Below are 230,686 nucleotides of genomic sequence, written 5' to 3' on the forward strand. Positions count from 1 at the left end.
GCGCCACGGCACCTCGGCGGCCAGCTCCTCGAACAGGGCGTCCGCGCCGCCGAGCCACCCGGGAAGCACGTCGATCCAGGCGCCGAGCCCCAGTGCCGTACGGCGGATCCCGTCGAGGGGGCCGAGGCGGAGCTGGTCGGTCTGGTCGAAGAGCGAGGCCTGGAGGTGGTGCGCGGTCATGGGACCAGCGTACTCCTTATTCGAATATCTGTTCCAATATGAACCCGGCTCTTTTGATGCATCGATGTATCGGATACATTCGCGTATCGAACGGAGGTCCGGGCATGGTGACTGAGGTGACGCCCAAGCGTGTGACCAGGCGCCGTGTCCGTACGCGGGCCAACCTGCTGGCCGCCGCGTTCGCGGTGTTCGCCGCCAAGGGATACGGCCGGGTCTCCATCGAGGAGGTCTGCGAGGCCGCCGGGTACAGCAGGGGCGCCTTCTACTCGAACTTCGACAGCCTGGACGAGCTGTTCTTCGCCCTCTACCAGGAGCGGGCCGAGCTGATCGCGGACCAGGTGTCCGGTGCCTTCGCCCTCGACGGACCGGACCTCGACGTACCGGCCGCCGTGGACCGTGTCACCGACGTGCTCCTCCTGGACCTGGACTGGCTGCTGGTCAAGACGGACTTCCTGGTGCACGCGGCCAGGAACCCGGCCGTCGCGGAGAGCCTGCTCGACCACCGGGCGCGGCTGCGCGCGGCGATCGCCGATCGGCTCGCCCGCGCGGCCGGCCGGTTCGCACTGCCCGCCGTGCTCGACCACGTCGACAGCGCCGCCCACGCGGTGATCGCCGCGTACGACGGAGTCACCACCCAACTGCTGCTGGACAAGGACGTGGAGCACGCCCGTGTCTGGCTCAAGCAACTGCTCACCGCGCTGCTGACCGACGGCAGTCGCGCTCTCGATTGAGAAAGGCAACGGTCGCCATGGATGCGGACGTCATCGTCGTCGGAGCCGGTCTGGCCGGTCTGGTCGCGGCCCATGAACTGACCAGCCAGGGACGCCGGGTCGCGCTCGTCGACCAGGAGAACGCGGCCAACCTCGGCGGCCAGGCGTTCTGGTCCTTCGGCGGGCTGTTCCTCGTCGACTCCCCGGAGCAGCGCCGCCTCGGCATCAAGGACTCCTTCGACCTCGCCTGGAGTGACTGGCAGGGCAGCGCCGGCTTCGACCGCGTCGACGACGAGGACGCGTGGGCGGTGCGCTGGGCGCGCGCCTACGTCGAGTTCGCGGCCGGTCAGAAGCGGCCCTGGCTGGAGAGCCACGGCATCAAGCTGCTGCCCACCGTCGGCTGGGCGGAGCGCGGCGACCTGCGCGCCCACGGACACGGCAACTCCGTCCCGCGCTTCCATGTCACCTGGGGCACCGGCACCGGAGTCGTCGAACCCTTCGTGGACTACGCCAGGCAGGCCGCCCGCGACGGGCTCCTCACCTTCTACCACCGCCACCAGGTCGACGAGTTGGTCGTGGCGGAGGGCGAGGCACGCGGCGTACGCGGCACCGTCCTCGCCGAGGACGACTCGGCCCGGGGCGTCTCCTCCAGCCGCGAGGCGATCGGCGAGTTCGAACTCACCGCGCAGGCCGTCGTCGTCACCACCGGCGGCATCGGCGCCAACCACGACATCGTCCGCCAGTACTGGCCCGAGCGCCTCGGCACCCCGCCCGCCGAGATGATCACCGGTGTCCCCGCCTACGTCGACGGCCGGATGCTCGACATCAGCGCCGAGGCGGGCGTACGCCTGGTCAACCGCGACCGCATGTGGCACTACACCGAGGGCCTGCAGAACTGGAACCCGGTCTGGCCCGGCCACGGCATCCGCATCCTGCCCGGCCCGTCCTCCCTCTGGTTCGACGCCCTCGGCCGCCGCCTGCCCGACCCGTGCCTGCCGGGCTACGACACCCTCAACACCCTCAAGTACCTGCGGACGACAGCGGACTTGGCGGACCACGACCACTCCTGGTTCATCCTCACCCAGAAGATCATCGAGAAGGAGTTCGCGCTCTCGGGCTCCGAGCAGAACCCCGACATCACCGCCAAGGACAGGAAGGCGGTGCTGCGCGACCGGCTGCTCGGCAAGGGCGCCCCGGGCCCGGTGGACGCCTTCCTGCGCAAGGGCGCGGACTTCGTGACCGCCGGCAATCTTGAGCAACTGGTCGAGAAGATGAACCAGTTGACCGACAAGCCGCTCCTGGACGCGGCCGTGGTGCGGCGCCAGATCGAGGCCCGCGACCTCCAGATGGCCAACCCGTACAGCAAGGACTCCCAGATCCAGGGCATCCGCAACGCCCGCCGCTACATCGGCGACCGCCTCGGCCGCGTCGCGACCCCGCACCGCATCCTCGACCCGGCGGCCGGCCCCCTGATCGGCGTCAAGCTGCACATCCTGACCCGCAAGACCCTCGGCGGCATCCAGACCGACCTCGACTCCCGCGCGCTGGCCGCCGACGGAAAGCCGATCGGCGGGCTCTACGCGGCGGGCGAGGTCGCCGGCTTCGGCGGCGGCGGGGTGCACGGCTACAACGCCCTCGAAGGCACGTTCCTCGGCGGCTGCCTCTTCTCGGGCCGTGCGGCGGGACGCGCGGCGGCGAAACAGACAGCCTGACCGAGCCGTGCCAGGGCCCGTCTCCTCACCCCTCCAGGAGGCGGGCCAGCACCGAGGCGTGACTCTCCTGCGGCGACCTGACCGCCGTGACCAGGGTCACCGGCCCCATCCGGACCAAGTTCCGCAAGGTGTGCAGGAGTTGAGCCGCCTCGGGATCGGCGAGCTCCGCCTCGTAGCGGCTGCCGAACTCGTCGTAGGACCCCTCGCCCGCGTGGTACCAACGGCGCAGTTCGGTCGACGGGGTCAGGGCCTTGGGCCACTCGTCCACCCGGGCCGCCTCCTTGGACAGGCCGCGCGGCCACAGCCGGTCGACCAGGACGCGCACACCGTCCTCGGGCTCGGGCGGATCGTAGACACGGCGCACTCGGACGGTCACGGGCGGGGCTCCCTCGGGTGGCGGTGATGCGGTGAGCCTACGTCCGGACGGGGCGACGCGGCGCAACTCGACCTGCGGGGCGAGGCAGGACGCACCCCGCTTGCCGCCGACGCCCCGACCTGGATCTTTCGCCGGCCGCGCGCACCTGCGGGCGATCGCGCCGGCGCATGGGTAGTGTCCGCCCCGACGCACCGGGCCCGCACTACCGCGGTCCGCCAGAAGGAGGACGACCATGGCAGATCGTGGGCAGGCGGGAGCGCCGGACGAGGCGTCCGCGGCGGGGCCGCCGGAGACGCGACCGGCGAGCGCGCGGGACGCGGTGCGGCTCGCGGTGGTGATCGGTGCGCTCGGAGTGGTCTTCGGGGACATCGGGACCAGCCCGATCTACACCCTCCAGACCGTGTTCAGCCCGGGCGACCCGCACCCGGTCCCGGTCAGCACCCAGAACGTGTACGGGGTGGTGTCCCTGGTCTTCTGGTCGGTGATGGTCATCGTCACGGTCACCTATGTCCTGCTGGCGATGCGCGCCGACAACGAGGGTGAGGGCGGCATCATGGCGCTGATCACCATGGTGGGGCGCTGGAGTTCGCAACGGGGCCGGCGGGCCGCCGGAGCGCTGACCGCGCTGGGTATCTTCGGCGCGTCGCTGTTCTTCGGCGACAGCATGATCACGCCGGCGATCTCGGTACTGTCCGCGGTCGAGGGGCTCAAGGTCGTCGAGCCGTCGCTGGACGACGCGGTCGTGCCGATCACCGCGGTGATCATCGTCCTGCTGTTCCTGGTGCAGCGCCGGGGGACCGCGGCGGTGGGCCGGGTGTTCGGGCCCATCATGATCCTCTGGTTCCTCGCGATCGGCGCGTGCGGCGTCGTGGGCATCGCCGACCACCCGGCCATCCTCCGGGCGCTGTGGCCGAGTTACGCGCTCGGCTTCCTCTTCGGCCACTTCGGCACCGCCTTCTTCGCGCTCGCCGCGGTGGTGCTCGCGGTCACCGGCGCGGAGGCCCTCTACGCGGACATGGGGCACTTCGGCCGCCGGGCCATCACACGCGGCTGGCTGTTCCTCGTCTTCCCCGCCTGCGTCCTGAGCTACCTCGGCCAGGGCGCCCTGATCCTCGCCGACTCGTCCAACATCAGCAGCCCGTTCTTCCTCCTCGTGCCCCACTGGGGGCGGTGGCCGATGGTCCTGCTCGCCACCGCGGCCACCGTGATCGCCTCACAGGCGGTCATCACCGGCGCCTACTCGGTCGCCTCCCAGGCCGCCCGGCTCGGCTATCTCCCGAGGCTGCGGATCGCGCACACCTCCGAGTCCACCATCGGCCAGATCTACGTCCCCTGGATCAACTGGCTGCTCATGGTCTCCGTCCTCACCCTGGTCTTCGCGTTCCGCAGTTCCGCCGCTCTGGCCTTCGCGTTCGGCATGGCGGTCACCGGCACCATCACCATCACCACCCTGCTGTTCTTCTACGTCGCCCGCGCGAAATGGGGTACGCCCGTGTGGCTGATCGCCACCGGCGCGACCCTGCTGCTCTCCGTCGACCTGCTGTTCGTGGCGGCCAACCTGACCAAGCTCGTCCACGGCGCGTGGCTGCCGCTGCTGATCGGCATCACCGCGTTCACCGTCATGACCACCTGGCAGCGCGGCCGTGAGGTCGTCACCGCGGAACGGGCCGAGCACGAGGGTTCGTTGCGCGAGTTCGTCGACCAACTCCGCAGCGGGGAGCGGCCGGTGCTCCAGGTCCCCGGCACCGCCGTGTTCCTCAACCGGGGCAAGCAGACGGCGCCGCTTGCCATGCGGGCCAACGTGGAGCGCAACCACGTACGGCACGAGCAGGTCGTGATCCTCTCCATCGAGACCGAGACGGTGCCTCGCGTCCCGGCCGACCGGCGGGTCGTCGTCGACGGCCTCGGCTACGGCGACGACGGGATCGTCCACGTCACCGCCCGCTTCGGCTACATGGAGACACCGGACGTACCCGGCACCCTCGCGCTGCTCGACCCGGCCGACACGGAGGGGCCGTTGCTGCTCGACGACGCGTCCTACTTCCTGTCGACGATCGAACTCCGGCGCGGCCCGGCACCGACGATGGCGCCCTGGCGCAAACGCCTGTTCATCGCCACCTCCCACATCACGGCCGACGCCGCCGAACACTTCGGCCTGCCCCGCGACCGGACGATCATCATGGGCTGGCACATCGAGGTGTAGCCGCGCGGCCGGATGACCGGGCGGCGCCGGGTCGCCGGCCGAGGAGCCCGTGCGAGCGCAAGCCGCTGACCTGCGGCGATGGAAATCTTCGAGGTCCCCTGCAGGCCGGCGGCATAGGCTCGGAGGCATGACGACCTCACTTGCCGGCAGTGCGTTCGACTCGCTCCATCTCGATGCCGTACGTGACCAGGAGGCGCTGCGCCGGGTCTACGAACTCCCCCGTGACGCGGCCGTACGCAAGCAGATGACCGAACTCACCGAGCAGACGCGGCGGTTGATCGGCTGCTCCTCGCTGGTCCTGGTCGCCAGCGCTGACGCCGAGGGCAACTGCGACGTCTCCCCACGCGGCGGCCCCGCCGGATTCGTGGCCGTCCTGGACGCACGGACGGTGGCGATACCGGACGCGACCGGCAACAAGCGTCTGGACACCCTGCAGAACGTCGTGGCCACCGGACGGGCCGGGCTGCTGTTCGTCATCCCGGGGCGGACCACGACGCTCAGGGTGAACGGCCGGGCCGTGGTCTCCACCCGCCCGGACCTGCTGTCCCAGCTGACCGCCGTGGGCAAGCCACCGGCCAGCGCACTGGTCGTGGGGATCGAGGAGGTCTACCCGCACTGCCCCAAGTCGCTGCTGCGCAGCGGGGCCTGGAAGCCGGAGCAGTGGCTGCCTGCGGACGCCCAGCCGACCTCGGCCGAGGTGACACTGGCCCAACTGCGGATGCCGGAGCTGACGATCGCCGACATCGAGCAGTCGGAGGCGGACGCCCTCAAGTACCGGTACGAGTAGCCGGCCGGATCCCCTGGCCGACACGTCCCGGGATCACTCGCTTCGGTCCCGCCCTGCCGCGCGCGAGAGAACCGCGGCCGAGGCCGGGGACGCCGACCGTACGCCGGAGACGTGCCCGCGCACCCGCCCGGGCCGCCCGTGGTCGTGGCCCTACAGACGACGCACCGCCACTGACCCGGTCCCGCGTCACTCGGGCGCGTCCCGCAACGGCCGCGCCTCCGCCGACGTCACCACCGCCCCGGCCCGCACATCGTGCAGGACGTGCGCCAGCACCTCCGCTCCCCGCACCACGCGCGGCCCGGGGCGGTTGAAATACGCCGGCCCGTCCAGCACCCACACGCGATTCGCGCGTACGGCGGGCAGGTCGTCCCATCCCGGCAGCCGGGTCAGCAAGTCCCGTTCCCGCAGGGTCCGTTCGGGCGGGAAGCCGCACGGCAGCACGAGGACGACATCCGGTCGCGCCTCCTGCACGGCCTCCCACGTCATGGGCTTCGTGTGCTCGCCGGGGGCGGCGAGGAGCGGCTCGCCCCCGGCGTACGCGATCTGCTCCGGGACCCAGTGCCCGGCGGGCCACAACGGATCCAGCCACTCGATCGCCACCACCCGGGGACGGACGCGCCCGGCGACCGAGGCGCGGACGTGGTCCAGCCGCGCCCGCAGCTCGGCCCGCCGCCGCTCGGCACGCTCCCGCACCCCGAGCACCTCGCCGACCGTGACCAGACAGTCCAGCACGTCGTCCAGCGTGCGTGGCTCCAGACTCAGCACACGGGTGTCCGCGTCCAGCAGCCGCACCGTCCGGCTGACCCTCTCGTACGACACCGCGCAGACCTCGCACAGGTCCTGCGTGAGCACGACGTCGGGGCGCAGGGTCGCCAGCGCCTCGGTGTCCAGCGTGTAGAGCGAGGAGCCGGAATGCGCCGAGCCGCCCACCGCGTCGGAGATCTCCCGGCTGGTGAGCCGGTCCTGATCGAGGTCCGCACCGGTCACCACGGGGACGGCGGCCACCTCACGCGGCGGCCAGTCGCACTCGTGGGTGCGGCCGACCAGCCGCGCGGACAGCCCCAGTTCGGCGACGAGGTCGGTCGCGGCGGGCAGCAGGGAGACGATGCGCATGCCGCGACCCTACGACTCGGACGCCGGCGTCGGACGTCGGTGTCAGACGCCCCAGCGGACGGCGATCGTGTCGCCCACGTTGATCACCTGCTGTCGGCTCGCACCGGCGAAGGCGGCGCCGTCGACACTGAACTTCCAGGTCCCGGAACCGCTGTTGGCCTTGCCGTTGAGCGTGGTGATCGTGCCCGTGCCGGACGACGGGGTCACGCCGGTCACACAGCCCGAGGGGGTGGCGGCACTGGTCGCCGCGTCGAGGACGGCGCCCAGTGTCGTCGTGGTGCCGGTCGGGGTGAGCGCCACCGAGCACACCGTGAGGTTGCCCGCGCCGTCGTCCACGGTCAGCGCCAGCTTCGTCGCCGTACCCGAAGTGAAGGCCGACTGGCCGACCCACCGGGGCGCGCCGGACGTCACCGGCGTCGGCGGAACGGCGGTGAAGCCGCCCCCAACCACCGCGCGCAGCCCGTCGATCGACGCGTAGGCCGACGGACTTGTGTCGCTCGGCAGGTACTTGAAGCCGCCGCCCGGGTTGAACTGCTGGGCGATGAGGAAGTCGACCGGTGTCTTGCCCTGGGCAGTGAGGAAGTCCCCGGTCTGCGGGTTGATGCCGCAGGCGTTGAGACCGGAGACGGCCCAGCCGTTGGAGTCGGTGTTGACGCCGAACAGGGCGTTGAACGCGCCGCTGGCCGCGATCAGTTTGCTCTTGAGGAACGCCTTGGCCTGCACGACATCGGTGTCCGTGTTCGGCACTCCCGACACGCACAGGGCCGCCATCGCCGCCCCGGTCATGTCGATGTCGCTCGCCGCCGCGAGCTGGGTCGCGTCGCCCTCGGCCTTGCTGTAGTTCCAGCCGCCGTCGTTGTGCTGGTTGGCGCGGACCCGGGTGACGATCGCGTCGCGCAGCGCCTGCGGGACACGGATCTGACCCGCCGTCGTCCTCGCGCCGTTCAGGGCGAGCGCGGCGAAGACGGTGCCGTTGAAGTTGGCGGACGGCCCGAAGTAGCCGGTCTCCGCGGTCTGCCAGTAGCCGTAGATGTCGGCGACGAGGTTGCGGGAGGCGGACACCCGGGCGGGGTCGATCCCCGCCGCGTTCGCGTTGAGCGTGGCCCGTTCGTAGTCGGTGACCACCGGCGAGGCCGAGGGCCAGGCGCTCGCGGACAGCAGATCGCGGTAGACGGCTCTCGCGTTCTTGGTCGTGTCCCCGCCCGGGGTGACGTCCACGGCGGCGGTGCCGGCGGCGGCGAGCGCGCTGAACGCCCACTCGTTGGACAAGCCCGATCCGGCGTACGAACCGTCCGCCGCCTGAAGGGACTTGAGGTACGCGACGCCGTTCGTCTTCGAGGTGGCGAGCTGCGCCGGGGTGGCGGTCGCCGCCGCCGGCAAGGTGGTGAGCGCGAACGCGCCGAGTGCTGCTGTCGCGGTGAGGACGCCGCGACGGAGGGCAACGGTACGGGACATGGCCTGCTCCTGGGATGAGGGACGCCGACCGGGCCCGCGCCGGGGCCCTGACGGGCTGCGCGGCAGCGGGCGTGGCCGGTGTCCGAAACGCGTGGACCGGCTACCAAAAGTGCTTCGCCGCCTGGGCATTCGGGCTCGGGACGACCCCCTGCCGTCCCACACCGCTGCGCGTCAGCCCCGGAGTCTCACCAGGTTCCCCCACTCGGCAGTGCGGGACGGTACTCGACCGGCAACCCCGTCGCCACCGGCGCTTCGGACAACCCGCGAGGTGACCTGTGCCCCACCTTGACGCTCCCTGTGAATCATGTTCAAATCCGGCTGATACGCAACAAGTTCCAGGGGAAGCCGGTCGAAACCCGGCGCTGACCCGCAACCGTAGGCCCGGCACCGCCGGGCGAGCCGGAATGCCTGGAGCGTGTTCATCAGCAACAGACGCCGTCGCGGACTACGGCGTGGTGCGACCGCCTTCCAGGCGCGGGGAACTCCCCTCGCCACGGGGGCCCTCAGCCACGTTCCCGCCCGCGACGGGCAGGCGACGAGGGGGCCACCGTGGGGACCGAAGTGCGACAGGACAGCCGTACGGGCACAAGACCCGGACCCCTGGCGGCACTTGCGTCGGCACTCCTCGTCCTGCTCGCCGCCTGCGTGACGTTCCTCACGACAACTCCCGCAGCCGCAGACCCGATCGGCGACTGCACCGCCACCAAGGGCGCCGTCGTCGCCGTCGACCTCGGTCCCTTCGGCGGCACGGTCGAACGCGGCTGCGACACCACCCCGACCACCGGCTACGACCTCCTCCACGACGGCGGCTTCACGACCACCGGCACCCAGCACGACGGCCCCGGCTTCATCTGCCGTATCGGAAAGGGCACTTCGGGCACGCAGTACCCCACGCCGGACAAGGAGTCCTGCGTCCTGACCCCGCCGGCCACCGCCTACTGGTCCTACTGGACCGCCTCGCCCGGCCAGGACGACTGGAGTTACAGCCAGTACGGCGCGATGGACCGCAAACTCAAGGACGGTGACGTCGACGCCTGGGTCTACGGCGGTACCGACATCGGCGGCAGTACGGGCAGGCCCACCTTCAATCCGGACGACGTACGCGCGGGCGGCAGCAGCACCCCCGACCCGGGCAACTCGCCCACCGGCGCCCCCGGGAACGTGGACGTGACCGCCGCCGCGAAGTGGCTGTCGTCCCAACTCACCGACGGCGAACGGATCGTGGACGACGGCGCCGACGCGCCCAACTACCTCCTGACCACCGAGACCGCCTACGCACTGGCCGCCGCGGACGGCGGGAGCGCCACCCTCGACAAGATCAGCGCGCTCCTGGCCGCGCACACCGACGCCTACGCCTACCCGGCGGGCAAGGACCAGGCCCCCGACGCAACTGCCGCCGCCCGCCTGGCACTTCTCGCCGAGATCACCGGGAACGACCCGGCCCGCTTCGGCGGCCACGACCTGATCGGCGACCTGACGGGCAACGTCTGCGCGGCGGGCCCGGAGTCCGGTGAACCCACGCCCGGCTGCACCGCGAAGGGCGACTTCCGCGACGCGACCTACACGGACGGCCAGGCCCTGTCCGTACTCGCTCTGCTGCGAGCCGGAACCACGCCACCGGCGGCCACGCTCGCCCGCCTGACGCAGGTCCAGTGCGCGGACGGCGGCATCACCGGCATCCTCATCCGCCCCGGCGAGTTCTGCGACGGCGACCCGGCCACCACCGGCCTCGTGGCCCTCGTCCTGCGGAAGGCCGGCGGCCACGACGACGCGGTCACCAAGGCGCACACCTACCTCGGCAAGGCACAGCGCGCGGACGGCGCCTTCCCCGGCTACACCGGTTCGACGACCGGCAGCGTCGCGGCGACCGCGTATGCCGCCGAGGCCCTGCGCGCACTGGGCGACACCGACCGCGCCGACGCGGCCGTCGGCTGGCTGTCGAGGCAGCAACTCGACGGCGGGGGCTTCGGGTTCGAGGAGGGCGCCACCGACCCGGCGCTGTATCCGACACCGCCGGCCGTACTCGCCGGAGCGCTCACCGACCTGACCGTCCTGACGACGAAGCAGACCGAACCGCCGACCAGCGCACCGCCCATCAGCACACCACCCACGACAGACCCCGGCGCCGGCCCCGACCTCAAGAAGGGCGTCGCCTACCTCACCGACGCCGCCCACCTCAAGCAGGGCCAGTACTACACCGCCGGTCCCGGCACCTCCCGCGCCGACTTCGGCCTGAGCATCGACGGCGCCTACGCGCTCGCCGCGACCGGTCTGAACAACGCCAAGCTGCGCGGCATCGTGGACTTCCTCGACCACGGCGGCAAGGACGGCGAGGGCCGCACGGTCGACGACTGGACGGGCACCGGCACTGCGTACGCGGCGGGCGGCTCCATCGGCAAGACGGCCTTGCTCGCCGAGGTGGTGGGTCGCGATCCGCGTGACTTCGGCGGCGAGGATCTCATCGCCGCACTCGACAAAGCGATCTGCGCCAAGCCGAGTACCGCACCGGACCGTTCTTGCGCGGCCAAGGGCGCCTACTCCTACGCCCCTTCGGTGTTCGCCCAGTCCCTGGCCGTCATGGCGCAGTCGCGCGCCGGGGAAAAGACCGAGGAACCGCTCGCCTACCTGGAGAGCCTCCAGCACAGCAACGGCGCGTGGCCCAGCCTGATCCCGGCCACGGGAGACTCCGACGTCGACTCCACCGCGATGGCTGCCATGGCCCTGGACCTGGCAGGCGGCGACAAGGCGGAACAGGCTGCCGACAAGGCCCTCGCCTGGATCGCCTCCAAGCAACTGGCCGACGGCGGCTTCCCGGGAGCGGCGGGCGACTCCGTCAACTCGGCCGCCCTCGCCGTACAGGCGCTGTCCCTCGATACCGGGACATACGCCCAACAGGTCGCGCGGGCACGGACGTTCCTCGCCGGGCAGCAGAACTCCGACGGTGGCTTCAACGTGGCCAAGGAAGGCCAGCGGGGCTCCGATCTGCGGGCCTCCACCCAGGCCGTGGGCGGTACGACGGGCATCTCCTTCGGTGAGTTGACGCGTGACCTCAGCGGGACGTCGCCGCAGCCCACCCCGAGCGCGAGCGCGAGTGCGCCCGACATCGTGACCCCCGGGGACACCGGCGGCACGGGAACAACGGGAGGCACCGGTGGGGGAGGCCTCGCTGCCACCGGGGTGCGGGTGGGGGCTCTCGCCGGGATCGCCGCGCTGCTGGTGCTCGTCGGCTGGCGCACGGTCGTGGTCGCTCGCCGCCGGACCGCTGCCGGAGGCCCGCGGTGACATCAACACGCCTCAGGAGAAGGGCCGTTCATGGCATCGCCGCACTCGGTCTGACAGCCGCCGCCTTCGCCGCGACCACCGCTCCGGCCGCCGCCGACCCCCAGCCCATGGGCCGCTGCACCACCACATCCGGGGCGGTCCTCGCCGTCGACTTCAGCCACTGGGGCGGCCCGATCCTCCGCTCGTGCGGTACGACACCCACCACCGGGTACGAGCTGCTCAACCAGGGCGGTTGGAGCACGACCGGTACCGGCCACGACGGGCCCGCCTTCATCTGCCGTATCGGATACAGCGGTTACCAGAGCGGCAGGCAGCACCCGACGCCGAGCCAGGACGACTGCGTGCTCACGCCGCCCGCGTCCGCGTACTGGTCGTACTGGCACGCCGACCCGGGCGCGCGCACCTGGCAGTACAGCCAACTCGGCGCCATGCTCCACAGACCGAGGCCCGGCAGCGTCGACCTGTGGATCTTCGGCGGCACGAACGTCGAGGGCACCGAGGGCCGCCCCACGGTCACCCCCGACCGACTCCGCGCCCACAACACCCAGCCGCAGGGCGACGCGAGCAGACCCGCCTCCACCGCCAAGCCATCCACCCTCACTCCCGGCGTCAACACCGGCCCCGCGCCCGAGAGTTCGCAGAATCAGCCGGTGGAGTCCGCCTCGGCCAAGCCGAAAGCGAAGCCCGAGCCGACCGACAAGAGCCAATCTCCGACCCCTTCGGCGAGTCCCACCGACACATCGCAGGCAGCCTCCGTGCCGAGCCCCGGCGGCGACATCGTCGACGCGGTGCCCGCCGCCGACGCCCGGCACGACTCGGGCTCGCTCCTCCCCGTGACCGGCGGTCTCGGGCTCGTCGCGATCGTCGCCGGGGCGGCGGTGTTCGCCGCGCGCCGACGCCGTCGTACCGAATGATTCCCGTGGCCCGCACCGGAGTTGAGGCGGCCCCGCCCAGGTCCGGTCGCGCGCCGGACCCGGGCGGCCGGCGCCTGCCGCGCACCCTGCACCCCGTGGCCTGGTGGATCTGGGCGCTCGCCCTGGCCACCGCCGTCAGCCGCACCGCCAACCCGCTGCTGCTGCTCCTCGTCCTGGCCGTCCTCGGCTATGTCGTGACCGCCCGCCGTACCGAGGCGCCCTGGGCGCGAGGCTTCAAGTACTACCTCTACCTGGCCCTCACGGTCGTCGCCGTCCGGGTCGTCTTCCGGGCCGTGTTCGCCACCGGCATCACACCCCGCGACCACTTCCTCTTCTCCCTGCCGCACCTCCCCACCCCCGACTGGTACGCAGGCATCCGGATCGGCGGCCCGGTCTCGCTGGAGGCCCTGCTGTCCGCCGCCACCGACGGACTGCGGCTGGCCTGCATGCTGTGCTGCGTCGGCGCCGCGAACACCCTCGCCAACCCCAAACGCGCCCTGCGCGTCCTGCCCGGAGCCCTCCACGAACTCGGCGTCGCCGTCACCGTCGCCATCAGCGTGGCGCCCCAACTCGTGCAGAGCGTCCAACGCGTCGCCCGCGCCCGCCGGTTGAGAGCGGGACGCGCGAAGGGGCTGAAGGCGCTGCGCGGGATCGTGGTCCCCGTCCTGGAGGACGCGCTCGAACGCTCGCTGCGGCTGGCCGCCGCCATGGACTCCCGCGGCTACGGCCGGGCCGGCACCGCCACCGCCAACTCCCGCCGTCTCACCGGGGCGTTGATGCTGCTCGGCATGTGCGGACTCTGCGCCGGCGCCTACGGGCTGCTCGACGCGACCGCACCGCGTTTTCTGGGCCTGCCCGCCATGGCGTCGGGTGCCCTGCTGTGCGTGGCGGGACTACGGCTCGGCGGGCGCCGGGTCACGCGGACCACCTACCGGCCCGACCCGTGGCGACTGCCCGAGTGGGCCGTCGCCGGGAGCGGTGTGCTGTCCGCCGTCCTGCTGTTCGGCAACCTCGGCTACAACGCGGCGGAGCTCAACCCCTCCATCTATCCGCTGAGTTGGCCGACCCTGCCCCTGGTGCCGACCGCCGTGATCCTGCTCGCCGGAACGGCCGGATTCATCGCACCCCCGACCGGCCCCGAGCGGAGAGGCCACGCCTCGTGATCACCTTCGACCAGGTCACCGTCCAGTACGACGACACGGCCGAACCCGCCCTGCGTGACATCGACTTGACGATCGAGGAAGGCGAACTCTGCCTCGTCATCGGCCACACGGGCGTCGGCAAGTCCACGCTCCTCGGCGCCGTCAACGGACTCGTACCGCACTTCACCGGCGGCACCCTCTACGGCCGGGTCGTCGTCGACGGCCGCGACACCGCCCATCACCCGCCCCGTGAACTCGCCGACGTCGTGGGCGTGGTGGGCCAGGACCCCCTGGACGGCTTCGTCACCGACACCGTCGAGGAAGAACTCGCCTATGCCATGGAGCAGTTGGCGATCCCGCCCGCCACCATGCGCAAACGCGTCGAGGAGACGCTGGACCTGCTCGGCCTCGCCGACCTGCGCCACCGCGCCCTGCACGAACTCTCCGGCGGCCAGCAACAGCGCGTCGCCATCGGCTCCGTGCTCACCGCCCACCCCCGGGTCCTCGTCCTCGACGAACCCACCTCCGCCCTCGACCCCACGGCCGCCGAGGAGGTCCTCGCCGCCGTCACCCGCCTCGTCCACGACCTCGGCGTCACCGTCCTGATGGCCGAACACCGCCTGGAGCGGGTGGTGCAGTACGCCGACCGCGTCGTCCACCTCCCCGGTGACGGCCGCGCGCTGATCGGCACACCCGCCGACATCCTGGCCACGGCCACGATCGCGCCGCCGATCGTGGAACTCGGCCGGGCGGCCGGCTGGTTCCCGCTGCCCCTGTCCGTCCGTGACGCCCGCCGTGCCGCCGCCCCTCTCCGTACCCGCCTGGCCGGATGCGTTCCGGGCCCCGCGCGCCCCGCCCAACTCACGGACAGGTCGACGCTGTTGACGGCGCACGGGGTGACGGTGACCTACCACGGCGTCCCGGCCGTCCGTGAGGTCGACCTCGACCTGCACGCCGGTGAGGTCACCGCGCTGATGGGCCGCAACGGCTCCGGCAAGTCCTCCCTGCTGTGGGCCCTCCAGGGCTCCGGCCCCCGCCGCGCCGGAACGGTCAAGGTCGCCGACGCCCCGGGGGACCCGCACGAACTGCCCGCCGCCGAGGCCCGCCGTGCCGTAGGTCTGGTCCCGCAGACCCCCGCCGATCTGCTCTACCTCGAAAGCGTCGAACAGGAACTCGGCCAGGCCGACACCGAGTCCGTCACGTCGACTTCGGGGGAGTCGGCCCGGGCGATCCTCGACCGGCTCGCGCCCGGCATCCCCGACGACACCCACCCGCGCGACCTGTCCGAAGGCCAGAAGCTGGCACTGGTCCTGGCCATCCAACTCGCCGTCGCACCAAGGGTGTTGCTCCTCGACGAACCGACCCGCGGCCTCGACTACCGCGCCAAGACGGAACTCGTCCGGATCGTCGACGCGCTCGCCGCCGAGGGCCGGGCCGTCGTCATCGCCACCCACGACGTGGAGTTCGTCGCCCGCGCCGCCGACCGGGTCGTCGTCATGGCCGAGGGGGACGTCGTCGCCGACGGGCCCACCACCGAAGTCATCGTCGCCTCGCCGGTGTTCACCCCGCAGACGGCCAAGATCCTCGCTCCGCTGGGCTTCTTGACGGTCGATCAGGTCCGGCCGCTGCTGGACGAGGGGTCCCGCCCATGACCGCCCCGGCCATCCGGCTCACGCCACGCGTCGGCATGGTGATGGTGCTCGCCGCGTTCCTCGGACTGGTGGCGTTCTTCTGGCCGTTCGTCGTCGCACCGGGCACGTTCGGCTCCAACTACGCGCCCCCGCTCATCTTCGGCGTGCTCCTCGTGCTCGTCCTGTGCGTCGTCCTCTCCGAGATCGCCGAGGGCGGCATCGACTCCAAGGCCCTGGCGATGCTCGGCGTCCTGTCCGCCGTCAACGCGGCACTGCGTCCCCTGGGCGCCGGCACGGCCGGCATCGAGACCGTCTTCTTCGTCCTCGTCCTGGCCGGACGCGTCTACGGCCCCGGCTTCGGCTTCGTTCTGGGCTGCACCTCGCTGTTCGCCTCCGCGCTCATCACGGGCGGGGTCGGGCCCTGGATGCCGTACCAGATGTTCGGTTGTGCCTTCGTCGGCATGCTCGCCGGGTTCCTGCCCCGGGCGCGCGGCCGGGGCGAGGTGCTGCTGCTGGCCGGCTACGGATCGCTCTCCGGCTATCTGTTCGGCTTTCTGCTCAACCTCTCCTTCTGGCCGTTCTCCCTCGATCCGAACAGCTCCATCGCCTATCTGCCGGGTCTGCCGTTCACCGAGCAGTGGCACCGCTACCTCGCCTTCGACCTCGCGACGTCCCTGGGCTGGGACACCGGCCGCGCGGTCACCACCTTCGTGTGCGTCCTGCTGGCCGGCCCCGCGGTCCTGACCACCTTCCGCCGGGCTGCCCGCAAGGCACGCTTCCGCGCGCCCGTGCGCTTCGCCGGACCCGCTGAACGCACCGGCCCGACCGCCGGTCAACTTCCGGGCGACGCCTCGTGATTCGGGCCGCCGCAGCGTCGTGCCGTAGGCGCCGGTGTCACTCGGCGCCGCGTGACCAGGCCGCCCACAGCCGGGCGTAGACCCCACCCGCGGTGCGCAGTTCGTCGGGCCGGCCTCGCTCGACGACCAGACCGTCGCTCATCACCACCACCGTGTCGGCGGTGGCCGCCTGGGACAGACGGTGGGCGACCACGACCGCCGTCCGGCCCTCGGCCGCGGCGAGGGCCGCCCGGTCGAGAGCCTGAGCGGTGTCGCTGCCGCCCTCCGCCGTGGCCTCGTCCAAGACGACCACCCCGGGGTCGACCAACAGGACGCGGGCCAGGGCGAGTTGCTGAATCCGGCGCGGGGTGAGACCGACGCCTTCGGAATCGACCGGGGTGTCCACGCCGTCCGGGAGCGCGTCGATCCACCCCGAGGAGGCCCACCACCTGGTCGGCACCTCGGACTTCCTGCCGGGCTCCTGCTCCGACGCCGTCGGAGTGATCGATAGCCTGGACAAGGCCCTGCACACACAGACGGACTGAGCGGCGGGCCCGGTCCCCTCCCGATCCAAGGACGCGCCATGAAGCGCTTCATCCTCACCGGCACACCCGGCGCGGGGAAGACGTCGATCCTGCGGCACCTGGAAGAGCGCGGGTTCGACGTCGTCGACGAGGCGGCGACCGAGGTCATCACCCGTCGGCAGGCCGAAGGGGACACCGAGCCCTGGACCCGGGCGGACTTCCTCGACCAGGTCGTCGCCCTCCAGCACCGACGACAGACGCGGTCCACGACCAGAGACGTGTCCGTGCAGATCTACGACAGGTCGCCGATCTGCACGCACGCTCTCGGCAGCTATCTCGGACGCCCGCTCCCAGAGACCCTCTCCGCCGAGATCGACAGGATCACCCGCGAGGAGATCTACGAGCGGCAGGTCTTCTTCGTCCGCACCATCGGATTCTGCGAGCCCACCGCCGCACGCCGGATCAGTTTCGAGGACTCGTTGGAGTTCGAGCGCATCCACGAAGAGAGCTATCGCCTGTTCGGCTACGACCTGGTGGACGTGCCCGCCGGTGAGGTCGGCGACCGGGCGGCGCTGATCGCGGAGGCCATGACGCGGCTCTCGCGGTGAGCGATCCCCTCCGGGGCGCATTGACATTCGGATCGACGCCTCCGAGACTCGATCACATGACCGAGGTCCTGCTGCTCACCAGGGAGCGCTGCGTGGACCTCGCCCGTGTGTCCAGCGCACTGTGTTGATCCCCTGATCCACACCGCGTTCTCGCCCCCCTCCCACCGGTCTCGCTGCGATCGGAAGCACCATGAGCCTGGAATTCCTCTGGTATGTCCCCAACACCGTCGAGCCCGGTCACCGCGGTGACGACACGACGGACGGCTGGGGCTCCGTCGAGTACTCCACCGACCTCGCCCGCACGGCGGAGCGGCACGGCTGGGGCGGCGCGCTCCTGGGCACCGGGTGGGGACGGCCCGACACCTTCACCGTCGCCACCGCGCTGGCCGCCCGGACCACCACCTTCAAGCCCCTGATCGCCGTCCGTCCCGGCTACTGGCAGCCGGCCCACTTCGCCGCCGCGGCCGCGACCCTGGACCAGCTCAGCCGCGGCCGGGTCCTGGTCAACATCGTCAGCGGCCTCGACAACCTGGCCGCCTACGGCGACGCGCGCGCCGATCCCGCGCAACGGTACGCGCGCACCCAGGAGTTCATGCGTCTCGTACGACGGCTGTGGACCGAGGAGGACGTGACCTTCGACGGCGAGCACTTCCAGGTGAGCGGCTCAACCGTCGCACCCCGACCCTGGACGACGGCCGGCCGGGCGCATCCGACGCTCTACTTCGGCGGCGCGTCCGAGGCCGCCGAGCGGGTGTCGGCGGCGGAGGCGGACGTCCAGCTCTTCTGGGGCGAACCCCTCGCCGGACTCGCCGAACGCATCGACCGGCTCCGGGCGTTGAGCGCACAGGTCGGCCGCCGCCACAAGCCGCTCGAGTTCGGGCTGCGCATCACCACCCTGGTGCGGGACACCACGGAGGAGGCGTGGCGGGCGGCCGAGGAACGGGTCGCACGGATGGCGGCCGGCCCGGGGGACGAGCTGACCTGGACGGGGAACCGGAAGACCGCCGTCGGACAACAGCGGCTCTACGACCTCGCCGCCCGGGGCGAGGTGCTCGACACCTGCCTCTACACCACACCGGGCACCTTCGGCGGCGGGGGAGCGGCGACGACCTGGCTGGTCGGCTCCGCAGCCGACGTCGCCTCCGCACTGGACGACTACCGCAAGCTCGGCATCACGCACTTCGTCCTCTCCGACACCCCCTACAAACAGGAGATCATCCGCGTCGGGGAGCAGGTGCTGCCCCGGCTGCGCTGACCGCCGTACAGATGGCTCATGCCAATGTCCGTATGCCGGGCGGGCGTTGACGCGTGGAAAGACACGTTCGTAAACTCTTGAACGCAGCGATCGTCGGCCACCGTACGGTGACCGGCCGCGCTCCTCCGAGACGGCGGAGCGCCTCTTCGTAGGACTGGTCTGGGGATGGGGACGGTCATGCAGCGCGTGCACATCGGTGCCGCACAGCTCGGACTGGTTGCCAGGTTGGACATCGACCTGCGGCGCCGGGCGAGTTCTCTCTGTCGGTGACTCCCGGGATGTGACCGGACGGGACAAGCCCGCTCCGGCGCCCCAACGTCGCGTGCGCCGTGGTCCGTTCGGCGCCACGCGCTTCGTACCTCGTTCCAGGCCTCGCACGATGGGGAGCGCACCGGCGCGCCTCCCGTTCATGCGCCGGTGTCCCAGGAGAGCGCATGTTCATTTCCCCGGCGCAGCAGATGCGCACCGTCCCGTCCCTGTCCATACCGGGACGCCAGTTCGAGATCGGCCGGCTGCACTCGGCGTGGGAACTCTGCCAGGGCGGCCGAGGCGGTGTGGTCACCCTGCACGGCCCCGTAGGCGTCGGACGTACCGAACTCCTCGACGCCTTCAGCGAGTTCGCCGATGCCGACGGCGCTCAGGTACTGATGGCCGCGGGCTCACCGCTCGAACGCGACTTCCCGCTCGGCATCGTCCGCCAGCTCTTCCAGAGCCCCCACCTGGCACCCGAGATCGTCGACAAGGCGGCCCGGCTCATCGAGAACGGGGTGGCCGCCGGACCGACACCGCACTGGTCGTCACCCGAGGGCGGCGAAGGCGGCTCCCGGGTCCGGCCCACCCCCCAGGTCCTGCACGGCCTGAGCACGCTCCTGCTGGACTTCGCCCGGGAGACACCGCTGCTCCTGGCCGTCGACGACCGCCAGGACGCCGACATCCAGTCACTGGAGTTCCTGCTCTACCTGGCCCGCCGCATCCGCAACGCCCGCGTCCTGACGGTGCTCTGCTCACGCGAGAACATGACACCGCAGGAACCCTTCTTCGACGTCGACCTGGCCGGCCAGCCCCATCACGAGCGCATCCGGCTCAGCCTCTTCGGCCCCGAGGTGATCGCCGACCTGATGAGCGCCCGACTGGGGGAGGAGACCGCACGCCGGCACGCGGGCGCGGTGCACGAACTCACCGGCGGAAACCCCCTCCTCGTCAGGGCCGTCGTCGACGACCAGGAACCCGGTCCGGCCCGCACGGACCTGGTGGTGGGAGAGAACTACCGGCGCGGGGTCATGCACTGCCTGCACCGCATCGACGCCTTCGCGCTGCGCGTGGCCCGAGGCGTCGCCGCGCTCGGCCGCCCCGCCGATCCTGCGCTGCTCGCCGAACTCCTCCTGCTGACCAACGACTCGCCACCGCGCGCCCTGTACCTCCTGCACGCGGCGGGCCTGTTCCGCGACGGCTCCTTCCGCCACCCGAGCGGAGCCGGCGACCTCCTGGCGGCGATGCGGCCCGCCGAACTCGCCGCGCTCCACCGGCGCGCCGCCGACCTGTTGCGGACCGCGGGCGCGAGCGCGGAACTCATCGCCGAACAGGTGCGCGCGGCCGAGGGACAGGTCCGGGCACCCTGGGCGGCCGACGGGGCACCACCCTCCGCAGCAAACTCCGAAGTGCCCCAAGTCGCCGGTTCCGCCGGGGAGTTGCGGCCCCCGGACCCGGTGATCCAGTGCGTGCCCTGGCTTCCGGAGTCCGGACCCGATGCCACCGGTCCCTCCCCCCGCCGACAGCGCACGAGCCTGCGCCACCTGTTCTGGCACGGCCAGGTGGACGAGGGCTTCGTCGCCCTACAGCGCTACGAGGCCCAGTACCCGGGCGACTTGGCCGCCCGGTCGCGGCTGCGCGACTGGGTCCGCTACTGGTATCCGACGCTCCTCCCGCCGACCGGCCCCGGACCCGATCCCGAACTCGGCATCCCGGACGGCGAGTCTCCCTCCGGCGGCACCCGCGCCACCCCGCCCGACGGCATGCGGGTGCTCACGGCGCTCCTCGGCGGACTGCCCGCACGGGACGCCGTGACCCAGGCGGAACAGGTCCTGCGCGAGAGCCGTCTCGGCGAGACCCCGGTCCGTTCCCTGACCGCGGCACTGACCGCACTCCTCTACGCCGACCAGGCGGACCGCGCCGCCCGCTGGTGCGCGGCCGTCACCAACCGGCCCGGCCACGGACAGGACGCCACCCATGACGCCCTGCTGGCGGCGCTGACCGCCGAAGCCGCCCTGCGCCAGGGCGATGTGCGCACCGCCGAGGAGTACGCCCGCGCGGCCTTCCAGCAGATCGATCCCGACCGCTGGGGCGTCGGCGTGGGCTTCCCCCTGGCCACCATGATCGCCGCCCGCACCGCGCTGGACCGGCACGAGGACGCCGCCCGCTACCTGGCCATGCCCGTGCCGGGGGCGATGCTCCGCACTCCCGCCGGACTGCACTACCGGTACGCCCGGGCCGGCCACCACCTCGCGGTCGGCGACGCCGAGGCGGCCCTCGTCGACTACCAGGAATGCGGGGAGGCGATGGCCCGCTGGGGCCTGGACCACCTGCCCGGCCTCGTCCCCTGGCGCATCGGCGCCGCCCGCGCCCAGCTCGCCCTCGGACGCCCCGGCGCCGCCCGGGCCTTGACGGACCGTCAACTCAGGGATCTCGGCCCCGGCCGACCCCGCATCCTGGGAATGACACTGCGCACCCGCGCCGCCGCGGCCGAGTCGGCCGAACGGACCCCGCTGCTGGAACGCGCGGTGCAGGCCCTGGAGATCTCCGGCGACCAGTTCGAACTCTCCGCCGCACTCGGCGAGTTGAGCGCCGCGCACGGCGCGCTCGGAGACCCCGCCCAGGCACGGACCGCCGAGCGCCGGGCCCGTCATCTCTCCCGGGTGTCGGGCACCGCCCCGGAACGCCCCGGCGACGACGAACTCAGCGAAGCCGAAAGGCGGGTGGCCGAACTGGCGGCCTGCGGCCTCACCAACCGCGAGATCGGACAGAAGCTGTTCATCACGGTCAGCACGGTGGAACAGCATTTGACGAAGGTCTACCGGAAACTCGGGGTGCGCCGCAGAATGGAACTCTCCCATTTGCTGGAAATCCGCCGGGGGCTGGCCGGTTGAGCGCGCTCACCCGCCGGTAGGGGGTTCCCGCTAGGGGGTCGGCAGGGGGCCGCTAGGGGTCGTTCGCACCCCTGCGGACACCATGCTGATCAGCATGTCTGCACCGGAGAACGAAGCCGCGGCCACCCCCGGGATCGAAGCCACGGCCGTGGTCGGGATCGCCTGCCGGCTCCCCGGCGCCCCCGACCCGGACGCCTTCTGGCGACTTCTCGACGACGGCGTGAGCGCGGTCGGGAATCCGCCGGCGGGCCGCTTCCGCAATACCGCGGAGTCATCGGACTCGACGGAATCCGCGAATGTCCGGCCCGGTGCCTTCCTCGACCATGTCGACCTTTTCGACCCCGAATTCTTCGGGCTGTCACCGGCCGAGGCGGCCGCCGCCGACCCGCAGCAGCGCCTCGTCCTGGAACTCGCCTGGGAGGCCCTGGAGGACGCGGGAATCGTCCCCGCCGACCTGGCCGCGTCCCGCACCGGAGTGTTCGTCGGAGCGATCGCCGCCGACTACGCGGGACTGGTCCACCGGCACGGCCCCGACGCCGTCACCCGGCACACCCTGACCGGCCTGAACCGGGGCATCATCGCCAACCGGGTCTCCTACGCCCTCGACCTGCGCGGCCCGAGCCTCTCCGTGGACTCCGCCCAGTCCTCCTCCCTGGTCGCCGTCCACCTCGCCCTGGAGAGCCTGCGCACCGGCGAGTCGGAGCTGGCACTGGCCGCCGGGGTCCACCTGAACCTCGCCCCCGACAGCACCCTCGCCGTGGACCGCTTCGGTGCGCTCTCCCCCGACAACGCCTGCTTCACCTTCGACGCCCGCGCCAACGGCTTCGTGCGCGGCGAGGGCGCGGTGCTCCTCGTCCTCAAGCCGCTCGCCCGCGCCCTCGCCGACGGCGACCAGGTGCACGCCGTACTCCTCGGCAGCGCCGTCGGCAGCGACGGCGCCACACCGGGACTCACCGTGCCGGGCGCGGCCACCCAGGCGGAGGTGATCCGCGCCGCGCTGAACCGCTCCGGGGTCGACGGCGCCGATGTGCAGTACGTCGAACTGCACGGCACCGGAACCCGCGTCGGCGACCCGATCGAGGCCGCCGCCCTCGGCGAGGTCTTCGCCGCCGGCCGGCCCGCCGACGCCCCGCTGCTCGTCGGCTCGGCGAAGACCAACGTCGGACACCTCGAAGGGGCCGCAGGCATCGTCGGCCTGCTGAAGACCGTGCTCGGCGTCCGCCACGGCCGCCTCCCCGCCGCCCTCAACTTCGCCACCCCCAACCCCGACATCCCCTTCGACACCCTCCGGCTGCGGGTACCCACCGAGTCCGCTCCGTGGCCCCGCCCCGAACACCAACTCCTCGCCGGGGTCAGCTCGTTCGGGGTGGGCGGCACCAACGCCCATGTTGTGGTCGGCCAGGCCCCCGCACACCACGAGACCACCGACCACCGTGCGGGCCCGTGGCTGTGGCCTCTCTCCGCACACACCCCGCAGGCCCTGCGCGCCCAGGCCGCACGCCTTCGCGCCCATGTCGTACGACAGCCGGACCTGGCCCCGCACGACATCGGCCGGGCACTCGCCACCACCCGCACCGCCTTCGCCCACCGAGCCGTCGTGACGGGTGACGACCGCGACGAACTGCTCGCCGGACTTGCCGCGTTGGAGTCGGGCGAACAGTCGGCCAGCCTCGTCACCGGACGCGCGGGCGAGCCCGGCGGCACGGTGTTCGTCTTCCCCGGCCAGGGTTCCCAGTGGCCCGCCATGGCCCGCGAACTCCTCGACACGGAAACGGACTTCGCCGCCTCCATCGACGCGGTGGGCACGGCCCTCGCCCCGCACACCGACTGGTCCCTGCACGACCTGCTGCGCGGCACGCCGGAGGCCCCGTCCCTGGAACGCGCCGATGTCGTCCAGCCCGCTCTCTTCGCCGTGATGGTCTCCCTGGCCGCCCTCTGGCAGGCCCGAGGCGTCCACCCGGACGCGGTGATCGGACACTCCCAGGGCGAGATCGCCGCGGCCCACGTCGCCGGAGCACTGACCCTGGAGGACGCCGCCGCGCTGGTCGCCCTGCGCTCCCGCGCCATCACCGAACTCGCCGCGTCGGGGACCGGTGGCGGCATGGCCTCCGTACCGCTGCCGGAAGCAGACGTACGCGGCCGACTCGCGGGCTTCGCCGGGGAGTTGAGCGTGGCCGCCGTCAACGGCCCGGCCACCACCGTCGTTTCAGGCGACCGGACGGCCGTGGAAGCCCTCGTCGCCGCGTACACGGCGGACGGGGTCCGGGCCAAGGTCGTCCCGGTCGACTACGCCTCGCACTCGCCCCAAGTCGAGCCCCTGCGCGACACTTTGCCAGCCCTGCTCGCCGGGATCAGGCCCCGGCCGACGCGGATCGCCTTCTACTCGACCGTCACCGGCGGCCTCCTCGACGGCACCGCGCTCGACGCCGCCTACTGGTACCGCAACCTCCGCTCCACCGTTCGCTTCCGGCAGACCGTGGAGGCCGCGCACGCGGCGGGACACCGGGCCTTCGTCGAGGTCAGCCCGCACCCCGTGCTGACCGTCGGCCTCGCCGACCTGCCGGGCACCGCCGTCACCGGCACCCTGCGCCGCGACGACGGCGGACCGCGCCGCTTCCTCACCTCCCTCGCCGAACTGCATGTGCGGGGTGGCGAGTTGAACTGGCCCGAGGTGTACGGCACCGAGGCCCGCCGGATCCCGTTGCCCACGTACGCCTTCCAGCGCCGCCGGATCTGGCTCGACGGACTGCCGGGCCCCGAGGCCCCGACCTGGACGCACACCGGGACGACGACGCCCGCGCCCGCCCCGGTCGAACCGGCGAACCGGGAGCCGGTCGCCCCGATCGACACGGACCTCCTCCGGGTCGTCCGCTCCGGCGCGGCCCTCGTCCTCGGGCAGTCGTCCCCCGAGGCCGTCGACCCCGACCTCACCTTCCGGGAACTGGGCTTCGACTCCGTCTCCGCCGTCGAGTTCCGCGACCGGCTCGCCGCCGCCACGGGACTGGACCTGCCCTCCACCCTCACCTATGACCGCCCCACCGCCCGCGCGGTCGCCGACCACGTACGGAACCTGCTGGGCGGGCCGGGCGACGCTGCCGTGGTGGAGGCCGTACGAGAGACGGCTTCGGACGGTGGTGACGACGACCCGATCGCGATCGTCTCCCTCGCCGGCCGCTGGCCCGGTGGTGCGGACACGCCCGAGGAGTTGTGGGACCTGCTGCGGGACGGGCGGGACGCAGTAGGGGACTTCCCGGACAACCGGGGCTGGGACCTGGACGGCCTCTACGATCCGGAGGGGCTCCGGCACGGGACCTCGTACACCCGGCAGGGCGGGTTCCTGCACGACGCGGACCGGTTCGACGGGGCGTTCTTCGGGCTGGGCCCGCGTGAGTCCGCCGCCATGGACCCGCAGCAGCGGCTCCTCCTGGAGTCCTCCTGGGAACTGCTGGAGCGGGCCGGGATCGTCCCCGCCACCCTGCGCGGCACCCGCACCGGCGTGTTCGTCGGCGTCATGCCGCAGGACTACGGCCCCCGTCTGCACGAGACCCCTGAGGGATATCAGGGTCACGCCCTCACCGGAACCCTCACCAGCGTCGCCTCGGGCCGCCTCGCCTACACGCTGGGACTGGAGGGCCCCGCGATCACCGTGGACACCGCCTGCTCCTCGTCCCTGGTCGCCCTGCACCTGGCCGCGCAGTCACTGCGGTCCGGCGAGACGGACCTCGCGCTGGCCGGTGGCGCCACCGTCATGTCGGGGCCGGGCATGTTCACCGAGTTCAGCCGCCAGCGGGGACTCGCGCCCGACGGACGCTGCAAGCCGTTCGCGGCGGCGGCCGACGGCACCGCCTGGGCCGAGGGCGTCGGACTGGTCCTGCTGGAACGCCTCTCCGACGCCCGCCGCCACGGCCACCGCGTGCTCGCCCTGGTCCGCGCGTCCGCCGTCAACCAGGACGGCGCCTCCAACGGACTGACCGCGCCCAACGGACCCTCCCAGGAACGGGTGATCCGCCAGGCCCTCGCCTCAGCCGGACTACGGCCCGACGACGTGGACGCCGTCGAGGCGCACGGCACGGGCACGGCACTCGGCGACCCCATCGAGGCACAGGCCCTGATCGCCGTCTACGGAAAGGACCGGGACGCCGAACACCCCTTGCTGCTCGGCTCGTTGAAGTCCAACATCGGACACACCCAGGCCGCCGCCGGCGTCACCGGCGTCATCAAACTCGTACAGGCCCTGGAACAGGGCGAGTTGCCCGGCACCCTGCACCTGGACCGGCCCACCCCGCACGTCGACTGGTCGGCGGGCACGGTCTCCCTCCTGGCCTCCGCCACGCCGTGGCCGGCCACACCCGATGCCCGACCCCGGCGGGCCGGTGTCTCCTCGTTCGGGATCAGCGGCACCAACGCCCACCTCATCCTGGAGTCACCACCCGTGGAAGAGACCGGCGCTGTCGTGGCGTCGGCCGCCGTCCCCGGTCCCTGGATCCTGTCCGCCCGCGACAACGAGGCGCTTCGTGCCCAGGCGGACCGCCTTCTCACCCGTCTGGAATCCCTCGACGGCCGTGACGCAGACATCGGCTGGTCGCTGGCCGCCACCCGCTCGCTGCACGACCACCGCGCCGTGGTCCTCGGCGACACCCGTGCCGAACGGACCGCAGCGCTACGGGCGTTGGCCGAGGGGACGGAGACGCCCGGACTCGTGCACGGTCCGGCCGCCGGCCGCGAGGTCCGTACGGCGGTGCTGTTCCCCGGCCAGGGCAGCCAACGCCCGGGCGCGGGACGGGCGTTGTACGAGACCCACCCCGTGTTCACCGCGGCCCTCGACGAGACGGCCGCGCTCTTCGACGCGGAACTCGACACCCCGCTGCTCGACGTGCTGTTCGCCGAACCGGGCAGCGCGCAGGCCGAGTTGCTCGACACAACCGCCTACACCCAGCCCGCCCTGTTCGCCCTCGGTGTCGCCCTGTACCGGCTCACCGAGTCGTTCGGCGTCCGCGCCGACGCGTTCATCGGCCACTCGATCGGCGAACTGACCGCCGCACACCTCGCCGGGGCCCTGTCCCTCCCGGACGCGGTACGCCTGGTCGCCGCCCGGGGCCGCCTGATGCAGGCGCTCCCGGAGGGCGGTGCGATGGCCGCCCTCCAAGCGACGGAGGCCGAAGCCGCACTGCTGCTCGCGAGCGCCGAGGGACGGGTCGGTATCGCCGCGGTCAACGGCCCCACGTCCGTGGTGGTCTCCGGCGACGCGGACGACGTACGACGAATCGTCGCCCTGTGGCGAGAAAAGGGCCACAGGACAAAGCTGCTGACGGTCAGTCACGCCTTCCACTCGCCGCACATGGACGCGGCACTGGAGGACTTCCGGGCGATCGCCGCGAGCGTCGAACTCACCGAACCGGTCGTCCCCGTGATCTCCAACCTCACCGGACGGGCCGCGCAGGCAGGGGAGTTGACCGACCCCGACTACTGGGTGCGGCACATCCGCGAGGCCGTACGGTTCCACGACGGACTCGGCGCCCTGCGCGGCTTCGGGGTGACAGCCTTCCTCGAACTGGGCCCGGACGCCGTCCTCACCTCCCTTGTCGAAGCGGGCGCCGACGACCAACCGACCACCGCGGTGGCCGCGTTGCGGGGCGGCCGGGCGGAGACGCGGACCTTCACCGAGGCGCTGGCCCGGCTGCACGTCCACGGCACCGCCGTCGACTGGCGGACCGCGTTCGACCCGCGTGCCGTACGCGCCGTGGATCTGCCCACCTATCCCTTCCAACGCAGGCGGCACTGGCTGGACGTCCCCTCCGGCACCGCCACGACCGCGGCCGGTCTCGACCCCGCCGACCACCCTCTGCTCGGCGCGAGCGTCGAACTCCCCGACGACGCGGGCACGTTGTTCACCGGACGCGTCACGCTGCGCAGCCACCCCTGGCTCGCCGACCACACCATCGCCGGCCGGGTCATCCTGCCCGGCGCGGCCTTCGCGGACCTCGCCCTGCACGCCGGTGGCGGTCGGGTGGAGGAACTGACCCTGGAAGCCCCGCTCGAACTGCCCGCCGACGGCGCGGTCCGGCTCCAGCTCTCCGTGGGCGCGGCCGACGACACCGGCCGCCGCGCCCTGGCCCTGCACTCACGGACGGAGGGTGCGGGCGCTCCCTGGACGCGCCACGCCACCGGCTTCACGGCCGGGCCCCCGGACCCGGTCGGCCCGACGGAAGGCGTCTGGCCACCGGAGGGCGCCGAGCCGGTCGACCTCACGGACCTCTACGACCGAATCGCGGACGACGGGTACCACTACGGCCCGGCGTTCCGCCTCCTGACGGCGTCCTGGCGACTCGGCGACGACGTGTACGCCGAGGTCGGCCCCGCCCCCGAGACGTCCACCGGGCATGCCCTGCACCCCGCCCTGCTCGATGCCGCGTTGCACGCAGTCATCGCCCTGGTCCCCGGATCGGCGCGCCTACGGCTGCCGTTCGCCTGGGAGGGCGTCACCCTGCACCGCCAGGGAGCGACGTCTCTGCGCGTACGGATCCGGCCCACCGGCGTTGACACGGTTGCTCTGCAACTCACTGACACCTTCGGCGAGTTGGTGGCCGAGGTGGCCGCGCTGACCCTGCGGGCCGCGCCTGCGGCGGACACCGGCGCGGAACATCGGCTGGAGTGGCGCCCGGCGGAGGTGGGGGACGGGCGTGCGGCCGAGTCGGGGGACGAGCGGTCGGCGTCCACCGGAGGGACACACCCCGAAGCTTCGGACGGCTCCCCACGGACCGCCCCGGCCCACCTCTCCGATCCGCTGACCCCGGCTGGTCAGCCCAACCCCCTCGAACTGCCTGCCGATTGGGCCTTCCTCGGCGCCCATGAGAACCCCCTGCGGGCCGCCGTGTCCGAGGCCGTCGGCCGTCCTGTCGAGGCCTTCACCGACCCCGCCGCGCTGCCCCGACCCCTCGGCCCGCTGACCCTGGCCGCCGGTCCGGACGCGCCGACCGTGCTCGACGTACTCCAGCGCTGGCTCGCCTGCTCCGACACCGAGGACACCCCGCTCGTGGTGGTGACCCGGGACGCGGTCGCCACTCATCCCGGGGAGGACGTTCCAGACCCGGCCGCCGCAGCGGTGTGGGGACTGGTGCGCTCCGCACAGGCCGAACACCCCGGCCGGTTCGCCCTCGTCGACCTCGACAACGAGTCGGTCGGCCACCTTCCACTCGCCGAACTCGCCGCGCTGATCACCGCGGACGAGGCGCAGATCGCCGTACGCGGAACGGAGTTGCTGGTTCCCAGGCTGACCCGTGCCGCCGACCCGGACCTGCTCGACCCACCGTCGGACTCCGTCGGGGCGTGGCGGCTGGACGCCGAGCCCCGGGGCAGTCTCGACGGGCTCGCGCTGCTGCCCGCACCCGAGGCGGTGGCCCCGCTCGGACCCGGCCAGGTCAGGCTCGCGCTGCGCGCCACCGGCCTGAACTTCCGTGACGTGCTCATCGCGCTCGGTGTGTACCCCGGCGAGGCCCGCATCGGCGCCGAGGGCGCGGGCGTGGTCCTGGAGACCGGGCCCGGCGTCACCGGCCTCGTACCCGGCGACCGGGTGACCGGGCTGGTGCAGGGCACCCTGGGACCGGTCGCCGTCACCGATCACCGGCTCCTCGTACGCATCCCCGACGGGTGGGGCTTCGCCCGGGCGGCCGGTGTGCCCGTGGTGTTCCTCACCGCCTACTACGGCCTCTTCGACCTCGCCGAACTCCGGCCCGGTGAACGCGTGTTGATCCACTCCGCGGCCGGTGGCGTCGGCCAGGCGGCCGTCCAACTGGCCCGGCACCGGGGCGCCGAGGTGTACGCCACCGCGCACCCCGCCAAGTGGGACACCCTGCGCGGCCTCGGGCTGCGCGACGACCACCTCGCGTCGAGCCGCACGCTCGACTTCGAGGACACCTTCCGGCGCGGCACTCCGGACGGGCGGGGCGTGGACGTCGTACTGAACTCCCTGGCACGGGAGTTCACCGACGCCTCGCTACGACTGCTCGCCCCCGAGGGCCGGTTCGTGGAGATGGGCAAGACCGACTGGCGGGACGCCGCGGCCGTGGCCGCCGAGTACGACGGCGCGGCCTACCTCGACTTCGACCTCTTCGACGTGTCGCCCGACCGGATCGGGGAGATCCTCGCCGACCTGTTCCGGCTGTTCGCAGCAGGGGAGTTGGAGCCGCTGCCGTTCCGGGCCCAGGACGTCCGCAGCGCCCCACGCGCGCTACGGCGGCTCGGCCAGGCCCGGCACACCGGCAAACTCGTCCTCACCACGCCCCCGCCGCCCCTGGACCCGGCCGGGACCGTCCTCATCACCGGCGGCACCGGCACCCTCGGCTCACTCGTCGCCCGCCGACTGGTCACCCGACACGGCGTACGGCACCTGCTGCTGACCGGGAGGCAGGGGGCAGCGGCACCGGGAGCCCCTGAACTCCGGGCGGAACTGGCGGAGCTGGGCGCCGAGGTCACCATCCTCGCCTGCGACGTCGGTGACCCGGACGCGGTCGACGCGCTGGTCTCGGGGGTCCCAACCGCTCATCCACTGACCGCCGTCGTGCACACGGCGGGCGTCCTGGACGACACCGTCCTGACCTCGCTCACCCCGGAGCGGCTTGCGGCCGTGGCCCGCCCCAAGGCGGACGGCGCGTGGCATCTGCACCGCGCCACCGCCCACCTGGACCTGTCCGCGTTCGTGTTGTTCTCCTCGGCCGTCGGAGTGCTCGGCAACGCCGGACAGGGCAACTACGCGGCAGCCAACGCCCAGTTGGACGCCCTCGCGCAGTACCGCCGAGTGCGTGGACTGCCCGCCGTTTCGCTGGCGTGGGGCCACTGGGCCGAGGCGGGCGGTATGGCGGCCGGCCTCGGTTCCGCCGAGACGGACCGGCTGGCCCGCACCGGCCTGGCACCGATGACGAACGACACCGCCCTCGCCCTGTTCGACACGGCGCTCACCACGCCGTACGCGGTGCTGGTGGCCGCCGAGATCGACACCGGCCGGTCCGACGGCGGCCGACAGTCCGGCGTGCTGCGCGATCTCGCGACGAGGGCTCGGCCCGCCGTTCGATCGCGCGGCACGTCCGCCGGGCGAGCCGCCGACCCCTCGGGCGCGCTGCGGCGCGAACTGGAGAGCGCCTCCGAAGTCGACCGCAGGCGAAGGCTGTTGAGCCTGGTGCGCGGCACCGCCGCCGCCGTCCTGGGACACGCCGACGCCACCGCCGTACGCCCCGGGATCGGGTTCATGGAGAGCGGCTTCGACTCCCTCGGCGTCATCGAACTGCGCAACCGCCTCGGCACGGCCACCGGACTGCGCCTCCCGAGCACCGTCGTCCTCGACCACCCCACCCCGACCGCCCTCGCCGACCACCTCGACACGCTCGTCGCGCCCCCGGCACCACCCGCGCCGGAACCCGAACCCGAAGCACCCCCTGTCGACGTCGAGGCCCTGCTCGCAGCCGCCGACGACGACGAGATCTTCGACCTCATCGACAGCCAGCTCGGCATTTCGTAGGAGAGGCAACCACCACATGACCACGCATGAGGCGAAGCTCCGCGACTACCTCACCCGCGTCGCCACCGAGCTGCACCACACCCGCGAACGGCTCAAGGAGGCCGAGTCCAAGGCCACCGGACGCGACGACGAACCGATCGCCATCGTCGGCATGGCCTGCCGCTTCCCCGGCGGCGCCGACACCCCGGACGCCCTGTGGCGGCTGGTGACCGAGGAACGCGACGTAGTCGGCGCGTTCCCGGCCGACCGTGGCTGGGACCTCGACCACCTCTACGACCCGGACCCCGACGCGGCGGGCCGCAGCTACGCCCGCGAAGGCGGATTCCTTTACGACGCGGGGGAGTTCGACGCCTCGTTCTTCGGCGTCTCCCCGCGCGAGGCCCTCGCCGCCGACCCCCAGCAGCGGCTGCTCCTGGAGACCTCCTGGGAGGCACTGGAGCACGCGGCGCTCGACCCGACCAGTCTGCGCGGCACCCGCACGGGGGTGTTCGCCGGTGTCATCGCGCAGGAGTACGGGCCGAGCCTGCACCACCTGCCCGCCGAACAGACCGACGGCTACGTCCTGACCGGTTCCACCACCAGCGTCGCCTCCGGCCGCATCGCCTTCACCCTCGGCCTTGAGGGACCCGCCGTCACCGTCGACACGGCCTGCTCCTCCTCGCTCGTCGCCCTGCACCTCGCCGCCCAGTCGCTGCGGCGCGGCGAGTGCGACCTCGCCCTCGCGGGCGGCGCCACGGTGATGGCCGCGCCCGGCATGTTCATCGAGTTCAGCCGGCAGCGCGGGCTCGCGCCGGACGGCCGCTGCAAACCGTTCGCGGCGGCGGCCGACGGCACCGGCTGGGGCGAGGGCGCCGGCGTCGTCGTCCTGGCCCGGCTCTCCGAGGCCCAGCGCCTGGGCCGCCCGATCCTCGCCGTCCTCCGTGGCTCGGCCGTCAACCAGGACGGCCGCAGCAGCCAACTCACCGCCCCCAACGGGCCCTCGCAGCAGCGCGTCATCCGCGAGGCCCTCACCGCGGCCGGACTCGGCCCCGGCGACGTCGATGCCGTAGAGGCACACGGCACCGGCACCCGGCTCGGTGACCCCATCGAGGCGCAGGCCCTCATCGCCACCTACGGCAGCGCCCGCACCGCCGAACACCCGTTGCTGCTCGGCTCGTTGAAGTCCAACATCGGGCACACCCAGGCCGCGGCGGGCGTCGCGGGCGTCATCAAGATGGTGCAGGCAATCCGGCACGGCAGGCTCCCCAGGTCCCTGCACGTGGACGAACCGTCCCCGCACGTCGACTGGTCCGACGGCACCGTCCGCCTCCTCACCGCCGCCCAGCCCTGGCCCACCACGGAGAACGAACGGCCCCGCCGCGCCGCAGTCTCCGCCTTCGGCGTGAGCGGCACCAATGCCCACGTCATCCTCGAACAGGCCCCGGCCCAGGGCCCCGAGGAGTCCGACGCTCCCGCTCCGCCCGCCCTCCCGTGGGTCCTCTCCGGCCGCACTCCGGACGCCCTGCGCGCGCAGGCCGCCCGGCTCGCCGACCACCTCGACACCACCGCCGACGCGCCCGCCGACGTGGCGTACTCCCTGACCGCCACCCGCACCGACTTCGACGAACGCGCCGTGCTGGTCGGCGACGACCCGGTGCGGGCACTGCGCGCCCTCGCGCGCGGCGAGCAGCCCGCCAACGCCGTCCAGGGCACCGTCCGACCGGCCGGCACCGACGGCAAGGTCGTCCTCGTCTTCCCCGGCCAGGGTTCCCAGTGGCTCGGCATGGCCGTCGAACTCCTCGCCAGCGCACCGGTGTTCGCCGCGAAGATCGAGGAGTGCGCGGCGGCCCTCGCCCCCTACACCGACTGGTCCCTGCTCGACGTCCTGCGCGGCACCGGCAGCACCCCCGACCACGACCGCACGGACGTCGTCCAGTCCGCGCTCTGGGCGGTCATGGTCGCGCTCGCCGAACTGTGGAAGTCCTACGGCGTCACCCCCGACGCCGTGATCGGGCACAGCCAGGGCGAGGTGGCCGCCGCGTACGTCGCGGGCGGGCTGAGCCTGGAGGACGCGGCCCGGATCGTCGCCCTGCGCGCCCAGGCCCTGGAGTCCATCGCGGGCCGGGGCGGCATGGTCGCCGTGGCGCTGCCCGAGGCCGAGGTGGCCCGCCGCCTCGCCGAGCGCTGGCCGGGACGACTGTCCATCGGCGTCGTCAACAGCCCCTCCGCCGTGGCCGTTTCGGGTGATCTGGACGCCCTGGACGAACTCCGGGACGCGTACGCGGCGGAGGGCGTCCGGACCAGCGTCATCCCGATCGCCTACGCCTCGCACTCCCCACAGACCGACGCCCTGCGCGAACGACTGCTGGCCGCGCTCGCACCCATCACCCCGCGCACCGGAACCGTCCCGCTGCTCTCCACCGTCACCGCCGACTGGCAGGACACCGCCCAACTGGACGCCGCCTACTGGGTGTCGAACCTGCGGAGCACAGTCCGCTTCGAGGAAGCCGCCCGCCGGCTCGCCGAGACCGGGCACACGGTCTTCGTCGAGGCCAGCGCCCACCCCGTGCTGACCGGTGCCCTCCAGGAGACTCTGGCCGAGGCCGAACCGGTCGTCACCGGGTCCCTGCGGCGCGGGCAGGGCGGCCTCGACCGCTGGCTGCGCTCGGTCGCCGAACTCCACGTCCACGGCGTCCCCGTCGACTGGACGGCCGCCTCCGCCGCCGCGGCCCCGCGCCGGGTCGCCCTGCCGACCTACGCCTTCCAGCGGGACCGCTACTGGCTGGCCGCCACCCGCTCGCCCGAGAACGCCGTGGCGGCCACCGCCCAGGACGACACCTTCTGGAACCTGGTCGCCGAACCCGACCCGGACCGGCTGGCCACCGCCCTCGGTGTGACCACTCCCGAACTCGCCCCCGTACTGCCCGCGTTGGCTACCTGGCGGGAACGCCGGCTGGCCGCCGAGGCGTCCGACCGCTGGCTCCACCGCCTGCTGTGGCGCCCGGTACGCCCCGCCCGCCCGGGTCACCGACTCACGGGGGAGTGGCTGCTGGCCGTCCCCGACACACACACCGAGCACCCCGCCCCGCGTGCCCTGCGCGGCGCGCTGGAAGCGGCCGGTGCCCAGGTCGTCACCGTCGCCGTCCCGCCGGACGCCGACCGCGCCACGCTCGCCGGACTGCTGCCGCCCGACGCCTCCGGAGTGGTCTCGCTCCTCTCCCTCGCCGAGGGACGGCTCGACGACCGGGCCGCCGTCCCGCGCTCGTACGCCGCCCAAGTCGCCCTCACCCAGGCTCTGGACGACACGGGTGCATCGGCGCCGGTGTGGTTCCTCACCCGGGGCGCGGTCTCCACCGGCCCGGCCGACCGGGTCACCGATCCCGAACAGGCCCTGGTGTGGGGCTTCGGTGCCATCCTCGCCGTGGAGAACCCCGCACGGTCCGGCGGTCTGATCGACCTGCCCGCCGACCCCGACACCCATGCCTGGACCCAGGTCGTCACCCTGCTCGCCGACGCCCGCCCGGACCGGGAACGCGAACTCGCCGTACGCGCCGCGGGAGTTCACGCCCGACGACTTGTCCCCACCGGGCCACTGCCGCCCCTCGCCGGCGACACCGACGGCTGGCAGCCGACCGGCACGACCCTGATCACCGGAGGCAGCGGCGCCCTCGGCGGACACCTCGCCCGTTGGCTCGCCGCACGCGGCGCACAGCACCTGCTGCTGGTCAGCCGACGCGGACAGGACGCCCCCGGGGCGAGTGAACTCGCCGCCGAACTGGCCGACTTGGGTACCACCGTGACCTTCGCCGCCGCCGACGTCGCCGACCGCGACCAACTCGCCGCGGCCCTCGCCCTCGTCCCGCAGGACCGGCCACTGACCGCTGTCGTCCACACCGCCGCCGCCCTGCACGACGCGCTCATCGGCGAGTTGACCTCCGACCACCTCGACCGCGCCCTGCGCGCCAAGGTGGTCGGCGCCGGCAATCTGCACGAACTGACCGCCGGTTCCGACCTGTCGGCCTTCGTGCTCTTCTCCTCCGTCGCCGGCGTCTGCGGGATCCCCGGCCAGGCCAACTACGCGCCCGGCAACGCCTACTTGGACGCGCTGGCCGACCAGCGCCGGGCCGCCGGACTGCCCGCCACCTCCGTGGCCTGGGGCCACTGGGCGGGCGACGGCATCGCCGCCGACGGCGCCGAGCAGACGCTGCTACGGCACGGTCTCGTCTCCCTCCCGCCGAACGGCGCCCTCACCGTCCTCGGGCAGATCCTCGACCGGGGCGAGCAGCATCTCGTCGTCGCCGACGCCGACTGGGCCGCGTTCTTCCGGGGACGTCCGCACCCGATCGCCGCAGAACTCGCACACGCGCAGGGCCAGTTGTCAGAGGCTGTCGCGGAGACCGTCCGACCCGACCGGTGGTCCGGGCTCGCCCCGGCCGAACTGCGCCGCGAACTCCTCACCGTCGTACGGGCGCAGGCCGCCGCCGTCCAGGGCCACGGCCCCCCCGACGCGATCGACCCGGCCCGCGCCTTCCGCGCCCACGGCTTCGACTCCCTGATGTCCGTGGAACTCCGCAACCGGCTCACGGCCGCCACCGGCCACCCCCTGCCCACGACACTCGTCTACGACCACCCCACCCCGGCCGCCCTGGCCGACTGGCTCACCGCCGAACTCGGCGACGACACGGCCCAGATGACCGAGTCCGAGACATCCATGGCGGCCACCCCGGTGGACGACGACCCCGTGGTCATCGTCGGCATGGCCTGCCGCTTCCCCGGCGGGGTCACGTCACCGGACGACCTCTGGCGGCTGGTCCTCGACGGCACCGACGCCCTCACCGAGTTCCCCACCGACCGTGGCTGGGACCTCGACCGCCTCTACAGCGCGGACCCCGACCGCCCCGGCACCTCCTACTCCCGGCACGGCGGATTCCTGGACTCCGTCGCCGAGTTCGACCCGGAGTTCTTCGGGATCTCCCCGCGCGAGGCGCCCGCCGTCGACCCCCAGCAGCGGCTCCTGCTGGAAACCACCTGGGAGTTGTTCGAGCGGGCCGGCATCGACCCCACCGCACTGCGCGGCAGCCGTACCGGAGTCTTCGCGGGACTGTCCGGCCGTGACTACGCCGGTCGGGGTCAGCACGTCCCGGACGAGCTTGAGGCCTACCTCGGCATCGGCAACGCGGCCAGCGTGGCCTCCGGGCGCGTCTCCTACACCTTCGGCTTCGAGGGCCCGGCGGTCACCGTCGACACCGCGTGCTCCTCGTCGTTGGTCGCGCTGCACCTGGCCGCGCAGTCGCTGCGGGCGGGCGAGGCCGATCTCGCGGTCGCGGGCGGTGTGCTGGTGATGTCGACGCCGACCACCTTCATCGAGTTCAGCAGACAGCGCGCCATGTCGCCCGACGGACGCTGCAAGGCCTTCGCGGCCGGGGCGGACGGCACCGGCTGGGCGGAGGGTGTGGGGCTGCTGCTGGTGGAACGGCTCTCCGACGCACGGCGGTTGGGACACGAGGTCCTCGCCGTCGTCCGCGCCTCGGCCGTCAACCAGGACGGCGCCTCCAACGGCCTCACCGCGCCCAGCGGTCCCTCCCAACAGCGCGTGATCCGAAGGGCGTTGGCCGCGGGCGGACTCGCCCCCGCCGACGTCGACGCCGTGGAGGCGCACGGCACCGGCACCACCCTCGGGGACCCCATCGAGGCACACGCCCTCATCGAGACCTACGGCAAGGACCGCCCCGCCGAACGCCCGTTGCTCCTCGGCTCGGTGAAGTCCAACATCGGTCACACCCAGGCCGCCGCCGGAGTCGCCGGGGTGATCAAGATGATCCAGGCGATCCGGCACGGTGTCCTGCCCAAGACACTTCACGTGGACGCGCCGTCCCCGCACGTGGACTGGTCGGCGGGAACGGTGGAGCTGCTCACCGAGACCCGCCCGTGGCCGGTGACGGGCGACGACCGTCCGCGCCGCGCGGCAGTGTCGGCGTTCGGCGTGAGCGGCACGAACGCACACGTCATCATCGAACAGCCTCCGCTGGAGGAGGAGTTGGGCACGGAGACGACGCCCACTGACCGGGCCTCGGCGGTGAAGGACGCGCAGTCCGAATCCACGCCGCTCGAACAGCCCCTGGCGCAGCCGCAGTTCGACGCGGAGTCCGCGCCGCCCCTGGACCACCCCCTGCCTTGGCTGCTCTCCGCCCGCACCCCCGAGGCGCTGCGCGCCCAGGCGACCCGACTCGTCCGGCACCTGGACCTCACCCCCGACCGCCCGCTGGACCTCGCCTTCTCCCTGGCCACCACCCGCGCCACCCTGGAGGAACGGGCCGTCGTCATCGGCGATCTCGACGCGCTGCGCGCCCTGGCCGAGGGAGAACCCACCACGGCCGCCACGGTGACGGGCTCGGCCGCGCAACCAGGCGGCCTCGCCTTCCTCTTCACCGGGCAGGGCAGCCAACGTGCGGCCATGGGAAGGGAGTTGTACGCCACCCACCCCGCGTTCGCCGACGCCTTCGACGAGGTCGCAGCCGCCCTCGACCCACTCCTCGACCGTCCGCTCGCCGAGGTCATCAGCTCCGGGGACGGCCTGGACGACACCACGTTCACCCAACCGGCGCTCTTCGCCGTCGAGGTCGCCCTGTTCCGCCTCTACGCGTCCTGGGGTGTGCACCCCGACTTCGTGGCCGGACACTCCGTCGGTGAGATCACGGCCGCGCATGTGGCCGGCGTGCTCTCGCTCGCGGACGCCGCCGCTCTGGTCGCCGCCCGCGCCCGGCTGATCGGCGCGCTGCCGGCGGGCGGCGCGATGGCCGCCGTACAGGCCACCGAGGACGAGATCCGTGCCGAACTGCCCGACGCCGTGGACGTGGCCGCCGTGAACGGCCCCGAAGCCGTCGTCGTCTCCGGCGACACGGAAGCGGTGCAGGCACTCGCCGCGGCCTTCGCCGCCCGGGGCCGTCGCGTCCGGCACCTCACGGTCAGCCATGCCTTCCACTCCCCGCACATGGACGCGGTCCTCGACGAGTTCCGCACGGTCGTCGCCGGACTGACCTACGCCCGCCCGCAGATCCCCGTGGCCTCGGCGCTGACCGGACGGGTCGCCGAGGGGGCCGACCTGACCTCGGCCGAGTTCTGGGTACGGCATGTGCGCGACGCCGTCCGCTGGTCCGACGTGGTCCGCACACTCGACGCGTCCGGTGTCACGACCTACCTCGAACTCGGCCCCGACGGCACCCTGAGCGGACTCGTCCGGAGGATGATCGAGGACGAACAGGCCGTCGCCGTACCGGCGTTGCGCCGGGACCGGTCCGAGACCGGGACCGCGCTCACCGCCCTCGCCCACGTCCATGCGCGCGGCCACGCGGTGGACTGGACGGCGTACTTCGCCGGCAGCGGCGCCCGGCGCGCCGAACTGCCGACGTACGCCTTCCAGCGGCGCCGGTTCTGGCTGGAGCCCGGCACCGCGGGCGACGCCGAGGCGCTCGGCCTCGGCGCGGTCGACCACCCCCTGCTGGGTGCGGCCGTACCGCTTCCGGACAGCGACGGGCTGCTCCTGACCGGCAGCCTCTCCCTCCGCACCCATCCCTGGCTCGCCGATCACGTCGTGGTGGGCACTCCGGTGCTCCCCGGTGCCGCCCTCGTCGAACTGGCCACGTACGCCGCCGACTTGGTCGGGGCGGGCAGGGTCGTCGAACTCGCCGTGGAGACACCGTTCGTGCTGCCCGGACAGGGCGCCGCCCAGGTGCAGGTGGCCGTGGACGCGCCCGACGCGGCGGGCGACCGGGGCGTCACCATCCGGTCACTGATTTCCGGGGCCGACTGGGTACGCAACGCCACCGGCATCCTCGGCACCGCACCGGCACCGGCCGGGGAACGGTTCGACCAGTGGCCGCCCACCGACGCCCAGCCTGTCGCGGCCGACGAGGTGTACACGGCGCTGGCCGGGACGGGCCTGGAGTACGGCCCGGCGTTCCGCGGCATCCGCGCCGCCTGGCGGGACGGTGACACGTCGTACGCCGAAGTCGTTCTCCCGGAAGAGCGGCACAAGGAGGCGGCGACCGGCTTCGGCATCCACCCCGCCCTCCTCGACGCCGCCCTCCAACTCCCCCGACTCCACCAGGACTTGGACGGCCCCACCCGCCTGCCCTTCGCCTACCGAGAGGTGGCCCTGCACGCCACCGGCGCCACGGAACTACGCGTCCGGCTCACCGCCACCGGCCCGGACACCTTCTCCCTCCAGGCCGCCGACCCGACCGGAGCCCCCGTCGTGTCGGTGGACGCCCTCACCACCCGGCCCCTGAAGACCACCGCCCTCGCCACGACCGACGGCCTCTACGCCCTCACCTGGCCGCAGTCGCCGTCGGCCGGGAACGACGTGACGGTTCCCTTCGAGTGGACCCAAGTCGCCCTGGGCGCGGACCCGTTCGACACCACGGGCACTCCTGCCCGACTCCGGGCCGCCCTGGGCCATGCCCTTGCCACCGTCCAGGAGCACCTCGGCGAACCGGGCACGCGTCTGGTCGCCGTCACCCGCCAGGGCGTCTCCACCGGCCCGGACGACACCCCGGACCCGGTCGTCGCCGCCGTATGGGGACTGCTGCGCTCCGCGCAGACCGAGAACCCGGACCGGATCGTCCTCGCCGACACCGACGGCAGCCCCGAGTCCGCCGCAGCACTGGCAGGCGCTATCGCCACCGGTGAACCGCAGTTCGCGCTGCGCGCCGGGAGCGTCCACGTCCCGCGCCTCGCTCCCGCGCGGTCTGGTCGGACGCCGGTGGGGGAGTGGAACCCGGACGGTACGGTCCTGATCACCGGCGGCACCGGAACGCTCGGCGCCCTGCTCGCCCGGCACCTCGTCACCCGACGCGGCGTACGCCATCTCGTCCTCACCTCCCGCAGCGGCGCCACGGCACCGGGCGCGACCGAACTCCGTGCCGAACTGGCCGAGTCGGGCGCCGACGTCACCATCGCCGCCGCCGACACCGCCGACCGGGACGCACTCGCCGCCGTCCTCGACGCCATCCCCGGGGACCACCCGCTCACCGCCGTCGTGCACACCGCCGGAGTCGTCGACGACGGCGTCACCACGGCGCTCACCCCCGAACGCCTGGACACCGTGCTGCGCCCGAAGGCCGACGGCGCCTGGCATCTGCACGAGCTGACCGCGCACCTGCCACTGGACGCGTTCGTCCTGTACTCGTCGGTTGCCGGCGTGCTCGGCTCACCCGGACAGGGCTCGTACGCCGCCGCCAACACCTTCCTCGACGCGCTCGCCGCCCACCGCCACGCGCTCGGGCTGCCCGCCCAGTCGCTGGCGTGGGGCCAGTGGGCCGGGCCCAGCGGCATCACCGGACACCTCGGCGCGGCCGACCTCGCGCGGCTGGCGCGGCTGGGGGTGCGTGCCCTCGGTGACGCGGAGGGGCTGGCCCTGTTCGACGCGGCCGAGGCGGCCGGAGGGGCGCTGCTCGTGCCGTCGCCGTTCGACGCCGAAGCCGTGCGGGCATCCGGCGCATCGGTCTCCGCGCCGCTGCGCGGCCTGGTCCGGCAGACACGCGGCACGGTGCGCCGCAGCGCGGCCAGCGCCATCACTTCGAAGACAGGCCTCGCGGAGCGCCTCGCCGCGCTGCCTGACGCCGCCGCGCGGGACGCCGCCCTGCTGGACCTCGTACGAGGCGAGACCGCGACCGTACTCGCCACCGCACCCGCCGCGATCGGCGTCCGGAAGGCGTTCACCGGACTCGGCGTGGACTCGCTGACCGCCGTCGAACTCCGCAACCGCCTCGGCGCGGTCACCGGCCTCACCCTCTCCGCCGCCCTGGTCTTCGACCACCCCACCCCCGCCGAAGTCGCCGCCCATCTGCGCGAACGACTCCTCGGCGCCGTAGCCCCGAAGCCCGAACCGGCACCCGCGCGGGCAGCCGCCACGGAGGACGACCCGGTCGTCATCGTCGGCATGGCCTGCCGGCTGCCGGGCGGGGTCGCCTCCCCGGACGACCTGTGGGCGCTGGTGCGCGACGGCGTGGACGCCGTGAGCGAGTTCCCGGACGACCGGGGCTGGGACCTGGACGCCCTCTACTCCGAGGACGCCGGACGCCCCGGCACCTCCTACACCCGACATGGCGGATTCCTCGACCGGGCCGCCGACTTCGACGCCGCGTTCTTCGGCATCTCCCCGCGCGAGGCGCTCGCCACCGACCCGCAGCAGCGGCTGCTCCTGGAGACCGCGTGGGAGACGCTGGAGAACGCGGGCGTGGACCCCGAGACGTTGCGCGGCAGCCGTACCGGTGTCTTCGCCGGGGTCATGTACCACGACTACGCGCCCCGAGTCCGTGACGTGCCCGCCGAGTTGGAGGGCTGGCTGAGCAACGGCACGGCGGGCAGCGTCGCTTCGGGCCGGATCTCCTACACCTTCGGCTTCGAGGGCCCGGCGGTCACCGTCGACACCGCCTGCTCCTCGTCGCTGGTCGCCCTGCACCTCGCGGCCCAGTCGCTGCGCACGGGGGAGTGCGATCTGGCGCTGGCCGGAGGTGTCGCCGTGATGTCGACGCCGACGACCTTCGTGGAGTTCAGCAGGCAGCGGGCGCTGTCCGCCGACGGTCGCTGCAAGGCGTACGCGGCCGGTGCGGACGGTACCGGCTGGGCGGAGGGCGTCGGGCTGCTGCTCGTGGAGCGGCTGTCGGACGCTCGGCGGCTGGGGCATCAAGTCCTCGCCGTCGTACGGGGATCGGCCGTGAACCAGGACGGCGCCTCCAACGGTCTGACCGCGCCCAGCGGTCCGTCACAGCAGCGGGTGATCCGACAGGCCCTGGCCGCGAGCGGGCTCAGCCCCGCCGATGTCGACGTGGTCGAGGGGCACGGCACCGGCACCACCCTCGGCGATCCCATCGAGGCGGAGGCGCTCCTCGCCACCTACGGACAGCATCGCGACCCCGAACAGCCGCTGTGGCTCGGGTCGTTGAAGTCCAACATCGGGCACACCCAGGCCGCCGCGGGCGCGGCCGGTGTCATCAAGATGATCCAGGCGATCCGCCACGGAGTCCTGCCGCGGACACTCCACGTGGACAGCCCGTCCCCGCACGTCGACTGGTCCGCCGGAGCAGTCGAACTGCTCACCGAGGCCCGCCCCTGGCCCGAGGCGGACGGCAACCGACCGCGCCGGGCCGCCGTCTCCTCCTTCGGCGTGAGCGGCACCAACGCCCACGTCATCCTCGAACAGCCGCCGACCGAAGCCCCGTTGCCCACGTCGGACGCCGAACCCACCGAACTCCCCTGGGTGTTGTCCGCCCGCACTCCCGAGGCGCTGCGCGCCCAGGCCGGTCTGCTCGCCGCCCATCTCGACGGCACCGAGGACGAGTTGGTGGACATCGCGCACTCCCTCGCCGTCACCCGGGGCGCCCTGGAGGAGCGCGCCGTCCTCCTCGGCGATCCCGCACGTGCCCTCACCGCGCTGGCCGCCGGTGAACCCGCCCCCGGAGTGGTGCGCGGCCGGGCCGACATCGACGGCAGGACCGTCTTCGTCTTCCCGGGACAGGGCTCCCAGTGGGCCGCGATGGCCGTCGAACTCCTCGACAGCGCACCGGTGTTCGCCGCGAAGGTCGAGGAGTGCGCGGCGGCCCTCGCCCCCTACACCGACTGGTCCCTGCTCGACGTCCTGCGCGGCGCCGACGACGCCCCCGGCCTCGACCGGGTGGATGTGGTCCAGCCGGTGCTGTGGGCCGTGATGGTGTCCCTGGCCGAACTGTGGTCGTCGTACGGCATCCGCCCGGACGCCGTGGTCGGGCACAGCCAGGGTGAGATCGCGGCCGCCACCGTCGCCGGCGGGCTCAGCCTCGACGACGGCGCCCGGGTCGTGGCGCTGCGCAGCCGCGCCATCCTCGCCCTGTCCGGGCGCGGCGGTATGGCGTCCGTCGCCCTGCCCGCCGATGCCGTCGCCGAGCGCATCGCGCGGCAGTGGCCCGAGCGGTTGTCGGTCGCCGTGGTCAACGGGCCCACCTCGGCGGTCGTTTCGGGCGACGCGGACGCCCTCGCCGAACTCGTCGCCGCGTACGAGTCCGAGGATGTACGGGCGCGGCTGATCCGCGTCGACTACGCCTCGCACTCCGCCCACGTGGACGGCTTGCGCGAGGAACTCCTCGACGCGCTCGCCCCGGTCCGGCCGCGCACCGGCACCGTGCCGCTGCTGTCCACCGTGACCGGCGACTGGCAGGACACGGCAGGACTCGACGCCGCCTACTGGGTGGCCAACCTGCGCCAGACGGTCCGCTTCGAGGAGGCGACGCGCGCCCTCGCCGCCACCGGGCACACCACCTTCGTCGAGGTCAGTCCCCACCCGGTGCTGACCGTGCCGCTCCAGGAGACCCTGGAGGCGGCCGGCGCGGCCCGTGCCTCGGTGGTCACGGGCACCCTGCGCCGCGACGAGGGCGGCCTGCGCCGATTCCTCACCTCCGCCGCCGAGTTGTCCGTACGCGGGGTCCGCGTCGACTGGACGTCCGCGTTCGCGCCCGTCGTGCCGCGCCGGGTCGCACTCCCGACGTACGCCTTCCAGCGGCGGCGCTACTGGCTCGACGCCGAGGTCACCAACACCACCGTCATCAGTACGTCGGTCCCGCACGCGGAGTCCGACGCCCCGCAGGTGCCCGCGTGGACCCGACGGCTCGCCGGACTCGACGCGGCCGAACGTCTGGCGAAACTCACGGAGTTGATCCGCGCGGAGTCCGCCGTGGTGCTCGGCCACACCGACGGTGTGACCGGAGTCGACGCCGAACGGGCCTTCCAGGAACTCGGGTTCAGTTCGCTCACGGCGGTCGAACTGCGCAACCGGATCGGTGTCGCGGTCGGCCTGGACATCCCGGCCACGCTGGTCTTCGACCATCCCACTCCGGCTGCCGTCGCCGCCTACCTGGTCACTCAACTCCCGCTGGATCAGGGCGAGTCGCAGGGGCTCACGGTCGGAGAGTCGCTCGCTGCCCTGGAGGAGGCACTCGCCGCGCCGGAAGCGGTGGACGACGGGGTCCTGTCCCGGCTGCTCGCCCTGATCGACCTTGTCGACCGGCCGAGGTCCGACCTTGAACACGACCTCGATCTCGAACTCGACCTCGACGCGGCCACCGACGAGGAACTGTTCCAACTCGTCGAGCGCAACGCCGGTTCGCACTGAAGCGACCGCAACGCCGGGTCGCACTGAAACGAAGCCCCCATCCCTCCAGATCCCTGCAGATTCATCGAGATCCATCGAGATCCATCGAGTTCAACCCGACGGGAAGAGGTACGTACCCCGATGGCCACCGAGCAGCAGCTCCGCGACTATCTGAAGCGCGCGCTCAACGACGCCAGGCAGGCCAACAGGCGGCTGCAGGAGGTCGAGGAGAGCCGGCGCGAACCGATCGCCGTGATCGGCATGGCCTGCCGGCTGCCCGGCGGGGTCGCCTCACCGGACGACCTGTGGGCGCTGGTGCGCGACGGCGTGGACGCCATCACGGAGTTCCCCGACGACCGGGGCTGGGACCTGGACGCCGTCTACGACCCGGACCCGGAGCGCATCGGCACCTCCTACACCCGGCACGGCGGATTCCTCGACACCGTCGCCGACTTCGACGCCGAGTTCTTCGGCATCTCCCCGCGCGAAGCCCTCGCCACCGACCCCCAGCACCGGCTGCTGCTGGAGTCCGCATGGGAAGCCTTCGAGCGCGCGGGCATCGACCCGCGCTCCCTCAAGGGCAGCCGTACCGCCGTCTTCGCCGGTATCGCGGGCGGCGACTACACACCCCGACTCGGCGCCGCGCCGGGCGAGTTGGAGGGCTACCTGGGCATCGGCGGCCTGGACAGCGTCGCCTCCGGCAGGATCTCGTACACCTTCGGCTTCGAGGGCCCGGCGGTGACCGTGGACACGGCGTGCTCCTCGTCGCTGGTCGCCCTCCACCTGGCCGCGCAGTCCCTGCGCTCGGGGGAGTCCGACCTCGCGCTCGCGGGCGGGGTCAGCGTGATGTCCACGCCGCAGGCGTTCGTCGAGTTCGCCCGGCAGCGCGGGCTGTCCGCCGACGGCCGCTGCAAGGCGTTCGGCGCTGGTGCCGACGGCACCGGCTGGGCGGAGGGGGTCGGCCTGCTGCTCGTCGAGCGCCTCTCCGACGCCCGCCGCCTGGGCCACCCGGTGCTCGCCGTCCTGCGCGCCTCCGCCGTCAACCAGGACGGTGCCTCCAACGGCCTCACCGCACCCAACGGCCCCTCGCAACAGCGGGTCATCCGGCAGGCCCTGGACGCCGCCGGACTGAGTGCCGCCGACGTCGACGCCGTCGAGGCGCACGGCACCGGCACCTCCCTCGGCGATCCCATCGAGGCCCAGGCCATCCTGACCGCCTACGGACAGCGACGCGCGCCCGAACGGCCGCTGCTGCTCGGCTCGTTGAAGTCCAACATCGGGCACACCCAGGCCGCCGCAGGAGTCGCAGGCGTCATCAAGATGATCCAGGCGATCCGCCACGGAGTGCTCCCGCGCACCCTGCACGCCGACGAACCCACCCCGTACGTCGACTGGTCCGCCGGCGCGGTACGGCTGCTGACCGAGGAACAGCCCTGGCCGGCCACCCCGGAAGGCCGTCCCCGGCGGGCCGGGGTCTCCGCGTTCGGCGCGAGCGGCACCAACGCACACGTGATCATCGAAGAGGCCTCGTCGACGGACCCCGGCGACAGGTGGGAGACACCCGCAGGCAGCGACACGACGCCCCTCCCGTTCGTGCTCACCGCACAGACCCCGGACGCCCTGCGCGCCCAAGCGGCCCGTCTCGCCGCGCACTTGGAGCGCACCCGTCTGCGTCCCCTCGACCTCGCGTACTCGCTCGCCACCACCCGCGCTCCCCTCAAGGAGCGCACCACGCTCGTCGCCGACCACCACGACACCCTCCTCACGGCCCTCCGCGACCTCGCGCGGAACGACTCCCCGGACACCGTGACCTCCGACACCGGTTCCCTGGCCGTCCTCTTCACCGGTCAGGGCAGCCAACGGGTCGGCATGGGGCGGCAGTTGTACGACGCCCATCTCGCCTTCGCCGCCGCCTACGACGAGGTCGCGGCCCACCTCGACCCGCTGCTGGACCGCCCGATCGCCGAAGTGACCGCCTCCGGCGCGCGGTTGGACGACACGGAGTACACCCAGCCCGCCCTGTTCGCCCTGCAGGTCGCCCTGTTCCGCCTCTACGAGTCCTGGGGCGTGCGCCCGGACCATGTCGCCGGACACTCCATCGGTGAGCTGACCGCCGCCCATGTGGCCGGAGTGCTCGACCTCCCCGACGCCGCCGCCCTGGTCGCCGCCCGCGCCCGCCTGATGCAGCAACTGCCGCGTGGCGGAGCCATGTTGGCCATCCAGGCCACCGAGGAGGAAATCAGGGCCGAACTCGCCCCGCTGGACGGGACGGTGGACGTGGCAGCCGTCAACGGGCCGTCGTCCGTGGTGATCTCGGGCGACATCGAACCGGTGCTCGCCCTCGGCGCCCGCTTCGCCCAGCAGAACCGGCGCACCCGACGCCTCACCGTGAGCCACGCCTTCCATTCGTCCCACATGGACGGCATGCTCACCGAGTTCACCGCCGTCGCCAAGGGGCTCACCTACCGGCCGCCCCGGATTCCGGTCGTGTCCGACGTGACCGGCCGGATCGCGGCAGACGGCGAGATCACCACCGCCGACTACTGGGTACGGCACGTCAGGGAAGCGGTGCGGTTCGCGGACGTCGTCCGCACCCTGGACGAGGCCGGCACCGGCACCTACCTCGAACTCGGCCCGGACGGCACCCTCACCGCACTGGTCCGGGCCACCCTGGCCGACGCGTTCGCGCTGCCCGCGCTCCACCGCGACCGGCCGGAGGCGGAGACCGCGGTGGCCGCCCTCGGCGCGCTGCACGGCCGTGGCCGCCCCGTCGACTGGCCCGCCTTCTTCGCCGGAACCGGAGCCCGCCGCACCGACCTTCCGACGTACGCCTTCCAGCACCGCCGCTACTGGCTGGAGCCGGGCATCACAACTCGCCCCTCCGGCATCGGACTTGAGGACGCGGACCATCCACTGCTCGCGGCGGCCGTACCGCTGCCCGACACCGACGGCGTCCTGTTCACCGGCAGCCTCTCCCTGCGCACCCATCCGTGGCTGGCCGGCCATGCCGTGCAGGGCACGGTGATCGTCCCCGGCACCGCCCTCCTCGAACTCGCCCGGCGGGCCGGTGAGGAGCTCGGCGCCGACGTCATCGAGGAGTTGGTGGTCGAGGGCCCGCTGGTCCTGCCGTCGCGCGGTGCCGTGCAGATCCAGGTCGAGGTGGGCGCCCCCGACGCGAGGGGAGCGCGCGAAGCCGTCATCCGTTCGCGCGCCCCCGGCGGCGGCTGGTCCCGCAACGCCACCGGCACCCTGACCGCACCGCCCGCCGACGGCTCCGCCGGGTCGCCCGACCTCACTGCCCGCCCCCGGCCCGCCGAAGGGATCGCCCAGGCGGCCGACCTCACCGCCTGGCCTCCCCCCGGCGCCACGGCCGTACCCATCGACAACATCTACGCCCAACTCGCCGCCTCCGGACTGGAGTACGGCCCGGCGTTCCGCGGCCTGCGCGCCGCCTGGCGGGACGGCGACACCTTCTTCGCCGAGGTGGCCCTGCCCGAACCCCAGCACGCGGACGCCGCCCGCTTCGGCCTGCACCCCGCCCTGCTGGACGCCGCCGTCCACCTCACCGCACACGACGACCTGACCGGCACACCGGCAGGCTTCAGCCGACTCCCCTTCGCCTACACGGGAGTTCGCCTGCACGCGGACGGCGCCACCGCACTGCGCGTCCGCCTCACCCACACCGGCCCCGACACCCTCGCCGTCGACCTCGCGGACGGCTCGGGCGCACCCGTCGCGACGATCACCGCCCTCCACGCCCGTCTGGTGTCCGCCGCGCAACTCGCCACCGCCCGCAGCGCCGACCCGGACTCCCTCTTCCGCCTGGAATGGCGGGAGTTGCCCACCGAGGCGGGACCGGTTCCCGTCCCGGAGACCGTCCACCTCGGCGAGACGGACGGAGCGGGTGACACCCCGCAACGCATCCGAGCCGCCCTGGCAGAGGCCCTGGACGCACTCCGCGGCCCTGCGGAGACCTTGGTCGTCGTGGTCCGCCACGCCCTCGCCGTAACGGAGGGCGACCAACCGGACCTGGCCTCGGCGTCCGTATGGGGACTGCTGCGCTCCGCTCAGGCGGAACAACCCGACCGACTCCTCCTGGTCGACACCGACGGCACCCCGGAGAGCACGGCTCTGCTCCCCGCCGTCGTGGCCGCCGCCCGCACGGCCGAGGAACCCCAAGTCGCCCTACGCGCCGGCGTCGCCCGCGTCCCGCGTCTGGCGCGGATACCGGAGGCGCGCAACGACCAGGTGGAGGAGAGCCGTTGGAACCCCGACGGCACCGTCCTCATCACCGGCGGCACCGGCGCTCTCGGCTCCGCCCTGGCCCGGCACCTCGTCACCCAGCACGGCGTACGCCACCTCCTCCTGGTCTCCCGCAGCGGAGCCCAGGCGCCCGGTGCCGACGAACTGGCCGCCGACCTCATGGCCGTAGGCGCTCAAGTCACCACCGTGGCCGCCGACATCGCGGACCGTGACGCACTCGCCGCGCTCATCGCCTCGGTGCCGTCCGGGCACCCCCTGACGGCCGTCGTGCACACAGCGGGCACGGTCGACGACGGACTCGTCGACACACTGACCCCCGACCGACTCGACGCCGTGCTGCGTCCGAAGGCCGACGGCGCCTGGTATCTGCACGAACTGACCGCGCACCTGCCGCTGGACGCGTTCGTCCTCTACTCCTCCGTCGCGGCCGTGCTCGGCGGTCCCGGTCAGGGCTCCTACGCCGCCGCCAACACCTTCCTCGACGCGCTCGCCGCTCACCGGCACGCCCTCGCGCTGCCCGGTCAGTCCCTGGCCTGGGGGCAGTGGGAGCAGCCCAGCGGGATCACCGGTCACCTCACCGAAGCGGACCTCGGACGGGCCCGCAGGGCGGGGCTCCGTACCCTCCCCACCGACCGGGGCACCCAACTCTTCGACAGGGCGGGCGCGTTGGACCTGTCGTACCTCGTACCCGCGCCTCTGGACCTCGCAGCGCTGCGCGATCGGCAGCCCGTCCCTGCGCTCCTGCGTGGCCTGGTGCGACCGCCCCGGCGGACGGCCCGCGCCGGTACGGAAGGCCCCGCACTGTCCTCCCGGCTCGCCGGGCGCACGGCCGAGGAACGGCAGGAGATCCTGCTCACCCTCGTGCGAGGCGAGGCCGCCGCCGTGCTGGCCGCCCGCCCCGAAGCCGTAGCGGCGCACGCCCCCTTCAACGACCTCGGACTCGACTCGCTCGCCGCCGTCGAACTGCGCAACCGCCTCACCACCGCCACCGGCCTACGACTCGCCGCCACACTCACCTTCGACCACCCGACACCCGCCGAACTCGCCGCGCACATCGACGAGTTGTTCGGTGTCGTTCAGGAAGCCGGTCCCACCGCCGTACCCCGCACCACCACCCCCGACGACGAACCCCTCTCGACCCTCTACCGACGCCTCGCCGCAGAGGGAAAGTTCGCCGACGCCTCCGCACTCATCGGCGTCGCCTCCGCGCTGCGCGGACAGTTCACGAGCGAGGAACGCGCCGAGCAGGTGCAGCGGCCCCTGCACCTGGCACAGGGCGACCAGCCGACCGCGGTCGTGTGCTTCCCCGCGCTCAGCGCCATCTCGGGACCGCACGAGTACGCCCGCTTCGGCCACGGCTTCCAGGGCGAACGCGATCTGTTCGTCGTGCCCTCACCCGGCTGGCGGGCCGAGGACCCGCTGCCCGACAGCCTGGACACGTTCCTCACCCTGCACACCGAGGCCGTCCGTCAACTCGTCGGCGACGAGCGGCCGTTCGTGGTCGTCGGCCGTTCCATGGGCGGCTGCCTCGCCAACGCGGTGACCGCCCGCCTGGAGCAGGAGGGCCGCCCACCGGCCGGACTCCTCCTGATCGACGCCTACCCCGTCGACAGCGCCGTCCGCGAGGGCATGAGCGAGTGGTGGCTGACCGCCATGCTCACCGGAATGCTGGACCGCATCGAGGCCTACGACATGGTCTGGAGCGACGCCAGCCTGACCGCGATGGGCGGATACAACAACCTCTTCGCCCAGTGGCAGCCGGCCCCCGTCGCCGCGCCGACCCTCGCGCTGCGCGCCGACACCCCCTTGCGCCACACCGTCGTGGACCCCACGGGCCGTGCCGACTGGCGCGCCCACTGGCCCGTGCCGCACCGCACCGAGGACATCCCCGGCGACCACTTCACCGTCCTGGAGGAGCACACCCCGACCACGGTCGAGGCCGCCCGCCAATGGCTGCGCACGCTCGACAACCACGCCTGAGCGACCGCGCGGTCACCGCCAACCCTCCAGCACCACAAAGGAGTTGTCCATGACGTCACAAGCCGCACCCGCGGCGCCGGTCACACTGGTCACCGGAGCCGCGTCCGGAATCGGGGAGGCCACCGCGCGTCTCTTCGCGGAACGCGGTCACCGGGTGGTCGCCGTGGACGTACAGGAGGAGGGGCTGGCCAAACTCGGCACCCTCGACGGCGTGGCCACCCTCCTCGGCGACGTCTCCGAGGAGTCCACCAACACCGCTGCCGTGGAACTCGCGTTGGAGCGCTTCGGGCGCCTCGACGCGGCCGTGCTGAACGCGGGCATCGGCGGCGCCGGACCGCTGGAATCGCCCGGCGCGATCGAGCGGTTCGACCGTCTCTTCGCCGTCAACGTGCGCTCCGTCGCCCTCGGAATCCGCGCCGCCGCCCCCGCGCTGCGCGCCTCCGGCGGCGGCGCCATCGTCGCGACCTCGTCCGTCTCCGGGCTCCGAGGCGACCCCGGAACCTGGGGCTACAACGCCACCAAGGCCGCCGTCATCAACCTGGTGCGGGCCACCGCCATCGACTACGCGGCCCAGAACATCCGGGTCAACGCCATCGCCCCCGGCGGCACGGCCACCGCGCTGACCGCCGGCCAGATCGCCGACCCGGACTTCTCCGCGGCCATCACCGGCCGCATCCCGGCGCACCGCTGGTCCGACCCCCGCGAGCAGGCCGAGGTCATCTGGTTCCTGACCTCGCCGGCCGCCTCGTACGTCACCGGCGTGACCGTCCCGGTCGACGGCGGACTCAGCGCCAACGGGGGCATCCTGCCCCCGCCGCCCGGGCCCGCGGCCCACTGACCCATCGATCCACCGGTCCATCGACCCGCCGGACCACCTACCCGCCGGTCCATCCAGAGAGAGCAGGCACCACGTGAGCGGCACCCACAACAACCACGACTTCGAGAACGAGACCGAACGCAACAAGACCGTCGCCCGGCGCTACTTCGAGGAGTTCGTCGACGGTCGCAACCTGAACACCCTGGAGGAGATCGTCGCCGCGGACGCCGCCGACGAGACCCGGGTCGGCGTCGGTGGCACCGGCACCCGCGAGGACTTCCGCGAGCACGCCCGGTGGCTGTGGGAGAACGTCAAGGACGTCCATGTCTCCGTCTCCGACCTGCTCGCCGAGGGCGACCGGGTGATCGTGTTCTGGAAGATCGAGGGCGTGCACACCGGCAACATCTTCGGCGTACCCGCCACCGGCAAGCCCTTCACCGGGCACAGCATCAGCTGGCTGACCATCCGCGGGGGACAGGTCGTCCGCTACAACGTGCTGCCGGACCGCCTCGGCATCATCCAGCAGCTCGCCGACGTCCACCTGTGACGGTCCAGACCGCCCGCTGACCCCTTCACCATCCGTTGCCCGGCCGCCCGTTCACCGGCCGGCCGGGCAACGCCCGTTTCCGCAGGAGTACTTCATGTCCCTTCCCGCCGGGCTCAGCCCCGACGACCTCGCCGAACTCCGGCAACTGCTCGCCCTCTTCGCGCACGTCTTCGACAACGGCGACCTCGACGGGCTGGCGGAGGTGTTCACCGAGGACGGCGTCATCGTCCTGGCCGGACCCGGGCGCGAGTTCCAAGGCCTCGACGCCATCAGGGAGTTCAACCGGAGCCTGGGGGAGCGGTCCCCCGACCACCACACCCTGGACACCGTGTTCACCGTCGACCCCACGGACCCCTACGGCACCGTCCGCGCCCACAGCCGCTACCTCGCCCTGCTCCCCGACGGCAGCATCCACAACGGCGACTACCTCGACGTCCTCGTCCGTACCCCCAAGGGCTGGCGCATCGCGCACCGGCGCTCGGTACCCCGGTACCCGGTACGGGTCCAGTAGGGGTCCGCTAGGGGCGTGCGGCCCGGGCACGCCGGTTAATTTCGTGGCATTCCCCCACGTCATCAGCCGGTCGGCCGTGCGCCGCCCTCTCCACCCGCGACACACCGGAGTTCCCACATGCCCGTCAACCGCTCCAGAGCCCTTGTCCTGGCCGCCGTCGGCTCGCTGTTCCTCGCGGCCTGCAACGGAGCCGGCGACACCGACGGCGCGGCGGCCGGCGCCACCGGAAAGCCGGTCAGCGGCGGCTCGTTGACCTACGCCGTGGACACCGAGCCGGTGTCCTTCGACATCCACGCCAGCCCGCAGGACATCACCGGCGCCATCCAGCGCAACGTCTTCGACTCCCTCGTCTACCAGGACGCCAAGGGCGAGTTCCACCCCTGGCTCGCCACCAAGTGGTCGGCGTCCAAGGACCTGAAGACCTACACCTTCCATCTGCGCGACGACGTGAAGTTCACCGACGGCACGGCCTTCGACGCCGAGGCCGTCAAGGTCAACTTCGACCGGATCGTCGACAAGGCCACCAAGTCCCAGTACGCGTCGAGCCTGTTGGGCCCCTACACCGGCACGACCGTCGTCGACGCCCACACCGTCGAGGTCCACTTCTCGGCCCCCGTCGCCTCCTTCCTCCAGGCCGCCAGCACCCCCTACCTCGGCTTCTACTCCCCGGCCGCCATCAAGAAGTACGGCAGCAAGCTCAGCGCGGGCGGCGCGGCGGATGTGGGCACCGGCCCCTTCAAGTTCACCAGTTACACCAAGGGCCAGAGCGTCACCCTGACCCGCAACTCCGCCTACAACTGGGCCCCTTCGACCGCCTCCCACACCGGCGCCGCCTACCTGGACAAGCTGACGATCCGCTTCCTGTCCCAGGACGCCACCCGCGTCGGCGCCCTGACCAGCGGCCAGGTCCAGGTCGCCGACCCGATCCCGCCCGCCGACGTCAAGACGGTCAAGGCCAACTCGCAGTTGCAGGTCCTCACCACGGACGCCCCCGGCGCCAACTACGCGCTCGTCCTCAACACCACGCAGAAACCCCTCGACGACATCCGCGTCCGCAAGGCCATCCTGCGCGGCATCGACATCGACACCGCCGTCAAGAGCGTGTACTTCGGCGTCTACAAGCGCGCCTGGGGCCCCATCTCCCCGACCACCCCGTACTACGACAAGTCCCTTGAGAACACCTGGAGTTACGACCCCACTCTCGCGGCCAAGTCCCTGGACGAGGCCGGCTGGACCGGCCGTGACTCCGACGGCTACCGCACCAAGAACGGCAAGCGCCTCAGCATCGAATGGCCGCTCATGCCCCAGGAGTACATCCGCGAACAGCGCGACACCCTCGGCCAGGCCATCCAGGCCGACCTGAAGAAACTCGGCATCGAGATCAAGCGCCCCCGCCTCGACATCGGCACCTACATCGCCAAGGTCTACGGCGGCCAGGAGGGCATCGCCGACTACAGCTGGGCCCGCTTCGACCCCGACGTCCTGCGCCTGTACTTCAACAGCTCCAGCGACCCCCGCAAGGGCGGCCAGAACGCGACCTTCTACAAGGACGCCGACCTCGACAAGTGGACCGACGACGCGCAGAAGACCCTGGACAAGAACATCCGCCAGGACCTCTACGCCAAGACCCAACAGCGCGCCATCGACCTCGCGTTGGAGGTCCCGGTCTATGTCCGCACCGCCGTCGTCGGCGTCGCCTCCGACGTCCACGGCCTGAAGACCGACCCGAACACCTGGACGAACTTCTACGACACCTGGATCGGCAAGTGAGCCCGACCGCACTGCTCAGAGCGGTCGTCAAACGCCTGGTCGCCGCGCTGGCCGTGCTCTTCGGGGCGGCGACCCTGGCCTTCCTGACCCTCCAGCTGATCCCCGGCGACCCGGTCGCGGTGATGCTCGGACCGGGAAACGCCGCGAGCCCCGAGATCCGCGCCGAGATCACCCACGAGTACGGCCTCGACCGCTCGCCGGCCGAGCAGTACCTGCACTACCTCGGCAACCTGCTCAGCGGGAACCTCGGCGAGTCGTACCAACTCCAGCGCCCGGTGACCGACCTGATCGGCGACCAGCTCTGGCCCACCGTCCAACTGGCCTTGTTCGCCCTGCTGCTGGCGGTCACCGCGGCCGTCCTGCTGGCGGTGGCCACAGCCGGACGCCACCCGGTGCTGCGCGCCGCCGCCTCCCTCGCCGAACTCCTCGCGGCCTCAACTCCCGCCTACTGGACGGGAATTCTGCTACTCACCGCGTTCTCCTTCCAGTTGAGGATCTTCCCGGTCGCCGGAGCCCAGGACTTCGCCTCCCTCGTCCTGCCCGCCGTCACCCTCGCGCTGTCCCTGGCCGGAGTCCTGGCCCAGGTGCTGCGCGAGGGCCTGGAAGCCGCCCTCGCGCAGCCGTTCGTGGTGACCGCCCGCGCCCGCGGACTCAGCGACACGGCCGTACGGCTCCGGCACGCGCTGCGCCACGCGGCGATCCCGCTGGTCACCCTCACCGGCTGGCTCACCGGTTCTCTGCTCGGCGGCGCGGTCCTGGTCGAGACGGTCTTCGGCCGCCCCGGCATCGGCGCCCTCACCCTCCAGGCCGCCACCAACAAGGACATCCCGCTGGTCATCGGTCTGGTGCTGCTGTCCGCCCTCGTGTTCGTCGTCCTGTCCACCGTGATCGACCTGCTCTACCTCGTCATCGACCCCCGCCTCCGGACCCGTTGACATGACCCACCTGACCTCCCGGCGCCCCCGGGCGAGAAAGGCCGCCGCCCCATGACCACCGTCACTGTCGCCGTCCCGCCACGGCGGTGGCCCCGGCTCCTGACCGCCGTACGCCCGGCGCACGCGGCGACCGCGGCCGTCCTGGTCCTGATCGCGCTGGCGGCGCTGTTCCCCGGCCTGTTCACCTCCGCGTCGCCCATCGACACGGACCCGGCCCACGCGCTCACCGCACCGGGCGCCGCCCACTGGTTCGGCACCGACCAGCTCGGCCGCGACATCTTCGCCCGCGTCCTGTACGGCACCCGCACCTCGGTAAGGCTCGGCCTCGGCTCCACGGTGCTGGCCGTCCTCGGCGGTTCCCTCCTGGGCCTCGCCGCAGGCCTCGGCGGCCGGTGGACCGACCAGGCCCTGATGCGCCTGGTGGACGCCCTGCTCGCGCTGCCCCCGATCCTGCTCGGCCTGCTCGCCGTCACCATCCTCGGACCCGGCACCCTCAACGTCATGATCGCCATCGCGATCGCCTTCTCACCGGGATACGCCCGCCTCGTACGCGCCGAGACCCTGGTGGTGCGCACCTCGGGCTACGTCGAGTCGGCCACGGTGCTCGGGCTGCGCCGGCCCCTGCTTGTCCTGCGGCACATCGTGCCCAACGCGCTCGGCCCGCTGCTGGTCCTCGCCACCGTCGGCTTCGGCTCCTCCCTGATCGCCGCCTCCGGGCTCAGCTTCCTCGGGCTCGGCCCGCAACCGCCCTCGCCCGAATGGGGAACCATGCTCTCGGAAGGCCGCAACTTCCTTGCCACCGCCTGGTGGATCGGAGTCTTCCCCGGAGCGGCGATCACGTTCACCGCGCTCTCGGTGAACGTCGTGGGCCGCCGGGCCCAGGCCCGCTTCACACGGAGGACCGACGGATGAGCCTCCTCGACATCGACGGACTCGACGTCTCCTTCGGCAGCCTGCACGCCGTCCGCGACCTCTCCCTGCACCTCGACCGCGGTGAATGCCTCGCCCTGGTCGGCGAGTCCGGCTCCGGCAAGAGCGTCACCGCGCGGGCCCTGGCCGGACTGGCCGGGCGTGGTGCCTCGGTCACCGCCGGCCGTCTCGCCTTCGACGGAACAGACCTGCGCACCCTCAACGACCGTGCCTGGCGCGGCATTCGGGGCCGCCGTATCGGCCTCGTCCTCCAGGACGCCCTGGTCTCCCTGGACCCGCTGCGCCGCGTCGGCGCCGAGATAGCCGAGCCGCTGCGTACGCACCGGATCGTGTCCCGGGCCCAACTCGGTTCGCGTGTACTGGAGTTGCTGTCCGACGTGGGCGTACCGGAGCCCGCCCGCCGCGCCGACCAGTACCCGCACCAGCTCTCCGGCGGCCTGCGCCAACGCGCCCTGATCGCCTCGGCCGTAGCGGCCGCCCCCGATCTGCTGATCGCCGACGAACCGACCACCGCCCTCGATGTCACCGTGCAGGCCCAGGTGTTGACCCTGCTGGCCAAACTCCGCGGCGAGGGCACCGCTCTCCTCCTGATCAGCCACGACCTCTCGGTGGTGGCTGGCCTCGCCGACCGCGTCGCGGTCATGTACGGCGGCCGGATCGTCGAACACGGCGACACCGAGCGGGTGTTGAGGTCGCCGCGCCACCCCTACACCCGGACCCTGCTGGACGCCGTACCCGCCGCCCACGCCAAGGGCACCCGGTTGTCACCCTCGTCGTCACCGGGCCTGCCCGCGGCCCCGGACGGCTGCGGTTACGCGGCCCGTTGCCTCCTGGCCGACGACGGCTGCCGGACCACGCTGCCCGACCCGGACTACCACGGAACCCTGTGCCACCACCCGCTCTCCGCGACGACGGCGACGAGTGGGACGACCCTTCCCACGCCCACGGTGATCGAGAGCGCCTCGCCGGGATCGCCCCTGGTGGTGGCGGAGGGCCTCACGAAACGCTACCGAGCACCGGACGGCACACCGTACGACGCAGTCCGCGACGTGTCCCTGACGCTGCACCGGGGCGAGACCCTGGGCGTGGTCGGCGAGTCGGGCTCGGGCAAGACCACCGTGGCCCGCATCCTCCTCGGACTGACCGAACCGGACGCGGGAACGGTGCGGTTCGACGGCGTTCCCTGGACCGGGGTGCCCGAGCGCGCGCGGCGCCCGCTGCGGCAGCGCGTCCAGGCCGTGCAGCAGGATCCGCTCGGTTCCTTCGACCCCCGCTTCGACGTGGAGCGGGTGATCGGCGAGGCCGTCGCGCTCGTCGGACCCAAGCGCGGGCGGGCGCGCCGCGCCCGGGTGGCCGAACTGCTCGACCAGGTGGGGCTGTCGGCGTCGGTACTGGACCGCCGGCCGCGCGACCTCTCCGGCGGACAGCGCCAACGCGTCGCCATCGCCCGCGCGTTGGCGCCGGCCCCCGACCTCATCGTCTGCGACGAACCCGTCTCCGCCCTCGACGTCTCCGTCCAGGCCCAGATCCTCGACCTCCTCGCCGACCTGCGCCACGACACGGGCGTGACCCTCCTGTTCATCTCCCACGACCTCGGAGTCGTCCACCACGTCAGCGACCGGGTGCTGGTCATGCGGAACGGGCGGGTGATCGAGTCCGGCGACATCGGGGCGGTCTTCACCAGCCCGCAGGAGGACTACACGAGAGAACTGCTCGCCGCCGCGATCCCGGGCGGGGAGACTTGGACCGTGTCCTCCGCACCGGTGAACTCGTAGCGGTCGGCGGCGTCAAGGCCGCCTCCATATGGGCGAGTTCGACTGTGCAAACGGGCAAGATCTCCTTACGGTGGGACCGATCGCCCCACGGGGGCATTGGGCACGAAGGGGGTTCAGTGGACGCCGAGTTGACCGCGTTCGTGACGACGGCGGTGTCGGCCCTGACCGGGCTGATGGTGACGGAGTCGTGGGAGCAGGCCAAGGGGAGAATCGCCCGGTTGCTCCGGCGTCGCGGTACGGACGAGGACCCGCAGGGCGAACTCCAGTCCGCGAGCGACGAGTTGGCGCGGGCCCGCGCGGACGGGGACGAGCGGGCCGCCGAGCGGGTCGGGGAACGGCTGCGCGAGCGTCTGCTGCGCGATCTGCGGGACGACCCGGAGACCGCGCGGGAACTGGCCCGGCTGATCACCGAACTCTCCCCGGACACGGCGGTCACGTACGTCAGTTCGGTCAGCGGAGGTGTGTATCACGGCCCCGCGCTCCAGGGCGCGCACATCAACGGCAACATCACGTTCGAGGTGCCGGCGCCACCGTCGACCGGTGCGCGGGTCCGACCGGACCAAGTGCCCGCCCTGACCTACACGTTCATCAACAGAGACAGCGATCTCGCCCGGCTGCGCGCCGTGTTCACCGCCGGACGGACGGGCTCCAGGACCGTGAGTCTCGGGGTGGTCGCGGGAGTCTCCGGTGTCGGGAAGTCCGCGACGGCGCACCGGTTCGCGGACTTGGTCCGGGAGCTCTACCCGGACGGTCAGTTGTACGTGGACTTCGCCGCGCTGCGGGACGAGTCGGGGTCAGCGCCCGCTGCCGTCTCCGATGTCTCCGAGGCGCTGGCCACGTGTCTGATCGGGCTCGGCGTCGGCAAGGACGCCATGCCGCAGACGGTCGAGGCCCGCAGTAACCTCTTCCGCTCCCGCACCACCGACCTGCGGATCCTGCTCGTCCTCGACGACGTGACCGAGCCCGCCCATGTGCGCGCGCTCATCCCGAAGGGGCCCGGCAGCGGAGTGCTGGTCACCACCCACGCCAAACTGGGCGAACTGGCGGTCAGGGACGGCGCGCAGCTGATCGGCCTCAAACCCCTTGACGCGCAAGGAGGTTCGGCCCTCCTCGACGACCTGTGTCCGCCGGGCACCGTGGACGCCGATCGCGCGGGCGCCGAGCGTCTGGTGGAGTTGTCCGGCGGTCTGCCCGTCGCCCTGCGGATCGCGGCGGCCCGGCTCCTGACCGAGGACGGCCTGACCTTGGCCGAGTTGGTGGAGGAACTGTCCGACGAGACGGACCGGCTGGCCGGACTGTCCCTGCCCGCCGAGGAGCTCTCCGTGTCCGCCGCCCTGGGACCTTCCTACCGCCTGCTGCCACCCGACGCGGCCCGGCTCTACCGCCTTCTCGGCCGGCTGCCGACCGGACTGTTCGACGCAGGGGTGGCCGCGGCCGCCGCCGAAGTCGACGTCCGGGAGGCCCGGCGACTCCTCGGGGTACTCGCGGGTGCGAGCCTCGTCGAGCGCCAGGCGGACAAGCGCTACGCCATGCACGACCTGATCCGGCTGCACGCCCGCGAATGCGCGACGGCGGAGGGGCCCGCGACCGAGGAAGCGGCCCTCGTCGGCCGGGTGGCCGCGCACTACCTCGTCCTGGCCGCACTCGCCGACCGGGCGATCAAGAGGAACCGGCTGAGGATCGCCGACCTGAGCGCACTGCTCGCCGAGGTCACCGATCCCTTCGCCGCCGTCGGTGGACCGTCCCCGCTCGCCTGGCTGGACACCGAACGCGCCGCGATCCTGGGCATCCTGCGTGCCGCCTCCCGCCGCGAACTGCACACCGTGGTCTGGCAGTTGGCCGAGGCCTTCACCGCCCTGTTCCTCAACCACCGTTACCTAGACGCGTGGCGGGAGTCGCTGGAGCTGGGTGTGGCGGCGGCCGTAGCCGCGGCCCGTTCGGCCGGAACGGCGGGCGAGATCGCCGAAGCCACCGCCGCCGAGGCACGCCTGCGCAGCCTCCTCTCCCGCCCCCTGCTCGACCTGGGCCGGCGCGAGGAGGCACGCACGGCCCTGGAGTCGGCCGTCGTCGCGGCCGAGACCGCCGGCAACCTCCAACTCACGGCCTCCGTACTGGAGTTCCAGGGCCGCTATCTCGACCGCTACGACCCCGAGCGCGCGGTGGGTGTGTACGAGCGCTCGCTCGCCCTGAACGAGCAGGCCGGACAGACCCGCGGCGTTGCGATCGTCGCGTTCTTCCTGGGCTGCGCGCTGGACGCCCGCGGCGACCACATCGAGGCCCTGGCCGCTCTGCGCCGGGCCCATGACGCCCTGCTCGCCGACGCGGAACCTGACGTACGGATGGCGGCCCGAGCGCTGGCCGCCATCGGAGCCGTACACGACCGTCTCGGCGACACCACGGCCGCGGACCGTGAACTGCGGGAGGCGGTCGCGATCCTGCGGGAACGGGACGCCACGCACTACGCGGCCGAACCCCTGGTCCGGCGTGCCGACATCGCACAGCGGACCGGCGCCGGCGAGGACGTGGTGCGCGGTTTCCTCACCGAGGCGCTCGAGATCTACGACGGCGAGGGCAATCCGGCGGCGGAGGAACTGCGGCGGCGACTCGCGGAGTTGGACGGCGACGACTGAGCCGTACGGCGCTTCACCGGGCGTCCGGCCGGACCCGCAGGACAACATCCTCCGTCCGCCGGTCGCCCGCCCGTACCGTCACCGCGCAGTCGTCCAGCGGGAGTTCGGCACGGAAACAGGCGTAGACGACAGCGGCCAGGAGTTGCGGATCGCCGAGCGCCCCGGTGCCCGACGCCTCCACGACCGGCCCGTCCCGGAACCCCGCCAGACAGGTCCGCCCCCGTACGCCCGACACGGCCAGGAGACTGCCGGGCAGCCGGTCGAGCGTGTCCCGCACCCACCGCAGCGCACCCGGGGCCGTCGGTTCGGTCCGGCTCCGGACGATCACCGAGGCACTGGCCGACACCCTTCCGTCCCGTTCGCCGTCCGTGCACATGAGATGGGAGAAGGAGGTGGTGTCGTCGACGGTCGAACCACCGCTTCCGGCGACGGCCCCCGGGAAGCGCACCACGGTGACGGTCGGCTGTCCGTCCTCGTCGTCGACCTCGGTGATCACTCGCCATGCGGTGACGGGCGTGCCGGCCGGTTCGGGCAGCGGCACGGCGAGCGGATACGGCGGCTCGGCTGCGGGCTCCGTCAGTTCGAGCAGGCGGTACAGGGCGGTGCGCAACCGGGCCAGGGCGCGCCCCGGTTCGGCGAAGGCCCGGTCGGTGACGTCGGCGTAGCGCTCCGGTTTGTGCTCCCGTACGACGTCCTCGACCTGGGTACGCAGGTCGCCGCGCGGGTCGAGCCCGGGCGCCAGGTCCGCCATGGCGTGGGCGGCCGTACCGGGAACGGCGTCGGCACCGAACGCGGCGAGCAGCAACGGGGTCCCCAGGGCCGCGCCGTACAGGCTGACCGACCCGTGGTCGCCGATGAGGACGTCGGCCGCGACGAGGGCGGGCCGCCAGGCGTGCACCGCGGGCATCAGCAGCAACCCCGAGTCCAGGGCCGCCGCCTGAAGCGTGCGGAGCGTCCAGGAGCCGTGCGCGGCCCAGACATTGGGGTGAATGATCGCGCCAACTCGGTAGCCGTCGTAGGGGAGTTGGGCGAGGAGGCGGGCGGGCAGATCCGGCTGGGTGCCCAGCAGCGAGGTCGGGCCCCAGGTGGAGCTGACCATGACCAGTCGCTGGTGTTCCTCGATGCCCAGCGCCTCCCGGTAGGCCGATCTCAGCGGCGCGCTGTTCGTCAGTTCGTCGAGGCACGGATCGCCCACCAGGAGGGTGCGCCCGGCGATCTTCGGATGGGTGGCGAGGAGCTGTTCCTCCTGCGAGGGGTGCGAGATGGCCAGCCAGGCGCGGCCCGATGAGAGGAGCGCGTCCGGGACGACACCGGACAACCGGTCGCCCGTACCGCGCGAGTCGGGCACGCGCTTCTGGAAACCGACGCCGTGCGGCAGCACTAGGACCGGGCAGTCTCCGTCCGGCACATCGATGTTCTCGCTGGCGGAGAGGATGAGATCCGGGGCGACCTCGTCCACCTGCTCCCAGGGCAGCACCCGGCAGCCGGCGTCGTGCAGCAGGCTCAGGACACCGGAGTCGAAGGCCGAGGTCGGGTCGTGCGCGAAGACGACGGTGACGCGGTGGTCGCCGCGCAGCAGTGCCGGGAGCGCTTCGAGGACACGGACGGTCGAGGTGACCGTACGGGCGGCCACCACGAGGGTTCGTTCGCCGTGAAAGGTGTTCCACCGATGGGCGTCGCGCCCCACCGGCACACGCAGTGGTGCTCTACCGGTCATGGCATCGCCCCTCGGCCGGCTGCCCGACGCCGATCAGCCGGCTTGCGGCTTGCGGCTTGCGGCTTGCGGCTTGCGGGAACGCTCGTCTATCACACCTCAAGCCGCGTTTCCACCCTTCGTCTCGGGACGGGATCGTTGGTCGTGAACGCCTACAAGTTAACTACCGCGACGGTCCGGACCGAACAGGGGACCGAACGGGTGGCAGCCGCTCCGCCCGACAAGTTTGCTTTATCAAGAGGGATTCCGAGCGCCCGCGCGGCCTAGTCTCTGAGACGGATGATCACCCCCCTCACCCTGTAGGAGCGCATGTGACGCACCTCCGGCAGCAGTCCACAAGACGCAGCGCCGTCGTCGCCACCGTCCCCGTCGCCCTCGCGGCCCTGCTCGCGGCCGCCACACCCGCCGGCGCCGCGACGATCGGCTCGGCCGGCGCGGGCGACCCGTACTTTCCGCTCTCCGGGAACGGCGGCTACCACGTGGCCCACTACGACCTGACGCTCCGCTACGACCCGACGAGCCGCCACCTCGACGGCAAGGCGGTTCTCACCGCCCGGGCCACCGAGAAGCTCACCCGCTTCGACCTCGACTTCAAGGGCCTCAAGGTCACCGGTCTCACCGTCGACCGCGCCGAGGCGGACTTCCGCCGCGACGGACAGGAACTCGTCGTCACCCCGCGCCACGCCGTGCGCAAGGGCCAGCGGTTCCAGGTCACCGTCACCTACAACGGCGTCCCCAAGCAGGTCACCGACCCGGACGGCTCGGCGGACGGCTGGATCGCCACCGACGACGGCGCCTTCGTGGCCGGCGAGCCGCAGGGCGCGATGACCTGGTTCCCGGCGAACAGCCACCCCAAGGACAAGTCGTCGTACGACTTCACGATCACGGTCCCGCAGGGGCGCACCGCGGTCGCCAACGGCGTTCTCCTCGGGCAGAGGACGGTTCACGGGAAGACCACGTTCCGCTGGCACGCGCCGGAGCCGATGGCCGCCTACCTCGCCACCGCGACGGTCGGGAAGTTCAAGGTCGAGCAGTACACCACCAAGGACGGGGTCAAGGTGTACAACGCCGTCGACCCGCGTGAGGCCACCGCCGCCGCGCCCGTGCTGAAGAAGCTGCCCTCCGTCCTGGAGTGGGAGAGCAAGCTGTTCGGGCCGTACCCGTTCCGCTCGGCCGGGTCGATCGTCGACCACGCCCCGGACGTCGGCTACGCCCTGGAGACACAGGGGCGGCCGCTCTACGACTCGGCGCCGGACCTCAGCACCCTCGTGCACGAGAACGCCCACCAGTGGTTCGGGGACTCCGTGTCGCTGACCGCCTGGAAGGACATCTGGCTCAACGAGGGCTTCGCGACCTACACGGAGTGGCTCTACGCCGAGCAGCACGGCGGCAAGACCGCCCAGCAGACCTTCGACGCGCTGTACGCCCGCAAGGCGACCGACGACCTGTGGGCGTACCCGCCCGGCGACCCGGGCAGCGGCGCCAACATCTTCGGCACGCCGGTGTACGCCCGCGGGGCCATGACCCTGCACGAACTCCGCCTGGCCGTCGGCGACAAGACCTTCTTCGCGATCCTGCGCGCCTGGGCGGGCGGGCACCGCTACGGGCACGGGACGACCGCACAGTTCATCACCCTTGCGGAGCGGAAGTCGGGGAAGAAGCTGGACGTCCTGTTCCACACCTGGCTCTACACGAAAGGCAAGCCGGCCCAGCCGTAGGAGCTGACGAGTTCCTCACATGTGTCGGTCATCGTCGACTCATGATCACTCGTATGTCCCCGGTCGCACTGGTCGCCGCGTCCCTGTTTCTGACGGGATGCGGCGGCGGTGCGGTGGCGGCCACGGACCACACGTCCGACCCCGCTCCCGCTCCTGCCGTCTCGTCCTCGCCGTCGCCCTCGTCCGCGATATCCGCCGAGGCGGCTCCCCGCCAACTGCCGGGCGTGGGGCCCAAGATGCTGGCCCGAATACCGGCCGGCACCGAGCAGGTCGTCCTGGTGACCGGCCGGGCCGCGAACTCCCCCCTCGCCACCCTCGCCCTGTACGAGCGCACCGACGACGGCTGGCAGCAGACCGTGAGCTGGGCCGCGCACAACGCGCTCAGGGGCTGGTCGGACCACCACATGGCCGGTGACCTGCGCTCACCGATCGGTGTCTACTCGCTCACAGACGCGGGCGGGCTGCTCAAGGACCCCGGCACCAAGCTGTCGTACGACCAGGGATGGGGCTTCGTCTCGCCCGGCACCGGCTTCGAGGGCGAACCCCTCGCCGGGTCCTTCGACTACGTGATCGCCATCAACTACAACCGGCGGCCCGGCACTTCACCCCTCGACTGGACCCGCCCCCTCGGCTCCTCGCGCGGCGGCGGCATCTGGATCCACGTCGACCACGGCGGCCCCACCCACGGCTGCGTCAGCATCGCGGAGGACCACATGAAGGAACTCCTGCGCACCCTCGACCCCGCCCGGCACCCCGTCGTCGTCATGGGCGACGCCGCCGCCCTCGGTCACTGACGGCCTAGGATCCGCCAGGTGTGCGCACATGTGCTGGTCGCCGAGGACGACGAGATGCAGGCCGAGCTGATACGACGCTCCCTGCTGACGGAGGGCCACACCGCGACCGTGGTCCACGACGGGGCTGCCGCCATCGCTGCCGCCCGGAGCCTGAGACCCGACCTCGTGGTGCTCGACCTCATGCTCCCGGTGATCGACGGCTTCGGGGTGTGCCGGGCGCTGCGCGGCGAGGAGGACATCCCCGTCCTGATGCTCACCGCCCGCTCCACCGAGGACGACGTCCTGCTCGGCCTGGAACTCGGCGCCGACGACTACATGACCAAGCCCTACAGCCCGCGCGAGCTGATGGCCCGCATCCGCACGGTCCTGCGGCGCAGCGGCCGGAGCACCGAGGACCGGCAGGAGACCGCCGTCGTACGGGCGGCGGGACTGTCCGTCGACGCGGTACGGCACGAGGTGCGCTGCGACGGGGCGCCGGTGGACTGCACACCGGCCGAGTTCGAGATCCTGCTGGCGATGACCGCCGAGCCCGAACGGGTCTTCTCCCGGCGGCAGTTGCTCCAGTACACCCGGGGCCTGGACCGGGCGTCCACCGAACGGGCGGTCGATGTCCACATCATGAACCTGCGCCGGAAGATAGAGACCGACCCACGCAGACCGGTCCGGCTGCTGACCGTGTTCGGCGTCGGCTACAAACTGCGCGGTGATCGCGCGTGAGGCCCCGGATACCGCTGCGCAAGCGGTTGTTGGTCCGGCTGCTCGTCGCCACCGTGCTGATCGCGCTCTGCTCGGTCGGGGCGACGGCCTGGCTCGCGGTGGAGACCACCACCCGCGCCATCCGGGAGGAACAGGGACAGGATCTCGCCGACGACATGCGCATCCTCGCGCAGCTCAGCGGTTACGCCGCGACCCATCCCGAGTGGAAGGGCGTCGCCCCCACCGTCCGCGCCCTGTCGAAGAAGATGGGCCGCCGGATCGCCCTCACGACCTCCGACCGCACCCTCATCGCCGACTCCGCCGCGCACGGCACCTCACTGCCGCCCCGCGCCGCCGCCAACGTCGACCCGCTGCACACCGACACCTACACGGAACCGGGCGCACAGCTCAGTGGCCTCGATCCTCGGGTCGTCGGACCGTACCGGGTGACGGCGAAGGAGCGGGCCCGGCTGATGGGGCTGGCCGAGGAGCGGCGCGCGTGCTTCGCCCAGGCCGGTATCGACACGACCATCACGATGACGCCGAGCGGCCGTCCCGTCCTCACCGACGGGGACGGCAACGACGCCAACGGCTATGTGCCCGAGCAGTGCGCCGACGGGAAGCTCAACACCCCGACCGCCACCGAGAACAAGGCGCTGAAGAAGCTGATCGTGAGCGCCCAGCCCTGCATGCTGCAGGGCGGTGTGACCTTCAAGGTCCCCTACTTCGGCGTCGACGTCTTCGACAAGAGCCTCGGCTCCCGCTACGTCACGGGCGCGTACAACAAGCTGGGCGACGCGGCCGCCATACGCAAGGCGGAGGCCTGCACCGACAACGCCCGCCGCGCCCAACTCGACCCCTACGTAGCGCCGGTGGCCGAACTGTTCCTGGGCGGCGGGAACACGACCGCACCCCGCTTCGCCGTCTCCCCGGCGAACAAGGCGAAGGTCGTCGGCGCGGCGGCGGCCGTACTGGCGCTCACGGTCCTGGTGACAGCCGTCGTCGCCACGAGACTCGTACGCCCCCTGCGCGCGCTGACCGAAGCGGCCCAGCAGCCACCGGAGTTGCACGTCCGGGTGCCGGTGAAGACCAGGGACGAGACCGGCATCCTGGCCGAGGCGTTCAACGACCTGACCGAACGCCGGGAACGTATGGAGGCCCAGCGCAAGGCCATGGTCAGCGACATCGCCCATGAGCTGCGCAGCCCGCTCACCAACATCCGCGGCTGGCTGGAGGTCACCCGGGACGGCTTCGTCGAACCCGACCCGGCGCTGCTCGGCTCCCTGCACGAGGAGGCGATGGTCCTCCAGCGGGTCATCGACGACCTCCAGGACCTCGCCGCCGCCGACGCCGGCACCCTGCGGCTGCACCGCGAACCCGTGCGCGTGGAGGACCTCGTCGACCAGATCGTCGCCGCGTACCGCGTCTCCGCCGACACGGCCGGGGTCGCCCTGACCGGCAAGACGGACAACTCCCTCTGGCTGGAGGCGGATCCGGTACGCATGCGCCAGGTTCTCGGCAACCTCGTGTCCAACGCGCTGCGCCACACACCGGCCGACGGCACCGTCACCCTGACCGTGTGGCGCGACGGCGACGACATCGTCCTGACCGTCGCCGACACCGGCACCGGCATCGTGCCCGAGAGCCTCCCGCACGTCTTTGAACGCTTCTGGCGCGCCGACCAGTCCCGCAGCCGCCGCACCGGAGGCAGCGGCCTGGGCCTGTCCATCGTCCGCGACCTGGTCGCCGCGCACGACGGCACGGTGGAGGCGACGAGCGAACCCGGCGCCGGGTCCGTCTTCACGCTGCGGTTGCCCAACTCCGCGCCGCCGGAGGGGGATTGACGACCGTCCAACTCCGGTTCGCCGGAAGGGGATTGGCGGTCGTTCAACTCCTCTCCACCGGAAGATGATTGACGCCCCGTCAATCTCTCCCCGTTGTCCGGCGGTTGAGCGCGGTCACTGCTCCCGCAGTCCCCACGGCGACCCGTACGCCGTCAGCAGGTCCAGGAACGGGCCCGCCGGGAACGCCTCCGGGCCCAGCACGCCCGAGCCGGTCCACGCCCCCGTGGCCAGCAGCTCCAGGGCGATCACCGGGTTGATCGCGGTCTGCCAGACCACCGCCTGGGAGCCGTACTCCGCCATCGACCACTGGTTGTCGACCACGTGGTAGAGGTACACCTCGCGCGGCGCCCCGTCCTTCGTGCCCCGCACCCACGTGCCCGCGCAGGTCTTGCCGCGCATACGGTCGCCCAGCGTCGCGGGGTCGGGCAGACAGGCGGCGACAACATCCCGCGGCGATACGGCAATCGGCCCCGAGGCGCTCGGCACGGTGACCGGCTCGGTGCTGTCGAGGCCCAACAGGTGCAGGGTCTTCAGGGTCTCGATGAACTCGTTGCCCAGCCCGTACTTGAAGGTGACCCGCTTCGCGTCGACCCAGCGCGGGACGAGCAGCACCTCCTCGTGCTCCACGTTCACGCACTCGACCGGACCGATGCCCTCGGGGAAGTCGAACACCTCGGGCTCACTGAACGGTTCCGTGGTGAACCAGCCGCGGTCGGTCTCGTAGACCACCGGAGGGTTCAGACACTCCTCGATCGTGGTCCAGATGGAGAAGGAGGGCGCGAAGTCGTAGCCGTCGACGGTGAGGTTCGCCCCGTCGCGGATGCCGATCTCCTCGATCTCGTCGAAGAGTTCATCGGCGGCGTACCGCGCGAACACGTCCGAGAGCCCGGGCTCCACGCCCATCCCGACGAGCGCCAGCGCGCCCGCCTTCTCCCAGTCGGCCGCGTCCTCGAACTGCGCGTCGCCGAGCTTGACCCCGCATTCCTCGTACGGACGCTCCGGGTGCGGCCGGGACAGCGACATCGCCATGTCGAGATAGTTCGCCCCGGCGGCACGCGCCGCACGGAACAGGGGCAGGACGAAACGCGGGTCGGTCGCGTTCAGCAGCACATCGCACTCGTGCGCACGGAGTGCCGCCGCGACGGCCTCCTCGTCGTTCGCGTCCAGCCGCTCGGCGCGGAACCGGGCGCCGGCGTCCCCGAGCGCGGCGACCGCCGCCTCCGCCCTCGCCAGGTCGTAGTCGGCGACCACCATCGCGTCGAAGAACGGACGCCGGGCCGCGATCCGGGTGACCGCGGTCCCCACACCACCGGCTCCCACGAGCAGTACACGCATGACAAGAACTCCTTCACTGCCGAACTACGGACGTCAGCGGGCCCTGCCCGAGATACAACGCCGGTGCCACGGATAAGGTCAATGGCGTTGGCATAAGGGGCCCCGAGGACGAGGTGAGGAGACCGCGATGCCGAAAGCGGTGGTGTCCGAGGAGAAACGGCGCCGGCGTCGCCCCACCAAGAGCGGCACGGTCCTGTCCGAGCGGTTGATCGTCGACACGGCGCTGCGCATGCTGCGCGAACACGGCAGCGCGGGCCTGACCGCCCGCCGCCTGGGCCTCGCCCTGGACGCCGACCCCAGCACCCTCTACCGCTACTTCCGCGGCATGGACGAGCTGACCCTGGCGATCGGCGACGCCCTCGTCGGACAGGCGCTGCGGGGCTGGGAGCCGACGGGGGAGTGGCGGGCCGACCTGCGCGCGATCGGCCTGCGCATCCACGCGGCGTACGTCGCCCACCCGCAGGCCGCCCAGCTCACGGCGAGCCGGGTCACCGGCCGGGCCAACGAACTGGCCGCCGACGAGGCCGTACTGGACGTCCTGCGCACGGCCGGCTTCCCGCTCCCCGACACCGTGCGGATCTACCACGCGTTCATCGACCAGACGTTGGCCTTCGCCGCCCTCGACGCGGCGTCCCTGGCCCTGCCGAGCGCGTCCCTTCGGGCGGACGAGGAGATGTGGCTCTCGACCTACGCGAGCCTGCCCCGCACGACCCACCCCCGCATCGCGGAGGCGGCCCCACTCCTGGCGACGCGCATGGTCCAAAGTGCCTACCCGACGGCCCTGGAGATGCTGCTGGACAGCGTCGCCGCCCAATTGTCGCCGTTCGGGTAGCGCCCCAAAGGGGAGCGGGGCTGTGTCGATATGCGGCTCCGCCGCGTGGGCGCGACCAGCCACAGCGGACCCGCAGCCGACCGACGCTCAACGCTCCCCTCCTAACGCAACGCCTCCACAGCCGTAGCCGCGACCGCGTCAGCAACCGCGGCCAACGCCGGCGAATCCAGCTTCCACTGCTGCCAGTACAGCGGCACGTCGACCGACCGCTCCGGCGCGAAGTTCACCAGCCGCCCCGCGTCCAGCAGTTCGGCGGCCTGCATCTCGGGGACCATGCCCCACCCCAGGCCGGCGGCGACAGCGGCCACGAAGCCCTCCGAGGTCGGCACGAGATGGCGTACCGGACTCGCCCCGCCCTGCCCCCGCCGCAGCCGCCGTACGAAGGAGTCCTGGAAGTCGTCGAGACGGTCGAAGGTCACCACCGGTGCTTCCGGCAGCGCGTCCCGCAGGGGGCCCGCGAGGCAGGTCTCCCTGAACTCCGGGCTCGCCACGGGCAGATAGCGCATCCGCCCCAGTGCCCGCACCGAGCAGCCCGGCACCGCGTCCGGTGACGAGGTCACCGCCGCCATGACCAGGCCCTCGCGCAGCAGGGCCGCCGTGTGGTCCTCGTCCTCGCGGCGGAGTTCGAAGCAGACCCGGAGTTCGCGCGGGACGCGGGTGAGGGCGCCCAGGAACCAGGTGGCGAGCGAGTCCGCGTTCACCGCGACCGACACCCGGGTCGCCTCGCCCGCCTCGCTCATGCCCAACTCGGCGCGGGCGTCCCGTTCCAGCCGGGCCAGTTGGCGGGCGAACCGTACGACCACCTCGCCGGACTCGGTCGTCCGCACCGGCTTGGTGCGCAGCAGCAGGACCCGGCCCGTGCGCTGCTCCAGGGCCTTCACCCGCTGGCTGATCGCCGAGGGCGTCACATGCAGGGCGCTGGCCGCCGCGTCGAACGTGCCCTCGTCCACCACCGCGAGCAGCGTCCGCACCTGGTCGAGGGGCAGCTCCGTAACCATCACGAGTACTAATGTTACGTAAGAATCTTTAGCTGTACTCCTGATGCCGGTATCCGTAGCGTCGAGGCGTGACCAACGCCCTCTCCGCGGCGGCCGCCGGCTTCGGCACCGGCCTCTCGCTCATCGTCGCCATCGGCGCCCAGAACGCCTTCGTCCTGCGCCAGGGCATCCGCCGCGAGGCGGTCCTCGCCGTGGTCGGCATCTGCGCCCTGTCCGACGCGCTGCTCATCGCGCTGGGCGTCGGCGGGGTCGGCGCGATCGTCGTCGCGTGGCCGGGCGCGCTCAAGGCCGTCGGCCTGATCGGCGGGGCGTTCCTCCTCGTCTACGGCGTCCTCGCTGCCCGCCGGATCTTCCGGCCCGCCGCGCTGAGCACCGAGGGCGAGTCGACCGGCTCGCGCCGCCGGGCCGTCCTCACCTGTCTGGCGATGACCTGGCTCAACCCGCACGTCTACCTGGACACCGTGTTCCTGCTCGGCTCCATCGCCGCCGACCGGGGCCCACTGCGCTGGACCTTCGGACTCGGCGCCGTGTGTGCCAGCCTGTGCTGGTTCACCGCGCTCGGCTTCGGCGCCCGCCTGCTCAGCCGCTTCCTCGCCAGGCCCTCGGCCTGGCGGGTCCTGGACGGCCTGGTCGCCGCGACGATGATCGGCCTCGGCGCAACTCTCGTCGCCGGGGCGTGAGATACCGGATTCCGCTGCCACAGCCGGTGCTGCGATAGTGAACCCCGGTCGATTAGATGTAGCGAGCAGCCAGGAAGCCAGTGGACACCAGCGAGAGCACCGACAGCGGCACCGAACCCGAGACGGGGACGGAGACGAAGAAGGACGCAGTACCCGCGAGCGGGCCCCGGCGCGGCTGGCGCCGCTGGGCGATGGACACCCGCCCGCTGCGCATCCCCGCCTACCGCCGCCTGTGGTCCTCGACCATCGTCACGGCCGTCGGCAGCCAGCTCACCGCCGTCGCCGTACCCAAGCAGATCTACGACATCACCGGCTCCTCCGCCTGGGTCGGCGCCGCCAGCATGGCCGGACTGCTGCCGCTCATCGTGTTCGCGCTGTGGGGCGGCTCGCTCGCCGACAGCATGGATCGCCGCAAACTGCTCCTGATCACCAACAGCGGCATCGCCGTCACCTCGGTGCTGTTCTGGGTCCAAGCCGTCACCGGCCTCGAGTCCGTGGCCGCGCTGATGCTGCTGCTCGCGATGCAGCAGGCCTTCTGGGGCCTCAACGCGCCCGCCCGCAACGCCTCCATCGCCCGTCTGGTGTCCGTGGAGCAGCTGCCCGCCGCCAACGCCCTCGGCTCGACCGTGATGCAGACCGGCCAGGTCGTCGGACCGCTCCTCGCGGGCGCCCTCATCCCGGTCATCGGTCTGCCCGAGCTGTATCTCATCGACGCGCTGGCCCTGTGCGTCACGCTCTGGGCGGTCGTCCGGCTGCCCTCGCTGCCGCCCCTGGCGTCCGCCACACCGCGCCGCGCGGGCTGGCGCGAGGTCGCCGCCGGGTTCCGGTACATCTCGCTGCACAAGGTGCTGCTGCTGTCCTTCCTCGCCGACATCATCGCGATGGTCTTCGGCATGCCCCGCGCCCTGTTCCCGCAGCTCGCCGCCCAGACCTACGCGCCCTACGGCGAGGGCCTCGCCCTCGGCATGCTGTTCGCGGCGATCCCCATCGGGGCGGTGGTCGGCGGACTGTTCTCCGGCACGTTCTCGCGGGCGCGGCGGCACGGCTGGATGGTGATCGGCGCGGTCGTCGCCTGGGGCGCGGCCATCACCGGGTTCGGGCTGAGCAGCAACCTGTGGATCGGCGTGGTGTTCCTGGCCGCAGCCGGGGTAGCCGACATGGTCTCCATGGTGTTCCGCGGGGCGATCCTGCTGTCCGCAGCCACCGACGAGATGCGCGGCCGTATGCAGGGTGTCTTCACCGTCGTCGTCGCGGGCGGCCCCCGCCTCGCCGACGTCCTGCACGGCACGGCGGGCTCGGCCTTCGGCCCCCGTACGGCGGTCGCCGGCGGCGGCATCCTGGTCGTGGTCATCATGCTGACCCTCGCCTTCACCGTCCCGGCGCTCCGCCGCTACCGCATCTGAGCGGGCTCAGACGGGCCGATGGATGGCGTAGTGCTCCATCAGCTTGCTCCGGGTCAGCTCGAGCCGGTGCGCGAGGATCTCCGCGACGATCCGGACCAGCGAGAGCCCGAGCAGCGGATCCTCCACGCACAGCGCGAGCACGGCCGCCGCGTCGAACTCGTAGGCCCGCACGGCGCTGAACGCCTCCGCGCCGAAATCCCAGGTGTACGGCGGGAACAGCCACGACCAGCCGAGCAGGTCGCCCGCGCCGAGACTGGCCACGGTGACCCGCTGCTGCGGGGTGACCTGCTGGTCGAGCGAGACGGCGCCGGAGCGGACGACCCAGAAGCGGTCGGCCGTGCCGCCCGCGTCGAAGATCCTGGAGTCCTCGGCGAACGAGACCTCGTGCGCGAGTTCCATCAGCCGTTCGCGCTGGGTCTGGGGCAGGGCGGTCAGCAGTTTTATCGCTTGGGTCATGGCACAGGGCTCCTCGCCGGCAGCGGATCCGGAATTCTCCCTACGCCCATTTGAGCCTCTGCCGACGTCCCGGGCACCTCGGGGGACGGAATCAGGGCATGAAAAAGCCCTGGCTGGACGGGGGAGACCAGCCAGGGCCGTTGAGCGGTGGCGCGGAGGACGGTGGAGTCGACTCCGTGACCACGTATGAATGAACCGTAAACCATCCACAGGCATTTCGTACCCAGCTCAACCGGTCGCGTGACCGGTTTCACTTCGCGGCATGCCCGCCGGGGTCCACGATCTCGTCCAGCACCCGCAGAACGACCTCAAAGGCCACCTCCCGCACGGGGTCGCCCTGCTCCGACCACGTGTGTGCCTCCCGGGCGGCGAAGGCCCGGGCCCGCTGGATGCGCCGCAACAGTTCAACGGAGTCCACGACATCACTCATGCCCATCACCTACCCCGGCGCGCGGATTTCACTTCGCCGGGACCGCGACCGGCACGTCGAGCGGCCGGGCCAGGCCGACCACGGCCTCGTCCAGCCGCTGCAGATGCCGTAGCACGCGGTCGGTGACCCGTCCGTAGCGTGGGGTCCCCGGTGTCCCGGGACGCAGCAGGGACGCGATGCTCGGACCGGTCTCGATCCCGCCGGCACCGTCCTCGTCCCCGTCGGCGACGTGCGCGCCGATCACCCCGATGTTGTGCACGATCCGGCGACCCGCCTCGCGCAGCCGGGGATCGGCCGCTATCGACGGATGCGTCGGCAGCAGCTCGGCGGTCGCCGCCAGATACCGCGCGTGATAGGCGCAGGTCTCCAGGAGCGCGACCACGTACCGGGCGGTGTCCCTGCGCGCCCGCAACGGCGTGATCGGATGCGTCAACGGCTGCGTCGAGGCGCTGAGATCGGCCAGCGCCTGGTCCAAGTCCCTTGCCTTGTCGAGCAGTTCGGCCGCGGCCCCACCGCTGAGCTGATCGACGGCGGCCTCGGTGACGTCCGTGAGCCGGGCCAGCACCGTGCCGAGCAGTTCGTTCGTACGGCGGTCCGTGTGCACCGGCAGTACCAGCGCCGCCGCGACCACCCCGCAGGCCGCGCCCAGCGCCGTCTCCTCGACCCGCAGCACCAGCACCGACGCGCTGTAGGTGTGCAGCAGCGTGTAGAGCAGGCCCAGCATCGCGGTGACGAAGAAGGACATCAGGGTGTACGACAGCGGTGCCGTGTAGAACATCGCGAAGATGAACAGCAGCACCAGCGCGAACGCCGTCCACGTGTGATGCCCGACCAGGCCCGCGAGACCGATACCGGCGACCACACCCAGGACCGTGCCGAGCAGCCGCCGGTAGCCCTTGACGAGGATCTCGCCGGTGGACGAGGTGTTGAGGAACACGATCCAGCAGGTCAGCACCGCCCAGTACCAGCGCTGGCTGGACAGGAACTCGCCGCCGACGATGGCCAGCGACGACCCCACCGCCACCTGCACGGCCGCCCGTGTCGTCGGCCGCCGCAGCCCGGTGCGCTCCGCGTCCTCGGCCTCCTCGCTGCCCGCGATGGCGACGTCCTCCGCGTCCAGCTCCTCGCGCGAGCGGGTCGTCGCGGGCGTGTCCTCCGACTCGTCCTGCGGCCCGTCCACGGCGATCCGCAGCCCCAGCACCGCGCGCCCGGCCTCGCCGATGCCCCGGAAGACGTCCTGCACGGCGTCCGAGGCGGGCGGCAGGTTCTCCTCCTCGCGATAGCCCAGCAGCCGGTTGCGCACATGGGCCAGCGCGGTGCCCGCGTCGGACCCCGACGGCCGTAGGACGAGCAGCCGTAGTGCCTCCAGGTCGCGCCGCAGCGTGTCGGTGGTCTCGTCCCGCCCGGTCAGAAGGTCACCGGCGGGCACGGGCGCGCCCGGCAGATGCAGGGTCAGCGTGTGACCCCGCTCGGCGCTGCGCGCGGTCAGCAGGAGCAGCCCCAGCCGCTCGGCGGCGACCTCGGCGTCCGCGATACGCCGCTGCACGAGCCGCGCCACCGTCTCGTCGGAGGTCCCGTCCTCCAGCCGGCCCTGGATCAGCAGCGCCGTCTCGTGCAGCCGCGCGGTGCCCTCCCGTACGTCGGTGAGGGCCTTCTCCATGTCGTCGGGACCGGCGTCGAGCAACGCGAGCTGCGCGGTCACGAGCTGGGCGAACCGCGCCCGGAACGCCCGCCGCAGCCGGTCCAGCGTCCCCGTGGGCGTCTCCGGCACCAGCGCGAACCGCACCAGCGCGCTGCACACGAAGGCCACGCCGATCACGCCGTAGAGCCGGGGCAGCGCGGAGACGGTCGCGCCGATGAACAGGGACAGGAAGTAGATCTGGAAGCCGATCAGGCCGAGCGCCGTGCCGCGGTCGCCGAACCGGCGGCTGTAGACCGCGCCGAAGATCAGCAGGACGAAGAAGACGTCACCGGCGACCACCCGCGAGTTCAGCAGCGCGCTCAGCGACACCGAGGTCAGCGCCACCGGCAGACCCAGCGCGAGGGTCAACGCCTGCTGCGCGCGCTGCTTCTCGCGGATCGCGAACGTGGAGACCATCGCCGACATCGCCCCGGCCACCAGATGCGGCACCGAGGCGTCCAACAGGGAGAGCACGGCCAGCGTGAGCGCGATCGAGGCCACCGTCCGCAGCCCGGCCGTCAGCCGCAGCAGTCCGGGATCGGACGCCGCGACGCGATCCCACACCCGTGCCCACGCCGCCCGTCCCGCTGCCCTCACGCCGCCGTACTCTCCCAGGGTTCATCTCAAGATCCGTACCACCGATGCTACGGCTCCTGCGTGTCTGCCCCCTCGACGCGTTCTCGTACCTGCTCCGCGGAGAGGTACGAGTCGGTGTACTCGAAGTCCTTCAGCGTGGCCGGTTTGCGGGCCTGGAAGCCGGTGCGCACGAAGTCGTCACCGGCCAGCGCGTTCAGCGTCCAGTTCGTCGCGACCCGGACCTTGGCGACGTTGGTGCGCAGCGCCGACCAGTGGTAACCACGGGCCACGACCTGGGCGGGCAGACCGCGCAGTTCGATGCCGAGCGGCTTGGACACCGCGTCCTTGCCGCCGAGGTCCACGACGAGCCCGAGGTCCTTGTGGACGTACGGCTTCAGGGGCTGGTTGCGCAGGGTCGCGATCACGTTGTCGGCGACGACCTTGCCCTGCCGCATGGCGTGCTGCGCGGTCGGCGGGCAGATCGCGCCGTCCCCGCCCTTGGCCTCGTCCGGCACCGCGCCCGCGTCACCGAGCGCGAAGACCCCGTCGTGACCGGGCAGGTTCATGTCGGCACCGACCGCGAGCCGCCCCCGTACCGTCTCCGCACCCAGCGTGGCGATCAGCGGACTGGCGACCACACCGGCCGTCCAGATCAGCGTGCGGGTCGGCACCACCCGGCCGTCGGTGAAGGTGACCTCCTCCGGTCCCGCCTTGGCGATCGAGACACCCAGGGAGATGTCGATACCGCGCCGGGTCAGGATCTCCTGCGCGCTCTTGCCGAGCTTGTCGCCCAGCTCGGGCATCAGCTTCGGCGCGATGTCGATGAGGTGCCACTTGATCAGACCCGGGTCGATGCGCGGGTAGCGCTTGACCGCCGCGTGCGTCAGCTTCTGCAGACAGGCGGCCGTCTCGGTACCGGCGTACCCGCCACCCACCACCACGAACTGCAGCCGCGACGCCTTCTCCGCCGGGTCGTCGCTCGCGTCCGCGAGGTCGAGCTGGGTGATGACGTGGTCGCGGATGTAGGCGGCCTCGGCCAGGGTCTTCATGCCGAAGGCGTGATCGGTCAGCCCCGGGATGTCGAAGGTCCGGGTGATGCTGCCGGGGGAGAGCACGATGTAGTCGTAGGGCTCGTTGACGATCTCGTCGTTGATCGTGCGGATCACACAGACCTTGGCCTTGATGTCCACACCGATCGCGCCGCCCGGGATGATCCGCGTGCGGTACTTGCTGCTGCGGCGCAGCGAGACGGCGATCGACTGCGGGGTCAGGACGCCGGAGGCGACCTGGGGCAGCAGGGGCAGATAGAGCTGGTAGGAGAACGGCGTCACCAGCGTGACGTCGGCCTCCTCACGGGTCAGTTTCCTCTCCAGACGGCGAACGCACTCCACTCCTGCGAAGCCTGCGCCAACCACCAGGATCCTCGTTCGTGTCACGGTGTTCATCCCTTCTGCGGCTCCAGGCGGTCTGCCTCGACGCCGTACGCCTGCCCTGGATCGCTGCCTCGCACCACCATCGATCCCACCGTGCCGGAAGCCGTTCCGCCAGCCGAGCGCGGCAGGCAGACGCACACGCGGAGCACCAGCATGCCCCGCCGACACCCTCCGTACTCCGCGGACACATGAACAAATGGCGTACCTGAATGACCTTTGACCGATCCGTCGACGATCGATCCGGACCGTAGAGTGCACGCCATGTCGCACACTCAACCCGATCCGGGGTCGGGCTTCCGCACCCAGAACATCGACGCCGGCAACGTGACGCGCCTGGTGGCCGCGCTAGACATCCAGGAAGCCAATGCGGGCGTACGACGACTGCGCGCATGGGCGCACGAGGCACTCGCCCCGGGCAGCGGGGAGCGCGCCCTCGACATCGGGGCCGGGACCGGCTCCACGACCCGTGAACTGGCCGCCGCGGTCGGCGCGAACGGGTCGGCGCTCGGCGTCGAACCCAACCCCGGGCTGCGCGCGATCGCCGAGGAACGGGCCCTGGAGGCCGGCAGCCCGGCCCGCTTCACGGACGGCGACGCGCTGTCCCTGCCCGTGCCCGACGCCTCCGTGGACGTCGTCTGGTGCGAACGGGTGCTCCAGCACCTCGCGGAACCCGACAAGGCCGTCGCCGAGATCGCCCGCGTGCTGCGCCCCGGCGGACGCGTGGCCCTGCTCGACACCGACTGGGCGACCACGATCCTGCACCCGGGGGACCCCGAGGTCACGGCCGCTTTCACGTCCGGCGCCCTCACCGGGGCGGCCAACCCCTACTCGGGACGCCGGCTCGTCGGCCAGGTGAGCGCCGCCGGACTCGTCGTCGACGACCGCGGTTCGCAGGCGCTGCTCCAGGACCACCGCTCGGTGGCCTGGCCGCTGATCCGCATGCTCGGCGAGTCCGCGGTGCGCCGCGGCGCACTGACCGAGGCCCAGCGCGACCGCGCCTACGCCGACCTGACCGAGGCCGCCGAACGGGGCGCCCTGCACATGTCCGTGACGATGTTCGCGGTCGTCGCCCACCGCCCGGAGTGAACCGTGTGTTCCGGTGACCTCACCGGAACACGTTGTCCGCGTCGTCCCACCCGGAGAGCTGCTCCTCCGCCGACGGCTGCGGGGCACGCGCGCGTGCCTGGTACATCGCGTCGATCTCGAACGCGTAGTGCCGCACGATCGCGTCCCTGCGCAGCTTCATCGACGGCGTCAGCAGCCCGCCCGCGACGTCGAACGGCTGCGGGAGCACCCGGAACACCCGGATCGACTCGGCGCGCCCCACAGGGCTGTTGGCGGCCGCCACGGCCCGCGTGATCTCCTCCCGCAGCGCGTTCTCCTCCCGCGCCTCCCGGCCCCGCGCGTCGCTCTGCAACGCCAGCCCGGCCCGCCAGTGCGCCACGAACTCGGGGTCCAGCGTGAGCAGCGCCCCCACACAGGGACGGTCGTCGCCGACGACCACGGCCTGATGGATCAGCGGATGCATGCGCAGCCGGTTCTCCAGCGCGGCGGGCGCGACGCTCTTGCCGCTGCTGGTGATGATGATGTCCTTCTTGCGGCCGGTGATCGTCAAGTACCCCTCGGTGTCCAGCCGTCCGATGTCCCCGGTGGCCAGCCAGCCCGCGTTGAGCGCCGACCGGGTCGCCCGCTCGTCGTTGATGTAGCCCTGGAACACCGAAGGGCCGTGCACCAGGATCTCCCCGTCCTCGGCGACCCGGATCTCCGTGCCCGGCAGCGCCTGCCCGACCGTGCCGATCTTCTCCCGGCCGAGCGGCTGCATCGTGACCCCGCCGGCGGTCTCCGTGAGGCCGTAGCCGTCGTGCACGAGGATGCCGATACCCGAGTAGAACAAGGACAGTTCACGGTTCAGGGGCGAGCCGCCCGACGTGGCGCGGACCACCCGGCCGCCCAGCCCGGCGCGCAGTTTGCGGTAGACCGTCCGCTCGAACAGGGCGTGTTGGAGCCGCAGATCGAAACTGGGGCCCGAACCCCGGCCGAGTCTCTGGCGCTCCTCGGCCGTGGCGAACTCCCGCGCGGTCGAGGCGGCACGCTCGAACAGGGCGCCCCGGCCGAGCTGTTGGGCCGTACGGAGAAAGTTCTTGTAGATCTTCTCGAAGATCGACGGTACGGCGTACAGGTAGGTGGGCCGGAAGGTGCGCAGCGCCGACACCAGCGCCGCCTCCGTCATCTCCGGCTCGTGGGCCATCAGCCAGCCGCCGCGCATGCACAGCCCCTGGATCATCAGGCCGTACACGTGCGAGAAGGGCAGGAAGGCGAGGACGGCCGGCTGTTCGCCCGGCGGCGCCGCCGTGTGCGACCAGCCCGCGAGCAGGGTGTCGCAGGGGCTGGCGAGGCTGCGGTGGCTCAGTGCGCAGCCCATGGGGCGGCCCGAGGTGCCCGAGGTGTAGGCGACGACCGCCGTCGAGTCCGGCATCACGATCCGGCGCAGCGAGTCCACCGTGGTCTGGGGTATGTACGTGCCCCGCTCGACGATCTGGGCCAGGGCCCCGGAGTCCAACTGCCAGACGTGCCGCAGCAGCGGCAGCGCGGCACACACCGTGCCGACGGTCATGATGCCCTGCTCGTCCTCCACGACCACGGCCACACAGTTGGCGTCCCGCAGGATCCACTCGACCTGCTCCCGCGAGGACGTCGGATGCACCGGCACGACCTCGGCGCCGACCGCCCAAAGGGCGTGGCTGAGCACCGTCCACTCGTACCGGGTGCGGGCCATGATCGCGACCCGGCTGCCCGGTGAGATTCCGGAGGCGATCAACCCCTTTGCCAGATCGACGACTTCGTCCCGCACCTCTACGGCGGTCACCTCCTCCCACACCTCGGAGGACGGGTCGGACCGGCGGGCGATCAGCGGAAGGGTGGGATTGAGGACCGCGGTCTCGAAGATGCTGTCGGCGAGGCCGCCGTTCAGGGTGGAGGTGGGGGGTGGAGCGACGGCGAAGTCGCGCATGCGCTGCTCCTGGGTTGTACGGGGCGTGACTCTGCCGATCATTACTGTTATCGACGGTGCTCGAATGTAGCCCAGGTGTGAGCGTTTGGTGAGGGGAACCAGGAAGTGCCCATGCGGAGTTTGTGATTTCGGGTGTTTGGGCCCCGAAGGTGTCACCCAGGTGTCAACCACACCGTCGCGAGCGGCGGAAGTGTGAGCCTGATGTGGCCGTCCTCCGGCTTGACCGGATCGGGGTTGGTGATGTCGCCGCCGCCGTAGACGGCCCGGTCCGTGTTGAGGGTCTCCCGCCAGGCGGGGATGTCGTCCGGGATGCCGAGGCGGTAGTCGTGGCGGACGACGGGGGAGAAGTTGCTGACGGCGAGAAGAGGGGAGCCGTCGATGTCGTAGCGGAGGAAGGCGAAGACGTTGTCCTCGGCCGCGTCGCCCAACACCCAGCGGAACCCACCGGGATCGGTGTCGCGCTGCCACAGGGCGGGGGTGTGGCGATAGACGGTGTTCAGGTCGCGGACGAGGTGCTGGACGCCCCGGTGGTCGGGTGCGGCGTCGTAGGCCGGGTCGAGGAGCCACCAGTCGGGACCGTGGGACTCCGACCACTCCGCACCCTGGGCGAACTCCTGCCCCATGAAGAGGAGTTGCTTGCCGGGATGGGCCCACATGAAGGCGAGATACGCCCGGTGGTCGGCGCGTTGCTGCCACCAGTCGCCGGGCATCTTCGACACCAACGAGCGCTTCCCGTGGACGACTTCGTCGTGGGAGATGGGGAGGACGTAGTTCTCGCTGTACGTGTAGACCATGGAGAACGTCATCTCGTGGTGGTGGAACTTCCGGTGCACGGACTCGTGTGCTATGTAACCCAGCGAGTCGTGCATCCAGCCCATGTTCCACTTCAGCCCGAACCCCAGCCCGCCGGTGTCGGTCGGCCGCGTCACCCCGTCCCAGGCGGTGGACTCCTCGGCGATGGTCACGACACCGGGCACCCTGCGGTACACCGTCGCGTTCATCTCCTGGAGGAAGGCGACTGCGTCCAGGTCCTCGCGCCCGCCGTGGACGTTCGGGGTCCACTGGCCCGAGTCGCGTGAGTAGTCGAGGTAGAGCATCGAGGCGACCGCGTCCACGCGCAGGCCGTCGATGTGGAACTCCTGGCACCAGTAGACGGCGTTCGCCACAAGGAAGTTGCGTACTTCGGTCCGTCCCAGGTCGAACTCGTACGTCCCCCAGTCCGGGTGCTCGGCCCGCCGCGCGTCCCCGGGTTCGTACAACGGCTCCCCGTCGAACCGGGCCAGCGCCCAGTCGTCCTTGGGGAAATGCGCCGGAACCCAGTCCATGATCACGCCGATGCCGGCCCGGTGCAGGGCGTCGACGAGGAACTTGAAGTCGTCGGGGGTGCCGAGGCGGGAGGTCGGGGCGTAGAAGCCGGTGACCTGGTAGCCCCAGGAACCGCCGAAGGGGTGCTCGGTGACCGGCATGAACTCGACGTGGGTGAAGCCGAGTTCGTTGACGTAGGCGGGGAGTTCGACGGCGAGCTGACGGTACGTCAAGCCAGGTCGCCAGGAGGTGAGATGCACTTCGTACACGGAGAACGGCGCTTCGTGGACCGGGGTTTCGGTCCGCCGCGCAAGCCAGTCCTCGTCGCTCCACTCGTAGTGCGAGGCCGTCACGACGGACGCGGTGGCGGGCGGCACCTCCGTACGGCGAGCCATCGGGTCGGCCTTGAGGAAGCGCTCGCCGTTCCGGGAGGTGATCTCGAACTTGTACCGGGCGTCCTCGCCCACTCCCGGCAGGAACAGCTCCCAGACACCGGTGGAACCGAGCGACCGCATGGGGAAGGCGGTCCCGTCCCAGGAGCTGAAGTCCCCGGCGACACGCACCCCTTGGGCATTCGGCGCCCACACGCTGAAACGGGTCCCGGTCACCCCACCGTGCGTCATCGGCTCAGCGCCGAGCGCCTTCCACAACTCCTCGTGCCGCCCCTCCTTGATGAGGTGCAGGTCCAGTTCACCGAGGGCGGGCAGAAACCCGTACGGGTCGTGGACCTCGCGCTCGTCACCTTCCGCGTACGACACCAGCAGCGTGTACGCGGGCAACGCGTCGAGCGGCAGCACCCCGGAGAAGAGCCCGTCCCCGTCCGAGGCGAGCGGGTTGCGCGTCCCACCGATCACGACACTCACAGCACGGGCATACGGCCGCAACGCCCGGAAGACGATCCCGCCCGGCGCAGGATGAGCGCCGAGCAGGGCGTGGGGGTCGTGGTGGGCGCCGGTTAGCAGGCGGTGGCGGTCGGCCGGGTCCAGGGGGGCGGTGGTGCCGCCCAGGGGGACCGGAACGGTTGCGGGCGGGGAGGTGGTGGCGGTGAGGTCCTCGGGGCCTCGGGGGGTGGCGCTGGACGAACGGCTCGTCTTTGGTGCGCCGGTGATGGTCCGGTCGGCGGGTTCCGGTGCGGCAGGCAGGTTCGGGTGGCTGGTGTTCGGTGCGCGGGTCGCGGTGGGGCGGTGCGCGTCCGGTGTGCCGGGCGAGGTCGGGTCGCAGGCTTCGGGTGTGCCGGTCGCGATCGGGCCGCTGGTCTCCGATGTGGTGGGTTCGGTGGGTTCGCCTGTTTCCGGGCCGGCGGTCGTTGACGGGCCGCCCGTCTCCTGAGGTGAAGTGTCGCGCAGGGCCACGGAGTTCAGCCTCCTCGGACGGCGAGACGTTCGATCGCCGCCATGGGTACGGGAAGCCAGTCCGGACGGTGTCTGGCCTCGTACAGCACTTCATACACGGCGCGGTCCGTCTCGTACGCGCGCAGCAGGGCGTGCTCGGTGCGGGGGTCCCAGCCGGCCCGGGCCGCGTAGCCCGCGCAGTAGGCTTCCCGGCAGCGGCGCGCCCACTCCGGGCGCCAGGGGCGGCGCTGCCGGGCCGCGTAGTCGAAGGAGCGCAGCAAGCCGGCGATGTCCCGCACCGGGGACTGCGCGCTGCGCCGCTCGGCCAGCGGCCTGGACGGTTCGCCCTCGAAGTCGATGACGAACCAGTCGCGGTCGGCCCGCAGCACCTGACCGAGATGCAGATCGCCGTGGATGCGCTGGGCGGACGGCCCGGCATCCCGGCCGACGAGCGCGCCGAACGCGGTCCGCAGCCCCGGCACGAACGGCCGCAGCGCGGGCACGGAGTGCGCGGCCGCCTCCAGCCGCTCGCTCATCGCAGTGGCAGTGGCAGTTTCCGCCTCTGTCTCCGTACAGGCGTTCTCGGCGACTTGCCCGCCGCCCGACGGGAAAGCCGCCGCCAGCGCGAGATGGACCTCGGCGGTGGCCTGCCCCAACTCATAGGCCTCGGTGGTGAATTCGTCCCCCGCGGCGAGTGCGCGCAGCGCGAGCGCCCAGCCGTCGGAGGCGTCCGGCAGGAACGGCTGGAGCACACCGAGCGTCGCGGCCCGCGGCTCGGCCGTCCGGAACCACGCCACCGGCGCCGGGACCCGCGTACAGCCCTGCGCGGCCAGCGCCCCCGGCAGCTCCAGATCCGGATTGACGCCGGGCTGGATGCGCCGGAACACCTTCAGGATGAACCGATCGCCGTACACCAGCGAGGAGTTGGACTGCTCGGCGCCCAGCAGCCGAGGCGTGAGCCCCGCGGGCACGGACACGGACGGGTCCGCCTCGAAGTGCAGGGGACCCGTCGTACCGGGATGCCGCAGCCGCTCCAGCAACAACTCCGCCGACCGAGGATCCTGCAACGCGTCATACACCGCGAGCCCGGCCAACTGACCTTCCTGCACACGGCCGATATAGGCCCGGGCGAGGCGCGGCGACACGTGTTCCCGCACGCCGAGCAGGAGTTGGTAGCAGTCACCGGGCGGGGGAGTACCACCCGGCATCGGAACCCCGGTGTGGGAGGCATGGACCAGCACATGAAGACAGCCCGGGAAGAGCTCGGTGGTGGACAGCACATCGAGGTCGGCCACCGGCCGGTCCTTGCCGGCGAACCAGCGCTGCCCGGGCAGCCATTCGCGCAGCAGCCCGGCGAGCGTGGCCGGAGGCCGGTCGACGCCGGGGCTGCTCAGTCGGAGGGGTGCGGTCTTCGGCATGGTGACGCGTCCTTTCGCGGGCACATCCTCGAACGCGGGCACATCCTCAAAGTCGTCGGCCGACGCGGGGAGCGGCTCGCGAGAGCCGGAACCAGTAGAAGCCGTGCCCCGCCAGCGTCAGCAGATACGGCAGCTCACCGATGGCCGGGAAACGCACCCCGCCGATCAGCTCCACGGGATGCCGGCCGTCGAACTCCCGCAGATCGAGCATCGTGGGCTGCGCGAACCGCGAGAAGTTGTGCACACACAGGACGAGGTCGTCCTCGTACTCGCGCAGGAACGCGATCACCGCCGGGTTCGACGACTGAAGCTCCGTGTACGAGCCGAGGCCGAACGCCGGGTTCTGCTTACGGATCTCGATCATGCGGCGGGTCCAGTGGAGCAGTGAGGAGGGCGACGACATCGACGCCTCGACGTTGGTGACTTGATAGCCGTAGACGGGGTCCATGATGGTCGGCAGCGTCAGCCGGCCGGGGTCGCAGGAGGAGAAGCCCGCGTTCCTGTCGGGTGTCCACTGCATGGGGGTGCGGACGGCGTCGCGGTCGCCGAGCCAGATGTTGTCGCCCATGCCGATCTCGTCGCCGTAGTAGAGGATCGGCGAGCCGGGCAGCGACAGGAGCAGGGCCGTGAAGAGTTCGATCTGGTTGCGGTCGTTGTCCAGCAGCGGGGCCAGGCGCCGCCTGATGCCGATGTTGGCGCGCATGCGGGGGTCCTTGGCGTACTCGGCCCACATGTAGTCGCGTTCCTCGTCGGTGACCATCTCCAGGGTCAGCTCGTCGTGGTTGCGCAGGAAGATGCCCCACTGACAACTCGACGGAATGGCCGGGGTCTTGGCGAGGATTTCCGAGACGGGGTAGCGGGACTCCCGTCGTACGGCCATGAAGATGCGGGGCATGACGGGGAAGTGGAACGCCATGTGGCATTCGTCGCCGCCGCTCTGGAAGTCGCCGAAGTAGTCGACGACGTCCTCGGGCCACTGGTTCGCCTCCGCCAGCAGCACCGTGTCCGGATACATCGCGTCGATCTCCCGCCGGACGCGCTTCAGGAACTCGTGACTGGCGGGCAGGTTCTCGCAGTTGGTGCCCTCGGCCGCATAGAGATAGGGGACGGCGTCGAGACGGAAGCCGTCGATGCCGAGGTCGAGCCAGAAGCGGAGGGCGGCCAGGATCTCTTCCTGCACGGCCGGGTTCTCGTAGTTGAGGTCCGGCTGGTGGGAGAAGAAGCGGTGCCAGAAGTACTGCTGGCGGACCGGGTCGAAGGTCCAGTTGGAGGCTTCGGTGTCGACGAAGATGATGCGGGCGTCGGGGTACTGCTTGTCGTCGTCGGCCCACATGTAGTAGTCGCCGTAGGGGCCGTCGGGGTCTCTGCGGGACTCCTGGAACCACGGGTGCTGGTCGCTGGTGTGGTTCATGACGAAGTCGATGATGACCCGCATGCCTCGCTGGTGGGCCGAGTCCACGAACTCGACGAAGTCCGCGAGGTCGCCGAACTCGGGGAGTACGGCGGTGTAGTCGGAGACGTCGTAACCCCCGTCCCGGAGTGGGGACTTGAAGAACGGCGGGAGCCAGAGGCAGTCGACGCCGAGCCACTGGAGGTAGTCGAGTTTGGCGGTGATGCCCTTGAGGTCACCGATGCCGTCGCCGTTGCTGTCCTGGAAGGAGCGGACCAGGACCTCATAGAAGACGGCGCGTTTGAACCACTCGGGGTCCCGGTCCTTGGCGGGAGTGTCCTCGAAGGTGTCGTGGACCGGTTCGTTGACAGTCATGAAGCTCTTGACCCTCCGCTCTGTGTGGACCGCCGGACGTGGAACACGTGCGCGGGAGCCCGGCCGGGTTCGAGACGCACATAGTTGGTCCTGCCCCACTGATGGGACTCACCCGTCAGTTCGTCGTACACCGACATGGATTCGTTTGATTCCAGGCCGAGTTGCGGCATGTCCAACGAGACCGTGGCCTCCTGGGTGTGGTGCGGATCCAGGTTGACGACCACCAGAACCGTGTCCGCACCCGTGGTCTTGCTGTACGCGATCAGCGCGTCGTTGTCCGTCCGGTGGAAGCGGAGATTCCTGAGCCGGTGCAGCGACGGGTGACGGCGTCGGATGTCGTTGAGCGTGCCCAGCAATGGCGCGATGCTACGTCCTTCCCGCTCCGCGGACTCCCAGTCGCGCGGGCGGAGTTGGTACTTCTCGGAGTCGAGGTACTCCTCGCTGCCCGGCCGGAGAGGAGCGTTCTCGCACAGTTCGTAGCCACTGTAGACACCCCATGTCGGGGACAAGGTGGCGGCGAGTACCGCCCGGAGTTCGAAGGCCGGCCGGCCGCCCTCCTGGAGGAACTCGTGGAGGATGTCGGGGGTGTTCACGAAGAAGTTCGGCCGCATGTAGGCCGCCGACTCGCCTGCCAACTCGCTGAGGTAGTCGGTGAGTTCGGCCTTCGTGTTGCGCCAGGTGAAGTAGGTGTACGACTGCTGGAAGCCGACCTGCGCGAGGGTGGCCATCATCGCCGGGCGGGTGAAGGCCTCGGCCAGGAAGATCACGTCCGGGTCCGTGGCGTTGATGTCCGCGATCACCCGCTCCCAGAACACGACCGGCTTGGTGTGCGGGTTGTCCACACGGAAGATCCGCACCCCGTGGTCCATCCAGTGCCGCAGCACGCGGACCGTTTCGACGACGAGCCCGTCGAGGTCCCGGTCGAAGGCGATCGGGTAGATGTCCTGGTACTTCTTCGGCGGGTTCTCCGCGTAGGCGATCGTGCCGTCGGGGCGGTGGTGGAACCACTCCGGGTGTTTGTCCACCCAGGGGTGGTCGGGGGAGCACTGGAGCGCGAAGTCCAGCGCGATCTCCATGCCCAGCTCGGCGGCCCGCGCGACGAACGCGTCGAAATCCTCCAGCGTCCCGAGCCGGGGGTGGATCGCGTCGTGCCCGCCCTCGGGCGAGCCGATCGCCCACGGGACGCCCACATCCTCGGGCCCGGCGGACAGCGAGTTGTTCGGGCCCTTGCGGTAGGCCGTACCGATGGGATGGATGGGCGGCAGATACACCACGTCGAAGCCCATCACCGCGATCGCGTCGAGTCGCCGCGCGGCCGTACGGAACGTGCCGTGGGGCTCGGCCGCCGTGCCCTCGGAGCGGGGGAAGAACTCGTACCAGGCGCCGTAGAGCGCCCGCTCCCGCTCCACCAGCAGCCCGCGCGGCTCGGAAACAGTCACCAACTCCCGTAGCGGACAAGCCTCCAGCACCCGCTCCACATCCGGTGTCAACGCGGCCACGAACCGCGTCCCCACCGGCAGTGTGTCGTCGCGCAGGTTCTCCGCCGCGGCCAGCACCATGGCGCGGGCCGGTTCCTCCGGCACCCCGCCGGCGGCTCGCGCGTGGAGCTCCGCGCCCTCCTCCAGCATCAGGCCGACGTCGATGCCGGCCGGGATCTTGACGCGGGCGGCCCGGCGCCAGGTGGCGATGGGATCGCCCCAGGCCTCCACGACGTAGGACCAAGGGCCCGGCGCGTCCGGGGTGACCTCGGCGCCCCAGCGGTCGCTGCCCGGGGACAGTTCGCGCATCGGGGTCCACGGGCCCGGGCGGCCGTTCTCATCGAGGAGAACGACGTTCGCGCCGATCGTGCCGTGGCCCTCGCGGAACACGGTGGCGGTGACCTCGAAGGTCTCGCCGACCACCGCCTTCGTCGGGCGTGCGCCGCTGTCCACGGCCGGGCGTACGTCGCGTACCGGAATGCGGCCGATGGCTGCCGGGGTCGCGTTCATGGGTCTCACCTCCGCCGTGTTCGAGGCCGGGCTGTTCACCCGGCCGGGGTCCGAGCTGCGCCGGAAGGGGGACTACCTTCCCGCCGGGGAACGCCGGTCGACGGCGACGGTGACGGGCGGCCCGCGGTGCACGACGGCCGAAGTACGGGGGCGTCCGTTCTGTTCCTGGAGGTAGGAGCCCGCGCTGCTGCGCAGGTAGTGCTCGGCGGCTTCCGAGGCCTCGCGCGCGCAGCGTTTCCCCATCAGTACGCACAAGGTGTAGCCCGAGTCCTCGAAGGTGGCCCGTACCGTCCGGTCGCCCGGCGACGCGAGCATCACGCGTTCCCACGCCCGATAGCGCCGCAGTTGGCGGGCGACTTCGGCTTTGGCGGGTAGCAGCATGGCGCTGTTCACCTTCCGCCTCGGCGGACCGCGTTTCCCGACCGTCGGGTGGCGGCCGTGCACGGAGCGGCATGGCTCCGTCACGGCAGTCGAGGCTTTCACTCATGGTGCACAGGTGATGACCAAGCGTCTTGTTGGATCTTCAACTACCCCACTCGTCGCTCGTGTTGCACGAATGGCCTAGCACTCGCACTCTGGAGCTGACTCAGAAGCGATCATTGCTCACGCTTCGTGTTCGGGGTCCCGCCCCGCAGGTCGAGGGGAAGCGTGAGCTTCGCCGGTAGGGAGCCAACGACGATGAAGACCGCAGTGCCCTGCTACTACCACCTCGATGTGGACGTCACCCCGGAACGGGTCGGGCAGGTCGGGCGCATCCTGGCCGCCCACCTCCGGCTCTGGGACCTGGAGATCCTCGTGGAGCCCGTCCGCCGCGGCGCCGAGCTGCTGCTGCGGGCCATCGACGAGCACGCCACGGACAAGCACACGTCGATAGAGCTGTGGTGGAACGGCCAGCACCTGATCACCGCCATCGGCGACAACGACCGCGATCTGCGCCCGGACCAGGATCTGCGTGCCTGCCTCGCCCGGATCGCCGCGACGAGCGACGGCTGGGGCTGCTGCGCCACCGGCGCCGGAAGCAGGATCATCTGGTTCTCCCGGCGCGCCCGCAGCGGCGAACGCGTCCCGCGTGTCCCGAGGACGCCCGCGCCGCGCCTGCGGGAGATGCTCCAGCTTCCCCGCGAGGTGCCCGCCGCCCCGCCGGCCCGTCCGACGCCCGGCCTCCTGGAGGACGCCCGGTGACCGCGAGCCCGCGCAGGAGAGGGGTGTCCGTGTGGAGCGGGCACCCCCATCCATTGGGTGCCTCCTACGACGGGAAGGGCACCAACTTCGCCCTGTTCAGTGAGGTCGCCGAACGCGTCGACCTCGTCCTCGTCGAGGACGACGGCAGCCACCGGAGCGTTCGGCTGACCGAAGCCGACGGCTTCGTGTGGCACTGCTATCTGCCGGGAATCGGACCGGGTCAGCGCTACGGCTACCGGGTGCACGGGCCGTGGGCTCCGGCCCTCGGCCACCGCTGCAACCCGGCGAAGCTGCTCCTCGACCCGTACGCCGGGGCGGTGGACGGACAGATCGACAACGACCCCTCGCTGTACGAGCGTTCGGCCGGACCCGCCCCCGGCGACAGCGCCGGACACGGCATGCTCGGCGTGGTCGTCGACCCGGCCTTCGACTGGGGCGACGACCGCCCGCCCCGGCGCTCGTACGCCGACACGGTGATCTACGAGGCCCATGTGAAGGGCCTGACCCGCACCCACCCGGACGTGCCCGAGGAACTCCGCGGGACGTACGCGGGACTCGCGCATCCGGCGGTCGTCGACCATCTCGCCCAACTCGGCGTGACGGCGGTCGAGTTGATGCCGGTGCACCAGTTCGTGCAGGACGGGGTGCTCCAGGACCGCGGACTGTCCAACTACTGGGGCTACAACACCATCGGCTTCTTCGCGCCCCACAACACCTATGCCGCGCACCGTGAACGCGGGGGCCAGGTCACCGAGTTCAAGTCCATGGTCAAGGCGCTGCACGCCGCCGGGCTCGAAGTGATCCTCGACGTCGTCTACAACCACACCGCCGAAGGCAACGAGAAGGGCCCCACCCTGTCCTTCCGGGGCATCGACAACGCCTCCTACTACCGTCTGGTGGACGGTGACTGGGGCCACTACTACGACACGACGGGCACCGGGAACAGCCTGCTGATGCGGCACCCCTACGTCCTTCAGCTCATCATGGACTCGCTGCGCTACTGGGTCACCGAGATGCACGTCGACGGCTTCCGTTTCGACCTCGCGGCCACCCTGGCCCGGCAGTTCCACGAGGTGGACCGGCTGTCGGCGTTCTTCGACCTGATCCAGCAGGACCCGGTGATCAGCCGCGTCAAGCTCATCGCCGAGCCGTGGGACCTGGGCGAGGGCGGCTACCAGGTGGGCAACTTCCCGCCGCTGTGGTCGGAGTGGAACGGCAAGTACCGGGACGCCGTACGGGACTTCTGGCGGGGCGGCGAGCACACGCTCGGCGAGTTCGCGTCCCGGCTCACCGGCTCCTCCGACCTGTACCAGCACAGCCGGCGACGGCCGCGCGCCAGCGTCAACTTCGTCACCGCGCACGACGGGTTCACCCTGCGCGACCTGGTCTCGTACAACGACAAGCACAACGAGCCCAACGGGGAAGGGAACCGGGACGGCGAGAGCACCAACCGGTCCTGGAACTGCGGAGCCGAGGGCGAGACCGACAACCCCGCCGTGCTGGAGCTGCGCGCCCGTCAGCAGCGCAACTTCCTTGCCACGCTGCTCCTTTCGCAGGGCATCCCGATGCTCGGCCACGGCGACGAACTGGGCCGCACCCAGCGCGGCAACAACAACGCCTACTGCCAGGACAACGAACTCGCCTGGATCGACTGGGAGTTGACCGAGGAGCAGCGCGAACTCGCCGCCTTCACGCGGTACGTCATCGGGCTGCGCGCCGCACATCCCGTACTGCGCCGCCGCCGGTTCTTCCGCGGCGAGACCGCCGTGCACGCGGGACAGCCGTTGCCCGACCTGGTGTGGCTGCTGCCCGACGCCCGCGAGATGGCCGATCGGGACTGGCAGCGCTCCGACGCGCACTGTGTGGGTGTGTTCCTCAACGGCGACGCCATCGCCGAGCGCGACCCGCACGGCGGGCCCGTCGTCGACGACTCCTTCCTGCTCCTGCTGAACAGCTACTGGGAGCCCGTCGACTTCCGCCTCCCCGACGCCACCTACGGCGAGCGCTGGACGACCCTGATCGACACGGCCGAACCCCAGGGCACCCCGGACGAGACGGAACACAAGCCCGGCACGGAGCTGGTGGTCGAGGCCCGCAGCCTGGTGCTGCTGTCGCGCCCCGCCCGGCGCTGAGGGTCAGGGAGCGCCACGCGAGGTCACCGTGAACCGGGCGCCGTCCGGGTCGCGCAGCACGGCCTCGTGGGCGTTCTCCCGCAGGATGCTCCCGCCGTACGCCTCCGTGACCCGGGCGCACGACCTGATGTCCGAGACCGCGAAGTGGACCTGCCAGTGCGGCCGGACGGTCGGGTCCGGGGCCGCCTCCAGCGCGCCCGACTCGATCCGCGCCACGACGTTGCCGCCACTGCGCAGGACCACCTCGCCGCCCTCGTACCGGACCTCGCAGCTCGCCGGGTCCGCCGAGGCCCAGTCGAGGACCTCGCCGTAGAAGATCGCCGCGTCGAAGGCGTCGCGGGTGTGCAGGCGGACGAAGGCCGGGGCCGAGCGGCGCCAGGTCTCCCAGCCGCCCATGAGATCGCCCTCCCAGATGCCGAAGGTCGCGCCGTCCCGGTCGGCGAGCAGAGCCGCGCGGCCGGGCGGGAAGGAGAGCGGTCCCACGGCGACCGTGGCACCGCGCTCACGGACCCGGGCCGCCGTCACATCCGCGTCGGGCACCGCGAAGTACGGCGTCCAGGCCACCGCGACCTGCCACATGGACGCCACCGCGGCCAGGCCGGCCACCGGATTGTCGTTCGCCGTGGCGATCCGGAAGCGGTCGCCCAGGCTGGCGGAACGCCACTTCCAGCCGAACACGGCCTCGTAGAACGCCTCGGTGGTCTCCACATCACGGCTCGTGAGACTCACCCAGCAGGGGGCGCCGAACACCGTACGGGTGGAGACGGAGTCCGGTTCTCCGAAGGGCGGTTTCCTGTCGTGGTTCATGGCAGTCGCGTTTCCGATCTCCTGGACCGGCGGCCACCGGTCCCCACCAGTGTCCAACCGGAACCGGTCCGACGGCCTGCCGAGCGGGTGTCTTGACCATCCTTTTGGGTTAGTTACCTCTGCTAAAGAGGTAATCTCCAGGGGTGGAGACGGAGAAGTTCCCGGAAGAGCTGGCCGACGCGCTCGTCGGGGTCCAGCGGCTGATCCGCAGGCGACTGCGCAGCGAGATGACCCTGCCGCGACTGCGCGGCGCCGAGGTGGAACTGCTGCGCCTGGTCGAGGTCCGGCCGGGCATCGGCATCTCGGACGCGGCCAAGGAGCTGTTCCTCGCGAGCAACTCGGTGTCGACGCTCGTCAACCAGCTCGCCCGGGACGGCTTCCTGATCCGCGAGACGGACCCCGCCGACCGGCGCGCCGCCCGCCTGCAGCTCACCGAGGCGGCCAAGACCCGCCTCCGCGACTGGCACGCACGGCGCGCGGCCCTCGTACGAGGACAGGTGGACCGTCTCGACCAGGCGGACCGGGACGCGCTGCGCGCGGCGATCCCGGCCCTGCACCGACTGGCCGTCAATCTGCACGAGGAGGCCGAGGACTCATGACGCAGGACACCGCCACCGAGACTGACACTGCCACCGTCACCGAGCGGTCCGCAGCCGTCAGCTGCACCCGGCTCGCCTACTCCTTCGGCGAGACCACCGCGGTGGACGGGCTCGACCTGTCCGTGGGGGAGGGCGAGGTCTTCGGACTGCTCGGCCCCAACGGAGCCGGGAAGACCACGGCCATCCGCTGTATCACCACCCTCCTGCCGGTCCCGGCGGGCATGGTCCACGTCTTCGGCCACGACACGGCCAAGGAACAGATGTCGGTGCGCCGCATGCTCGGCTACGTCCCGCAGCAACTGTCCGCGGACAGCGGGCTCACCGGCCGTGAGAACGTCGCTCTCTTCGCCCGCGTCTTCGACGTACCGCGCAGAGAACGAGCCGCACGCGTCGCCCAGGCGCTGCGGGCCGTCGACCTCACCGACGCCGCCGACCGGCTGGCCAACACCTACTCCGGCGGCATGGTCCGCCGCCTCGAACTCGCGCAGGCCCTGGTCAGCGCGCCCCGCCTGCTCATCCTCGACGAACCCACCATCGGCCTCGACCCGATCGCCCGCACCAGCGTGTGGGAGCACATCAACGCCGTGCGCGAGGCCACCGGCATGACCGTGCTGGTCACCACCCACTACATGGACGAGGCCGACCAGTACTGCGACCGCGTCGGCCTGATGCACCGCGGCCGCATCCGCGCCCTGGGCACCCCGGACCAGCTCCGCGAGGGCCTCGGCGAACGCCGCCGCGCCGACGGAGCGCCCGCCACCGATCCGCTGCCCACCCTTGAGGACGTCTTCCGGGACGTGGCCGGCAGCGGTCTCGACGACAAGTCAGGAGGTTTCCGCGATGTCCGAAGCACCCGCCGCACCGCGAACCGCGTCGGCTGACCCCGTCCCCGAGTACGACCTGCACCTGCTGCTCACCCCGCCCGAACCCCGGGCCGGCTGGCGCCTGTTGCCCGCCCGCGTCATCGCGATGTGCGCGGTCGAACTCCAGAAACTCCGCCACGACCGCACCGAGTTGTACACCCGAGCCGTCCAACCGGCCCTCTGGCTCCTGATCTTCGGCCAGACCTTCACCCGCATCAAGGCGATCCCCACCGGCGGCATCCCCTACATCGACTACCTCGCCCCGGGCATCATCGCCCAGTCCGCGATGTTCATCGCCATCTTCTACGGCATCCAGATCATCTGGGAACGCGACGCCGGCATCCTCAACAAACTCCTCGTCACCCCCACCCCGCGCTCGGCACTGATCACCGGCAAGGCCTTCGCGGCCGGGGTGAAGTCGCTGATCCAGGCCGTCGTGGTGATCGTCATCGCCGCGATCCTCGGAGTCGCGCTGACCTGGAACCCGCTGAAGCTGATCGGCGTCGGGGCGATCGTGATCCTCGGCTCGGCCTTCTTCTCCTGTCTGTCGATGACCATCGCCGGCATCGTGCTCAGCAGGGACCGCCTGATGGGTTTCGGACAGGCGATCACCATGCCGCTGTTCTTCGGCTCCAACGCCCTCTACCCCGTGGCGATCATGCCCGGCTGGCTGCAGGCGGTGAGCAAGGCGAACCCGCTGAGCTACGAAGTGGACGCCCTGCGCGGGCTGCTGCTCGGCACCCCGTCGCATGTGGGCACCGACTTCGCCGTCCTGCTGCTGGCCGCCGCACTGGGCATCGCGGCCGCTTCCTCCCTGCTCGGACGCCTCGCCCGCTGATCTTGCCGGGGACGTGATGTGCGGCACGCCCCCGGCCGGGATTCGACGGCCGGAAAGCGGATTCTCGCTGCGCACGGCTTGATCAGTGATCAAGCGGGCGAAAACGCTGGCCACAGCGCATTCTGCTCATTTGACAGTGCGCTGAGCACACAGATAGGAAGCAGCTCTCTGAGGTCGAGAGGGTGCATTGTGTACGAGCCGAACGTGGTCGGGGACTGGCATGAGTACGACGAACACGCCGGTCTGCGTGTCCGCGTCCACAGCCTGGCCGCCGCCGAGCCGCCACGCGGGCGCGACGACGCCGCCGAAGGGCTGACCTACTTCACTCTCCGTGTCACCGTCGAGAACCGCGGCGCGCGGCACTACGGCATCCACCTGGAGGACGGCCAGATCGACGTCAGGCTCGGCCCGGACGGCGAGAGCGCCTTCATCGACTGGCGCAGCTCACAGTTCATCGAGGGCTTCGACGTCCATCCGCTGCGCCGCGCCACCGCTGTCGTGTACGCGGCCGGCGCGGAGGCCGCCCTGAAGCAGGTGGACGTACAGGTCCAGCTGCGGGTGGAGGAGGAGTGGACGCAGCGGCGCCTGTGGGCGGGCGGCATCGGTCTGTGCGAGGAGGCCGTCGCGGCCGGTGCCGGACGGGACGGCCTGGCGCACCAGGTCAGCAACTTCCTCCGGGACCAGGCGGAACCCGGCACCCCCTGAGACCCGCGGGTCCGCGACCCTCCGGTCAGTGCGGGATGCCGTCGATGATCTCCCGGGCACCCTGCCGCAGCAGCGCCACCGCCACCGATGTGCCGAGCGTCGCCGGGTCCAGCCGCCCCGCCCACTCGTGGGCGTTGAGCCGGGTCTTGCCGTCCGGGGTGAACACACAGGCGCGCAGCGACAGTTCACCGCTCCGGTCCACCTGCGCGTACCCGGAGATCGGGCTGTTGCAGTGCCCCTGGAGGACGTGCAGGAACATGCGCTCCGCGGTCGCCTCACGATGCGTCTCCGGGTGACCGAGCCCGCTGACCGTGTCGATGACGTCGGTGTCGCCCTCGCGGCACTGCAGGGCGAGGATGCCCGCGCCGATCGGCGGCATCATCACCTCAGGGGACAGCACCTCGCTGATCACGTCGCGGCGGTCGATGCGCTCCAGCCCGGACATCGCGACCAGCAGCGCGTCGGCCTCACCCGCCGCGAGCTTCTCCAGCCGCCGGTTGACGTTGCCGCGGAACGGCACACACTGCAACTCCGGGTGCGTGGCGGCGAGTTGGGCCACTCGCCGGATCGACGAGGTACCGATCCGGGTACCGGCCGGCAGCTCGTCCAGGGTCAGCCCACCGGGGTGGACCAGGGCGTCACGGATGTCGTCCCGCTTCAGGAACGCGGCGAACGTCGTACCGGCGGGCAGCGGCCGGTCGGCGGGCACGTCCTTCACGCAGTGCACCGCGAGATCCGCCACGCCGGCGAGCAGCGCGGCGTCCACCTCCTTGGTGAACGCCCCCTTGCCCTCGACCAGGGCCAGATCGCCCATCCACTTGTCACCGGTCGTCTTGACCGGCACGACCTCGGTGCGCACCTGCGGATGAAGGACGGCCAACTCGGCGCGAACACGCTCCACTTGGGCCAGCGCCATGGGTGAGTCACGGGAGACGATTCGGATCAGTTCGGGCACGGACATGCGGACACGATAGACCGTCCGGCACCCCGCCGTGGACCGGACCCCGACACCGGCCGACGGTGACGTACGGGTTCACGCCGAGTCGGTGAGCTCCAGGTGCAGGGTGTGACGACCGCTCCCGCCTGCGGCTACGACCGGTTCCCCCGGCCGCCCGTCGACCGTGCACGACCGCACCCGGCTCCCGCCGCCGCTCAGCGTCACGTCGAGCGTCATGCCCCGGTACGGCAGCCCGCGCAGACTCACCGGCCCCCAGGCCGACGGCAGGCACGGGCGCAGCCGTAGCGAGTCGTCCGTGAACGTCAGGCCGAACAGGCCGTCGTGGATCAGGCGCAGATACGCCGTCGCCGACCACGTCTGGTCGGGCTGCGACACGAAGTGGTTCGCGTGCCCGCTCGCGCCGCCCTGCCAGCCGCCGTCGACCGCGCCGGTCACGGAGTTGTACAGCTCGTGGAACCCGCCGCTCGCGGTCACCAGGCCGGCGAGGGTGTCCACGGCCAGGGCGAACGGCTCGGTGCGGCCCGCACCGGCGGCGGCCTGGCCGTACAGCCCGTGGACCATCGGCCAGACCATCACGTTGTGCCGTCCCGGACGCCGGTCGTCGAAGCGCGGGAAGTGCGGCCAGACGTTGACGATGCCGTACGGCTGCCAGTGCGTGGAGTCGAGGAGCCGCCCGGCGCGGCGGGCGTCGGCGACACCGAGGAGGACGGCGAGGGCCAGTCCCGCGCCCTCCTGGGAGGTGTCGAGCTGTCCGGCGCGGGGGCCTTCGCCGTGCACGAGATAGCCGTAGGTGCCGGCGTCCGCGCGCCACAGGTGCTGGTCGATCGCCGTGCGCAGGCGCTCCGCGTCCGAGCGGTACGAGGCGGCCTGTACGGGGTGGCCGAGGGCCTCGGACATCGCGGCGAGGGCCAACTGGGCGCCGTAGTAGAGGGAGTTGGTCGACAGGCACATCAGCTTGTCGGCGTGCGGGTGGTCCAGGACGAAGGACGAGTGGACGGACGTCGAGGCGGGCGGGCTCGGGTAGCCGGAGATGCCGTCGTTCATGAAGCCCGGGCCCTCGAAGAGGCCGAACGACGGGTTGAAGTGCTGGGCGCGGCGGGCCGCGAGGGTGCGTGCGGACGTGTCGTGGGCCCGGGAGAGGAAGTCGCGGTCGCCGGTGACCAGGTAGTGGTGGTGCGCGGCCAGGACCCACACGATCTGGTCCCACCACTGGTTGTCCTGCTGGACGACGAACCCGTCCCGTACGCGGTCGACCACGGACCACAGGGTGTTGCGGGCGACCTCCGGCGCCAGCAGGCTGACCCCGCTCCACGCGTTGACGGCCGCGTCCCGGGTCCAGCGCTGCGGCGCGGGATAGCCGCCGCCCGCCCGGACGACCGTGCCGGGCGGGTAGGCGAGCAGACCCGCCTTGTCGTACACCGAGCGGTCGGCCCCGATGGTGTTGGCGCCGGACACGGACCGGAGCGCGGACGAGTACAGGTCACCGAGCCGGTGATGGACGGCCTGGTCGTCGAAGGCGAGGGTGGGCATGGTGTAACCGTTCCCGGGAGCCGGGCCCTGCGCACCCGCGGGGACGGCCGTCGCCCCGGCGATGCCCAGGGCGATCAGGAGAGCTCGCCGCGAGACCCTGCGTTCAGCTGCCACGTTCCGTCCTCTCGGGCTCCCGGGGTCGAGATGATCCCGGGAGCCCTGAGAACGATGCTGCCCTGTGGACGGTACCGTCAGGCGGCGGGGTCGAACGAGATTCCGGAAGGCTTCGCCGAGGTGAGGTGGGCCACGAAGTTGGCGTCCTTGAGTCCGAAGTTCGCGCTGCCGAAGTCGTAGGCGCTCAACTTGTCGCGCAGGCCCGCCGGGTAGCCGTTCCAGCCGACGAGAGGCGGGTACTGCCAGGTGTGCTTGTCGTTCTCCGGCGGCTCGTCGTTCGTGTTCGCGAGCCGGAAGTCGTGCGTGCCGATGCCGTCCTTGTGGTAGACGATCTTGGCGTGGGTGCCGTCGAAACGGACATCGGACGCCGCGTGCACGGTGAACGAGCCGTGGTTGGACGTCGACACGTACTGGAGCGTGCCGTTCTGCACCCACACCACGACGTGTTCCCAGTCGTTGCGGTGCCCGCCGATGCTGGAGTTGGCGAGGGCCTGGTCCTTCTCGAAGTAGAGGCCGTACATGTAGGCGCACCAGCCGTTGTTGCACTTGTAGCGCGAGTAGCTGTTGGTGTTGTCGAGGTCCGAGGCGTCGTGGCAGTCGCCGCTGAGCGAACCCGTCGGCTTGAGACCGCCGTTGATGGTCCCGTCGGGGCCGATCGCGGGCGTCGGGTAGCAGCCGTCCGTGTCGTAGTCGAAGGCGGGCAGATACGTCTGCTCGGCCGCCTCGGCGTTCGCGGGCAGTGCGGTGGGCGGGGCGGCGAACGCGGCGGAAGGGAAGGCGATGACGAGCACGGCGGCACCGCCGAGACCGGCGAGCCACCTTCTGCGGCGGGTTCGGGACTTCTGGGACGACACTGCGTCCTCCTCTTGGGCGCAGCCCGACAGCTGTGAATGGCGGGGGCTGGGGGTGGAAAGGGCTTTCAGAGTCCCTACTTTTCATGTACGCGCCAAGGGGGTGAGGTGTCACGATGGTGACACGGTGCCCAATACTTGATCTTCGCAAGTTCCTCAGTGGTCCGGTACGTCCTCCTGTGGGTCCTTCGGTACGTCCGCCGCCGAGTCCTCCGGCGCGAGATCCGGCCGCAGTCGCAGCCAGGACGGCTGGCGCAGCATCCCGGCTCTGGTACGGGTGCTGTAGCGGACCTCGCCGACCAGCCGGGGCACCACCCAGCGCGCGCCGGCCACCGGCGGTACCGGATCGAAGGGGCACGTGTCGGTCCCGGCCGCCCCCAACAGCACGGCGAGTTCGGCCCGTTCGGCCTCGCTCCAGCCCGTGCCCACGTTGCCGACGTACCGCAGCCGGCCGCCCGCGCGCTGCCCCACCAGTACCGCGCCGGGCAGGCCCGTCAGACGCCCCTTGCCGGGCACCCAGCCGCCGACCACCACGTCCTCGCCGCGCAGATTGCGGATCTTGATCCAGGCACGGGAGCGGACCCCGGGTTCGTACACCGAGTCCAGCCGCTTGCAGACCAGGCCCTCCAGCCCGTGGGTGCGAGTGGCTCGCAGCGCTTCGGCGCCATGTCCGGTGAGCGCGGCGGGAGTTGACCAGTACGGGCCGTCGAGACCGAGCCGCTCCAACTCCGCGCGGCGATCGGCGTAAGGAAGCGCGAGAAGCGGCCGGTCGAGGTGAGGAAGGTCGAACAGCACCAGATGCACTGGTGTGTTCGCCGCCCGGTGCGCCACCAGTGCGGGCGACGCGGCCAGGCCCATCCGGTTCTGCAGCAACTGGAAGTCGGCGCGGCCCTGTTCGTCCAGGGCCAGCACCTCACCGTCCAGGATCGTCGGCGAGGCGCGCGACTCGCCGCCCAGGGCGTGCAGTTCGGGATACGCACCCGTGATGTCCGTACCGGAGCGGGCCCGCAGGAGGACGCTTCCGTCGCCGGGGAGATACACCAGGACGCGCTGGCCGTCCTGCTTGGTCTCGTAGGCCCAGCGGGTGTCCTGTTCGGCGGGCGGGAGGGTGCCCGGGGTGGCGAGCATGGGGGAGATGCGGGGCAGGGTCACGGCAGAGGTGTCGACGGGCGGCCGGGGTGACACGCGTCCGCGGGGGAGGGTTCGCCCGAACGGGGACCCGGAGTGGGGGTACGGGTGGCTGCCGGTTCATGGGTGGCTGTCCCCGACTGCCGCGAGAACGCCGCCAGTTGTAGCGCGCGTTCGGCGGATCAGAACTCGGGGCCCGGCAGTGGCGGTGCCTGCACCAGGCCCGTCTGATACGCCATCACGACGAGTTGGGCGCGGTCGCGGGCGTCGAGCTTCGTCATGGCGCGGTGCACATGCGTGCGTACGGTCAGCGGGCTGACGTACAGCTTCTCGGCGATCTCGTCGTTGGAACGGCCCTCGGCGGCCATCGCCATGATCTCGCGCTCGCGGGCGGTGAGGGCGCCGAGCCGGTCGGGCGCCGCCAGCGGGGCGCCCCGCGCGGGAGTGGCCAGGAAGCGGGTGATCAGGGTGCGGGTGGCGAGCGGGGAGAGGAGCGACTCACCGGACGCGACCGTGCGGATGCCGGACAGCAGGGCCTCGGCGGTGACGTCCTTGCCGAGGAAGCCGCTCGCGCCCGCCCGCAGGGCCTGTGCCACGTACTCGTCGACCTCGAAGGTGGTGAGGATGAGGACACGGGTGTCGGACAGCGCCGGGTCCGCGCAGATGGCGGCCGTGGCGGCCAGGCCGTCCGTGCCGGGCATCCGGATGTCCATCAGGACGAGATCGGGGCGGTGTTCACCGGCCAGCAGGATCGCCTCGGCGCCGTCGGCCGCCTCGGCGACCACCTCCATGCCCTCGCAGGTGTCGATCAGGATCCGGAAGGTGGCGCGCAGAAGGGCCTGGTCGTCGGCGAGCAGTACGCGGATCGTCATGGGGTTCTTTCTTCCGGTTCCAAGGCGCTGGGATACAGCGGCAGTTCGGTGGTGACTTCGAAGCCGCCGTCGGCACGGTGCCCGGCGTGCAGGGCACCGCCGACGGAGCGGGCGCGCTCGCGCATGCCGATCAGTCCGAAGCCGTGACTTTGACCTGGGCCTGGTGCGGTGGCCGGTACCGCGTCCACCCCGTCGTCCCCGTCGGCAGGGTGCCGGGCCCGGAGGGTGCCGCCGACGGAGCGGGCGCGCTCGCGAAGGCCGATGAGTCCGGGGCCGTGGCTTGAGGCCGGTGCGGTGGCCGGTATCGCGTCCACCCGGTTGTCGCCGTCGGCAGCGCGCCCGGCCCGGAAGATGCCGCCGACGGAGCGGGCGCGCCCGCGCATCCCGAACGGACCGGAACCCTGGCCAGGGGCGGGCGCGGCGGCCGTCACCGGCCTCGCCCCTTCGTCGGACACCGTGACGGTCAGCCGGTCGTAGGAGTAGCGCAGCCGCACATGCGCGGACCGGGTCGTGGCGTGCTTGCCGACATTGGTGAGGGCCTCCTGCACGATGCGGTACGCCGTCAGGTCCACCCCGGGGGACAGCGGGCGCGGCTCACCCTCCGTCGCCACGGTGACCGTGAGCCCGGCGGACGCGAACGTGCCGGTCAGTTCGGCGAGTTGGGCCAGACCGGGGCTCGGGGCCAGAGGTGCGCCGGGGTCGTCGGGCCGGCGCAGCAGACCGACCGTGCCCTTCATCTCGCGCAGCGCGGAGGACGTCGTACCGGCGAGTTCCGTCAGGATCCGCTGCACATGGTCGGGGTGCGTGCGCGCGAGGTGGGCCGCCGTACCGGCCTGGGCGTGGGCCAGTGCCAGATGGTGGGCGACGACATCGTGCAACTCCCGGGCGATGTACATCCGTTGCTCGGCCACCCGGTGCCGCGCCGCCTCCTCCCGCCCGCGCTCGGCGTACTCGGCCCGCGCCCGCACCGCCTCCAGATAGGCGTCCCGCAACCGGACCGCGTTCCCGGCGACGACCGGCAACAGCAGCCAGGCAGCAGGGCCGACGGTCTTGAACGGCCAAGGGTGATGCACCGCGTCCACCACCGTCGCCGCGGTCACCACCAGCACGACCGACGCGAGGAAATAACGGCGTGCCGTCCTGCGATGGGTGAGAACGGCCAGCCGGTACAGCGCCAGCATCAACGGCCCCAGCAGCAACGGCGTGAGCAGATGGCCCAGCGCGGCAGCGCCGGCGGCGGACGTCGCCGTGACCGCGACGACCGTACGGGGACGGCTCCGCTGCCAGAACAGGGCCGCGCACGAGACCGCGGCGAGCGCGATCGTGGGGCCGACCTCGGTCGGCCGGGGACCGCTCGGTACGCCCAGTTCGCTGCCGAAGAGGAACAGGGCGAACAGCAGGACGGCCGACATGATGTCGACGGTGCGGAGGCGCTCGTCCGCGTAACGCTGCCAGCTGTCGTTCATGGGTGTCTCCGCCGGGGCTCCTGGGACCGAGGCCGACCGCGGTCGGCGGAAGGCGGCCACGGGACGGAGCACGCCACATCCTCTGCTTCTACTGCTGCTTGGGGGACAGACCCAGACTCCCGCACGGGCCACCGTCCCGTCGTCGTACGGCTGCCGACAATCGCGGATACTGAGAACGCGGATCACCGCTACTGAGAACGCCGTACGTGCCACCGGTCGTGTCATCCCCGGGGACGACACGACCGGCGGCACGTGTCACACGTTCTGCAGATACGCCAGCACGGCCAGCACCCGCCGGTGCCCGCTGTCGCTCGGCGGCAGGCTCAGCTTCAGGAACACGTTGCCGATGTGCTTGCTGACCGCGCGTTCCGTGACGACCAGGGTCTTGGCGATCGTCGTGTTGTCATGGCCCTCCGCCATCAGCTTCAGCACCTCGCCCTCACGCGGGGTCAGCGAGTCCAGCGGTGAATTGCGGCGCCGGGTCAGCAGCTCGGTCACCACCTCGGGGTCGAGCGCCGTACCGCCGGCCGCCACCCGGTCCAGCGCGTCGAGGAACTCGTCCACGCGGCCGATCCGGTCCTTGAGGAGATAGCCGACCCCGCTCGCGCCGACGCCCAACAGCTCGGCGGCGTACGACTCCTCGACGTACTGCGACAGCACCAGCACCGGCAGCCCCGGGATCTTCTCCCGTGCCTCCAGCGCGGCCCGCAGCCCCTCGTCGCGGAAACCGGGCGGCATCCGCACATCGAGCACGGCCACGTCCGGCCGGTGTTCGAGCAGTGCGGGCAGCACCTCGGGCCCGCTGCCGGCGACGGCCACCACCTCGTGCCCGGCGGACGTCAACAGCAGGACCAGGCCCTCCCTGAGAAGGGCGTTGTCCTCAGCGATCACGACCCTCACGACAGTCCCGCCTCCATTACGCTCACCAGACGCACGGCAGCTCCACTTCGATCACGGTAGGTCCCCCCACGGGGCTGGTCACAGTCACACCGCCGTCGAGCGCGGCCACCCGGCGCCGCATACCGAGCAGCCCCGATCCGCCCGCCTCGTCGGCTCCGCCCCGGCCCTCGTCGCGCACCCGGACACGCAGTCCGGTGCGGACACGGGCGAGATGGACGTCGGCGCGGTCGGCGCCGCTGTACTTGGCCGCGTTGGTCAGCGACTCGGCGATCACGAAGTACGCGGCCGCCTCCACCGCCGCCGGGGCGCGCGGCCCGTCGTGCCCGTCGGTCAGCCTGTCCACGGTCACGGTGACGGAGAGCGCGCTGCTGGCGGCCAGCGCGCGCACCGCGCCGACCAGGCCGCGGTCGGTGAGGATCGGCGGATGGATCGCGCGCACCACGTGCCGCAGATCCGTCAGCGCCTCCTCGGCCAGCGTCTGCGCGTCGTCGAGCATCTTGCGCGCCGCCTCCGGGTCCTGGTCGTAGGCCCGCTTGGCGAGCCCGACACGCATAGACAGCGAGACCAGCCTGGCCTGGGTGCCGTCGTGCAGGTCGCGTTCGATCCGGCGCAGTTCGGCCTCGTGCGCGGCGATCGCGCCCGCCCGGGTCTGCACCAACTCCTCGACTCTTACGGCCAGTCGGGCCTTCGGCGAAGGCTTCAGCAGGGCGGTCGACCAGTCGGCGTCCAGGTCCGCGAGCCGGCTGATCAACGGCAGGACGACGGCCTCGCGGCGCAGCAGCCCGCACCACACCCCGTCGACGACCAGACCCAGCGGCCACAACGGCAGCATCAGTACGGGCAGTACGGCGCCGTAGGCGTAGTAGGCGACCAACCAGCGGAAGTCGGTCAGCGTGCCCGGATCACGCACCGCCGTGCGCACCCGCTCCCGCATCGTTCCGGTGAGCGGCTGGTACGCCTCGGGGATCTTCACGCCCGTCCAGGCGCCCGCCTGCTGCCGCTTGGCCCCGGCGATCCGCCGTATCAGCAGCACGGTCTCGGGCAGCATGAACGCGCCGACCACCGTGGCCGTGAGGATCGCGGTGATCAGGAGCACGGTGACGAAGATGAAGCACCCGAAGGTCATCGCGACGGTGAGGACCAGGTGCAGTGTCGCCCGGGCCGCCTGCCGCAGGGTAGATCGCATGGAGATCAGGTTAGGCGTACGGGTACGGACCCGGGGGAGCGGACGGCCCGACACGGGTGCGGCGCGCTCCACCGCGGGTTCTGGAGATCGCTCCCTCGTGTCGTCGGGCGAAGGACGGAATTGTTGAGACAGCACGTCAGCCGAGATCCAACTCTGCTCGATCCGGAGGGAACCACACAGGAACCCGGGTCAGGGCGGACAGCACGACAGCGCGGACCGAAGTGGTCGGCGGTACACGGGAGTCGGCCCAGAGTCCCAGCGGGAGCTCGGCGAGGAACACCGCCGAAGCCCGCCCCGGTCGCCCGCCGTCCGGAAGGCCGCCCCCTCGAACTCCCCGGCCAACCCGCCCTGTTGTGCGACACGGGCTCCGCCGGACGGCCCTGAAAGGCATGGCCCGGCAGGAACTCCCGGTCGCCCGCCGTCCAGAGGGCCGCCCCCTCGAACTCCCCGGCCAGCCCGCCCTGTTGCCCGCCACGGACGATGTCGAGGGCCCCTGAAGGGCATGGGCCCGACGGGAACTCCAGATGGTCCAACGATATGACCCGGCCGGGGCGGCAGCCCCGAGTGCCGCCCGTCATACGGCGCACCAGCCGTCGTCCACGGGCAGCACGACCCCGTTGATGTGCCGGGCCGCGTCGGAGGCCAGGAAGACGAGCGCTGCCGCCTGCTCCTCCGGGAAGGCGATCCGGTCGGAGAGTCCGAGGCCGGGGCCGATCACCCCGGGGCCGTGTGACCGCGCGTCGACGTCGTAGGTGATGCCGGTCGCGGTGGCCCCCGGGGCGATGGCGTTGGCGCGGATTCCCCGGCTCCGGTACATCACGGCGAGGGACTTCACCAGGCCCACGATCCCGTGCTTGGCGGCGGTGCAGGCGGCGCCCGCCGCGCTGCCGCGCAGTCCGGCCTCGGCTGCGGTGAAGACGATCGCGCCGCGCCCGGCGGCGAGCATGTGCGGCAGCGCGGCCCGGGTCAGCAGGAAGGGCGCCGTCAGATTGATCCGGAGGACCCGCTCCCACTCGGCGTCGTCGGTGTCCGCGAGGGCCGACATCCGGTCCATGATCCCGGCGTTGTTCACCAGGACGTCCAGTCCGCCGAACGCGCCGACGGCGGTGGCGACCACCTCGTCCACCACCGCCTGTTCGCTCAGGTCGCCGATGACGCGGACGGCGGTGCCGCCGTCGTGCTCGATCTCCTTGACCGTCCCCTCGGCGCCCGCCGGATCGAGGTCCGCCACCACGACCTCGGCACCCGCCAGCGCGAACTGCAGCGCGGCGGCCCGCCCGATCCCGGACCCCGCCCCGGTGACGACGACGCTGCGCCCTTCAAGACCACTGCCGCGCATGGCGTTCTCCTCGTCTCTCATGACCACTGCCGCGCATGCCGTACTCCTTGGTCCGCTGTACGTCGGGCACGGGGAGGAGGGGGTGTCCTCGGACCCGGCGCCGATCTGGGGGAGTGGCCGGCGACCGGGTCCGGGACAGCGCCGACCCCCGTCCCCACGGGTTCGGCGCGGGGGCCGCCTTCCGCTCAAGGCGGCCCCGGCTCTGGTGAGCGAGGGCTCAGTTGTGCTCCTGCTGTTGCCAGTCCGCCCTTTCGGCGGGCTTGCTTGAGTTAGGCAAGCATATGTGACTTACTTGAGTCAAGCAAGGGAATGAATATTGCTTGAGTCAGGCAAGCAGGACGGTAGGCTGATCCCATGTCCACGTACGGCAGCATCAGTGAGACACCCTCTCTCGCCCGCGGCGGCGGGCAACACCTGCTCGTCGCCGTGGACGAGCCGTACAACGCCGAACTCCTTTCCACGACGCTGGAGTTGGCGGGCTACCGCATCCGAACGGCCGGCAACGGCAACGAGGTGGTGTCACGGCTCGCGGAGCAGCGGTTCGAACTGGTCGTCATCGACGCCGAGTTGCCCGAAATGGACGCCCTCGCGGAAGGTCGCCCGCTCGTCACGCACCGCCCGCCCGTCCTCCTGCTCACCGGCTGGGACGCCCTCGACAAGCTGCTGCCCGAACTGGGCGCGGGGGAGCGCGACTACGTCACCAAGCCCTTCCGGATCGCCGAAGTGCTCGCCCGGATCCAGGTGTTACTGCGTGGCAGGGGCGGCGGCCGGGACGGCGCGCTGCACTACGCCGACCTGGTCCTGGACGACACCACCTGTCAGGCGCGGCGCGGCCGGCGCGTCCTCGATCTCACGCCCGCCGAGTACCGGCTGCTGCGCCACCTTCTCGTCAACGCGCACAAGGTGCTCTCCAAGGAGCAGATCAGCCGCTACGTCTGGGACGACTTCCGCGGCGACAACGCGATGGAGCAACTCGTCTCCCGCCTCCGGCGCAAGGTGGACCAGGAAGGCGCGGCGCTCATCCATACGCGCCGGGGCTTCGGCTACTGGCTCGGGCGGGCGACCGGCGAGAGATGAACGCCCTGCCGGGGGAGTTGCACAGCATTCGCGGAGCAAATATGGACACCTCGTGAAGTGGGGTGCCGGGCGGTGTCGCGGTGACGTTACGCCGCCCTTTTCTCGTTGCGTCCGCGAGTGGGCACCGTAACGCCTGGGCCCGTCAACTCGCAGGTAATGCATCTGGGTTGACCCTCTCTGACATCTCTGTCCTGTTCGCGGCAACAGTGTCGATGTGTGATCCGGGGCACGTCAGGTGATGGTCAGGGAACTGACCGGAAGGTGTCAGCCCGCTCTGTTTGCGTGTGTTCATCGAGGCCTCGTTCCCAGTACCCCGGCGCCCCGCCCCACGTGGAGCCCCCCACCACCGAGGAGAGACATGGCCGGCACCCTGACCGACCCCGCGCCCGACACGGCCGCGACGGTCCCCGCCTGCCCGATGCGGCGGGACACGCGCTGCCCCCTCGCCCCGCCGCCGGTCGTGCACGGGCTGCGCGACGGGAAACCGATCAGCAGGGTCCGCATCGGGAACGGCGCCACGCCCTGGCTCATCACCCGCCACGCCGACCAGCGCGCCCTGCTCACCGACCCCCGCGTCAGCGACGACGACCTGGAGAGCGGCTTCCCCTACGTCAACGCGCACCGCGCCGAGATCGCCCCGCACCCCCCGCGGCTGATCACCAACACCGACGTGCGCGAGCACACCCGGCTGCTCCGGACGGTCAACGCGCCCTTCCTCGTCAGAGGGCTTCCCCGAGGCCGACCGCCTCGACATCACCCGCTCCGCCCGCCGGCACCAGGCCTTCGGCTACGGCCCCCACCAGTGCCTCGGCCAGAACCTCGCCCGCCTCGAACTCCAGGTCGTCTACGGCACCCTCCACCGCCGCGTCCCGACCCTCCGACTGGCCGCCCCCATCGAGCAGTCGGCCTTCGACCGCACCGGCACGACACACGGCGTGGCCTGTCTGCCCGTCGCCTGGTGACCACCCCTCGTCAACGAACAAGAGAGCAGAGGAAACAGCCATGAAGGTCGAACTCGACGAACCGAAATGCGTGGCCTCAGGGCAGTGCGTGGTCGCCGCCCCCGACGTCTTCGACCAGCGGGACGACGACGGCGTGGCGGTCCTCCTGGAGGAGCACCCCGGCGCCGAACTCGTCGACGACGTACGGGAAGCCGTGGCGGTCTGCCCGGCCGCGGCGATCCGACTGGTGGAGCGGTGAGGCGGATCGTCGTCGTCGGAGCCTCGGCCGCCGGACTCGCGGCGGCCGAGACACTCCGCCGCGAGGGCTACACCGGCACGCTCACCCTCGTGGGCGACGAACCGCCCCCGCCCTACGACCGGCCGCCGCTGTCCAAGCAGGTCCTCGCCGCCGAGTGGGAACCGGACAAGGCAGCCCTGCGCACCCCGGCCGACCTGGCCGGGCACGACCTCGACCTCCGTCTCGGTGTCGCCGCGACCGCGCTCGACCTGGCCGCGCAGGAGGTGTGGCTGTCGGACGGCGCGCAGGTGTCGTACGACGGGCTGATCATCGCCACCGGGGTGCGCCCCCGGCGGCTGCCCGGCGAGGGCGCGCATGTCCTGCGCACGCTCGACGACGCGCTCACGCTGCGCGAACGGCTCGGTCCCGGGCGGCGGTTGGTGGTGGTCGGCGCCGGTTTCCTCGGCGCGGAGGCCGCGGCCGTGGCCCGGCGCCTGGGGGCCCGAGTGACCTTGCTGGAACCGGCTCTGGTGCCCTGGCGCATGCCGTCGGCGCGCAGGTCGGGCAGGTGCTGGCGCAGGCGCACGTGGACCACGGCGTGAACCTGCGCACCGGCGTCTCCGTCACCGAGGTGACCGACGAGGGCGTACGGCTCGGGGACGGCGAGGAGATCGAGGCCGACGAGGTGCTCGTCGCGATCGGCTCGTCGCCGAACACCGAGTGGCTCGCCGACAGCGGACTGCCGGTGGGCGACGGCGTGGTGTGCGACGAGTACTGCGAGGCCGCCCGCAACGTCTACGCGGCCGGTGACGTCGCCCGCTGGTACAACCCGCTGTTCGGTACCTCGATGCGGATCGAGCACCGCACCAACGCGGCCGAACAGGGCATGGCCGCCGCCCGCAACCTCCTCCGGTCAGTCCCGCGCGGTGAGAATGCTCAGCGCGTTCGCGGCGACGACGGCTCCGATGCCCGCCCACTCCGCCCAGCCGAGCCGCTGCCCGAGGCCGATCCACCCGACCACGGCGGCGAGCACCGGGTTGACACTCATGAACAGCCCGAAGGCCGGAGCCGGCACCCGGCGCAGAGTGAACAGATCGACCAGGTACGGCACCGCCGACGAGAGCACCCCGGCCGCCACCGCACACCCGGCCGCCGTGATCGTCGGCGGCTGCCGGACCGCGACGACGATCCCGATCGGCAGGAACATCAGCGCGGACACCCCGGCCGCCGTCGCAGGACCCTGCGCCCCGGGGATCCGTCGGCCGACGGTCCGGTTGAGCAGGATGTACGACGCCCAGCACGCGGCGGCCAGCAGTCCGAGGCCCATGCCCAGGTAGTCCGCCGAGGGGCGCGGACGCATCAGCGTCACCACGCCCGCCACCGCGATCAGCGCCCAACAGGCGTCCACGCGGCGCCGGGTCGCGGCCAGCGCGATGGACAGCGGCCCCAGGAACTCCAGCGTCACCGCCAGACCGAGCCCGACCCGGTCGATGGCGGTGTACAGCGACAGATTCATCGTCCCGAACACCACGGCCAGCAGCAGCACCGGCCACCACTGCCGCCATACGAACTCCCGCAACCGGGGCCTGCCCACCGCGAACAGCACGACGGCGGCGACGTACTGGCGCACCGCGACGACCCCCACCGGCCCGATGACCGGGAAGGCGAGGGAACCGATCGCCGCGCCGACCTGGTTGGACAGCCCGCTGCCCGCCATGGTGGCGACCCCGGCGAGGCCCACCCTCGACGGCAGCGGGGCGGCTTGTGGCGTGACAGGGACGGGAGTTGTCGTAGCGGAGGCTCCAGGCATACCCCGATCGTGCGCCCCGCCGGCACTTGCGCAAAATGCAACAGCGGGACGATCTATACGCTGGAGTCATGGATCTGGAACTACGGCAGTTGCGGTGTCTCGTCTCGATCGTCGACGAGGGCACCTTCACGGACGCCGCCCTCGCGCTCGGCGTCTCCCAGGCCGCCGTCTCCCGTACCCTCGCCTCGCTCGAACGAGCCCTGGGTGTGCGGCTGTTGAGGCGCACCTCCCGATCGGTGACCCCGACGAGCACCGGGCTGCGGGTCGTCGCCCACGCCCGCCGTGTCCTCGCCGATGTCGACGAGCTGGTCCGGGACGCCACCTCGGGCCACGCCCATCTGCGGATCGGCTACGCCTGGTCGGCGCTCGGCCGCCACACGCTCCCCTTCCAGCGCCGCTGGGGCAAGGCGCACCCGGAGACCGATCTGCATCTGGTCCGCGTCAACTCGGCCACCGCGGGGCTGGAGGAAGGCGCCTGCGACCTGGCCGTGGTCCGCAGACCGCTGGACGACCGGCGGTTCGAGTCGGCCATCGTCGGGCTGGAGCGCCGGCTGTGCGCCATGGCCTCGGACGACCCGCTGGCCCGGCGCCGTTCGGTGCGGCTGGCCGATCTCGCCGGGCGCACCCTGCTCGTCGACCGCCGCACCGGCACCACGACCGCCGACCTGTGGCCGCCCGACTCCCGCCCCGCCACCGAGGACACCCACGACGTGGACGACTGGCTCACCGTGATCGCCACCGGCCGCAGCATGGGCATGACGGCCGAGTCGACCGCCAACCAGTACCCGCGGCCCGGAGTCGTCTACCGTCCGGTGCGCGACGGCGAGCCCATCGCCGTACGGCTCGCCTGGTGGAAGGACGACCCGCACCCCGCCACCCAGGCCGTGCTGGAACTGCTCACCGCGCTCTACCGCGAGGCCTGAACCGGGTCACCCTGACGGCCCACGCCGGTGGCCTCCATCAGGGGCCCGCTCGACGCTGAGGCCATGAGCCCTGGTCATGCCCGCTCGTCGAAGCGGACGAGGATCGTCCTCCTGGTGGCCGTCGTCGTCGCGGCCCTCGTCACGGGCCTCGCGCTGCTGCCCGACACGTTCTCGGCGGACGCCGACGCGAGAGTCACGAAGGTCACCGCCGTCGGTGACGTGGGCGGGAACCTGCCGGTCACCAAGCCGACGATCGCCTGCGCCGACCTGCTCCAGAAGGACTTCGGCACCCTCGACGACGCGGCGACCTCCGTCGCCTCCGCGACCGTCGTGGCCAAGGGTGACGCGAGCGCGTACGAGTACTGCGACGTGAAGGGCACCGTCGCCCCGCAGATCCAGTTCGAGCTGCGGCTGCCGACGCAGACATACCGGCAGCGCTATCTCCAGGAAGGCTGCGGCGGCTACTGCGGCATGGTCGGCGTCAGCGCTCAGCCCGCCGCCTCCACCGGCTGCGTCCCCGTCACCGACGGCTCCTTCGCCCTCGGCCAGGACAACCAGGGCCATGTCTCCACCTCCGGCATGGGCGGCGGCTCCGCCGAGGTCTGGGCGACGAACCCGCAGCTCAAGGTGGACTTCGGCTACCGCTCCGAGCACGCCTTCGCCACCGCCGCCAAGGCGATCACCAAGGCCTTCTACGGCGCCGAGCCGACGTACTCCTACTACGACGGCTGCTCGGACGGCGGGCGCGAGACCTTGATGGAGGTGCAGCGCTACCCCGGCGACTTCAGTGCCGCCCTGGTCGGCGCCCCGGCCTTCAACCAGACCGCGCTCAACGCGATGCAGGAGGCCTACCTCGCGACCATCGACTTCCGCGCGGACGGCTCGACGATCCTGCCCGCCTCGAAGCTCCCCATGCTGCACAAGGCCGTCCTCGCGAAGTGCGCCGACCCCAAGCTGAACAACGACCTCATCCAGGACCCGGCGACCTGCGCATTCGACCCGACGAGCCTCAAGTGCGCCGACGGCAAGGACAGTTCGAGCTGTCTCACCGCCGATCAGATCGACGTCGTACGGAAGGCGTACGCGGGTGTGACCGCCCCGGACGGCACCCATCTCTACACCGGAGGCCAGCCCTACGGCTCGGAGACCGCCTGGGAGGGGCTGTTCATCCCCAAGGCCGGCCAGGGGCAGAGTTCGGTGCAGCTGTACGGGATCGGGCTCGGGTTCCTGCGCCGGGTCGGCAAGTGGGAGGCCGACCCGACGCTGAAGCTCGACGGGTCGCTGTTCACCGTCGACACCTTCAAGGCCTACCAGCGCGAGGTCTCCGGGATCTACGACGCCACCGACCCGGACCTCAGCAAGTTCCACGAGGCCGGTGGCAGGCTCATCCAGTGGCACGGGCTGACCGACCCCAACATCCCGCCCACCGGCACCCGGGCCTACCGTCAGGCCATGATCGACACGATGGGGCAGGACGAGGTCGACGACTTCTACCGTCTGTATCTGTTCCCGGGCGTCAATCACTGCGGCGGCGGTGACGGGCCCGACAGCTTCGACCTGCTGAGCAAGCTGATCGACTGGCGGGAGACCGGGAAGGTGCCAGGCGCGGTCATCGCGTCCAAGACCAGCGGCGGCAGCCAGCCCGGGGGACCGGCGGGCGGTCAGCTCGGCGGTGGCACGGCGAAGGCTTCCGCCGCCGCGAGCAGCAGCGCGCCCACCGTCGCGTACACGCGGCCCGTCTACCCGTACCCCCAACTGGTCGCCTACGACGGCTCGGGCGACAAGGACGACGCGGCCAACTACCGCGCCCACACGCCCGACAAGCTGCCCGACGACCACTACAAGTGGGCCGGCTCCTTCGTCTCCGGCTACCAGGAGTGGTGCGGGACGAAGGACGGCAGGTCGATGAGCTGCAGCCGTCACGCGCCGTAGAAGAAGGCGGTTCTCCAGCCGGAGAAGAGCACGCTTCACTGCCCGCCCATGGCCGGTCCATGGGCGGGCAGTGGCGTGTCTGGGGTAGACAGGGGCCCAAGCAGGGCTGCAATACGGCGGACAAAATTGTTGACAATCTTGTTTGGCTAGATTTAGGTTCGACAGGCACTCACTCAGGGAGGGCAACGATGCCGAAAGAAGCCCGTCCGAGCACCGGGGAGCAGGCCAAGCAACATGCGCTCGCGCAGTTGCGGCAGGCGATCCTGCAAGGCGACATGGCACCGGCACAGCGGTTGGTGGAGAACGAGCTGGCCGAGCAGTTCGATGTGACGCGGGCCAGCATCCGGGCGGCGCTGATCGATCTGGCGGCCGAAGGACTGGTCGAGCGGATCCGCAACCGGGGTTCCCGGGTGCGGGTGGTGACCGTGGAGGAAGCGGTCGCCATCACGGAGTGCCGCATGGTCCTGGAGGGACTCTGCGCGGCCAAGGCGGCCGTAGCGGCCGACGACGACCAGTTGACCGAACTGGCGGACCTGGGCCGGGCCATGACCAAGGCCGTGGCCGACGGTGAGCCGGTGACGTACTCCGAGCTGAACCACGAACTGCACGACAGGGTGAGGGAGTTCTCCGGCCAGCAGACGGCCGTGGCCCTGCTGGAGCGGCTCAATGCCCAACTGGTGCGGCACCGCTTCCAGTTGGCGCTGCGGCCGGGGCGTCCGCAGCAGTCCCTGAGCGAGCACCTGGCGATGATCGAGGCGATCACGGCCAGGGACCCACAGGCGGCCGAGGCGGCCGTCCGCGCCCATCTCACCAGTGTGATCGAGGCGTTGCGCGACTGACGCGCGGCGGATCGGCGCATTTGGGGCGGGCGCACACCTGTCCACCAAGGAGATTCGAGTCATGACGCACGGCAACGCGCCCGCCCCCCCACGATCGACGCTCGTCGTCACGGCGCACGCCGGGGACTTCGTCTGGCGGGCGGGCGGAGCCATCGCGCTGGCCGCCGCCCGCGGCGAGAAGGTCACCATCGCCTGTCTGACCTTCGGTGAGCGCGGCGAGTCCGCCAAGGCCTGGCGCGAGGGCAAGAAGCTGGACGAGATCAAGGCGATACGCCAGGACGAGGCCGAGCGCGCCGCGGCCACCCTCGGCGCCGAGGTCCGTTTCTTCGACGCCGGTGACTATCCCCTGGTCGCCACCGCCGAGTTGACCGACAGACTCGTCGAGGTCTACCGCGCCACCCAGCCCGACGTCGTGCTCACCCACCCCACCGAGGACCCGTACAACGGCGACCACCCGGCCGCCAACCGGATGGCGCTGGAGGCCCGCGTCCTGGCGCAGGCCATCGGCTATCCCGGCGAGGGCGAGATCATCGGCGCCCCGCCGGTCTTCTACTTCGAGCCGCACCAGCCCGAGATGAGCGGCTTCAAGCCCGAGGTCCTCCTCGACATCAGCGAGGTCTGGGACACCAAGCGCGCGGCGATGGAGTGCCTCGGCGCCCAGCAGCACCTGTGGGACTACTACACCGACCTGGCCGTACGCCGAGGCGTCCAGCTCAAGCGCAACGCCGGCCCGAACCTGGGCCTGGCCCACAAAACGATGGCCGAGGCGTACATGCGCCCGTACCCGCAGATCGCGAAGGAGCTGGCATAACCATGGGCGGAGTCATCGTCACCAACCCCCCGAAGGCGGACGCCCAGGACGTCGAGGCGCTGAGTGCCTTCGGCGTGGCCACCGTCGGCGAGGCCATGGGCCGCACCGGCCTGCTCGGTCCGTCAATCCGCCCTGTCCAGCAGGGAGTCCGGGTCGCCGGCACCGCCGTCACCGTGCTGAGCTGGCCCGGCGACAACCTCATGATCCACGCGGCCGTCGAGCAGTGCGGCGCGGGCGACATCCTCGTCGTCACCACCACCTCCCCGTGCACGGACGGCCTGTTCGGCGAACTCTTCGCCACGGCACTCCAGCAGCGCGGGGTGCGCGGAGTCGTCCTCAACACCGGGATCCGCGACACCCAGGAACTGCGCGACATGGGCTTCGCCGCCTGGTCCCGCGCCGTCTCCTCCCAGGGCACAGTCAAGGCCACCGGCGGCTCGGTCAACGTGCCGATCGCGATCGACGGCCAGGTCGTCCGCCCCGGTGACGTGATCGTCGCCGACGACGACGGCGTGGTGGTCGTCCCGCGCGAGAAGGCCCGCGAGACCGCCGAGAGGTCCGAGGCCCGCGAGGCCAAGGAGGCCGCCACCCGCGCCGCCTTCCTGGAGGGCCAACTCGGCCTGGACCGCTACGGGTTGCGCGACACCCTCAAGCAACTCGGCGTCGAGTACCGCTCGTACGAGGAGTACACCGGAGCCGGGTCGTGACCGGGCCCGCGGAGGTGCGCTGCATGCTGATGCGCGGCGGCACCTCCAAGGGCGCCTACTTCCTGGCCGAGGACCTCCCCGCCGATCCGGCCGACCGCGACGACCTGCTGCTGCGCGTCATGGGCAGCCCCGACCCGCGCCAGATCGACGGCCTGGGCGGCGCCCACCCGCTCACCAGCAAGGTCGGCGTGGTCTCCGTCTCGGCCGACCCCGAGGCCGACGTCGACTACCTGTTCCTGCAAGTCGCCGTGGACCGCCCCGAGGTGACGGATCGTCAGAACTGCGGGAACATCCTCGCCGGAATAGGCCCGTTCGCCGTGGAGCGGGGGCTCGTGGCCCCCGGTGACGGCGAGACCTCCGTCCGCATCCGCATGCTCAACACCGGGGAACTCGCGATCGCGCGCTTCCCCACCCCGGGCGGACGGGTCGACTACTCCGGTACGGCCGAGATCTCGGGCGTGCCCGGTACCGCCGCGCCGGTGGTGATCGAATTCCCGCAGGGCGCGAGCCCGTTGCTGCCGACCGGCCGGGTCCGTGACGTGATCGCCGGCACCGAGGTGACGTGCGTCGACAACGGCATGCCGGTCGTCCTGATCCCCGCCGCCGCACTGGACGTCACGGGATACGAGACGCCCGGTGACCTGGAGGAGAACCCCGTTCTCACCGAGCGCCTCCGGGAGATCCGGCTGGCGGCCGGGAAGCTGATGGGTCTGGGTGACGTCGAACACACCACGATCCCCAAGCTCAGCCTGCTGGCGCCGCCCACGGACGGCGGCGCGGTGACGACCCGCACGTTCATTCCCGTGCGCTGCCACACGTCCATCGGTGTCCTCGGCGCCGCGAGCGTGGCGGCGGGGCTCCTCGTCCCCGGCGGAGTGGGGGAGGGCATTGCCACCGTATCCGCGCAAAGTGACCGAATTCGCATCGAGCATCCCAGCGGATTCCTGGACATCGAAACTAGCGTCGAGGTCGGATCCGCAGGGTCCGCTCCCGTGGTCCGCGGCACCGCGGTCGTCCGCACCGCACGAAAGATCTTCGACGGCACGGTCTTCCCCCGGCCCGCCGTCTCGCCCCCCGCACCCGCACGCTCCCTTGGAGGCAACGATGGCTCCGCCGCTCGGTGACATCGCCCATATCGGCCACGCCCAGCTCTTCACCCCGGACCTGGACGCCAGTGTCGCCTTCTTCACCGACTACCTGGGCCTCACCGTCAACGGCCGGGACGGCGACACCGTCTACCTCCGGACCTACGACGACTACGAGCACCACAGCCTGGTACTCACCGCCCGCGAACAGCCCGGCCTCGGCCGGCTCGCCCTGCGCACCTCCAGCGAGGAGGCCCTCCAGCGCCGTATCAAGGCGATCGAGGAGGCGGGTGGCACCGGCAGGTGGGTCGAGGACGAACCCGGCCTCGGCAAGCTCTACGTCACCACCGACCCGGACGGCCACGAGCACGCCCTCTACTGGGAGAGCGAGTACTACGAGGCCCCCGACGGGCTGAAACCGGCGCTGAAGAACCAGCCGCAGGCCAAGCCCAACCAGGGCGTCGGCGTACGGCGCCTGGACCACATCAACTTCCTCGCCGCGGATGTCCTTTCCAGTGCCGAGTTCCAGCAACAGGTGCTGGGAGCAAGGCCGACGGAGCAGATCCGGCTCAACAGCGGCCGGATCGCGGCACGTTGGCTGACGTACACGAACAAGTCGTACGACGTCGTCTACACCGAGGACTGGACCGGCTCGACCGGGCGGCTGCACCACATCGCCTTCGCGACCGACACCCGCGAGGACATCCTGCGCGCGGCCGATCTCGCCATCGACACAGGCGTGTTCATCGAGACGGGCCCGCACAAGCACGCCATCCAGCAGACGTTCTTCCTCTACGTCTACGAACCCGGCGGCAACCGCATCGAGCTGTGCAACCCGCTCACCCGACTCGTCCTGGCGCCCGACTGGCCGCTGATCACCTGGACCGAGGAGGAGCGGAAGAAGGGGCAGGCCTGGGGCCTGAAGACCATCGAGTCCTTCCATACGCACGGGACTCCGCCGGTCGCCTGAGCGGCGCGCGAGAGTCATCGGAGTCACCCTCACGCGATTGTCGATGAGATTGTTGACAAAAACGTTGACTATCCGGGGGGTGACTCCTTAGCGTCTGGCGCACCAAGCACGAGAGGTAACCAACGATGTCTTCCTCCCCCTCCCCGTCCCCCGCTCTGTCCGCCCGCGGCAGCCGACTGGCCCTGCTGGTCATCGGCCTGTGCTGGCTGGCCGTCCTCTTCGACGGCCTCGACATGTTCATCTACGGCTCGGTGCTCCCGCACCTGCTGGAGACGAAGACCTTCGGTCTCACCCCGGACCAGGCCGGCGACCTCGGCAGTTACGCCACCTTCGGCATGCTGGTGGGCGCCCTCACCGCGGGCACGGTCGCGGACCGGATCGGCCGCAAGCAGCTGATGATCGGCTGCGTGACGCTCTTCTCGCTCGCCTCCGGCATCTGCGCGGTCTCCGGCAGCGTCGAGGTCTTCGGCCTCGGCCGCACCCTCGCGGGCGTCGGCCTCGGCGGTCTGCTGCCCACCGCGATCAGCATGGTCTCCGACTACGCCCCGCGCGGCCGTACCGCTCTCACCATCGGCATGCTGATGACCGCCCACCACGCGGGCGGCATCCTCTCCGCCTACGTGGCCAAGTGGCTGGTGGATCCGGTGGGTTGGCGCGCAGCCTTCTGGGTCTGCGTCCTCCCGCTGCTCTTCGTCCCGGTGCTGCTGAAGTTCCTGCCCGAGTCGCTGAGCTTCCTGGTCGCCAAGGGCCGCGCCGACGAGGCACACGCCCTCGCCGAGCGCTTCGAGGTCGAACTCCCCGCCACCACCGGCAAGAAGACGGCGGCCGACCGCTGGGACGCCCTGCGCAACCTCTTCAGCGGCGGCCAGTGGACCCAGACCCTGCTGTACTGGTTCGCCTCCTTCGGCGGCCTGCTCCTCGTCTACGGCGTCGCCACCTGGCTGCCCACCCTGATGCGCGCCGAGGGCTACGCGCTCGCCGACGCCCTCACCTTCGTCGTCGTCTTCAACCTCGGCGGCATCGTGGGCATGCTCGCGGCAGGCCGCGCCGCCGACCGCTTCGGTGCTCCGCGCATCTCGGCGATCTGGTTCGCGCTCACCGCGGTCGGCGTCTTCCTGCTCGGTGTCCACATGAACCAGGCGGTGACGATGCTGGTCGTCTTCCTCACCGGCGTCTTCCTCAACAGCGCCCAGACGATGATCTACGCGACGGTCTCCATCCGCTCCACCCCCGACAACCGCGCCACGGCGGTCGGTTGGACCTCCGGCATGGGCCGCTTCGGCGCCGTCTTCGGCCCGTGGCTCGGCGGCCAGCTGCTCGCCTCCGGCAACGGCGACTGGGGCTTCACGTCCTTCGCCATCGCCGGTCTGTCGTCGATGGTCTTCATCGGCATCGCGGCCCTCCGCAGCTCGAAGCAGGCCGCGCGGACCAACGCCCCGCAGGAACTGGTCGGCACACACTGACAGTTGGGGCACACATCGACAGGACCGGACGCCGGCCACCGCAGGGGATGCGGGGGCCGGCGTCGGTCTGTGCGACGTACCGGGGCTGATGATCCCCGGTGGCCTGTGCACGGCCGCGTTCTACGGGGAGGCGATGGCTGAATCCGCCGCGGCCGGGCTGGAGTTGAGGGCGGTGACGCCGCCGGGACTCGGAACCCGGCCACGACCGACACTCGGGCCGCCCGACTGCGCAGGGGTCCACGAGGCGGACGGCCACCCGCGCGGTACGCCACTGATGCGCGGCAGGTCAGAATCCGCTCGCTCCGGTCGGTGAACCCCGTCTACGGTTCCGGGATGAGCAACTCCCTCGCGGCCGCTGTCCTCACGACCGCCGACCTGTCCGAAGCGATCCGCGCCGTGCGTACCTTGCTGGAACTGGCGGACGTCAGCCAGGGAGTGGTCGACTTCGAAGCCGTGATCAGGTCGCCGGATGTCCTGGCGCGGATAGGTCACGTACTGCCCGGCCTCGCATGGTCGGCGAAGGCCGGCAAGGAGCACGGTTCGTCGGAGGCCGGCGACAACCCTGCGGACTGCCTGCCTGTCCAAGTGTTCGACTGGAGCCGTCCGTTGGACCGTGCCGAGCCCTTCATCGCCGCTCTGGGGCCGGATCCCGCGGCTGTCCGCTGGGATCTGGACGAGTGGCCCGAGGTTCCCGAAGCGGGACTGGAGTCGATCTCGCAGAAGTACGCGTACCTCACGTTGACCGTGAATTCCCGGGACCTTTACCAGGACGAGCCGTCGCAGGACCACACCGTCCACGTACACGTCCGCAACCGGAACGGCCTCCAGACCGCCCGCGCCCATTGGCTCGCCGATCAGGTGGGCGGCCGATTCACCGGCAGGGTGGAGCTGGCGTATCTGTGACCCGAGCTAGTCGTCCGAGCCCATCTGGTCCTGTGCCGACAGGTGTTCCACCGTCCTGCCCGTCTCCGTGAACGTCCGGGTGACGTACCCCGACGAGTACACCCACAAAATGCGCAGCGGGGTGTCGCCGATGTTCCGGAACAGGTGCGGGATCGGCGAGGGGACGTACGTGGTGTCGTACTGCTCCAGCTTCGTCACCTCGCCGTCGACCACCACCTCCGCCTCGCCCTCCAGGATCGTCACGTGCTCGTCGCAGTTGTGCGAGTGCAACGGCGCCCCGGAGCCGACCGGATACACGCTCATCCCACTCGTGATCAGGTTCTCCCCGCCCGCCGACGGCGTCGTGACGAGGGGTGTCGTCACGACGGCACCGCCCCGGTCGAGCAGGGGCACGGACGCGACCTTGATGATCGTGGTCATCCGGAGTTCCTTTCCGCTCACACTCTTCTGCGGTGCCTGACGTTAGGCCCCTCGCGCGCGAATGGGTGCCCTCTGGCGTGCAGCTTTACCTTGCATTTCCAGAGGGGTGAGCTTTCCGGACCCGGCTGTACGGTCGGCACGCATCGCACGGATTCACGCACCGTGCACGTAACGCGCCGGAAAGAAAAGGCAGGTATCGGCCCATGAGGCTCCCCGTTCTCACCGAAGAGGAAATGGACCCGCGCCAGCAGGAACTGGCCGCCCGCATCGCCGGCCGGCGCGGCGCCGTCCGCGGCCCCTTCCGGGTCTGGCTGCACAGCCCGGAGATGTGCGAACGGGCCGAATCCCTCGGCGCGTTCGCCCGCTTCGACAGCAGCCTCCCCAAGCACCTCAGCGAACTCACCCTGCTGATGGCCGCCCGCAACTGGGACGCGCAGTACTCCTGGAACGCCCATGTCCACCAGGCGATCGAGGCCGGCATCCCGGAGGCCGCCGTCAAGGCGATCGCCGAGAAGCGCGAAGCCGTCTTCGACAACGAGGCGGACCAGGCCTTCTACCGGTTCTGCCGCGAGATCCTCGACGACCACTTCGTCACCGACGAGACCTTCGCCGCCGCGCTGGCGCACTTCGGTTCCAAGGGCCTGGTCGACACCATCGGCGCCCTCGGCAACTTCACCATGCTCGGCATGTGCCTCAACACCTTCCAGGTGGACCTCCAGGCCGACAAGGAGCCGCCGTTCCCGGACATCCGCGGCTACGGCCGGGTCGCCTCCGGCCGGTCCGACGGCTCCGACGGCTCCGAGCCACGGCCGTGACAACCCCGGGGGGAGACGCGGTACTTCGCGTCCGGGGCGTCACCAAGAACTTCGGTGGCGCCGCCGCGCTCAAGGGCGTCGACCTCGACCTGTACCCCGGCGAGGTCCACGCGCTGATGGGCATGAACGGAGCCGGCAAGTCCACGCTGGTACAGGTCCTTTCGGGCATCCACCAGAGCGACGAGGGCACCGTCGAGGTCAACGGCCAGGCCCAGCACGGACTTACGGTGCGCAGGGCCCGTCGGCTCGGCATCGCCTCGGTGCCCCAGCGCCGGGAACTGGCGATGGGGCTCACCGTCGCCGAGAACGTACTGCTGGGCGACCTGCCGACCAGGGCCGGCGTCGTGCACTGGAAGGCGGTCGACTCCGAGGCGGGCAAGGCGCTTGAGGCCCTCAGCATCGACATCGACGTGACCCGGACCGCCGGTTCGCTCACCGTCGCCGAGCAGACCATGGTCGAGGTGGCCCGCGAGGTCCGGCGCGGCGGCCGCATCCTGATCCTCGACGAGCCGACCGCCTGTCTGAGCGCCGAAGCGGCCCAGCAGATAAGGGAGTTGGTCCGCACCCTGCGCGACGAGGGCGTCGCCGTCGTCTACATCTCGCACTACATCGACGAGGTGCTGGCCGTCGCCGACCGCGTCACCGTCCTGCGGGACGGAGCCGTCGTGCGCAGCGCACCGGCCGCCGAGTTCGACGCCGCCGCACTCGTCCGGAGCATGGTCGGCAGGGACGTCGTGTCCCGGCGGACCCAACGACCCGCCCCCAAGGACGAGATCGGCCTCACCGTGCACGGCCTCACCGACGGCCGGGCCGTGCGGGACTTCACCGTCGACGTGCGCAGGGGCGAGATCGTCGCCGTGCTCGGACCGGCCGGGGACGCGCAGTCGCGCCTCTTCGACCTGCTCTCCGGCCGCCGCCGCCCCGACACCGGCCACCTCGCCGTGGACGGAACCCCGGTGCCGTTCGGACGGGTCCACGCCTCGCTCGCCAGCGGGCTGCGCTGCGTCACCGGCGACCGCCGGGCCCTCGGCCTGGTCCCGGAGCTGTCCCTGGACGAGAACCTGATGCTCGCCGACGACCGCTTCGCCCGCCGCCGCTTGCACCGACGTGCCCAACTCGCTCGCCGCGCCGCCCCGTTGCGCAGGAGCTACGGCGTGGTCGCCCTCGCCGGCAACCCGCCCGTGGGCGCGCTGTCCGGCGGCAACCAGCAGAAGGTGCTGCTCGCCAAATGGCTGGGGACCGAGCCGGTCGCCTGCTTCCTGGAGGACCCCACCAACGGGGTCGACATCGCGGCCATGGCCGACATCCACACCCTCGTCGACGAACTCGCCTCGCGCGGTGTCGCCGTCCTGCTCGCCTCCTCCTCCGCCGAGGAGGTCATGCGCCTCGCCGACCGGGTCGTCGTCGTCAGCGCCGGCCGGACGGTCGCCGAGCACGACATCGACGCCATCACCCACGACGAACTCGTCGCCACCGCTCTCGGAGGTCAACCGCAGTGAGCGTCAAGACACTTGCCGACGCCCCCGGCGTCTCCGACCTGCCCGACAAGCCGCGCCCCCGCCTCTCGTTGGCCGCGCTGCGCGGTGCCCCGCACACCGGCCTGATCGCCGTCCTGATCGTCGTGATCGTCGGCACCTCGCTGCGCACCGACTCGTTCGCCACCGACACGAACGTCATCAACATCCTGCGCCAGGTCAGCGTCGTCGCCGTGATCGCGGCCGGGCTCACGCTGCTGATGACCGCGGGCGGCATGGACTTCTCCATGGGCAGCAACGTCGCCGTGACGACCGCGGTCGGGGCGCAGTTGCTGGCCCACGGCCACTCCACGGCGTTCACCGTCGTCGTCTCGCTCGTGCTGGCCACGCTGATCGGTCTGGTCAACGGGGTGGTCGTGACGTTCACGAATGTCGCACCGTTCGTCGCGACCCTGGCGATGGCGACTCTCCTGGACGGTGTCGCCCTTCTCGTGCTCGACAGCGTCAGCGTCTCCATCGGCACCAGGATGTTCGCCCTCGGCAACAACAAGATTCTCGGGGTCCCGTATCTCTTGGTCGTGGCGATCCTCGTGCTGGTGGCGACCGCCCTGGTCATGCGGTTCACCGTGTTCGGCCGCGACGCCTTCGCCATCGGCGGCAACGAGCACGTCGCCCGGCTCAGCGGCATCAACGTCACCGCCCGCAAGCTCTCGCTCTACGCCCTCACCGGCGCCCTGTCCGGACTGGCCGGCCTGATGCTGCTGTCCCGGCTCAGCGGCAGCAGCCCCGGCACCGGCGGACTCTCCCTCCAGCTCCAGGCCGTCGCCGCGGTCGTCATCGGCGGCACCGCCCTGGCCGGCGGCTACGGCACGGTCGTCGGCACCGCCCTCGGAGTGGTCCTCCTCGGGGTGGTCGCCAACGCGCTGAACCTGCTCCAGGTCTCCAGCAACTACCAGTCGGTCTCCGTCGGCGGAGTGCTGCTCGTCGCGGCCATCGCCAACGAGATGCACAAGGCACGTTCCGCACGGCACTGACCGGTCGGACGACCGCCCCTCGATCGGCGGTCGACCGGCCTTACTCACCCCGCATCCATGAATGGCGGTTCACCATGAGAATTTCGTTCCGTTCCCGCAGAGCCGTGCTCGCCGCGTTCGCCGGCAGCACTCTCGTCCTGAGCGGCTGCGGCAGCAGTGACGACAGCGGGAGTTCGGGCGATGTCACCCTCGGATTCGTCAACGGCGGCGACACCGAGTTCCACAGCTGTCTCCAGAAGGCGGTCGAGCAGACGGCGAAGACGCAGAACGCCAAGGTCTTCACCGCCAACTCCCACCAGAATTCCACCACCGAACTCTCCAACATCGAGGACATGACCTCGCGCAACGTCAGCGCGCTGATCGTGCAGACGGTCAACGTGGACGCGCTGAAGGGCGACATCGCCAAGGCGAAGGCCGCGAACATCCCGATCTATCTGACCTCCGTGGCCACCAGCGACGTGAACGACATTCTCGGCGCGGCCGTCGTCGACCTCGGCAAGCTCGGTGCCCTGGACGCGGGCTGGATCGGGCAGGACGCGGGCGGCAAGAGCGTCGAGGTCGGCGTGATCGCGGGTGCGCCCGGCGCGGCCTCCGACCTGATGGTGGGCGGCTTCACGAAGGCACTGCCCAGCACCGCGAAGGTGGTCGCGAACCAGCCGGGCATGTTCAACCCCGTGAAGGCGCAGGACGTGGCCGAGAACATGATCCAGGCCCACCCGGACCTGCAGTACGCGTTCGTCGCCTCCGAGGACATGGCGCTGGCCGCCCGCAAGGCGTTCGACGCGGCCGGCAAGAAGGACGTGAAGATCGTGACCGCCAACGGCACGGACGAGGGCTTGGCCGCCGTCGAGGACGGACGGCTCTCCGCCACCGTGGCCAACTCGGCCATGGCGATAGGACAGACCGCGGTGAAGAACGCGGTCGGCCTGTTGGCCAAGAAGAAGGTTGACAAAATTGCCAACATTCCTCTTTTGTTGGTGACCAAGGACAACCTGAGCAAGGCTCCCCAGTACTGCCCGAAGTAGCGGAGCCCGGTGCCGGGAGCGACACCTGTCTCATTGTTGTCCGAGCCGCTGTCCGTCATCTCGCCCAAATGTCCAAGTCGAGCCGCGACCTGGACATGTCGGCCGGGGACGGACCCATCCGTACGACCGGCACCGCCGCCGGGGCCCACCCCTGGCATTCGTGGGCCTCCGGAGGAATCATGGATCGACTGCTCCTCATGCACAGCTTCGTCACCGTCGCACAGGCCGGCAGTTTCAGCGGCGCGGCGAAGAAGCTGGGCTCGTCGGGCTCGCTGGTGTCGCGCCACGTCGCCGAGCTGGAGCGACAGGTGGGCGTCCGCCTGGTCAACCGCACCGCCCGCTCGGTGAGCCTCACCGAACCGGGGCTCAAGTACGCCGAGTTCGCGGCCCGCATCCTCGACGAGATCGAGGCCGAGGACGCCGTCATCTCCCACCTCCACGACCGCGCCGAGGGCACCCTCAGCATCATCTGCCCCAAGTGGATCGGCAGCCTGGACCTCGGAGACGCGATCGCCGCCTTCTCCGCCGCCCACCCCAAGATCCACGTCCGCTTCGAGCTCGGCGGCATGTCGGACCGTACGTACGACTTCCTGGACAGCGGCTTCGACGTCGCCTTCCACACCCGCGACCTGCGCGACTCCAGCGTGCGCCTCAAGAAGATCGCCTCGCTGCCCTTCGTCCTGTGCGCCTCCGAGAAGTACCTGGAGCGCGGCGGCCCGCTCACCGAACCCAACGGCCTGGCCCACCACGACTGTCTGGTCCACGTCAACGACCCGGTCTGGCGCATCGGCCACGGCCACGCCAGCACCCTGCACAAGATCCGCAACATCGCCTTCTCGTCCAACTCCTACATCGCCCTACAGAAGGCCGCCGTCCACGGCCGAGGCATAGCCCTGCTGCCCCAACGCCCGGCCTACGACGACCTGATGAGCGGCGCCCTCCAGGTCCTGCTCCCCGAACTCGCGGTCCCCGACCGCCCCCTGTTCGCCATCTACGGCCCCGGCCAGGCCACCCCGCGCAAGGTCAGCGTGTTCCTGGACTTCCTCGCCGAATGGTTCTCACAGAATCCCATTCCGGCCATCCGTTCGTAGCCGCAAGAAACGATTGCGAATTCAGGCGAGCCCCAACCATTGAGGCCTTCACGCCCCGAAATCTAGGCTCGCCGGGCGACCCGCGAAACGAGGCATCCATGGGAATCCAGAGAATCGAATCGGTCACCTACGGCATCGACGACGTAGACGAATGTGTCCGTTTCTTCGGCGACTTCGGCCTGTTCCTGCTGGAGCGCACCGAGGAGCACGCGGTCTTCGAGACACTCACCGGGCAGACTCTCCACCTGGACACCGCGCCCGGCCCCCTGCTGCCGCCGCCGGTGGAGTCCGGACCGACGATCCGCGAGGTGGTCTGGGGCGTCGACACCCCGGAGGAACTGGCCCGGCTGGTCGCCGCCGCGGGCCGCGACCGGAAGGTCCACGAGAGCGCCGACGGCGTCCACCGCACCGTGGACGAGAGCGGTTTCGGCGTCGGACTCACCCTGGCCCGCCCGAAGAACGCGGACGTCACCCCCCGCCCCGCCAACGCGCTGGGCAGCGTCGACCGCTGGAACACCGCACTGGAACCACTCACTCGCGCCTTCCCGCTGCGCATGTGCCACGTCGCGCTGAACATCGTCAAGGAAGGGCGCGAGGACGCCGTCGCGTTCTACACCGAGCGGCTCGGCTTCCGGCCCACCGACATCGTCGAACCGATGGGCGTCTTCATGCAGGCGCCGGGCGACGACGACCAGCACACCATGCTGCTGTGCCACCGCCCCGACCGCGCCGGCGTCAACCACATCGCCTACGAGGTCCCCGGCTTCGACGACGTCATCGAGGGCGGCAACTTCATGATCGAGCGCGGCTGGCGGGAGGCCCGCAAGCTCGGCCGCCACACCGTCGGCTCGAACGTCTTCCGCTTCCTGCACGCCCCGTGCGGCGGCCGCGTCGAGTACGCGGCGGACATGGACCGCGTCGACGACACCTACGAGACCCGGGTCCACGAGACCACCCCGCCGCACCACATCTGGGCACTGCGCTCCAACCGCGACCAGGACGCCCCCGCCACCTGACTCTCCTCCCAGCCTGAGAGGGCACCCACTCATGACCTCCGACCACGGCTACCCCGCCGTCCGCATGTACATCGCGGGCGAGTGGTGCCAGGGCGGCACCGGACGGACCGCCCCGATCGTGAACCCGGCCACCGAGAAGGTGATCGGCGAAGTCCCCCTCGCCACCACCGCCGATCTCGACCGCGCCCTCGACGCGGCCACAGAAGGCTTCCGCACCTGGCGCACCACCCCGATCGCCAAGCGCTCCGCGATCCTGCACGCCGCCGCCGACCTCATCACCGAGCGCGCCCCCGAGATCGGCCGGATCATGGCCCAGGAGCAGGGCAAGCCGCTCCGCGAGGGCACCACCGAGGCCCTGCGCACCGCCGACACCCTGCGCTGGCACATCGAGGACGCCCGCCGCGCCTACGGCCGGATCATCCCGTCCGCACCCGGCACCCTCCTCACCGTCCGCCGCGAACCCGTGGGCCCCGTCGCCGCGTTCGTGCCGTGGAACTTCCCCGTGGGCGGCCCGAACCGCAAGCTCTCCTCGGCCCTCTCCGCAGGTTGCTCGATCGTCATCAAGGCTTCCGAAGAGACTCCCGCCACGGCCGCCGCCCTCGTGGCCTGCTACGCCGACGCCGGACTCCCGGCAGGCGTCCTCAACCTCGTCTTCGGCGAACCGGCCGAGGTCTCCGCCCACTTGATCCCCTCGCCGCGGATCCGCCTGGTCGCCTTCACCGGCTCCGTCCCGGTCGGCAAGCTCCTCGCGGCACAAGCCGGCGAAGTCATGAAGCCCACCCTGATGGAACTCGGCGGCCACGCCCCGGTCATCGTCTGCGCCGACGCCGACCCGGTGAGGTCCGCCCGCAAGGCGGCACAGGCGAAGTTCTTCAACGCCGGCCAGGTGTGCACCTCCCCGAGCCGCTTCTACGTCCACGAGAGCATCGTCGACACCTTCACCGCCGAGTTCGTGAAGGCGGCACAGGAGGTCACCGTAGGAGACGGCCTCGACGCCGACACCACCATGGGCCCGCTCGCCAACGAGCGCCGACTGCTCGCCGTGGAGAACCTGGTTTCCGACGCCGTGGAACGTGGTGCCAAGGTGCTCACCGGCGGTCAACGCCTCGCGCGCGACGGCTACTTCTACGCCCCGACCGTGCTGACCGACGTACCGCCGGACGCGAAACTGCTGCACGAGGAACCCTTCGGCCCACTCGCGCCGATCGTCCCGTTCACCGACCTGGACGAGACCCTGGCGCTCGCCAACTCCCTTCCCTACGGCCTCGCCGCCTACGGCTTCACCGAGTCCGCCGCCACCGCCGAGAAGCTCTCGGACGCGCTGGAGGCCGGCATCCTCTCCCTCAACCACTGCGGCGGCTCCGTCGCGGAGGCCCCTTCCGGGGGCGTCAAGGAGAGCGGCTACGGCAGGGAGGGCGGCCCCGAGGCCCTCGACGCCTATCTGATCACCAAGCGCGTCTCCCACCTGCTGGCGGGCTGAACCGCCATGAGGTACACGCGCGTTGCGGTCGGCGGCCGGGCGGTCTGGGGCCGCGTGGGGGAGGAGGACATCGAACTGCTGTCCGAGTCCCCTCTGGCAGGCGATCCGTCTGTCATCGGCACGGTGCCGGTCGCCGAAGCGCGGTGGCTGCCCGTCGTCGTCCCGCCCGTGTTCTACGCGGTCGGCATGAACTACCCGCGGCACATCGAGCACGCCCGCGCCGAGACCCCGGCCCGCCCCGAGGTCGGCTACCGCGCCAACAACGCCCTCACCGGCCACCGTTCACCCATCGTCAAGCCGGCCGAGGTCGAGGGCCGCTTCGAGGCCGAGCCCGAACTCGTCGCGGTCATCGGCCGCACCCTGCGGCACGCGTCCTACGACGAGGCCCGCAAGTCGGTCTTCGGCTGGACGATCGGCAACGACGTCAGCGCCCGCACCTGGCAGCACCAGGACCGCTCCTTCTGGCGCAGCAAGAACAGCGACACGTTCAAGCCGATGGGGCCCTGGATGGAGACCGACGTCGATGCCCTGGCGCAGACCACAACTCTCCGTGTGAACGGGGAGGTCCGCGCCTCGTTCGCCACCGGCGACATGGTCTTCGACCCCTTCGACCACATCGTCGAACTCACCAAGCACATCACCATGCACCCGGGGGACGTGCTGTGGATGGGCGCCGAGTCCACCTGCCAACTCGAACCCGGGGACACCGTGGACATCGAGATCAGCGGCATCGGCGTTCTGTCCAACCCCGTACACAGCGAAGGGAATCCGTCATGAGCAGCGCACCCCGCTACATCCACCACGTCAACTTCCCCACCACCGACCCCGACCGGACCGCCGAGTGGTACACGAAGGTCTTCGGGATGAAGCGGATCATGCCCAAGTCCAACACCCGCGTGGTGCTGATGACCCGGGGCAACTTCGACCTGCACTTCACCCCGGTCGAGGAGATGGAGCGCATGGCGCCCTATCACTTCGCCGTCGAGGTCGACGACTGGGACGACTTCCTCGCCCACCTCCAGGATCTGGGCATCCGGCACACCCGGCCCATCGAACGCCCCGAGAACCAGTCGAAGTTCTGCTACATCCACGACCCAGACCACACCATGATCGAGCTCGTCTTCCACGGCCGCCGCCCCAACTAGCCCCGCGCGTACAGGAGTTAACCCCCATGCCCATCGCCGACTCCGACGGCACCTCCATCTACTACGAGCGCCACGGCAGCGGTCCGGCGATCCTGTTCGTGCACGGCAGTGGCGGCCACCACGCCGCCTGGTGGCAGCAAGTGGCCGCGCTGCGCGAGGAGTTCACGGTCGTCACCGTGGACCTGCGCGGCTTCGGCAAGTCCGACGCACCCACCCCTCCGAACTCGTCCAGGCCCGAGTTCGACGGGCAGGATTTCCCCGGTGACGTCGTCGCCGTCCTCGACCAAGAGGACCTGACCGACGCCATGCTGGTCGGCCAGTCCATCGGCTCCGTCGCCGCCCTGCGCGCCGGGCTGCTGCGGCCCGGGCGGGTCGGTTCCGTCGTGCTCGGCCATTCCCTGGGCGGCATCAGCCACCCGGAGTTGAAGGAACTCGCCGCCGCCGACCGCGCCGAGGCCGTCAAACTGCCGGTCATCGACCGCTTGTTGACGAAGCGGTTCCAGCAGGAACGGGCCGACCTCACCTTCCTCTTCCAGCAGATGGGCACGTTCAACGTCGCCAGGATGCAGGATCTGCGCAACCTCGACACCGACGGCCCCTCCCTGGACGACATCCGGTCCTCCGGCGTCACGGTCGCCTTCCTCGCGGGCGAGAAGGACGCGGTGCTCAGCGTGAAGACGGTGACCCGCGCCCACGAACTGCTGCCCGGCTCGCACCTGGAGATCGTCCCGGACGCCCCGCACTCCATGTACTGGGAGACGCCCGCCGAGTACAACGCGGCCGTCGCCCACCTGCGCCGCACCCTCACCGCACCGAAGGAAGCAGCATGAGCAGCCTCACCCTGGACGCCGCCGAGGAGATCATCGACGCCGCCCACAAGCGCGCCCAGTCGATCGGGAAGGCGGTCAGCGTCGCCGTGGTGGACGCGGGCGGTTTCCCGATCGCCATCCGCCGCCCGGACGGCGCCCGCCCGCTCACCCCGGACATCGCCCGCGCCAAGGCGTACACGGCGGCCATCATGCAGCGGCCCGGCAAGATGCTGAAGAAGTGGCAGGAGAGCCAGCCGGTCTTCTTCTCCCAACTGTCCCAACTCCCGGGCGCCGCCATGCCGATCATGGCCACCGAGGGCAGCCTCACCATCAAGAAGGACGGCGAGATCATCGGCGGCCTCGGCATCGCCGGCGGCACCGCCGACGAGGACCAGCAGATCGCGGAGGAGGTGCTCGCCTCCCTCGGCTACGAACTGGAGTTCGCCGCCTGGGGAGTCGCGGGCCAGCCGGCCTCGACCTCGGCGCCGGACTCCTCGACCTCGTCCTCGTCCGGAAAGGACGCCTGAGCCATGGCGGACACGTTCAACTACCGCATCGACCACCACGGCAGCCTGGTCCGCCCGGCCGAGCTGACCGCCGCCCGTGCCGCCGGCGACCCCGAAGCGCTGAAGGAGGCGGAACTCCAGGCGGTCAAGGACGCGGTCGTCCTCCAGCGCAAGCTGCGCTCCACCGTCGTCACCGACGGCGACTTCCCCCGGGAGGACTTCCGCAGCGCGGTTTTTGACGGAGTGTCAGGATTTCGGCGCACGGACGAGACCGACGCCGACGGCCTGGTGCGCTGGGTCGCGGAGTCCCTTCCGAAGGCGAACGGCCCGTTGCTCGCGGACTGGGTCGCCCGTCTCACCGAACTGACCGTGATCGCCCCCAAGGCCGCGCTGCCGTCGCCCGCCTACCTCGCGGCGACCACCTTCCGGCCCGGCCACGGCCCGTCCTCCGCACGGGAGTTGGGGGAGGCGCTCGCCGAGATCGTCCTCGCCGAGATAGAGCTGCTGGTCTCCAAGGGCGTACGCCTGATCCAGCTCAACAACCCGCTCCTGCTCGGCCAGTTGGCCACCGACCCGGCCGACCCCGGCACGCTCTCCTTCGAGGACGCCCTCGCGGTCGACGCCCTCGCGGTACGCCTGGACGAGCGCCCCGAGGGCGTACGGATCGCGGTGGCCCCCGGCCCGGTCGCCCCCGCCACCCTCGATTTGTCCCGCGCCGAGAAGCTCTACGGCGAGATCGGCGCCGACCGCTGGATCCTGCCCTTCGACCAGGGCACCCCGGCCGAACTCGCCCTGGTCAAGGCCCTGCCGGAGGACCGTGACTTCTGCCTGGGCGTCGTCGACGCGACGGTGCCCGCGCTGGAGGACATCGACACGGTGATGGCCAGGATCGACACGGTGGGGGAGTTCAAGGACCTGGAGGACGGGGCCGTAGCGCCGTCCCGGGGTTTCGCCGACGTGGCGAGCCGGCCGCTGCTGAGCGCCGAGCAGCAGCGGCGGAAGGTCGAGCTGGTGGAGACGGTGGCTCGGTACGTCTGGGGCAACGAGTTCTGACGCGCGAGCTGGGAAGCGCGGCACCGCGCTTCCCAGCAAGGTCCGTCAGAGGACCTCGGCGAACGTCACCTTGCGCTCGGTCAGCAGCGGCCAAATCGTCTGCACGATCAGCTCGTTGAAATGGTCCGCCGCCTTGTGCGCGTCGAAACCGGCCCGGTCGGCGTACTGCTCGTACAGCACGAAACTCCCCGGCACATCCGCCTCTGCGTGCACCTCGTACGCCAGGTTCGCCGGCTCGGCACGGGTCTGCTCGCGCGCCTTCAGCAACGCGGCGCGCACCGTGGCCTCGTCGGCGGGCTCGCAGAAGTAACGGGCGATGACTGCGTAGGCCATGTCGTGTCTCTCCTCAACGAATCCTCTATCGAATCCTCAGTGGATCCTCGGCTCCCGGCGGCGTGGCACCTGCCGTCCGGCCTGCCGATTCCAGCACGGATCAACCCTCCGCCGACCTGCGCGCGGCGCAAGCAATGCCTGCCATCGCGGGGCTGGTGGCACCGCCCTCACATGGTGTGTTGTCGCATTCGGCCCACTGTGGCCGCTGACTGTGCAGACCGCGGACCCGCACCGCGGCGGACGAAGGAAGTGATCTTCATGCGAAGCCTGGAAACCCTCTCCGGTGGAGAGTGGGTGGCGACCGGCGAGTGGATCGAGGTGTACGACCCCGCCGACGTCCGCACCCCCCTCGCGCGCATCCCCGCCCTCGCCGCCAAGGACGTCACCCGCGCCTACGACCACGCCGAGCGCGGCTTCGCCGTATGGAAGCGCACCAGTCCTTTCGAGCGGGCCCGTATCTTCACCGAGGCCGCGAAGCTGATCCGCGAGCGGGTCGAGGAGATCGCCGCCGATGTCACCGCCGAGAACGGCAAGACCGGCGCCGAGGCCCGCGGCGAGACCCTCAAGGCCGCCGACTTCCTCGACTACTACGCGGGCCTGGCCCGCCAGGGCTACGGCACCCTCCTGCACGACGCCCGCCCGAACACCCGCGTGCACACCCAGCGCGAACCGATCGGCGTGATCCTCGTGATCAGCCCCTGGAACGACCCGCTGATCACCCCGGCCCGCAAGCTCGCCCCGCTGCTCGCCACCGGCAACGCGGCCGTGTTCAAGCCGGCCACCGAGACACCGTTGTCGGGCCTGCACTTCGCCCGCGCCCTGCACGACGCCGGACTGCCGGCCGGGGTCCTGAACGTGGTCACGGGCCGCACCGCCGAGATCGAGGAGGCGCTCCTCGACGACCCGCGCATCGTCGGCATCACCTTCACCGGCTCGAACGAGGTCGGAGGCCGTATCCGCCGCCGTCTCGCCGACCGCAACGTCCGCTTCCAGGGCGAACTCGGCGGCAAGAACGCCTCGGTGGTGCTCAAGGACGCCGACCTGCCGTTCGCCGCGAAGACCGTCGTAGCGGCCTCCTTCGGACAGGCCGGACAGCGCTGCACCGCCACCAGCCGGGTCGTCGTGGAACGGTCGGTCTACGACGAGTTCACCCGGCTCCTGGTCGCCGAGGTCGAGGCGTTGAAGGTCGGCCCGGGCAGCGACCCGGCGACCACCCTGTGCCCGCTTTCCAGCCCCAAGCAGCGCGACAGCGTCGTCGCCCATCTCGCGGGCGCCGTCGAGCAGGGCGCCACCGTCCTCACCGGCGGCGCGGCGGACACCGAGGGGGATCACGCGCACGGCTGCTTCGTCCAGCCGACCGTGCTCGCCGACGTCACCGCCGAGACGGCGATCTGGCGCGATGAGGTCTTCGGACCGGTCCTCGCGGTACGCGCCGTGGACGACTTCGGGCAGGCGGTGGAAGCCGTGAACGACTCCCCATTCGGCCTGGCCGCCGCCGTGTTCACCCGGGACCTCGCCTCCGCGTACCGCTTCGCGGACGAGGCCGAGTGCGGGCAGATCGCCGTCAACGCCACCACCCCCGGCTGGGACGTGCACCTGCCCTTCGGCGGCTTCCACGACTCCGGCACGGGCTACAAGGAGCAGGGCGACGAGGTCCTGCGCTTCTCCACCCGCGTCAAGACCGTCGCCATCCACTACGGCCCTTGAGCAAGCCGGTGAGACAGAGAGAGGAGGATGCCGATGGCTGACGAGACGATCGGCATCGTCGGCGCCGGCATCGTGGGCCTCGCCACCGCCCGTGAGATCGCCCTGCGCCGCCCCGGCACCCGGGTCGTGGTCCTGGAGAAGGAAGTTGAGGTCGCCGTTCACCAGACCGGCCACAACTCCGGTGTCGTGCACGCCGGCATCTACTACGCGCCGGGCAGCCTCAAGGCCGACCTGTGCGTACGCGGCGTGGCCATCCTGCGCGAGTACTGCCAGGACCGCGGGCTGCCGTACGACGAGATCGGCAAGCTCGTAGTGGCCGTACGCCAGGACGAGTTGGGCCGGATGGAGAACCTCTACGAGCGGGCCAGTAACAACCACGTGCCCGAACTCCGCAGGATCTCCCAGGCGGAGATCAAGGAGCTGGAGCCCCACGCCGGCGGCATCGCGGCCCTGCACTCCCCGCGCACCGCGATCACCGACTACCCGGCGATCGCGCGGGAGTTCGCCAAGGACATCGAGGCCTCCGGGGGTGAGGTGCGACTCGGTTTCCCGGTCGACTCCATCACCAATGTGCCGGGCGGCATCGAGGTCGCCTCGGGCCAACAGCGCGTCCGGGTAAGCCGGTTGATCCTGTGCGCGGGGCTCCACTCGGACGCCGTGGCGAAGCTCGCGCAGGACAAGAAGGAACCGAAGATCATCCCGTTCCGGGGCGAGTACATGCTCCTCAAACCGGAGCGCACCCACCTGGTGCGCGGGCTCGTCTACCCGGTGCCGGACCCCCGTTACCCCTTCCTCGGCGTGCACTTCACCCCGCGGGTCGACGGCAGCGTGGAGGTCGGCCCGAACGCCGTCCTCGCCCTGGCCAGGGAGGGCTACAAGCTCGGCCGCTTCTCGGTGAAGGACCTCGCCGGGCTCGCCGCGTACCCCGGCACCTGGAGGATGGCCGCCCAGCACTGGCGCACCGGCATCAAGGAGTACCGCGGCTCACTGTCCGCGAAGGCCTTCATGAAGGACGCGAAGTCGTACGTCCCCGGTGTCGGCGTCTCCGACGTCGTACGCGGCGGAGCGGGCGTCCGGGCGCAGGCACTGGACCCCGACGGCACGCTCGTGGACGACTTCCGCATCCATCAGGTCGGCCGGATCACCGCCGTGCGCAACGCGCCCTCACCGGCCGCCACGGCGTCCATGGCGATCGCCGAGCACATCGTCGGCGCCGTGTTCGACGCCCCGTCCGCACACTGAGAATGCCCTGCGTACAGCGGTGTTCCGCGCAACTACTGCTTGCGCTCCCGGGACTCTGCAAGGCCTCGCGGCCCGCCTAGCGTTCCTTCCGTAAAGACCATTCGAGAGAAAGAGTTCCGGACATGTTCGTTGTCGACACGCAGATCCACATCTGGAAGGAAGAGACCCCGGACCGCCCCTGGGTCCCGGGCGCGCGGGAGCGCATCCGCCTCAACGGACACCGCGAGGACCCCTTCTCGTACGAGGAGGCGCTGGAGCTGATGGACGAGGCCGGCGTGAACCGGGCCCTGATCCTGCCGCCGTCCTGGGAGGGCGACCGTATCGACTACGCCCTGGAGGCCTGCGAGGCGCACCCCGACCGCTTCGGGATCATGGCGCGCATCCCGCAGAACAAGCCCGAAGAGGGCAAGGCGATGCTGCGGGACTTCGCGCAGAACCCGCATGTGAAGGGCACGCGCCTGACCTTCCACCGGCCGCAGGACCGCAACTGGATGATCGACGGCACCAACGACTGGTACTGGCCGATCGCCGAGGAACTGCGCGTCCCGACGATGGTCCACGCGCCCATCTGGAAGCGGGAGTTGGGCGAGATCGCCGCCAAGCACCCCGAGCTGAAGATCATCATCGACCACATGGGCATCATGGCCCGCTGCGTCGACGACGCGATCGGCTACTGGGTCGCGGAGACCGCCGACCTCGCCGCGCACCCGAACATCTACGTGAAGCTCTCGGCGCTCCCCGGCTACTCCACCCAGCCGTTCCCGAACAACAACATCCAGAAGTACGTGCGCGAGATGGTCGACAAGATGGGCCCGCAGCGCTGCTTCTACGGCACCGACATCACGCGGCTGCTCGGGCACGGCATCACGTACACCGACACGATCGAGCAGTTCACCAAGCACTGGGACTTCACACCCGAGGAGCTTGAATGGATCATGGGCCGCGGTATCTCCGAGGTCCTGAACTGGCCGATCGAGGGCTGAGGAAACACGAGAGATGACCGACACCACCAACTCCCCGGGCGCCGACGGCGGCGATGCTCTCGTTACCGCCTTCAACGCCGTCGGCGCCGACTACATCTTCTGCTCGTCGGGCTCCGAATGGGCTCCCGTCTGGGAGTCCCTGGCCCGCCGCCACCGCGACGGACTGCCCTGCCCACAGTACCTGGACCTGACCCACGAGACCGTCGCCGTCGGCATGGCCACCGGCTACGGACTCGTCAAGCGCCGGCCGCAGGGCGTGCTGCTGCACGCCGCCCCCGGTCTGCTCCAGGGTTCGATGACCGTGCACGGGGCGCTGCTCGCGGGCGTCCCGATGGTGGTCAGCTCCTCCGAGTCGACCACGTACGGCGACGGCCCCGGCCAGGACCCAGGCGGCCAGTGGTACCGCAACCTGTCCGTCGTCGGCGGCCCGCACCAGATCGCGCAGCCCTTCACCAAGTGGTCCAACGAGGCCGCGAGCGTCCACACCCTTCCTACGATGGTGACCCGGGCGGCGGAGCTGGCCTGGCGAGCCCCGGCCGGACCGGCGTACCTCAACGTTCCGCTGGAGATCCTGCTGGAGGAGTGGGACGGGCGTGAGGCCAAGCCGATCGTGGCCCCGGGCTCCACACACAGCTCGCCCGAAGAGGTCGACCCGGTCGCCCAGTTGATCCGCGAGGCCTCCAACCCGGTCATCGTCACGGAGACGGCCGGCCGCGAGGCGGGCGGCTTCGAGGCCCTCGTCGCCTTCGCCGAGGCGTGGAACATCCCCGTCGTCGAGCCCGACTCGGCGGTCTGCGGCAACTTCCCGCGCACCCACCCGCTGCACGCCGGCAGCGACATCGGCCCGTGGATGGACACGGCGGACCTGATCCTTCTGGTCAACTGCCGTGCCCCCTTCTACCCGCCGTCGCGCCGCCCCTCCAAGGCGACCGTCGTCGTCATCGACGAGGTGCCGCAGCGCCCGCACGTCGCCTATCAAGTCCTGTTCGCCGACAGGTACTTGGAAGGGAACGTCGCCAACACCCTGCGCCAGCTGACCAAGCGCGCGAGGGATCTCGACGAGACGGCTGTCGCGGAGCGCAGGGCCGCTCAGAAGGTGCGCTTCGCGGCCGAGCAGGCGGCGATCACCCAGGCCGAGACGAAGGCCGAGGGTACCGAGGGCATCGACCCGGTACTCGTCGCCGCCACGCTGCGCAAGCTGCTGGAGGGCAGGGACGGGATCGTCGTCGACGAGACCATCACCCACAGCCGCGTCGTGAAGCGGCATGTCCAGACGGCCGCCCCCGACTCGTACTTCTACGTCCAGGGCGGTCTCGGCCAGGGCATCGCGGTCGCCCTCGGCGTCAAACTCGCCGCGAGGGAACGCCCGGTGGTCCTCACCATCGGCGACGGCGCCTTCACCTACAACCCGGTCATCCAGTCGTACGACGCCTCGAACGCCTACGAACTTCCGCTGCTGATCGTGGTGTTCAACAACCGCGTCTACAAGTCGATGAACCTCAACCACCGCAGGTTCTACCCCGAGGGCGCCGCCGCCGACACCGGCGAGTGGCTCGGCACCGATCTGCGCCGGCTCCCCCGACTCGCCGCGTTCGCCGAGCCGTTCGGGATGCACACCGAGACGGTCGACGCACCCGAGGCTCTCGCGCCCGCGCTGGAGCGTGCGCTCAAGGCCGTGGCGGAGGGCACCACCGCCGTCGTCGACGTTCTCGTCACCCGCTGAACCAGGAAGGCATCCGCCACCATGTCCGACACCGCAACGCCCAAGCCGGGCAAGGTACTTGTCGCCGCCGACGACCTGCGCACCTTCTCCGCCGCCCTCCTGGAGAAGGGCGGCCTGAACGCCGAGCAGGCGCGCACCACCGCCGACGTGTTCGTGTGGGCCGCGCTGCGCGGCGTCGACTCGCACGGCATCGCCCGCGTCCCCGCCTACCTGGAACTGCTCGCCAAGGGCGTGGCCAACGCCGACGCCGAGATCACGATCGAGTCCACCGCCCCGGCCGCCGCCGTCCTGGACGCGGACCGCGCCCCGGGCCCGGTGGCCCTCAGCGCCGCCGCCGCCGAGGCCGTGACTCGGGCCAGGATCAGTGGAGTTGCCGCCGTAGGAGTCCGCCGTACCGTCCACACCGGTGCCATCGGCTACTACGTGTCGAAGATCGCCGAGCAGGGTCTCGTCGGCATCGGCTATGTCTCCGGGATGCCCAACATGGGCTACACCGGCGTCAAGGGCGCGGCCGTGGCGACCAGCCCGCTCGCCATCGCCGTACCGGCCGACGCCCACGCACCGCTGCTCCTCGACATGGCCACCGCGACCATCGCCCTGGGCAAGATCCGCCAGGCGAAGGCGAGCGGTACCCCGCTGCCCGATGGTGCGGCGGCCACCGCCGACGGGACCCCGACCACCGACCCCGAACTCGCCGTCATGCCGCTGCCGTTGGGCGGCGCCAAGGGCTCCGGGATGTCCCTCGCCTTCGAGCTGCTCACCAGCGTGCTGGTCGGTGCGCCGATCTTCGCCGCGTTCCACTCGGACGACCCCCAGGGCCGCAAGCACCGCCAGAACGCGCTGCTCATCGCCCTCGACCCGGCGGCCTTCGGTGACCCGGCCGCCTTCACCGAGGCGGTCGACGGAACGCTGGCCACCCTCAAGCAACTGCCGCCCGCGGACGGCGCGGAGGGCGTCTTCTACCCCGGTGAGCGCAGCGCGGCGGTCGCCGAGGGGCGGGGCGCGAAGGGCATCCCGGTCGCGCCCAAGGTCTGGCGCGAACTGACCGAGGCGGCAGGGAAGTTCGGCATCACGCCCCCGGAGCCGGTGCCCTCGGCTTGACCCGGCGGCACTTCGCCGACCGTCCGAGGGGGACGGTCGGCGAAGTGCGTTGTCCGGGAGGGGAGTTCAGGCCGAGCCGACGGCTTCCCTTACCTGACGGGCGATCAAGGCATACGAGTTCAGGGCTCGTCCGTCGTCCGTGCCGTCGTAGCCGTGGTCGGCTCCGGCGACATCGACGTGCTCGACCAGGGCGCCCGCCGACCGCAGCCGGTCGGCGTAGGCGACACCCTCGGCCTTGAGGAGGTCGTACTCGGCCGTGATGACCAGGGCCGGGGCGATGCCCTTCAGGTCCGCGGTGTCCGAGGGGTGGGCGGGCGACACCAGTCGGTCGGCACGCGCCTTCGGATCCGGGACGTACGACGTGTCGAAGACCTCCGCCATCCACGGCCGCAACACGGGCTTGGCGATCGCGGAGTGCTTGTCCTTCGCACTGGTCGCGAGGTCCAGGGGCGGATAGTGCAGCACTTGGAGCGCGATCGAGGGCCCGCCCTCCTCCAGCGCCTGCCGGGCCACCGCCACCGCGAGTCCGCCCCCGGCGCTCTGCCCGCCCACGGTGAGCCGGTCGCCGTCCCAGCCCTGTTCGGCGCCGTGCTCCGCGATCCACCGGACCACCTCGAAGGCCTGCCGGGGCGGCGCGGGGAAGGGGTGCTGCGGCGCGACGACGTAGTCGACGTTGACCACTACGACGCCCGCCTCCGCCGCGAGGAAACGACACAGGGGGTCGTCGAGCTCGGTCAGCGGAACGACGTAACCACCGCCGTGGAAGTTCACGTGCACCGGCGGAGGAGGACCCTCTCCGGTCGGCAGATACACCGTGGCGCGCGCTGGGGCGACGCTGGTCGGGATCGTCAACTCCCGTGTCCTGCGCGGGAATTCAGGAAGCCGCTGATGTGAGGAGGCGGCGGAGCCGCGCCCGCTCGGGCGTCGGTCCGCCAGCACGGAGAGACGCTGCAGGGACTTGGCGGCGAAGGCGGCCACCGCGGGCCGGGCCAGGACGGACATGCCGCTCCATTCGTGATTCGTGGAGTGCGCGCGACGAGGAGAGCCCGGTCGCCAAGGTTTCGATCGACAGGATTCCTGGCGATGGGTACGGCGACGATAACACGGGGGTATTTCGGGCGGATGGTGTGATCGGCGCTGTTGAGGGGGCGTTCCTCGTGGTGCCTGCCCAGCCCAACCCAGCTCAGTCCAGCCCGGTCCGGCCTGCACGGCGGGGCGCGGGGAGGGCGGGGCGTCCGCACATAAGGACCGGCGGGGCGTCCGCGCAGAAGGGCAAGGGCGGCCGGCCCGTCAGTGGTGCCGGACGAGCCCGTCCTGTTGACCGTGTTCACAGCACGACCCGTGCGGCGCGACCGACGGAGCCGGCGTGGCCGCCGCCTGCGCTGTCACGCACGCCGCGCGCTGTGCCGTCTCGAGCATCTCCTCGCTGTCGGTCGCGGCGTCCGCCAGGCTCGCGCAGCACACGACGAGCAGCGCGGCGCCCGCGACGAACGGCAGCGCCCGGCGCGGGGGAGGGGGTGCGAGCAGCGCCCGCACCCGCTGCGGTACCGCCCCGCCGGTCGCGGCCAGTGCCGGGCGGGGACGGTTCGCCGAGGTGGCGAGCGCGGCCCGGCCCACGGCATGCGCGACGACCGTACGATCGCCGACGCGCACGGCCGCCTCCTCGTCGGCCCAGCGCTCCAGGACGAAGCCGCCCGCGTTGGACAGCGGTCGTAGAAAGGGATTCGCGGCGGCACAGAGCCGCCAGAGGGTCTGGAAGAGATGGTGCCGACCGCGCAGATGTGCTCGCTCGTGGGCGAGGAGAGCCTCGCGTTCACGGTCGTTCAGGCAGCGCAGCATCCCGCGCGACACCACGATCCGGCCGGGCGCTCCCGGTAGCGCGAACGCCTCCGGGACCTCCATGTCCAGGACGGCCAACTCCGTGTCGCCGGGCAGCAGTCGGCACTCGCGGCGGGCCCAGCGGAGGTGCCGTAGCTGACGTACGGCGGCGACGGTGAGACCTGTGAGGGACGCGAGGAGGGTGAGGGCGGCGACCCCGGCGACCGTCAGATAGACCGGGTCGGAGGCGCGCACGGCCGCGACCGACCAACTGCCCTCCTCGGCGACCTCGGGGATCTGCACCAGTCCGGCGAACGCCAGCAACGCCAGCGACCCCAGCCAGCCCAGCGAGGCCACCAGCGCGGCGGAGGCCAGCGACCAGGCGGCCGGGCGCGGTGCCAGCCGACGGGCGGCGCGGGGTGCGAACACCGCGAGGACCATGGTGATCAGGAGGGGGACGTACACGCTGATCAGCACCGGCTCACGGTCCTTCGACGGCGGGGTCGGTGCGGTCGGTGTGCGGCGCCTCGTCGTGCCCGGCGAGCAGTCGGTGCAGCAACTGCTCGTCCTGCGCGGAGAGTTCGGAGACGAATCGGGTGAGCACCGCCTCGCGGTCGGTGCCGTGCTCCAGCAGGGAGCGCATCCGGTCCGCGGTGTGGGTCGCCTCGTCCCGGGCCGGCGCGTACGCGTATCCGCGGCCCGCGCGGTGCCGGACGAGCATCCCCTTGTCGTACAGGCGCGACAGGATCGTCAGCACGGTGGTGTACGCGAGGTCTCCCGGCAGCCGCTCCCTGACCTGGCGCGCGGTCTGCGGCCCGTCGGCCCCGTAGAGGGCGGCGAGAACCCCGCTCTCCAGCTCACCGCGCGCCCGCCTGCCGGACGTCGCACCGGGCTCGTCGCTCTTCCGGTCCTGCACTGTTCACCCCACCGCCTTCCGCCGCTCGACGGCCCAGCCTACCCGTCGACCTACTACGGCCTGTAGGAAGTGCGCCAAGGGCCTTGCGAACCCGATCTCCTACATGTTGTACGAGCTTAACTACTACATGTTGTAGAGTTTCGCCGCTCCACTCCATCTGCGGAGGAAAAAGCCCATGCCCCACCTCGGAAGTACGGTGCATCTGCGTGCCCTCGCGGCCGCCACCCTGCGCCCCCGGCAGACGACCCCGCCCCGCCGTCCGCCGTCGGCCGAGCGGGTCGTGATCGTCTCGGCGAGCGTCGGAGCCGGTCACGACGGTGCCGCCGCAGAACTGGAGCGGCGGCTGCTGGCGGCCGGTCTCACGGTCGACCGGTTCGACCTGCTGGACGTGCTGCCCGCGCGGCTCGGCCGGCTCGTGCGGGACGGCTATCACCGGATGCTCGTCCGCGCGCCGTGGGCCTACCAGCGGATCTACAGCAGCACCGAGCGTGCCGGAGGCGGCGGCCCCGTCGCGCGAGCCCTGTTGCGCTCCGCCGAGGAACGGCTGTTGCGCGCCCTGCCCGCGGACATCGGCGCCGTCGTGTCGACCTACCCGGGCGCGAGCCGGGTCCTGGGCAGCCTCCGGCTCGACGGCCGACTGACCGTCCCCGTCCTCACCTACCTCACCGACTTCTCGGTGCACCCGCTGTGGGTGGCCGACGGCGTCGACGTCCACCTCGCGCTGCACGCGGTGCCCGCCGCGCAGGCCCGGGCCGCCGGCGCGCGCGACGTCCGCGTGTGCGGCCCGGTCGCCGACCCGCGCTTCCACCCCGTGGACGCGGGGGAACGCGCGGCGGCCCGCACCCGCTTCGGCCTGCCGGAGAATGCCCCTCTCGCTCTGCTGGTCGCCGGTTCCTGGGGCGTGGGCCCGGTCCGGCAGGTCGCCCGGGACCTGCGCGACTGCGGCGCGGCCGTACCCCTCGTGGTCTGCGGCCGCAACGGGACACTGGCCGACCAGCTCCGCGCGGACGGCATCGAACACGTCCACGGCTGGGTCGACGACATGCCCGGCCTGATGCACGCCGCCGACGTCCTGGTCCAGAACGCGGGCGGCCTGACCTCCCTGGAGGCCTTCGCCGCGGGCCTGCCCGTCGCCAGCTACGGCTGCATACCCGGCCACGGACTGACCAACGCCGCCGCCCTGGACGAGGCGGGCGTCGCCGCGTGGATCCGGGACCCGGCCCAACTCAAGCACGTCCTGGGCGAGTTGATCGACGGCCCACGGGGACTGCTGCAACGGGAGGCGGGCCTCGCCCTGTTCGCGGGCCACCCTCACGGCCCGGACCACGGCCCGGCCACCGAGACGGCCAGGACCAGCCGGACCGGCATCGGCCCTTTTACCGCTGCTGTGCCCGCTGCCAGACGGGCCACTCTTCCCACCGCCCGGCGACTCGCCACCACCACTGCCCTGGCCTGCGCGGTCTGGGCGGGCGCCGTCGGCACGGCGGTCGCCACGACCGAGAGCGGCCCGGGCCTGATGCACGCGATAGGACAGGGCTTCGACCTCGACGACCTGGGCCATGCGCACCACGCGGGTCATGTGCCGCACGGGGGTTACGTGAAGGGGCGACACGCATGAGTGCCGTAGGCCTTCTCCTTGCAGCCGCGAGTGCCGGTCCGTGCGTCTTCTCCCTCGCACGCACCATGTCCGCCGTGGGCTGCGCGAAGGGTGGCCGCTCGTGACCGCCGTACGCCTTCGCTGTTTCTCTACGACCGCCTGCGTCGCGCCGCGTGTGCACGTCCTCGCGCACGCCACGCCCGACGCCGGTCGTGAGAAGGGCCGTCTCTCATGACCGCCGCCCGCTTCCTCCGTACGACAACTCGCATCGCGCTCCCCGCACTCCCGGTTCTCGCCGCCGCGTACGCCGCTCCCGTCCTCTCCACCTACGGCCCGCTGCGCAACCGGGTCATGCCCCGCCTTGCCGGCCGCGGCCGGACGGACCACGTGGCGCTCACCTTCGACGACGGACCGGACCCACTGTCCACACCGCTGTTCCTGCGCCTGCTCGACGAGCGCCGGGTCCACGCCACGTTCTTTCTCCTCGGCGGCCAGGCGGTACGTTCCCCCGGCCTGGTCCGTGAGATCGCCGCTGCCGGACATGAGATCGCCGTTCACGGCTGGCTCCACCGCCCGCTGCTGCTGCGCGGGCCGCGCGCCACCCACGACGACCTGGCCCGGGCCCGCGACACGGTCGGCGACCTCACCGGACGCACACCACGGCTCTTCCGCCCGCCCTACGGCGTGATGTCGACCGCCGCCCACCTCGCGGCCCGTCGCCTGGACCTCACGCCGGTGCTGTGGACGGCCTGGGGCGAGGACTGGAGGGCGCGCGCCACAGCGGAGTCCGTCCACCGGACGGTCACCGAGGATCTGCGCGGCGGCGGCACCGTCCTGCTGCACGACTCCGACTGCACCTCGGCACCCGGCTCCTGGCGGGCCACTCTCGGTGCCGTGCCCCGCATCCTCGACACCTGCGCGATGCGGGGCCTGTCCGTGGGGCCGCTGCGCGAGCATGCTGTGGATCCGCTCTGAAGTTGACACCATTGTTGGCGCTCCCGGTCGGCGGAATTTACGTTCGCAAGTACCTGGACCAGGGAGCCCCCCCATGCTTTCGAACGCCGTGAACCGTCGGACCTTCCTCAACGGATCGCTGACCGCCGCCGTGACGGCCGCGATCCTCGGAACCGGGAGAGGCGCCGACGCGGCGGACCGCGAAACGACCGGAACCCCACTGACAGGCCCCCTCCGGATCGACACCGGCCGGGTCTCCGGCGTGGCCTCCCTGGTCTCCGGCGTCACCGTCTTCAAGGGTCTGCCCTACGCGGCGACCACAGCGGGCGCCAACCGCTGGCGCCCACCGCAGCAGGCGAGTTCCTGGACGGGCGCGCGCGTCGCGGACACCTTCGGGGACATCTGCCCGTAGCAGACGATGGGTTCGGCGTCGGTCACGATGAGCGAGGACTGCCTCAACCTCAACATCTGGACCGGAGCCGCGAGTTCACACGAGAAGCGCCCGGTCCTGGTCTGGATCTACGGCGACCGGTTCACCGGCGGCTACGCCTCCGACCCCGGATTCGACGGCGCGGGCCTCGCCGCCAAGGGCCTGGTCGTGGCGACCCTCAACTACCGTACGGGCGCCTTCGGTTTCCTCTCCACCCCCGAACTCGGCGCGGAGTCCGGGCACCAGGCGTCCGGCAACTACGGTCTGCTCGACCAGATCGCGGCCCTGCGCTGGGTACGGCGCAACATCGCCGCGTTCGGCGGCGACCCGAACCGGGTGACGATCTTCGACAACCTCTACGCCACCGACCTGCCCTGGACCGACGCCGACCGCACGATCGCCGACACCCTGTCCGACCACGTGGTGAACTTCGTGACCCACGGCGACCCGAACGGCCACGGCCTCACCCGCTGGCCCGAGGCGAACCACCGCTTCGCGACCACCACGGAACTCGGCGACCGGTTCGGCCCGCTCGCCCTGGCGAACGCGGCCAAGGTGGCACTCTTCGAGCGGTTCTTCGCGAGTCAGAAGCGTTGGTGACATCGGCTTCGGCGGTGTCAGGCCGGTGAAGTACTGTCTTCGCCGTAGTCGGGGTAAACGCACGCAGTAACTTACTTAACTTACGCAACAATATGGTAAAGTGGACCTCATGTCCACACCATCGGTCCCCGAAGCCCCCGCCTCCCCGGAGGTGACCGAGATCGAGCGAGCCCTCACTCGGATCACCTACCTGAGCACGCGCGCCCGCCAGCACGACCGGCTCATGGCCCTCGCCGGTGTGCCCCTGGACCGTGCGGCGGTGGCGTTGCTCCGGCAGGTCGCCGACTCCGACCCGCTGCGCCCGGGAGAGCTGGCACAGCGCCTCGGGGTCGAGGCCTCGCATGTGACGCGGACGGTGCAGCAACTGCAGAAGTCCGGTTACGTCACCCGCGTGCCCGACCCCGACGACCGCCGAGCCCAGCGGATCGAGCTGACCGAGGCGGGCCGGAAGGCCGTCAGCAGTGTGCGGGACGCCGGTGCGCGCGGCATGCAAATGGCCCTCTCGGGGTGGTCGTCGGACGAACTGCAGCAACTGGCGACGTTGTTCCACCGCATGGTCGACGACTTCCTGAAGCACGCGGTCGAGGACGACGGCGAGCCGGAGGCGTCGGCCGGCACGGTCTGAGTTCCGAGTACGGACTCGTCGCGTGCCGCGTGCCGCGTGCCGGGTGCGGGTCGCGCCGATGTCACCCGAGGTCGGCGACGATCTGCGGGAGGTCGGCCGTGGTGCGGATCCCGGGGGCTGCCGCGCAGACGAACGGCACGGCGTTCACCGCACGGTTCGCGGTGTAGGACGGGGACATCGAGGCCATCAGGTCGAGGGGTACGGGGAACCGCAGGTCGATGTCGAGCGGTGCGTCCCCCTCGACCGAGACATGCCAGCCGGTCGCACGGAGATCCCAGGCGGGGTCGAGGTCGGTGGTGCAGTACCAGTTGGCGCGGAACCGCAGCAGGGCTCGGCCCTTGCGCAGTCCGGACACGGTGATCCGTTGCGCGGCCACCGTGCCCGCGGGCAGTGTTCCCGCGGCGATCCGTGTGGTGCGGCGGGCGGTCGCGACCTCGCCGACCGCCTCGACCGAGTCGAGCGGTGTCGACAGCGCCTCGGCGAGCAGCCGCAATGACGGGCCGAAGCTGTCGCGCAGTCCGGCCAGGCGCTGTTCGCCGAATTCGGCAGGGGGTCGACCGAAGCCCATCACCTCGAACAGCAGCCCGGGGGAGTCCCGTTGGGACAGATCCGCGAACTCGTCGATCGTCAGCGCGTCGAGCCGCCGCTGGATCGAGGTGAGCGTCAACGGCAGTGCCTCGGTGATGAATCCGGGGCTGCTGCCCGTGCTGTGGACCGAGGTGCCGCCCTGCTCGCACGCGTCCTCGATCCGCTTCCGCGTGACCGGGTCCAGGCTGGGCGCGTGGTGGAACTCCCCACGCGTCGACACGACGTTCACACCTGACGAGAGCAGCGCGCACACCTCGTCGAAATCGCAGCTCCGCGGTGTGTAAAGAACGCAGTCGGCGCCGAGCGCCAGGATCTCGTCGATGTCGTGCGTGGCGACGACCCCGGTCGTCCCGAACTCGCCCCCGCTCAACTCACCTGCGTCCAAGCCCGACTTGGCCGACGTATGGACATACACGCCGGCCAGGGTCAGCTTTGGATGCTCCAGTACGGCACGCATCGTGCGGGCACCGATGTTCCCGGTGGCCCACTGCACGACCCGGTAGCGCTGCACTCCATGCCGTAGCGGCTCGGTCATCGCCCACCTCCCGTTGCGGTGGGCGAGAACCGTACTCTCCACTGTGGAGAGCGTCAATCACGGACGAAGGGCCGTCAATTGTGTACAGGGAGCCGTCAGTTGCGTACGGGGACGCCCGAGAGGCCGCCGAGACAGAACTGCCAGACCTCCTCGGCGGTGACCGCCGCCGCGTGGCTGTCGGACGGAACGCCGTTGCCCTGCGCGACGAACATGACCGTCTGCATCAGGATCGAGGCCTGACGGCGAGGCTTCCCGGCAGGGATGACACCGGCGTCCTGGGCCTGCTCGACCAACTCCGCGAACACCGTGAGCAGGGGGAGATGAGCGGTCGCCACCTGCGTGGGGTGTTTGACGAGGAGTTGCAGTGCGAAGTCGCTGAACAGCGGCCGCTCTACACCCGGGTTGGACAGCGACTGGTCGAACAGCATCTCCACCCCGAGCCGCAGCGCCTGGAGCGGATCGGACTGGGAGCCGGCCGTTTCGCGGATCTCCGCCGCCGACTTGGACAGCGCGTCCTCGAACAGGGCGAGCAGCAGCTCGTGTTTGCCGTCGAAGTGCTGGTAGAAGCTGCGCAGTGACTGTTTGGAGCGGTCCACGACCTCCTGGACGGTGAAGTCCGTCGTCCGCTTCTCCGCTATGAGTTCCTGCGCCGCGTCCAGGAAGCGCTGCACACGTTGTTCGGCGCGGAGCTTTGCGGCACGGGTGGAACGCTCAACGGCGCGCTGGCGCCAGGCTGGTTGTTCTTCGGGGACAGCTGTCACATGAAGAACGATACTCCACTTCAGCGGTAACACTCCGGCTTCCCCTACCGAAGCCCACACCGCAACTTCCGAGACCCTTACTTGCGTGAGATGAGAATGATATTCTCATCTTCATTCGTCCGGGTTGGCAGGAGGTTCGTCTGACATGGCATGGGACTTTTCCACCGAGCCCGAGTTCGAGGAGAAGCTGGAGTGGATCAGGCAGTTCCGCGCCGAGCGTGTGGAGCCGCTGGACCTGCTGTACCCGGACCGGGCGTACCATCCCCTCGACGACGAACTCGGCCCCGTCGTAAGGGCGTTGAAGCAACAGGTCCGCGACGAGGGCTTGTGGGCACCGCACCTCGGCCCCGAGCTCGGCGGCCGAGGCTTCGGCCAGGTCAAGCTGGCGCTCATCAACGAGATCCTGGGCCAGTCGAGTTGGGCCCCCGTCATCTTCGGCACGGCAGCCCCCGACACCGGGAACGCCGAGATCATCGCCCGCTACGGCACCGACGAGCAGAAGGAGCGCTACCTCCGGCCGCTGCTGGAGGGCGAGTGCTTCTCCTGCTTCTCGATGACCGAACCGCAGGCCGGCGCCGACCCCACGATGTTCACCACCCGCGCCGAACGGGACGGCGACGACTGGGTCATCACCGGCCGCAAGTTCTTCTCCTCCAACGCCCGTACGTCGAAGTTCGTCATCGTGATGGCTGTGACGAACCCCGACGTCAGCCCGTACAAGGGCATGTCGATGTTCCTCGTGCCCAGCGACACCCCCGGCGTCCGTATCGAGCGCCACCTCGGCATCATGGGCGAGGCCACCGACGAGGGCATGCACGCGCTCATCGCCTACGACGGCGTCCGCGTCCCCGCCGACGCGCTGCTCGGCGGCGAGGGCCAGGCCTTCGCGATCGCCCAGACCCGGCTCGGCGGCGGCCGTGTCCACCACGCGATGCGGGTCGTGGGCCAGAGCCAGAAGGCGCTCGACATGATGGCCGAGCGGGCCCTGTCCCGCGAGACCCAGGGCGAGCGGCTCGCGGACAAGCAACTCGTCCGCGCCGACCTCGCGGACTCCTACGCCCAACTCGCCCAGTTCCGGCTGTTCGTGCTCTACACCGCCTGGCAGATCGACCGCTACCAGGACTACAAGCGCGTCCGCAAGGACATCGCCGCCATCAAGTTCCTCACCCCGAAGGTGCTGCACGACATCGTGTACCGCTCGATGCATCTGCACGGCGCCCTCGGTGTCTCGAACGAAATGCCGTTCTCCGACATGTGGAACGGCGCCGCCGTCATGGCGGTCGTCGACGGCCCCACCGAGGTCCACAAGATCACCGTCGCCCGTGACGTCCTGCGCGGCTACGAAGCGGCCCCCGGCCTCTGGCCCACCCAGCACCTGCCCACCCGCCGCGAATGGGCCCGGAAGCAGTTGGAGGACCTGCTGTGACGCTCGCCGACACGGAATCGCTCGCCCACTGGCTGGACGGCCAGGGCATCGCCCCCGGTGAACCCGTCGAGACCTCGTACATCTCCGGAGGCACCTCCAACGACATCTACGGCATCCGGCGCGGCGACGTGAGCATGGTGCTGCGCAAACCGCCGGAGATCGTTCCGCCGGGGCGCAACGAGACCATGCTCCGCGAATACCGCGTTCTCAACGCCCTCAACGGCACGGACGTCCCGCACCCCGAGGCGATCGCGGTCTGCGACGACACGAGCGTGCTCGGCTCCTGCTTCTACCTCATGGCCAACGTCGACGGCTGGTCGCCGATGAACTCCGGGGGCTGGCCCGAGCCGTTCCTCGGTGACCTGTCCCTGCGCCCCGAGCTCGCTTACCAACTCGTCGAGGGCATAGCGAAGTTGGGCAACGTCGACTGGCGGGCCCAGGGACTGGAGGGCTTCGGCCGTCCGGACGGTTTCCACGACCGGCAGGTCGACCGCTGGCTCGCCCACCTCGCCAAGTTCGAGTTCCGTGAGATACCCGGCCTGGAGAACGCCGCTGCCTGGCTGCGGGAACACCGGCCCGCCCACTGGGAACCCGGCATCATCCACGGCGACTACCAGTTCGCCAACGTCATGTTCCACCACGGCGCGCCCGCCCGGCTCGCGGCCCTGGTCGACTTCGAAATGGCCACCGTCGGCGACCCGTTGCTCGACCTCGGCTGGGTGATCATGGGCTGGCCGGACGCCGACGAGGACCGCACCCAGAAGGGGTACGTCGACTACACCGGCATGCCCGACCGCGCCGACCTGTTGGAGCACTACGCCAAGGTCAGCGGGCGTGACGTCAGCGAGATCGACTACTACGTGATCCTCGCCCGCTTCAAGATGGCCGTGGTCCTCGAAGGCGGCTACGCCCGCCACGTGAAGGGCGAGGGCGGCAACCCGAAAATGGCCCACTACGGCGACGTCGTCCTGCAGATGGCCGCCCAGGCGGCCGAACTCGCCGCGACCACCCGGCTATGAGAGCCGCCCGCTGCAACGCCGTCGGCGGCCCGGTGGTCGTCGAGGACATTCCCGAACCAGTGATCCCTGTAGGGGAGTTGACCGCAGCGGAGGGCGGCATCCCGGTCGACGTGCACTACGCCGCCGTCAACTTCGCCGACGTCCTCGTGATCGACGGCGCCTACCAGGTGAAGGCGGAGCCGCCCTTCACCCCCGGCAGCGAGTTCGCCGGCGTGGTCGCCGCGTCCGCGCACGGATTCGAGAAGGGCGAGCGGGTCTTCGGCTCGATGTTCGTAGGTGCCTTCGCCGAACGCGTCACCGCCCGCCCCGCAGGCCTGAGCCGTATCCCCGAGGGAATCCCCACCGAGCGCGCGGCGGCCTTCGGGGTCAGCCATGCCACCGCCTTCGACGCCCTCCGCCTGGTCGCCGACGTTCAGCCGGGAGAACGGGTGGCCGTCCTCGGCGCGGCCGGAGGGGTCGGCCTCGCGACCGTCGAACTCGCCGCGCTGCTCGGCGCGGAGGTCGTCGCCATCGCCTCGACGGAGGAGAAGCGGGCGGTGTGCGCCGAGCAGAGCGCGCGGCTGACCCTGTCGTACGACGATCTGAAGCGGAGCCTGCGGGACGTGGGTGGCGCGGATGTCGTGATCGACCCGGTCGGCGGGCCGTACGCGGAGGAGGCGTTGCGGGCCATGCGCTGGGGCGGGCGGTTCGTGAGCGTGGGGTTCGCCAGCGGCGAGATCCCGCGCATCCCGCTCAACCTTCCGATGCTCAAAGGTGTCAGCCTGCACGGCTTCGACCTCGGCGGCTGGGCGCGGCACCGGCGCGACGACCTGGTCGCCGCCCGCACCGAACTCCACGGACTGTTCGCCGCCGGGAAGATCCGGCCCCGCGTCCACGCCGTGTATCCGCTCGCCGAAGTCGCCGCCGCCCTCAGCCTGGGGCGCCGCGCCATCGGCAAGGTCCTTCTGGAGGTCGCGCATGGAGTTTGAGTTCGACGACGAGCAGCGGCTGCTCCAGCGAGTGGTCCGCGAGACGATCACCAAGTCACGGTCGCTGCCCGAGAAGCAACTCTGGGACACCTACCTGGAGTTGGGCTGGCTCGAAGCCCCTCCGGTGGAACTCGCCATCGTCCTGGAGGAGTTGGGGTACGTCGCCGACCCGACACCCTTCCTCGCCACCGCGACCTGGTTCGCGCCGCTGGCCGGACGGCTGCCGCGCGGCTCGGGCACCGGCGTCTTCGACGGGGAGGGACGGTTCGTCCTGGACGCCGACCGCGCGGACGAGATCGCCGTTCTCACCTCCGAGGGCGTGGTCGTACGGGACGGAAAGGACCTGGCGGCCGAGCGGCTGTCCGTGTTCGACCCGACCCTGCATGTCGCCCGGGTGGACGTGCCGGACCTGGTCGCCGGCGTACCGGACCTGGCCCTGATGGGCCTCGCGGTCAGCACGGTCGGCAGTTGCCGGCGCATCCTCGACCTGGTCGTCGCCCATGTGAAGGAACGACACCAATTCGGCGTGCCCATCGGCTCGTTCCAGGCCGTCAAGCACAAGGCCGCCGACATGTACGTCGCCATCGAACGCGCCAAGGTGCTCGCCTACTTCTCCGCACTGACCATCGCCGAGGACGACCCGCGTCGCGGCCGTGCCGCCGCGATGGCCAAAGCCGCCGCCGGAGACTGCCAACAGGTCTGCTTCCGCAACGGGTTCCAGCTCTTCGGAGCCATGGGCTACACGTGGGAGAACGAACTGCAGATCCATCTCAAGCGGGCCAAGGCCGGGGACCTGCTCCTCGGCACGGCGTCCGAGCACAGGAAGGCGCTGCTGGTATGAGGCTGGCCCCCGACCCCGAGGTCGAGAAGTTCCGCGCCGATTTCAGCGACTTCCTCGACGCACACCTGCCCACCCCCGAAGAAGCCACGGTTCGTTCCAAGTCCAGTGCGCACATACCGGATTGGGCCCGCCGCTGGCAGCGCAAGCTCTTCGACGCCGGCTGGCTGCTGCCCGCGCAGCCGCCCGAGTACGGCGGCCGCAACGCCACCCTGCCCCAAGTCGTCGCCCACCTGGAGGAGTTGTCCCGGCGGCGGATCTACCACAGCTTCAACCCGCAGGGCCTCAACATCATCGCGGCCTCACTGCTCACCTTCGGCACCGAGGAACAGAAACGCGACTGGGCCATACCGCTGCTGCGCGCCGAGATCACCGCGTCGCTAGGCATGAGCGAACCCGGAGCGGGCTCGGACCTGGCCGGGCTGCGAACCCGCGCGGTTCTCGACGGCGACCACTTCGTCGTCAACGGGCAGAAGGTGTGGACCTCGGGCGCGCACGACGCCGACGTCCTGCTCACCTTCGTCCGCACCGACCCCGACGCGCCCAAGCACAAGGGCATCAGCGTCCTGCTGATCCCGACCGACTCCGAAGGCCTGGTCAGGCGGCCGTTCGGATCGATCGCCGCGCCCGACGACCTCGACTTCAACGAGGTGTTCTTCACCGATGTCCGGGTCCCGAAGGAGAACCTCGTCGGCCCCCTGAACGAGGGCTGGCGCGTGGCCAACGGATCGCTCGGCCATGAACGGACCCTGCTGTGGGTGCACTACGCCGAGCGGATGGACGGCCTGATCCAGGACTCCGCCTGTGACGAGGAGTGGTACGCGACCCTCCAAACGGACGTTCAGGCACTGCGGTTGCTCGGCTACCGGCTGCTCGGACCCGACCGCAACCCGGTGGAGATCTCGGTGCTCAAGCTGCTCGGCTCCGAGGCCGCGCAGAGCGCCGAACTGCACGCCCTCGAACACCACGGGGCCGAGGCGCTGCTGCATCCGGTGCAGACGGGGCCGTACACCCATATGAACCTGGGTGCGTTCACGGCCAGTTGGTTCGAGCGGTACGCGCGCAGCTTCGGCGGGACCATCGCCGGCGGCACCTCCGAGATCCAGCGCAACATCATCGCCGAGCGCATCCTCGGCCTGCCCCGATAGAGCCGACGGAAGACAGGACCCATGGCAGACACAGCGGACACGGACGAGGTCCTCTACGAGGTCGACGACAAGGTCGCGGTCATCACCCTGAACCGGCCCCAGGTCGCCAATGCCCAGAACGCGGTTCTCCTCGACGCGTTGGACGCCGCCTGGCGCCGGGCCGCCGCCGACGAGGAGGTCAAGGTGATCCTCCTGCGGGGCAACGGAAAACACTTCTCCTCCGGCCACGACCTCAAGGACCGCTGGCCGGCCCCGAAGGAGATCACCCTGGAGTGGATCTACAGCGCGGAATCCCGCCGGTACTTGGAGTACACGCTCCGCTGGCGCAACGTCCCCAAGCCGTCGATCGCCGCGGTCCAGGGCAAGTGCATCGCGGGCGGACTCATGCTGTGCTGGCCCTGCGACCTGATCGTGGCCGCCGAGAACGCCGAATTCTCCGACCCCGTCGTGCACATGGGCATCGGCGGAGTCGAATACCACGGCCACACCTGGGAGTTGGGCCCGCGCAAGGCGAAGGAGATCCTCTTCACCGGACGGGCCGTCACCGCCGAGGAGGCGGAGCAGGTCGGCATGGTGAACAGGGTCGTCCCCCTCGACCAACTGGACACCGAGGCACTGGCGTTGGCCCACCAGATCGCCCGCATGCCGTCCTTCGGCCTCCGCCAGGCCAAGCGCGCGGTCAACCAGAGCCTCGACGTCCAGGGCTTCTACGCCGCCATCCAGTCCGTGTTCGACATCCACGAGACGGGACACGGGAACGCGTTGAGCGTGAGCGGATATCCCATTCTCACGAAGCTCGACGCCATGAAGGAACGCCTCAAGGAGCAGTAGGCCGCGACCGCACGTGTCGTCATCACTCGCGGTGAGTGTTCGCGCCCCGGCTCATCGCCAGGACCGCGTCCCGGCGGCTCAGCGCCCCGAACGGTGAACCGCCGGTCGGGGCGGGGCTGCCGTAGATCCAGGTGGGGCCGTCGGAGAGATGGTCGAGCGCCTCGGCGGCCACATCGGCGGGGTCGGCCAAGTCACCGCCGTAGGAGCCGCCTTGGACACCTTCGGTCCGGCGCAGGGACGGGGTGTCGGTCCTGCCGAGCACGAGCCCCAGGACGTCCACCCCGCTGCCCTGCCACTCCGCCCACAGGCTCTCCGCGAGGATGAGGTCGAACGCCTTCGACGCGCCGTAGGCGGCGAGCGTGGCGCCACCGGCCCACGCGGCGCCCGAGGTCACCAGGACCACGGCTCCCCGCTTGCGCGCCACCATCGGGCCGCCGAAGCGGTAGGCCGCTTCGAGCACGGCGGCGCAGTTGCGCTGCACCAGCCCGAGGTGTGTGCCGAGTTCCTTGTCGAGGAACGGGACGCTGCGGTCGTCGCTGCCCGCGTTGTAGACGAACAGGCCCACCTCCAGACCGGCGGTCGCCTCCTCCAGTTCCGACAAGGCGCTCGGGGAGCTGAGGTCGAGCGCGACGGCACGGACCTCGACGCCGTAGCGGTCCCGGATCTCATCGGCGGAGGCCTCCAGCACGGGAAGGCGCCGGGCCACCAGCACGATGTTCATCCCCTGGGCGGCCATCCGGTGGGCGAACGCGGCACCCACCCCGTCCGACCCGCCGGCGACGACACCCCACGGCCCGTACTTGGCGGTGAGCGATTCAGTCACTTCCTGCTCCTCATTCAGATCGTGCGGATCGTTCGGGGAGAACGGATCTCTCGGGGAGAACGGATCATTCAGGGCGAACGGAGAACCTTCTTCTCGACCGCGTCCGACGACAGCACCGTCCCGATGATCCCGAGGTCGGCCCCGGCACCACGCGCCACCTCACGCACCACGTCGACGTCCTTGCTCATCAGGTCCGCCAGCCGCCCCGCGACCGTCTCGACCGAACCCCCACCGGCGACGACACCGAGCGCGCGGCTGGCACCGCTGCCGTGCTGCAGAGCCGCGAGAATCGCCTTCTCGTCGATCCCCAACGACCCCGCCACCCGCACCGCGTCGACCGCGAGCCCGACCTGCGCCACGAACAGGGCGTTGTTGACGAGCTTGACCCGCTGACCGTTGCCGACCGGCCCCACGAACAGGACCGGCGAGGCGTACGTCTCCAACAGCGGGCGCATCACGTCCAGTTGGGCCTCGTCCCCGCCGACCCACAGGGTGAGCCGGCCCGCGGCGATGTCGTACGGGCCGCCCGACAGCGCGGCGTCCAGCACCCCGACACCACGCTCCCCGCCCACCTCGGCGAGCAGTTCCGCGGTACCGGGATGGGAGGTGGTGTGCTGGACGAGCGTCGCCCCCGGCCTCATGCTCGAGAGGGCGCCTTCCGCACCGAGGCAGGCCGCTCGCACCTGCTCGTCCTTCAGCACGGCGACGAACACCACGTCGGCGTCGCGGACCGTCGCCCCGATCGTCTCGGCCCGCGCGAATCCGGCCTCCTGGGACGCCGCCCGGGTCTCCGGTCGGCGCACATGGACCGTGACGTCTTGCCCGGCGGACACCAGACGGTCGACGATCGGCCGCCCCATCCGGCCCGCCCCGATGAACCCGATCCTCAACTCTCCTCCAGCGAAGCTGATGTGCCGGACGGCGCCAGCATCGCGCGGGGTCCGTCGGTGCCGTCGAGGTTGGCGTTGATCCGCTCGGCGATCCGCCACCCCTCCGAAGTGCGCACCCAGCGCCAGGTGTTGGCGGAGACCTGGAACACCCAGAACCGTCCGGCGTCGGCGTCCCATCGCAGATGCAGCGCGTGGCTGCGGCCGGTGGCCCGGTCGCCGTCGACGACGACGTGCGGCGCGGTCAGCACATGACCGCAGCCGTTGTGGATCACGCTCTGGTGGCCCGGGCCGTGGACCATGCCGACGATGCCGTCCCGGCCCTCCATCCGCAGATGGGGGACCGCGTCGAAGACACCGTCCTCGGTCCAGAGCGCCGCCGCGGCCTCGCCCGAGCCACTGTCGACCGCCGGGCCGTACTGGGCGACGAGCTGAGTGATCTCGACCTGGTCCTCCAAGGCGCGCACTTTCGCCGCCAACGACTCGACGGTGGCGCGTAGTTGGGCAAGTTCGCCGGTCTCGCTCATGAGTGTGGTCAGCTCCCTGGTACGACGATGATCCGGGCCGGCCCGTCGGCGTCCCGCGCCGCGTCGAGCGCGGCCGGTACCCCGTCGAGGCCGACGGTGTGCCCGAGCATCGGCCCGACATCGAGGCTGCCGGAGCAGACCGCCCGGAACGCCTCGTCCCAGTGGTCCATCGACGGGCCGCCCCCGAACTGGATGTTGATGCCCTTCCGTTTGGCGGTCAGGGTGTGCAGATGATCGCCCTGGGGCGGACCGCCGACGGAGAGGATCCGGGTGCCGCGTTCGCACCCTTTGATGATCGAGTCGAGAACACCCGGGACGCCGACGCACTCGAACACGACACAACTCGCCCGCGGACCGGCCGCGTTGCGCCGAGCCTCGTACGGTGAGACCTCGGCCGGATCGACGACCACATCGGCGCCCATGGCCGGCGCGGTCGCGCGACGCGACGAGATCGGCCGCGACGATCGGACCGACGCCGAGACTTCTGAGCCGGCCGATCGCCGAGAGGGCGATGGCGCCGCAGCCGATGACCAATGGCGCCTCGTTCGCGGTCAGTTGGGCGCGCGACGCGGTCGACCAGCCCACCGAGACCGCGTCGGCGACACACACGACCTCGCTCGGCAGGTCCGACACCACGACCCGGGTGACGGCCTCGGTCAGCAAGAACAACTCATCGAACCCGCCCGGTGCTTCGGGGCTCTGGCCGATGATCCTGCGACCGGCCGGGGTGGCCAGCACGGGCAGCGAACTCACCCGCGTCCCGACCGGGATCCGCCGCTCGGTGCCGGGGCCGTAGTCCACGACCTCGGCGCAGTACTCGTGACCCATCACGATGTGGACGTCCCTGTCGTACGTCGACATTCCGCTGTCGTCGTCGGCGCCCGCCTCCGGATGGTCCATGAAGTGCAGATCCGACGCGCAGATCCCGCACGCCAGCGAGCGGACGAGGAGTTGGCCCGGTCCGGGCACCGGATCGTCGATGATCCGTGCCTCGACCGTCCCGCCCCGCAGCACAGCAGCACGCATCAGACCCTCCTCGGCACTCCGAAGTCCGGCTCCTTCGGACTGTAGCCACACAGCGGGAATTACAGAAGACGGTCTCCTATAATTGAAGAACACCGGAACACCGCCCGGTCACTACAATCACGGCATGGCAGAACCGCGCCGCGCCCCGGGCCGTCCCCGTGACACGAGCATCAACGAACGGGCCCTCGCGGCGACGCGCGAACTGCTCGTCCAGCGCGGCTTCGACGCCACGACGATCCAGGCGGTGGCCGAGCACTCCGGCGTGCACGCCTCCGCCATCTACCGCCGCTGGCCGTCCCGGATCGAGCTGATCGAGGAGGCCACGTTCCCCGGGCTCAGCCCGTTGAGCGTCCGTCCGACGGGGGACCTGCGACGTGACCTACGCCGGTTCGTCCGCGCCTACTTGGCGGCCTTCGGCGCCCCCGCGGCCCGCGCCGCGGCGGCCGGTCTCTTCGCGCACTCCCAGACGTCGAGCCGGCCCCGGCCGCCCGAGATGCTGCTGCGCGTGTCGGCGCGACCGCAGTTCCAGGACATCCTGCGCGCCGCGCCGACCGGAACCGTCGACCCCGCCGTGGACCCGGACGACGTCTTCGACATGCTTCTCGGTGCCGTGCTGACCCGCACCCTCCTGTCCACGGTCACGGCCCGCAACCGTCCCGTCGAGCGCACGGTCGACATGATCCTGCGGATGCTACGACCCCTCGACGGGCCGGTCTGATCAACTCGCCCGACCGGATGGGGTGTTGACCTCAGAGGCGTTGTCCTCAGCGGCGCTCGTCGCGGAACACCTTCCCGCCCTTCATCACGAACCGCACGTCCGCCATCACGGAGACGTCCTCCAGCGGATTGCCCGGCACCGCGATCAGATCGGCGAGCAGGCCCTCCGCGATACGGCCCCGGTCGTCGGCGTCGATCAACTCCGCCGCGTTGACGGTCGCCGCCCGGAGCGCCTCCAGGGGAGTCATGCCTCGGTCGACGAGGGCGATCAGCTCCTGCGCGCCGCGGCCGTGCGGAATCGCCGGCGCGTCCGTGCCCAGCGCCATCCGGACACCCGCCTTGCCGGCCCTGGCCACCACGGTCTTCGCCCGGGGGAAGATCTCGGCGGCCTTCGCCACCAGTTCGGGCGCCGCACGGGACATGTCCATCCCCTCGATGAGAGCGGTGGTCGGCACCAGGAAAGTGCCCCTCTCCGCCATCAGCGCGATGGTGTCGTCGTCGAGCAGGAAGCCGTGCTCGATGCAGTCGATGCCCGCCTCCACCGCGGCCCGGACGGCGTCGGCCCCATGCGTGTGGGCCGCCACCTTCAGTCCGCGCCGGTGGGCCTCGTCGACGATGGCACGCAGCTCCTCGTCGGAGTAGTGCTGCGCGCCGGGGGTGCCCGTGTGGGACATCACGCCCCCGGACGCACAGACCTTGATGAGCCGTGCCCCGTGCTTGATCTGGTAACGGACGGCCTTGCGCACCTCGTCGACACCGTTGGCAATGCCCTCCTCCAGGGAGAGAGGCATGATTCCGGGGGCGTACGCGGCGAACATCGTGGGGTCGAGATGCCCGCCGGTGGGTGTGATGGCGTGTCCGGCGGGCACGATGCGCGGGCCGTCTATCCAGCCGGCGTCGATGGCCTTCGCCAGCGCGACGTCCAGCAGATAGCCGCCCGTCTTCACGAACAGGCCGAGATTCCGGACCGTGGTGAACCCCGCGCGCAGGGTCCGCCGGGCGTTGCCCACCGCGCGGAGCATCCGCAGCGGGGGATCGTCCTGGACGGGGGAGAGCGCGAGCGTCTCTCCCCGGCCGCCCATCAGGAGGTTGACCTCCATGTCCATGAGACCGGGCAGCAGAGTCACATCACCGAGGTCGAGAACCTCGTTCTCTCCGGCACCCCCGCCCGCGCCGCCGCCGTGCGTGATGCGCTCGCCGTCGACCGTGACGATGCCCGGCTGCTCGAACTCGCCCGTCTCCACGTGCAGTACACGCGCCGCTCTGAGTGTGAGCACGACGGTTCAGACCTTCGGCTCGACGACGAGGTCCATGTAGGCGGCTCCGCTGTCCGGCACCCGGGCCTGCTTCCAGACCTCGACCGGGAACGAGATGTTCACCAGGGAGAACAGCAGGAGCAGCAAGTTGCGCTCCTGCTCAGGGAGTTCGGAGAGCGGGAACTTGTCGAGGTGGTCGGAGGCCTGTTCCAGCAGCGGGAACGCGGCGTCGTAGAACGCCTGCATCTCCTCCATGGAGCTGGCGAGGCGCTTGCTGTACCGGTCGCGCTCGGACTCCAGGACCCACTCGCTGAACGGTTCGAGTGCCGCGAACTCACTGGGCAGCATCGGTGTGCTCCTTGACGTAGTCGGCGACCGTCTTGTGCAGATGGCGGAGCAGCAACTCCTGGTCGCAGAGCGGGAATTCGGTGACGACCCGGCTCTTGAGCATCGTCTGGGTGGCCTCCAGGGTGTTGCCGTCCTGGAGCGCGTACTCCTTGAACGTCACCGCCGCCAGCTCCTGCTTGAGCCGCTCGCGCGCCGTCTTGGCGGGCACGAAGTACAGGTTGGCCTCGAAGATGTGCTTGTCCACCGCCGTCGGCCAGTAGTGGTACGTCAGGTACCAGCCCGGCTTCCAGATCAGCAGGGTCATGTTCGGGAAGAACTCGAAGGAGTCGTTGCCCCACGCGCGGTGCCCACCCGGATTGAGACCGGGGGGAAGCGGGTCGAGGCCCTCGATGTCGGGTGCCTCCCACGGTCCGAACAGGCCGCTGCGCAGGACGCGTTCGATGGGCTTGACGATGGTCAGGTCCTTGGGCGGGGACATGCCTCCCCAGGAGGAGATCATCGAGTGCGGGGGGTGGATCTCGTAGTGCAGCGCCTCGTACCCGACGTTGAAGAGCTTGTCGGCCTCGTCCTTGACGGCCTGCTTCATGTGCAGGACGGGCGCGTGGTAGAACTCCGCGAACGCGTCGATGAACAGCTTCCAGTTGCTGCCGATCTCCGCCTTGTACGTGAAGACCTCGGTCATCTCGTGGAAGGGGTAGCCCTCAAGTCCCTTGGCGAACTCGCCCAGATACTCCTTGAGCGGCTGGGCGTTGGGGTCGAGGTTGACGAAGACGAACCCCTCCCAGACCTCGCAGCGGACCAGCTTGAGGCCGTAGTCCGCCTTGTCCAGGTCGAAGAACTCCTTCTCCTGCTGGACGAAGGTGAGATCGCCGTCGAGGCTGTAACGCCAGGCGTGGTACTTGCAGGTGAACTGGCGGCAGGTGCCCTTGACCTCCTCGCCCGGGTAGTCGTTCCACACGAGCTTGTTGCCGCGGTGGCGGCAGACGTTGTGGAAGGCCCGGATCTCCTTGTCCTTGCCCCGCACGATCACCAGTGAGGTGTCGGCGACCGCCAGCTCCTTCGTGAAGTAGCTGCCGACCTTGGGGACTTGCTCGACCCGGCCGACGTTCAGCCAGGTCTTCTTGAAGATCGCCTCCTTCTCCGCCTCGTAGTACGCGGGGTCGATGGAGTCCTCGTAGTTCACAGGGCTCGTGCCCAGCTCGGGGTAGTTCTCGGTCCAGCTTCCGGCCGCCGGCTTGGCGAAGTGTGGCATGGGATCACCCCTCTCGCTTGTGAGAATACCATTCTCTTTTTGGGAAACTGAAGTTCTCTTCCGAGATCACAGGATCGAGTTCCACGCCGAAGGTGTTGAGGGCCATCGTGAGCATCGTGTAGGCGCCGATCGTGAACACCAGGTCCATGACCTGGTGTTCGTCCAGGTCGGCGGCGAGTGCCGCGTACGTCGTGTCCGACAGGCCCGAGTCGGTGTCCAGTTCGTCCACCGCCCGGTTGAGCAAGGTGTCGGCGCCGGTGCGGACCTCTTCGATCTCGGCCTCGGTCACCCCGTACTTCCGGCCGATCAGGACGTGACTCGCCCACTCGTATCTGCTGCCCCGGCGCCAGGCCACGCGCATGACGGCCAGCTCGCGGACGCGCACCGGCAGGGTCGTGGTGTTGAGGTGCATGTTGAACGTCAGGAACGCCCGGGCCAGGGCCGGATGCCGCTGGAAGATCCCCAGGACGTTGGCCTCCGGCAGCTTGCGATGGGGGTTGATGACCGAGAACAGGTCGTGGTCCCAGTCGTCGTACGGCACTGGAGGGATACGGACGCCGTTCCCGGCGGCGGTGTTCCCGTTCTCGCGGCGCGCGGCGGCGTTCTCGCCCTGCTCGTGATCGCCGTTCTGGTTCACGTGTTCCGCCCGCCGTTCACGCCCAGGATCTGGCCCGTGATGTAGCCGGCCTCCTCGGACGCGAGGAAGGCGCACGCCGCGGCGATGTCCTCCGGGTGCCCGACCCGCCGTACCGGAGTGCGTTGGATGTGGTCCTCGACCGTCCCGCCGAGCAGTTGGCGCTCCTCGGAACGGCGCAGCATGGGTGTGTCGATGAAGCCGGGCGGAACCGCGTTCACGGTGATGCCCTGCGGACCCAGCTCCAGGGCCAGCGCCTTCGTCAGCCCGTTGACCGCCGACTTGGCGGCCACGTAGTGCGTCATGAACGGCTGGCCGGACTGCGCGCTGGAGGAGGAGATGTTGACGATCCGGCCCCAGCCGGCCTCCACCATGTCCGGCAGAACGGCCTGGACGCAGTGGAAGACGCCGTGGAGATTGACGTCGATGACCCGCTGCCAGGCCTCGAAGGTGAGATTGGCGAAGCGCTTGTAGCCCTCCATGCCGGCCGCGTTGACCAGAACCGTGACCGGGCCGAGCTGCTCCCGGATCTCGGTCAGCGCCTCGTCCACCTGGGCCCGGTCGGAGACGTCGGCCTTCCGGGAGAAGCCGCTGTCGGACGGGTTGAGGTCGAGGGTGGCGACCTGGAGGCCGTCGGCCTCCAGGCGTTGCGCGATGGCCAGTCCGATGCCGGAGCCGCCGCCTGTGACGAGGGCAGTCCTCATGCCGGAACCCCCTGAGTCTCGATCATGAAAATCTCCCTTCCAGATCTGAGAAGCGTATTCTCGTCCTTGGTGCTTCCGGAAGTCCCGCGCAGGCGGGGGCTGTTCGCCGACTTCCGTGCACCTGTCAGGCATCGGTCAGGATGACATTCTCGCTTCCGGATGGTTGATTCGCGTTTAAGGAGAATGTAGTTTCCGCTTCATTGGAGCAAGCCGCCCATCCATGCGAGGAGAACAGGATGCGGTTCCAGGACAAGGTGGCGATCGTCACCGGAGCGGGACAGGGAATCGGCGAGGACTACGCCCGGGCGCTGGCCGCCGAGGGTGCGCGGGTCGTGGTCGCGGACATCAACGAGGAGCAGGGGCAGCGCGTCGCCAAGGAACTGGACTCCGCGCTCTTCGTCAAGGTCGACGTCGGAGACCCCGCCTCGGCCGACGCGCTGGCCGCCGCCACCGTCGCCGAGTTCGGCCGCATCGACTACCTGATCAACAACGCCGCGATCTACCACAGCATGCGGCGCGAGGGCCTCACCACCATCGACCTCGACTACCTCAACCGCTTCATCCAGGTGAACCTGATGGGCGCCCTCTACGTCACCCGGGCCGTCGTCCCGCACCTGACCGAGGGCGCCGCGATCGTCAACCAGTCCTCCGCCGCCGCCTATATGGCCAGCGGCTACTACGGCCTGGCCAAGATCGGCATCAACCACCTCACCGCGTCCCTCGCCGCCGAACTCGGCGGCCGGGGCATCCGCGTCAACGGCATCGCCCCCGGCCCCACCGACACCGAGGCCACGGCCACCGTCGTACCGGTCGAGTTCCAGCAGCGGATGACCCAGGCCCTGGCCATCAAACGGATGGGCACCCCCGGCGACCTCACCCCCACCGTGCTGTTCCTGCTCTCCGACGACGCCGGCTGGCTGACCGGACAGACCATCAGCGTGGACGGCGGACAGGTGGTGCGGCTGTGACCCGCCTGCTCATCGACGGCCAACTGGTAGACGGGGAGCGGACGTTCCCCTCCCTCAACCCCGCCACCGGCGAGGTCTACGGCCACGCCCCCGAAGCCACCACCGCCCAGGCCGAAGCGGCCGTGGCCGCGGCCCGCGCCGCCTTCGACACCACCACCTGGGCCACCGACGTACACCTGCGCATCCGCTGCCTCGACCAGCTCCACCAGGCGCTCCTCGACCACGTCGAGGAGCTGCGCGAGCTGACCATCGCCGAGGTCGGCGCGCCCCGCATGCTCACCTACGGCCCCCAGCTCGACGACCCCGTCAAGCTGGTGCGCTTCTACGCGGACCTGCTGCGCAAGTACCCGCTGACAGAGGATCTGGGCGAGGTCGAGATCCGCGGCCAGCGCCACCGCCGCTGGGTGGAGAAGGAGGCGGCCGGGGTCGTCGCCGCGATCATCGCCTACAACTACCCGAACCAACTGGCCCTGGCCAAGCTCGCACCCGCGCTCGCGGCCGGCTGCACGGTCGTCCTCAAGGGCGCCCCCGACACCCCGCTCACCACCCTGTTCCTCGGTCAACTCATCGCCGAGCACACGGACATACCGCCCGGCGTGGTCAACGTCCTCACATCCTCCGGTGCCGACGTCGGCGAGACGCTCACCACCCACCCCGACGTCGACATGATCACCTTCACCGGTTCCACCGCGACCGGCCGCCGCATCATGGAGGCCGCGAGCCGCACGGTGAAGAAGGTCTTCCTGGAACTCGGCGGCAAGTCCGCCATGATCGTCCTCGACGACGCCGACTTCGCCACCGCCGCCATGTTCGCGGCCGGCACCATCTGCTCCCACTCCGGGCAGGGTTGCGCGCTCACCTCCCGGCTGCTCGTGCCCAGGGAGCACCACGACGAGATCGTCGAGAAGGTCGCGGCAGGCCTCGGCCGCATCCCGCTCGGCGACCCCGCCGACCCCAAGACCTTCGCGGGCCCGCTCATCAGCGAGCGACAGCGCGACAAGGTGGACGGGATGGTCGAGAGGGCGGTGTCCGCCGGTGCGAACCTCGTCACCGGTGGCGAGAAGATCGATCCCGGCTTCTTCTACAGGCCGACCCTCCTCAGTAACGTCGATCCGGACAGTGAGATCGCCCAGGACGAGGTCTTCGGCCCGGTGCTCGTGGTGATTCCGTACGACGACGATGACGACGCCGTCCGCATCGCCAACAACTCGATCTTCGGCCTCTCCGGCGGCATCCAGAGCGCCGACGACGAGCGGGCCATCGCCCTCGCCCGCCGGATCCGCACCGGCACCTTCAGCATCAACGGCGGCAACTACTTCGCCGCCGACGTGCCGTTCGGCGGCTACAAGCAGTCGGGCATCGGCCGGGAGAGCGGCGTGCCCGGCCTGGAGGAGTTCCTGGAGTACAAGTCCTTCGCGGTCGTGGTCCGGTCATGATGCCGCTCGAAGGCATCCGCGTCCTCGAAGTCGCCATGTACGGCTTCGTGCCCTCGGCCGGAGCCGTCCTCTCCGACTGGGGAGCGGACGTCATCAAGGTCGAGCACGCCGTCACCGGCGACCCGCAACGCGGTCTCCGCCAGACCGGCACCATGCGCGTCGAGGGCGACCCCAACCCCAACGTCGAACACGCCAACCGCGGCAAGCGCAGCCTCGGCCTCGACATCTCCCGGCCCGAGGGAAAGGAGGTGCTGTACGAACTGGCGCGGCACGCCGACGTGTTCCTGACCAGCTTCCTTCCCGGCCACCGGGACAGGTTCGGCATCGACGTCGACGACATCCGTACCGTCAACCCCCGCATCGTCTACGCCCGGGGCAGTGCCTTCGGGCCGCGCGGACCGGAAGCGGGGAAGGGTGGCTACGACATGACGGCGTTCTGGGCCCGCGCCGGCACCGCCGCGAGCATCACCCCGGCCGGCACGGACGGCATCATCAACCCGCCGTCACCGGCCTACGGCGACACCATCTCCGGCACCAACCTCGCCGGCGGCATCGCGGCGGCGCTCCTGAAACGCGAACGCACCGGCGAACCGTCCGTCGTGGACGTCTCCCTGCTCGGCAGCGGACTGTGGGCGATGGGTCACGCCACCGCGCTCTCCCTGCACCTCGGTAAGCCCTGGATCCCGCCGCCCGTCGGCACCCACGGCTCCGTCGCCAACCCCCTGTCCGGGCTGTACGAGACCTCCGACGGCCACCACCTGGCGTTCGTCATGATGCAGCCCGGCAAGTTCTGGGCCGATGTGTGCCGGCACATCGACCGGCCCGAACTCGCCGACGACCCGCGCTTCGACACGGCCGAGAACCTCATCGCCAACACGGCTGAGGCCGTCAAGATCCTGCGCGAGATCCTCACCACCCGCACCCTCGCGGAGTGGAGCCGGCGCTTCGCCACCCTGGCCGGGCCGTGGGCCCCGGTGCAGGACTCCCTGCAAGTGGGCGAGGACCCGCAGATCAGAGCCAACGAGTACCTGCTGCCGGCAGGAGAGCTCGAACTGGTCAGCAGCCCCGTGCAGTTCGACGTGCAAGCCCCCAGCCTCGGCCCCGCACCCGAGTTCGCCGCCCAGACCGAGGAGATCCTCCTCGAACTGGGCCTGGACTGGGACCGCATCATCGCGCTCAAGGCGGCGGGCGCCGTCACCTGACCACCCGACAGCGGGACTCACATTCTCAACGAGGAGAACCGATGAGACGCTTGCTTATCCCCGCGCTCGTCCTGGCCCTCGCGGCCGCGGCCGGATGTTCCGGCCGCACCAAGTCCGCGGATACCAGCAGCCCTTCGACCACCGGAGCCGCCGACACGGCCACCGCGGACTTCGGCACGCTGAAGTCCGTGTGCGGCAAGGGGACGGCCAAGACCGTCACCAGCCAGGGAGTCACCAGCTCCGAGATCAAGGTCGGCGTCTTCAGCGACGTCGGCTTCACCAAGAACCCGGAGTTCGGGAACGCGGCGAAGGTCTTCACCTCATGGTGCAACGCCGCCGGCGGCATCAACGGCCGCAAGATCACCCCGGTGACGCACGACTCCGCGCTCATGCAGGTCAACCAGCAGATGATCGAGGCCTGCCGCACCGACTTCTTCGAGGTGGGCGGCGGCGCCGCCCTCGACGGCCTGGGTGTCAAGACCCGCCTGAAGTGCCTGCTCCCCGAGTTCCCGGCACAGGTCACCACCGAGATCGGCGCGGACCTCCAGGTGATGACCACGGGCGCCTCGACCGGCTATTCGCCCTACGCCGGCTACTACTCCTGGCTGTTGAAGGAGGCCTACCCCTCGTCGGCGAGCGGCGTCGGCATCATCACCGGTGACGTGCCCATCACCAAGGCCCTCGCCGGGCAGGACAAGGAAGTCCTCACCGCGATGGGCGGCAAGGTCACCTACTCCGACCTCTACCCGGCACAGGGTGTCTCCGACTGGACGCCGTACGCCCAGTCCATCAAGACCAAGAAGGTCAAGGGACTCGTGTTCCTGGGGGACTTCACCCAGTTGGCGAAGCTGGAGCAGGCCCTCACCAACATCGACTACAAGCTCGACTGGATCGACGCGAACAGCAACGCCTACGGCCCCGCCTTCCTCAAACTGGCCGGCCCCGCGCTCGCTGCACAGACCAACTTCGCCTCCATCAACGGCGCCTACCCGTTGGAGAAGGCCGACGCCAACCCGGCGACGAAGGAGATGGTCGCCCTGTTCAAGCAGTACGCGCCCGACGCGCAGATCACCCTGCCCGCCATGCAGGCCTTCTCCAGCTGGCTGCTGTTCGCCACCTCCGCCCGCGACTGCGCGGAACTGACCCGCAGTTGTGTCCTGGAGAACGCCAAGAAGCAGACCGACTGGACCGGGGGAGGGCTCCAGGCATCGGTCAACCTGTCCTCGCCCGACGAGCCCCTGAAGTGCTTCAACGTCGAGAAGGCCACCACCATCGGCTGGGTGCCGGCCGACTTCAAGCCCACCGATGGCGCCTACCGCTGCGACGCGCCCTCCTACAAGTTCAAGGGCAACTACGGCAAGCCGCCGACCCTGGCGGACGTCGGAAAGTCGCTGTCCGACCTCAAGTAGCCACACCACGCCCCCCGTTCACCCACGGCAGGAAGGAAGGACCGTGAAGGTACGAGTCGACCCGGAGCGCTGTCAGGGCCACACGCTCTGCGCGATGCGCGCACCGGACACCTTCGAACTCAGCGAGATCGACGGGCACTCCTCGGTCGTCGAGGAGGAAGTCCCCGCCGATCAGGAGGCGGACGTCCGCGAGGCGGTCCTGTCCTGCCCGGAGCGGGCGATCTCCCTCATCTCCTGACCCCCCACCTCATCCACCGAGCAGGAGAGGACTCCGCATGACCACGGAAGACGCGGCCGTCGACGACGGTGGCCGTAAGCACCCCCAGGTGCACTTCGACCGGCACACACCCGACTACCGGGACCGGTTCGAGGACATCACCCACGAGTTGCACGGGCAGTGCCCGATCGCCTGGACGGAGACCCACGGCGGCCACTGGGTAGCGAGCGGCAACCGTGAGGTCTTCGAACTCGCGCGGTCCGCGGAGTTCCTCTCCAACGACCACGACGTGAAGGGGGAGCGGCGCGGGTACAACGGGATCTCCATCCCCGCGCCGCCCCCCGAGCGGAAGGGCCGGGGCGGGTTCCTGGAGATGGACCCGCCGGACCAGCGGTACTACCGGCAGACCCTCAACCCGTACCTGTCGCCGGCGGCGATCCAGCGCTGGGTCCCGTTCGTCGACGAGGTCGTCCGCGCCAGCATCGACGAGAAGATCGAGTCCGGGCGCATCGACTTCGTGGACGACCTGGCCAACATCGTCCCCGCCGTGCTCACCCTGGCGATGATGGGCATCCCGCTGGAGCACTGGACGATCTACAACGAACCGGCCCACGCCTCCGTCTACACACCCCCCAACTCGCCTGATATGCCACGGGTGTTGGACCTGAGCCGCAAGATGGGCATGGACCTCATGGCCCAGCTCGCGGAGGTCCGCCAGAACCCCCGCCCGGGCTTGGTCGACGCGCTGGTCCGCGCCGACATCAACGGCCGCAACCCCGACGACGGCGAACTCCTCGGCGTGTGCGCCCTGTTGATCGGCGGCGGCTTCGACACCACCACCGCGCTCACCGCCCACTCCCTCGAATGGCTCTCCCAACATCCGGACGAACGCGCCCGGTTGAGCCGCGACCGCAAGACCCTGCTGGACTCCGCGACCGAGGAGTTCCTGCGCTTCTACACCCCCGCTCCCGGCGACGGCCGCACCATCACCGCCGACTGCGAGATCGCCGGCACCGAGTTCAAGGAGGGTGAACGCCTCTGGCTCTCCTGGGCGATGGCCAACCGCGACCCCTCGGTCTTCCCCGACCCGGACCGCATCGACATGGAACGCAAGGGCAACCGGCACAGCAGCTTCGGCCTCGGCATCCACCGCTGCATCGGCTCCAACGTGGCCCGCACGGTGTTCAAGCGGATGGTCACGGCCGTCCTCGACCGGATGCCCGACTACGCGTGCGACCCCGAAGGCGCCGTCCACTACGAGACCATCGGTGTCATCCAGGGCATGCGCCACCTCCCCGCGACCTTCACCCCGGGCGAACGGCTCGGCGCCGGACTCGACGAGACCCTCGCCGAACTCCAGAAGGTCTGTGACGAACAGCGCCTCGCCGAACCGGTCACCGTCCGCAAGTCCAAGGCCCGGATCGACTCATGACGGACCATCAGCGTCCGGGGCCGGTGGTCACGGAGGAGAACGCGTTCTTCTGGACCTCCGGCGCCGACGGCCGGCTGCGGGTGGCGGAGTGCGGGTCCTGCGCGGCCCTCATCCACCCACCGCAGCCGGTCTGCCGGTACTGCCACGGCCATGACATGGGCGTCCGGGCGGTCTCCGGCCGTGCGACGCTGATCGGCTTCACCGTCAACCACCGTTTCGCCCTGCCCGGCCTGCCCGCGCCCTACGTCGTGGCCCAGGTCGCCCTGGAGGAGGACCCCAGAATCCGGCTCACCACCAACGCCGTCCAATGCACCCCGGACGAGCTGGAGTTGGGCATGCGGATGGAGGTCGTCTTCGAACCCGTCGAGGATGCCTGGCTGCCCCTGTTCCGCCCGGCCGGCGACCACCCGGCCCCCGACCCGCTGCCGCTCGCCGAGGTCGACACCCACCAACTCGCCCGCCGCGTACGGCCGATGGTGACCACGGAGAAGTTCGAGGACAAGGTCGCCATCACCGGCATCGGCATGTCGGAGATCGGCCGCCGCCTCCTCGTCCCACCGGTCTCCCTCACCGTCCAGGCCTGCCAACAGGCCATCGCCGACGCCGGATTGACCGTCGACGACATCGACGGCCTGGCCACCTACCCGGGCGCCGGAGCCGCGTACGGAGGTTTCGGCGAAGGCGGGATCACCGCCCTGGAATCGGCCCTCGGCCTCGAACCCACCTGGTACAACGGCGGCAGCGAGACCTTCGGCCCCTGCGGCTCGCTCATCTCCGCCATGCTCGCCGTCGCCGGGGGACTCGCCCGCCACGTGCTGTGCTTCCGCACGGTCTGGGAGGCGTCCTACGGCGATCTCGTGCGGCGCGGCAAGATCCCACAGGACCCACCGCGCAAACTGGACGGCTGGATGAAGCCGTTCGGCGGGATCTCGGCCGCCCACACCCTCGCCCAGAACGCCCAACGCCACTTCCACCGTTACGGCACCACCCGCGAGACCCTCGGCTGGATCGCGCTCAACCAGCGGGCCAACGCGGCACTCAACCCCACAGCGGTCTACCGCGACCCGCTCACCATGGACGACTACCTGAACGCCCGCCCGATCACCACCCCGTTCGGCCTCTACGACTGCGACGTCCCCTGCGACGGAGCGGTCGCCGTGATCGTGTCGGCCGTGGACGTGGCCCGGGACCTCGCCCAACCGCCCGTCCTGGTCGAGGCGGTCGGCACCCAGATCCTGGAACGCCTGGAATGGGACCAGAGCACACTCACCCACGAACCCCAAGTCCTGGGCCAGTCGGCCCACTTGTGGTCCCGCACCGCGCTGCGCCCCGAGGACGTCGACGTGGCCGAGCTGTACGACGGCTTCACCTTCAACTGCCTCTCCTGGCTGGAGGGGTTGGGGTTCTGCGGCATCGGCGAGTCCAAGGACTTCCTGGACGGAGGCAAGAACATCGCACGGGACGGCGTACTGCCACTGAACACCCACGGCGGACAGCTCTCCCACGGCCGCACCCACGGCATGGGACTGATCCACGAGGCGATCACCCAACTGCGCGGCGCGGCCGGGCCACGCCAGGTGTCCGGCGCGCGGGTCGCGGTGGCGAGCAGCGGCGGACTCACCCCGAGCGGCGTGATCCTCTTCCGGGCGGACGGATGAACTCTCGTACCACGGAGGTCGTTTCGCGGGTCGTCGACGTCGACGGCATCCCCATGTCGGCGCTGCTGTGCGAGGCCCGCGAACCGCGCGCGGTGCTCGTCGCGCTGCATGGGGGAGCGGTGACGTCGAGATACTTCGACTACCCGGACCAACCCCGACTGTCCCTCCTGCGCACCGCCGCGGCACTGGGCTTCACGGTCGTCGCCATCGACCGTCCCGGATACGGGAGTTCGGCTCCGTACGGCGAGAGCATGGCTTCCCCCGCCCGACGTGTGGACCTCGCCTACGGAGCGGTGGAGCGGTTGCTGGGTTCGCGTCCGCGCGGAGCGGGACTGTTCCTCTGGGCGCACTCGATCGGCTGCGCCCTGGGTGTGCACATGGCGGGCGACGAGCGGCGGAACGACCTTCTCGGATTGGAGATCGCGGGTACTGGACGCCATCACGCGCCCGACGCCGTCGACATCCTCGACTTCAGACGGCGTGACCCGGGCGTGCCGAGACGGTCCGGACCCGGACTGCGCGACCTGCTGTGGGAGCCGTCGCGTCTGTATCCGGACGAGGTCGTCGGCGCCGCCCGTATCCAGTCGGCGGGTCCGCCGTACGAGGCCACCGTGGCCCGCCGCTGGCCGCTGGAGTTCGCCGACGTCGCGGCCCGCGTACGGATTCCCGTCCACTACACACTCGGCGACCACGAACGGGTGTGGAGCTCCGGGCCCGAGGCGATGGCCGACATCGCGAGCCTCTTCACCGGCTCCCCGCGGGTCGTCACCGACGAACAGGCCGACAGCGGCCACAACTTGAGCATCGGGCGCACCGCGACCGGATACCACCTGAAGATCCTCTCCTTCGTCGAGGAGTGCGTTCTCGGACACGAGAACGGCGGGATCGACCGTCTGCCGAGGAGGGCCGGATGAGTGACGCCGAGTTCGCGGTACTGCTGCTCGTACGCGTGGTCGTAGGACTGATCATGATCATGCACGGGCTCAATCACTGGCGCGGCGGCGGCCGCATCGAGGGCACCGCCCGCTGGTTCACCGGACTCGGACTGAGACAGGGCGTGTTGCAGGCCTGGGCGAGCGTGTTCACCGAGGTCGGCGCGGGCGTCCTGCTCGTCCTCGGCCTGCTCACCCCGCTGGCCTGCGCGGCCGTGATCTCCGTGATGCTGGTCGCGGGGCTCCTCGCCCACCGGCCCAACGGGCTCTTCGTCTTCAAGGACGGCTACGAGTACGTCCTCACCCTCGCCGTCGTCGCCCTGGCCCTCGCGGTACTGGGCCCCGGCCGCTGGTCCGTCGACCACGCGGCCGGCATCGACGTCACCGGCTGGACCGGCGGCGCCATCGCGCTGGGCGTGGCCGTGGTGGCGACCGGGGGGCTGCTGGGCACGTTCTGGCGACCGGAGACCAAGGCCGCCGACACCGAGCCCAAGCCCGACGCCGAGTCCCAGGTGGGTGCCGAGCCGGAGTCCGAGAACACCCCCGCGCCAGAGAACACCCCCGAGTCGGTCGACCAGGAGGCCCGCTGATGCGCGTCGGATTCATCGGGCTGGGCAATCAGGGCGCTCCCATGGCCCGTCGGATCGTCGAGGCGGGCTTCGCCACGACACTCTGGGCGCGCCGCCCGGCCACGCTCGCCGCGTTCGCGGACACCGCGGCACAGCGGGCCGCGTCCCCCGTCGAACTGGCCGCCGCCAGCGACCTGGTGTGCGTCTGTGTCGTCGACGACGCCGATGTCGAGCAGGTCGTCACGGGCGAACAGGGTGTGCTGACCGGGCTGCGCCGGGGCGGGGTGATCGCCGTCCACAGCACCGTCCACCCCGACACCTGCCGACGGCTCGCCGAGCGCGCCCGGGTGCACGGCGTCTCCGTGGTCGACGCACCCGTCAGCGGCGGCGGAAACGCGGCGGCCGAGGGTCGGCTGTTGGTGATGGCGGGCGGTGAGTCCGGCACGGTCGCCTACTGCCGCAAGGTGTTCGAGGCGTTCGGCGATCCGGTCGTCCACATGGGCCCGCTAGGCGCGGGACAGATCGCCAAGCTTCTCAACAACCTGCTGTTCACCGCCAACTTGGCGACCGCGGCCGACACCCTGGCCCTCGCACCGGGGTTCGGCATCGAGCGCGCCGCCCTCGCCGAGGTCGTCCTCCACGGCAGCGGATCGAGCTTCGCGCTCGACCGGGTACGGGCCGCGGGCGGCACCCTCGACCGGCTCGCCGAACGCGCCGGACCGCTGCTCCGTAAGGACGTGAGGCTGTTGGCCGACCTCGCCGAGACGGCGGGCGCCCCGACGGGCAGCGTGCTCGCGGCGGCCGACGCGGCCCTAGACCACATGGGGCAGGGACGCCTGACGACAACCTCAACTCCCGTTCCACGAAAGTGAAAACGACCCTCTTGCCAACGGAGAACATTGATATCGTCGCTCGTCGTCAGACTGGTGACCGAAGGGAATCGTGTACACCGTGAAGGACTTCGAGGCGATCGACTTCTTCCAGGACGACGAAGTCGTCGCGGACCCTTACCCCTACCTGGCGGCCTTGCGCGGGAAGTGCCCGGTGCAACGTGAGAGCCACCACGACGTGACGATGGTGACCGGGTACGACGAGGCGATCCAGGTCCTCAACGACGCCGACACGTACTCGTCGTGCCTCTCGGTGACCGGACCCTTCCCCGGGTTCCCCGTCCCGCTGGACGGTGACGTCGACGTCAGCGCGCTGATCGAGCAGTACCGCGACCAGCTCCCGATGAGCGACCAACTGCCGACGCTCGACCCGCCCCTGCACACCGATCACCGCGGACTGCTGATGCGGATGATCACCCCGCGCCGCCTGAAGGAGAACGAGGCGTCGATGTGGCACCTCGCCGACGCGCAGTTGGACGCCTATCTCGCGGGCGGCGAGGGCGACTTCATCAGCGGGTTCGCCGGTCCCTTCACCCTGAGGGTCATCGCCGACCTGCTGGGCGTGCCCGACGAGGACCGCAACGCGTTCGTCGAGGGCCTCGAACACCACCCCCAGGGCGGCATCGGCAGCACGGACGGCGAGGTGTCGTACTCGCCGCTCGAGTACCTGTACGGGCAGTTCTCGGCCTACGTGGAGGAGCGCCGCCTCAAACCCCGCGAGGACGTGATCACGGGCCTGGCCCTCGCGAAGTTCAGCGACGGCTCGACCCCCGACGTCGCGGACGTGGCCCGCGTCGCCACCAATCTGTTCGCGGCCGGCCAGGAGACCACGGTCCGGCTGCTGAGCAACGCCCTCAAGCTGATCGCCGAAGACCCGGATCTGCAACGGCTGTTGCGCACCGAGCGCGACCGCATCCCGAACTTCATCGAGGAGACGCTGCGCACCGAGAGCCCGATCAAGGGCGACTTCCGGCTGTCCCGCGTCCCGTCCACCGTGGGCGGCGTCGACATCCCCGCCGGCACCACCCTCATGGTTCTCAACGGCGCCGCGAACCGCGACCCGCGCCACTTCGAGGACCCCGAGACCTTCGACCCGGCCCGCGCCAACGCCCGGCACCACCTCGCCTTCGGCCGCGGCCCCCACACCTGCCCCGGCGCCCCGCTCGCCCGCGCCGAGGCCCGCGTGGGCATCGAGCGCATCCTCGACCGCACGACGGACATCAGGATCTCGGAAAGCGTGCACGGCCCGGCCGACGCCCGGACATACCGTTACCTGCCGACGTACATCCTGCGCGGACTCACCCATCTGAACCTGGAGTTCACGCTCGCCGAGGTGTCCGCCCGATGAAGGCGGTCGTCGACGCGGACCGTTGCCGGGGCCACGGGATCTGCTGGTCGATCTGCCCCGAGGTGTTCGACCTGACCGACGACGGCTACGCCGAGGTGCTGACCCCCGACATTCCCGCCGAGTACGAGGTCCAGGTCCGCTCGGCACAGGGCAGTTGCCCCGAGCGCGCGATCACACTGAGCTGAGGAGAACGGGATGCCCAAGGGATACGTCATCCTGACCGAGTCCATCAAGGACCCGGCCGGGATGGACGCCTACAGCCGTGCCGCCGGTGCGTCGATGGCCCAGGGCGGCGCCTCCGTCCTTGCGGTCGACGGCCGGCCGCGGCTCCTGGAAGGCGAGTGGCACGGTGACCGGACCGTCGTTCTCGAATTTGACTCCGTGGAAGCCGCGCGAGCCTGGTACGAGTCGGAGGCCTACCAACGCGCGAAGCCCCTGCGGGAGGCCGCGGCCGACACGAACGCCGTGATCGTCTCCGGCTTCGAGCCGCCGTCCCGGAGTACGTGAGGGCGAACGGCCCGACGGGCCGCCGTAGGACGGTCAATGGTTCCGTCATGGCCGGAAGGGTCGCCCGATCGCGACGGCAACCGTAATGTCACATGGGTGTTGCCGGGGTGGAAGGGGTGCTCGATGACGACGGCCCGACACGAGGAGATCCTTGATGCCGCGCTGGCGGTTTTCGCCGAGCGGGGCTACAAGAAGGCATCCATCGACGCCGTGGCCGAGCGCGCCGGCCTGACCAGACAGGGCGTACTGCACTACTTCCCGAGCAAGAAGCGGCTTCTCCTCGCCCTCGTCCAGCTCCGCGAGGACCTCGCCCGCGAACACCTGGCCGCACTCCATGCGGACCCCGGCGAGGACCTGCCCGGGCTGCTCGCCGAGGTCATCATCCACGACCACAAGAACCCCGGTCTCGCCCAGATACACAGCGTTCTCGTGGCCGAGGGCGTCACCGGCAGCGACGAGGCGATGCGGTTCTGCCACGACTACTACCGGTCGATCCAGGACCACACCGTCAAGCATCTCACCGCGCTCTACGGCGACCGTGTGCCCAGCGGTCTGACCCCCCGAGCCGCCGCCACCGCCGTGGTGGCGATGCTCGACGGGGTCCAGCAGCAGTGGATGCTCGACGAGGAGCAGACCGACTACCCCGAGATCATCCGCGATGTCATGGGCGTCCTGCTCGGGCCCACGCCTGTATGAAATCGGCCATGGCCGTGACGCTCTCGGGATGCAGACTCACCGCGTCCGGCCGTACCCGGAGATCCACCGTGACACCGGAGCGGGCCGCGCGGGCCGCGAACGACAGCGAGTCGTCCAGCAGCGGATCGGTACCGGCGACCAGGAGTTGGATCGGCGGCAGCCCGTGCAGGTTGGCGTGCAGCGGGCTCAGCAGCGGGTTGGTCCGGTCGGCGCCGCCCGCGAACCGGGCCGCGTGCAAGCGGAGTTCGTCGATGTCGAAGCCCGGATCGGCGGCAGCGTTGAACAGCAGACTCGGCGCGTCCAGCGTCAGGTCGAGCAGCGCCGAACTCAACACGGCACACTCCGGCTGCCGCGCCCCCATGTCCCGCAGCCGCACCAGCAGCGAGGCCGCGAGCCCGGCCCCCAACCGCTCACCGGCCAACGCGACCGGACCACGGGCCTGGCACGAGCTGTACACGGCATGCACGTCGTCCAGCGCCCCCGGGAAGGACGACCGGTAACGCGGGCACACCACAACAGCCCCTGTACGCAAGGCGATCCGCTCGGCGAGGTCGACCGCCGACTCCGGCGAACCCGACAACTGTCGGTCCCCGTGCAGATAGAGGACGACGAGATCGCTCGCGTCCGGCGGCCGTACGATCGGCCCGACCGGACTCGACTCGACCCGCACCCGCCCGTCGCCTGCCGCCGCACGGTCCGTGTCCGCCCGTACGTCGGTCAGGTCGGCGCCCGCTCCGGTCGCCCCAACTCGTGTGTCACCCACGGGACATCACCCTCTCCGCTGCCTGCCAGTGCTCTTCGGACACCCAGAGGCGGGCGAAGGCGCGGGCCGCCTCCTCCTCCGGGACGGCTCCGCTCATCACGCGTTTGATCTCCCGCGCCGGATTCGTCGCCAGCGATCTCGCCAGGGTGCGCCAGCCCTCCGCGAAGTCGGCGCGCGGCAGCACCAGTTCGAGCAGTCCGACGCGCTGGGCCTCGGCCGCGTCGAGGACCGTCCCGGCACCCGCGAGCATCAACGCCCTACCCCTGCCGACGAGTTGGGCGAGGCGCTCGGCGCCGCCCCACGCGGGCATGATGGCGAGGGCCACCTGGTTGAAGCCGATCCTGATGTCGTCGGCGGCGACCCGTATGTCGGCGGCCACCGCGACCTCGGCGCCGCCGCCGAACGCGTGCCCGTTCAACGCGGCGATCACCGGTCCGGGGAAGTGCGCGATGCGATCGCAGATCCCCCTCATCCGCAGGGCCATGGCCATCGCGTCCTCCTCGGTCCGGATCGCACTCAGCTGCTTCAGGTCCCCGCCGGAGACGAACGCCCGGTCGCCGGCGCCCGTGATGACCAGGGCCTTGGCGCCCGCGGCCGCGTCGAGCGCCTTGTCGAGTTCGTCCATCGTGGTCGGGGCGATGGCGTTGCGGGCCTGCGGGCGGTCGATGGTGACGACCGCCAGGCCCTCGTCGAGTTCGAGATCTACGTCCATGGCCTCAGTCCTCGTATACGACAGTGACGTGCGAGGTGGTCGGCTCGCCCTGGCAGGTCAGCACCCAGCCCTCGGCGACCTCGTCCTCGTCGAGCGCGTTGTTGACGCGCATCTTGGCCTCGCCTGCGGTGACTTGGGCGATGCAGGTGGCGCAGTTGCCCGCCTCGCAGGAGAACGGCGGGGCCAGACCCGCCCGACGCGCGCTCTCCAGAAACGTCTCGCCGGAGCGCTGCGCGAGCGTGTGCCGTTTGCCGGAGAGCACGAGCGTGACGGTGCCGTCCTGTTCGGGCGACTCCTCCGGTTCCTGCTCGGCGTTCTCCGGGGGCGGGCGATCGGCGGTCTGCGCGAACCGCTCGACGAAGATCCGCTCCGGGGCGACTCCGTGGACGAGAAGCGCGTACTCCACCAGCTCCATGAAGGGCGCGGGCCCGCAGAGGTAGAAATCCGCGTCCGTGTCGCCGCCGGCGAACTCCCGTACCTGGTCCGCTGTGACGAAGCCCTCCCAGTCGTCGAGGTGGTGCCGGATCTCGAACCGTCCGGGGTACCGCTGTGCCAACTCGCCCAGTGCGGAGGCGAAGATGACGGCGCCCGCGTCCCGGTTGGCCGACATCACCCGCACCGGGCGCCCGGTGCCGGCCAGCGCAGACTTGGCGAGCGAGAGGATCGGGGTGATCCCGCTGCCCCCGCAGAACGCCACCACCGGATCGGTCAACTCGCTTGCCGCGCCCGCCTCTTCGCCCTCCCGCAGACAGAACACCCCTGCGGGCAGCGTGGTCTCGACGACGTCGCCGGGTGCGAGATGGTCGTGCATCCAGTTGGACACCAGACCGCCCGGAACCCGCTTCACCGTCGTCATCAACTCGGCGTCCGTCTCCGGCGAACTGGACATCGAGTAACTGCGCAGCGTGCCACAGGCCTTGATCGTCACGAACTGGCCCGCCCGGTACGGGAAGGGCGCGTCGAGTACGTACGTCCGTGTGTCGGGCGTCTCCTGGATGATCCGTGTGATCCGCACCGGGTGGAACCCGTGGTCTCGTCCCATGTATGGAATTTACCTTCTCGCTCTGAGAGAGTGCAATTCTCAATGACGAGAGGAAGTTCCTGTCGTGCGAACGATCCCCGCCGAACTGGTCGACCGCTACGAGGCGGAGGGCTGGTGGACCGGTGAGACGATCGGCGACCTGCTGGCGCGGGGACTCGCGGCGGCCCCGGGAACCGTGTTCCGCGCGCACTCGGCGGTACGGCCCTGGGAAGGCACCTTCGCCGAAGTCGAACTGACCGCCCGCCGATTGGCCGCCGGGCTGCGCGCACGCGGTGTCGGCCCCGGTGATGCCGTGGCCTTCCAACTGCCCAACTGGATGGAGGCGGCGGCGGTCTTCTGGGCGTCGGCGTTCCTCGGCGCGGTCGTGGTGCCGATCGTCCACTTCTACGGACGCAAGGAAGTCGGCTACATCCTGGACACGGTCGAACCCAGGGTCTTCGTCACCGCCGAACGGTTCGGGCATCTGCGCCACGACCCCGGCCTGAGCGCGAAGATCCCGGTGGTCGGCGTAGTGGGCCGGGACTTCGACGAGCTGCTCGCCGAAGAACCGCTGCCGGGCGTGGTGCCGGCGGACCCGTCCGCGCCCGCGCTGATCGCCTTCACCTCGGGAACGACCCGCGATCCCAAGGGAGTTGTGCACAGCCACCGCACCCTGGGCTTCGAGACCCGTCAACTGGCCGGTCGTTACCCGCCCGACCGCGGTGACCAGCTCACCTCCGCGCCCGTCGGCCACTTCATCGGCATGGTCAACGCCTTCCTGATCCCCGTCCTCGACGGTTCCCCGGTCAACCTCGCCGACACCTGGGACCCGGGCCTCGCCCTGGAGTTGATGGCCCGCGACGGACTCACCGTCGGAGGAGGCGCCGCCTACTACATGACGAGCCTGCTCGACCACCCCGACTTCACACCCGCCCACCTGGCGGGCATGAAGTACGCGGGCCTCGGCGGCGCGGCCGTACCGAACGCGGTGACCAGACGCCTCGCGGACCTCGGCATCACGGTCTTCCGGGCCTACGGCAGCACCGAGCACCCCTCGATCACGGCCTCCAGCCACACCGCGCCCGAGGGCAAGCGGCTCTACACCGACGGGGACGCGCTGGACGGAGTCGAGATCCGGCTTGCCGAGGACGGCGAGATCCTCAGCCGGGGCCCGGACCTCTGCCTCGGCTACACCGACCCCGCCCTCACCGAGCGGGCCTTCGACGAGCACGGCTGGTACCGCACCGGCGACATCGGCGAACTCGACGAGGAGGGCTACCTCACCATCACCGACCGCAAGGCGGACATCATCATCCGCGGCGGCGAGAACATCGGCGCGCTGGAGGTGGAGGAGGTTCTCCTCGCCCTGCCGGCCGTCGCCGAGGCCGCGGTCGTGGCCGCCCCGGACGCCCGCCTCGGAGAGCACGCGGCAGCCGTCGTACGACTGCGGTCCGGCCACGCCGAACCCACCCTCGACGACCTCCGCGACCACTTCGCCGCGGCGGGTCTGGCCCGGCAGAAGTGGCCGGAGGAACTGCATGTCGTCGAGGACTTCCCGCGTACCGCCAGCGGCAAGGTCCAGAAGTTCGTTCTCCGCAAGGATATTGCCGCCCATCAAGAGTGAGAATAGGATTCTCGCAATCTGTGAAGGAGGATCTCATGCCATCGCGCGTGCCGCCGTATCCACTGTTCGACGCGGACAACCACCTGTACGAGACGGAGGATGCGCTCACCCGGTACCTGCCCAAGCAGTACGCGAGCGCCATCCAGTACGTGCAGGTGAAGGGCCGTACGAAGATCGCCATCCGCGGTCAGATCAGCGACTACATCCCCAACCCCACCTTCGAGGTCGTGGCCAGGCCCGGCGCGTGGGAGGACTACTTCCGTGAGGGGAACCCGGAGGGCAAGTCCCACCGGGAGCTGTTCGGCGAGCCGATGCGGTCGATCCCCGCGTTCCGCGAGCCCGGGCCGCGCCTGGCGCTCATGGACGACCTGGGCATCCACCAGACCCTGATGTTCCCGACCCTCGCCAGCCTGGTCGAGGAACGGATGCGGGACGACCCGGAGTTGATCCATGTCGTCGTCCACGCCCTCAACCAATGGCTGCACGAGACCTGGCAGTTCAACTACAAGAACCGCATTTTCACCACCCCGGTGATCAGCCTGCCCATCCTGGACAAGGCGATCGCCGAACTGGAGTGGTGCCTGGAACGCGGCGCGCGGGCGATCCTCATCCGGCCCGCCCCGGTCCCCGGCTACGGCGGGTCGCGCTCCTTCGCGCTGCCGGAGTTCGACCCCTTCTGGAAGCGCGTCGAGGAGTCGGGCGTGCTGGTGGCCATGCACTCCTCCGACAGCGGCTACTCCCGCTACTCCAGCGACTGGGAGGGCAAGAGCCAGGAGATGACGCCGTTCCAGGCGCAGGTCTTCCGCATGATGTCCGAGTGGCGCCCGGTCACCGACGCGGTCGCGTCCTGGGTCTGCCACGGAGCCCTGTTCCGCTTCCCGGAACTCAAGGTCTCGGTCATCGAGAACGGCTCTTCCTGGCTGCTGCCGCTGCTCGACCAACTCGGCAGCACCTACAAGAAGCAGCCCAAGGGCTTCCTCGGCGACCCGGTCGAAGAGGTCAGGAACCGCATCCACATCAGCCCGTTCTGGGAGGAGGACATGGCCGCGCTCTCCGAGGTCGTCGGGGTCGAGCGCGTCCTGTTCGGGTCCGACTACCCCCACCCCGAGGGGCTCGCCGACCCGGTCTCCTACATCGACGCCATCCAGGGCATGAAGCAGGCCGACCAGGCCAAGATCATGGGCGGCAACCTCGCCCGCCTGATCGGCGTATGACCTGGGAGAGCATCCCGCAGATGGTACTGAGCGCGGCCGACCGCTTCGGTGACGCCGAAGCCGTGGTGGACGGCCCACTCCGCCTCACGTTCACCGAGCTGGTCGAACGGGTGCGTGTGGCTGCGGGAGCGTTCGCGTCGGCCGGGGTGGAGCAGGGCGACCGGGTCGCGATCTGGGCGCCCAACTCCGCCGAGTGGATCATCGCCGCCTTCGGCCTCATGACCGCGGGCGGTGTGGTGGTGCCCGTCAACACCCGCTTCAAGGCGGACGAGGCGCACGACATCATCGTGCGCAGCGGTGCGAAGGCCGTTCTCGTCCAGGAGGGCTTCCTCGGCCTGGACTTCAAAGCACCACCCGGTGTGCCGGTCATCGACCTCAAGTCCGGCTTCCTGGCGAGCGGTTCACCCTTCGAGCGCAAGGTGACCGGCGACCAGGTCAGCGACATCGTCTTCACCTCCGGCACCACCGGCCGGCCCAAGGGCGTCCTGATGACCCACGCCCAGACGCTCCGTCTCTACGCGGAGTGGTGCGACCTCGCCGGGGTCAGGGAGGGCGACCGCTATCTGATCGTCAACCCGTTCTTCCACATCTTCGGCTTCAAGGCGGGCATGGTCGCCTCCCTCATCCGCGGCATGACCATCCTGCCCGTACCCGTCTTCGACGTGGACCACGTCCTGGAACTGGTCGAGCGCGAGAAGGTGACGGTCCTGCCCGGCCCGCCCACGCTCTACCACTCCCTGCTCACCGACCGCGGCTCAAGAGACCTGTCCTCACTGCGAGTTGCGGTGACCGGAGCCGCCGACATTCCCGTCGAACTGATCCGCCGCGTGATGACCGAACTGCCCTTCACCTCGATCATGACGGGCTACGGCCTGACCGAGGCGGGCACCGCCACCGCCACCCGCCCCGGCGACTCCTTCGAGGACATCGCCACCACCGTCGGCACCCCCTGCGACGGCGTCGAGGTCCACATCGCCGACGACGGCGAGGTGTTGGTCCGCGGTTACAGCGTGATGCGCGGCTACTTCAACGACCCCGACGCGACCGCCGAAGCCATCGACCAGGACGGCTGGTTGCACACCGGGGACCTCGGCACGCTCGACGAGCGCGGCTACCTGAGGATCGTCGGACGCAAGAAGGACATGTTCATCGTCGGCGGCTTCAACGCCTACCCGGCCGAGATCGAGGGCTTCCTGATGGAACACCCGGCGGTCGCCCAGGCCGCCGTGATCGGCGTCCCCGACGAACGGATGGGACAGGTCGGCAAGGCCTTCGTCGTCCTCCGGGGACCGTTGACCGCCGACGAGTTGATCGAGTGGAGCCGGCTCCGGATGGCCGGGTTCAAGGTGCCCCGGACTGTGGAGTTCCTGACGGAACTGCCGCTGAACGCCACCGGAAAAGTGATGAAGGACCTCCTGCGATGACGCCTCCCACACCGCCCCAGGACGACGACCTCGTCCGGACCGCGTCCGGCCTGCCCCTCAAACCGGTCTACGGCCCCGACGACGTCGGCACCGAACCGCCCGCGCCGGGCAACTTCCCCTTCACGCGCGGCAATTACGCCACCGGGTACCGAGGGCGGCTGTGGACGCTGCGCCAGTACTCCGGCTTCGGCACCGCCGAATCGTCCAACCGCCGCTACCACTACCTCCTCCGACAGGGCGGCACCGGACTCTCCGTGGCGCTCGACCTGCCCACCCAGTGCGGCTACGACTCCGACGACCCCGAAGTCGGCGAGGAGGTCGGCCGGGTGGGAGTCGCCGTCGACACGCTCGCCGACGCCGAAGTCCTCTTCGAGGGCATCCCGTTGGACAGGATCAGCACCAGCTTCACCATCAACGGCACCGCCGCGATCCTGCTCGCCTTCTACGTCGCCGCAGCCGAACGGGCGGGCGTGCCCCGCGCGAAACTCACCGGGACGATCCAGAACGACATCCTCAAGGAGTACGCCTCCAGGGGCACTTGGATCTGGCCCGCCGAACCGTCCCTCCGACTCATCGCCGACACCATCGAGTTCTGCGCGGCCGAAGTACCACGCTTCAACGCGATCTCGGTCGCCGGCTCGCACTTCCGGGACGCCGGCGCCAACGCCGTGCAGGAGATGGCCTTCACACTCGCGGACGGGGTCACCTACTGCGACACGGTGCTCGCCCGGGGCCGTATGACGATCGATCAGTTCGCCCCGCAGGTCTCCTTCTTCTTCTACACGCACGGCGACTTCTTCGAGGAGATCGCCAAGTACCGGGCGGGACGCAGGCGTTGGGCGACCATCGTGCGCGAGCGCTACGGCGCGGACAGCGACAAGGCGGCCATGTTCCGCTTCGGCTGTGTCGCCGGAGGGGCCTCGCTGTACGCACCTCAGGCGCAGAACAACACCGTCCGGGTCGCCTACGAGGCACTCGCCTCGGTGCTCGGCGGGGTCCAGTCGATGTTCACGGCCGCCTGGGACGAACCGTTCGCGCTGCCCAGCGAGGAGTCGGCGACCCTCGCACTGCGCACACAGCAGATTCTCGCTCATGAGACGGGCGTTGCCCGGGTCGCGGACCCGCTCGGCGGCTCGTACTTCGTCGAGGCGCTCACCGACGCCACCGAGGCCCGCATCGTCGAGATCATGGAGGACCTGGAGCGGTACGGCGGCATGGTCCGGGCCATCGAGGACGGCTATCTGCAGACGCTCATCGCCGACGAGGCCTACCAGTCGCACCGCGAGGTAGAGGCGGGCACCCGTCCGGTGGTCGGCGTCAACCGCTTCGTCTCGGACGAACCGCCGCCCGACCTCGCCACGTACGAACTGGACGCGGAGGGCCGCGACCGGCAGCTGAAACGGCTCGCCGACGTCAAGGCCACCCGCGACGCCGCCCTCGTACGACAACGCCTCGCCGAACTGGCCCGCGCCGCGGAAGGTACCGAGAACCTCATGCCCATCCTCGTCGACTGCGCCAACGCCTACTGCACGGTCGGCGAGATGGTGGCCTCGCTCAAGGCGGTCTGGGGCGAGTTCCAGCAGCCGGTGGTGTTCTGATGACCGCCCGCGTACTGGTCGCCAAACCGGGCCTCGACGGACACGACCGCGGCGCCAAGATCGTCTCGCGAGCCCTGCGAGACGCGGGATTCGAGGTCATCTTCACCGGGATCCGGCAACGCGTCGACGACATCGTGGCCGTCGCCGTACAGGAGGACGTTTCCGTCGTCGGCCTGAGCATTCTCTCCGGCGCACATCTCGCTCTCACCACCCGCGTGATCGAGGCCCTGCGCGCCACGGGGAACGAGGACATCGCCGTCGTGGTCGGCGGCACCATCCCGCCGGCCGACGTACCGAAACTGCTCACCGCGGGCGCCGCCGCGGTCTTCCCCACGGGCACACCCCTCGACGCCCTCGTCGCCGAGATGCGCGCCCTGACATCCGTCACCTCGCCATGACCCGGCGGCAAGCCGAACACCTGGAGGCAGCGTGCGCATCGGAGTGATGATCGGGCCCGAGCGCGGGGACTCGGTCCGCAAGGTCACACGGATGATCGACGACGTGACATGGGCCGAGAAGGCGGGCTTCGACACTGTGTGGGTGCCGCAGATCCCCACCGACTTCGACGCGCTCACCGCGATCGCGCTCATGGGCGCGCGGACCGAGCGGATCGAACTGGGCACCGCCGTCGTGCCGTTGCAGGCCCAGCACCCCATCGCCCTTGCCCGGCAGGCGATTTCGGCCCAGGCCGCGGCGGGAGGACGGCTCGCGCTGGGCCTCGGGCCGTCCCACCACTGGATCATCCGGGACATGCTCGGGCTGCCCTACGAGAAGCCGGCCGCCCTCACCCGCGACTACCTGGACGTCCTCGACGCCGCGTTCGACGGAACGGGCGTGGTCGAGGTCGAGAACGAGACGTTCACCGTCCACAACCCGCTCACTCTGGCCCCCGTCGCCCCGCTGCCGATCCTGCTCGCGGCCCTCGGCCCGGTCATGCTGCGGCTCGCCGGAGAGCGGGCCGACGGGACCGTGCTGTGGATGGCCGACGAACGCGCCGTCGCCGAACACGTCGTCCCCCGCATCACCAAGGCCGCCGAGAGCGCCGGACGTCCGACACCGAGGATCGTCGCGGGCATCCCGGTCTGTCTGTGCAGCCCCGACCGGGTCGACGAGGCCCGCGAGCGCGCCAACCGCATCCTCGGCGAAGCCGAGATCTCACCCAACTACCAACGAGTTCTCGAATACGGCGACGCCCGCGACATCGGCGATCTGTGCGCGGCGGGCGACGAGAACGCCATTGCCGCCCGCTTCAAGCGGTTCGCCGACGCCGGGGTCACCGACCTCTCCGTACGGCTGCTGCCCATCGGCGACACCCGCGACGAACTGGTCGCCTCCAAGTACCGCACCCGCGACATGCTCGCCGCCCTCGCCGCGGACCTGCGATGACCGCCGGACCGCTCGACGGCATCCGCGTCCTGGAGGTCGGCCACATGCTGGCGGGTCCCTACGCCACGATGATGCTCGCCGACCTCGGCGCCGAGGTCACCAAGATCGAGCCGCCCGGCGGGGACATCTCCCGCCAGGTGAGCGACGCCTACTTCGCCAGCCTCAACCGCGGCAAACGCAGCATCCGCCTCGACCTCACCACCGCCGACGGACAGGCCCGACTCGGCGAACTCGTCGCCGACGCCCACGCGTTGCTCGTCAACCTCAAACCGTCGGCGATCCACCGACTGGGCCTGACCTACGACGCCCTGCGCAAGTGGAACGACAGGATCGTGTGCGTCGCGCTCACCGGCTACGGCCTGGAAGCGGGCGACGAGCCCGCCTTCGACTATGTGGTGCAGGCCGCCACCGGAGTCGCCGCCCTCACCGGCGACCCGGACGCGCCACCGACCCTGCCCGGCTATTCCTCGGCCGACAACTCCTCAGGTCTGACGGCGGCGTTGGGGCTCCTCGCGCAGATCGTCTCCGGGCGCGGCGGCCAAGTGGAGGTTTCGCTAAGGGATGTGATGCTCTCTCAGCTCAACTACCGTGCCTCCGCCTATCTCAACGAGGGCGTCGAACCACGCCGGCTGCCGCTCGGCGCGCACTCCTACTACGTACCGGCCCAGCTCTTTCCCACCGCCGAGGGGCACTTGGCGCTCTTCATCACCCACGACGGCTTCTGGAAGTCCTTCGCCGCCGAGGCCGGCATCCAGGGATTCCCCACCATGGCCGAACGCGCCGAACGCCGCGAGGACGTACTCGCCGCCGTGACGGAGGCCCTGGCCGGTGACACCGCCGTGGCCTGGGAGGCGCGGCTGCGTCCACTCGGGGTGCCCGCGGCCGCCGTACGGACGCTGCCGCAGGCGTTGGCGGCGACACCCGAGGCCGTGGTGAGGGCCGGGGACTTCCGGCTGGTGCGTAGTTCCGTGCGGGTCGCGGGGTACGAGCCCGACTACGGGCCGCCGCCCCGACTGGGTGAGCATGACGTTTCCGGGGTGGTGGGGGAGTCGTGAGGGCGGAGGACCAGTTCCATCTCGGGCTTGTCGTCGAGGACTTCGAGGCGACCTTGGCCGAGTTCACGGCCGCGTTCGGGTACGAGTGGTGCGCCGAGATCGGCGGGGCGGTACCGCTGACCCTGCCGACCGGAAACACCGTTCTGGACATCAGCTGCGCCTACTCCCGGACGCTGCCCCGAGTGGAGATCGTCCGCCGTGTCCCCGGAACCCTGTGGGAACCGGTGGCCGGCGGTGTGCACCACGTCGGCTACTGGTCCGACGACGTGGCCGCGGACGCGTCCGAACTCACCCGGCAGGGCTTCGTGACCGAGGCGACCCGGACCGGCTCCGGCGGCGCGCCCTTCGCCTTTCTGCGCGCCCCGAGCGGTCTCCTCGTGGAACTCGTGGACCGGCTCGCACGGCCGGGGCTGGAGAAACTCTGGAGCCATGGAGGAGGGGACGCATGACGACCGTGGGCATCGCGACCGGGGCCGGGCGCGGCATGGGACTGGCCTGCGCGCGGCGGCTCACCGACCTGGTGGACACGCTGCTGCTGGTGGACCGCGACGAGCTGGCCGTGACCGCCGCGGCGAAGGAACTCGCCGCCGCGGACGGGGAGATGAGGGTCGAACCCTTCGTCCTCGACATCACCGACACGGCCGGACTGGCCCAACTTGCCGCCCGCACAGCAGAATTGGGCACCCTCAGGGCTGTCTCCCACGCCGCCGGAATCTCACCCACCATGGCCGACTGGCGCCGCATCTTCGACGTCGACCTCGTCGGCACCGCACGCCTCGCCGAGGCACTGCGCCCGCTCGCCACAGAGGGCACCGCGATGGTGTGCTTCGCCTCCATGGCCCCGCTCCTCGGCAACCTGGAGGCCGATCCCGCCGTAGCGGCGATCCTCGACGAACCGCTCCGGGACGACTTTCTCGAGCGGCTGCGCGACGCCCTCGGGCCGGCCGTCGAGAACACCGGTCTCGCGTACGCGTGGGCCAAGCACGGAGTGCACCGGTTCGTACGGCGAGAGGCGGTGCGGCTCGGACCGTACGGCGCGCGGGTGTGTTCCGTCTCGCCGGGCGTCATCGACACCCCTCAGGGGCAACAGGAGGCCTCGGCCCAGCCCGCCATGGCAGCCCTGGTGGAACAGACGCCGCTCGGGAGGGTGGGCCGGGCCGAGGACGTCGCTGCCGCGGTGGCCTTTCTGCTGTCGGACGAGGCCGCTTTCGTTTCCGGAATCGACGTTCTCGTCGACGGCGGGGTCTGCGCGGCGGTACGGGAACGCGCCGGGCGCTGACCCGTCGTGCGTCGGCCCGTCAGCGCCGACGACCGCTGCGCCGGGCGGTCCAGCCGGATCCCACGCCGGCCGAGTGCGCGGCGAGGAAGGCGAGCCCGAGCAGCATCAGGCTCGTCGAGCTGAAGACGATCTGCGTCGACGTCTCGGTGATACGGATGATGAAGGCGATGAAGAAGAGCGCGGCCGCCACGAATGCAAGCATCTGTTAACCCCTACGGATAGACGGCGCGCCACCGGTGATCCCGGTGACTGCGCCGTTGTCTCCCGAGTGCCCCCGATGATGCCGAACAGTCATGCGCGTCCCGCGTCGCCTGCGGGCCCAACTGCCTTTCAGGAAAGGGATTCCGAGCGCTGGACGGTCCCCGTGAGGCCGGTGGCGTCCTGGCCCGCGAGCAGGACGGCGGCCCGCGCCATCGCCTCCGGTGGCTCCACCATCTCCGGCGGGATCTCCCGGCCGCCGCCACCGGCCTGCCAGCCCTCGGTGAGCACCACCCGTGACGGGGCAAGGCAGTTGACCGCGATGTTGTCCTTCCTCAGGTCGGCGGCGAGGCCCAGGTAGAGGCGCTCGACCGCCGCCTTGGACACCCAGTACGCGTTGGCCCCCCGGTCCGTCATGCCCACCCCGCCGGTCGTCACGGCCACCAACGAGCCACCGCCACGCGCCCGTACGTGCGGAATCACCGCCCGGGTCACCAGGAACACCCCGGTCAGATTGACGTCCAGACACAACTGCCAGCGCTTGAGCGGCGTCGTCTCGACCGGGCCCAGCCACAGCACCCCGGCATTGGCTATGAGGATGTCGATTCCGCCGAACTCCGCGACCGTGGCGGCCACGGCCGCCTCGACCGACGCCTCGTCGCTCACGTCACAGGGCACGGGCAGGGCGCGCCCGCCCGCCGCGACGATCCGGTCCGCGACCGAGTGGACCGTCCCGGGCAGCCGGCCTTCCCGCTCGGAACGCGCGGCCACGGCGACCGAGGCGCCCGCCTCCGCGAGCGCCACCGCGACCGTGCGGCCGATGCCGCGGCTGGCGCCCGCGACGAACGCGACCTTGCCCTTCAAGTGCCCGCCCACGCCCGGCACTTCACCGAGGTCGGTCACTTCGGCGGGAACCTGAGGGCGCCGTCGAGACGGACGACCTCGCCGTTGAGATAGTCGTTCTCCACGACGTGCTGCACGAGACCCGCGTACTCGGCCGGCAGCCCCATGCGCTTGGGGTACGGGATCTGCGGCCCCCAGTAGGCCTCCAACTGGTCGCCCGCCTTGCCGTAGGCCGGTGTGTTGAAGGTGCCAGGCGCGATCGTGACGACCCGGATGCCGAGCGGGGAGAGGTCGCGGGCGGCGACCAGGGTCATGCTGACGACCCCGCCCTTGGCCGCCGCGTAAGGGAGTTGGCCGATCTGGCCCTCGTACGCGGCGATCGAGGCCGTATTGACGATGACGCCCCGGCCGCCGTCCAGCGGCTCCTGACGGGCGATCGCGGCGGCGGCCAGGCGCAGCACGTTGAACACACCGGTCAGATACACGTCGATCGTCTTGCGGAAACCCGCGAGGTCGAGGGGCGAGCCGTCCTTGCCGACGAGCCGGCCACCGCTCGCCGGTCCGCCGTGCGCGTCCACCGAGATCCTGAGCGGTCCCGCCGACTCCGCCTCGGCCAGCGCCGCCTGGACGTCGTCCTCGTCGGTGGCGTCGGTGCGCACATAGCGAACACCGAGCTCCTGCTCCAGGGCCTTGCCCTTCTCGTCGGCCAGATCGGCGACGACGACCTTCGCTCCCGCCGCGTGCAGTCGACGGACGGTGGCCTCGCCCAGGCCGCCCGCCCCGCCGACGACCACCGCGGAGCTCCCACTGATCTGCATCAAGGATTTCCTCTCTTGCGAACAGCGCTCTAGTGAGACGAGAATAGCATTCTCATGAATATAACCATGATTCTCGAGATGGTGGCCTCGGGCGGCGACCGACCGGTGGTCACGGCGAACGGCCGCTCCCTGACCGCCTCGGACCTGCTCGCCCGCGCCCGTGCCGCCGCGCACCGCTTCCAGGGCCACCCGGCCGTGCTGTATCTGAGCCCCAGTCACCTCGCCTACCCGGTGGCCCTGTTCGGCGCCGCCCTGGCGGGCATCCCGTTCATCCCTCTCAACTACCGCCTCGGTGAACACCAGTTGGCCCGCCTCCTGGCACGCCACCCCGGTGCGCTCGTCCTGCGCTCCGCCGACCTCGACGCCCTGCTGAGCGCCGAAGAGGGCACCGACGCACCGGAGTTGGCCCAGCCCCAGGATCAGGACTCCGTCGCCGTGGTCCTCTACACCAGCGGCACCACCGCCGAGCCCAAGGCGGCACTGCTGCGCCACCGGCACCTGCTGGCCTACGTCCTGAACACCCAGGAGTTCGCCTCCGCAGAGGAGGGCGACGCGTCACTCGTGGCCGTCCCGCCGTACCACGTGGCCGGGTTGATGAACCTGCTCACGAACCTCTACTCCGGCCGCCGCCTCGTGTACCTGCCAGCCTTCGACGCCGGGGAGTGGCTCGCGACCGCGCGCCGCGAGCGGGTCACCCACGCACTCGTCGTGCCCACCATGCTGGCCCGCATCGTCGCGGAGGCCCCGGCCGGCGACGCCGGCACTCCCACGCTCCGCAGCCTCGCCTACGGCGGCGCCAGGACCCCGCGACCCGTGGTGGAACAGGCGCTGCGGATCTTCCCCGGCACGGGGTTCGTCAACGCGTACGGCCTGACGGAGACGGCCTCCTCGGTCGCGGTCCTCGGGCCCGACGACCACCGCGAGGCGCTCGCGGCCTCCGACCCCGCCGTGAGGGACCGACTCGGCTCCGTGGGGCGGCCGTTGCCCGGCGTCGAGATCGAGATCCGCGACGACGACGGAAGGCCGGCCGCCGCCGGGGAGACCGGGCTCGTGTTCGTGCGCGGTGACCAGATCTCCGGCGAGTACGGCGGCCGTAGCACCCTCGACGAGGACGGCTGGTTCCCCACCCGGGACCGGGGCCGACTGGACGCCGACGGCTATCTGTTCATCGAGGGACGCGCCGACGACACCATCATTCGCGGCGGCGAGAACATCGCTCCCGCCGAGATAGAGGACGTTCTCGTCGCCCACCCCGGGATTGTGGAGGCGGCGGTGATCGGCGTGCCCGACCCGGAGTGGGGGCAGCGGATCGTGGCCGTCGTGGTCGGCGCGGGCGACCCGGCGGAGGTCCGCCAGTGGGTCAAGGACCGGCTGCGCTCCTCCAAGACCCCCGACACCATCGTGTTCCGCGCCGAACTCCCCAAGACGGAGACCGGAAAGCTGCTGCGCCGCACCCTGCTGGCCGAGTTGGAGACCACCCATGCCTGAAGCAGTCCTCGTGTCCGCCCTGCGCACCCCCGTCGGCACCGCCGTCAAGGGCACCCTGCGCGACACCACCGCGTTCGACCTGGCCCATCACATCGTCGCCGCCGCGGCCGCGACGGACGGCCTCGACCCGGACGCGGTCGACGACGTGATCCTCGGCGAGGGCCTCTACGGCGGCGGGGTCGTGGCCCGGCACGCGGCACTGACCGTCGGCCTCACCTCCGTACCGGGCCTGGCCCACAACCGCCACTGTGCCGCCGGACTCGCCGCCGTGCAGAGCGCGGCGGCGAGCATCCGCGCGGGCATGGACGAACTCGTCATCGCCGGCGGCGTCAACTCGGCTTCCACATCGCCGAAACAGCGTTTCCGCGTAGACGGCGAGTGGGTCGAACCCTGGAGCCCGCCCACGCACCCCGACCGCCCCGACGCACCCAACCTGGACATGTCGATCACGGTCGGCTGGAACACCGCCGTACGGGCCGGACTCAGCCGCGCCGACATGGACGCCTGGGCCCTGCGCTCCCACCAGAACGCCATTCGCGCCATCGACGAAGGCCGCTTCGACGACGAGCTGGTGCCCATCGACACACCGCACGGCCTGTTCTCCGTCGACGAACACCCCCGCCGCACCACGAGCCTGGAGAAGCTGGCCTCCCTCAAGCCGCTCCACCCGGAGATAGAGGGCTTCTCCATCACGGCCGGCAACGCGGGCGGAGCCAACGACGGTGCCGCCGCGCTGGTGGTGGCCAGCGACCGGCTGGGCCTGCCCGCACTCGCCGTCGTCCGCGCCTGGGCGTCCGTCGGTTCCGACCCCGCCGAGACGGGCCTCACCCCGGTGAAGGTGATCCCCAAAGCCCTTGCCCGCGCGGGACTCTCGACGGCAGACGTCGACCTCTTCGAGATCAACGAGGCCTTCGCCGCCGTGCCCGTCGCCGCCGTGAAACTGCTCGGGCTCGACCCCGACCGCGTGAACGTCAACGGCAGCGGCTGCTCCCTCGGACACCCGGTCGCCGCGACCGGCGCCCGGATGCTGGTCACCCTCGTGCACGAACTGCGCCGCCGCGGCGGCGGCATCGGCGTCGCCGCGATGTGCGCGGGCGGCGGCATGGGCTCCGCCACGGTCATCGAGGTACCGGCACCGTAGTGGGCGAGTTGCCGGTCCCGGTGGTGGAGAGCGCGTCGACGAAGAGAAGGGAACAGCGTGGAGCGCTTGAAGGAGAAGGCCGTTCTCGTCGCCGGTGCGGCCACCGGGCTGGGGGCCGCGTCGGCCCGCCGGCTGGCGGACGAGGGCGCCAGAGTCGTCGTCGGCGACCTCGACCTCGACGGAGCCCGCCGGACCGCCGAGGCCATCACCGACGCCGGTGGCCAGGCGGTCGCGGTGGGCTTCCACATCGCCGACGAGGACTCGGTCGCCGAACTCGTGCGGACCACCGTGCGGACGTACGGCCGACTGGACGCCGTGCACATCAACGCGGGCGACATGGGCGCGGTGTCCCGGGACACCGACGTCGTCGACATGGACCTCGCGGTGTGGGACCGGACCTTCGCGGTCAATCTGCGGGGCCACATGCTCGTCACCCGGTACGCCGTTCCCGAACTCCTCGCCCGGGGCGGCGGCGCGATCGTCTACACCTCGTCCATCGCGGCCTTCACCGGCGAGGCCGCACGCCCCGCGTACTCCGCGACCAAGGCGGGCATCAACGCCCTCGCCCGCCATGTCGCCTCCCGCTGGGGCCGCGAGGGCATCCGTGCCAACGCGGTCGCGCCGGGCCTGATCCTGACCCAGGCCATCCAGGAGGGCGCCGCACCGGCCCTGTTGGAGGCTCTGCTCGCCCGTACCCGCAGCACCCGGCACGGTCGCGCCGACGACGTCGCCGGCATGGTGGCCCACCTCGTCTCCGACGAGGGCGCCTGGATCAACGGCCAGGTCATCAACGTCGACGGCGGCACCGTCATGCGCTGACCGCCTCGCGGGTACTGGTCGCGACCACGCGGGACCTACAGGCCGCAGCTACGCGACCGCACGGAACCGCAGCAACGCCTCCTGGGCGAACGAGGCGACCAAAGACCCCTGCGCGGTGAGCACATCGCCCCGGCCGTAGCAGCGGCCGTGCGCGAGAAGCGGGCTCTGCTGGCGCAGGAGAAGCCAGTCGTCCGTGGTGAAAGGCCGATGGAACCACACCGTGTGCGCGGTGACGGCGGAGGAGAACGCCGTTCCCGAATCATGCTGGGTGACTCCCTCCAGCGGCCGAAGCGCCGTACCGATCAGACTCAGATCGCTCGCGTACGCCGTCAACGCCGGGGCCAGTTCAGGGGCGACGGCCGGTGTCCGTATCCACAGGTCGTACTCCGGCGCCTCCGACTTCGCCGAGTCCACGTCGACGGTGGCCCGGGTGTCCCAGGGAAGCAGCGACAACTCCACGTCGTGCTCCGCTCCCGGCACCGCGGGCATCGGGAACGCGATCTGGTGATCGGGGCCCTCCTCGTGGGCGTGCAGGGACACCGCCGCCACGGCCGCGACCCCCTGCGTCTGCCGCGCGACGACCGTCAACGTGGCGAAGGAGCCGCCCTCATGATGACGCGTCACCTCGTACCGCACCGGCTCCTGAGGCCGCCCCGCCCGGGCGAACTGCACATGCAGGCTCTTGACCGCCTTGTCCGGGCAGGCCAGTTGGGCCGCGCGGAGACTCTGGGCGAGCAACTGCCCGCCGAAGATGCGGTGGTAGCCGAGTTGTTGGTTGCGGCCCTCGTACACGTCACCGGGCCGGGTGTCGAGATCCAGGCAGGAGAGCAGGTCGCTCCACAGATCGGTCACTGATGTCACTCCTCGGTCGATCACAGGTGAACGAGCTGTCGATCACAGGTGGACGAGCCGTGGCGCGGATCCGCCGGCCCGCAGCAGTGCCCCCGCCTCGCGAGTCAACTCCCGTGCGCTGCCCAGCAGTCCGTCCAGCACCACGGCCCGCCGCACATGCCGGTGCAGATCGTGCTCGGCGGTGAAGCCGATCCCGCCGAGGACCTGCTGGCAGTGCCGGGACGCCGTCAACGCCGCCTGTCCGGCAGCCGCTTTGGCCAGCAACGCGCCCAGCTCGTCCGACGCGGCCACCAGGGTCGCCTCGGCACCGTCCAGCGCCACGAGCGTCTCGGCGAGCCGATGCCGTACGGCTTGGAAGGAGCCCAGCGGACGGCCGAACTGCACGCGGTCCACGGCGTGTCGGCGAGCCAGCGTGAGCATGGCGCGGCCGGTTCCGAGCAGCCACCAGCCGAGCGCGACACGGCCGGCGGTGAGCGGCACCGGAGCTCCGTCGGCCACGGAACGCAGCGGTAGTTCGGTGTCCAGGGTCGTCCCGGCCGCAGCGTCGTCGCGCTCCCAGACGATCCACGTACCGCCCGTGAACGGCAGCGGCAGCGTGCCGCCGACCGGACGGCCCGCCGCGCTCAGCAGGACGTCGTTGAGGAGCGGCGCGTGGGCGCCCGTTTCGCCGAGCAGTCGGAAGGCGAGCGGGACGGCGATGTCCGGCTGTTCCGCGAGCAGTTCGGCCCAGCCGAGGTCCGTGAGGGCGGCGTCGAGCGCCTGCCCCGAGGCCGCCGTCATCGTCTTGCGCAGCGTTTCGGCGAGCAGGTCCCGTTCGGCGGCGTCCACGGCTAGTCCTTCCCCAGGTCGAGCAGTCGGCGCGCGATGATGTTTCGCTGGATCTCGGCCGTACCGCCGTAGATGGTCGCCGCCTTCGCGTACAGGTACTCCGAGCGCCACGGCGAGTCCGTCAACTCCAGTACGCCGGGCAGCAGATCGCGCACGGTCTCGAAGAGTCGTTGCTCGGCGGTGGCCAGCAGCACCTTGTCGACCGAGGTCTCCGCGCCCAGCCGCTCGCCCGCGGCCAGCCGGCGCTGGGTCGCGTGGGAGCGACAGCGCACGGTGTGCAACGCCAGGTAGGCGGCGCCGAGTTCGGCGTCGTCCGGGACGCTCGTCTCGGCCAGCAGACGGTCAAGTCGCGTGTACAGATGGGCGATCCGGTGCCAGAAGCAGGTGGAGCGCTCGTGCGGGAGCAGGTCCATCGCCAGCCGCCAGCCGTCGCCCGGGCGGCCGAGCATCCGGTCGGCGGGCACGATCACGTCGTCGAAGAACACCTCGGCGAACTCGTCCACGCCGTGCATCGTGCGCAGCGGCCGGACGGTGATGCCGGGGGTGTCCATGTCGACGAAGAACGCGGTGATCCCGTTGTGGCCCGGCGCGGTGCGGGTCAACAGGACGCAGCGGGCGGCGAATTGGGCCAGGCTCGTCCACACCTTCTGGCCGCTGATCACCCAGTGGTCGCCACGCGGAACGGCCCGCGTGGTGAGGGAGGCGAGGTCGCTGCCGGAGCCGGGCTCGGAGAAGCCCTGGCACCACTGCTCCCGGCCGCTGAGCAGTCGCGGGACCATTTCGGCGGCGAGCGCGGGAGGGGCGTAGGAGATCATCGTCGGGGCGAGGACCTCGATCATCGAGTAGATGCCGGGTTCGGCCAGCTCGCGGGTGGCGACCTCCTCGCCGAGCACCGCCCTCAGCACCGCTGGCCCGCCGAGTCCACTCACCTCGGCGGGCCAGCCGTACCGCATCCAGTCCGCGTCGTACAACGCCCGGCGGACCCGGGCGAGTTGGGCGACCTGGGCGTTCAGGGAGTGGTCGGGGCCGGGGGACAGGTCGTGCTCGTCCAGCCAGGCGCGCAGGTCCGAGCGGAAGTCGGCGACGTTCACGTACCCGGGTGCGGAGGTGATGTTCATGTACCCGGGCGCTGATAGGCGTGCGGGCGGCCGGAGTCGTGGGTCCCGCTGCGGCGGATGAACGTCATCGCGCGTGTGCGCAGCCGCCAACCCCCGTCCGTGCGGACGTAGGTGTCGTTGTAGTAGCCGATCCGCAGGTCGTGCGTGGCGTGGTCGACGAAGCACAGCGGCTGGGTGCCGGTTGCCGTGTCGCCGGACAGCTCGACGGCCGGCGTGCCCGTGAGGAACAGCCCCTTGGGGGCGGCGGCCACCAGCGCCGGGAACTCGTCGAGGCCGTAGGAGTCCCCGAAGGCGCTGTACGTGCCGTCGGGCGTGAAGACCCCCAGCACCCCGTCCAGGTCGCCGCGGGTGATGCACACCGCGTAGCGGGCGAGGAGCTGCTGGATCTCCATCAGGTCGTCGGTCGGACCAGGAGGAAGAGCCGGAACAGGCAAGGAGGACAAGGACTTTCCACCCTTCACCATGAGTGAGAATGGCATTCTCTCAGATGAGTGGCAGATTTCCACGGTCGGTGAGGTGACGTCAACAGTCTCTGTCTGAATGGTTGATTCTCCGTAGATGAGAAGCTAGTTTCCAGCGATGGAGAGGGGAGATCCGACGCGATGGACCAGTTCCTCACCTTCGGGATCGTCGGCCTGAGCACGGCCGCGATCTATGCCGTCATCGGCAGTGGGCTCGTGCTCACCTACACCACCACCGGCGTGTTCAACTTCGCGCACGGCGCGGCCGGCATGCTGTCCGCGTTCATGTACTGGCAGTTGACCGTCGGCTGGGGCTGGCCCGTTCCGGTCGCCCTGGTCGTGGTGCTGCTCGTGCTCGCCCCGGGCTTCGGGCTGCTCGTCGAGCGGTTCGTGCTGCGCCCCGTCCAGGCCCTCGGCGAAGCCGAACGCCTGGTCATGACGGTGGCGCTGCTCAGCGGACTCATCGCGGCGGCGCGCTGGATATGGGACCCGAACGTGGCGCGCCCCCTGCCGATGTTCTTCGCCGACCGCAAACCCATCCACCTCGGCCCGGCCGTCATCACCTGGCACCAGGCGATCACCATGGCGGTGGCCGTCGCCGTCGCCGTCGCCCTGCGCATCCTGCTCTACCGCACCCGCGCCGGAGCCGAGATGCGCGCGGCCGTCGACGACCGGGCACTCGTCGGCCTCACCGGCGCCGACCCGGTCCGGGCGGGCCGGGTCTCCTGGATCCTCGGCACCCAACTGGCCGCGATCGGCGGCATCCTGATCGCCCCGACCGTCACCCTCGACGCCGCCCAGCTCTCCCTGCTGATCGTCAGCGCCTACACCGCGGCCGTCTTCGGCAGGCTGCGCAGCCTGCCGCTCACCTTCCTCGGCGCGGTCGTCGTCGGCTGCATGGAGAGCTATCTGACCGGCTACCTCCCGCAGAACGAGTACCTCCCCGGACTACGGCTCGCCGCCCCCGCCCTGCTGCTCTTCCTGGCTCTGCTGGTCTTCCCGCACCGACGCCTGCGCGGCCGTGAACGACGGCTGGCCCGCGTGCCGGTACCGAGCGCGCGCGGCACCCTCGTGTTCGCGGCGGTCGTCGTCGCCTTCGGCGCGGTACTGGCCTCTCTCCTCGGAGAAGCCGACCTCATCACCTACGGAGCGATCTTCTCGCTGGGCGTAGTGGCACTCTCGTACGTCCCGCTCGCCGGGTACGCCGGACAGGTCTCCCTGTGTCAGCTCAGCATGGCCGGCATCGGAGCCGTCGTCTGGGGACACCTCGGCGCCCACGGCGAACTGTGGGCACTCGGCGCCGCGATCCTCGTCTCGGCGGCGGCGGGAGCACTGGTCGCCCTGCCCGCGCTGCGCCTGTCCGGCGTCTATCTCGCCCTGGGCACAGCCGCGTTCGCCGTGATCCTCGACCGCTGGATCTTCACCATCCCGGCCTTCCACGTCTTCGGCCTGCGGATCGCCCTGTTCGACCAGGGCTCGGTGGACGTCTCCGGACCCCACCTCTTCGGTCTACGGCTGGACAGCGGACGGGAGTTGATGGTGTTGGCCGCCGTCTGTCTCGCGCTCGCCTCGATCGGTGTGGCCACCCTGCGCCGCAGTCGCTACGGCCGGCGGCTGATCGCCCTGCGCGACAGCGAGGCCGCGTACGCCACCCTCGGCGGCAACCTCCTGGTCGCCAAGGTCGCCGTGTTCGCCCTCGCCTCGGGCATCGCCGGACTCGGCGGAGCGCTCTACGGAATGCAGCAACGCACCGTCACCGCCGACCAGTTCAGCCTCATCGCGGGACTGCCGATCTTCCTCGTCGCCGTGGTCGGCGGACTCGGCGCGGTCGGCAACGGGCTCTTCGCGGGCACCGCCTTCGCCGGTCCGACGAACGCCCTGATCGCCGTCGCCCCCGGCACCGCGAACCTGGTCGCCCTGCTCCCCGGCCTCGCCGGAGTCGGACTCGGCCACAACCCCGACGGCATCGTCTCCCGCTTCCGCCGCCAGTGGGAGCCCCTCGCCCGCGACCGCATCGCCCTCCCCGCCCTGCTCTGCGTCCTCGCCCTGGCCTGGGCGCTGCGCTTCGGCGACGTGATCAACAACTGGACGTACTACGGCGGTTCAGTCCTTCTCGCCTTCGCGCTGCGCACCTGGGCGGACGCCCGGCAGGCCGTTCCGGCCGAGCCGGAGATCCCCGTCGAGTGGTGGGGCCTACGGCGTGAATGGCGCCCCGAGGACGAGGAGGTGCTGGCCCGTGGGATCGCTGCAGGTTAGTGGAGTGACCGTCTCCTTCGGTGGGAACCGCGCTCTCGACGGGGTCGCGCTGACCGCCGAGGCGGGCCGCGTCACCGGACTCATCGGACCCAACGGGGCAGGAAAAAGTACCCTGTTCGACGTCGCCTCCGGACTGCGCAGGCCCTCCTCAGGGCAGGTCCGACTGGACGGCCGGGACGTCACCCGGGCCCGGCCCTCCGCGCGCGCCCGGCACGGACTCGCCCGCACCTTCCAGCGCCTGGAACTGTTCGGCCGGCTCAGCGTGCGCGACAACCTGCTCGTCGCCGCCGAACTCGGACCCGAACGCCGCCGGGCCGACCAGGTCGTCACCGAGATCCTGCACCGCCTCGACCTCACCGGCCTCGCCGACACCTCACCCGACGCCCTGCCCACCGGAGTCGGCCGCCTCGTCGAGGTCGGCAGGGCCCTCGCGATCCGCCCGAAGGTGCTTCTCCTCGACGAACCCGCCGCCGGACAGGACGCGGAGGAGACCGAACGCTTCGCGGAACTCCTTCGCGCCCTCACCGACGACGGCACCGCCGTCGTCCTCGTCGAGCACGACATGAGCCTCGTGATGGCCGTCTGCGACGAGGTGTACGTCCTCGACCTCGGCAAGATCATCGCCGTCGGTCCGCCCGAGGTGATCCGCAGCGACGAAACGGTACTCGCCGCCTATCTGGGGGACGCGTGAGCGCACTTCTCGAACTGCGCGGCATCCGCGCCGCCCATGAACGCATCACCGTCCTGCACGGCGTCGACCTCGACGTCGCCGCTGGACAGGTGGTGGCACTGCTCGGACCGAACGGCGCCGGAAAGACCACCACCCTGCGCGTCGCCGCCGGAGTCCACCCCGTCGAATCGGGCCAACTCCTGCTCGGCGGAAGGGACATGACCGGCGCCGACCCTCGCGACCTGGCCCGCGCCGGGGTCTGCCTCATCCCCGAGGGGCGAGGCGTGTTCCCGAACCTGTCCGTCCGCGACAACCTCCTCATGATGACCTTCACCGGCCGCAGCCGCGAAGAGATCGAGGAGATCGCCTTCGCCCGCTTCCCCGTCCTCGCCCAGCGCGCCGGACAGGCGGCGGGCACCCTCTCCGGCGGCGAACAGCAGATGCTCGCCCTTGCCCGCGGCCTCGCCACCGACCCAGCCGTCCTGCTGCTCGACGAACTCTCCATGGGGCTCGCCCCGTTGGTCGTCGGCCGGCTCTACGACCAGGTCGGCGAAATCGCCCGGCAGGGCGTGGCAGTCCTGGTGGTTGAGCAGTTCGCCGCCGCCGTCCTCGACATCTGCGACCATGCCGCCGTCCTCGTACGCGGCCGGGTCGAACGGCAGGGCCACCCCGACGGCGGCCTGCGCGCCGAACTGTCCGCTCTCTACCTGGGGAGTTCCACATGACGTCCACCGAGACGCGAGCGGACCGCTTCGTCCGCGAACTCACCGTCCTGAAAATCCCGGACCCGGCCGCCGGAAGGGCCGTTCTCTGGCTGCGCGCGGGCGCCGCCCTGATGACGATCGGCGTCGTCCTCGGAGTGAGCGCCTACTTCATCTCGCACAACACCAGCGATCCGCTGGTGCAGAACGACGCTCTCACCCTCGGCCTGGCCGCGGTCGCCGGGAGCGTCGTCGGCTCCGCGCTCTTCCTGCGGTACTCGCTCACCGGCTTCCTGCGGTACTGGATGGCGCGTCAGTCCTACGACGTGGAACTTCTCGCCGACCGCCTGCTCGAAAGGGAACTCCGCCATGACCCCACCGGCACCGACGCCGCGCCCCGGTGACCAACTCGCCAGCACCGTCTGCGGCACCCGCGTGGTAGTCATCCGCGCACCCGCCGACGTACAGCCCCAACTGGCCTGCGGCGGCAGCCCGTTGGTCGCCGTGGCCGACGCGCCCTCGGTGAAGCCCGGACCGGCCGGCACCACCACCCTCATCGGTAAGCGGTACGTCGACGCCAGCGGGACGCTCGAACTGCTCTGCACCGCCTCCGGCGCGGGCGAACTGACCTGTGACGGCGCCCCCATGACCCTGAAGACGGCCAAGCCGCTGCCCGCCTCCGACTGACCGACCCACCCCCGTAAGGAGCCGTCATGGACCGCGACGACCTCATCCTCATCAGCGTCGACGACCACATCATCGAACCCCCCGACATGTTCGTGAACCACCTCCCCGAGCGCTACAAGAAAGAAGCGCCCCAACTGGTCCACCGGGACGACGGAACCGACGTCTGGCAGTTCGGCGGCGCGACCATCACCAACTCCGCGCTCAACGCGGTGGCCGGCCGGCCCAAGGAGGAGTACGGCGTCGAACCCCAGGGCCTCGACGAGATCCGCCCCGGCTGTTACGACGTGCACGAGCGCGTCAAGGACATGAACGCGGGCGGCATCCTCGCCCAGATGAACTTCCCGTCCTTCCCCGGCTTCTCGGCCCGGCTCTTCGCCACCGATGACGCCGACTTCTCCCTCGCGCTCGTCCGGGCCTACAACGACTGGCACATCGACGAGTGGTGCGCCGCCTACCCGGGCCGCTTCATCCCGATGGCGCTGCCCGCCATCTGGGACGCGGAGCTGTGCGCGGCGGAGGTGCGCCGGGTCGCCGAGAAGGGCGTTCACTCGCTCACCTTCACCGAGAACCCCGCCGTCCTCGGCTACCCGAGCTTCCACGACCCGTACTGGAACCCGCTCTGGCGCGCGCTGTCCGACACGGACACCGTCATGTCGGTGCACATCGGCTCCTCCGGCAGGCTCGCCGTCCCGGCCGCCGACTCGCCGCCGGACGTGATGATCACGCTCCAACCGATGAACATCGTCTCCGCCGCCGCCGACCTGCTCTGGTCGCCGCCGATCAAGCAGTTCCCGAATCTGAAAATCGCCCTCTCGGAAGGTGGAACGGGCTGGATCCCGTACTTCCTGGAGCGCCTCGACCGTACCTACGAGATGCACTCCACCTGGACCCTCCAGGACTTCGGCGGCAAGCTGCCGTCCGAGGTCTTCCGCGAGCACTTCCTGACCTGCTTCATCACGGACAAGCTGGGTGTACGACTGCGCCACGACATCGGTATCGACAACATCTGCTGGGAGGGCGACTACCCGCACAGCGACTCGCTGTGGCCGGACGCCCCCGAGCAACTGCACGACGTGATGACCAGTTGCGACGTCTCCGACGAGGACGCCCGGAAGATCACCTTCGAGAACGCGATGCGCTGGTACTCCTTCGACCCCTTCGCGCACATCCCGCGCGAACAGGCCACCGTGGGCGCACTGCGCAAGGCGGCCGAGGGCCACGACGTCTCCACCCGCTCGCGCAGTCACCAACTCATCGAGCCCGCCGAGAAGTTGGAGGCGTTCCGCTCCAAGGCCCGGGCGGCCGTGGCGGCGGCCCGATGAGCGACCTGGTCCTGACGGAACGGGTCGGTGCCGTCCTGGTGGCGACCCTGAACCGTCCCGAGGTCCGCAACGCCATGAGCCCCGAGTTGATCGACGAACTGTCGGTCGTGCTGCGGGAGGCGGACGCCGACCCGGCGGTCCGGGCGATCGTCCTCACGGGCGCCGGAACGGTCTTCTGCTCCGGCATGGACCTCAAGGCGTTCGCTAAGGGCGGCGGCAGGTTCGACGGCCTGGTCTGGTTCTTCCGCGAGGGCGTCGCCACCCCGGTGATCGCCGCCCTCAACGGCTCGGCACTCGCCGGCGGCTTCGAACTCGCCCTGGCCTGCGACCTGGTGGTAGCCGCCGAGGACGCCCGGCTGGGGATCGCCGAGGTGAAGCGGGGGCTGTTCGCCGCCGGAGGCGGTACGACCCTCGCCGATCGGGTGCCGTTGGCCGTCGCCCTGGAGATGGGGCTGACCGGCGAGCTTGTCACCGCCGCGGACGCCAAACAGTTCGGCCTGGTGAATCGCGCCGTACCGGCCGAGAAGGTGCTGGAGGAGGCGCTGACCCTGGCGGGACGCATCGCCGAGAACGGCCCTCTCGGGGTCGCGATGACCAAGAAGCTGATGCGGGAACGCCGTTGGGCCGAACTGGCAGAGGTCGAGTCGGTGTTCAGGAGCGCCGACGCGGCAGAGGGAGCACGCGCCTTCGCCGAACGCCGTAGCCCCGTGTGGACCGGGAAGTGACCGAACTCCGGTGTCTGTGCCGAGCGCTCCTGAAGGTCGTCACAGACGCCGGAGGGAAGCTCAGGAGCGGACCACTTCCTGCGGCTCGGCGGTCACGTCGTCCATGTCGGTGATCTCGTCGACGAGCCCCCAGCGCAAGGCCTCCCCGGCGCTCAACTCCACCCCGGACAGGGCGAGATACGCCGTGCGCTCCCGCCCGATCCGGACCGGGATGCTCGCCGTACCGCCCGCGCCCGGAATCAGCCCCATCCCGATCTCCGGCAGTCGGATCACCGTGTCCGGCGCGGCGACCACCCGCCCCGCGAAAGCCGCGAGCTCTATCCCGGCACCGACGCACGCACCATGCAGACGGACGGTCACCCGGGGGGCGCAACGGTGCAGCAGCGCGCCGGGACTGCGATGAACCCGCACCAGGTGGGCCTGCGCCGGATCACGCGACGCACCGAACTCGGCGAGGTCGCCGCCGCTGCAGAAGGCGGGACCGTTGCCGTACAGGCCGACACGGTCGATCGACGGGTCGGCCACGGCCACCTCAAGCGCCTCGCACAGTGCGTCCCGCGTCGCCGCGTCGAACGCGTTGCGCACCCAGGGCCGGTCCAGCGTGATGGACAACCGGGCACCGTCACGGTCGAGCCGTACGGGAGTCTCGGCGGGGCGGGGAGTACGCCGGGGCGCGGCGGCCAGCCAGGACCGGAAAGCGGCTCCGCCCTGAAGCGTCGAGTAAGCGAGGGACTCGAGAATCAGCCTGTCGGGGATGGAGAGGCCATTGCCCATCCGCAGCACCTGCACCAGTGCGACGGAAGCGGCGGGCCGGCTCTCGACGATCCGACCCAACTGCCGGGCCGTGGCCCGCGGATCCGCACAGCCCACCCACGGTCCGGGTGGATCGGGAACACCGGTGAGCAGGATGTCGCATCCCTCGACCACGTCTCGGGGTTCTGCTGCCACACCGACCACGACGCGGTCCCGGCGGTCACGGGCTTCTGCTTCCTGCGCTGCGGTGCGGTCGAGGTCGACGATCACGAAGGGCGACTCCACAGTGATCTCCCTCCAAGTGTCGACCGGAGTGTAATTTGAGATCACCTTGGGAGAGAAGGGGGTTCGGCTCATGGAGAATCAGGCTCTCCGTGCCTGGATGGACTCCGTCGAGCCCTTCCTGGCTCCCCTTGCCGACGTCGCCAGCTCGTTCACCGCTCTGACGGATGTGCCGGTCGACCTGCCGACCGCTCTGTTCCTACGCGCCCAACTGGCCGGCCTGGGACGCCCGGGCAGGACATCGGCCAACGGCTCCTGTCACCTCCTCCGAGCCGCCGACGGTTGGGCCGCCGTGAACCTGGCCCGCCCCGACGACCTGGCCGCCGTACCCGCACTCCTGGCACTTCTCGGCTCGCCGGACGAGGCCGGTGGTCTGCGCGCGGCGCTGCCACGGGCCACAGCGGCCGAAGCCGCCGAGTCCGCGCAGTTGCTCGGCATCGCGGCTGCGGCAGCGGGATCGGCCCAGGGAGTACGGCCTGCGGTCCGCGCCGAGCGATGGGGTGAACGGAGCAGCGCCCGCGCGATGGCGGGCCTACGGATCGTCGACTTCTCCGCACTCTGGGCGGGACCGCTGTGCGCTCGGCTGCTCGGGCTGGCGGGCGCGCGGGTGTTGAAGGTGGAGAGTGCGACGCGACCCGACGGAGCGCGTATGGGGACGCCCGCCTTCTACCGGTGGCTGCACGACGGGCACGACAACCGGATCGTGGACTTCACCCCCGGCGCGCTGGACGAGATCGTCGCCGAGGCCGACGTCGTCATCGAGGCGTCACGGCCCCGCGCCTTGCGCCGGCTCGGCCTCCGTGCCGAGGAGTTCCTCGCCGCACGCCCCGGCCGGGTGTGGGTCGGCATCACCGGATACGGGCGCGAGAGTGACCGTATCGCTTTCGGAGATGACGCTGCCGTGGCCGGCGGCCTGACCGGTCTCGACCCGAACGGTGACCCGGTCTTCCTCGGAGACGCGCTCGCGGATCCCGTCACCGGGGTGTTCGCCGCCCACGCCGCGGCCCGTTCCCTGGCCGAGGGCGGCGGAGAACTGCTCTGCGTCTCCATGGCCGCCTGCGCCGCGACGCTCGCGGACTCACGGACCCGGGTCCACCCGCCGTGCTGATCAGAAACGTGGAGGTCGAGGGCCACGCGACGGCGGTCGACGTACGGATCGACGGCGGGCGGATCGCCGAGGTCGGGCCGGGGCTGAAGGGGCCGGGTGACGTGGACGGCCGGGGCGGTGCGCTGCTGCCGGGCCTGCACGATCATCACGTACACCTCACGGCGCTGGCCGCCGATGCCGCTTCCGTGCGGGTCGGGCCGACGGAAGTGCGCGACCGTACGGCGCTTGCGGCGGCCCTGGTGAGTGGGCCACCGGGGGAGTGGGTGCGGGCCGTCGGCTACCACGAGAGTGTCGCGGGGGAGTTGGACCGGTGGGCGCTGGACGCGCTCGCGCCGGATCGGCCGGTGCGGGTGCAGCATCGGACCGGTGCGCTGTGGGTGTGGAACAGTGCCGCGCTGCGGGCGGTCGGGCTGGACGGCGACGGGCGGTTCTGGCGCGAGGACGAGCGGCTGCGCGGGTTCGTGCCGCCAACGCGGTTGGATCTGGAGGGTGTTGGACGGCGGGCGGCGGCGCTCGGCGTCACGGGGTTCACCAACGCCGATCCGCACCCCGCGAGCGGGCTCACCCAGATGCTGTCGGTCCTTCCGCAACGGCTCCTGGTGATGGGTGTCGACGAGCCCGTGAAGCTGATGCTCGACGACCCGACCCTCCCCACCCCCGACCAACTCGCGCGCACCATAAGGGAGATCAGGCCGAGGCCGGTCGCCGTGCACTGTGTGACCCGGGTGCAGTTGCTGGTGACGCTGCTCGCCCTGGACGAGGTGGGACCGGCCGACGGTGACCGGATCGAGCACGGGTCGGTGATCCCGGCCGAGACGATCCCGTGGCTACGGCGCCTCGGGGTGACGGTCGTGACCCAGCCCCACTTTCCGGTCGAGCGGGGCGAGGCGTACGCCACCGACGTGGACGCCGACGACCGCCCGCACCTCTATCGCTGCCGGAGCCTGACCGAGGCGGGCGTTCCGCTCGCCGCCGGCACCGACGCGCCGTACGGCACCCCGGACCCCTGGGCGGTCATGCGGGCGGCCACCGAGCGGGACGAGGGCGACCGACTCGAACCCGCAGCGGCGCTGAGGCTGTTCACCGGCGAACCCCAACACCCGGCCCGGACACGGCGGTTGAGGGTCGGCGCGGTCGCCGACCTGTGCCTGCTCCACGTCCCGCTGCGTGAGGCTCTCCGCGAGTTGTCCGGGCAACTGGTCCGCGCCGCCTACGTGGCAGGCCGCCGGATCACACCGCCCTGACCTACACGCTGTACCCGCCGTCGACTCCCAACGCCTGCCCGGTGATGAACCCGGCCCGGTCCGAGGCGAGGAACGCGACCGCCTCCGCGATGTCGGTCGCGTCGCCGAAGCGGCGCAGCGGGATGTTGCGCCGGGTGACGGCGAGCGCGGCCTCGTCCAGTTCGCCGGAGCTGATCAGACGGCCGGCGATACCGTCGTTGAGCATGCCGGGCGCCACGCAGTTCACGCGGACGCCGTACCGGCCCTCCTCGGCGGCCAGCGCCCGGGCGACCGCCTCGACCGCGCCCTTCGCGCCCGACGACAGCCCGTCCCGTACCGGGAACCGGCGAGTGGCGACGGTGGTCACGGCGACGATGTTGCCCCGGCTCTCGCGCAGCAACGGCAGCGCGGGATGCACCAGATTGAAGAACGCCACGGCGTCGCCCTCGAGTTGGGCACGGTACTCGCTCGGCGTCACCTTGCTCAGGTGCCGCATCGGCACATGCGGGCCCGCCGCGTACACAAGGGTGTGGATGCCACCGTCGACCTCGGACACGGCCTCGGCTGTGGCGGTCTCGTCGGTCAAGTCCAGCCGTATCGACCGGACTTGACGGCCCAGCTTGGTGACCTCGGCGGCGATCGCGTCCGCCGCGTCCTGGTTGGCCCGGTAGGTGAACGCGATGTCGCTGCCGCGCTCGGCGAGGAGTCGGACGACCGCCGCCCCGATCCCGCCCGAGCCGCCCGCCACGAACGCGACACCTGGTCTGCTGGAGAAGTCCGGCACCGTAACCGCCTCACAATCCGAGGGACTTGGCGATGATGACCTTCATGACCTCGCTGGTCCCGGCGTAGATGCGGGTGATGCGTGCATCGGCGTAGAGCCGGGCGATGGGGTATTCCAGCATGTAGCCGTAGCCGCCGAACAGTTGCAGGCAACGGTCGACCGCACGGGCCTGCATTTCGGTGCAGAAGAGCTTGACCTTGGCGGCGTCGGGTCCGCTCAGTTCACCGGCGACGAGTTCGAGCACCGCGCGGTCGAGCATTGCCTGAGCGGCCTCTATCTCGGCTGCCACGGCGGCGAGTTCGAACTTCGTGTTCTGGAAGGACGCGACCGTCTTCCCGAACGCCTTGCGCTCCTTGACGTACGTGATCGTCGTGTCCAGAGCGGCCCGCGCCTGCGCGACCGAACCGACCGCCACCGTCATCCGCTCCTGCGGCAGATTGTGGCCGAGGTAGCCGAACGCGGCGCTCTCCTCGCCGAGCCGGTTGGCGACCGGGACCCGTACGTCGTCGAAGGCCAACTCCACCGTGTCCTGCACCTTGATGCCCAACTTGTGCAGCACACGGCCACGCGTGAAACCGGGCATGCCGTCCTCGACGACCAGGAGAGTGAGCCCGGCGCGGCGGTTGTCCGGGTCGGTCGACGTGCGCGCCACGACGATGACCAAGTCGGCCAGGAGGCCGCCGGTGATGAAGGTCTTCGCACCGTTCAGGACGTACGAGTCCCCGTCGCGCACGGCGGTCGTACGGATCCCGGCGAGATCGGACCCCGTGCCCGGCTCGGTCATCGCGACGGCCGTCAGCAGCTTCCCGGAGGCGAGGCCGGGAAACCAGCGCTCGCGCTGATCCCGGTCGGCGTAGGTGAGGAAGTACGGGAGGACGACGTCGAGTTGGGTGCGCACCGTCCCCAACGTCACCAGGGCGCGGGCCGCTTCCTCCTGGAGGACGACGTTGTAGCGGTAGTCGGCGAGGCCCGCTCCGCCGTACTCCTCGGGTACTGCCATGCCCAACAGGCCGAGCGAGCCGAGCTGTTCGAAGATCGTGCGGGGGAGCCGGCCGGTCTCCTCCCACTCGGTGTAGTGGGGGACCACTTCCTTGGCGATGAAGTCCCGCGCGAGCCGGCGGAACGCCTCGTGGTCGTCGGTGAAGACGTCTCGGCGCACAACATCCCCTGTCAGGAAGCGAGTTCGACGACGGTGGCGTTGGCGGTGCCGCCGCCTTCGCACATGGTCTGCAGGCCGTAGCGGATCCCGTGGTCCCGCATGTGGTGGATCATGCGGGTCATCAGGACGGCGCCCGACGCGCCGAGCGGATGCCCGAGCGCGATGGCGCCGCCGAGCGGGTTGAGCAGGGCCGGGTCCGCGCCGGTCTCGGCCAGCCAGGCGAGCGGGATCGGCGCGAAGGCCTCGTTGACCTCGAAGACGCCCACCTCCGGCAGGCCGATGCCGGCCTTGCGCAGCACCTTCTCGGTCGCCGGGATCGGCCCCGTCAGCATGAGAACCGGATCGGAGCCGGTGACCACGCCCGCCCGGTAGCGCACGATCGGTGTCAGGCCGAGTTCGTGGGCCTTGTCCGGGGTCGTCACGAGCAGGGCTGCCGCTCCGTCGGAGATCTGGGAGGAGTTGCCCGCGTGGATCACCCCGTCCTCCTGGAAGGACGGTCTCAACTTCGCGAGAGTGGCGCTGCTGGTACCGCGCCGTATGCCTTCGTCCAGGGCCGCCGAACCGGTGTCGGTGGTCACCGGCACGATCTGCGCGTCGAACGCCCCGCCGTCCTGCGCGCCCGCCGCCCGCTCGTGCGACAGCGCGGCGAACTCGTCGAGCACACCCCGACCCAGCCCCCACTTCTGGGCGATCTTCTCGGCGGAGACACCTTGGTTGAAGGAGAACCCCTCGTAACGGGCGAGGACTTGGGGGCCGTACGGCGTCCCGCCAGCCCGCGAGGCGCCGAGCGGGACCCGGCTCATCACCTCCACCCCGCCCGCCACCACGACGTCCTGCTGGCCGGACATGACCGCCTGGGCGGCGAAGTCCAGCGCCTGCTGACTCGAACCGCAGGCCCTGTTCACCGTGGTCCCCGGGATACTCTCGGGCCAGCCCGCGGCCAGCACCGCGTAACGGCCGATGTTGCTCGACTGGTCGCCCAACTGCCCGACGCAGCCCCACACCACGTCGTCGACGACCTCGGGATCCAGCCCCGTGCGGTCGACGAGGGCGTTCAGGACGACGGCGGAGAGGTCGGCCGCGTGCACACCGGCCAGAGCGCCGTTCCGTTTGCCGACGGCGGTGCGGACCGCCGCCACCACCACTGCCTCACGCATCACGTGTTCTCCGTTGTTTTCGGCGCCGGTGTTCTCGGCACGGCCCAGTGCCCCGTGTAGTGCGCCGGTCGCCGCTCCGTGAACGCCGCGTACGCCTCCGGGACGTCTGTCGTGGCGAAGTTCATGGCCTGGGCCCGTGCCTCGCCGGCAAGGGACTCACGCAGGGTGCGATCGGCGTTCTCGTTGAGGAGTGCCTTGTTCTGGGCGAGGGCGACGGGCGCTCCCGCCACCAGCCGCGCGGCGAGGTCGTCCACGAAGACGTCGATCTTGTCGACGTCCACGACCCACGTCACCAGGTTCAGGGTGTGGGCCTCCTCGGCGTCGATCGTCTCGGCCAGCAGAACGAGCCGTTTCGCCTGCTGCAACCCCACCAGCTTCGGCAACAGCCATGAGCCGCCGCAGTCCAGGGACAGGGCACGGCGCGCGAAGATCTGCGAGAACGTGGATTCCGGGGAGGCCACGACGAAGTCGCAGCCCAGCGCGAGGTTCCAACCGGCGCCGACCGCCACGCCGTTCACCTTGGCGACGGTGGGGATCGGCAACTCGTGCAGGAGCAGTGTGACCTCGCTCAGGGTCCGCATCCGGTACAGGGGATGCTCGTCGCTGACGCCCTTGCGGATGTCGGCCCCTGAGCAGAACGCGCCGTCGGCACCGGTCAGGACCAGCGCACGCACCGTACGATCGCTGCCCGCCGCGGAGAGCGCCGTTCTCAGGGCGTCCCACAGTTCGGCGTCGATCGCGTTCTTGCGATGGGGCCGGTTCAGGGTGAGCGTCCGAACACCTTCGGCATCGCTCGTCATGAGAACCGGAGAAGGCGAATGGTCACTCATCGCACCGCCCCCTGCGCCCGGAGAACCGCGATCTCCTCGTCCGCCAGGCCGAGTTCGGCCAGTACGGCGTCCGTGTGCTGGCCGAGAGCGGGAATCGCGCCCATCGGCGGGTCGTACCCGGCGATGACCGGGGGCGGCAGCAGCGCCGGGACCGGACCGGACGGCGTGTCGATCTCGCGCCACCGGTCGCGGGCCTGGAGATGGGGGTGGGCGATGACGTCGCTGGTCGTGTTGTAGCGGGAGTTGCCGATCCCGGCCGCGTCCGCGTGATCCTGTACGTAGGCGAGGTCGTGGCGTGCGCACCAGGCGCTGATCTCCGGCTCCAGCAAGGCCCGGTGCTCCACCCGGCCTGCGTTGCTCCGGAAGCGCGGATCGTCCGCGAGGTCGGGCCGGCCGATCAACTCCCTTGCCAGGCGCTGCCATTCGCGGTCGTTCGTCGTGCCGAGGATGACGGTGTGGCCGTCGGCGGTGCGGTGGGCGCCGTACGGTGCGACGGCGGGGGAGCTCAGGCCGAGGGGCTGTTGGTCGATGCCGGAGTGGCGGGTGTAGGTGAGCGGGTAGCCCATCAGCTCCGTCATCGTGTCGAAGAGGCTCACCGCGACGGACGAGGCGTCGGGCCCGACTCCGCGCTCCCTGCCGCACAGCAGCGCGACGACGGACAGGGCGGCGTACAGGCCGCTGCACACGTCGGCCATCGGCGGTCCCGGTTTCGCCGGTGCTCCGGGGTGGCCCGTCACCGAGCAGGCGCCCGACTCGGCCTGTACGAGGAGGTCGTAGGCGCGCTTGTGGGAGAGGGGGCCACCGGGGCCGTAGCCGTCGATCTCGACGGCGACGAGGTCGGGGTGACGGGTCTTCAAGTCGGCGGGGGAGAGGGCGAGTTTGGCCGTGGTGCCCGGTGTGAGGTTGGAGACGAGGACGTCGGCGTGTTCCAGCAGGCGGTGCAGGACGCCCATGCCGCCCGGTGTCTTGAGGTTCAGGGCCACCGACTCCTTGCCCCGGTTGACCCAGACGAAGTGTGCGCCGAGTCCTTTGACGACGTCGTCGTAGTGGCGGGCGAAGTCGCCCCCCTGGGGGTTCTCCACCTTGATCACGCGGGCGCCGAAGTCGCCGAGCGTGCGGGTGCACATGGGAGCGGAGATCGCCTGCTCCAACGCCACCACGGTGATTCCGGCCAGCGGCCCGGTAGTTGTCGTCATCTCGGAGGGCGCCATCTCAGAACGCGTCGTCGTGGATCGTGGCCGTGAACCGTGCGCGGAGTTCGTCCTTCAGCACCTTCTGGCTCGCGTTGCGCGGGAGTCGGTCGACGAAGCGGACGTGCCGGGGGACCTTGAAGTTCGCCATGTGCTCGCGGGACCAGGCGATGACCTCGGCCTCGGTCGGTGTCTGCTCCGGTGGTGCTACGACGAAGGCGCAGCCGACCTCGCCGAGCCGTTCGTCGGGAACCCCGATCACGGCGACCTGCTGGACGCTCTCGCAGCCGAGAAGCAGCTTCTCTATCTCGGCCGGATAGGCGTTGAAGCCGCCGACGATGTACAGCTCCTTCTTACGGTCGACGATGGCGAGGTTGCCGTCGTCGTCGAGCCGCCCGATGTCCCCGGTGTGCAGCCAGCCCTCGGCGTCGATGGTCGCGGCGGTGGCGTCGGGGTCGTCCCAGTAGCCGCGGGTGACGTTGAAGCCGCGGACGAGGATCTCGCCGTCGAGGCCGATCGGGACGTCGAGGCCGTCGGCGGCGACGATCCGGACCTGGACACCGGGAATGGCGCTTCCGGTGGTGTGAGCGACGGTCTCCTCGGAGTCCCCGACGCGCGTCGTGGTCACCAGCGCCGTCGACTCGGTCAGGCCGTAGGCGCTCATCACGATGTCGAACGACAGCTCCGTCTTCATGGCGCGGATCAGCGATTCCGGAATCGTCGTGCCGCCCGTCATGGAGACCCGCAGCGACGACAGGTCGTGCGCGCCACGGTCCGGGTGGTTGACCAGGTCGTGGAAGATCGTCGGCGGCCCGAGGAGGATGCTCACCCCCTCTCGCGCGATGAGGTCCAGTGCCCGGCCGGCGTCGAAGACGGGCATGGGAATGACGGTCACGCCGTGCATGAGCGAGGCCAGCCATCCCGCCTTGTATCCGAAGCAGTGGAAGAAGGGCGGGATCACCAGGAAGGTGTCGGAGGGCCGGAACGTGTACTCCTCGGCCATCCACCCGTACGCGCGCAGGGACTGGCCGTGGGTGAGCATCACGCCCTTCGGGTGGCCGGTCGTGCCGGACGTGAACATCACGTCGGACACGTCCTCCGGCGTGAGCCGGTCGATCGACTCATGGGCGACGGAAGGCGAAACGCCCTCTCCGGCGCGGAGAAAGTCGTTCCAGGCCAGTTCGGCGCTCCCCTGCGGGCCGAGGACGGACACCGTCTTCCGCAGGGCCGGCAGCCCCGGGTCGGCCTTGCGCAGTTCGCCGATGTAGTCGTTGCCGAGGAAGGGGGAAGCGAACACGGCCGCCGCCTCCGACTTCCGCAGGATGTAGGAGATCTCCTGCGCCTTGAAGCGTGTGTTGAGCGGAACCAGGACGCCCCCTGCGCCGTGGATGCCCAGCGCGGCGAAGATCCACTCCGCCGAGTTGGGGGCGCACAGACCGACCCGGTCCCCCGGCTCGATACCGAGCGCGATGGTGGCGCGGACCGAGTCGACCAACTGCTCCGCCAGCTCCCGGAACGTCCAGCGGCGGTCGCCGTCGATGAGCGCCGTGGCGTCCCCGAAGCGATGGGCCGCCAGCCTGATGACGTGGGGGATGCTCAGGAATTCGTCGTCGTAGCGCATCAGTTGGCTCCAGGGCTAACCGTTCGAGGGCAGATGCAGGATCCGCTTGGCGATGATGTTCCGCTGGATCTGGGAGGTGCCGCCGTAGACGGAGGCCGCACGGGAGTAGAGGTAGTCGCCGAACAACTCGCCACCCTCACCGGCGAGTTCGTGAGGGAACACCTCAAGTGCCGTGTCGTAGAGCCGCTGTTCGGTCCTCGTCATCAGCAGTTTGTCCACGGACGACTCCGGGCCCGCGACCTGTCCCGCGAGACGCTCGGCGGTGCGGCGGCGGGCGTGCGCCACCAGGACCTCGTAGTCCACGACACACCGGCCGATCCGGGACAACAGCCCGTCGGGCAGGCTGGATCGCCGCTCGGCGGCGTGCCGCCGCAGCCGTTCGACGAGCAGCCCGTACTTCGAGATGTGCCCGGTGTCGAGGGCGTTGCGCTCGTACGACACCGTCGTCATCGCCAGCGCCCAGCCGACGCCCTCGGCGCCGACGCGTTCGGACTCCTCGACGCGGACGTCGTCCAGGAACAGCTCACAGAACTCGTCGTCGCCGTTGGCAGCGCGCAGCGGTCGTACCGTCACGCCCGGCCGGTCCAGGGGCAGGACGAACGCCGAGATCGACTTGTGGGCCGGTGCCGCGCGGTCGGTGCGGGCCAGCAGCAGACACAGGCCGGAGTACTGGGCGTAGCTCGTCCAGAGCTTCTGCCCGCGCACCGTGTAGTGGTCGTCGTGCCGCTCGGCGAAGGTGCTCATCCCCGCCAGGTCCGAACCGGCACCCGGCTCGCTGAAGCCCTGGCACCACACCTCGTCACCGGCCAACATCCTTGGCAGGAACCGCAGTCGCTGCTCCTCCGAGCCGAACTCCAGCAGCGCGTGGGCGAGATAGCCGATCCGGGGGACGCCCGGGGCCCGGCAGGCACCCAGTTCGTCGCTGATCGCCACCTGGTGCAGTGCGGTCAGGCCCCGGCCGCCGTAGACCTCCGGGACGTCGAGGCCGACCCAGCCGCCCGAGTGCAGCAGCCGGTGCCAGCGGCGCAGGAAGACCGGTACCGGTTCGCCCGACTGCCGCTCCGGGAGCGGGTGTTCGGCCAGCCACGCACGGAACTCCCGCCGCAGCCGGTCGAGATCGGCCGGATCGCCGAAGTCCAGCGGGCTGTCGGTCATCGCGTCACCTCCGGTACGGCCAGCGCGGGCAGCAGGTCGGCCGTCGTGGCGAGCAGCGTCGAGCCCAGGCGCACCTTGCGCAGATACAGGTGCGCGGTGTGCTCCCACGTCTGCGCGATGCCGCCGAAGACCTGCATCCCGGCGTACACCGCTTCCAGCGCCGAGGAGTTGACCTCCGCCTTGGCGACCCGTGCCGCCGCCAGGGCCCGCTCGGGGGGTTCGTTGTCGAGACACCAGGCCGCGTAGCGCGTGACGCTCGTGGACGCCTCCACCAGGACCGTCGCGTCCGCCAGGAGATGCTGCACGGCCTGGAAGGAGCCGATCGGCTGTCCGTACTGGCGGCGGACACGGGCGTATGCGACCGCCTGTTCCACGAACGAGCCCGCCGCGCCGACGAGTTCGGCGGTCACGACGACAAGTGCGTAGCCCTGCCAGCGGAGTCGGTCGGGTGAGGAGAGACGGCCGAGGACCTCGACGGGCGCGTCCGACGGCACCGAACGCACCGAGCGTACGAGGTCCGTGCTCGGTGCCGCCGGGCCCAACTTGACGCGGCCGACCGTCCCTTCGGCGGTGACGCCGAGCGCGCTGTCGGCGCCCTCGCAGTCCCAGGCGACGAGATCTGTCAACGCCTGCCCGGGGAAGCGGAGTTCGCGGGTGAGCGCGATGGTCGGGGTCGTGCCGGTGTCGTGCTCGGCACCCAGGAGTCGGAGCAGTTCGGGAGCCAGCAGGACGGTGCCGAGGAGGGAGGTCGTGAGCGGGCGGCGGCCGTGTTCCTCCGCGAGCAGCGCGCACTCCTGTGCGGTCGCCGCCGGGGGAGAGATACGCCGTAGATCTGCCAAACCAAGTTCGTCCAGGGCCTGTTGGGCGGTGGTACGGGTCGACGGTTTCGCCTCGTCGGCCGAGGTCACGCCGAACCGGGTGGCGAGTGAGCGCACCATGTCGCGGACCAGGACGAACTCCTCGCGGTCCACGCTCAGCGCTCCTCAGCGGGGTTGGCGCGCCGTTCGGCGCGGGACGCGAGTTCGGTGATGATGCGGATGTGGTCCGGGCTGGTCATCGTGGCCCGTTCGGCCATCAGCGCGGCTTCCATCCCGCCGCGTGACACCTGCTCGACGACCGCGGCGAGGGCCAGCTTGGTGGCGCGGAGGGCCTCGGCGGGCTGTGCCGCGAGCCGGTGGGCCAGGGTGAGCGCCTCGCGCATCAGGTCGTCGGCGGCCACCGTGCGGTTGGCGAGGCCGAGTTCGACCGCCTTGGAGGCGGGGATACGGTCCCCGGTGAAGAGGAACTCCTTCACGCGCAGCAGGCTGGTGAGCATCGGCCACAGGGTGACCCCGCCGTCGCCGGCCACCAGGCCGACCGAGATGTGCGGGTCCGCGAAGTAGGCGTCCTCGGCGATCAGCACCAGGTCGCAGGCGAGGGCGAGGCTGCAACCCAGGCCCACCGCCGGGCCGTTGACGGCGGCGATCACGGGCAGCGGGAAGCGGATCATCTCGGTCTGGATGGTGCGGTCCAGACGGATCGACCGCTCCCGGAGCTCCGGGTCGGTGTGGTGCCGTAGGAGATGGTCGAAGTCGCCGCCCGCGCTGAACGCCCGGCCCGCGCCCGTGAGGACGACGGCCCGGGCCAAGGCGTCGTCCGCGAGCTCGCGCCACACCTCCGACAGACGTCGGTGCAGTTCCTCGGACACGCCGTTCAGCCGGTCGGGGCGGTTCAGGGTGACGATGCGGACGTCTCCGTCGGCGGCCACGGTCAGCACGGGACTCACCTTGCTCATACCGCGATGGTATTAAAGGTCAGACCGATACTGTCAATGGTGTTGCACGAAGAAGAGAATCACATTCTCACATGTGGTCGTGTCGGTTCTCGGAATCGGTGAGCTTCACGCCGTCCCGGTGGTCCACCTCGGCGGCGGCGCGGGCGAAGCCGCACACGTGGCGGGTCATGCGGCGGGTCGCCGCCTCGCTGTCGCGGTCCCGGATGGCCTCGGTGATCCGGGCGTGCGCACGGGCGGTGAGCTCGCGGATGTCCGCGTCCATGAACTGCTCGATGTTGGTGGCCGCGTGGATCGACTGCGAGAGAGCGCTCATGAACCCGATGAGAAGCTCGTTCTCGCCGGCCCTCGCCACGGCGTTGTGCCAGCGGATGTTGGCCCGAAGGAAGCCCTGGATGTCCTCGCCCGCCCCGACGAGGTCCGTGTGGGCGTCGTCCAGCTCCGCGAGGTCGGCGTCCGTCCGGCGCCTGGCCGCCAGTGCCGCGCACGCGGGCTCGATCGCCTCCCGGGTCTCGTGCAGGTCCTCCAGCCGGATCCGCTGCCCCCGGATCACCAACCGCACGGTGTTGGCGAGCGATTCGCGGCCCGGCCGGTGCACGAAGGCGCCGCCCCCGCGCCCCGGCCTGATCTCCAGCAGCCGTTCGACCTCCAGGACGCGCAGCGCCTCGCGCACCGTCGCCCGGCTCAGCCCCGTCTGCTCCACCAACTGCCGTTCCGGCGGCAGCGCCATGCCCTCCGTGAACTCCCCGGAGAGGATGCGCTCGCGCACCTCCGCCGCCAGCACGTCCGAGGCCTTCGGGACGGTGAGCGTGTCGAAACGCGGCCGGGGTCCACCGGCCGCGGCGCGCCCCCGGACGGTGCGGGAAGGGTGCTCGGCGCTCTGCACAGGTTCAGGCCTCTCGTCGAAAGCCGCGCTCTTCGGCCTCTTTGGCTGAACCATTCAACACAGCACGCGCGCCGCCTGTCATATCGCCGCGTCGCCGTCACCCGGCTTGTCACCGCGCCGCCCGTCACATCACCATGCCGCCGTCCACCGGCAGCACCTGCCCGGTGATGAAGGAGGCCGCGTCCGAGGCGAGGAACACGAAACTGCCCGCGATCTCCGCCGGCTCGGCCCACCGGCCCAGCGGGATCCGGGCCAGCATCCGGGCCGCGAACTTCTCGTCGGTGCGGATGGTCTCCGTCATGGGCGTGGCGGCCAGCGGGGCGAGCGCGTTGACCAGCACCCGCCGCCGCGCCAGTTCGCGGGCCAGCGACTTCGTCAGCCCGATGATCCCGGCCTTCGCGGCCGAGTAGTTGACCTGCCCGAGCGTGCCGACCAGGCCCGCTGACGAGGTGACGTTGATGATCCGCCCCGTGCCGTCGTCCGGCAGGAGAGGCAGCGCGGCCTGCGAGCAGTGGAAGGTGCCCATCACATGGATGTCGAGGACCCGCCGGAACGCCTCCTCCTCCAGCTTGTCGAACATGGCCGGGGCGATGACCCCGGCGTTGTTGACGAGGATGTGCAGCGTTCCGTCGGTGAGTGCCGCCGCGCGCGCCACGGCCGCGTCGGCGGCGGGCCGGTCCCGTACGTCGAGCGCGGCGCTGTCCGCCGTCAGACCCGCAGCGTTGATCTTCTCGGCGACGGCCGCGGCGGCCGACGCGTCGACGTCGGTCACCAGCACCGCGGCACCCGCGCGCGCCAGGGCCTCGGCGACCGCGGAACCGATACCGCCCCCGGCGCCGGTGACCAGTGCCGACCGGCCCGTGAGGTCGAACAGCCCTGCGCTGTCGGTCATTCAGTAGCTCCTCGGGAGTCCCAGCGTGTGTGATCCCAGGTAGTTCAGGATCATTTCCTGACTGATCGGCGCGATCCGCATGAGGCGGGCCTCACGGAAGTAGCGCGACACGCCGTACTCCTCGGCGTAGCCCATGCCTCCGTGGGTCTGCAGGGCCCGGTCGGCGGCCGTGAACCCGGCGTCGGCGCACAGGTACTTGGCGGTGTTCGCCTCCCGCCCGCAGGGCCTCCCGTTGTCGTACAGCCATGTCGCTTTGCGCAGCACGAGTTCGGCGGCGTCGAGGTGGGCCAGGGAGTCCGCGAGCGGGAACTGGATGCCCTGGTTCATGCCGATCGGGCGGCCGAAGACGACCCGCTCCTTGGCGTACCGCACCGCCTTGTCGAGCGAGGCCCGGCCGATGCCGAGGGCCTCCGCCGCGATCAGCATGCGCTCCGGGTTGAGGCCGTCGAGGAGATAGCGGAAGCCCTGGCCCTCCTCGCCGACGCGGTCCTCGACGGGGATGCGCAGGTCGTCGATGAAGAGTTCGTTCGAGGTGACGGCGTTGCGGCCCATCTTCGGGATCGGGCGGACGTCGATCCGGTCGCGGTCGATGTCCGTCAGGAAGAGGGTCATCCCGTCGGTCTTCTTGGAGACCTCGTCCGCCTTGCTGGTGCGGGTCAGGAGAAGGATCTTCTCCGACTCCATCGCCTTGGAGATCCACACCTTGCGGCCGTTGGCGACGTAGTGGTCGCCGTCCCGTCGCGCGTACGTCGTGATGCTCGCGGTGTCGAGTCCGGCGCCCGGTTCGGTGACGCCGAAACAGACGTGCAGGTCGCCGCTCGCGATGCGGGGGAGCGTGCGGCGCTTCAGCTCCTCGGAGCCGTGCACCACCACCGGATGCATGCCGAAGATGGAGAGGTGGATCGCGCTGGCCGCGTTCATGCCGCCGCCCGACCGTGCCACCTCTTCGAGGAGCAGGCTGGCCTCGGTGATGCCGAGGCCGTGGCCGCCGTACGCCTCCGGGATCGTGATGCCGAGCCAGCCGCCGGCCGCGACGGTGTCGTAGAACTCCGTCGGGAACTCGTGCGCCTGGTCCTTCGCCATCCAGTACTGGTCGTCGAAGTCGCGCAGCAGTCCGGCGACGGACTTGCGGATCGTTTCCTGGTCCTCGGTCAGTTCGAAGTCCATGCACGGGACCCTTCTCCGGTTCCGGATGCGAAACATATCAAAGGTCAGACCGAAGCAGTAGGGGACCGATAAAGGCCTACCGTCGAGTAATATCGCGCGGCAGGCCATCAGAGGAGGAACCGTGCCACGGTCCGAACGCTCGTCGCTGCTGCTCGCCGGTCTGTTGGCGACCGCGGGGGTCGCCCACCTCGCCTCGCCGAGACAGTTCGACGCGACGATCCCGAGCGTCCTGCCGGGGAAGCCCCGCACCTGGACGTACGCGAGCGGTGTCGTCGAGCTGGCGCTGGCCGCGGGGATCGCGGCACCGCGCACCCGGCGCACGGCCGCGCTCGCCGCGGCGGGCTTCTTCGTGGGGGTGTTCCCCGCCAACGTGCAGATGGCGCTGGACTGGCGGGACCGCCCCACCCCACAGAAGGCGGCGGCCCTCGGGCGACTGCCCTTGCAGGTGCCCCTCGTACTGTGGGCCCGTAGTGTCGCGAAGAATGGGGAGGGACAGTCATGAGCGGTCGCCTGGACGTCGGTGACAAGGTCGAGGACTTCACGCTGCCGGACGAGACCGGTGCCGAGCGCAGCCTCACGGAACTGCTCGCCGAGGGACCGGTGGTGCTGTTCTTCTACCCGGCCGCCCTGTCCGCCGGCTGCACCGCCGAGGCCTGCCACTTCCGCGATCTGGCCGCCGAGTTCGCGGCGGTCGGCGCGCGGCCCGTCGGCATCAGCGGTGACACGGTCGACAAGCAGCAGGAGTTCGCCGGGAAGCACACTCTCGGCATGCCGCTCCTCTCGGACACCGACGGGACGATCCGTGAGCGGTTCGGGGTGAAACGCGGATTCTCGCTCGCGCCCACCAAGCGGGCCACCTTCGTCATCGGAGAGGACCGTACGATCCTGGAGGTCGTCTCCAGCGAACTGCGGATGAACACCCACGCCGACCGCGCCCTCGCCGCGCTCCGCGCCCACCGGACCTGACCCAGGGGTCGCAAATGCCCTATCGCGGTTGATGCCACGCGGTAAAGGGACCATCCTGGACGATATGGAGCAGGCCTCCGCCACGGCGGTCATCAATGCCCGAGGCATCGTGACGGGGTGGAGCGAGGGTGCCCGGACACTGACGGGATACCCGGCCGAGGAGGCCGTGGGCCGGTCGGTGGGGGCACTGCTCGCCGAGCCCCCACCGACCACGTCCATGACCGCTCTGACGGGCACACTGGTCCTCCGGCATCGGGACGGAACCCCGCTCCCGCTGACCGTGCGGGCCTGCCCGCTGCTGGGCACGGACGGCGCACCCGACGGATACGTCATCACCGCCGAACCCCCCGCCGCGCCCACGCTGGCGGAGCAGGCCTTCCAGCAGGCGTCGATGTCGCTCTCCGTCTTCGACACCGAGCAGCGCTACCTCCGCCTCAACGACGTCGCCTGCCGGGTGATGGGCGTGCCCGAGGACGTCCTGATCGGCCGGTTCTTCCCGGAGAGCGTCGAGGACGCCGACCACAGCCGGAGCTTCCTGAGGAACCTGCGCCAGGTCGCCGAGACGGGCAGACCGGTCCGCTACAACAGCTGGGCGGGCGCGCCGGCCCTCAATCGCGAGCACGCCTGGAGCATCGAGATGTGGCCCGTCAAGGACGCCGCCGGTGAGCTGACCGGGGTCGCCCTCGCGGCGTTCGACAGCACCGAGCAGTACCTCGCCCGACAACGGCTGGCCCTGCTGAACGAGGCGGCGGCCGGCATCGGCACCACCCTCGACGTGGTCCGCACCGCCGAGGAACTGGTGGAGATCCTCGTGCCGCGCTACGCCGACTTCGCCAGCGTGGACCTGCTGCCATGGGTGCTCGGCGCGAAAGAACCTCCACCGGACCTGGACGACGAGATCGTGCTGCGGCGGGTCGCCCACGGCTCCGTCGAAGAGGGCACCCCGGGCGCCGCCGTGCACTTGGGACAGGCGGACATCCACCCACCCTCCTCGCCACCCGTGCGAGCCCTGCGCGAGGGACGGGCGGTACGCAGCCAGGCCGGCGAACCCGACTTCGTACGGTGGGTCGAGGACCGCAACGCGCGCTCTCCTGAAGGCCGTTCACATCGCGAGGGAGTCCACTCGATGATCGCGGTGCCGTTGCGGGCGCGCGGCACCACACTCGGCGTCGCGGTGGCCGTCCGGATGGCCCACCCGGACGACTATGCCGCCGACGACGCCGTACTGGCCGAGGAGTTGGCCAGTCGAGCCGCCGTCTGCATCGACAACGCGCGCCGCTTCGCCCGCGAGCGCTCCACCGCACTCGCCCTCCAACACAGCCTGCTGCCCAGGGACTTGCCCGGGCAGGCGGCGGTCGAGGTGGCCCACCGCTATCTGCCCTCCGGGTCCCTCGCGGGCATCGGCGGCGACTGGTTCGACGTGATCCCGCTCTCCGGCAGCCGGGTCGCCCTGGTCGTCGGCGACGTCGTCGGACACGGCATCGCGTCCTCGGCGACCATGGGCCGACTCTGTACCGCCGTCCGCACCCTCGCCGACGTGGACCTGCCGCCCGACGAACTCCTCACCCACCTCGACGACTTGGTCACCCACCTCGCGACGGACGACACCGGCGACGAGGTCGCGGAACTCGGCGCCACCTGTCTCTACGCCGTCTACGACCCGGTCTCGCGCCGCCTCACCATGGCCGCCGCCGGACATCCACCACCGGCCGTCGTGCTGCCCGACGGGACCGCGAGCCTCGTCCCGATGGCCGCGGGACCACCGCTCGGCGTCGGCGGACTGCCTTTCGAGGCAGTGGAGTTGGAGCTGCCCGAAGGGGCCGTCGTCGCCCTGTACACGGACGGCCTGATCGAGGACCGCGACCGCGACGTCGACCACGCGACCGCCGAACTGTGCCACGCGCTCACCGCGTCCGCCGAATCGCTGGACGCCCTGTGCGACTCGGTGCTGAAGGCCGTGATGCCGGAGGAGCCCAGCGACGACGTGGCCCTGCTGCTCGCGCGCACCCGCGCCCTGGGCGCCGACCGGGTCGCCACCTGGGACATCGAGCCGGACCCCGCCCACGTGGCCGGCGCCCGGCAGGCCGCCACCGAGCAACTCACCGCCTGGGGACTGGACGAGGAGTCCTTCGTCACCGAACTCGTCGTCAGCGAACTCGTCACCAACGCCATCCGGTACGGCGAGCCCCCCATCCAGCTACGGCTGATCCGCGACCGCGCCCTCATCTGCGAGGTCTCCGACGGCAGTTCCACCTCACCGCATCTGCGCCGCGCCCACGCCTACGACGAGGGCGGACGCGGACTCCTCCTCGTCGCGCAGCTCACCCAGCGCTGGGGCAGCCGGCAGACCGGCAGCGGCAAGACCATCTGGGCCGAACAGCCGCTGCCGCCGGGCTGACCCGAGGACCTACTCGAAGGGGCAGCCGGGGTTCGGCGCGTCCTCCGAGAACGGCGATCCGTGCGGCAGGACGTACAGCACGTCCAGGACGAGGGGGACGTTCCCCAGATTGCGGCCGATGTGCACGTTGCCCGAACCGGCCGGTTCCTGGATGGGGCTGCCCGCCCGGTACACGCCGTCGGAGGCGCAACCGGAGTCGAAGTGGCTGAGCGTGCCCTGCTTGACGTAGCCGTACAGCGGGCCGTCGTGGTAGTGCCAGCCGGTCGCCTGGCCGGGCGGAATGGTGATCTCGCGCAGGGTGTAGTCGGTGTCGCCGATGGTGGTCTGGCTGATCAGTCGGGCGGTGACTCCGGGCCCTGCCGGTGTCGCCTGGGCGGCGGTGCCGACCAGGAGAGCGGCGGCGGCCACCGACCCGGTCACGGCGGTGCGGAACGCGGTGCGCATACGAGAGCCTTCCGGTGAGATCTTGAACGTCCGCCGTGAACATAGAGGCAGGGAAGGCGAGTTGGGGGCGGAAACACGCAACTTCCACTCCCGGGCCGCTCAGAATTCCTCGTGCGTCTCCGGGTCTCCGCCGAGGCGCTGCGGCGTGTGGTCGGAGAGGGCCGCCAGTTGGGCGGGGCCGAGCTCGAAGCCGAAGATGTCGAGGTTCGCGCGCTGCCGGTCCGGGTCCGCCGACTTGGGGATCGGGATGGCGCCCAGCTGTGTGTGCCAGCGGAGCACCACCTGGCCGGGCGTCACACCGAAGGCTTCCGCGACCGTCACGACAGTGGGGTCGTTCAGCAGCTCGGAACCGCGCCCGAGAGGGCTCCAACTCTCGGTGAGAACGCCCTTCTCGGCATCGAAGGCGCGCAGTTCGTCCTGCGGGAACAGTGGGTGCAGTTCGATCTGGTTCACGGACGGCAGGACGCCGGTCTCCTTCTCCAGCCGTTCGATGTGTTCCGGAGTGAAGTTGGAGACGCCGATCGACCGGATGAGACCCTCCTCGCGGAGTTTGATCATCGCCTTCCAGGAATCGACGAACTTGCCGACCCGGGGCAGCGGCCAGTGGATCAGATACAGGTCCACGTACTCCACGCCGAGCCGCACTCGGGACTCCTCGAAGGAGGCAAGGGTCTCCTCGTAACCGTGGTGGCGGCCCGGCAGCTTCGTCGTCACGAGGATCTCCGCGCGCGGTACGCCGCTGCGGGCGATGCCACGGCCGACGCCGGTCTCGTTGCGGTAGTTCGTCGCCGTGTCCACCAGGCGATAGCCCATGCGCAACGCGCCGTCGACGGCCTCCTCGGCCGTCGCGTCGTCCATCGGCCAGGTGCCCAGGCCGATGGCGGGGATCTTCGTTCCGTCGTTGAGCGTGTGCGTCGGGATGCTGATCACGGTCGGACCTTCCCTTGACTGTGCGGTACACCCAGTATGGGCGGCCGGAGCCACGGCCCGCGAGGCAGGGCCGTCCGGCCGTGCGGAAAAGGCTTTGTGGCGGCCGAGTTCGGGGCGTGGACTCGTCGGACGGAGGGGAGGAACCCTGATGCCAGCGAGCGACACCCCCGCACCCGTACTCGTCGACGCCAGGCCTGCTTCCCGGGCCGCCTCGCGCTGCTGCCCCGGGCGATCCGGCTCCCGGAGCGGGACCCGGATCCGCGGGTGCGGGCCATGGCCGGAGAACTCGTCGGCCCGTGGGTGCGCAGGCGCCCGGACGCCCTCGCGGCGCTCACCCGTGCCCACGACGAGGACCCGTCGCCGCCGGTCCGGAAGAAGGCCGGGTGGTACGCGCCCGGTGGCCCCGCCCACCGCCGGACCGTCCCCAGGCCGGCGCGTGCCGTACGGCGCTGAACCGAGTACGGCCCGGATGCCCTGTCGCCCCGCGCGGTGATCGCTGTCACGATCTTCCTTGGAACCGGTACGACCTGGGTACGACCCGGAAGGGACGACCGACCGAGCAGGTACGACGACGGAGCGCGCATGACGACGGACAGCGGTACGACGGACGGGGCGGTGCGGGTGGACGGCATGGAGGTCAGGCCCGCCGCCGGGCACATCGGGGCCGAGATCACCGGTGTCGACCTGGCCGGCGACCTCGACGACGCCGTGGTCGCCGCGATCCGCGCGGCGGTGCTGCGCTGGAAGGTCGTGTTCTTCCGGGACCAACGGCTCGACCACACCGGGCATGTGGCGTTCGCGCGACGGTTCGGGGAACCCGTCGTGCTCGGGCGGCGCGGCAGCGCCTCACCGGCGGGCTTCCCGGAGGTCGAAACCACCGCCGACCGGCTGGAGTTGGGCGGAAGGTTCGGCATGGAGCACGAGGAGTGGCTGGAGCGGCGCCGGCACACACTCCTGCGCGGCTGGCACTGCGACCACGGCGCCCGCGTCGACCCGCCCGCCGCGACGATCCTGCGCGCCGAGACCGTCCCGCCGTACGGCGGCGACACCACCTGGTCCAATCTGGCCGCCGCGTACGCCGGACTCTCGCAGCCGGTAAGGGAGTTCGTGGACGGACTGCGGGCCGAGCACCGGCTCGGCGTCGGCTACCAGCCGCGCCCCGGCGACGACGCGTACGTCCGCCACCTCCTGGACCACCAGGTCGCCTCGCTGCACCCGCTGGTCCGGGTGCACCCCGAGACGGGGGAGCGGGTGCTGTTCGTCAACGGCTACTACCTGGAGCAGATCACCGACATCTCCCGCGCGGAGAGCGCCGCGATCCTGGACATGCTGCTCGCGCAGGCGACCCGGCCCGAGTACACGGTCCGGTTCCGCTGGGAGCCGGGCAGTGTGGCCTTCTGGGACAACCGGGCCACCATCCACCTCGCCCCCAGCGACAACGCGCACCTCGGCTTCCCGAGGACCATGCACCGCGTGATGCTCACCGGAGACATACCGGTCGGCGTCGACGGCAAGCCCTCGGAGCCGATCGTCGGTACCGAGCCCGGCCGCTGGTGACACCGGGGTCAGGCGGCGGGCTTCCAGCCGAGCGCCGGTCCCAGCTTCGTCGCCATGTCCGTGAGGATCTGCACGTAGTCCTCGTGCCCGAAGGTGAACGGCAGCGCGAACGCCACCTCGTCGATCTCCCTGAACGCGGCGTGCGCGCCCAGGAGTTCGGCGATCTCCTCCGAGGTGCCGACGATGTCCGGCGCGAACATCAACCGGGCCGGGCCCTGCGGTGACGTCGTACGGGGAGTGCGCCTGCGGGCGAACTCCTCGTACTTCGCCCGCTGTTCGGGCGACGCGGAGTCGGTCGGGATGACCACCAGCCCCTGCGAGACCCGGGCGGCGTCACCGTCGGGGTGATGGGCCCGGAACGTGCGGATGTGGGAGAGCTGGATCTCCGCGAAGTCCCTTGACTCGTCCGGCCCTTCGGCCTTGACGACACTGCTCGTCAGGAAGTTCATCCCGTGCTCGCCCGCCCACTTCGCCGAGCCCGCGCTGCCGCCGCCGTACCAGAGGCGACGGCCCAGACCGGGGGAGTGCGGCTGCACCCGGTCGGAGCTGTATTCGATTTGCGGCTGCCGCCGCGTGGCCTCGAAGCCCTCGACGCCGCTGAAGTCGGTGGCCGGCTTGCCGCGCACGAAGTCCAGCAGCCGCCGCACCCGCTCATAGCTGAAGTCCTCGGCCTCGGCCGTGTCGGGGTACAGCGCGTCCTTGAGCTGGTCGTAGTGCATCGGCGGGCCGACGCTCACGCCCGGGTTGATCCGGCCCCCGGACAGGATGTCGACGGTCGCCAGGTCCTCCGCCAGCCGCAGCGGGTTCTCCCAGCCGAGCGGGATCACCGCCGTGCCGAGTTCGATCCGGCTGGTGCGCTGCGAGGCCGCCGCCATGACGGCGACGGGGGAGGAGATGCCGTACTGGAGATGGCGGTGGCGCAGCCACGCGCTGTCGAAGCCGAGGCGCTCGCCCAGTTCGATGATCTCCAGCGTCGACTCGTGGCCCCGGCGCGGATCGGCCTCGTCGAACAGGCCGATCGTCAGGAAGCCCAGCTTCCGCAACGGGCGTGAGGTGGGCGGCACGGGCTCCTCCGGCGGTCGTACGTCAGTTCTGTTCTGTCCCGATTGTGACAGGTGAACATTGCGGGCGTGTGATCAGCGCAGCGGGATGGTGATCTCGTCCTCGACCGGCGGGTCGATCTCCTGCGGATGGTTGCCGGTGGCCGCGAAACAGCGCAGCCGGACCGCCTCCGGGGTGACGTCCAGCCGCAGGAAGCATTTGAAGAACGGCGGGCTGTACGTCACCGAGCTGGGCGAGAAGAGTTGCGTGTAGATCTTGCGTACCGGGAGCCGGAAGCGCGAGGTGCGGTCAGGACGGCCGCCCGCGCCCAGCAGACTCGCGACCAGCCGGATCCGGCGGGTGACGCGCACCGGCGGGCCCGGGGTGCGGGTCGGCGGGATGCCGAGGCGCTCGCAGATCACGGCCGACGCCTCGGCCTCGGTGAGGGTGAAGAAGCGGCGCAGGTGCAGACGGCGTCCGTAGAGCCGGCTGTAGAAGGCCAGGGAGTCGCCGCGCAGCGGATAGCAGCGGAAGTCCCGCTCGGTGACGTTGCCGATGTCGACGCGCGGGACGGTGTGGGTGGCGTGCATGAACGCGCCGCCACCGCCCGAGACCACGTACTGGAGCGTGCGCCCGTCGTCCAACCGCACCGGATAGCGCTGGTAGTTGTGGATGTCGCCGCCGATCGCCGCCACGAAGTGGTGGTCCGGATCGCGCACGATGTCGTCGACCGTACCGCCGCCCTCGATGGCACAGGGGTCGTACTTGCCGTCCACGTACAGGGGGGAACCCGTGACGAGGATCTTCGGCGTCGGCCCTTTCGCCGCCTCCCGCAGCCAGGCGCCCTGTTCGGCGTCGATCGTGCCCAACAACCCTGTGTCGATGCCGATGATGCGCACCGCTCCCGCGTCGATCGCCCAGTACGGGCCCGGCTGAACGGCCTGTTGGTCCGGTGAGGAGCGCAACTCCCGTGCCTTGTCGAGGTGTTCGCCGTCGGTCGGACTGGGGTGGTGCCACAGCAGCGCACGCCACCAGGCACGCGAGAGCGGTCGCGGCGCCTTCGGTGCCGGCAGGGCGGGCGCGTCGTCGCAGAAGACGCGCATGAAACCGCCGAGGCCCTCGTACCAGTCGTGGTTGCCGGGTATCGCGTAGATGGGCGCCGGATAGGCCTGGTACGGGCGGAAGAACTTCGTCTCGTAGTCGTCCGCCGTGCCCACGGGATAGATGACGTCGCTCGCGACGACGGCGAAGTCCGTCCCCTGACTCACCTTCAGGAACCCCGGCACGACGGCGTATTGGGGATCGTCGCCCTCGCCGGTGTCGCCGATGACCATGAAGGAGAAGGTGTCCGGACCGCCCCGACGGATCACCTTGTCGGCGGGTGCCCCGGCCGCCGAGCGCTGCGCGACCCAACGGCCGCGGGTGGAGCCGGTCGGGTCCCCGAACCAGGACGCCAACACCCCGTTGCGCGCCGCCCACAGGGTCTTCGGGTCGAGCCAGGAGACCTTCTCGACGTGGGTCGGCATGAGCTGCTGGTACGCGCCGCGCTCCGCGGCGCCCCAACCGGCGCCTTCGGGGGTATCGCGTGAAGATTCAGACACCGGTGCACCGTAACAACGAGCCCTGGCGGGGCCGGAGGCAGGGGCCTGGCAACATCAACTCGACGATGCTCGACCGAAAGGCCCCCGCATGCCCGGCGCAGCCGACTTCCTCGACCTGATCCCCGACCCCGAACTCCGTTCGGACCGGCTGCTGTTGGGCATCCGCCACTTCGACGAACCCTTCCTCCTCACCGTCTCGCTCTCCCAGGGGCTCGGCTCCAGCGAGCTGTGGCTGGACCGGGGCAGGGCGGGCAAGGCGCGGCTCGCGGAGTTCCGTCGGATCGGCGACCGGGTCCTGTTCGCCGTCCGCAACAAGCACTTCCTCGCGTCCGGTGACGCGGCCGCCGTACGGGCCGGGGACGAGTCGTTCGCGCTGTCCGTCGTGTGGAGCGGGCCCGTGCTGCGGGAGGAGAACGGGGCGGTGGTCGTGGACGCCACCGGCCTGGTCGTCGCCGACCACGACCGGGTCGCCGAGCATCTGCACGCACACGAGCAGGGCGACTACACGATCGACGAGTCCGCGAGCCTCCCGCTCGTCGCCGACAGCCGCACCGGACCGCGTGCCGTCCGGCTGCCCGCGCTGCTCACCTTTCGCGGCCCCGGCCGCGGACAGGCGGTGCGGGCCGTCGCCGCCGACCCGCGCGCCCTCACCGTCGTCCAGCAGTTGAACCTGCTGCGGCTGCCCGGGTCCCCGCTGCCGGTACGGCGCTACCACCCCGCCTCGGGCGGCTACGGCATCGGTCACGCCGACCACGGCCTCGTCGGCCGGGCCAGTACCCAGGTCAAGCTCCAGCCCCGCTTCCGCGCGGAACCGGGCGGCGCCCCGATCGTCTTCCGGATCGACCCGGCCGTCCCCGAACCCTTCCGCTCGGCGGTCGTCGAGGGCGGCAACTGGTGGCAGCAGGCCTTCGCCCGGATCGGACTCCCCGGCGCCTACCGGGTCGAGCCCGGCGATGACGGCTTCGACCCCTACGACCCCGACGTCAACGGCGTGGTCTGGGTGCACCGTGCGGGCCGCGGCTGGTCCCTCGGCCAGGGACTGACCGACCCGCGCACCGGCGAGATCCTGCACGCCCGGGTCCGCCTCGGCTCCCAGCGCGTCGAACAGGTCCGCGCCCTCGGCGAGGCCCTCCTCGCCCCCTACGGCCGCCCGGACGAGGCCGAACGCCTCGCCGCCGTCGAGGAGTTGGTGCTCGCCCGGCTGCGCCGGCTCGCCGCCCACGAGATCGGCCACGCGCTCGGCTTCATGCACAACTTCGCCAGTACGGGACACCCCGAGCCGTCCGTCATGGACTACCCGTACGCCCGCGTCCGTGTCACGGAAGAGGGCGACCTCGACCTGTCCGCCGCGTACGGCACGGGACTCGGACCGTGGGACCACTTCCTGGTCGCGCACGCCTACGGCCGGTTCGACGCCGGTGCCGAGGAGACCGCGCTCGCCCAACTGCGCCGCGAGGCGGCCGAGTCGGGCCTGACCTACCTCTCCGACGACGACGCCCAGGGTCCGGACGCCGCGCACGCCGACGCCGTGACCTGGGTGAGCGGACCGGACGCCCTCCAGGCGCTGGAGACCATGCTGCGGGTCCGCCGTATCGCCCTGGACGGATTCTCCCGCGGGGTGCTGCCCCCCGACCGGCAGACCGGCGAACTGGAGGAACGGGCCGTCCTGTTGCAGCTCCTGCACCGGCACGAGGTGACCGCCGTGGCCCGGCTGGTCGGCGGGGTGCGCTACGCGTACGGCCTCGCGGGCGAGGACGGCCGGGGCGCCCGGCCCGTCGAGCCGGCCACCCAGCACACGGCGCTCGGCCGACTCGCCGAACTGCTGCGGGCCGAGCGACTCGCCCTGCCCGGCGCGGTGTTGGACACCCTCACGCCGCCCGCGATCCGCTACGGCCGGACGGATCAGTACCTCGACACGGGCGCCGGGCGGATCTTCGACCCCTTCGAGGCCGTACGGGTCGCGACCGCACTCGTCACGGAGGAGCTGCTGGACCCGGCCCGCCTCAACCGGGTGGCCTGGCAGCATGCCGCCGATCCCGCGTCGCCCGGTGTCACCGACCTCGTCGACGCGCTCCTCGCCGCCACCTGGCGCCGCACCGACCCGGTAGCCGCTGAACTGCCCGGCGGGGTGGCCGTGCAGCACACGGCGGACTGGACCCTCCTGAACCATCTGCTGACCCTGCTCGACGACCCGGCTCTGCACGCACCGGTACGCATGGCACTGCGCGCCGCCGTGCGGCGGCTCGGGACGGAGCTGCGCTGCGAGGGCGACGAACAGGCGCGCGAGGCGGGGGAGTTGATCCGGGCGTTCCTCGCCGACGCCGGGTCGGTACGCGTCGATCCGCTGCCCAGGGTGCCGCCGGGCGCGCCCAACTGAGCAGTTCGTAAGCCGTGTCGGCGACCCTTGTGGTTCAACTCCCGGTAGTCAGCGCAGTGGTGGTCACCACTCGCCGGGGCGCTTCGGGGTCCCGTACGGGTTCGGGCGGCCGTGTGCGGGGTCGGCCGGGGTGTTGTAGGCGTTGCGGGGACCCGCCGGCGGTGGGGCGGCGGGGCTGCCGTACGGGGCCTGACGGCCCGGTGCCGGGGTGGCTCCGCGGGTGTTCCGGCGTCGGCGGCCGCCCGGTGGGGCGGCCGGGCTCTCGTGCCGGTCCGAACGGCCGGCCGCCGGGCGGTCCGGTGTGTCGAAGAGCGAGTCGGGGCGCCGGGTGCGCTGCTTGCCGTTCGGGTTCGGTCCGACCGGGTGGCGGGCGAACGAACGGTCCCATTCGCCCTCGCCCATCACCAACAGCGGGTCGAACATCACGACGACCCCGGCCAGCAGCAGGAAGATGGCAGGCCCCAACAGCATCGGCAGCAGAATCGAGTTGGCCGAGTCGCCGGTCCATGCCCCGCCGCTGCTGTGCAGATGGACGCTCACGGCGGCCATGCCCGTGTAGTGCATCCCGGACACGGCCACGCCCATCACCAGGCTGGCGCCCAGGCTGGCCAGGAAACCCCGGATGGAGACGGCCGCCCACAGGGCCGCCGTGGCGGCGGCGATCGCGATCACCACGGAGAGCACGACCGTGCTGGTCCGGTACTCGATGTCACCGTTCAGCTTCAGGGCCGCCATGCCCATGTAGTGCATGGCGGCGACCCCGAGGCCGGTGATGACGCCGGCCGCGGAGAGGGTGCCGGCGGTCGCGCCGCGGTAACCCACCGCGAACACACCGACGCCCACCACGACGATCGCCACGGCCAGACTCAGCACCGTGAGGCCGGCGTCGTAGCCGATCCGGGTCTCCTCGACCTGGAAGCCGATCATCGCGACGAAGTGCATCGTCCAGATGCCGCTGCCGATCGACGTCGCGCCGAGCGCGAGCCAACCCGCCTTCCACGACTGCCGGTTGTGCAGGGACCGCACCACACAGCGCAGTCCCAGGGCCCCGCCCAGACAGGCCATCAGATAGGCCGCCACCGGGGTCACCGCACCGTAGCGGAACCCGTCGATCGTGCCTTGCATGGGCCAACTCCCCCCAGAGTGGTGGCTTTCTGTGGGGGGAGTATGTATTGATCAGGGCCCGGCCGCGCAACCCTTTCACATCAGCAGTCGATTAACTCTCCGCTTTCCGGGGAGCACTTCGGTCCCATCGAGGGCGATACGGGACAGAAGGCGTCAGGGCTGTTGCGGCTTCTCGCGGTCGATGAAGTCATTGGCCTTGTCCTGCGCCATGTCGACTTGCTTGGCGTGCTTGCCGCCGGTGCGTTCGTCGATCATGTCTCCCGCCCGGTCCACACCTTGCTTGGCCTGGTCGGAGTGCTGGCCCAGCATTCCCTTGACCTTGTCCATGAACGACATGGGTGTCCTCCTTCGGACGTGCGTTTTCGCCCTCTCAGCATCCTCCGGCTTCCCGCGTGCCGCATTTCGGTGGTTATGGGCCCTCGGGTCAGGTGCGCACCAGTGGCTGGATCTCGTCGGTGCCGCAGGCCTCCCGGGTGCGGGACACGGCGAGCAGAAGCGCCTGGAGAACCGCTCAGGACAGGCCCACCCACAGGGCGAACCGATAGTCCACCCGGTCGGCCAGGAGTCCGCCCAGCGGTGCCCCGATCGCGACCGTTCC

General features: G+C 71.0%; 192 protein-coding genes, 5 pseudogenes and 2 riboswitches (2 of these 199 running past the window's edge). Of the genes and pseudogenes, 121 read left to right on the forward strand and 76 right to left on the reverse strand.

Going from position 1 to position 230,686, the window contains the following annotated elements:
• Positions 1-180 carry the 5' portion of an alpha-ketoglutarate-dependent dioxygenase AlkB gene (locus ACIRRY_RS23030; RefSeq protein ID WP_403975698.1) on the reverse strand. The gene continues 450 nt to the left of window position 1, outside the view, so 180 of the gene's 630 nt are visible here — the first part of the coding sequence; it begins with the start codon at positions 178-180; its stop codon lies off the left edge, out of view.
• A 104-nt stretch (positions 181-284) separates the two neighbouring features.
• Here ACIRRY_RS23030 and ACIRRY_RS23035 point away from each other — a divergent pair, with 104 nt between their 5' ends.
• Together ACIRRY_RS23035 and ACIRRY_RS23040 are read left to right on the forward strand one after the other, a co-directional pair.
• Complete coding sequence (locus ACIRRY_RS23035) at positions 285-911, forward strand: TetR/AcrR family transcriptional regulator (protein ID WP_403975701.1); 627 nt, start codon at positions 285-287, stop codon at positions 909-911.
• A 17-nt stretch (positions 912-928) separates the two neighbouring features.
• Entirely contained in the window at positions 929-2,602 is a 1,674-nt protein-coding gene (locus ACIRRY_RS23040; protein ID WP_403975703.1) for an FAD-binding dehydrogenase, read from the forward strand.
• A gap of 25 nt (positions 2,603-2,627) precedes the next feature.
• Here ACIRRY_RS23040 and ACIRRY_RS23045 read toward each other — a convergent pair whose 3' ends face one another.
• Positions 2,628-2,978, reverse strand: a complete 351-nt coding sequence (locus ACIRRY_RS23045; RefSeq protein ID WP_403975705.1) for a DUF488 domain-containing protein — start codon at positions 2,976-2,978, stop codon at positions 2,628-2,630.
• A gap of 232 nt (positions 2,979-3,210) precedes the next feature.
• Between ACIRRY_RS23045 and ACIRRY_RS23050 the strand changes: the two genes are divergently transcribed.
• Complete coding sequence (locus ACIRRY_RS23050) at positions 3,211-5,181, forward strand: potassium transporter Kup (protein ID WP_403975707.1); 1,971 nt, start codon at positions 3,211-3,213, stop codon at positions 5,179-5,181.
• 127 nt (positions 5,182-5,308) lie between these two features.
• Positions 5,309-5,968 carry an MSMEG_1061 family FMN-dependent PPOX-type flavoprotein gene (locus ACIRRY_RS23055; RefSeq protein ID WP_403975710.1) on the forward strand — a complete coding sequence of 220 codons (660 nt, stop codon included), beginning with the start codon at positions 5,309-5,311 and terminating at the stop codon, positions 5,966-5,968.
• Positions 5,969-6,154: 186 nt separating this feature from the next.
• Here the strand turns inward: ACIRRY_RS23055 and ACIRRY_RS23060 are convergent, their stop codons facing one another.
• Together ACIRRY_RS23060 and ACIRRY_RS23065 are read right to left on the reverse strand one after the other, a co-directional pair.
• Positions 6,155-7,081, reverse strand: coding sequence for a cobalamin-binding protein (locus ACIRRY_RS23060; RefSeq protein WP_403975712.1), 927 nt, complete (start codon positions 7,079-7,081; stop codon positions 6,155-6,157).
• A gap of 42 nt (positions 7,082-7,123) precedes the next feature.
• Entirely contained in the window at positions 7,124-8,536 is a 1,413-nt protein-coding gene (locus tag ACIRRY_RS23065) for a hypothetical protein (protein ID WP_403975714.1), read from the reverse strand.
• Between the two features lie 123 nt (positions 8,537-8,659).
• Positions 8,660-8,735, reverse strand: a riboswitch (cobalamin riboswitch).
• Between the two features lie 138 nt (positions 8,736-8,873).
• Positions 8,874-8,946: riboswitch (cobalamin riboswitch) on the forward strand.
• A 139-nt stretch (positions 8,947-9,085) separates the two neighbouring features.
• Between ACIRRY_RS23065 and ACIRRY_RS23070 the strand changes: the two genes are divergently transcribed.
• From ACIRRY_RS23070 to ACIRRY_RS23090, 5 genes are read left to right on the forward strand one after another with little or no spacing between them, the layout of a single operon-like run.
• Positions 9,086-11,818 carry a prenyltransferase/squalene oxidase repeat-containing protein gene (locus ACIRRY_RS23070; RefSeq protein ID WP_403975716.1) on the forward strand — a complete coding sequence of 911 codons (2,733 nt, stop codon included), beginning with the start codon at positions 9,086-9,088 and terminating at the stop codon, positions 11,816-11,818.
• Positions 11,815-12,732: a hypothetical protein gene (locus ACIRRY_RS23075; RefSeq protein ID WP_403975718.1), complete on the forward strand. Its 918-nt coding sequence runs from the start codon at positions 11,815-11,817 to the stop codon at positions 12,730-12,732. The genes ACIRRY_RS23070 and ACIRRY_RS23075 overlap by 4 nt, the downstream gene beginning before the upstream one ends.
• The gene (locus ACIRRY_RS23080; protein WP_403975720.1) at positions 12,729-13,895 is read left to right on the forward strand and encodes a CbiQ family ECF transporter T component; all 1,167 of its coding nucleotides are present in this window, start codon (positions 12,729-12,731) and stop codon (positions 13,893-13,895) included. Before ACIRRY_RS23075 ends, ACIRRY_RS23080 begins: the two co-directional genes overlap by 4 nt.
• Entirely contained in the window at positions 13,892-15,526 is a 1,635-nt protein-coding gene (locus ACIRRY_RS23085) for an ABC transporter ATP-binding protein (RefSeq protein WP_403975723.1), read from the forward strand. Before ACIRRY_RS23080 ends, ACIRRY_RS23085 begins: the two co-directional genes overlap by 4 nt.
• On the forward strand, positions 15,523-16,362 hold the full coding sequence (locus tag ACIRRY_RS23090; RefSeq protein ID WP_403975725.1) for an ECF transporter S component: 840 nt from the start codon (positions 15,523-15,525) through the stop codon (positions 16,360-16,362). Before ACIRRY_RS23085 ends, ACIRRY_RS23090 begins: the two co-directional genes overlap by 4 nt.
• A 37-nt stretch (positions 16,363-16,399) precedes the next feature.
• Here ACIRRY_RS23090 and ACIRRY_RS23095 read toward each other — a convergent pair whose 3' ends face one another.
• Positions 16,400-16,801: a hypothetical protein gene (locus ACIRRY_RS23095; RefSeq protein ID WP_403975728.1), complete on the reverse strand. Its 402-nt coding sequence runs from the start codon at positions 16,799-16,801 to the stop codon at positions 16,400-16,402.
• A gap of 123 nt (positions 16,802-16,924) precedes the next feature.
• Between ACIRRY_RS23095 and ACIRRY_RS23100 the strand changes: the two genes are divergently transcribed.
• From ACIRRY_RS23100 to ACIRRY_RS23165, 14 genes are all read left to right on the forward strand, one after another.
• Complete coding sequence (locus ACIRRY_RS23100) at positions 16,925-17,473, forward strand: AAA family ATPase (protein ID WP_403975730.1); 549 nt, start codon at positions 16,925-16,927, stop codon at positions 17,471-17,473.
• A 190-nt stretch (positions 17,474-17,663) separates the two neighbouring features.
• On the forward strand, positions 17,664-18,728 hold the full coding sequence (locus ACIRRY_RS23105) for an LLM class flavin-dependent oxidoreductase (RefSeq protein ID WP_403975732.1): 1,065 nt from the start codon (positions 17,664-17,666) through the stop codon (positions 18,726-18,728).
• Between the two features lie 434 nt (positions 18,729-19,162).
• On the forward strand, positions 19,163-21,871 hold the full coding sequence (locus tag ACIRRY_RS23110; RefSeq protein WP_403975734.1) for an AAA family ATPase: 2,709 nt from the start codon (positions 19,163-19,165) through the stop codon (positions 21,869-21,871).
• 94 nt (positions 21,872-21,965) lie between these two features.
• A complete protein-coding gene (locus ACIRRY_RS23115; RefSeq protein ID WP_403975736.1) occupies positions 21,966-31,382 on the forward strand; it encodes a type I polyketide synthase in 9,417 nt (3,138 codons plus the stop codon).
• 16 nt (positions 31,383-31,398) lie between these two features.
• The gene (locus tag ACIRRY_RS23120; RefSeq protein WP_403975739.1) at positions 31,399-44,505 is read left to right on the forward strand and encodes a type I polyketide synthase; all 13,107 of its coding nucleotides are present in this window, start codon (positions 31,399-31,401) and stop codon (positions 44,503-44,505) included.
• Between the two features lie 120 nt (positions 44,506-44,625).
• Positions 44,626-50,727: a type I polyketide synthase gene (locus tag ACIRRY_RS23125; RefSeq protein ID WP_403975742.1), complete on the forward strand. Its 6,102-nt coding sequence runs from the start codon at positions 44,626-44,628 to the stop codon at positions 50,725-50,727.
• A 49-nt stretch (positions 50,728-50,776) separates the two neighbouring features.
• Positions 50,777-51,565, forward strand: coding sequence for an SDR family NAD(P)-dependent oxidoreductase (locus ACIRRY_RS23130; protein ID WP_403975745.1), 789 nt, complete (start codon positions 50,777-50,779; stop codon positions 51,563-51,565).
• Between the two features lie 73 nt (positions 51,566-51,638).
• Positions 51,639-52,091 carry an ester cyclase gene (locus ACIRRY_RS23135; RefSeq protein WP_403975747.1) on the forward strand — a complete coding sequence of 151 codons (453 nt, stop codon included), beginning with the start codon at positions 51,639-51,641 and terminating at the stop codon, positions 52,089-52,091.
• 94 nt (positions 52,092-52,185) lie between these two features.
• The gene (locus ACIRRY_RS23140) at positions 52,186-52,602 is read left to right on the forward strand and encodes a nuclear transport factor 2 family protein (protein ID WP_403975749.1); all 417 of its coding nucleotides are present in this window, start codon (positions 52,186-52,188) and stop codon (positions 52,600-52,602) included.
• 117 nt (positions 52,603-52,719) lie between these two features.
• Complete coding sequence (locus ACIRRY_RS23145; protein ID WP_403975752.1) at positions 52,720-54,372, forward strand: ABC transporter substrate-binding protein; 1,653 nt, start codon at positions 52,720-52,722, stop codon at positions 54,370-54,372.
• Positions 54,369-55,307 (forward strand): ABC transporter permease, encoded by a 939-nt coding sequence (locus ACIRRY_RS23150; protein WP_403975755.1) that lies wholly within the window; start codon positions 54,369-54,371, stop codon positions 55,305-55,307. Before ACIRRY_RS23145 ends, ACIRRY_RS23150 begins: the two co-directional genes overlap by 4 nt.
• Positions 55,308-55,358: 51 nt before the next feature.
• Entirely contained in the window at positions 55,359-56,219 is an 861-nt protein-coding gene (locus tag ACIRRY_RS23155; RefSeq protein WP_403975758.1) for an ABC transporter permease, read from the forward strand.
• The gene (locus ACIRRY_RS23160; protein ID WP_403975760.1) at positions 56,216-58,012 is read left to right on the forward strand and encodes a dipeptide ABC transporter ATP-binding protein; all 1,797 of its coding nucleotides are present in this window, start codon (positions 56,216-56,218) and stop codon (positions 58,010-58,012) included. The genes ACIRRY_RS23155 and ACIRRY_RS23160 overlap by 4 nt, the downstream gene beginning before the upstream one ends.
• A gap of 116 nt (positions 58,013-58,128) precedes the next feature.
• Entirely contained in the window at positions 58,129-60,642 is a 2,514-nt protein-coding gene (locus tag ACIRRY_RS23165; protein WP_403975762.1) for a hypothetical protein, read from the forward strand.
• A 13-nt stretch (positions 60,643-60,655) separates the two neighbouring features.
• Here the strand turns inward: ACIRRY_RS23165 and ACIRRY_RS23170 are convergent, their stop codons facing one another.
• Positions 60,656-62,359 (reverse strand): hypothetical protein, encoded by a 1,704-nt coding sequence (locus tag ACIRRY_RS23170; protein ID WP_403975764.1) that lies wholly within the window; start codon positions 62,357-62,359, stop codon positions 60,656-60,658.
• Positions 62,360-62,667: 308 nt separating this feature from the next.
• Between ACIRRY_RS23170 and ACIRRY_RS23175 the strand changes: the two genes are divergently transcribed.
• From ACIRRY_RS23175 to ACIRRY_RS23190, 4 genes are read left to right on the forward strand one after another with little or no spacing between them, the layout of a single operon-like run.
• On the forward strand, positions 62,668-64,074 hold the full coding sequence (locus ACIRRY_RS23175) for a M1 family metallopeptidase (RefSeq protein WP_403975766.1): 1,407 nt from the start codon (positions 62,668-62,670) through the stop codon (positions 64,072-64,074).
• 41 nt (positions 64,075-64,115) lie between these two features.
• Positions 64,116-64,868 (forward strand): L,D-transpeptidase family protein, encoded by a 753-nt coding sequence (locus ACIRRY_RS23180; protein ID WP_403975769.1) that lies wholly within the window; start codon positions 64,116-64,118, stop codon positions 64,866-64,868.
• A gap of 18 nt (positions 64,869-64,886) precedes the next feature.
• A complete protein-coding gene (locus ACIRRY_RS23185; protein WP_403975771.1) occupies positions 64,887-65,585 on the forward strand; it encodes a response regulator in 699 nt (232 codons plus the stop codon).
• A complete protein-coding gene (locus ACIRRY_RS23190; RefSeq protein ID WP_403975774.1) occupies positions 65,582-67,408 on the forward strand; it encodes a sensor histidine kinase in 1,827 nt (608 codons plus the stop codon). The genes ACIRRY_RS23185 and ACIRRY_RS23190 overlap by 4 nt, the downstream gene beginning before the upstream one ends.
• 114 nt (positions 67,409-67,522) lie before the next feature.
• On the opposite strand, the gene ACIRRY_RS23195 is transcribed toward ACIRRY_RS23190, so the two are convergent.
• Positions 67,523-68,743 (reverse strand): saccharopine dehydrogenase family protein, encoded by a 1,221-nt coding sequence (locus ACIRRY_RS23195; RefSeq protein ID WP_403975776.1) that lies wholly within the window; start codon positions 68,741-68,743, stop codon positions 67,523-67,525.
• 127 nt (positions 68,744-68,870) lie between these two features.
• On the opposite strand from ACIRRY_RS23195, the gene ACIRRY_RS23200 reads away from it, so the two are divergent.
• A complete protein-coding gene (locus ACIRRY_RS23200; protein ID WP_403975778.1) occupies positions 68,871-69,575 on the forward strand; it encodes a TetR/AcrR family transcriptional regulator in 705 nt (234 codons plus the stop codon).
• 101 nt (positions 69,576-69,676) lie between these two features.
• Here ACIRRY_RS23200 and ACIRRY_RS23205 read toward each other — a convergent pair whose 3' ends face one another.
• On the reverse strand, positions 69,677-70,573 hold the full coding sequence (locus ACIRRY_RS23205; RefSeq protein WP_403976383.1) for a LysR family transcriptional regulator ArgP: 897 nt from the start codon (positions 70,571-70,573) through the stop codon (positions 69,677-69,679).
• A 68-nt stretch (positions 70,574-70,641) separates the two neighbouring features.
• Between ACIRRY_RS23205 and ACIRRY_RS23210 the strand changes: the two genes are divergently transcribed.
• Both ACIRRY_RS23210 and ACIRRY_RS23215 read left to right on the forward strand, forming a co-directional pair.
• Positions 70,642-71,253: a LysE/ArgO family amino acid transporter gene (locus ACIRRY_RS23210; RefSeq protein ID WP_403975780.1), complete on the forward strand. Its 612-nt coding sequence runs from the start codon at positions 70,642-70,644 to the stop codon at positions 71,251-71,253.
• 80 nt (positions 71,254-71,333) lie between these two features.
• A complete protein-coding gene (locus tag ACIRRY_RS23215; protein ID WP_403975782.1) occupies positions 71,334-72,656 on the forward strand; it encodes an MFS transporter in 1,323 nt (440 codons plus the stop codon).
• Between the two features lie 6 nt (positions 72,657-72,662).
• On the opposite strand, the gene ACIRRY_RS23220 is transcribed toward ACIRRY_RS23215, so the two are convergent.
• From ACIRRY_RS23220 to ACIRRY_RS23235, 4 genes are all read right to left on the reverse strand, one after another.
• Positions 72,663-73,112: a cyclic nucleotide-binding domain-containing protein gene (locus ACIRRY_RS23220; RefSeq protein ID WP_403975784.1), complete on the reverse strand. Its 450-nt coding sequence runs from the start codon at positions 73,110-73,112 to the stop codon at positions 72,663-72,665.
• 250 nt (positions 73,113-73,362) lie between these two features.
• The gene (locus tag ACIRRY_RS23225) at positions 73,363-73,542 is read right to left on the reverse strand and encodes a hypothetical protein (protein ID WP_403975786.1); all 180 of its coding nucleotides are present in this window, start codon (positions 73,540-73,542) and stop codon (positions 73,363-73,365) included.
• A 28-nt stretch (positions 73,543-73,570) separates the two neighbouring features.
• Positions 73,571-75,820, reverse strand: coding sequence for an FUSC family protein (locus ACIRRY_RS23230; protein WP_403975789.1), 2,250 nt, complete (start codon positions 75,818-75,820; stop codon positions 73,571-73,573).
• A gap of 47 nt (positions 75,821-75,867) precedes the next feature.
• Positions 75,868-77,244, reverse strand: a complete 1,377-nt coding sequence (locus tag ACIRRY_RS23235; protein ID WP_403975791.1) for an NAD(P)/FAD-dependent oxidoreductase — start codon at positions 77,242-77,244, stop codon at positions 75,868-75,870.
• A 249-nt stretch (positions 77,245-77,493) separates the two neighbouring features.
• Here ACIRRY_RS23235 and ACIRRY_RS23240 point away from each other — a divergent pair, with 249 nt between their 5' ends.
• Positions 77,494-78,318 carry a methyltransferase domain-containing protein gene (locus tag ACIRRY_RS23240; protein ID WP_403975793.1) on the forward strand — a complete coding sequence of 275 codons (825 nt, stop codon included), beginning with the start codon at positions 77,494-77,496 and terminating at the stop codon, positions 78,316-78,318.
• A gap of 19 nt (positions 78,319-78,337) precedes the next feature.
• Here the strand turns inward: ACIRRY_RS23240 and ACIRRY_RS23245 are convergent, their stop codons facing one another.
• The 6 genes from ACIRRY_RS23245 to ACIRRY_RS23270 all read right to left on the reverse strand — a co-directional run bounded on the left by ACIRRY_RS23245 (position 78,338) and on the right by ACIRRY_RS23270 (position 88,430).
• On the reverse strand, positions 78,338-80,242 hold the full coding sequence (locus ACIRRY_RS23245; RefSeq protein ID WP_403975795.1) for an AMP-dependent synthetase/ligase: 1,905 nt from the start codon (positions 80,240-80,242) through the stop codon (positions 78,338-78,340).
• A gap of 152 nt (positions 80,243-80,394) precedes the next feature.
• The gene (gene glgB / locus ACIRRY_RS23250) at positions 80,395-82,554 is read right to left on the reverse strand and encodes a 1,4-alpha-glucan branching enzyme (protein WP_403976385.1); all 2,160 of its coding nucleotides are present in this window, start codon (positions 82,552-82,554) and stop codon (positions 80,395-80,397) included.
• A 350-nt stretch (positions 82,555-82,904) separates the two neighbouring features.
• Entirely contained in the window at positions 82,905-84,296 is a 1,392-nt protein-coding gene (locus ACIRRY_RS23255) for a maltokinase (protein ID WP_403975797.1), read from the reverse strand.
• A gap of 46 nt (positions 84,297-84,342) precedes the next feature.
• Positions 84,343-86,061, reverse strand: a complete 1,719-nt coding sequence (treS, locus tag ACIRRY_RS23260) for a maltose alpha-D-glucosyltransferase (RefSeq protein WP_403975799.1) — start codon at positions 86,059-86,061, stop codon at positions 84,343-84,345.
• On the reverse strand, positions 86,058-88,049 hold the full coding sequence (locus ACIRRY_RS23265; protein ID WP_403975802.1) for an alpha-1,4-glucan--maltose-1-phosphate maltosyltransferase: 1,992 nt from the start codon (positions 88,047-88,049) through the stop codon (positions 86,058-86,060). The genes treS and ACIRRY_RS23265 overlap by 4 nt, the downstream gene beginning before the upstream one ends.
• A 72-nt stretch (positions 88,050-88,121) precedes the next feature.
• Positions 88,122-88,430, reverse strand: coding sequence for a DUF5133 domain-containing protein (locus ACIRRY_RS23270; RefSeq protein WP_403975805.1), 309 nt, complete (start codon positions 88,428-88,430; stop codon positions 88,122-88,124).
• Positions 88,431-88,727: 297 nt separating this feature from the next.
• On the opposite strand from ACIRRY_RS23270, the gene ACIRRY_RS23275 reads away from it, so the two are divergent.
• A complete protein-coding gene (locus ACIRRY_RS23275; protein ID WP_403975808.1) occupies positions 88,728-89,231 on the forward strand; it encodes a pep a2 in 504 nt (167 codons plus the stop codon).
• A gap of 23 nt (positions 89,232-89,254) precedes the next feature.
• Positions 89,255-91,363 carry a glycogen debranching protein GlgX gene (gene glgX / locus ACIRRY_RS23280; protein WP_403975810.1) on the forward strand — a complete coding sequence of 703 codons (2,109 nt, stop codon included), beginning with the start codon at positions 89,255-89,257 and terminating at the stop codon, positions 91,361-91,363.
• Positions 91,364-91,366: 3 nt separating this feature from the next.
• Here glgX and ACIRRY_RS23285 read toward each other — a convergent pair whose 3' ends face one another.
• Entirely contained in the window at positions 91,367-92,170 is an 804-nt protein-coding gene (locus tag ACIRRY_RS23285) for a VOC family protein (RefSeq protein ID WP_403975812.1), read from the reverse strand.
• A gap of 143 nt (positions 92,171-92,313) precedes the next feature.
• Here ACIRRY_RS23285 and ACIRRY_RS23290 point away from each other — a divergent pair, with 143 nt between their 5' ends.
• From ACIRRY_RS23290 to ACIRRY_RS23305, 4 genes are all read left to right on the forward strand, one after another.
• The gene (locus ACIRRY_RS23290) at positions 92,314-92,769 is read left to right on the forward strand and encodes a MarR family winged helix-turn-helix transcriptional regulator (RefSeq protein ID WP_403975814.1); all 456 of its coding nucleotides are present in this window, start codon (positions 92,314-92,316) and stop codon (positions 92,767-92,769) included.
• Positions 92,766-93,650 carry an ATP-binding cassette domain-containing protein gene (locus ACIRRY_RS23295; protein WP_403975816.1) on the forward strand — a complete coding sequence of 295 codons (885 nt, stop codon included), beginning with the start codon at positions 92,766-92,768 and terminating at the stop codon, positions 93,648-93,650. The genes ACIRRY_RS23290 and ACIRRY_RS23295 overlap by 4 nt, the downstream gene beginning before the upstream one ends.
• The gene (locus tag ACIRRY_RS23300; protein ID WP_403975819.1) at positions 93,610-94,470 is read left to right on the forward strand and encodes an ABC transporter permease; all 861 of its coding nucleotides are present in this window, start codon (positions 93,610-93,612) and stop codon (positions 94,468-94,470) included. The genes ACIRRY_RS23295 and ACIRRY_RS23300 overlap by 41 nt, the downstream gene beginning before the upstream one ends.
• A 189-nt stretch (positions 94,471-94,659) precedes the next feature.
• Positions 94,660-95,175, forward strand: coding sequence for a hypothetical protein (locus tag ACIRRY_RS23305; protein WP_403975821.1), 516 nt, complete (start codon positions 94,660-94,662; stop codon positions 95,173-95,175).
• Between the two features lie 25 nt (positions 95,176-95,200).
• Here the strand turns inward: ACIRRY_RS23305 and hemC are convergent, their stop codons facing one another.
• The 9 genes from hemC to ACIRRY_RS23350 form a co-directional block, all read right to left on the reverse strand.
• Complete coding sequence (gene hemC, locus ACIRRY_RS23310; RefSeq protein WP_403975823.1) at positions 95,201-96,136, reverse strand: hydroxymethylbilane synthase; 936 nt, start codon at positions 96,134-96,136, stop codon at positions 95,201-95,203.
• Positions 96,137-96,208: 72 nt separating this feature from the next.
• Positions 96,209-97,777, reverse strand: a complete 1,569-nt coding sequence (locus ACIRRY_RS23315) for an MGH1-like glycoside hydrolase domain-containing protein (protein WP_403975826.1) — start codon at positions 97,775-97,777, stop codon at positions 96,209-96,211.
• A gap of 77 nt (positions 97,778-97,854) precedes the next feature.
• The gene (locus ACIRRY_RS23320) at positions 97,855-98,631 is read right to left on the reverse strand and encodes an NPP1 family protein (RefSeq protein WP_403975828.1); all 777 of its coding nucleotides are present in this window, start codon (positions 98,629-98,631) and stop codon (positions 97,855-97,857) included.
• 153 nt (positions 98,632-98,784) lie between these two features.
• Positions 98,785-99,756, reverse strand: a complete 972-nt coding sequence (locus ACIRRY_RS23325) for an ATP-dependent DNA ligase (RefSeq protein ID WP_403976387.1) — start codon at positions 99,754-99,756, stop codon at positions 98,785-98,787.
• Positions 99,757-99,938: 182 nt separating this feature from the next.
• Complete coding sequence (locus ACIRRY_RS23330) at positions 99,939-100,628, reverse strand: response regulator (RefSeq protein WP_403975831.1); 690 nt, start codon at positions 100,626-100,628, stop codon at positions 99,939-99,941.
• Entirely contained in the window at positions 100,625-102,094 is a 1,470-nt protein-coding gene (locus tag ACIRRY_RS23335; protein ID WP_403975833.1) for a histidine kinase, read from the reverse strand. Before ACIRRY_RS23335 ends, ACIRRY_RS23330 begins: the two co-directional genes overlap by 4 nt.
• 255 nt (positions 102,095-102,349) lie before the next feature.
• Positions 102,350-102,994 carry a response regulator gene (locus ACIRRY_RS23340; RefSeq protein WP_403975836.1) on the reverse strand — a complete coding sequence of 215 codons (645 nt, stop codon included), beginning with the start codon at positions 102,992-102,994 and terminating at the stop codon, positions 102,350-102,352.
• A 22-nt stretch (positions 102,995-103,016) separates the two neighbouring features.
• Complete coding sequence (locus ACIRRY_RS23345) at positions 103,017-104,180, reverse strand: histidine kinase (protein WP_403975839.1); 1,164 nt, start codon at positions 104,178-104,180, stop codon at positions 103,017-103,019.
• Between the two features lie 574 nt (positions 104,181-104,754).
• Complete coding sequence (locus ACIRRY_RS23350; RefSeq protein WP_403975842.1) at positions 104,755-105,519, reverse strand: SDR family NAD(P)-dependent oxidoreductase; 765 nt, start codon at positions 105,517-105,519, stop codon at positions 104,755-104,757.
• A 354-nt stretch (positions 105,520-105,873) separates the two neighbouring features.
• Between ACIRRY_RS23350 and ACIRRY_RS23355 the strand changes: the two genes are divergently transcribed.
• The 4 genes and pseudogenes from ACIRRY_RS23355 to ACIRRY_RS23370 all read left to right on the forward strand — a co-directional run.
• On the forward strand, positions 105,874-106,596 hold the full coding sequence (locus ACIRRY_RS23355; protein WP_403975845.1) for a response regulator transcription factor: 723 nt from the start codon (positions 105,874-105,876) through the stop codon (positions 106,594-106,596).
• Between the two features lie 358 nt (positions 106,597-106,954).
• Positions 106,955-107,558: pseudogene (locus ACIRRY_RS23360) on the forward strand (cytochrome P450).
• A 40-nt stretch (positions 107,559-107,598) separates the two neighbouring features.
• Positions 107,599-107,796, forward strand: a complete 198-nt coding sequence (locus ACIRRY_RS23365) for a ferredoxin (protein WP_403975848.1) — start codon at positions 107,599-107,601, stop codon at positions 107,794-107,796.
• Positions 107,793-108,685, forward strand: a pseudogene (locus ACIRRY_RS23370) (NAD(P)/FAD-dependent oxidoreductase); the annotation flags it as partial. The gene ACIRRY_RS23365 and the pseudogene ACIRRY_RS23370, both read left to right, overlap by 4 nt.
• 3 nt (positions 108,686-108,688) lie before the next feature.
• On the opposite strand, the gene ACIRRY_RS23375 reads toward ACIRRY_RS23370, so the two are convergent.
• Positions 108,689-109,585, reverse strand: a complete 897-nt coding sequence (locus ACIRRY_RS23375; RefSeq protein ID WP_403975851.1) for an EamA family transporter — start codon at positions 109,583-109,585, stop codon at positions 108,689-108,691.
• A 68-nt stretch (positions 109,586-109,653) separates the two neighbouring features.
• Between ACIRRY_RS23375 and ACIRRY_RS23380 the strand changes: the two genes are divergently transcribed.
• The 9 genes from ACIRRY_RS23380 to ACIRRY_RS23420 all read left to right on the forward strand — a co-directional run bounded on the left by ACIRRY_RS23380 (position 109,654) and on the right by ACIRRY_RS23420 (position 119,218).
• Positions 109,654-110,508, forward strand: a complete 855-nt coding sequence (locus ACIRRY_RS23380; protein WP_403975853.1) for a LysR family transcriptional regulator — start codon at positions 109,654-109,656, stop codon at positions 110,506-110,508.
• A 63-nt stretch (positions 110,509-110,571) separates the two neighbouring features.
• Positions 110,572-112,440 carry a tannase/feruloyl esterase family alpha/beta hydrolase gene (locus ACIRRY_RS23385; RefSeq protein WP_403975856.1) on the forward strand — a complete coding sequence of 623 codons (1,869 nt, stop codon included), beginning with the start codon at positions 110,572-110,574 and terminating at the stop codon, positions 112,438-112,440.
• Positions 112,441-112,628: 188 nt separating this feature from the next.
• Positions 112,629-113,279, forward strand: coding sequence for a GntR family transcriptional regulator (locus ACIRRY_RS23390; RefSeq protein WP_403975858.1), 651 nt, complete (start codon positions 112,629-112,631; stop codon positions 113,277-113,279).
• 61 nt (positions 113,280-113,340) lie between these two features.
• On the forward strand, positions 113,341-114,090 hold the full coding sequence (locus tag ACIRRY_RS23395) for a PIG-L deacetylase family protein (protein ID WP_403975860.1): 750 nt from the start codon (positions 113,341-113,343) through the stop codon (positions 114,088-114,090).
• Between the two features lie 2 nt (positions 114,091-114,092).
• The gene (locus tag ACIRRY_RS23400; RefSeq protein ID WP_403975863.1) at positions 114,093-114,797 is read left to right on the forward strand and encodes a 4-carboxy-4-hydroxy-2-oxoadipate aldolase/oxaloacetate decarboxylase; all 705 of its coding nucleotides are present in this window, start codon (positions 114,093-114,095) and stop codon (positions 114,795-114,797) included.
• Positions 114,794-115,921: a 4-oxalomesaconate tautomerase gene (locus ACIRRY_RS23405; protein ID WP_403975866.1), complete on the forward strand. Its 1,128-nt coding sequence runs from the start codon at positions 114,794-114,796 to the stop codon at positions 115,919-115,921. Before ACIRRY_RS23400 ends, ACIRRY_RS23405 begins: the two co-directional genes overlap by 4 nt.
• Positions 115,902-116,852, forward strand: a complete 951-nt coding sequence (locus ACIRRY_RS23410) for a catechol 2,3-dioxygenase (protein ID WP_403975868.1) — start codon at positions 115,902-115,904, stop codon at positions 116,850-116,852. Before ACIRRY_RS23405 ends, ACIRRY_RS23410 begins: the two co-directional genes overlap by 20 nt.
• 125 nt (positions 116,853-116,977) lie before the next feature.
• Complete coding sequence (locus ACIRRY_RS23415; RefSeq protein WP_403975871.1) at positions 116,978-118,315, forward strand: MFS transporter; 1,338 nt, start codon at positions 116,978-116,980, stop codon at positions 118,313-118,315.
• Between the two features lie 333 nt (positions 118,316-118,648).
• The gene (locus ACIRRY_RS23420; RefSeq protein ID WP_403975874.1) at positions 118,649-119,218 is read left to right on the forward strand and encodes a hypothetical protein; all 570 of its coding nucleotides are present in this window, start codon (positions 118,649-118,651) and stop codon (positions 119,216-119,218) included.
• Positions 119,219-119,224: 6 nt separating this feature from the next.
• On the opposite strand, the gene ACIRRY_RS23425 is transcribed toward ACIRRY_RS23420, so the two are convergent.
• Positions 119,225-119,638: a cupin domain-containing protein gene (locus ACIRRY_RS23425; RefSeq protein WP_403975876.1), complete on the reverse strand. Its 414-nt coding sequence runs from the start codon at positions 119,636-119,638 to the stop codon at positions 119,225-119,227.
• A gap of 233 nt (positions 119,639-119,871) precedes the next feature.
• Here ACIRRY_RS23425 and ACIRRY_RS23430 point away from each other — a divergent pair, with 233 nt between their 5' ends.
• The 12 genes from ACIRRY_RS23430 to ACIRRY_RS23485 all read left to right on the forward strand — a co-directional run bounded on the left by ACIRRY_RS23430 (position 119,872) and on the right by ACIRRY_RS23485 (position 131,087).
• Positions 119,872-120,453, forward strand: a complete 582-nt coding sequence (locus ACIRRY_RS23430) for a carboxymuconolactone decarboxylase family protein (RefSeq protein WP_403976389.1) — start codon at positions 119,872-119,874, stop codon at positions 120,451-120,453.
• The gene (locus tag ACIRRY_RS23435) at positions 120,450-121,952 is read left to right on the forward strand and encodes a sugar ABC transporter ATP-binding protein (RefSeq protein WP_403975878.1); all 1,503 of its coding nucleotides are present in this window, start codon (positions 120,450-120,452) and stop codon (positions 121,950-121,952) included. Before ACIRRY_RS23430 ends, ACIRRY_RS23435 begins: the two co-directional genes overlap by 4 nt.
• Positions 121,949-122,962, forward strand: a complete 1,014-nt coding sequence (locus ACIRRY_RS23440) for an ABC transporter permease (protein WP_403975882.1) — start codon at positions 121,949-121,951, stop codon at positions 122,960-122,962. The genes ACIRRY_RS23435 and ACIRRY_RS23440 overlap by 4 nt, the downstream gene beginning before the upstream one ends.
• A gap of 74 nt (positions 122,963-123,036) precedes the next feature.
• The gene (locus ACIRRY_RS23445; protein WP_403975884.1) at positions 123,037-123,987 is read left to right on the forward strand and encodes a sugar ABC transporter substrate-binding protein; all 951 of its coding nucleotides are present in this window, start codon (positions 123,037-123,039) and stop codon (positions 123,985-123,987) included.
• Positions 123,988-124,166: 179 nt separating this feature from the next.
• Positions 124,167-125,078 (forward strand): LysR family transcriptional regulator, encoded by a 912-nt coding sequence (locus ACIRRY_RS23450; protein WP_403976391.1) that lies wholly within the window; start codon positions 124,167-124,169, stop codon positions 125,076-125,078.
• Between the two features lie 98 nt (positions 125,079-125,176).
• Positions 125,177-126,094, forward strand: a complete 918-nt coding sequence (locus ACIRRY_RS23455) for a VOC family protein (protein WP_403975887.1) — start codon at positions 125,177-125,179, stop codon at positions 126,092-126,094.
• Between the two features lie 31 nt (positions 126,095-126,125).
• Positions 126,126-127,574, forward strand: coding sequence for an NAD-dependent succinate-semialdehyde dehydrogenase (locus ACIRRY_RS23460; protein ID WP_403975889.1), 1,449 nt, complete (start codon positions 126,126-126,128; stop codon positions 127,572-127,574).
• A 6-nt stretch (positions 127,575-127,580) separates the two neighbouring features.
• The gene (locus ACIRRY_RS23465; RefSeq protein WP_403975892.1) at positions 127,581-128,351 is read left to right on the forward strand and encodes a fumarylacetoacetate hydrolase family protein; all 771 of its coding nucleotides are present in this window, start codon (positions 127,581-127,583) and stop codon (positions 128,349-128,351) included.
• Entirely contained in the window at positions 128,348-128,719 is a 372-nt protein-coding gene (locus tag ACIRRY_RS23470) for a VOC family protein (protein WP_403975894.1), read from the forward strand. The genes ACIRRY_RS23465 and ACIRRY_RS23470 overlap by 4 nt, the downstream gene beginning before the upstream one ends.
• 26 nt (positions 128,720-128,745) lie before the next feature.
• Positions 128,746-129,549 (forward strand): alpha/beta fold hydrolase, encoded by an 804-nt coding sequence (locus ACIRRY_RS23475; protein WP_403975897.1) that lies wholly within the window; start codon positions 128,746-128,748, stop codon positions 129,547-129,549.
• A complete protein-coding gene (locus ACIRRY_RS23480; protein ID WP_403975900.1) occupies positions 129,546-130,055 on the forward strand; it encodes a heme-binding protein in 510 nt (169 codons plus the stop codon). Before ACIRRY_RS23475 ends, ACIRRY_RS23480 begins: the two co-directional genes overlap by 4 nt.
• Before the next feature lie 3 nt (positions 130,056-130,058).
• A complete protein-coding gene (locus tag ACIRRY_RS23485) occupies positions 130,059-131,087 on the forward strand; it encodes a methionine synthase II (cobalamin-independent)-like protein (RefSeq protein ID WP_403975903.1) in 1,029 nt (342 codons plus the stop codon).
• 45 nt (positions 131,088-131,132) lie between these two features.
• Here ACIRRY_RS23485 and ACIRRY_RS23490 read toward each other — a convergent pair whose 3' ends face one another.
• Positions 131,133-131,420 (reverse strand): putative quinol monooxygenase, encoded by a 288-nt coding sequence (locus ACIRRY_RS23490; protein ID WP_403975905.1) that lies wholly within the window; start codon positions 131,418-131,420, stop codon positions 131,133-131,135.
• A gap of 258 nt (positions 131,421-131,678) precedes the next feature.
• On the opposite strand from ACIRRY_RS23490, the gene ACIRRY_RS23495 reads away from it, so the two are divergent.
• The 5 genes from ACIRRY_RS23495 to ACIRRY_RS23515 all read left to right on the forward strand — a co-directional run bounded on the left by ACIRRY_RS23495 (position 131,679) and on the right by ACIRRY_RS23515 (position 138,176).
• Positions 131,679-133,127 carry an aldehyde dehydrogenase family protein gene (locus ACIRRY_RS23495; RefSeq protein ID WP_403975907.1) on the forward strand — a complete coding sequence of 483 codons (1,449 nt, stop codon included), beginning with the start codon at positions 131,679-131,681 and terminating at the stop codon, positions 133,125-133,127.
• A 33-nt stretch (positions 133,128-133,160) separates the two neighbouring features.
• Positions 133,161-134,369, forward strand: coding sequence for an L-2-hydroxyglutarate oxidase (gene lhgO / locus ACIRRY_RS23500; RefSeq protein ID WP_403975910.1), 1,209 nt, complete (start codon positions 133,161-133,163; stop codon positions 134,367-134,369).
• A 122-nt stretch (positions 134,370-134,491) separates the two neighbouring features.
• Positions 134,492-135,352 carry an amidohydrolase family protein gene (locus tag ACIRRY_RS23505; protein ID WP_403975913.1) on the forward strand — a complete coding sequence of 287 codons (861 nt, stop codon included), beginning with the start codon at positions 134,492-134,494 and terminating at the stop codon, positions 135,350-135,352.
• 13 nt (positions 135,353-135,365) lie between these two features.
• Positions 135,366-137,075: a thiamine pyrophosphate-dependent enzyme gene (locus ACIRRY_RS23510; RefSeq protein ID WP_403975915.1), complete on the forward strand. Its 1,710-nt coding sequence runs from the start codon at positions 135,366-135,368 to the stop codon at positions 137,073-137,075.
• A 21-nt stretch (positions 137,076-137,096) separates the two neighbouring features.
• Positions 137,097-138,176, forward strand: coding sequence for an Ldh family oxidoreductase (locus tag ACIRRY_RS23515; protein ID WP_403975918.1), 1,080 nt, complete (start codon positions 137,097-137,099; stop codon positions 138,174-138,176).
• Positions 138,177-138,242: 66 nt separating this feature from the next.
• Here ACIRRY_RS23515 and ACIRRY_RS23520 read toward each other — a convergent pair whose 3' ends face one another.
• The 3 genes from ACIRRY_RS23520 to ACIRRY_RS23530 all read right to left on the reverse strand — a co-directional run bounded on the left by ACIRRY_RS23520 (position 138,243) and on the right by ACIRRY_RS23530 (position 140,910).
• The gene (locus ACIRRY_RS23520; RefSeq protein ID WP_403975920.1) at positions 138,243-139,178 is read right to left on the reverse strand and encodes an alpha/beta hydrolase; all 936 of its coding nucleotides are present in this window, start codon (positions 139,176-139,178) and stop codon (positions 138,243-138,245) included.
• A gap of 288 nt (positions 139,179-139,466) precedes the next feature.
• The gene (locus ACIRRY_RS23525) at positions 139,467-140,471 is read right to left on the reverse strand and encodes a M56 family metallopeptidase (protein ID WP_403975922.1); all 1,005 of its coding nucleotides are present in this window, start codon (positions 140,469-140,471) and stop codon (positions 139,467-139,469) included.
• Positions 140,472-140,475: 4 nt separating this feature from the next.
• Positions 140,476-140,910: a BlaI/MecI/CopY family transcriptional regulator gene (locus ACIRRY_RS23530; RefSeq protein ID WP_403975924.1), complete on the reverse strand. Its 435-nt coding sequence runs from the start codon at positions 140,908-140,910 to the stop codon at positions 140,476-140,478.
• Positions 140,911-141,085: 175 nt separating this feature from the next.
• Here ACIRRY_RS23530 and ACIRRY_RS23535 point away from each other — a divergent pair, with 175 nt between their 5' ends.
• The 4 genes and pseudogenes from ACIRRY_RS23535 to ACIRRY_RS23550 all read left to right on the forward strand — a co-directional run bounded on the left by ACIRRY_RS23535 (position 141,086) and on the right by ACIRRY_RS23550 (position 145,116).
• Positions 141,086-142,528, forward strand: a complete 1,443-nt coding sequence (locus ACIRRY_RS23535; RefSeq protein ID WP_403975927.1) for a glycosyltransferase — start codon at positions 141,086-141,088, stop codon at positions 142,526-142,528.
• A gap of 210 nt (positions 142,529-142,738) precedes the next feature.
• Complete coding sequence (locus ACIRRY_RS23540) at positions 142,739-143,482, forward strand: polysaccharide deacetylase family protein (protein WP_403975930.1); 744 nt, start codon at positions 142,739-142,741, stop codon at positions 143,480-143,482.
• A 73-nt stretch (positions 143,483-143,555) separates the two neighbouring features.
• Positions 143,556-144,491 (forward strand): annotated as a pseudogene (locus ACIRRY_RS23545) (carboxylesterase family protein).
• A gap of 109 nt (positions 144,492-144,600) precedes the next feature.
• The gene (locus ACIRRY_RS23550; RefSeq protein ID WP_403975932.1) at positions 144,601-145,116 is read left to right on the forward strand and encodes a MarR family winged helix-turn-helix transcriptional regulator; all 516 of its coding nucleotides are present in this window, start codon (positions 144,601-144,603) and stop codon (positions 145,114-145,116) included.
• A gap of 61 nt (positions 145,117-145,177) precedes the next feature.
• On the opposite strand, the gene ACIRRY_RS23555 is transcribed toward ACIRRY_RS23550, so the two are convergent.
• Entirely contained in the window at positions 145,178-146,239 is a 1,062-nt protein-coding gene (locus ACIRRY_RS23555; RefSeq protein ID WP_403975934.1) for a dihydrodipicolinate reductase, read from the reverse strand.
• Between the two features lie 95 nt (positions 146,240-146,334).
• Positions 146,335-147,000, reverse strand: a complete 666-nt coding sequence (locus ACIRRY_RS23560; RefSeq protein ID WP_403975936.1) for a TetR/AcrR family transcriptional regulator — start codon at positions 146,998-147,000, stop codon at positions 146,335-146,337.
• A gap of 145 nt (positions 147,001-147,145) precedes the next feature.
• Between ACIRRY_RS23560 and ACIRRY_RS23565 the strand changes: the two genes are divergently transcribed.
• The 6 genes from ACIRRY_RS23565 to ACIRRY_RS23590 are packed head-to-tail and all read left to right on the forward strand — an operon-like array spanning position 147,146 to position 153,230.
• Positions 147,146-148,426, forward strand: a complete 1,281-nt coding sequence (locus ACIRRY_RS23565; protein ID WP_403975939.1) for an acyl-CoA dehydrogenase family protein — start codon at positions 147,146-147,148, stop codon at positions 148,424-148,426.
• Positions 148,423-149,445 (forward strand): phosphotransferase family protein, encoded by a 1,023-nt coding sequence (locus tag ACIRRY_RS23570; RefSeq protein WP_403975941.1) that lies wholly within the window; start codon positions 148,423-148,425, stop codon positions 149,443-149,445. Before ACIRRY_RS23565 ends, ACIRRY_RS23570 begins: the two co-directional genes overlap by 4 nt.
• A complete protein-coding gene (locus ACIRRY_RS23575) occupies positions 149,442-150,413 on the forward strand; it encodes an NADPH:quinone oxidoreductase family protein (protein WP_403975943.1) in 972 nt (323 codons plus the stop codon). The genes ACIRRY_RS23570 and ACIRRY_RS23575 overlap by 4 nt, the downstream gene beginning before the upstream one ends.
• The gene (locus ACIRRY_RS23580; RefSeq protein WP_403975945.1) at positions 150,403-151,254 is read left to right on the forward strand and encodes an acyl-CoA dehydrogenase family protein; all 852 of its coding nucleotides are present in this window, start codon (positions 150,403-150,405) and stop codon (positions 151,252-151,254) included. The genes ACIRRY_RS23575 and ACIRRY_RS23580 overlap by 11 nt, the downstream gene beginning before the upstream one ends.
• Complete coding sequence (locus tag ACIRRY_RS23585; protein ID WP_403975947.1) at positions 151,251-152,399, forward strand: acyl-CoA dehydrogenase family protein; 1,149 nt, start codon at positions 151,251-151,253, stop codon at positions 152,397-152,399. The genes ACIRRY_RS23580 and ACIRRY_RS23585 overlap by 4 nt, the downstream gene beginning before the upstream one ends.
• Before the next feature lie 21 nt (positions 152,400-152,420).
• Positions 152,421-153,230, forward strand: coding sequence for an enoyl-CoA hydratase (locus ACIRRY_RS23590; protein ID WP_403975950.1), 810 nt, complete (start codon positions 152,421-152,423; stop codon positions 153,228-153,230).
• A 22-nt stretch (positions 153,231-153,252) separates the two neighbouring features.
• Here ACIRRY_RS23590 and ACIRRY_RS23595 read toward each other — a convergent pair whose 3' ends face one another.
• From ACIRRY_RS23595 to ACIRRY_RS23610, 4 genes are all read right to left on the reverse strand, one after another.
• Positions 153,253-154,053, reverse strand: coding sequence for an SDR family NAD(P)-dependent oxidoreductase (locus tag ACIRRY_RS23595; protein WP_403975952.1), 801 nt, complete (start codon positions 154,051-154,053; stop codon positions 153,253-153,255).
• Positions 154,054-154,121: 68 nt separating this feature from the next.
• Positions 154,122-154,943, reverse strand: coding sequence for an NAD(P)-dependent oxidoreductase (locus tag ACIRRY_RS23600; protein ID WP_403975954.1), 822 nt, complete (start codon positions 154,941-154,943; stop codon positions 154,122-154,124).
• Positions 154,940-155,467, reverse strand: coding sequence for a nuclear transport factor 2 family protein (locus ACIRRY_RS23605; RefSeq protein ID WP_403976393.1), 528 nt, complete (start codon positions 155,465-155,467; stop codon positions 154,940-154,942). Before ACIRRY_RS23605 ends, ACIRRY_RS23600 begins: the two co-directional genes overlap by 4 nt.
• 8 nt (positions 155,468-155,475) lie before the next feature.
• The gene (locus ACIRRY_RS23610; RefSeq protein ID WP_403975957.1) at positions 155,476-155,889 is read right to left on the reverse strand and encodes a zinc-binding dehydrogenase; all 414 of its coding nucleotides are present in this window, start codon (positions 155,887-155,889) and stop codon (positions 155,476-155,478) included.
• 104 nt (positions 155,890-155,993) lie between these two features.
• Between ACIRRY_RS23610 and ACIRRY_RS23615 the strand changes: the two genes are divergently transcribed.
• Complete coding sequence (locus tag ACIRRY_RS23615) at positions 155,994-156,263, forward strand: hypothetical protein (RefSeq protein ID WP_403975959.1); 270 nt, start codon at positions 155,994-155,996, stop codon at positions 156,261-156,263.
• Here the strand turns inward: ACIRRY_RS23615 and ACIRRY_RS23620 are convergent.
• Positions 156,179-156,436 (reverse strand): annotated as a pseudogene (locus ACIRRY_RS23620) (alcohol dehydrogenase catalytic domain-containing protein); the annotation flags it as partial. The gene ACIRRY_RS23615 and the pseudogene ACIRRY_RS23620 overlap by 85 nt on opposite strands.
• On the opposite strand from ACIRRY_RS23620, the gene ACIRRY_RS23625 reads away from it, so the two are divergent.
• Both ACIRRY_RS23625 and ACIRRY_RS23630 read left to right on the forward strand, forming a co-directional pair.
• Positions 156,371-156,538 carry a hypothetical protein gene (locus tag ACIRRY_RS23625; RefSeq protein WP_403975961.1) on the forward strand — a complete coding sequence of 56 codons (168 nt, stop codon included), beginning with the start codon at positions 156,371-156,373 and terminating at the stop codon, positions 156,536-156,538. The pseudogene ACIRRY_RS23620 and the gene ACIRRY_RS23625 sit on opposite strands and share 66 nt — an antisense overlap.
• 79 nt (positions 156,539-156,617) lie before the next feature.
• Entirely contained in the window at positions 156,618-157,211 is a 594-nt protein-coding gene (locus tag ACIRRY_RS23630; RefSeq protein ID WP_403975964.1) for a TetR/AcrR family transcriptional regulator, read from the forward strand.
• Positions 157,212-157,257: 46 nt separating this feature from the next.
• On the opposite strand, the gene ACIRRY_RS23635 is transcribed toward ACIRRY_RS23630, so the two are convergent.
• From ACIRRY_RS23635 to ACIRRY_RS23655, 5 genes are read right to left on the reverse strand one after another with little or no spacing between them, the layout of a single operon-like run.
• Entirely contained in the window at positions 157,258-158,487 is a 1,230-nt protein-coding gene (locus ACIRRY_RS23635) for an amidohydrolase family protein (protein WP_403975966.1), read from the reverse strand.
• Between the two features lie 6 nt (positions 158,488-158,493).
• Positions 158,494-158,814, reverse strand: a complete 321-nt coding sequence (locus ACIRRY_RS23640) for a hypothetical protein (RefSeq protein WP_403975969.1) — start codon at positions 158,812-158,814, stop codon at positions 158,494-158,496.
• Positions 158,801-160,066 carry an aromatic ring-hydroxylating dioxygenase subunit alpha gene (locus ACIRRY_RS23645; RefSeq protein ID WP_403975971.1) on the reverse strand — a complete coding sequence of 422 codons (1,266 nt, stop codon included), beginning with the start codon at positions 160,064-160,066 and terminating at the stop codon, positions 158,801-158,803. The genes ACIRRY_RS23640 and ACIRRY_RS23645 overlap by 14 nt, the downstream gene beginning before the upstream one ends.
• 4 nt (positions 160,067-160,070) lie before the next feature.
• Positions 160,071-160,703, reverse strand: a complete 633-nt coding sequence (locus tag ACIRRY_RS23650; protein WP_403975973.1) for a carboxymuconolactone decarboxylase family protein — start codon at positions 160,701-160,703, stop codon at positions 160,071-160,073.
• The gene (locus tag ACIRRY_RS23655) at positions 160,700-161,404 is read right to left on the reverse strand and encodes an SDR family NAD(P)-dependent oxidoreductase (protein WP_403975975.1); all 705 of its coding nucleotides are present in this window, start codon (positions 161,402-161,404) and stop codon (positions 160,700-160,702) included. Before ACIRRY_RS23655 ends, ACIRRY_RS23650 begins: the two co-directional genes overlap by 4 nt.
• Before the next feature lie 236 nt (positions 161,405-161,640).
• Here ACIRRY_RS23655 and ACIRRY_RS23660 point away from each other — a divergent pair, with 236 nt between their 5' ends.
• The 14 genes from ACIRRY_RS23660 to ACIRRY_RS23725 all read left to right on the forward strand — a co-directional run bounded on the left by ACIRRY_RS23660 (position 161,641) and on the right by ACIRRY_RS23725 (position 174,668).
• Positions 161,641-162,372, forward strand: a complete 732-nt coding sequence (locus tag ACIRRY_RS23660) for an SDR family oxidoreductase (protein ID WP_403975977.1) — start codon at positions 161,641-161,643, stop codon at positions 162,370-162,372.
• On the forward strand, positions 162,369-163,808 hold the full coding sequence (locus ACIRRY_RS23665; RefSeq protein WP_403975980.1) for an aldehyde dehydrogenase family protein: 1,440 nt from the start codon (positions 162,369-162,371) through the stop codon (positions 163,806-163,808). The genes ACIRRY_RS23660 and ACIRRY_RS23665 overlap by 4 nt, the downstream gene beginning before the upstream one ends.
• On the forward strand, positions 163,805-165,010 hold the full coding sequence (locus ACIRRY_RS23670; protein ID WP_403975983.1) for a CaiB/BaiF CoA transferase family protein: 1,206 nt from the start codon (positions 163,805-163,807) through the stop codon (positions 165,008-165,010). Before ACIRRY_RS23665 ends, ACIRRY_RS23670 begins: the two co-directional genes overlap by 4 nt.
• Before the next feature lie 41 nt (positions 165,011-165,051).
• Positions 165,052-166,419 (forward strand): ABC transporter substrate-binding protein, encoded by a 1,368-nt coding sequence (locus ACIRRY_RS23675; protein ID WP_403975986.1) that lies wholly within the window; start codon positions 165,052-165,054, stop codon positions 166,417-166,419.
• Between the two features lie 43 nt (positions 166,420-166,462).
• Entirely contained in the window at positions 166,463-166,657 is a 195-nt protein-coding gene (locus tag ACIRRY_RS23680) for a ferredoxin (RefSeq protein ID WP_200676576.1), read from the forward strand.
• A 37-nt stretch (positions 166,658-166,694) separates the two neighbouring features.
• Positions 166,695-168,068: a cytochrome P450 gene (locus tag ACIRRY_RS23685; RefSeq protein ID WP_403975990.1), complete on the forward strand. Its 1,374-nt coding sequence runs from the start codon at positions 166,695-166,697 to the stop codon at positions 168,066-168,068.
• The gene (locus ACIRRY_RS23690; protein WP_403975993.1) at positions 168,065-169,726 is read left to right on the forward strand and encodes a thiolase C-terminal domain-containing protein; all 1,662 of its coding nucleotides are present in this window, start codon (positions 168,065-168,067) and stop codon (positions 169,724-169,726) included. The genes ACIRRY_RS23685 and ACIRRY_RS23690 overlap by 4 nt, the downstream gene beginning before the upstream one ends.
• Positions 169,723-170,640 (forward strand): alpha/beta hydrolase, encoded by a 918-nt coding sequence (locus ACIRRY_RS23695; RefSeq protein ID WP_403975996.1) that lies wholly within the window; start codon positions 169,723-169,725, stop codon positions 170,638-170,640. Before ACIRRY_RS23690 ends, ACIRRY_RS23695 begins: the two co-directional genes overlap by 4 nt.
• Positions 170,637-171,248 (forward strand): DoxX family protein, encoded by a 612-nt coding sequence (locus tag ACIRRY_RS23700; protein WP_403975998.1) that lies wholly within the window; start codon positions 170,637-170,639, stop codon positions 171,246-171,248. The genes ACIRRY_RS23695 and ACIRRY_RS23700 overlap by 4 nt, the downstream gene beginning before the upstream one ends.
• Entirely contained in the window at positions 171,248-172,099 is an 852-nt protein-coding gene (locus ACIRRY_RS23705) for an NAD(P)-dependent oxidoreductase (protein WP_403976000.1), read from the forward strand. Before ACIRRY_RS23700 ends, ACIRRY_RS23705 begins: the two co-directional genes overlap by 1 nt.
• Before the next feature lie 79 nt (positions 172,100-172,178).
• Positions 172,179-173,465, forward strand: coding sequence for a cytochrome P450 (locus ACIRRY_RS23710; protein ID WP_403976002.1), 1,287 nt, complete (start codon positions 172,179-172,181; stop codon positions 173,463-173,465).
• Positions 173,462-173,650: a ferredoxin gene (locus tag ACIRRY_RS23715; protein WP_403976004.1), complete on the forward strand. Its 189-nt coding sequence runs from the start codon at positions 173,462-173,464 to the stop codon at positions 173,648-173,650. Before ACIRRY_RS23710 ends, ACIRRY_RS23715 begins: the two co-directional genes overlap by 4 nt.
• Before the next feature lie 10 nt (positions 173,651-173,660).
• On the forward strand, positions 173,661-173,972 hold the full coding sequence (locus ACIRRY_RS23720) for a DUF1330 domain-containing protein (RefSeq protein WP_403976007.1): 312 nt from the start codon (positions 173,661-173,663) through the stop codon (positions 173,970-173,972).
• Positions 173,973-174,095: 123 nt separating this feature from the next.
• Complete coding sequence (locus tag ACIRRY_RS23725) at positions 174,096-174,668, forward strand: TetR/AcrR family transcriptional regulator (protein WP_403976009.1); 573 nt, start codon at positions 174,096-174,098, stop codon at positions 174,666-174,668.
• Here the strand turns inward: ACIRRY_RS23725 and ACIRRY_RS23730 are convergent.
• From ACIRRY_RS23730 to ACIRRY_RS23740, 3 genes are read right to left on the reverse strand one after another with little or no spacing between them, the layout of a single operon-like run.
• Complete coding sequence (locus ACIRRY_RS23730; RefSeq protein ID WP_403976011.1) at positions 174,634-175,431, reverse strand: alpha/beta hydrolase fold domain-containing protein; 798 nt, start codon at positions 175,429-175,431, stop codon at positions 174,634-174,636. The two genes, ACIRRY_RS23725 and ACIRRY_RS23730, sit on opposite strands and share 35 nt — an antisense overlap.
• Positions 175,424-176,143 (reverse strand): enoyl-CoA hydratase/isomerase family protein, encoded by a 720-nt coding sequence (locus ACIRRY_RS23735; protein ID WP_403976014.1) that lies wholly within the window; start codon positions 176,141-176,143, stop codon positions 175,424-175,426. The genes ACIRRY_RS23730 and ACIRRY_RS23735 overlap by 8 nt, the downstream gene beginning before the upstream one ends.
• Before the next feature lie 4 nt (positions 176,144-176,147).
• On the reverse strand, positions 176,148-177,185 hold the full coding sequence (locus ACIRRY_RS23740; protein WP_403976016.1) for a 2Fe-2S iron-sulfur cluster-binding protein: 1,038 nt from the start codon (positions 177,183-177,185) through the stop codon (positions 176,148-176,150).
• A gap of 64 nt (positions 177,186-177,249) precedes the next feature.
• On the opposite strand from ACIRRY_RS23740, the gene ACIRRY_RS23745 reads away from it, so the two are divergent.
• Genes ACIRRY_RS23745 through ACIRRY_RS23785 form a run of 9 tightly spaced genes read left to right on the forward strand, consistent with a single transcriptional unit; the run spans position 177,250 to position 186,744 of the window.
• Entirely contained in the window at positions 177,250-178,788 is a 1,539-nt protein-coding gene (locus ACIRRY_RS23745) for an AMP-binding protein (RefSeq protein ID WP_403976018.1), read from the forward strand.
• Positions 178,789-178,823: 35 nt separating this feature from the next.
• Positions 178,824-180,002, forward strand: a complete 1,179-nt coding sequence (locus tag ACIRRY_RS23750) for an amidohydrolase family protein (RefSeq protein ID WP_403976021.1) — start codon at positions 178,824-178,826, stop codon at positions 180,000-180,002.
• Entirely contained in the window at positions 179,999-181,426 is a 1,428-nt protein-coding gene (locus ACIRRY_RS23755; RefSeq protein WP_403976024.1) for a FadD3 family acyl-CoA ligase, read from the forward strand. Before ACIRRY_RS23750 ends, ACIRRY_RS23755 begins: the two co-directional genes overlap by 4 nt.
• On the forward strand, positions 181,423-183,024 hold the full coding sequence (locus ACIRRY_RS23760; protein ID WP_403976026.1) for a methylmalonyl-CoA mutase family protein: 1,602 nt from the start codon (positions 181,423-181,425) through the stop codon (positions 183,022-183,024). The genes ACIRRY_RS23755 and ACIRRY_RS23760 overlap by 4 nt, the downstream gene beginning before the upstream one ends.
• Positions 183,024-183,422 carry a cobalamin B12-binding domain-containing protein gene (locus tag ACIRRY_RS23765; RefSeq protein ID WP_403976028.1) on the forward strand — a complete coding sequence of 133 codons (399 nt, stop codon included), beginning with the start codon at positions 183,024-183,026 and terminating at the stop codon, positions 183,420-183,422. The genes ACIRRY_RS23760 and ACIRRY_RS23765 overlap by 1 nt, the downstream gene beginning before the upstream one ends.
• 31 nt (positions 183,423-183,453) lie before the next feature.
• A complete protein-coding gene (locus ACIRRY_RS23770; RefSeq protein WP_403976031.1) occupies positions 183,454-184,410 on the forward strand; it encodes an LLM class F420-dependent oxidoreductase in 957 nt (318 codons plus the stop codon).
• On the forward strand, positions 184,407-185,465 hold the full coding sequence (locus ACIRRY_RS23775; RefSeq protein ID WP_403976034.1) for a CaiB/BaiF CoA transferase family protein: 1,059 nt from the start codon (positions 184,407-184,409) through the stop codon (positions 185,463-185,465). Before ACIRRY_RS23770 ends, ACIRRY_RS23775 begins: the two co-directional genes overlap by 4 nt.
• The gene (locus ACIRRY_RS23780) at positions 185,462-185,914 is read left to right on the forward strand and encodes a VOC family protein (protein WP_403976037.1); all 453 of its coding nucleotides are present in this window, start codon (positions 185,462-185,464) and stop codon (positions 185,912-185,914) included. Before ACIRRY_RS23775 ends, ACIRRY_RS23780 begins: the two co-directional genes overlap by 4 nt.
• Positions 185,911-186,744 (forward strand): SDR family oxidoreductase, encoded by an 834-nt coding sequence (locus ACIRRY_RS23785; RefSeq protein ID WP_403976039.1) that lies wholly within the window; start codon positions 185,911-185,913, stop codon positions 186,742-186,744. The genes ACIRRY_RS23780 and ACIRRY_RS23785 overlap by 4 nt, the downstream gene beginning before the upstream one ends.
• Before the next feature lie 19 nt (positions 186,745-186,763).
• On the opposite strand, the gene ACIRRY_RS23790 is transcribed toward ACIRRY_RS23785, so the two are convergent.
• The 3 genes from ACIRRY_RS23790 to ACIRRY_RS23800 form a co-directional block, all read right to left on the reverse strand.
• Positions 186,764-186,946 (reverse strand): hypothetical protein, encoded by a 183-nt coding sequence (locus tag ACIRRY_RS23790; RefSeq protein WP_403976041.1) that lies wholly within the window; start codon positions 186,944-186,946, stop codon positions 186,764-186,766.
• Positions 186,947-187,074: 128 nt separating this feature from the next.
• The gene (locus ACIRRY_RS23795) at positions 187,075-187,845 is read right to left on the reverse strand and encodes an SDR family NAD(P)-dependent oxidoreductase (RefSeq protein ID WP_403976044.1); all 771 of its coding nucleotides are present in this window, start codon (positions 187,843-187,845) and stop codon (positions 187,075-187,077) included.
• A complete protein-coding gene (locus tag ACIRRY_RS23800; protein ID WP_403976046.1) occupies positions 187,842-188,603 on the reverse strand; it encodes an SDR family NAD(P)-dependent oxidoreductase in 762 nt (253 codons plus the stop codon). Before ACIRRY_RS23800 ends, ACIRRY_RS23795 begins: the two co-directional genes overlap by 4 nt.
• Positions 188,604-188,669: 66 nt before the next feature.
• Between ACIRRY_RS23800 and ACIRRY_RS23805 the strand changes: the two genes are divergently transcribed.
• From ACIRRY_RS23805 to ACIRRY_RS23815, 3 genes are read left to right on the forward strand one after another with little or no spacing between them, the layout of a single operon-like run.
• Entirely contained in the window at positions 188,670-190,091 is a 1,422-nt protein-coding gene (locus ACIRRY_RS23805) for a class I adenylate-forming enzyme family protein (RefSeq protein ID WP_403976048.1), read from the forward strand.
• The gene (locus ACIRRY_RS23810; RefSeq protein ID WP_403976051.1) at positions 190,084-191,232 is read left to right on the forward strand and encodes a thiolase family protein; all 1,149 of its coding nucleotides are present in this window, start codon (positions 190,084-190,086) and stop codon (positions 191,230-191,232) included. The genes ACIRRY_RS23805 and ACIRRY_RS23810 overlap by 8 nt, the downstream gene beginning before the upstream one ends.
• A 57-nt stretch (positions 191,233-191,289) precedes the next feature.
• Positions 191,290-192,051 carry an SDR family NAD(P)-dependent oxidoreductase gene (locus ACIRRY_RS23815; protein WP_403976053.1) on the forward strand — a complete coding sequence of 254 codons (762 nt, stop codon included), beginning with the start codon at positions 191,290-191,292 and terminating at the stop codon, positions 192,049-192,051.
• Between the two features lie 48 nt (positions 192,052-192,099).
• Here ACIRRY_RS23815 and ACIRRY_RS23820 read toward each other — a convergent pair whose 3' ends face one another.
• From ACIRRY_RS23820 to ACIRRY_RS23835, 4 genes are read right to left on the reverse strand one after another with little or no spacing between them, the layout of a single operon-like run.
• On the reverse strand, positions 192,100-192,903 hold the full coding sequence (locus ACIRRY_RS23820) for an acyl-CoA thioesterase (protein ID WP_403976056.1): 804 nt from the start codon (positions 192,901-192,903) through the stop codon (positions 192,100-192,102).
• A 42-nt stretch (positions 192,904-192,945) separates the two neighbouring features.
• Positions 192,946-193,731: an acyl-CoA dehydrogenase family protein gene (locus ACIRRY_RS23825; RefSeq protein ID WP_403976059.1), complete on the reverse strand. Its 786-nt coding sequence runs from the start codon at positions 193,729-193,731 to the stop codon at positions 192,946-192,948.
• Between the two features lie 2 nt (positions 193,732-193,733).
• On the reverse strand, positions 193,734-194,849 hold the full coding sequence (locus tag ACIRRY_RS23830) for an acyl-CoA dehydrogenase family protein (protein WP_403976062.1): 1,116 nt from the start codon (positions 194,847-194,849) through the stop codon (positions 193,734-193,736).
• Positions 194,846-195,241 carry a nuclear transport factor 2 family protein gene (locus tag ACIRRY_RS23835; protein ID WP_403976065.1) on the reverse strand — a complete coding sequence of 132 codons (396 nt, stop codon included), beginning with the start codon at positions 195,239-195,241 and terminating at the stop codon, positions 194,846-194,848. Before ACIRRY_RS23835 ends, ACIRRY_RS23830 begins: the two co-directional genes overlap by 4 nt.
• 210 nt (positions 195,242-195,451) lie before the next feature.
• Between ACIRRY_RS23835 and ACIRRY_RS23840 the strand changes: the two genes are divergently transcribed.
• From ACIRRY_RS23840 to ACIRRY_RS23870, 7 genes are read left to right on the forward strand one after another with little or no spacing between them, the layout of a single operon-like run.
• Positions 195,452-197,566: an ABC transporter permease gene (locus ACIRRY_RS23840; RefSeq protein ID WP_403976068.1), complete on the forward strand. Its 2,115-nt coding sequence runs from the start codon at positions 195,452-195,454 to the stop codon at positions 197,564-197,566.
• Positions 197,547-198,257 (forward strand): ABC transporter ATP-binding protein, encoded by a 711-nt coding sequence (locus ACIRRY_RS23845; RefSeq protein WP_403976072.1) that lies wholly within the window; start codon positions 197,547-197,549, stop codon positions 198,255-198,257. Before ACIRRY_RS23840 ends, ACIRRY_RS23845 begins: the two co-directional genes overlap by 20 nt.
• Entirely contained in the window at positions 198,254-198,961 is a 708-nt protein-coding gene (locus ACIRRY_RS23850) for an ABC transporter ATP-binding protein (protein ID WP_403976074.1), read from the forward strand. The genes ACIRRY_RS23845 and ACIRRY_RS23850 overlap by 4 nt, the downstream gene beginning before the upstream one ends.
• Positions 198,958-199,341: a hypothetical protein gene (locus tag ACIRRY_RS23855; RefSeq protein ID WP_317885338.1), complete on the forward strand. Its 384-nt coding sequence runs from the start codon at positions 198,958-198,960 to the stop codon at positions 199,339-199,341. The genes ACIRRY_RS23850 and ACIRRY_RS23855 overlap by 4 nt, the downstream gene beginning before the upstream one ends.
• Positions 199,307-199,624 carry a hypothetical protein gene (locus ACIRRY_RS23860; RefSeq protein ID WP_403976078.1) on the forward strand — a complete coding sequence of 106 codons (318 nt, stop codon included), beginning with the start codon at positions 199,307-199,309 and terminating at the stop codon, positions 199,622-199,624. The genes ACIRRY_RS23855 and ACIRRY_RS23860 overlap by 35 nt, the downstream gene beginning before the upstream one ends.
• A gap of 26 nt (positions 199,625-199,650) precedes the next feature.
• The gene (locus tag ACIRRY_RS23865) at positions 199,651-200,946 is read left to right on the forward strand and encodes an amidohydrolase family protein (protein ID WP_403976080.1); all 1,296 of its coding nucleotides are present in this window, start codon (positions 199,651-199,653) and stop codon (positions 200,944-200,946) included.
• Positions 200,943-201,671: an enoyl-CoA hydratase-related protein gene (locus ACIRRY_RS23870; protein WP_403976083.1), complete on the forward strand. Its 729-nt coding sequence runs from the start codon at positions 200,943-200,945 to the stop codon at positions 201,669-201,671. The genes ACIRRY_RS23865 and ACIRRY_RS23870 overlap by 4 nt, the downstream gene beginning before the upstream one ends.
• Positions 201,672-201,731: 60 nt before the next feature.
• Here the strand turns inward: ACIRRY_RS23870 and ACIRRY_RS23875 are convergent, their stop codons facing one another.
• Complete coding sequence (locus tag ACIRRY_RS23875) at positions 201,732-202,709, reverse strand: enoyl-CoA hydratase/isomerase family protein (RefSeq protein WP_403976086.1); 978 nt, start codon at positions 202,707-202,709, stop codon at positions 201,732-201,734.
• A gap of 70 nt (positions 202,710-202,779) precedes the next feature.
• Here ACIRRY_RS23875 and ACIRRY_RS23880 point away from each other — a divergent pair, with 70 nt between their 5' ends.
• On the forward strand, positions 202,780-203,814 hold the full coding sequence (locus ACIRRY_RS23880) for a CoA transferase (protein ID WP_403976089.1): 1,035 nt from the start codon (positions 202,780-202,782) through the stop codon (positions 203,812-203,814).
• On the forward strand, positions 203,808-205,058 hold the full coding sequence (locus ACIRRY_RS23885; RefSeq protein WP_403976092.1) for an amidohydrolase family protein: 1,251 nt from the start codon (positions 203,808-203,810) through the stop codon (positions 205,056-205,058). The genes ACIRRY_RS23880 and ACIRRY_RS23885 overlap by 7 nt, the downstream gene beginning before the upstream one ends.
• Position 205,059: 1 nt before the next feature.
• Here ACIRRY_RS23885 and ACIRRY_RS23890 read toward each other — a convergent pair whose 3' ends face one another.
• The 12 genes from ACIRRY_RS23890 to ACIRRY_RS23945 all read right to left on the reverse strand — a co-directional run bounded on the left by ACIRRY_RS23890 (position 205,060) and on the right by ACIRRY_RS23945 (position 217,649).
• Positions 205,060-205,785 (reverse strand): SDR family NAD(P)-dependent oxidoreductase, encoded by a 726-nt coding sequence (locus ACIRRY_RS23890; protein WP_403976395.1) that lies wholly within the window; start codon positions 205,783-205,785, stop codon positions 205,060-205,062.
• Between the two features lie 46 nt (positions 205,786-205,831).
• Positions 205,832-206,980 carry an acyl-CoA dehydrogenase family protein gene (locus ACIRRY_RS23895; protein WP_403976095.1) on the reverse strand — a complete coding sequence of 383 codons (1,149 nt, stop codon included), beginning with the start codon at positions 206,978-206,980 and terminating at the stop codon, positions 205,832-205,834.
• A gap of 11 nt (positions 206,981-206,991) precedes the next feature.
• On the reverse strand, positions 206,992-208,137 hold the full coding sequence (locus tag ACIRRY_RS23900; RefSeq protein ID WP_403976098.1) for a thiolase family protein: 1,146 nt from the start codon (positions 208,135-208,137) through the stop codon (positions 206,992-206,994).
• Positions 208,137-208,937, reverse strand: coding sequence for an enoyl-CoA hydratase/isomerase family protein (locus ACIRRY_RS23905; protein ID WP_403976100.1), 801 nt, complete (start codon positions 208,935-208,937; stop codon positions 208,137-208,139). The genes ACIRRY_RS23900 and ACIRRY_RS23905 overlap by 1 nt, the downstream gene beginning before the upstream one ends.
• A 26-nt stretch (positions 208,938-208,963) precedes the next feature.
• Positions 208,964-210,163, reverse strand: a complete 1,200-nt coding sequence (locus ACIRRY_RS23910) for a CaiB/BaiF CoA transferase family protein (protein WP_403976103.1) — start codon at positions 210,161-210,163, stop codon at positions 208,964-208,966.
• A 16-nt stretch (positions 210,164-210,179) separates the two neighbouring features.
• Positions 210,180-211,778 carry a FadD3 family acyl-CoA ligase gene (locus tag ACIRRY_RS23915; protein ID WP_403976106.1) on the reverse strand — a complete coding sequence of 533 codons (1,599 nt, stop codon included), beginning with the start codon at positions 211,776-211,778 and terminating at the stop codon, positions 210,180-210,182.
• Positions 211,779-211,793: 15 nt separating this feature from the next.
• Positions 211,794-212,933 carry an acyl-CoA dehydrogenase family protein gene (locus tag ACIRRY_RS23920; protein ID WP_403976109.1) on the reverse strand — a complete coding sequence of 380 codons (1,140 nt, stop codon included), beginning with the start codon at positions 212,931-212,933 and terminating at the stop codon, positions 211,794-211,796.
• Complete coding sequence (locus tag ACIRRY_RS23925) at positions 212,930-213,904, reverse strand: acyl-CoA dehydrogenase family protein (protein ID WP_403976112.1); 975 nt, start codon at positions 213,902-213,904, stop codon at positions 212,930-212,932. The genes ACIRRY_RS23920 and ACIRRY_RS23925 overlap by 4 nt, the downstream gene beginning before the upstream one ends.
• 2 nt (positions 213,905-213,906) lie before the next feature.
• Positions 213,907-214,707, reverse strand: coding sequence for an enoyl-CoA hydratase/isomerase family protein (locus ACIRRY_RS23930; RefSeq protein WP_403976115.1), 801 nt, complete (start codon positions 214,705-214,707; stop codon positions 213,907-213,909).
• Between the two features lie 67 nt (positions 214,708-214,774).
• Complete coding sequence (locus ACIRRY_RS23935) at positions 214,775-215,590, reverse strand: FadR/GntR family transcriptional regulator (RefSeq protein ID WP_403976118.1); 816 nt, start codon at positions 215,588-215,590, stop codon at positions 214,775-214,777.
• A gap of 124 nt (positions 215,591-215,714) precedes the next feature.
• The gene (locus tag ACIRRY_RS23940) at positions 215,715-216,482 is read right to left on the reverse strand and encodes an SDR family NAD(P)-dependent oxidoreductase (protein ID WP_403976120.1); all 768 of its coding nucleotides are present in this window, start codon (positions 216,480-216,482) and stop codon (positions 215,715-215,717) included.
• Positions 216,483-217,649: an acyl-CoA dehydrogenase family protein gene (locus ACIRRY_RS23945; RefSeq protein WP_403976123.1), complete on the reverse strand. Its 1,167-nt coding sequence runs from the start codon at positions 217,647-217,649 to the stop codon at positions 216,483-216,485.
• A 121-nt stretch (positions 217,650-217,770) separates the two neighbouring features.
• Here ACIRRY_RS23945 and ACIRRY_RS23950 point away from each other — a divergent pair, with 121 nt between their 5' ends.
• The 3 genes from ACIRRY_RS23950 (at position 217,771) to ACIRRY_RS23960 (ending at position 221,013) form a co-directional block, all read left to right on the forward strand.
• The gene (locus tag ACIRRY_RS23950) at positions 217,771-218,151 is read left to right on the forward strand and encodes a DoxX family protein (protein WP_403976125.1); all 381 of its coding nucleotides are present in this window, start codon (positions 217,771-217,773) and stop codon (positions 218,149-218,151) included.
• On the forward strand, positions 218,148-218,615 hold the full coding sequence (locus ACIRRY_RS23955) for a peroxiredoxin (protein WP_403976127.1): 468 nt from the start codon (positions 218,148-218,150) through the stop codon (positions 218,613-218,615). Before ACIRRY_RS23950 ends, ACIRRY_RS23955 begins: the two co-directional genes overlap by 4 nt.
• Positions 218,616-218,679: 64 nt before the next feature.
• Entirely contained in the window at positions 218,680-221,013 is a 2,334-nt protein-coding gene (locus tag ACIRRY_RS23960; RefSeq protein WP_403976130.1) for a SpoIIE family protein phosphatase, read from the forward strand.
• A 9-nt stretch (positions 221,014-221,022) separates the two neighbouring features.
• Here the strand turns inward: ACIRRY_RS23960 and ACIRRY_RS23965 are convergent, their stop codons facing one another.
• Both ACIRRY_RS23965 and ACIRRY_RS23970 read right to left on the reverse strand, forming a co-directional pair.
• Positions 221,023-221,457, reverse strand: a complete 435-nt coding sequence (locus ACIRRY_RS23965; RefSeq protein WP_403976132.1) for a cupin domain-containing protein — start codon at positions 221,455-221,457, stop codon at positions 221,023-221,025.
• 99 nt (positions 221,458-221,556) lie between these two features.
• Positions 221,557-222,387, reverse strand: a complete 831-nt coding sequence (locus ACIRRY_RS23970; RefSeq protein ID WP_403976134.1) for an aldo/keto reductase — start codon at positions 222,385-222,387, stop codon at positions 221,557-221,559.
• A gap of 273 nt (positions 222,388-222,660) precedes the next feature.
• Here ACIRRY_RS23970 and ACIRRY_RS23975 point away from each other — a divergent pair, with 273 nt between their 5' ends.
• Together ACIRRY_RS23975 and ACIRRY_RS23980 are read left to right on the forward strand one after the other, a co-directional pair.
• Positions 222,661-222,840, forward strand: coding sequence for a hypothetical protein (locus ACIRRY_RS23975; protein ID WP_403976136.1), 180 nt, complete (start codon positions 222,661-222,663; stop codon positions 222,838-222,840).
• 129 nt (positions 222,841-222,969) lie between these two features.
• The gene (locus ACIRRY_RS23980; protein WP_403976138.1) at positions 222,970-223,944 is read left to right on the forward strand and encodes a TauD/TfdA dioxygenase family protein; all 975 of its coding nucleotides are present in this window, start codon (positions 222,970-222,972) and stop codon (positions 223,942-223,944) included.
• An 8-nt stretch (positions 223,945-223,952) separates the two neighbouring features.
• Here ACIRRY_RS23980 and ACIRRY_RS23985 read toward each other — a convergent pair whose 3' ends face one another.
• Together ACIRRY_RS23985 and ACIRRY_RS23990 are read right to left on the reverse strand one after the other, a co-directional pair.
• Complete coding sequence (locus ACIRRY_RS23985) at positions 223,953-225,008, reverse strand: LLM class flavin-dependent oxidoreductase (protein ID WP_403976140.1); 1,056 nt, start codon at positions 225,006-225,008, stop codon at positions 223,953-223,955.
• 72 nt (positions 225,009-225,080) lie between these two features.
• Positions 225,081-226,586 carry a metallophosphoesterase family protein gene (locus ACIRRY_RS23990; RefSeq protein WP_403976142.1) on the reverse strand — a complete coding sequence of 502 codons (1,506 nt, stop codon included), beginning with the start codon at positions 226,584-226,586 and terminating at the stop codon, positions 225,081-225,083.
• Between the two features lie 88 nt (positions 226,587-226,674).
• Between ACIRRY_RS23990 and ACIRRY_RS23995 the strand changes: the two genes are divergently transcribed.
• Positions 226,675-228,963 (forward strand): zinc-dependent metalloprotease, encoded by a 2,289-nt coding sequence (locus tag ACIRRY_RS23995; protein ID WP_403976144.1) that lies wholly within the window; start codon positions 226,675-226,677, stop codon positions 228,961-228,963.
• Positions 228,964-229,026: 63 nt separating this feature from the next.
• Here ACIRRY_RS23995 and ACIRRY_RS24000 read toward each other — a convergent pair whose 3' ends face one another.
• The 3 genes and pseudogenes from ACIRRY_RS24000 to ACIRRY_RS24010 form a co-directional block, all read right to left on the reverse strand.
• Positions 229,027-230,088: an MHYT domain-containing protein gene (locus ACIRRY_RS24000; protein ID WP_403976146.1), complete on the reverse strand. Its 1,062-nt coding sequence runs from the start codon at positions 230,086-230,088 to the stop codon at positions 229,027-229,029.
• A gap of 153 nt (positions 230,089-230,241) precedes the next feature.
• Complete coding sequence (locus ACIRRY_RS24005) at positions 230,242-230,424, reverse strand: antitoxin (RefSeq protein WP_403976148.1); 183 nt, start codon at positions 230,422-230,424, stop codon at positions 230,242-230,244.
• A gap of 88 nt (positions 230,425-230,512) precedes the next feature.
• Positions 230,513-230,686 (reverse strand): annotated as a pseudogene (locus tag ACIRRY_RS24010) (MFS transporter) (its annotated part continues 785 nt past the right edge of the window); the annotation flags it as partial.

The sequence above is a fragment of the Streptomyces sp. NPDC101776 genome, assembly GCF_044766845.1.
Classification (GTDB): domain Bacteria; phylum Actinomycetota; class Actinomycetes; order Streptomycetales; family Streptomycetaceae; genus Streptomyces.

What these genes read in the sequence shown, in the direction of transcription:
- ACIRRY_RS23535 (WP_403975927.1), top strand. Translation starts at nt 141,086, where the DNA reads ATGCCCCACCTCGGAAGTACGGTGCATCTGCGTGCCCTCGCGGCCGCC.
- ACIRRY_RS23955 (WP_403976127.1), top strand. Translation starts at nt 218,148, where the DNA reads ATGAGCGGTCGCCTGGACGTCGGTGACAAGGTCGAGGACTTCACGCTG.
- ACIRRY_RS23090 (WP_403975725.1), top strand. Translation starts at nt 15,523, where the DNA reads ATGACCGCCCCGGCCATCCGGCTCACGCCACGCGTCGGCATGGTGATG.
- ACIRRY_RS23855 (WP_317885338.1), top strand. Translation starts at nt 198,958, where the DNA reads ATGACGTCCACCGAGACGCGAGCGGACCGCTTCGTCCGCGAACTCACC.
- ACIRRY_RS23080 (WP_403975720.1), top strand. Translation starts at nt 12,729, where the DNA reads ATGATTCCCGTGGCCCGCACCGGAGTTGAGGCGGCCCCGCCCAGGTCC.
- ACIRRY_RS23615 (WP_403975959.1), top strand. Translation starts at nt 155,994, where the DNA reads ATGACCAATGGCGCCTCGTTCGCGGTCAGTTGGGCGCGCGACGCGGTC.
- ACIRRY_RS23430 (WP_403976389.1), top strand. Translation starts at nt 119,872, where the DNA reads ATGGACCCGCGCCAGCAGGAACTGGCCGCCCGCATCGCCGGCCGGCGC.
- ACIRRY_RS23755 (WP_403976024.1), top strand. Translation starts at nt 179,999, where the DNA reads ATGACCTGGGAGAGCATCCCGCAGATGGTACTGAGCGCGGCCGACCGC.
- ACIRRY_RS23480 (WP_403975900.1), top strand. Translation starts at nt 129,546, where the DNA reads ATGAGCAGCCTCACCCTGGACGCCGCCGAGGAGATCATCGACGCCGCC.
- hemC (WP_403975823.1), bottom strand. Translation starts at nt 96,136, where the DNA reads ATGTCCGTGCCCGAACTGATCCGAATCGTCTCCCGTGACTCACCCATG.
- ACIRRY_RS23640 (WP_403975969.1), bottom strand. Translation starts at nt 158,814, where the DNA reads ATGCTGCCCAGTGAGTTCGCGGCACTCGAACCGTTCAGCGAGTGGGTC.
- ACIRRY_RS23995 (WP_403976144.1), top strand. Translation starts at nt 226,675, where the DNA reads ATGCCCGGCGCAGCCGACTTCCTCGACCTGATCCCCGACCCCGAACTC.
- ACIRRY_RS23325 (WP_403976387.1), bottom strand. Translation starts at nt 99,756, where the DNA reads ATGCTCGCCACCCCGGGCACCCTCCCGCCCGCCGAACAGGACACCCGC.
- ACIRRY_RS23380 (WP_403975853.1), top strand. Translation starts at nt 109,654, where the DNA reads ATGGATCTGGAACTACGGCAGTTGCGGTGTCTCGTCTCGATCGTCGAC.
- ACIRRY_RS23735 (WP_403976014.1), bottom strand. Translation starts at nt 176,143, where the DNA reads ATGGACGTAGATCTCGAACTCGACGAGGGCCTGGCGGTCGTCACCATC.
- ACIRRY_RS23200 (WP_403975778.1), top strand. Translation starts at nt 68,871, where the DNA reads ATGCCGAAAGCGGTGGTGTCCGAGGAGAAACGGCGCCGGCGTCGCCCC.
- ACIRRY_RS23400 (WP_403975863.1), top strand. Translation starts at nt 114,093, where the DNA reads ATGGGCGGAGTCATCGTCACCAACCCCCCGAAGGCGGACGCCCAGGAC.
- ACIRRY_RS23265 (WP_403975802.1), bottom strand. Translation starts at nt 88,049, where the DNA reads ATGAACGCGACCCCGGCAGCCATCGGCCGCATTCCGGTACGCGACGTA.
- ACIRRY_RS23830 (WP_403976062.1), bottom strand. Translation starts at nt 194,849, where the DNA reads ATGAACATCACCTCCGCACCCGGGTACGTGAACGTCGCCGACTTCCGC.
- ACIRRY_RS23225 (WP_403975786.1), bottom strand. Translation starts at nt 73,542, where the DNA reads ATGAGTGATGTCGTGGACTCCGTTGAACTGTTGCGGCGCATCCAGCGG.
- ACIRRY_RS23385 (WP_403975856.1), top strand. Translation starts at nt 110,572, where the DNA reads ATGAGCCCTGGTCATGCCCGCTCGTCGAAGCGGACGAGGATCGTCCTC.
- ACIRRY_RS23035 (WP_403975701.1), top strand. Translation starts at nt 285, where the DNA reads ATGGTGACTGAGGTGACGCCCAAGCGTGTGACCAGGCGCCGTGTCCGT.
- ACIRRY_RS23580 (WP_403975945.1), top strand. Translation starts at nt 150,403, where the DNA reads ATGGAGTTTGAGTTCGACGACGAGCAGCGGCTGCTCCAGCGAGTGGTC.
- ACIRRY_RS23590 (WP_403975950.1), top strand. Translation starts at nt 152,421, where the DNA reads ATGGCAGACACAGCGGACACGGACGAGGTCCTCTACGAGGTCGACGAC.
- ACIRRY_RS23125 (WP_403975742.1), top strand. Translation starts at nt 44,626, where the DNA reads ATGGCCACCGAGCAGCAGCTCCGCGACTATCTGAAGCGCGCGCTCAAC.
- ACIRRY_RS23740 (WP_403976016.1), bottom strand. Translation starts at nt 177,185, where the DNA reads ATGGGACGAGACCACGGGTTCCACCCGGTGCGGATCACACGGATCATC.
- ACIRRY_RS23490 (WP_403975905.1), bottom strand. Translation starts at nt 131,420, where the DNA reads ATGGCCTACGCAGTCATCGCCCGTTACTTCTGCGAGCCCGCCGACGAG.
- ACIRRY_RS23655 (WP_403975975.1), bottom strand. Translation starts at nt 161,404, where the DNA reads ATGAGGACTGCCCTCGTCACAGGCGGCGGCTCCGGCATCGGACTGGCC.
- ACIRRY_RS23945 (WP_403976123.1), bottom strand. Translation starts at nt 217,649, where the DNA reads ATGGACTTCGAACTGACCGAGGACCAGGAAACGATCCGCAAGTCCGTC.
- ACIRRY_RS23420 (WP_403975874.1), top strand. Translation starts at nt 118,649, where the DNA reads ATGAGCAACTCCCTCGCGGCCGCTGTCCTCACGACCGCCGACCTGTCC.
- ACIRRY_RS23900 (WP_403976098.1), bottom strand. Translation starts at nt 208,137, where the DNA reads ATGCGTGAGGCAGTGGTGGTGGCGGCGGTCCGCACCGCCGTCGGCAAA.
- ACIRRY_RS23240 (WP_403975793.1), top strand. Translation starts at nt 77,494, where the DNA reads ATGTCGCACACTCAACCCGATCCGGGGTCGGGCTTCCGCACCCAGAAC.
- ACIRRY_RS23055 (WP_403975710.1), top strand. Translation starts at nt 5,309, where the DNA reads ATGACGACCTCACTTGCCGGCAGTGCGTTCGACTCGCTCCATCTCGAT.
- ACIRRY_RS23105 (WP_403975732.1), top strand. Translation starts at nt 17,664, where the DNA reads ATGAGCCTGGAATTCCTCTGGTATGTCCCCAACACCGTCGAGCCCGGT.
- ACIRRY_RS23835 (WP_403976065.1), bottom strand. Translation starts at nt 195,241, where the DNA reads ATGGAGATCCAGCAGCTCCTCGCCCGCTACGCGGTGTGCATCACCCGC.
- ACIRRY_RS23395 (WP_403975860.1), top strand. Translation starts at nt 113,341, where the DNA reads ATGACGCACGGCAACGCGCCCGCCCCCCCACGATCGACGCTCGTCGTC.
- ACIRRY_RS23205 (WP_403976383.1), bottom strand. Translation starts at nt 70,573, where the DNA reads ATGGTTACGGAGCTGCCCCTCGACCAGGTGCGGACGCTGCTCGCGGTG.
- ACIRRY_RS23840 (WP_403976068.1), top strand. Translation starts at nt 195,452, where the DNA reads ATGGACCAGTTCCTCACCTTCGGGATCGTCGGCCTGAGCACGGCCGCG.
- ACIRRY_RS23605 (WP_403976393.1), bottom strand. Translation starts at nt 155,467, where the DNA reads ATGAGCGAGACCGGCGAACTTGCCCAACTACGCGCCACCGTCGAGTCG.
- ACIRRY_RS23130 (WP_403975745.1), top strand. Translation starts at nt 50,777, where the DNA reads ATGACGTCACAAGCCGCACCCGCGGCGCCGGTCACACTGGTCACCGGA.
- ACIRRY_RS23705 (WP_403976000.1), top strand. Translation starts at nt 171,248, where the DNA reads ATGCGCGTCGGATTCATCGGGCTGGGCAATCAGGGCGCTCCCATGGCC.
- ACIRRY_RS23915 (WP_403976106.1), bottom strand. Translation starts at nt 211,778, where the DNA reads ATGCGCTACGACGACGAATTCCTGAGCATCCCCCACGTCATCAGGCTG.
- ACIRRY_RS23880 (WP_403976089.1), top strand. Translation starts at nt 202,780, where the DNA reads ATGGAGAATCAGGCTCTCCGTGCCTGGATGGACTCCGTCGAGCCCTTC.
- ACIRRY_RS23455 (WP_403975887.1), top strand. Translation starts at nt 125,177, where the DNA reads ATGGGAATCCAGAGAATCGAATCGGTCACCTACGGCATCGACGACGTA.
- ACIRRY_RS23960 (WP_403976130.1), top strand. Translation starts at nt 218,680, where the DNA reads ATGGAGCAGGCCTCCGCCACGGCGGTCATCAATGCCCGAGGCATCGTG.
- ACIRRY_RS23930 (WP_403976115.1), bottom strand. Translation starts at nt 214,707, where the DNA reads ATGAGCAAGGTGAGTCCCGTGCTGACCGTGGCCGCCGACGGAGACGTC.
- ACIRRY_RS23145 (WP_403975752.1), top strand. Translation starts at nt 52,720, where the DNA reads ATGCCCGTCAACCGCTCCAGAGCCCTTGTCCTGGCCGCCGTCGGCTCG.
- ACIRRY_RS23300 (WP_403975819.1), top strand. Translation starts at nt 93,610, where the DNA reads ATGTCCGAAGCACCCGCCGCACCGCGAACCGCGTCGGCTGACCCCGTC.
- ACIRRY_RS23505 (WP_403975913.1), top strand. Translation starts at nt 134,492, where the DNA reads ATGTTCGTTGTCGACACGCAGATCCACATCTGGAAGGAAGAGACCCCG.
- ACIRRY_RS23365 (WP_403975848.1), top strand. Translation starts at nt 107,599, where the DNA reads ATGAAGGTCGAACTCGACGAACCGAAATGCGTGGCCTCAGGGCAGTGC.
- ACIRRY_RS23485 (WP_403975903.1), top strand. Translation starts at nt 130,059, where the DNA reads ATGGCGGACACGTTCAACTACCGCATCGACCACCACGGCAGCCTGGTC.
- ACIRRY_RS23330 (WP_403975831.1), bottom strand. Translation starts at nt 100,628, where the DNA reads ATGACGATCCGCGTACTGCTCGCCGACGACCAGGCCCTTCTGCGCGCC.
- ACIRRY_RS23180 (WP_403975769.1), top strand. Translation starts at nt 64,116, where the DNA reads ATGATCACTCGTATGTCCCCGGTCGCACTGGTCGCCGCGTCCCTGTTT.
- ACIRRY_RS23870 (WP_403976083.1), top strand. Translation starts at nt 200,943, where the DNA reads ATGAGCGACCTGGTCCTGACGGAACGGGTCGGTGCCGTCCTGGTGGCG.
- ACIRRY_RS23235 (WP_403975791.1), bottom strand. Translation starts at nt 77,244, where the DNA reads ATGAACACCGTGACACGAACGAGGATCCTGGTGGTTGGCGCAGGCTTC.
- ACIRRY_RS23170 (WP_403975764.1), bottom strand. Translation starts at nt 62,359, where the DNA reads ATGACCGGTAGAGCACCACTGCGTGTGCCGGTGGGGCGCGACGCCCAT.
- ACIRRY_RS23540 (WP_403975930.1), top strand. Translation starts at nt 142,739, where the DNA reads ATGACCGCCGCCCGCTTCCTCCGTACGACAACTCGCATCGCGCTCCCC.
- ACIRRY_RS23275 (WP_403975808.1), top strand. Translation starts at nt 88,728, where the DNA reads ATGAAGACCGCAGTGCCCTGCTACTACCACCTCGATGTGGACGTCACC.
- ACIRRY_RS23520 (WP_403975920.1), bottom strand. Translation starts at nt 139,178, where the DNA reads ATGTCCGTCCTGGCCCGGCCCGCGGTGGCCGCCTTCGCCGCCAAGTCC.
- ACIRRY_RS23295 (WP_403975816.1), top strand. Translation starts at nt 92,766, where the DNA reads ATGACGCAGGACACCGCCACCGAGACTGACACTGCCACCGTCACCGAG.
- ACIRRY_RS23515 (WP_403975918.1), top strand. Translation starts at nt 137,097, where the DNA reads ATGTCCGACACCGCAACGCCCAAGCCGGGCAAGGTACTTGTCGCCGCC.
- ACIRRY_RS23670 (WP_403975983.1), top strand. Translation starts at nt 163,805, where the DNA reads ATGATGCCGCTCGAAGGCATCCGCGTCCTCGAAGTCGCCATGTACGGC.
- lhgO (WP_403975910.1), top strand. Translation starts at nt 133,161, where the DNA reads ATGGCTGACGAGACGATCGGCATCGTCGGCGCCGGCATCGTGGGCCTC.
- ACIRRY_RS23255 (WP_403975797.1), bottom strand. Translation starts at nt 84,296, where the DNA reads ATGCCGAAGACCGCACCCCTCCGACTGAGCAGCCCCGGCGTCGACCGG.
- ACIRRY_RS23355 (WP_403975845.1), top strand. Translation starts at nt 105,874, where the DNA reads ATGTCCACGTACGGCAGCATCAGTGAGACACCCTCTCTCGCCCGCGGC.
- ACIRRY_RS23690 (WP_403975993.1), top strand. Translation starts at nt 168,065, where the DNA reads ATGACGGACCATCAGCGTCCGGGGCCGGTGGTCACGGAGGAGAACGCG.
- ACIRRY_RS23195 (WP_403975776.1), bottom strand. Translation starts at nt 68,743, where the DNA reads ATGCGTGTACTGCTCGTGGGAGCCGGTGGTGTGGGGACCGCGGTCACC.
- ACIRRY_RS23695 (WP_403975996.1), top strand. Translation starts at nt 169,723, where the DNA reads ATGAACTCTCGTACCACGGAGGTCGTTTCGCGGGTCGTCGACGTCGAC.
- ACIRRY_RS23685 (WP_403975990.1), top strand. Translation starts at nt 166,695, where the DNA reads ATGACCACGGAAGACGCGGCCGTCGACGACGGTGGCCGTAAGCACCCC.
- ACIRRY_RS23270 (WP_403975805.1), bottom strand. Translation starts at nt 88,430, where the DNA reads ATGCTGCTACCCGCCAAAGCCGAAGTCGCCCGCCAACTGCGGCGCTAT.
- ACIRRY_RS23750 (WP_403976021.1), top strand. Translation starts at nt 178,824, where the DNA reads ATGCCATCGCGCGTGCCGCCGTATCCACTGTTCGACGCGGACAACCAC.
- ACIRRY_RS23065 (WP_403975714.1), bottom strand. Translation starts at nt 8,536, where the DNA reads ATGTCCCGTACCGTTGCCCTCCGTCGCGGCGTCCTCACCGCGACAGCA.
- ACIRRY_RS23475 (WP_403975897.1), top strand. Translation starts at nt 128,746, where the DNA reads ATGCCCATCGCCGACTCCGACGGCACCTCCATCTACTACGAGCGCCAC.
- ACIRRY_RS23865 (WP_403976080.1), top strand. Translation starts at nt 199,651, where the DNA reads ATGGACCGCGACGACCTCATCCTCATCAGCGTCGACGACCACATCATC.
- ACIRRY_RS23335 (WP_403975833.1), bottom strand. Translation starts at nt 102,094, where the DNA reads ATGAACGACAGCTGGCAGCGTTACGCGGACGAGCGCCTCCGCACCGTC.
- ACIRRY_RS23450 (WP_403976391.1), top strand. Translation starts at nt 124,167, where the DNA reads ATGGATCGACTGCTCCTCATGCACAGCTTCGTCACCGTCGCACAGGCC.
- ACIRRY_RS23410 (WP_403975868.1), top strand. Translation starts at nt 115,902, where the DNA reads ATGGCTCCGCCGCTCGGTGACATCGCCCATATCGGCCACGCCCAGCTC.
- ACIRRY_RS23425 (WP_403975876.1), bottom strand. Translation starts at nt 119,638, where the DNA reads ATGACCACGATCATCAAGGTCGCGTCCGTGCCCCTGCTCGACCGGGGC.
- ACIRRY_RS23575 (WP_403975943.1), top strand. Translation starts at nt 149,442, where the DNA reads ATGAGAGCCGCCCGCTGCAACGCCGTCGGCGGCCCGGTGGTCGTCGAG.
- ACIRRY_RS23920 (WP_403976109.1), bottom strand. Translation starts at nt 212,933, where the DNA reads ATGACCGACAGCCCGCTGGACTTCGGCGATCCGGCCGATCTCGACCGG.
- ACIRRY_RS23375 (WP_403975851.1), bottom strand. Translation starts at nt 109,585, where the DNA reads ATGCCTGGAGCCTCCGCTACGACAACTCCCGTCCCTGTCACGCCACAA.
- ACIRRY_RS23660 (WP_403975977.1), top strand. Translation starts at nt 161,641, where the DNA reads ATGCGGTTCCAGGACAAGGTGGCGATCGTCACCGGAGCGGGACAGGGA.
- ACIRRY_RS23585 (WP_403975947.1), top strand. Translation starts at nt 151,251, where the DNA reads ATGAGGCTGGCCCCCGACCCCGAGGTCGAGAAGTTCCGCGCCGATTTC.
- ACIRRY_RS23510 (WP_403975915.1), top strand. Translation starts at nt 135,366, where the DNA reads ATGACCGACACCACCAACTCCCCGGGCGCCGACGGCGGCGATGCTCTC.
- ACIRRY_RS24000 (WP_403976146.1), bottom strand. Translation starts at nt 230,088, where the DNA reads ATGCAAGGCACGATCGACGGGTTCCGCTACGGTGCGGTGACCCCGGTG.
- ACIRRY_RS23140 (WP_403975749.1), top strand. Translation starts at nt 52,186, where the DNA reads ATGTCCCTTCCCGCCGGGCTCAGCCCCGACGACCTCGCCGAACTCCGG.
- ACIRRY_RS23790 (WP_403976041.1), bottom strand. Translation starts at nt 186,946, where the DNA reads ATGCTTGCATTCGTGGCGGCCGCGCTCTTCTTCATCGCCTTCATCATC.
- ACIRRY_RS23910 (WP_403976103.1), bottom strand. Translation starts at nt 210,163, where the DNA reads ATGACGACAACTACCGGGCCGCTGGCCGGAATCACCGTGGTGGCGTTG.
- ACIRRY_RS23285 (WP_403975812.1), bottom strand. Translation starts at nt 92,170, where the DNA reads ATGAACCACGACAGGAAACCGCCCTTCGGAGAACCGGACTCCGTCTCC.
- ACIRRY_RS24005 (WP_403976148.1), bottom strand. Translation starts at nt 230,424, where the DNA reads ATGTCGTTCATGGACAAGGTCAAGGGAATGCTGGGCCAGCACTCCGAC.
- ACIRRY_RS23465 (WP_403975892.1), top strand. Translation starts at nt 127,581, where the DNA reads ATGAGGTACACGCGCGTTGCGGTCGGCGGCCGGGCGGTCTGGGGCCGC.
- ACIRRY_RS23120 (WP_403975739.1), top strand. Translation starts at nt 31,399, where the DNA reads ATGACCACGCATGAGGCGAAGCTCCGCGACTACCTCACCCGCGTCGCC.
- ACIRRY_RS23775 (WP_403976034.1), top strand. Translation starts at nt 184,407, where the DNA reads ATGACCGCCGGACCGCTCGACGGCATCCGCGTCCTGGAGGTCGGCCAC.
- ACIRRY_RS23050 (WP_403975707.1), top strand. Translation starts at nt 3,211, where the DNA reads ATGGCAGATCGTGGGCAGGCGGGAGCGCCGGACGAGGCGTCCGCGGCG.
- ACIRRY_RS23715 (WP_403976004.1), top strand. Translation starts at nt 173,462, where the DNA reads ATGAAGGCGGTCGTCGACGCGGACCGTTGCCGGGGCCACGGGATCTGC.
- ACIRRY_RS23905 (WP_403976100.1), bottom strand. Translation starts at nt 208,937, where the DNA reads ATGACGAGCGATGCCGAAGGTGTTCGGACGCTCACCCTGAACCGGCCC.
- ACIRRY_RS23610 (WP_403975957.1), bottom strand. Translation starts at nt 155,889, where the DNA reads ATGGGCGCCGATGTGGTCGTCGATCCGGCCGAGGTCTCACCGTACGAG.
- ACIRRY_RS23555 (WP_403975934.1), bottom strand. Translation starts at nt 146,239, where the DNA reads ATGACCGAGCCGCTACGGCATGGAGTGCAGCGCTACCGGGTCGTGCAG.
- ACIRRY_RS23060 (WP_403975712.1), bottom strand. Translation starts at nt 7,081, where the DNA reads ATGCGCATCGTCTCCCTGCTGCCCGCCGCGACCGACCTCGTCGCCGAA.
- ACIRRY_RS23550 (WP_403975932.1), top strand. Translation starts at nt 144,601, where the DNA reads ATGTCCACACCATCGGTCCCCGAAGCCCCCGCCTCCCCGGAGGTGACC.
- ACIRRY_RS23800 (WP_403976046.1), bottom strand. Translation starts at nt 188,603, where the DNA reads ATGCAGATCAGTGGGAGCTCCGCGGTGGTCGTCGGCGGGGCGGGCGGC.
- ACIRRY_RS23115 (WP_403975736.1), top strand. Translation starts at nt 21,966, where the DNA reads ATGTCTGCACCGGAGAACGAAGCCGCGGCCACCCCCGGGATCGAAGCC.
- ACIRRY_RS23980 (WP_403976138.1), top strand. Translation starts at nt 222,970, where the DNA reads ATGACGACGGACAGCGGTACGACGGACGGGGCGGTGCGGGTGGACGGC.
- ACIRRY_RS23390 (WP_403975858.1), top strand. Translation starts at nt 112,629, where the DNA reads ATGCCGAAAGAAGCCCGTCCGAGCACCGGGGAGCAGGCCAAGCAACAT.
- ACIRRY_RS23345 (WP_403975839.1), bottom strand. Translation starts at nt 104,180, where the DNA reads ATGCGATCTACCCTGCGGCAGGCGGCCCGGGCGACACTGCACCTGGTC.
- ACIRRY_RS23965 (WP_403976132.1), bottom strand. Translation starts at nt 221,457, where the DNA reads ATGCGCACCGCGTTCCGCACCGCCGTGACCGGGTCGGTGGCCGCCGCC.
- ACIRRY_RS23810 (WP_403976051.1), top strand. Translation starts at nt 190,084, where the DNA reads ATGCCTGAAGCAGTCCTCGTGTCCGCCCTGCGCACCCCCGTCGGCACC.
- ACIRRY_RS23220 (WP_403975784.1), bottom strand. Translation starts at nt 73,112, where the DNA reads ATGACCCAAGCGATAAAACTGCTGACCGCCCTGCCCCAGACCCAGCGC.
- treS (WP_403975799.1), bottom strand. Translation starts at nt 86,061, where the DNA reads ATGACTGTCAACGAACCGGTCCACGACACCTTCGAGGACACTCCCGCC.
- ACIRRY_RS23040 (WP_403975703.1), top strand. Translation starts at nt 929, where the DNA reads ATGGATGCGGACGTCATCGTCGTCGGAGCCGGTCTGGCCGGTCTGGTC.
- ACIRRY_RS23110 (WP_403975734.1), top strand. Translation starts at nt 19,163, where the DNA reads ATGTTCATTTCCCCGGCGCAGCAGATGCGCACCGTCCCGTCCCTGTCC.
- ACIRRY_RS23245 (WP_403975795.1), bottom strand. Translation starts at nt 80,242, where the DNA reads ATGCGCGACTTCGCCGTCGCTCCACCCCCCACCTCCACCCTGAACGGC.
- ACIRRY_RS23445 (WP_403975884.1), top strand. Translation starts at nt 123,037, where the DNA reads ATGAGAATTTCGTTCCGTTCCCGCAGAGCCGTGCTCGCCGCGTTCGCC.
- ACIRRY_RS23785 (WP_403976039.1), top strand. Translation starts at nt 185,911, where the DNA reads ATGACGACCGTGGGCATCGCGACCGGGGCCGGGCGCGGCATGGGACTG.
- ACIRRY_RS23460 (WP_403975889.1), top strand. Translation starts at nt 126,126, where the DNA reads ATGACCTCCGACCACGGCTACCCCGCCGTCCGCATGTACATCGCGGGC.
- ACIRRY_RS23860 (WP_403976078.1), top strand. Translation starts at nt 199,307, where the DNA reads ATGACCCCACCGGCACCGACGCCGCGCCCCGGTGACCAACTCGCCAGC.
- ACIRRY_RS23765 (WP_403976028.1), top strand. Translation starts at nt 183,024, where the DNA reads ATGACCGCCCGCGTACTGGTCGCCAAACCGGGCCTCGACGGACACGAC.
- ACIRRY_RS23470 (WP_403975894.1), top strand. Translation starts at nt 128,348, where the DNA reads ATGAGCAGCGCACCCCGCTACATCCACCACGTCAACTTCCCCACCACC.
- ACIRRY_RS23760 (WP_403976026.1), top strand. Translation starts at nt 181,423, where the DNA reads ATGACGCCTCCCACACCGCCCCAGGACGACGACCTCGTCCGGACCGCG.
- ACIRRY_RS23415 (WP_403975871.1), top strand. Translation starts at nt 116,978, where the DNA reads ATGTCTTCCTCCCCCTCCCCGTCCCCCGCTCTGTCCGCCCGCGGCAGC.
- ACIRRY_RS23675 (WP_403975986.1), top strand. Translation starts at nt 165,052, where the DNA reads ATGAGACGCTTGCTTATCCCCGCGCTCGTCCTGGCCCTCGCGGCCGCG.
- ACIRRY_RS23160 (WP_403975760.1), top strand. Translation starts at nt 56,216, where the DNA reads ATGAGCCTCCTCGACATCGACGGACTCGACGTCTCCTTCGGCAGCCTG.
- ACIRRY_RS23495 (WP_403975907.1), top strand. Translation starts at nt 131,679, where the DNA reads ATGCGAAGCCTGGAAACCCTCTCCGGTGGAGAGTGGGTGGCGACCGGC.
- ACIRRY_RS23725 (WP_403976009.1), top strand. Translation starts at nt 174,096, where the DNA reads ATGACGACGGCCCGACACGAGGAGATCCTTGATGCCGCGCTGGCGGTT.
- ACIRRY_RS23975 (WP_403976136.1), top strand. Translation starts at nt 222,661, where the DNA reads ATGGCCGGAGAACTCGTCGGCCCGTGGGTGCGCAGGCGCCCGGACGCC.
- ACIRRY_RS23100 (WP_403975730.1), top strand. Translation starts at nt 16,925, where the DNA reads ATGAAGCGCTTCATCCTCACCGGCACACCCGGCGCGGGGAAGACGTCG.
- ACIRRY_RS23805 (WP_403976048.1), top strand. Translation starts at nt 188,670, where the DNA reads ATGATTCTCGAGATGGTGGCCTCGGGCGGCGACCGACCGGTGGTCACG.
- ACIRRY_RS23350 (WP_403975842.1), bottom strand. Translation starts at nt 105,519, where the DNA reads ATGCGCGGCAGTGGTCTTGAAGGGCGCAGCGTCGTCGTCACCGGGGCG.
- ACIRRY_RS23630 (WP_403975964.1), top strand. Translation starts at nt 156,618, where the DNA reads ATGGCAGAACCGCGCCGCGCCCCGGGCCGTCCCCGTGACACGAGCATC.
- ACIRRY_RS23720 (WP_403976007.1), top strand. Translation starts at nt 173,661, where the DNA reads ATGCCCAAGGGATACGTCATCCTGACCGAGTCCATCAAGGACCCGGCC.
- ACIRRY_RS23645 (WP_403975971.1), bottom strand. Translation starts at nt 160,066, where the DNA reads ATGCCACACTTCGCCAAGCCGGCGGCCGGAAGCTGGACCGAGAACTAC.
- ACIRRY_RS23940 (WP_403976120.1), bottom strand. Translation starts at nt 216,482, where the DNA reads ATGACCGACAGCGCAGGGCTGTTCGACCTCACGGGCCGGTCGGCACTG.
- ACIRRY_RS23700 (WP_403975998.1), top strand. Translation starts at nt 170,637, where the DNA reads ATGAGTGACGCCGAGTTCGCGGTACTGCTGCTCGTACGCGTGGTCGTA.
- ACIRRY_RS23565 (WP_403975939.1), top strand. Translation starts at nt 147,146, where the DNA reads ATGGCATGGGACTTTTCCACCGAGCCCGAGTTCGAGGAGAAGCTGGAG.
- ACIRRY_RS23155 (WP_403975758.1), top strand. Translation starts at nt 55,359, where the DNA reads ATGACCACCGTCACTGTCGCCGTCCCGCCACGGCGGTGGCCCCGGCTC.